General features: G+C 49.8%; 226 protein-coding genes, 5 tRNA genes and 1 pseudogene (2 of these 232 running past the window's edge). 141 read left to right on the top strand and 91 right to left on the bottom strand.

Going from position 1 to position 230686, the window contains the following annotated elements; translation table 11 throughout:
- Window positions 1–102: the 5' portion of an METTL5 family protein gene (locus Mpt1_RS06440; RefSeq protein WP_048113246.1), read on the bottom strand. The gene continues 492 nt to the left of window position 1, outside the view; only the first 102 of its 594 coding nucleotides appear in the window; it begins with the start codon at window positions 100–102; its stop codon lies off the left edge, out of view.
- Window positions 103–124: 22 nt separating this feature from the next.
- Window positions 125–604 carry a hypothetical protein gene (locus Mpt1_RS06435; RefSeq protein ID WP_048113236.1) on the bottom strand — a complete coding sequence of 160 codons (480 nt, stop codon included), beginning with the start codon at window positions 602–604 and terminating at the stop codon, window positions 125–127.
- Between the two features lie 185 nt (window positions 605–789).
- Between Mpt1_RS06435 and Mpt1_RS06430 the strand changes: the two genes are divergently transcribed.
- Window positions 790–1833 (top strand): Fic family protein, encoded by a 1044-nt coding sequence (locus Mpt1_RS06430; RefSeq protein ID WP_048113228.1) that lies wholly within the window; start codon window positions 790–792, stop codon window positions 1831–1833.
- A gap of 78 nt (window positions 1834–1911) precedes the next feature.
- On the opposite strand, the gene Mpt1_RS06425 is transcribed toward Mpt1_RS06430, so the two are convergent.
- The 4 genes from Mpt1_RS06425 to Mpt1_RS06410 all read right to left on the bottom strand — a co-directional run bounded on the left by Mpt1_RS06425 (window position 1912) and on the right by Mpt1_RS06410 (window position 4610).
- On the bottom strand, window positions 1912–2346 hold the full coding sequence (locus tag Mpt1_RS06425; RefSeq protein ID WP_048113219.1) for a hypothetical protein: 435 nt from the start codon (window positions 2344–2346) through the stop codon (window positions 1912–1914).
- Window positions 2347–2422: 76 nt separating this feature from the next.
- Complete coding sequence (locus Mpt1_RS06420) at window positions 2423–2839, bottom strand: hypothetical protein (RefSeq protein ID WP_048113216.1); 417 nt, start codon at window positions 2837–2839, stop codon at window positions 2423–2425.
- 46 nt (window positions 2840–2885) lie between these two features.
- Window positions 2886–3314, bottom strand: coding sequence for a DUF3784 domain-containing protein (locus Mpt1_RS06415; RefSeq protein ID WP_048113215.1), 429 nt, complete (start codon window positions 3312–3314; stop codon window positions 2886–2888).
- 66 nt (window positions 3315–3380) lie between these two features.
- On the bottom strand, window positions 3381–4610 hold the full coding sequence (locus Mpt1_RS06410; protein WP_048113214.1) for a hypothetical protein: 1230 nt from the start codon (window positions 4608–4610) through the stop codon (window positions 3381–3383).
- A 622-nt stretch (window positions 4611–5232) separates the two neighbouring features.
- Here Mpt1_RS06410 and Mpt1_RS06405 point away from each other — a divergent pair.
- The 3 genes from Mpt1_RS06405 to purH all read left to right on the top strand — a co-directional run bounded on the left by Mpt1_RS06405 (window position 5233) and on the right by purH (window position 9663).
- Window positions 5233–6855, top strand: a complete 1623-nt coding sequence (locus tag Mpt1_RS06405) for a beta/alpha barrel domain-containing protein (RefSeq protein ID WP_052399328.1) — start codon at window positions 5233–5235, stop codon at window positions 6853–6855.
- 207 nt (window positions 6856–7062) lie between these two features.
- Window positions 7063–7695, top strand: coding sequence for a DUF4272 domain-containing protein (locus Mpt1_RS06400; protein WP_052399327.1), 633 nt, complete (start codon window positions 7063–7065; stop codon window positions 7693–7695).
- Window positions 7696–8112: 417 nt separating this feature from the next.
- Window positions 8113–9663: a bifunctional phosphoribosylaminoimidazolecarboxamide formyltransferase/IMP cyclohydrolase gene (gene purH / locus Mpt1_RS06395; RefSeq protein WP_082007277.1), complete on the top strand. Its 1551-nt coding sequence runs from the start codon at window positions 8113–8115 to the stop codon at window positions 9661–9663.
- Here purH and Mpt1_RS06390 read toward each other — a convergent pair whose 3' ends face one another.
- The 4 genes from Mpt1_RS06390 to Mpt1_RS06375 all read right to left on the bottom strand — a co-directional run bounded on the left by Mpt1_RS06390 (window position 9664) and on the right by Mpt1_RS06375 (window position 14830).
- Complete coding sequence (locus Mpt1_RS06390; protein WP_048113213.1) at window positions 9664–9858, bottom strand: hypothetical protein; 195 nt, start codon at window positions 9856–9858, stop codon at window positions 9664–9666.
- A gap of 135 nt (window positions 9859–9993) precedes the next feature.
- The gene (locus tag Mpt1_RS06385) at window positions 9994–12462 is read right to left on the bottom strand and encodes a hypothetical protein (RefSeq protein ID WP_048113212.1); all 2469 of its coding nucleotides are present in this window, start codon (window positions 12460–12462) and stop codon (window positions 9994–9996) included.
- Between the two features lie 327 nt (window positions 12463–12789).
- A complete protein-coding gene (nadC, locus tag Mpt1_RS06380; protein WP_048113211.1) occupies window positions 12790–13608 on the bottom strand; it encodes a carboxylating nicotinate-nucleotide diphosphorylase in 819 nt (272 codons plus the stop codon).
- On the bottom strand, window positions 13601–14830 hold the full coding sequence (locus tag Mpt1_RS06375; RefSeq protein WP_048114005.1) for an MBL fold metallo-hydrolase: 1230 nt from the start codon (window positions 14828–14830) through the stop codon (window positions 13601–13603). The genes nadC and Mpt1_RS06375 overlap by 8 nt, the downstream gene beginning before the upstream one ends.
- A gap of 248 nt (window positions 14831–15078) precedes the next feature.
- On the opposite strand from Mpt1_RS06375, the gene Mpt1_RS07355 reads away from it, so the two are divergent.
- From Mpt1_RS07355 to Mpt1_RS06325, 10 genes are all read left to right on the top strand, one after another.
- The gene (locus Mpt1_RS07355; RefSeq protein WP_148305854.1) at window positions 15079–16485 is read left to right on the top strand and encodes a hypothetical protein; all 1407 of its coding nucleotides are present in this window, start codon (window positions 15079–15081) and stop codon (window positions 16483–16485) included.
- A 212-nt stretch (window positions 16486–16697) separates the two neighbouring features.
- Window positions 16698–18221, top strand: a complete 1524-nt coding sequence (locus Mpt1_RS06365; RefSeq protein WP_048113210.1) for a WG repeat-containing protein — start codon at window positions 16698–16700, stop codon at window positions 18219–18221.
- A 108-nt stretch (window positions 18222–18329) separates the two neighbouring features.
- Complete coding sequence (locus tag Mpt1_RS07350) at window positions 18330–19112, top strand: hypothetical protein (RefSeq protein ID WP_052399325.1); 783 nt, start codon at window positions 18330–18332, stop codon at window positions 19110–19112.
- Window positions 19113–19145: 33 nt separating this feature from the next.
- A complete protein-coding gene (locus Mpt1_RS06355) occupies window positions 19146–19478 on the top strand; it encodes a transcription factor S (protein ID WP_048113206.1) in 333 nt (110 codons plus the stop codon).
- 26 nt (window positions 19479–19504) lie between these two features.
- Window positions 19505–20245, top strand: a complete 741-nt coding sequence (pcn, locus tag Mpt1_RS06350) for a proliferating cell nuclear antigen (pcna) (RefSeq protein ID WP_048113999.1) — start codon at window positions 19505–19507, stop codon at window positions 20243–20245.
- 12 nt (window positions 20246–20257) lie between these two features.
- Complete coding sequence (locus Mpt1_RS06345; protein WP_048113204.1) at window positions 20258–21082, top strand: transketolase; 825 nt, start codon at window positions 20258–20260, stop codon at window positions 21080–21082.
- Window positions 21079–22035, top strand: a complete 957-nt coding sequence (locus Mpt1_RS06340) for a transketolase family protein (protein ID WP_048113997.1) — start codon at window positions 21079–21081, stop codon at window positions 22033–22035. The genes Mpt1_RS06345 and Mpt1_RS06340 overlap by 4 nt, the downstream gene beginning before the upstream one ends.
- On the top strand, window positions 22032–22679 hold the full coding sequence (fsa, locus tag Mpt1_RS06335) for a fructose-6-phosphate aldolase (protein WP_048113202.1): 648 nt from the start codon (window positions 22032–22034) through the stop codon (window positions 22677–22679). Before Mpt1_RS06340 ends, fsa begins: the two co-directional genes overlap by 4 nt.
- Entirely contained in the window at window positions 22676–23833 is a 1158-nt protein-coding gene (locus tag Mpt1_RS06330) for a geranylgeranyl reductase family protein (protein WP_048113200.1), read from the top strand. Before fsa ends, Mpt1_RS06330 begins: the two co-directional genes overlap by 4 nt.
- Window positions 23830–24852, top strand: a complete 1023-nt coding sequence (locus Mpt1_RS06325; protein WP_052399324.1) for a class I SAM-dependent methyltransferase — start codon at window positions 23830–23832, stop codon at window positions 24850–24852. The genes Mpt1_RS06330 and Mpt1_RS06325 overlap by 4 nt, the downstream gene beginning before the upstream one ends.
- On the opposite strand, the gene Mpt1_RS06320 is transcribed toward Mpt1_RS06325, so the two are convergent.
- A complete protein-coding gene (locus tag Mpt1_RS06320; protein ID WP_048113198.1) occupies window positions 24849–26354 on the bottom strand; it encodes a hypothetical protein in 1506 nt (501 codons plus the stop codon). The two genes, Mpt1_RS06325 and Mpt1_RS06320, sit on opposite strands and share 4 nt — an antisense overlap.
- Before the next feature lie 120 nt (window positions 26355–26474).
- On the opposite strand from Mpt1_RS06320, the gene Mpt1_RS06315 reads away from it, so the two are divergent.
- The 24 genes from Mpt1_RS06315 to Mpt1_RS06200 all read left to right on the top strand — a co-directional run bounded on the left by Mpt1_RS06315 (window position 26475) and on the right by Mpt1_RS06200 (window position 49860).
- Window positions 26475–27398 (top strand): ribose 1,5-bisphosphate isomerase, encoded by a 924-nt coding sequence (locus Mpt1_RS06315; RefSeq protein WP_082007275.1) that lies wholly within the window; start codon window positions 26475–26477, stop codon window positions 27396–27398.
- Window positions 27399–27407: 9 nt separating this feature from the next.
- Window positions 27408–28649 (top strand): RuBisCO large subunit C-terminal-like domain-containing protein, encoded by a 1242-nt coding sequence (locus tag Mpt1_RS06310; protein WP_048113196.1) that lies wholly within the window; start codon window positions 27408–27410, stop codon window positions 28647–28649.
- A complete protein-coding gene (locus Mpt1_RS06305) occupies window positions 28646–30151 on the top strand; it encodes an AMP phosphorylase (protein WP_048113194.1) in 1506 nt (501 codons plus the stop codon). Before Mpt1_RS06310 ends, Mpt1_RS06305 begins: the two co-directional genes overlap by 4 nt.
- Before the next feature lies 1 nt (window position 30152).
- A complete protein-coding gene (locus tag Mpt1_RS06300; RefSeq protein ID WP_048113192.1) occupies window positions 30153–30959 on the top strand; it encodes a polysaccharide deacetylase family protein in 807 nt (268 codons plus the stop codon).
- Window positions 30960–30999: 40 nt separating this feature from the next.
- Complete coding sequence (gene folD, locus Mpt1_RS06295; protein WP_048113189.1) at window positions 31000–31884, top strand: bifunctional methylenetetrahydrofolate dehydrogenase/methenyltetrahydrofolate cyclohydrolase FolD; 885 nt, start codon at window positions 31000–31002, stop codon at window positions 31882–31884.
- Window positions 31885–31893: 9 nt separating this feature from the next.
- Window positions 31894–32568, top strand: a complete 675-nt coding sequence (locus Mpt1_RS06290) for an RNA 2'-phosphotransferase (protein WP_048113187.1) — start codon at window positions 31894–31896, stop codon at window positions 32566–32568.
- A gap of 2 nt (window positions 32569–32570) precedes the next feature.
- Window positions 32571–33521: a tRNA(Ile)(2)-agmatinylcytidine synthase gene (locus Mpt1_RS06285; RefSeq protein ID WP_048113185.1), complete on the top strand. Its 951-nt coding sequence runs from the start codon at window positions 32571–32573 to the stop codon at window positions 33519–33521.
- Window positions 33522–33525: 4 nt separating this feature from the next.
- Complete coding sequence (uppS, locus tag Mpt1_RS06280) at window positions 33526–34305, top strand: polyprenyl diphosphate synthase (RefSeq protein WP_048113182.1); 780 nt, start codon at window positions 33526–33528, stop codon at window positions 34303–34305.
- Window position 34306: 1 nt separating this feature from the next.
- Window positions 34307–36034, top strand: coding sequence for a TIGR04190 family B12-binding domain/radical SAM domain protein (locus Mpt1_RS06275; RefSeq protein WP_048113180.1), 1728 nt, complete (start codon window positions 34307–34309; stop codon window positions 36032–36034).
- Window positions 36035–36105: 71 nt separating this feature from the next.
- Entirely contained in the window at window positions 36106–36912 is an 807-nt protein-coding gene (gene proC, locus Mpt1_RS06270) for a pyrroline-5-carboxylate reductase (RefSeq protein ID WP_048113178.1), read from the top strand.
- Between the two features lie 287 nt (window positions 36913–37199).
- The gene (locus Mpt1_RS06265; RefSeq protein ID WP_048113176.1) at window positions 37200–37562 is read left to right on the top strand and encodes an NADH-quinone oxidoreductase subunit A; all 363 of its coding nucleotides are present in this window, start codon (window positions 37200–37202) and stop codon (window positions 37560–37562) included.
- A complete protein-coding gene (locus Mpt1_RS06260; protein WP_238603113.1) occupies window positions 37559–38116 on the top strand; it encodes an NADH-quinone oxidoreductase subunit B in 558 nt (185 codons plus the stop codon). Before Mpt1_RS06265 ends, Mpt1_RS06260 begins: the two co-directional genes overlap by 4 nt.
- Before the next feature lie 2 nt (window positions 38117–38118).
- Entirely contained in the window at window positions 38119–38586 is a 468-nt protein-coding gene (locus tag Mpt1_RS06255; RefSeq protein WP_048113174.1) for an NADH-quinone oxidoreductase subunit C, read from the top strand.
- Window positions 38583–39728: an NADH-quinone oxidoreductase subunit D gene (locus Mpt1_RS06250; protein ID WP_052399321.1), complete on the top strand. Its 1146-nt coding sequence runs from the start codon at window positions 38583–38585 to the stop codon at window positions 39726–39728. Before Mpt1_RS06255 ends, Mpt1_RS06250 begins: the two co-directional genes overlap by 4 nt.
- Before the next feature lie 4 nt (window positions 39729–39732).
- Window positions 39733–40905, top strand: coding sequence for a complex I subunit 1/NuoH family protein (locus Mpt1_RS06245; RefSeq protein WP_048113172.1), 1173 nt, complete (start codon window positions 39733–39735; stop codon window positions 40903–40905).
- Complete coding sequence (locus Mpt1_RS06240) at window positions 40905–41645, top strand: 4Fe-4S binding protein (RefSeq protein ID WP_048113170.1); 741 nt, start codon at window positions 40905–40907, stop codon at window positions 41643–41645. Before Mpt1_RS06245 ends, Mpt1_RS06240 begins: the two co-directional genes overlap by 1 nt.
- Window positions 41645–41974 (top strand): NADH-quinone oxidoreductase subunit J, encoded by a 330-nt coding sequence (locus Mpt1_RS06235; RefSeq protein WP_052399319.1) that lies wholly within the window; start codon window positions 41645–41647, stop codon window positions 41972–41974. Before Mpt1_RS06240 ends, Mpt1_RS06235 begins: the two co-directional genes overlap by 1 nt.
- Entirely contained in the window at window positions 41967–42293 is a 327-nt protein-coding gene (locus Mpt1_RS06230) for a hypothetical protein (protein ID WP_048113168.1), read from the top strand. Before Mpt1_RS06235 ends, Mpt1_RS06230 begins: the two co-directional genes overlap by 8 nt.
- Window positions 42280–42582, top strand: a complete 303-nt coding sequence (nuoK, locus tag Mpt1_RS06225) for an NADH-quinone oxidoreductase subunit NuoK (RefSeq protein ID WP_048113166.1) — start codon at window positions 42280–42282, stop codon at window positions 42580–42582. Before Mpt1_RS06230 ends, nuoK begins: the two co-directional genes overlap by 14 nt.
- 1 nt (window position 42583) lies before the next feature.
- Entirely contained in the window at window positions 42584–44659 is a 2076-nt protein-coding gene (locus tag Mpt1_RS06220; protein WP_048113164.1) for an NADH-quinone oxidoreductase subunit 5 family protein, read from the top strand.
- A 1-nt stretch (window position 44660) separates the two neighbouring features.
- Window positions 44661–46163, top strand: coding sequence for a complex I subunit 4 family protein (locus Mpt1_RS06215; protein WP_238603112.1), 1503 nt, complete (start codon window positions 44661–44663; stop codon window positions 46161–46163).
- Window positions 46164–47693 (top strand): NADH-quinone oxidoreductase subunit N, encoded by a 1530-nt coding sequence (locus Mpt1_RS06210; RefSeq protein WP_238603111.1) that lies wholly within the window; start codon window positions 46164–46166, stop codon window positions 47691–47693.
- A 106-nt stretch (window positions 47694–47799) separates the two neighbouring features.
- Window positions 47800–48765, top strand: a complete 966-nt coding sequence (locus Mpt1_RS06205; protein WP_148305853.1) for a polyprenyl synthetase family protein — start codon at window positions 47800–47802, stop codon at window positions 48763–48765.
- Between the two features lie 6 nt (window positions 48766–48771).
- The gene (locus Mpt1_RS06200) at window positions 48772–49860 is read left to right on the top strand and encodes a geranylgeranyl reductase family protein (RefSeq protein WP_048113162.1); all 1089 of its coding nucleotides are present in this window, start codon (window positions 48772–48774) and stop codon (window positions 49858–49860) included.
- Here the strand turns inward: Mpt1_RS06200 and Mpt1_RS06195 are convergent, their stop codons facing one another.
- Entirely contained in the window at window positions 49861–50319 is a 459-nt protein-coding gene (locus Mpt1_RS06195) for an NOB1 family endonuclease (RefSeq protein ID WP_048113160.1), read from the bottom strand.
- A gap of 502 nt (window positions 50320–50821) precedes the next feature.
- Between Mpt1_RS06195 and Mpt1_RS06190 the strand changes: the two genes are divergently transcribed.
- The 12 genes and pseudogenes from Mpt1_RS06190 (at window position 50822) to scpB (ending at window position 60942) form a co-directional block, all read left to right on the top strand.
- The gene (locus tag Mpt1_RS06190; RefSeq protein ID WP_048113159.1) at window positions 50822–51046 is read left to right on the top strand and encodes a hypothetical protein; all 225 of its coding nucleotides are present in this window, start codon (window positions 50822–50824) and stop codon (window positions 51044–51046) included.
- A gap of 183 nt (window positions 51047–51229) precedes the next feature.
- On the top strand, window positions 51230–51577 hold the full coding sequence (locus tag Mpt1_RS06185; protein WP_148305852.1) for a hypothetical protein: 348 nt from the start codon (window positions 51230–51232) through the stop codon (window positions 51575–51577).
- A 55-nt stretch (window positions 51578–51632) separates the two neighbouring features.
- Window positions 51633–52205, top strand: a complete 573-nt coding sequence (locus Mpt1_RS06180) for a CDP-2,3-bis-(O-geranylgeranyl)-sn-glycerol synthase (RefSeq protein WP_048113155.1) — start codon at window positions 51633–51635, stop codon at window positions 52203–52205.
- A 4-nt stretch (window positions 52206–52209) separates the two neighbouring features.
- On the top strand, window positions 52210–52743 hold the full coding sequence (pyrE, locus tag Mpt1_RS06175; protein WP_048113153.1) for an orotate phosphoribosyltransferase: 534 nt from the start codon (window positions 52210–52212) through the stop codon (window positions 52741–52743).
- On the top strand, window positions 52740–53276 hold the full coding sequence (locus Mpt1_RS06170) for a uracil-DNA glycosylase (RefSeq protein WP_048113151.1): 537 nt from the start codon (window positions 52740–52742) through the stop codon (window positions 53274–53276). The genes pyrE and Mpt1_RS06170 overlap by 4 nt, the downstream gene beginning before the upstream one ends.
- A gap of 2 nt (window positions 53277–53278) precedes the next feature.
- A complete protein-coding gene (locus Mpt1_RS06165) occupies window positions 53279–54055 on the top strand; it encodes an HAD-IIA family hydrolase (protein ID WP_052399370.1) in 777 nt (258 codons plus the stop codon).
- A 131-nt stretch (window positions 54056–54186) separates the two neighbouring features.
- Entirely contained in the window at window positions 54187–54312 is a 126-nt protein-coding gene (locus Mpt1_RS07495) for an HpaII family restriction endonuclease (RefSeq protein WP_158386793.1), read from the top strand.
- A gap of 198 nt (window positions 54313–54510) precedes the next feature.
- A pseudogene (locus Mpt1_RS06160) lies at window positions 54511–54852 on the top strand (BRO family protein); the annotation flags it as partial.
- A gap of 46 nt (window positions 54853–54898) precedes the next feature.
- On the top strand, window positions 54899–55705 hold the full coding sequence (gene rhuM, locus Mpt1_RS06155) for a RhuM family protein (protein WP_202965145.1): 807 nt from the start codon (window positions 54899–54901) through the stop codon (window positions 55703–55705).
- Between the two features lie 221 nt (window positions 55706–55926).
- Window positions 55927–59532 (top strand): chromosome segregation protein SMC, encoded by a 3606-nt coding sequence (smc, locus tag Mpt1_RS06150; RefSeq protein WP_048113976.1) that lies wholly within the window; start codon window positions 55927–55929, stop codon window positions 59530–59532.
- Window positions 59529–60428 (top strand): chromosome segregation protein ScpA, encoded by a 900-nt coding sequence (locus tag Mpt1_RS06145; RefSeq protein ID WP_238603110.1) that lies wholly within the window; start codon window positions 59529–59531, stop codon window positions 60426–60428. Before smc ends, Mpt1_RS06145 begins: the two co-directional genes overlap by 4 nt.
- A gap of 1 nt (window position 60429) precedes the next feature.
- Window positions 60430–60942 (top strand): SMC-Scp complex subunit ScpB, encoded by a 513-nt coding sequence (scpB, locus tag Mpt1_RS06140; RefSeq protein WP_048113145.1) that lies wholly within the window; start codon window positions 60430–60432, stop codon window positions 60940–60942.
- Window positions 60943–61378: 436 nt separating this feature from the next.
- On the opposite strand, the gene Mpt1_RS06135 is transcribed toward scpB, so the two are convergent.
- A complete protein-coding gene (locus tag Mpt1_RS06135) occupies window positions 61379–62512 on the bottom strand; it encodes an IS110 family RNA-guided transposase (RefSeq protein WP_048111096.1) in 1134 nt (377 codons plus the stop codon).
- A 258-nt stretch (window positions 62513–62770) separates the two neighbouring features.
- Here Mpt1_RS06135 and Mpt1_RS06130 point away from each other — a divergent pair, with 258 nt between their 5' ends.
- Together Mpt1_RS06130 and Mpt1_RS06125 are read left to right on the top strand one after the other, a co-directional pair.
- Window positions 62771–67453, top strand: coding sequence for a beta strand repeat-containing protein (locus Mpt1_RS06130; protein ID WP_148305851.1), 4683 nt, complete (start codon window positions 62771–62773; stop codon window positions 67451–67453).
- A gap of 356 nt (window positions 67454–67809) precedes the next feature.
- A complete protein-coding gene (locus Mpt1_RS06125; RefSeq protein WP_048113141.1) occupies window positions 67810–74940 on the top strand; it encodes a beta strand repeat-containing protein in 7131 nt (2376 codons plus the stop codon).
- A gap of 418 nt (window positions 74941–75358) precedes the next feature.
- Here Mpt1_RS06125 and Mpt1_RS06120 read toward each other — a convergent pair whose 3' ends face one another.
- Both Mpt1_RS06120 and Mpt1_RS06115 read right to left on the bottom strand, forming a co-directional pair.
- Complete coding sequence (locus Mpt1_RS06120) at window positions 75359–76492, bottom strand: IS110 family RNA-guided transposase (RefSeq protein WP_048111096.1); 1134 nt, start codon at window positions 76490–76492, stop codon at window positions 75359–75361.
- A 133-nt stretch (window positions 76493–76625) separates the two neighbouring features.
- The gene (locus Mpt1_RS06115) at window positions 76626–77486 is read right to left on the bottom strand and encodes a hypothetical protein (protein ID WP_048113139.1); all 861 of its coding nucleotides are present in this window, start codon (window positions 77484–77486) and stop codon (window positions 76626–76628) included.
- 73 nt (window positions 77487–77559) lie between these two features.
- Between Mpt1_RS06115 and Mpt1_RS06110 the strand changes: the two genes are divergently transcribed.
- The 11 genes from Mpt1_RS06110 (at window position 77560) to Mpt1_RS07735 (ending at window position 86579) form a co-directional block, all read left to right on the top strand.
- A complete protein-coding gene (locus tag Mpt1_RS06110) occupies window positions 77560–78015 on the top strand; it encodes a deoxycytidylate deaminase (protein ID WP_048113967.1) in 456 nt (151 codons plus the stop codon).
- A 101-nt stretch (window positions 78016–78116) separates the two neighbouring features.
- Complete coding sequence (locus Mpt1_RS06105; protein WP_048113137.1) at window positions 78117–78449, top strand: hypothetical protein; 333 nt, start codon at window positions 78117–78119, stop codon at window positions 78447–78449.
- 4 nt (window positions 78450–78453) lie between these two features.
- A complete protein-coding gene (locus tag Mpt1_RS06100) occupies window positions 78454–80499 on the top strand; it encodes a V-type ATP synthase subunit I (protein WP_238603109.1) in 2046 nt (681 codons plus the stop codon).
- Between the two features lie 2 nt (window positions 80500–80501).
- A complete protein-coding gene (locus tag Mpt1_RS06095; protein WP_202965144.1) occupies window positions 80502–80747 on the top strand; it encodes an ATPase in 246 nt (81 codons plus the stop codon).
- Window positions 80748–80766: 19 nt separating this feature from the next.
- Complete coding sequence (locus Mpt1_RS06090) at window positions 80767–81324, top strand: V-type ATP synthase subunit E (protein ID WP_048113135.1); 558 nt, start codon at window positions 80767–80769, stop codon at window positions 81322–81324.
- 4 nt (window positions 81325–81328) lie between these two features.
- Window positions 81329–82378 (top strand): ATP synthase A1 subunit C, encoded by a 1050-nt coding sequence (gene ahaC / locus Mpt1_RS06085; RefSeq protein WP_048113133.1) that lies wholly within the window; start codon window positions 81329–81331, stop codon window positions 82376–82378.
- Window positions 82378–82683, top strand: coding sequence for a V-type ATP synthase subunit F (locus Mpt1_RS06080; protein ID WP_048113131.1), 306 nt, complete (start codon window positions 82378–82380; stop codon window positions 82681–82683). The genes ahaC and Mpt1_RS06080 overlap by 1 nt, the downstream gene beginning before the upstream one ends.
- Window positions 82684–84414, top strand: a complete 1731-nt coding sequence (locus Mpt1_RS06075) for a V-type ATP synthase subunit A (RefSeq protein ID WP_048113129.1) — start codon at window positions 82684–82686, stop codon at window positions 84412–84414.
- A gap of 5 nt (window positions 84415–84419) precedes the next feature.
- Window positions 84420–85802, top strand: a complete 1383-nt coding sequence (locus Mpt1_RS06070) for a V-type ATP synthase subunit B (protein WP_048113960.1) — start codon at window positions 84420–84422, stop codon at window positions 85800–85802.
- A 4-nt stretch (window positions 85803–85806) separates the two neighbouring features.
- Entirely contained in the window at window positions 85807–86442 is a 636-nt protein-coding gene (locus tag Mpt1_RS06065; protein WP_048113128.1) for a V-type ATP synthase subunit D, read from the top strand.
- Window positions 86439–86579, top strand: a complete 141-nt coding sequence (locus Mpt1_RS07735) for a hypothetical protein (protein WP_158386791.1) — start codon at window positions 86439–86441, stop codon at window positions 86577–86579. The genes Mpt1_RS06065 and Mpt1_RS07735 overlap by 4 nt, the downstream gene beginning before the upstream one ends.
- A gap of 62 nt (window positions 86580–86641) precedes the next feature.
- On the opposite strand, the gene Mpt1_RS06060 is transcribed toward Mpt1_RS07735, so the two are convergent.
- The gene (locus tag Mpt1_RS06060; protein ID WP_048113126.1) at window positions 86642–88075 is read right to left on the bottom strand and encodes a DNA-directed DNA polymerase II small subunit; all 1434 of its coding nucleotides are present in this window, start codon (window positions 88073–88075) and stop codon (window positions 86642–86644) included.
- 64 nt (window positions 88076–88139) lie between these two features.
- Here Mpt1_RS06060 and Mpt1_RS06055 point away from each other — a divergent pair, with 64 nt between their 5' ends.
- From Mpt1_RS06055 to Mpt1_RS06045, 3 genes are all read left to right on the top strand, one after another.
- Window positions 88140–88994 carry a hypothetical protein gene (locus tag Mpt1_RS06055; protein ID WP_048113124.1) on the top strand — a complete coding sequence of 285 codons (855 nt, stop codon included), beginning with the start codon at window positions 88140–88142 and terminating at the stop codon, window positions 88992–88994.
- Between the two features lie 78 nt (window positions 88995–89072).
- Window positions 89073–89453, top strand: coding sequence for an RNA-binding domain-containing protein (locus Mpt1_RS06050; protein ID WP_048113122.1), 381 nt, complete (start codon window positions 89073–89075; stop codon window positions 89451–89453).
- Window positions 89454–89456: 3 nt separating this feature from the next.
- Entirely contained in the window at window positions 89457–90215 is a 759-nt protein-coding gene (locus tag Mpt1_RS06045; protein WP_048113120.1) for a sugar phosphate isomerase/epimerase family protein, read from the top strand.
- A 36-nt stretch (window positions 90216–90251) separates the two neighbouring features.
- On the opposite strand, the gene Mpt1_RS06040 is transcribed toward Mpt1_RS06045, so the two are convergent.
- The 6 genes from Mpt1_RS06040 to Mpt1_RS06015 form a co-directional block, all read right to left on the bottom strand.
- Window positions 90252–91310 (bottom strand): CPBP family glutamic-type intramembrane protease, encoded by a 1059-nt coding sequence (locus Mpt1_RS06040; protein ID WP_048113118.1) that lies wholly within the window; start codon window positions 91308–91310, stop codon window positions 90252–90254.
- A complete protein-coding gene (locus Mpt1_RS06035; RefSeq protein ID WP_048113116.1) occupies window positions 91294–91914 on the bottom strand; it encodes a hypothetical protein in 621 nt (206 codons plus the stop codon). The genes Mpt1_RS06040 and Mpt1_RS06035 overlap by 17 nt, the downstream gene beginning before the upstream one ends.
- The gene (locus Mpt1_RS06030; protein ID WP_048113114.1) at window positions 91911–92858 is read right to left on the bottom strand and encodes a transcriptional regulator; all 948 of its coding nucleotides are present in this window, start codon (window positions 92856–92858) and stop codon (window positions 91911–91913) included. The genes Mpt1_RS06035 and Mpt1_RS06030 overlap by 4 nt, the downstream gene beginning before the upstream one ends.
- Before the next feature lie 65 nt (window positions 92859–92923).
- Window positions 92924–93829 (bottom strand): IS5-like element ISMte1 family transposase, encoded by a 906-nt coding sequence (locus Mpt1_RS06025; protein ID WP_048112468.1) that lies wholly within the window; start codon window positions 93827–93829, stop codon window positions 92924–92926.
- Between the two features lie 178 nt (window positions 93830–94007).
- A complete protein-coding gene (locus Mpt1_RS06020; protein ID WP_048113112.1) occupies window positions 94008–96194 on the bottom strand; it encodes a CDC48 family AAA ATPase in 2187 nt (728 codons plus the stop codon).
- On the bottom strand, window positions 96187–96816 hold the full coding sequence (locus Mpt1_RS06015) for an ArsR/SmtB family transcription factor (RefSeq protein WP_048113110.1): 630 nt from the start codon (window positions 96814–96816) through the stop codon (window positions 96187–96189). The genes Mpt1_RS06020 and Mpt1_RS06015 overlap by 8 nt, the downstream gene beginning before the upstream one ends.
- A gap of 354 nt (window positions 96817–97170) precedes the next feature.
- Between Mpt1_RS06015 and Mpt1_RS06010 the strand changes: the two genes are divergently transcribed.
- Together Mpt1_RS06010 and endA are read left to right on the top strand one after the other, a co-directional pair.
- A complete protein-coding gene (locus tag Mpt1_RS06010) occupies window positions 97171–98493 on the top strand; it encodes a TrpB-like pyridoxal phosphate-dependent enzyme (protein WP_048113108.1) in 1323 nt (440 codons plus the stop codon).
- A 533-nt stretch (window positions 98494–99026) separates the two neighbouring features.
- Window positions 99027–100076: a tRNA-intron lyase gene (gene endA, locus Mpt1_RS06005; RefSeq protein ID WP_048113105.1), complete on the top strand. Its 1050-nt coding sequence runs from the start codon at window positions 99027–99029 to the stop codon at window positions 100074–100076.
- A gap of 60 nt (window positions 100077–100136) precedes the next feature.
- Here the strand turns inward: endA and Mpt1_RS06000 are convergent, their stop codons facing one another.
- A complete protein-coding gene (locus Mpt1_RS06000) occupies window positions 100137–101069 on the bottom strand; it encodes a transcription initiation factor IIB (RefSeq protein ID WP_048113103.1) in 933 nt (310 codons plus the stop codon).
- On the bottom strand, window positions 101035–101307 hold the full coding sequence (locus tag Mpt1_RS05995; protein WP_048113101.1) for an H/ACA ribonucleoprotein complex subunit GAR1: 273 nt from the start codon (window positions 101305–101307) through the stop codon (window positions 101035–101037). The genes Mpt1_RS06000 and Mpt1_RS05995 overlap by 35 nt, the downstream gene beginning before the upstream one ends.
- A 279-nt stretch (window positions 101308–101586) precedes the next feature.
- Here Mpt1_RS05995 and Mpt1_RS05990 point away from each other — a divergent pair, with 279 nt between their 5' ends.
- From Mpt1_RS05990 to Mpt1_RS05970, 6 genes are all read left to right on the top strand, one after another.
- Complete coding sequence (locus Mpt1_RS05990) at window positions 101587–101898, top strand: hypothetical protein (RefSeq protein ID WP_048113099.1); 312 nt, start codon at window positions 101587–101589, stop codon at window positions 101896–101898.
- Window positions 101899–101981: 83 nt separating this feature from the next.
- Complete coding sequence (gene purE, locus Mpt1_RS05985) at window positions 101982–102464, top strand: 5-(carboxyamino)imidazole ribonucleotide mutase (protein WP_048113958.1); 483 nt, start codon at window positions 101982–101984, stop codon at window positions 102462–102464.
- The gene (guaA, locus tag Mpt1_RS05980) at window positions 102448–103395 is read left to right on the top strand and encodes a glutamine-hydrolyzing GMP synthase (RefSeq protein WP_048113097.1); all 948 of its coding nucleotides are present in this window, start codon (window positions 102448–102450) and stop codon (window positions 103393–103395) included. Before purE ends, guaA begins: the two co-directional genes overlap by 17 nt.
- Before the next feature lie 262 nt (window positions 103396–103657).
- Window positions 103658–103933 (top strand): type II toxin-antitoxin system RelB/DinJ family antitoxin, encoded by a 276-nt coding sequence (locus Mpt1_RS05975; protein ID WP_048113095.1) that lies wholly within the window; start codon window positions 103658–103660, stop codon window positions 103931–103933.
- A complete protein-coding gene (locus Mpt1_RS07935; protein ID WP_082007273.1) occupies window positions 103930–104172 on the top strand; it encodes a type II toxin-antitoxin system YafQ family toxin in 243 nt (80 codons plus the stop codon). The genes Mpt1_RS05975 and Mpt1_RS07935 overlap by 4 nt, the downstream gene beginning before the upstream one ends.
- Before the next feature lie 84 nt (window positions 104173–104256).
- Entirely contained in the window at window positions 104257–104835 is a 579-nt protein-coding gene (locus tag Mpt1_RS05970; RefSeq protein WP_048113093.1) for a GMP synthase subunit A, read from the top strand.
- A gap of 7 nt (window positions 104836–104842) precedes the next feature.
- Here Mpt1_RS05970 and Mpt1_RS05965 read toward each other — a convergent pair whose 3' ends face one another.
- Entirely contained in the window at window positions 104843–105103 is a 261-nt protein-coding gene (locus tag Mpt1_RS05965; RefSeq protein WP_082007272.1) for a UPF0147 family protein, read from the bottom strand.
- A gap of 13 nt (window positions 105104–105116) precedes the next feature.
- Complete coding sequence (locus Mpt1_RS07760) at window positions 105117–105281, bottom strand: hypothetical protein (RefSeq protein ID WP_193354112.1); 165 nt, start codon at window positions 105279–105281, stop codon at window positions 105117–105119.
- A gap of 132 nt (window positions 105282–105413) precedes the next feature.
- Here Mpt1_RS07760 and Mpt1_RS05960 point away from each other — a divergent pair, with 132 nt between their 5' ends.
- The 10 genes from Mpt1_RS05960 to Mpt1_RS07345 all read left to right on the top strand — a co-directional run bounded on the left by Mpt1_RS05960 (window position 105414) and on the right by Mpt1_RS07345 (window position 112723).
- The gene (locus Mpt1_RS05960; protein ID WP_048113091.1) at window positions 105414–106745 is read left to right on the top strand and encodes a glycosyltransferase 87 family protein; all 1332 of its coding nucleotides are present in this window, start codon (window positions 105414–105416) and stop codon (window positions 106743–106745) included.
- Between the two features lie 175 nt (window positions 106746–106920).
- Window positions 106921–107142 carry a protein translocase SEC61 complex subunit gamma gene (locus tag Mpt1_RS05955; RefSeq protein WP_048113089.1) on the top strand — a complete coding sequence of 74 codons (222 nt, stop codon included), beginning with the start codon at window positions 106921–106923 and terminating at the stop codon, window positions 107140–107142.
- Between the two features lie 15 nt (window positions 107143–107157).
- Window positions 107158–107991 (top strand): transcription elongation factor Spt5, encoded by an 834-nt coding sequence (locus Mpt1_RS05950; protein ID WP_238603107.1) that lies wholly within the window; start codon window positions 107158–107160, stop codon window positions 107989–107991.
- A gap of 3 nt (window positions 107992–107994) precedes the next feature.
- On the top strand, window positions 107995–108471 hold the full coding sequence (locus tag Mpt1_RS05945; RefSeq protein WP_048113087.1) for a 50S ribosomal protein L11: 477 nt from the start codon (window positions 107995–107997) through the stop codon (window positions 108469–108471).
- A 122-nt stretch (window positions 108472–108593) separates the two neighbouring features.
- Window positions 108594–109274: a phosphoribosylaminoimidazolesuccinocarboxamide synthase gene (locus Mpt1_RS05940; protein ID WP_048113952.1), complete on the top strand. Its 681-nt coding sequence runs from the start codon at window positions 108594–108596 to the stop codon at window positions 109272–109274.
- A gap of 229 nt (window positions 109275–109503) precedes the next feature.
- Window positions 109504–110142 (top strand): 50S ribosomal protein L1, encoded by a 639-nt coding sequence (locus tag Mpt1_RS05935; protein ID WP_048113079.1) that lies wholly within the window; start codon window positions 109504–109506, stop codon window positions 110140–110142.
- Between the two features lie 11 nt (window positions 110143–110153).
- Window positions 110154–111167, top strand: coding sequence for a 50S ribosomal protein L10 (locus Mpt1_RS05930; protein ID WP_048113077.1), 1014 nt, complete (start codon window positions 110154–110156; stop codon window positions 111165–111167).
- Between the two features lie 15 nt (window positions 111168–111182).
- Window positions 111183–111500 carry a 50S ribosomal protein P1 gene (gene rpl12p, locus Mpt1_RS05925; RefSeq protein WP_048113075.1) on the top strand — a complete coding sequence of 106 codons (318 nt, stop codon included), beginning with the start codon at window positions 111183–111185 and terminating at the stop codon, window positions 111498–111500.
- A 78-nt stretch (window positions 111501–111578) separates the two neighbouring features.
- Window positions 111579–111878: a hypothetical protein gene (locus Mpt1_RS05920; protein ID WP_048113073.1), complete on the top strand. Its 300-nt coding sequence runs from the start codon at window positions 111579–111581 to the stop codon at window positions 111876–111878.
- A complete protein-coding gene (locus Mpt1_RS07345; RefSeq protein WP_052399317.1) occupies window positions 111875–112723 on the top strand; it encodes an FtsZ/tubulin family protein in 849 nt (282 codons plus the stop codon). The genes Mpt1_RS05920 and Mpt1_RS07345 overlap by 4 nt, the downstream gene beginning before the upstream one ends.
- Here the strand turns inward: Mpt1_RS07345 and Mpt1_RS05910 are convergent.
- Entirely contained in the window at window positions 112689–113402 is a 714-nt protein-coding gene (locus Mpt1_RS05910; RefSeq protein WP_048113071.1) for an RNA methyltransferase, read from the bottom strand. The two genes, Mpt1_RS07345 and Mpt1_RS05910, sit on opposite strands and share 35 nt — an antisense overlap.
- Before the next feature lie 90 nt (window positions 113403–113492).
- Here Mpt1_RS05910 and Mpt1_RS05905 point away from each other — a divergent pair, with 90 nt between their 5' ends.
- Window positions 113493–114212: a phosphopantothenate/pantothenate synthetase gene (locus Mpt1_RS05905; protein WP_048113069.1), complete on the top strand. Its 720-nt coding sequence runs from the start codon at window positions 113493–113495 to the stop codon at window positions 114210–114212.
- Window positions 114209–115447, top strand: coding sequence for an adenosylhomocysteinase (locus tag Mpt1_RS05900; RefSeq protein WP_048113066.1), 1239 nt, complete (start codon window positions 114209–114211; stop codon window positions 115445–115447). Before Mpt1_RS05905 ends, Mpt1_RS05900 begins: the two co-directional genes overlap by 4 nt.
- Window positions 115448–115450: 3 nt before the next feature.
- Here the strand turns inward: Mpt1_RS05900 and Mpt1_RS07340 are convergent, their stop codons facing one another.
- On the bottom strand, window positions 115451–116569 hold the full coding sequence (locus Mpt1_RS07340; protein ID WP_052399316.1) for a glycosyltransferase family 4 protein: 1119 nt from the start codon (window positions 116567–116569) through the stop codon (window positions 115451–115453).
- A gap of 127 nt (window positions 116570–116696) precedes the next feature.
- On the opposite strand from Mpt1_RS07340, the gene Mpt1_RS05890 reads away from it, so the two are divergent.
- Entirely contained in the window at window positions 116697–117833 is a 1137-nt protein-coding gene (locus Mpt1_RS05890) for a glycosyltransferase (protein ID WP_048113064.1), read from the top strand.
- A gap of 62 nt (window positions 117834–117895) precedes the next feature.
- Here Mpt1_RS05890 and Mpt1_RS05885 read toward each other — a convergent pair whose 3' ends face one another.
- The gene (locus Mpt1_RS05885; RefSeq protein WP_052399315.1) at window positions 117896–118735 is read right to left on the bottom strand and encodes an inositol monophosphatase family protein; all 840 of its coding nucleotides are present in this window, start codon (window positions 118733–118735) and stop codon (window positions 117896–117898) included.
- 87 nt (window positions 118736–118822) lie between these two features.
- Between Mpt1_RS05885 and Mpt1_RS05880 the strand changes: the two genes are divergently transcribed.
- The 3 genes from Mpt1_RS05880 to Mpt1_RS05870 are packed head-to-tail and all read left to right on the top strand — an operon-like array spanning window position 118823 to window position 120898.
- Complete coding sequence (locus Mpt1_RS05880; RefSeq protein ID WP_048113062.1) at window positions 118823–119737, top strand: PfkB family carbohydrate kinase; 915 nt, start codon at window positions 118823–118825, stop codon at window positions 119735–119737.
- Window positions 119706–120269 (top strand): adenylate kinase family protein, encoded by a 564-nt coding sequence (locus tag Mpt1_RS05875; RefSeq protein WP_238603106.1) that lies wholly within the window; start codon window positions 119706–119708, stop codon window positions 120267–120269. The genes Mpt1_RS05880 and Mpt1_RS05875 overlap by 32 nt, the downstream gene beginning before the upstream one ends.
- Window positions 120260–120898, top strand: coding sequence for a CDP-alcohol phosphatidyltransferase family protein (locus tag Mpt1_RS05870; RefSeq protein ID WP_048113055.1), 639 nt, complete (start codon window positions 120260–120262; stop codon window positions 120896–120898). The genes Mpt1_RS05875 and Mpt1_RS05870 overlap by 10 nt, the downstream gene beginning before the upstream one ends.
- 31 nt (window positions 120899–120929) lie before the next feature.
- Here the strand turns inward: Mpt1_RS05870 and Mpt1_RS05865 are convergent, their stop codons facing one another.
- From Mpt1_RS05865 to Mpt1_RS05855, 3 genes are all read right to left on the bottom strand, one after another.
- Window positions 120930–121787: a BRO-N domain-containing protein gene (locus Mpt1_RS05865; RefSeq protein WP_048113052.1), complete on the bottom strand. Its 858-nt coding sequence runs from the start codon at window positions 121785–121787 to the stop codon at window positions 120930–120932.
- A 264-nt stretch (window positions 121788–122051) separates the two neighbouring features.
- The gene (locus tag Mpt1_RS05860) at window positions 122052–123089 is read right to left on the bottom strand and encodes a DNA primase large subunit PriL (RefSeq protein WP_048113051.1); all 1038 of its coding nucleotides are present in this window, start codon (window positions 123087–123089) and stop codon (window positions 122052–122054) included.
- Between the two features lie 179 nt (window positions 123090–123268).
- Entirely contained in the window at window positions 123269–124672 is a 1404-nt protein-coding gene (locus Mpt1_RS05855) for an ATP-binding protein (RefSeq protein ID WP_052399314.1), read from the bottom strand.
- Between the two features lie 427 nt (window positions 124673–125099).
- Here Mpt1_RS05855 and Mpt1_RS05850 point away from each other — a divergent pair, with 427 nt between their 5' ends.
- The 5 genes from Mpt1_RS05850 (at window position 125100) to Mpt1_RS05840 (ending at window position 141876) form a co-directional block, all read left to right on the top strand.
- Complete coding sequence (locus Mpt1_RS05850) at window positions 125100–125462, top strand: winged helix-turn-helix transcriptional regulator (RefSeq protein ID WP_048113049.1); 363 nt, start codon at window positions 125100–125102, stop codon at window positions 125460–125462.
- Window positions 125463–125743: 281 nt separating this feature from the next.
- Window positions 125744–125950 (top strand): InlB B-repeat-containing protein, encoded by a 207-nt coding sequence (locus Mpt1_RS07930; RefSeq protein WP_082007270.1) that lies wholly within the window; start codon window positions 125744–125746, stop codon window positions 125948–125950.
- 123 nt (window positions 125951–126073) lie between these two features.
- Complete coding sequence (locus Mpt1_RS05845; protein ID WP_148305849.1) at window positions 126074–133414, top strand: hypothetical protein; 7341 nt, start codon at window positions 126074–126076, stop codon at window positions 133412–133414.
- 208 nt (window positions 133415–133622) lie between these two features.
- On the top strand, window positions 133623–138020 hold the full coding sequence (locus tag Mpt1_RS07825; RefSeq protein ID WP_320408617.1) for an InlB B-repeat-containing protein: 4398 nt from the start codon (window positions 133623–133625) through the stop codon (window positions 138018–138020).
- Window positions 138021–138318: 298 nt separating this feature from the next.
- The gene (locus Mpt1_RS05840; protein WP_048113044.1) at window positions 138319–141876 is read left to right on the top strand and encodes an InlB B-repeat-containing protein; all 3558 of its coding nucleotides are present in this window, start codon (window positions 138319–138321) and stop codon (window positions 141874–141876) included.
- 98 nt (window positions 141877–141974) lie between these two features.
- Here the strand turns inward: Mpt1_RS05840 and Mpt1_RS05835 are convergent, their stop codons facing one another.
- Complete coding sequence (locus Mpt1_RS05835; protein WP_048113042.1) at window positions 141975–143600, bottom strand: radical SAM protein; 1626 nt, start codon at window positions 143598–143600, stop codon at window positions 141975–141977.
- 115 nt (window positions 143601–143715) lie between these two features.
- On the opposite strand from Mpt1_RS05835, the gene Mpt1_RS05830 reads away from it, so the two are divergent.
- The gene (locus Mpt1_RS05830; protein ID WP_048113040.1) at window positions 143716–145134 is read left to right on the top strand and encodes an NAD(P)-dependent malic enzyme; all 1419 of its coding nucleotides are present in this window, start codon (window positions 143716–143718) and stop codon (window positions 145132–145134) included.
- An 82-nt stretch (window positions 145135–145216) separates the two neighbouring features.
- Here the strand turns inward: Mpt1_RS05830 and Mpt1_RS05825 are convergent, their stop codons facing one another.
- Window positions 145217–145486, bottom strand: coding sequence for an elongation factor 1-beta (locus Mpt1_RS05825; protein ID WP_048113038.1), 270 nt, complete (start codon window positions 145484–145486; stop codon window positions 145217–145219).
- A gap of 9 nt (window positions 145487–145495) precedes the next feature.
- A complete protein-coding gene (locus Mpt1_RS07480; RefSeq protein ID WP_048113940.1) occupies window positions 145496–145663 on the bottom strand; it encodes a zinc finger domain-containing protein in 168 nt (55 codons plus the stop codon).
- 179 nt (window positions 145664–145842) lie between these two features.
- On the opposite strand from Mpt1_RS07480, the gene Mpt1_RS05815 reads away from it, so the two are divergent.
- Entirely contained in the window at window positions 145843–146382 is a 540-nt protein-coding gene (locus Mpt1_RS05815; RefSeq protein ID WP_148305848.1) for a hypothetical protein, read from the top strand.
- A 16-nt stretch (window positions 146383–146398) separates the two neighbouring features.
- Complete coding sequence (locus tag Mpt1_RS05810; protein WP_338140314.1) at window positions 146399–146776, top strand: transposase; 378 nt, start codon at window positions 146399–146401, stop codon at window positions 146774–146776.
- Between the two features lie 44 nt (window positions 146777–146820).
- Here Mpt1_RS05810 and Mpt1_RS05805 read toward each other — a convergent pair whose 3' ends face one another.
- The 3 genes from Mpt1_RS05805 to Mpt1_RS05795 are packed head-to-tail and all read right to left on the bottom strand — an operon-like array spanning window position 146821 to window position 150623.
- The gene (locus Mpt1_RS05805) at window positions 146821–149067 is read right to left on the bottom strand and encodes a peptidase domain-containing ABC transporter (protein ID WP_048113033.1); all 2247 of its coding nucleotides are present in this window, start codon (window positions 149065–149067) and stop codon (window positions 146821–146823) included.
- Complete coding sequence (locus Mpt1_RS05800; RefSeq protein WP_048113031.1) at window positions 149067–150161, bottom strand: HlyD family secretion protein; 1095 nt, start codon at window positions 150159–150161, stop codon at window positions 149067–149069. Before Mpt1_RS05800 ends, Mpt1_RS05805 begins: the two co-directional genes overlap by 1 nt.
- Before the next feature lie 3 nt (window positions 150162–150164).
- Window positions 150165–150623 (bottom strand): hypothetical protein, encoded by a 459-nt coding sequence (locus Mpt1_RS05795; RefSeq protein WP_048113028.1) that lies wholly within the window; start codon window positions 150621–150623, stop codon window positions 150165–150167.
- A gap of 513 nt (window positions 150624–151136) precedes the next feature.
- On the opposite strand from Mpt1_RS05795, the gene Mpt1_RS05785 reads away from it, so the two are divergent.
- Complete coding sequence (locus Mpt1_RS05785; RefSeq protein WP_048113024.1) at window positions 151137–151571, top strand: hypothetical protein; 435 nt, start codon at window positions 151137–151139, stop codon at window positions 151569–151571.
- Window positions 151572–152009: 438 nt separating this feature from the next.
- Here the strand turns inward: Mpt1_RS05785 and Mpt1_RS07330 are convergent, their stop codons facing one another.
- On the bottom strand, window positions 152010–153143 hold the full coding sequence (locus Mpt1_RS07330; RefSeq protein WP_052399312.1) for an IS110 family RNA-guided transposase: 1134 nt from the start codon (window positions 153141–153143) through the stop codon (window positions 152010–152012).
- 272 nt (window positions 153144–153415) lie between these two features.
- Here Mpt1_RS07330 and Mpt1_RS05775 point away from each other — a divergent pair, with 272 nt between their 5' ends.
- The gene (locus Mpt1_RS05775) at window positions 153416–154855 is read left to right on the top strand and encodes an IS1634 family transposase (RefSeq protein WP_048113022.1); all 1440 of its coding nucleotides are present in this window, start codon (window positions 153416–153418) and stop codon (window positions 154853–154855) included.
- A 325-nt stretch (window positions 154856–155180) separates the two neighbouring features.
- Here Mpt1_RS05775 and Mpt1_RS05770 read toward each other — a convergent pair whose 3' ends face one another.
- Complete coding sequence (locus tag Mpt1_RS05770; RefSeq protein WP_048113020.1) at window positions 155181–156668, bottom strand: oligosaccharide flippase family protein; 1488 nt, start codon at window positions 156666–156668, stop codon at window positions 155181–155183.
- Window positions 156669–156803: 135 nt separating this feature from the next.
- On the opposite strand from Mpt1_RS05770, the gene Mpt1_RS05765 reads away from it, so the two are divergent.
- From Mpt1_RS05765 to Mpt1_RS05755, 3 genes are read left to right on the top strand one after another with little or no spacing between them, the layout of a single operon-like run.
- Entirely contained in the window at window positions 156804–157394 is a 591-nt protein-coding gene (locus tag Mpt1_RS05765; protein WP_048113018.1) for a D-sedoheptulose-7-phosphate isomerase, read from the top strand.
- A gap of 60 nt (window positions 157395–157454) precedes the next feature.
- Window positions 157455–158450, top strand: coding sequence for a glycosyltransferase family 2 protein (locus tag Mpt1_RS05760; RefSeq protein WP_158386787.1), 996 nt, complete (start codon window positions 157455–157457; stop codon window positions 158448–158450).
- 55 nt (window positions 158451–158505) lie between these two features.
- Window positions 158506–159456: an NAD-dependent epimerase/dehydratase family protein gene (locus Mpt1_RS05755; RefSeq protein WP_048113014.1), complete on the top strand. Its 951-nt coding sequence runs from the start codon at window positions 158506–158508 to the stop codon at window positions 159454–159456.
- Here the strand turns inward: Mpt1_RS05755 and Mpt1_RS05750 are convergent.
- Window positions 159440–160327, bottom strand: coding sequence for a GHMP family kinase ATP-binding protein (locus Mpt1_RS05750; RefSeq protein ID WP_202965142.1), 888 nt, complete (start codon window positions 160325–160327; stop codon window positions 159440–159442). The two genes, Mpt1_RS05755 and Mpt1_RS05750, sit on opposite strands and share 17 nt — an antisense overlap.
- A gap of 218 nt (window positions 160328–160545) precedes the next feature.
- Between Mpt1_RS05750 and Mpt1_RS05745 the strand changes: the two genes are divergently transcribed.
- Window positions 160546–161418, top strand: coding sequence for a damage-control phosphatase ARMT1 family protein (locus Mpt1_RS05745; RefSeq protein ID WP_048113010.1), 873 nt, complete (start codon window positions 160546–160548; stop codon window positions 161416–161418).
- 12 nt (window positions 161419–161430) lie between these two features.
- Here Mpt1_RS05745 and Mpt1_RS05740 read toward each other — a convergent pair whose 3' ends face one another.
- The 5 genes from Mpt1_RS05740 to Mpt1_RS05715 all read right to left on the bottom strand — a co-directional run bounded on the left by Mpt1_RS05740 (window position 161431) and on the right by Mpt1_RS05715 (window position 168030).
- A complete protein-coding gene (locus tag Mpt1_RS05740; protein WP_148305847.1) occupies window positions 161431–162825 on the bottom strand; it encodes a DUF2029 domain-containing protein in 1395 nt (464 codons plus the stop codon).
- The gene (locus tag Mpt1_RS05735; RefSeq protein WP_048113006.1) at window positions 162822–163865 is read right to left on the bottom strand and encodes a hypothetical protein; all 1044 of its coding nucleotides are present in this window, start codon (window positions 163863–163865) and stop codon (window positions 162822–162824) included. Before Mpt1_RS05735 ends, Mpt1_RS05740 begins: the two co-directional genes overlap by 4 nt.
- An 81-nt stretch (window positions 163866–163946) precedes the next feature.
- Window positions 163947–165218, bottom strand: a complete 1272-nt coding sequence (locus tag Mpt1_RS05730; protein WP_048113004.1) for a glycosyltransferase family 39 protein — start codon at window positions 165216–165218, stop codon at window positions 163947–163949.
- Between the two features lie 344 nt (window positions 165219–165562).
- On the bottom strand, window positions 165563–166981 hold the full coding sequence (locus tag Mpt1_RS05720) for a glycosyltransferase family 87 protein (protein WP_048113000.1): 1419 nt from the start codon (window positions 166979–166981) through the stop codon (window positions 165563–165565).
- On the bottom strand, window positions 166978–168030 hold the full coding sequence (locus Mpt1_RS05715) for a hypothetical protein (protein WP_048112997.1): 1053 nt from the start codon (window positions 168028–168030) through the stop codon (window positions 166978–166980). Before Mpt1_RS05715 ends, Mpt1_RS05720 begins: the two co-directional genes overlap by 4 nt.
- A 138-nt stretch (window positions 168031–168168) precedes the next feature.
- Here Mpt1_RS05715 and Mpt1_RS05710 point away from each other — a divergent pair, with 138 nt between their 5' ends.
- On the top strand, window positions 168169–168621 hold the full coding sequence (locus tag Mpt1_RS05710; RefSeq protein ID WP_048112995.1) for a GtrA family protein: 453 nt from the start codon (window positions 168169–168171) through the stop codon (window positions 168619–168621).
- 15 nt (window positions 168622–168636) lie between these two features.
- Here the strand turns inward: Mpt1_RS05710 and Mpt1_RS05705 are convergent, their stop codons facing one another.
- Window positions 168637–169563: a branched-chain amino acid transaminase gene (locus Mpt1_RS05705; protein WP_048112992.1), complete on the bottom strand. Its 927-nt coding sequence runs from the start codon at window positions 169561–169563 to the stop codon at window positions 168637–168639.
- A 24-nt stretch (window positions 169564–169587) separates the two neighbouring features.
- Window positions 169588–169950, bottom strand: coding sequence for an ACT domain-containing protein (locus Mpt1_RS05700; protein ID WP_048112990.1), 363 nt, complete (start codon window positions 169948–169950; stop codon window positions 169588–169590).
- 67 nt (window positions 169951–170017) lie between these two features.
- Between Mpt1_RS05700 and Mpt1_RS05695 the strand changes: the two genes are divergently transcribed.
- Window positions 170018–170758, top strand: a complete 741-nt coding sequence (locus tag Mpt1_RS05695) for a glycosyltransferase (RefSeq protein ID WP_052399310.1) — start codon at window positions 170018–170020, stop codon at window positions 170756–170758.
- Here Mpt1_RS05695 and Mpt1_RS07475 read toward each other — a convergent pair.
- From Mpt1_RS07475 to Mpt1_RS05670, 4 genes are all read right to left on the bottom strand, one after another.
- On the bottom strand, window positions 170739–171779 hold the full coding sequence (locus Mpt1_RS07475) for an HAD-IIIA family hydrolase (protein WP_082007267.1): 1041 nt from the start codon (window positions 171777–171779) through the stop codon (window positions 170739–170741). The two genes, Mpt1_RS05695 and Mpt1_RS07475, sit on opposite strands and share 20 nt — an antisense overlap.
- Window positions 171772–172806 (bottom strand): GHMP family kinase ATP-binding protein, encoded by a 1035-nt coding sequence (locus tag Mpt1_RS05680; RefSeq protein ID WP_238603105.1) that lies wholly within the window; start codon window positions 172804–172806, stop codon window positions 171772–171774. Before Mpt1_RS05680 ends, Mpt1_RS07475 begins: the two co-directional genes overlap by 8 nt.
- Window positions 172787–173821, bottom strand: coding sequence for a sugar phosphate nucleotidyltransferase (locus tag Mpt1_RS05675; RefSeq protein WP_052399309.1), 1035 nt, complete (start codon window positions 173819–173821; stop codon window positions 172787–172789). The genes Mpt1_RS05680 and Mpt1_RS05675 overlap by 20 nt, the downstream gene beginning before the upstream one ends.
- A gap of 144 nt (window positions 173822–173965) precedes the next feature.
- Complete coding sequence (locus Mpt1_RS05670) at window positions 173966–174553, bottom strand: hypothetical protein (protein ID WP_048112988.1); 588 nt, start codon at window positions 174551–174553, stop codon at window positions 173966–173968.
- A gap of 195 nt (window positions 174554–174748) precedes the next feature.
- Between Mpt1_RS05670 and rpl7ae the strand changes: the two genes are divergently transcribed.
- From rpl7ae to Mpt1_RS05630, 8 genes are all read left to right on the top strand, one after another.
- Entirely contained in the window at window positions 174749–175114 is a 366-nt protein-coding gene (rpl7ae, locus tag Mpt1_RS05665) for a 50S ribosomal protein L7Ae (RefSeq protein WP_048112986.1), read from the top strand.
- Window positions 175115–175128: 14 nt separating this feature from the next.
- The gene (locus tag Mpt1_RS05660) at window positions 175129–175344 is read left to right on the top strand and encodes a 30S ribosomal protein S28e (protein ID WP_015491645.1); all 216 of its coding nucleotides are present in this window, start codon (window positions 175129–175131) and stop codon (window positions 175342–175344) included.
- Window positions 175345–175349: 5 nt separating this feature from the next.
- Window positions 175350–175568 (top strand): 50S ribosomal protein L24e, encoded by a 219-nt coding sequence (locus tag Mpt1_RS05655; RefSeq protein WP_193354111.1) that lies wholly within the window; start codon window positions 175350–175352, stop codon window positions 175566–175568.
- A 4-nt stretch (window positions 175569–175572) separates the two neighbouring features.
- Complete coding sequence (ndk, locus tag Mpt1_RS05650) at window positions 175573–176028, top strand: nucleoside-diphosphate kinase (RefSeq protein WP_048112982.1); 456 nt, start codon at window positions 175573–175575, stop codon at window positions 176026–176028.
- 35 nt (window positions 176029–176063) lie between these two features.
- Window positions 176064–177809, top strand: a complete 1746-nt coding sequence (gene infB / locus Mpt1_RS05645; protein WP_048112980.1) for a translation initiation factor IF-2 — start codon at window positions 176064–176066, stop codon at window positions 177807–177809.
- Window positions 177810–177938: 129 nt separating this feature from the next.
- Window positions 177939–178352 (top strand): 30S ribosomal protein S6e, encoded by a 414-nt coding sequence (locus Mpt1_RS05640; RefSeq protein ID WP_048112977.1) that lies wholly within the window; start codon window positions 177939–177941, stop codon window positions 178350–178352.
- Window positions 178352–179590, top strand: coding sequence for a translation initiation factor IF-2 subunit gamma (locus Mpt1_RS05635; protein ID WP_048112974.1), 1239 nt, complete (start codon window positions 178352–178354; stop codon window positions 179588–179590). Before Mpt1_RS05640 ends, Mpt1_RS05635 begins: the two co-directional genes overlap by 1 nt.
- Window positions 179591–179594: 4 nt before the next feature.
- On the top strand, window positions 179595–179954 hold the full coding sequence (locus tag Mpt1_RS05630) for a type II toxin-antitoxin system VapC family toxin (protein ID WP_048112967.1): 360 nt from the start codon (window positions 179595–179597) through the stop codon (window positions 179952–179954).
- On the opposite strand, the gene Mpt1_RS05625 is transcribed toward Mpt1_RS05630, so the two are convergent.
- From Mpt1_RS05625 to Mpt1_RS05615, 3 genes are all read right to left on the bottom strand, one after another.
- On the bottom strand, window positions 179955–180782 hold the full coding sequence (locus Mpt1_RS05625) for a methanogenesis marker 8 protein (protein WP_048112965.1): 828 nt from the start codon (window positions 180780–180782) through the stop codon (window positions 179955–179957). It lies immediately after the preceding gene.
- On the bottom strand, window positions 180782–181261 hold the full coding sequence (locus Mpt1_RS05620) for a peptidylprolyl isomerase (RefSeq protein WP_048112963.1): 480 nt from the start codon (window positions 181259–181261) through the stop codon (window positions 180782–180784). The genes Mpt1_RS05625 and Mpt1_RS05620 overlap by 1 nt, the downstream gene beginning before the upstream one ends.
- Window positions 181262–181342: 81 nt before the next feature.
- Window positions 181343–181651 (bottom strand): hypothetical protein, encoded by a 309-nt coding sequence (locus Mpt1_RS05615; RefSeq protein WP_048112961.1) that lies wholly within the window; start codon window positions 181649–181651, stop codon window positions 181343–181345.
- A gap of 109 nt (window positions 181652–181760) precedes the next feature.
- Between Mpt1_RS05615 and Mpt1_RS07730 the strand changes: the two genes are divergently transcribed.
- From Mpt1_RS07730 to glmM, 7 genes are all read left to right on the top strand, one after another.
- On the top strand, window positions 181761–181925 hold the full coding sequence (locus Mpt1_RS07730) for a hypothetical protein (protein WP_158386785.1): 165 nt from the start codon (window positions 181761–181763) through the stop codon (window positions 181923–181925).
- A 286-nt stretch (window positions 181926–182211) separates the two neighbouring features.
- The gene (locus tag Mpt1_RS05605) at window positions 182212–182433 is read left to right on the top strand and encodes an LSM domain-containing protein (RefSeq protein ID WP_048112956.1); all 222 of its coding nucleotides are present in this window, start codon (window positions 182212–182214) and stop codon (window positions 182431–182433) included.
- A gap of 41 nt (window positions 182434–182474) precedes the next feature.
- Complete coding sequence (locus Mpt1_RS05600; protein ID WP_048112954.1) at window positions 182475–184163, top strand: ABC transporter permease; 1689 nt, start codon at window positions 182475–182477, stop codon at window positions 184161–184163.
- The gene (locus Mpt1_RS05595; protein WP_048113924.1) at window positions 184156–185286 is read left to right on the top strand and encodes an ABC transporter ATP-binding protein; all 1131 of its coding nucleotides are present in this window, start codon (window positions 184156–184158) and stop codon (window positions 185284–185286) included. Before Mpt1_RS05600 ends, Mpt1_RS05595 begins: the two co-directional genes overlap by 8 nt.
- Window positions 185286–186368: an ABC transporter ATP-binding protein gene (locus Mpt1_RS05590; protein WP_048112952.1), complete on the top strand. Its 1083-nt coding sequence runs from the start codon at window positions 185286–185288 to the stop codon at window positions 186366–186368. Before Mpt1_RS05595 ends, Mpt1_RS05590 begins: the two co-directional genes overlap by 1 nt.
- Complete coding sequence (locus Mpt1_RS05585) at window positions 186361–187038, top strand: DUF47 domain-containing protein (protein ID WP_238603103.1); 678 nt, start codon at window positions 186361–186363, stop codon at window positions 187036–187038. Before Mpt1_RS05590 ends, Mpt1_RS05585 begins: the two co-directional genes overlap by 8 nt.
- A 1-nt stretch (window position 187039) precedes the next feature.
- Entirely contained in the window at window positions 187040–188398 is a 1359-nt protein-coding gene (glmM, locus tag Mpt1_RS05580; protein ID WP_082007266.1) for a phosphoglucosamine mutase, read from the top strand.
- Here glmM and speB read toward each other — a convergent pair.
- The 10 genes from speB to Mpt1_RS05530 form a co-directional block, all read right to left on the bottom strand.
- Entirely contained in the window at window positions 188391–189290 is a 900-nt protein-coding gene (speB, locus tag Mpt1_RS05575; RefSeq protein ID WP_238603102.1) for an agmatinase, read from the bottom strand. The genes glmM and speB overlap by 8 nt on opposite strands.
- Window positions 189262–189639 (bottom strand): translation initiation factor IF-5A, encoded by a 378-nt coding sequence (locus Mpt1_RS05570; RefSeq protein WP_048113916.1) that lies wholly within the window; start codon window positions 189637–189639, stop codon window positions 189262–189264. The genes speB and Mpt1_RS05570 overlap by 29 nt, the downstream gene beginning before the upstream one ends.
- A gap of 141 nt (window positions 189640–189780) precedes the next feature.
- On the bottom strand, window positions 189781–190863 hold the full coding sequence (locus Mpt1_RS05565; protein WP_048112950.1) for a ribosomal biogenesis protein: 1083 nt from the start codon (window positions 190861–190863) through the stop codon (window positions 189781–189783).
- Window positions 190864–190867: 4 nt separating this feature from the next.
- Window positions 190868–191473 (bottom strand): class II aldolase/adducin family protein, encoded by a 606-nt coding sequence (locus tag Mpt1_RS05560; RefSeq protein ID WP_048112948.1) that lies wholly within the window; start codon window positions 191471–191473, stop codon window positions 190868–190870.
- On the bottom strand, window positions 191470–192468 hold the full coding sequence (mtnA, locus tag Mpt1_RS05555; RefSeq protein WP_048112946.1) for an S-methyl-5-thioribose-1-phosphate isomerase: 999 nt from the start codon (window positions 192466–192468) through the stop codon (window positions 191470–191472). Before mtnA ends, Mpt1_RS05560 begins: the two co-directional genes overlap by 4 nt.
- A 59-nt stretch (window positions 192469–192527) precedes the next feature.
- Window positions 192528–194000 carry a phosphoheptose isomerase family protein gene (locus Mpt1_RS05550; RefSeq protein ID WP_048112944.1) on the bottom strand — a complete coding sequence of 491 codons (1473 nt, stop codon included), beginning with the start codon at window positions 193998–194000 and terminating at the stop codon, window positions 192528–192530.
- Between the two features lie 90 nt (window positions 194001–194090).
- The gene (locus tag Mpt1_RS05545; protein WP_048112942.1) at window positions 194091–194693 is read right to left on the bottom strand and encodes a RibD family protein; all 603 of its coding nucleotides are present in this window, start codon (window positions 194691–194693) and stop codon (window positions 194091–194093) included.
- A gap of 26 nt (window positions 194694–194719) precedes the next feature.
- Complete coding sequence (rtcA, locus tag Mpt1_RS05540; protein ID WP_048112940.1) at window positions 194720–195751, bottom strand: RNA 3'-terminal phosphate cyclase; 1032 nt, start codon at window positions 195749–195751, stop codon at window positions 194720–194722.
- 72 nt (window positions 195752–195823) lie between these two features.
- Window positions 195824–195895, bottom strand: a tRNA-Gly gene (locus tag Mpt1_RS05535).
- A gap of 25 nt (window positions 195896–195920) precedes the next feature.
- Window positions 195921–196211: a hypothetical protein gene (locus Mpt1_RS05530; protein ID WP_048112939.1), complete on the bottom strand. Its 291-nt coding sequence runs from the start codon at window positions 196209–196211 to the stop codon at window positions 195921–195923.
- Between the two features lie 51 nt (window positions 196212–196262).
- Between Mpt1_RS05530 and Mpt1_RS05525 the strand changes: the two genes are divergently transcribed.
- Window positions 196263–196338: transfer RNA gene (locus Mpt1_RS05525), tRNA-Val, on the top strand.
- Window positions 196339–196668: 330 nt separating this feature from the next.
- Here Mpt1_RS05525 and Mpt1_RS05520 read toward each other — a convergent pair.
- A tRNA-Val gene (locus tag Mpt1_RS05520) sits at window positions 196669–196744 on the bottom strand.
- A 118-nt stretch (window positions 196745–196862) separates the two neighbouring features.
- Between Mpt1_RS05520 and Mpt1_RS07795 the strand changes: the two genes are divergently transcribed.
- Window positions 196863–197219 (top strand): SHOCT domain-containing protein, encoded by a 357-nt coding sequence (locus Mpt1_RS07795; RefSeq protein WP_048112937.1) that lies wholly within the window; start codon window positions 196863–196865, stop codon window positions 197217–197219.
- Between the two features lie 52 nt (window positions 197220–197271).
- The gene (locus tag Mpt1_RS05510; protein ID WP_048113914.1) at window positions 197272–198654 is read left to right on the top strand and encodes an aldehyde dehydrogenase family protein; all 1383 of its coding nucleotides are present in this window, start codon (window positions 197272–197274) and stop codon (window positions 198652–198654) included.
- Here the strand turns inward: Mpt1_RS05510 and Mpt1_RS05505 are convergent, their stop codons facing one another.
- The 5 genes from Mpt1_RS05505 to Mpt1_RS05490 all read right to left on the bottom strand — a co-directional run bounded on the left by Mpt1_RS05505 (window position 198655) and on the right by Mpt1_RS05490 (window position 202118).
- Window positions 198655–199347, bottom strand: a complete 693-nt coding sequence (locus Mpt1_RS05505; protein ID WP_052399305.1) for an anaerobic ribonucleoside-triphosphate reductase activating protein — start codon at window positions 199345–199347, stop codon at window positions 198655–198657. It abuts the gene before it with no gap.
- A 4-nt stretch (window positions 199348–199351) separates the two neighbouring features.
- Window positions 199352–200263, bottom strand: coding sequence for an ACT domain protein (locus Mpt1_RS05500; protein WP_048112935.1), 912 nt, complete (start codon window positions 200261–200263; stop codon window positions 199352–199354).
- A gap of 99 nt (window positions 200264–200362) precedes the next feature.
- Window positions 200363–200611 (bottom strand): hypothetical protein, encoded by a 249-nt coding sequence (locus Mpt1_RS07790; RefSeq protein WP_202965141.1) that lies wholly within the window; start codon window positions 200609–200611, stop codon window positions 200363–200365.
- Window positions 200572–201132 (bottom strand): hypothetical protein, encoded by a 561-nt coding sequence (locus Mpt1_RS05495; RefSeq protein ID WP_202965140.1) that lies wholly within the window; start codon window positions 201130–201132, stop codon window positions 200572–200574. The genes Mpt1_RS07790 and Mpt1_RS05495 overlap by 40 nt, the downstream gene beginning before the upstream one ends.
- Before the next feature lie 326 nt (window positions 201133–201458).
- Window positions 201459–202118, bottom strand: coding sequence for a hypothetical protein (locus Mpt1_RS05490; protein WP_048112933.1), 660 nt, complete (start codon window positions 202116–202118; stop codon window positions 201459–201461).
- Between the two features lie 84 nt (window positions 202119–202202).
- On the opposite strand from Mpt1_RS05490, the gene Mpt1_RS05485 reads away from it, so the two are divergent.
- From Mpt1_RS05485 to Mpt1_RS07320, 3 genes are all read left to right on the top strand, one after another.
- Window positions 202203–202302, top strand: a tRNA-Leu gene (locus Mpt1_RS05485).
- 46 nt (window positions 202303–202348) lie between these two features.
- On the top strand, window positions 202349–202921 hold the full coding sequence (locus Mpt1_RS07325; protein WP_158386783.1) for a MarR family winged helix-turn-helix transcriptional regulator: 573 nt from the start codon (window positions 202349–202351) through the stop codon (window positions 202919–202921).
- Between the two features lie 441 nt (window positions 202922–203362).
- Window positions 203363–203920, top strand: coding sequence for a flavodoxin family protein (locus tag Mpt1_RS07320; protein ID WP_158386781.1), 558 nt, complete (start codon window positions 203363–203365; stop codon window positions 203918–203920).
- 24 nt (window positions 203921–203944) lie between these two features.
- Here Mpt1_RS07320 and Mpt1_RS05470 read toward each other — a convergent pair whose 3' ends face one another.
- Window positions 203945–204574 carry a hypothetical protein gene (locus tag Mpt1_RS05470; protein ID WP_048112931.1) on the bottom strand — a complete coding sequence of 210 codons (630 nt, stop codon included), beginning with the start codon at window positions 204572–204574 and terminating at the stop codon, window positions 203945–203947.
- A gap of 2 nt (window positions 204575–204576) precedes the next feature.
- Window positions 204577–205212: a hypothetical protein gene (locus Mpt1_RS05465; RefSeq protein WP_048112928.1), complete on the bottom strand. Its 636-nt coding sequence runs from the start codon at window positions 205210–205212 to the stop codon at window positions 204577–204579.
- Between the two features lie 135 nt (window positions 205213–205347).
- On the opposite strand from Mpt1_RS05465, the gene Mpt1_RS05460 reads away from it, so the two are divergent.
- From Mpt1_RS05460 to Mpt1_RS05440, 5 genes are all read left to right on the top strand, one after another.
- The gene (locus Mpt1_RS05460) at window positions 205348–205692 is read left to right on the top strand and encodes a hypothetical protein (protein WP_048112926.1); all 345 of its coding nucleotides are present in this window, start codon (window positions 205348–205350) and stop codon (window positions 205690–205692) included.
- Between the two features lie 74 nt (window positions 205693–205766).
- On the top strand, window positions 205767–206309 hold the full coding sequence (locus tag Mpt1_RS07315; protein WP_052399302.1) for an HD domain-containing protein: 543 nt from the start codon (window positions 205767–205769) through the stop codon (window positions 206307–206309).
- A gap of 213 nt (window positions 206310–206522) precedes the next feature.
- Entirely contained in the window at window positions 206523–206975 is a 453-nt protein-coding gene (locus tag Mpt1_RS05450; RefSeq protein ID WP_048113904.1) for a nucleoside deaminase, read from the top strand.
- 29 nt (window positions 206976–207004) lie between these two features.
- Window positions 207005–207481 (top strand): MGMT family protein, encoded by a 477-nt coding sequence (locus Mpt1_RS05445; protein ID WP_048112924.1) that lies wholly within the window; start codon window positions 207005–207007, stop codon window positions 207479–207481.
- A 77-nt stretch (window positions 207482–207558) separates the two neighbouring features.
- On the top strand, window positions 207559–207816 hold the full coding sequence (locus Mpt1_RS05440; RefSeq protein WP_048112922.1) for a DUF5654 family protein: 258 nt from the start codon (window positions 207559–207561) through the stop codon (window positions 207814–207816).
- 19 nt (window positions 207817–207835) lie between these two features.
- Here Mpt1_RS05440 and Mpt1_RS07310 read toward each other — a convergent pair whose 3' ends face one another.
- Window positions 207836–209026: an AlbA family DNA-binding domain-containing protein gene (locus Mpt1_RS07310; protein WP_052399301.1), complete on the bottom strand. Its 1191-nt coding sequence runs from the start codon at window positions 209024–209026 to the stop codon at window positions 207836–207838.
- 123 nt (window positions 209027–209149) lie between these two features.
- Here Mpt1_RS07310 and Mpt1_RS05430 point away from each other — a divergent pair, with 123 nt between their 5' ends.
- Both Mpt1_RS05430 and Mpt1_RS05425 read left to right on the top strand, forming a co-directional pair.
- Complete coding sequence (locus Mpt1_RS05430; RefSeq protein ID WP_048112920.1) at window positions 209150–209506, top strand: hypothetical protein; 357 nt, start codon at window positions 209150–209152, stop codon at window positions 209504–209506.
- Window positions 209507–209512: 6 nt separating this feature from the next.
- Complete coding sequence (locus Mpt1_RS05425; RefSeq protein WP_048112913.1) at window positions 209513–209956, top strand: PPC domain-containing DNA-binding protein; 444 nt, start codon at window positions 209513–209515, stop codon at window positions 209954–209956.
- Between the two features lies 1 nt (window position 209957).
- Here the strand turns inward: Mpt1_RS05425 and Mpt1_RS05420 are convergent, their stop codons facing one another.
- Genes Mpt1_RS05420 through radA form a run of 5 tightly spaced genes read right to left on the bottom strand, consistent with a single transcriptional unit; the run spans window position 209958 to window position 213845 of the window.
- Window positions 209958–210305, bottom strand: coding sequence for a hypothetical protein (locus Mpt1_RS05420; protein WP_238603100.1), 348 nt, complete (start codon window positions 210303–210305; stop codon window positions 209958–209960).
- Window positions 210306–210309: 4 nt separating this feature from the next.
- On the bottom strand, window positions 210310–211050 hold the full coding sequence (locus tag Mpt1_RS05415) for a geranylgeranylglyceryl/heptaprenylglyceryl phosphate synthase (RefSeq protein ID WP_052399299.1): 741 nt from the start codon (window positions 211048–211050) through the stop codon (window positions 210310–210312).
- The gene (locus Mpt1_RS05410; RefSeq protein WP_048112909.1) at window positions 211044–211859 is read right to left on the bottom strand and encodes a UbiA family prenyltransferase; all 816 of its coding nucleotides are present in this window, start codon (window positions 211857–211859) and stop codon (window positions 211044–211046) included. Before Mpt1_RS05410 ends, Mpt1_RS05415 begins: the two co-directional genes overlap by 7 nt.
- Before the next feature lie 30 nt (window positions 211860–211889).
- Window positions 211890–212843, bottom strand: a complete 954-nt coding sequence (locus tag Mpt1_RS05405) for a DNA methyltransferase (protein ID WP_238603099.1) — start codon at window positions 212841–212843, stop codon at window positions 211890–211892.
- A 60-nt stretch (window positions 212844–212903) separates the two neighbouring features.
- Complete coding sequence (gene radA / locus Mpt1_RS05400) at window positions 212904–213845, bottom strand: DNA repair and recombination protein RadA (protein ID WP_048112905.1); 942 nt, start codon at window positions 213843–213845, stop codon at window positions 212904–212906.
- Between the two features lie 209 nt (window positions 213846–214054).
- On the opposite strand from radA, the gene Mpt1_RS05395 reads away from it, so the two are divergent.
- Window positions 214055–214414, top strand: coding sequence for a hypothetical protein (locus Mpt1_RS05395; protein WP_048112903.1), 360 nt, complete (start codon window positions 214055–214057; stop codon window positions 214412–214414).
- Here Mpt1_RS05395 and cca read toward each other — a convergent pair whose 3' ends face one another.
- Together cca and Mpt1_RS05385 are read right to left on the bottom strand one after the other, a co-directional pair.
- Entirely contained in the window at window positions 214415–215743 is a 1329-nt protein-coding gene (gene cca / locus Mpt1_RS05390; RefSeq protein WP_048112901.1) for a CCA tRNA nucleotidyltransferase, read from the bottom strand.
- Window positions 215744–215816: 73 nt separating this feature from the next.
- Window positions 215817–216653, bottom strand: a complete 837-nt coding sequence (locus Mpt1_RS05385; protein WP_052399298.1) for an MBL fold metallo-hydrolase — start codon at window positions 216651–216653, stop codon at window positions 215817–215819.
- A gap of 76 nt (window positions 216654–216729) precedes the next feature.
- Between Mpt1_RS05385 and Mpt1_RS05380 the strand changes: the two genes are divergently transcribed.
- The 4 genes from Mpt1_RS05380 to Mpt1_RS05365 are packed head-to-tail and all read left to right on the top strand — an operon-like array spanning window position 216730 to window position 220655.
- Window positions 216730–218019: an amidohydrolase family protein gene (locus tag Mpt1_RS05380; RefSeq protein WP_048112900.1), complete on the top strand. Its 1290-nt coding sequence runs from the start codon at window positions 216730–216732 to the stop codon at window positions 218017–218019.
- A complete protein-coding gene (locus Mpt1_RS05375) occupies window positions 218007–218885 on the top strand; it encodes a PHP domain-containing protein (protein ID WP_052399297.1) in 879 nt (292 codons plus the stop codon). Before Mpt1_RS05380 ends, Mpt1_RS05375 begins: the two co-directional genes overlap by 13 nt.
- A gap of 55 nt (window positions 218886–218940) precedes the next feature.
- Complete coding sequence (locus Mpt1_RS05370) at window positions 218941–219879, top strand: ABC transporter ATP-binding protein (protein WP_048112898.1); 939 nt, start codon at window positions 218941–218943, stop codon at window positions 219877–219879.
- Complete coding sequence (locus tag Mpt1_RS05365) at window positions 219879–220655, top strand: ABC transporter permease (protein WP_082007264.1); 777 nt, start codon at window positions 219879–219881, stop codon at window positions 220653–220655. Before Mpt1_RS05370 ends, Mpt1_RS05365 begins: the two co-directional genes overlap by 1 nt.
- Here Mpt1_RS05365 and Mpt1_RS05360 read toward each other — a convergent pair whose 3' ends face one another.
- The 8 genes from Mpt1_RS05360 to rpiA form a co-directional block, all read right to left on the bottom strand.
- Window positions 220656–221225, bottom strand: coding sequence for a sugar O-acetyltransferase (locus Mpt1_RS05360; protein ID WP_048112895.1), 570 nt, complete (start codon window positions 221223–221225; stop codon window positions 220656–220658).
- Window positions 221226–221345: 120 nt separating this feature from the next.
- Window positions 221346–221458 (bottom strand) — tRNA-Tyr (locus Mpt1_RS05355).
- Window positions 221459–221513: 55 nt separating this feature from the next.
- Window positions 221514–222263 carry a proteasome assembly chaperone family protein gene (locus tag Mpt1_RS05350; RefSeq protein WP_048113892.1) on the bottom strand — a complete coding sequence of 250 codons (750 nt, stop codon included), beginning with the start codon at window positions 222261–222263 and terminating at the stop codon, window positions 221514–221516.
- Window positions 222241–222429 (bottom strand): RNA-protein complex protein Nop10, encoded by a 189-nt coding sequence (locus Mpt1_RS07925; protein ID WP_082007263.1) that lies wholly within the window; start codon window positions 222427–222429, stop codon window positions 222241–222243. Before Mpt1_RS07925 ends, Mpt1_RS05350 begins: the two co-directional genes overlap by 23 nt.
- Window positions 222430–223212, bottom strand: a complete 783-nt coding sequence (locus Mpt1_RS05345; RefSeq protein ID WP_048112893.1) for a translation initiation factor IF-2 subunit alpha — start codon at window positions 223210–223212, stop codon at window positions 222430–222432.
- Window positions 223212–223379 carry a 30S ribosomal protein S27e gene (locus Mpt1_RS05340; RefSeq protein WP_048112887.1) on the bottom strand — a complete coding sequence of 56 codons (168 nt, stop codon included), beginning with the start codon at window positions 223377–223379 and terminating at the stop codon, window positions 223212–223214. The genes Mpt1_RS05345 and Mpt1_RS05340 overlap by 1 nt, the downstream gene beginning before the upstream one ends.
- Window positions 223380–223383: 4 nt before the next feature.
- The gene (locus Mpt1_RS05335; protein WP_048112884.1) at window positions 223384–223662 is read right to left on the bottom strand and encodes a 50S ribosomal protein L44e; all 279 of its coding nucleotides are present in this window, start codon (window positions 223660–223662) and stop codon (window positions 223384–223386) included.
- 87 nt (window positions 223663–223749) lie between these two features.
- The gene (rpiA, locus tag Mpt1_RS05330; RefSeq protein ID WP_048112882.1) at window positions 223750–224448 is read right to left on the bottom strand and encodes a ribose-5-phosphate isomerase RpiA; all 699 of its coding nucleotides are present in this window, start codon (window positions 224446–224448) and stop codon (window positions 223750–223752) included.
- A gap of 140 nt (window positions 224449–224588) precedes the next feature.
- Between rpiA and Mpt1_RS05325 the strand changes: the two genes are divergently transcribed.
- A complete protein-coding gene (locus Mpt1_RS05325) occupies window positions 224589–225260 on the top strand; it encodes a diphthine--ammonia ligase (RefSeq protein ID WP_048112880.1) in 672 nt (223 codons plus the stop codon).
- On the opposite strand, the gene Mpt1_RS05320 is transcribed toward Mpt1_RS05325, so the two are convergent.
- Window positions 225249–228995 carry an AAA domain-containing protein gene (locus Mpt1_RS05320; RefSeq protein ID WP_048112878.1) on the bottom strand — a complete coding sequence of 1249 codons (3747 nt, stop codon included), beginning with the start codon at window positions 228993–228995 and terminating at the stop codon, window positions 225249–225251. The two genes, Mpt1_RS05325 and Mpt1_RS05320, sit on opposite strands and share 12 nt — an antisense overlap.
- A gap of 76 nt (window positions 228996–229071) precedes the next feature.
- On the opposite strand from Mpt1_RS05320, the gene Mpt1_RS05315 reads away from it, so the two are divergent.
- Window positions 229072–229482 (top strand): thioesterase family protein, encoded by a 411-nt coding sequence (locus Mpt1_RS05315; protein ID WP_158386779.1) that lies wholly within the window; start codon window positions 229072–229074, stop codon window positions 229480–229482.
- 8 nt (window positions 229483–229490) lie between these two features.
- On the opposite strand, the gene Mpt1_RS05310 is transcribed toward Mpt1_RS05315, so the two are convergent.
- Window positions 229491–230686, bottom strand: the 3' portion of a protein-coding gene (locus tag Mpt1_RS05310; protein ID WP_048112874.1) for a tripartite tricarboxylate transporter permease. The gene runs 85 nt beyond the window's last position; only the last 1196 of its 1281 coding nucleotides appear in the window; the start codon falls outside the window, past its right edge; the stop codon is at window positions 229491–229493.

Below are 230686 nucleotides of genomic sequence, written 5' to 3'. Positions count from 1 at the left end.
CGCTGCGATGGACGCCGGCGTCAGGTATTGTTCGAGGGAGGGGTCGGGGTCTTCGAACCTCGGTACTTTTTCAAGCTCGATCTCAAGGTCTTTCTTTTTCATCGGTACTCCATGTGCCCAGTGGTTAAAATTTTTCCTTTAGTTTAGACTTTTGGACATAATTGATCAACATCTCGATGACATTTAATAAAGCGTAGGTGCCGATAATAAAGAGTAGTAATACGCCGATGAGAAGTATGATGGCGAGCCAATCTCCTATCGCATAGATTTCCACCGACAAGTATATTATCAGGACGGAGAGAAACGACACAGTAACAATGAACAATCCTCTCTGAGAAGAGGTTCTCCTCAAACGATCTCGGGATTCTTCATCCTTCGGCATTAAAAGGTGTGTTTGTAAGACCCCCACATATATCGCAATTCCCCCCACGCAGGAAATAGAATACATCTTCAGGCACATCCAAAAAACGTCAGTAATGTCCCAAAAGGGGGGACCGTGACTGTACATATTCTCATAGTTCACGAACTCGACAATGAGCAACACCATAGACACCCAGAGAACCGCCAGCAAAAGGGCGACTTTCCACCTGCCTTTGTAGATCACATATTTATTATCGGTTCGGAGGTTAAATCATTTGTTGCATGCAATCTAAAAAGACCTTTTATCGGGTTTTCACTTTATTGCACATAAAAGTGGTAAAAAATATGCAATAAAACAAACAATTCAAAAATTTATTGCATATAAACAGTATCAAATATATGCAATATGATATCTTATCAGGGAATACAATGCGGCGCTACGATTATTCATTCATAAGGAATTTGAAGATAAGTGCAGGCATTGTAAGCCTGACGAACAAGATAGAATCTTCCAAAATACAAGAGAAACAAAGGAAGAAAGTGAATTCAGATATTTTCGTTGCCTTAGAATCCATCGCCAGGGTCCAATCGGTCAAAGGATCGAATGCGATCGAAGGGATCGTTACTACCGATCGCCGTATGGAAGAGATCGTCAATAAGAACAGCGCACCTCTAAACCATAACGAGATGGAGATCGCAGGTTACCGCGATGTTCTGGATCTCATACACAGAGAATACAGAACATTGGAACTTAACGAAGAGCTGATCCTGGGCATGCACAAGATCATGTCATCCTATACGCCGAGGGGCGGAGGAATGTACAAAGAGCAGGACAACATCATAATAAGCACAGACGAGAACGGAGCGCGCAGCGTGAGGTTCGTTCCGGTCACATCAAAAGAGACCCCAAAGGCGATGGAACAGCTCATCCTGGCATATATGGAAGCAAAGGATGATGCAGGGATAGATCCGCTCATCCTGATACCTTGTTTTATCCTGGATTTTCTTTGTATACATCCTTTTTCGGACGGCAACGGCAGGATATCCAGGCTCATGACCCTTCTTCTGATGTACAAGAACGACATTGATGTAGGAAAATATGTCTCGTTCGAAGCTCAGATAAACGAATCCAAGAACAGATACTACGAAGCGCTGAAGAGATCATCCGAGGAGTGGCACTCAGATAAAAACGATTATGTTCCGTTCATAGAGAATTTCATCTTTACTCTGTTCTCCTGTTATAAAGAACTGGACAGGCGGTTCGATGTGGTCGGAGATAAAAGGGTGAACAAAGGTAACCGCGTAGAGGCAGCAGTGCTTAACAGCATGGCACCGATATCAAAAGCAGAAATATCCGAACTTTTGCCGGATATCAGTATAACAACGATAGAAGCAAAGTTGTCCGAACTTCAGAAACAGGGAAAGATAAAGAAGATCGGCGACAAAAAAAGTGCAAAGTATATGAAAAAATGAAGAACCCGCGGTAAACCCCGACAACATACCGGTCGGTAATGAGACCGGATGTTTCATGCGATATTTTCCCTCGGGCTTTCAGGATGATTTCCTGAAAGCCTTTCTTCTGAAAAGCCTCTGTCCTGTTTGGCGGGACATGTAATACAGATAATAATAAAACAGAATGAAAAAAGCAAAAAAAGCGGCCGTTCTCCAGCCATTCTGAAGAATGCTAAACAGTAAAGCCGCATATGAAATCGTAACGAGCATGATTCCAGCTACAAACGACACATTCACTGTGTCAAACATCGGTTTATTCAATCTGGCTTGGTTTTTTTCCCAACTATTGACCAATCGGTCCGGCCCGAGAAATGTGAACAACCCGAACAAAAACAAAGAGAAAGAGAGTACAAGGTACACCCGCGAGAACCAATCTCCGGTATCGAAAGGCAAAAGATAGAATGCGGCGGCAGCGGCAACCGCCCACAACACTGCCATTATAGCAGCACCTTTCCATCTGCCTTCGAGAACCATAATCAGATATGGGGGGGGGGAATAAATAAGCTTATGGAAAGGCAGTAAATGTTCGTTATCCGAGCATATCGAGGATTTACAGATGCGTGCGGTTCTTTTTCTTGTGCACTGTGACACGGTGCGTCCATATGCTTATGGACACCAAGATCGCAAGCGCCGCAACAAACGGTACCAGCCTTATATTGTCGAATATGAGCACCCAGAGGAACGTAAGGAACGACGCAGTCACAAAGAGCAGTCCGGTCTTCATCATGAACGATTCGATGTTCAATCCCGGCTTCCCGTGGTGTGAAAGGTATTCGAATTGTCTTTCTGCGTACGAGGTCAATCCGCTGTAGAATGCCAGACCGTAATATAGGAATAACAGGGGGAAGAACACAATCACTAACCTGAGCAACACTGATGGTTGAATGATGTAGAAAGAGATCGCTGCAGCTGCTGCCCATATGATTCCGATAATTATGGCACCGGTTTTACGGTCTTTCAATTGCATGAACACTGAATTTATTTTTCGCATAATTAATCTATGCTGCTTACACTCATTTTGATCGGGTGTTCTTCTTGAAACGTTTACTGTTAGCAAAGCCGGCCATTACTATCACTCCAAAGATGAAAACAACCAGCATAATCGTAAATGCACCGGAGCCGTAGATCTCCACCAACGGCCAAGTGAGGAAAAGGATAAATGATAATGTTATGAAAGAAAACCCCATGAACGTTGTAATTTTGTCCATGTCGTAAACGGCCAGCTCTTCCTCCGTCATCATGTTGAACCCTGCAAGAAACCCGTAGTGGCCGAAGTATATGATGAAACCCATTAAAGCAAGAAAGAAACAGATCGGAATCCAAAGAAATGGTAATGTAAGTGTTGCCTCGCTCCTGGGAGTGAGCAGAGCGACGATCGTCACGGCAGCTATCCACATGATCCCAATGATCAGGGCATTCTTCTTTCTGCCTTCGATCTTCATAATTAGATATTGGGGGGGGGGACAAATAAACTTTGTCTCAATCAGTTTCGATCTTACACGAAGGCATCATCCCGACGGCTTCTTGTTTATTCTGAAAGTTATGCGGTTCTCCGGCTTATACGAAGATTTCGACCCGACCGAGCAGTCGCTCATTTCCACGTAATCTCCGCTCTTGTTCATTCTGACGATGTTGCATATGGTGTACGAGGCATCATATCTGTGGATCGACACACGGTTCTTTTTATGATCCTCCCGTCTCATCGTGAAATCAACATATCCTCCAAAACAAGCAATGGTAAGTTTAACATTCTCGCCTTGCTCCGACCAACCGTCGATCTTCCCGCGACGGAACCCGTCGATCAATAATTTAACTGCGGTGGCCCCGTCTTCTATACAATCCTCGGGATGGGCCGGCCGATCGACGGGATCCAGATTGAACGAGAACGAATTGTCTGGATCCGTACTGTATGCTCGAAGGACCGAACCTTCCAACTCAACGTTTTTTATGTTAAAGAAACGGACGATGCCGAGAGGAGGGGCACCGTACTCAATGCGGTTGACACTCCGTTCGTTTTGCTTCATTCTGAAAAGAAGGATCATATCATTCGAGCATGGAACGAATATCGTGGCCTCGTTCGTTCCGTTATAAATGCTCCAACCTTTGGCACAGTAACGTTCATAATCGGGATCATGCACAATAAGGGATCCAGTGTTGAATCCGTCCACAAGGTTCTTGGCCGCCTGTTCTTTATGTTCTATATTAAAAGGAGGTTCCATACGTTCATTCCGTTCGGGATCGTATCCGCCGCCATATCTTGTTGTGCTTTCAACGGAGATCGTTACCAGCGTACATACGGGCTCCGGTTCTTCATCGATCGCAGGTCCCGGCTCCTCGACCGCCTCTGTCTCCATCGGCGGCTCCGGCCTATTCTCCCAACCTACCTCCCTCAAACATTTACGACAGAATCTACCATCGGCATTCATATCTCCGCCGCAGTACGTACAGGTTTTCTTCTTCCTCGCCAGAGCGATGGCGTCCGTCATAGCCTTCATTACAAGTTTCTTTGATTCTTGAATATCCAGTCCTGTGATCTCAGACACACCCTTGGCAGTTCTTTCCACACTTTTACCACAGGAAAGACCCAGTTTGATGCATTCCATTACCGCGGGGTCTAATGACAACCGATCGAGGGGAAGCCAATATAGCGCATCTGTCTGTTCTTTCTTCCCGGGTCCGGTTCTGCTGCCGGTTACTTTCTGTTTCGGTTCCGACTTCGGCGACTCAACTTTACTCATAAGATCGAACCCGCACCTGTGACAGAACCCCTGACGGGCGTCGATATTTTCTTTTTCTTGAGGAGTGGCATTTTATCACCGTGATGTAAAATAGTTAAGAAAAGGTTTAGAATTGTATGAATTAATCGGAGTGATTGTATATATGTAGTGGCCATCAACACGTTTTTCGTTGTTATTGTCATTGCCGGCAGCAGCCCCCATCACTGCAGCCGGAAGCAAAATGACAACGACGACTTCGATCAAAATTCCATTTCGGTCTTCATGACCGTGTTATCGAGCAGTGGCTAATATTAACAATTTCAAAATTTCAAAGGTCTATAGGTTACCAGACCCACGATTATTTTCCTACGTGTATGAAGAAGGGGGACATTATTGTAGGGAATATTCTCAGTTGACATATACACAAGAAAGCAAGAAAAGTCGGAACACTTTATCAATTATGTGTGATGTGCGAACAAAAATAACGTCAAAAACCCATTGTACAATCATCTAAATAATTAAATTAATATCGAGTATTTTACATAATTTAACAATCAAATTAGACAATTGTCCATACATATTTTTTCTCGTCAAAAAGGCTTAAATCTATGAAAAAATTTTGAGTATCAATCATAGTCGAACTATGAAGATGATGAATATGAACATGTCAATCGAGAATTCAAAATCAACAACCGGCACATCGATCCGCGTGAAGGACCCGTGTCCGATAAACGGAATGTGTCCCGTGTGCATCGAGGACTGCAACGTCCTCTGCGAAGTAGGAAAAGGCGCACTCAGGGGAAGAGAGGTACTCTATCCGAGCCCGGAGCACTTCGGAAAATCCACCGCAGCCTCGAACAAGGACTACCTCCTTGACTGGTCGCACTTCCAGATAATGGCCGAGCTCATCGGCGCAAAAGGCATCGAACCCAACCCCGATGTCGCATTCTTCGAGAATGTGGACATCTCGACAGTTGTCGGATCGAGGGGAAAGAACCCGATCAAGATGAAGCTGCCCGTGCACATCGCCGGACTCGGCTCCACCGCGGTCGCAAAGAGCAACTGGAAGGAGCTGGCCGGAGGCGCCGCACTTGCGGGTGTTTGTGAAGTAATAGGTGAGAACGTCTGCGGAATGGATTCCGAAGCTGTATACTCGAACGGAAAGGTACAGTCATCCCCGGACATGGCGTTCCGTGTGAAATCATACAAAGATTACTGGGACGGAAAGAACGGCCGCATCGTTATGCAGACGAACGTCGAGGACGCACGCGCCCATGTGGAAGATTACGGTCTTTCTAAGCTCAATGTTGAAGTTATAGAGAGGAAATGGGGCCAGGGAGCGAAGGCCATCGGAGGAGAAGTAAGGCTCAACACTCTGGAAAGAGCGCTGGAACTCCAATCCAGAGGATACATTGTCATGCCGGACCCGTCCGATCCGGAGGTCCAGGCAGCATTCAAATCGGGAGTGTTCAAAACATTCGAGAGACACAGCCGCGTAGGGTTCCCCAACGAGCAGGCATTCCTCGAGGATATAGACCAGCTGAGGCAGAAAGGTGCGAAGAACGTCTTCCTGAAGACCGGAGCATACAAGCCGGAAGTGGTCGCATTCACAATGAAATGCGCTTCGGAAGCAAAGATCGATCTTCTCACATTCGATGCGGCTGGCGGCGGAACGGGAATGTCCCCGGTCAGCCACATGAACGAGCTGAGCTCGCCCGGTATATGGCTGTTCAGCCAGGTAATGGCGTGTGCAAAAGAACTCAAGAAGCAGAGAAGATACGTTCCGGACCTGTCATTCGCAGGCGGGTTCATCAATGAGACCCAGATGTACAAAGCGTTCGCGCTTTCGGACATGGGCCAGGGACCGATCGTCAAATCCATCGCAATGGCGAGAGGCCCGATCACCGCAGCGGTGAAGGGGAAGCACTACGCCGAGCTGGCAGAGAAGCACCAGCTTCCTCAGTCGTTCGTCGAACAGTACGGAGCGGATCCGCACAAGTTCTTCATTGCAGCGACGGGATTGCAGGAAAGGTTCCCCAAGAAGAAGATCGGCGCGGACATCCCATGGGGAGCGGTCTCCCTTTACACATACTTCCACGACAGGCTGGGAGAGGGACTGAAGCAGTTAATGGCGGGAACAAGGAAATTCAAGCTCGAGTGCATTGAGAATGAAGACATCGTCGCTCTGTCTGAGTACGCGAGCAAGGTCTCCCATGTCGAGACGCTTGACGCAAGGGCCGACAGGGTCATGAAGGCTCTGCTTTAAACTTTTCAAACGGGCTCAGCCCGTTCTTACATTTTTATGCGCAATTTCGGAAGTACTATGGGTTGTTATATATCCTCAGCACGCAGATTACTATCCGAGTTCATGATAATATGAACGACGGGAGTGTGTGACATGTCGAACAACAAGAAAGAACAAAAAGCAGGCGAGTCATCATCAGATGCCGCACGCAGAGAATAGTCGATCGCAATGCTGAAAGAGAAAGGGGTCCCGCACTCTCCGCAGCTCCGTGCGGAAGTAACAGAATCCGAGGCTACGATACGAACGCCGAGAGACATCGCGCTTCGGTTGCTGGCAATGTATGCGGTGAGTGTATACAGCGAGGTGCGCACAGGCGGGGACACTTGGATGGAGGGGCATTATTATCTGGACACAATGAGCGAGATCGCGGAAGGAAAACTCAGCGACCACCTGACTCCCGAAGAAACGGCTTTTGTGGCGATAAAAGAGCCGGAAAAGGAAGATTATGCCAGATTCGTCTGGAGATACGAATGCTGCCATGTTCTTATGTGGGCGCTGGGATATGCGAAAGAGCTCAGCCATCCGGAAAAGAAGTGCGATGTTCTCAACATGGGGAAGGTAATATGGAAATACCTCGGGGTGGACGAGATCGTTCAGAATGCCAAGCCGCGGACCAAAGAAGAATTGCTGCAGGCGGCCGACCTGACGATGCGGTACGACCGAGCCTGTGCGGATGCAAGGGCAAAAGGCACCGGAAGCCCGGCGGGTATGAACTGCGATGTGGTACGCGAAAGGCACTATGCCCTCAACTGGCTCATCGGTGCGAACGGGAATGCAGACTGGGACGATATAAAGATTTAAAGATGAGAGTTAATCTAAATAAATGGCGGAATTTTCGATCAAAAAACTTTTTTTGAGCATCAGGGGCCGTCTGAAAGCACTTTTTCAGCATCCTGAAGATGGACAGCCAATGCTTTTCCTTTTTCTGTCAGTTCAACGTATGTTGTGGTGTTCTCGAACGCTGAGCGTTTCATTTTGAGGATTATCGGGCATATGATGCAGTATGTACAAAAAGTGCATTACTGCCTTTGCGGACATTTTATTGCGGTGTTTGCGGTGTTTTCATTATTGCTTTTGCATATTTCATTCATGATTTCGATATGAAAACAAAAGATTTTTTTCATGGGCATATTTTCCAAAAGTAGTCTTTATCTAACATAAGCGCCTTATCAAAATGTACCCACGAAACGCGAGGTACCTCTCAAAGGAGGACTGTAGTTGGCAAAAATAAAAAGGGCGATTATCAGCGTTTCTGATAAGAACGGAATATTGGATTTCTCAAGGGAACTTACAAAGAACGGCGTCGAGATAATATCTACGGGGGGAACGTTCAAACTCCTGAAAGAAAACGGTATTTCAGTCAAAGAAGTGTCGGACGTAACGGGGTTCCCCGAGATGCTGGACGGCCGCGTGAAGACCCTCCATCCGAAACTGCACGGCGGGATCCTGGCGAGAAGGGACCTCCCGGAGCATATGGCCGCCATTAAAGAAAAAGGAATAAAACCCATCGACATGGTGGTTGTGAACCTTTATCCGTTCAAAGAAACAGTTCTGAAGCCCGGCGTAAAGTACGAGGACATTGTTGAGAACATAGACATCGGAGGTCCGAGTATGATAAGGGCCGCCGCAAAGAACTACAAGTCCGTCGCCGTCATCACAAGTCCCGATCAATATCAGAGAATAATCGATGAACTCAACTCCGGCGGCGAAGTATCCGAAAAGACCCTTGAGAAGCTTATGATGGAAGCGTTCATTGCGACCGCAGAGTACGATGCAATGATAGCATCGTATATGTTCGGCAAGTTCGGAGAGGGATTCCCCAAGTCGTTCCCCGTTCCTTCCGAAAAGGTAGAGGACCTTCGCTACGGGGAGAACCCCAACCAGAAAGCGGCATTCTACAGATCTCCGTTCACAACAGGCACCACCGTTGCGAAGTCCGAGTTCATGCACGGCAAAGAGCTGTCGTTCAACAACATTCTGGATCTTGATAAAGCACTCGACATCGCAATGGATTTCGAGAAGCCCACGGCCGTCGTGATGAAGCACACAAACCCCTGCGGTCTCGCTTCTGAAAATACCATATTCGAAGCATTCAAGACCGCATACAATGTCGATCCCTTATCTGCGTTCGGCTGCGTGATCTGTCTCAACCGCAACTGCGACATGAAGACCGCAGAGATGATATCTCAGTATTTCGTCGAGTGTGTGATCTGCCCCGATTACGATGAAGGCACGATCGAGCTTCTCTCAAAGAAGAAGAACATCCGCCTGCTTAGGACCAACTCTCCGATAGCCCCGTCCGAAAGGCACAGAGAGTACAAGATGAAGAAGGTCTACGGCGGGCTGCTCGTACAGACAGACGAGGATGTCGCCATAGACCCGAAGAATTTGAAAGTCGTCACGAAACGCAGCCCCACCAGGGAAGAGATCGACGCTATGCTGTTCGCTTGGAAATTAGCGAAACACGTGACATCCAACGCCGTCGTGTACGTCAAAGGAGAAAGGGCGGTCGGCATCGGTGCAGGGCAGATGAGCCGTGTGGATTCCGCAAAGATAGCGGCAATGAAGGCCAACGAATCCACGGAAGGTTCGGTAATGGCGTCCGATGCCTTCTTCCCGTTCAGGGACGGCGTGGACGAGGCGGCCAAGGCCGGCGTCACAGCCATCATACAACCGGGCGGAAGCATCAGAGATCAGGAAGTAATAGATGCGGCCAACGAGCACAACATGGCGATGGTGTTCACGGGCTGCAGGGTATTCAGGCACTGATCAGTCCCTGTTAAGGTCCTCGGGGATGATCGGTCTCCCCTCGGCCTTTCTTTTCATATGGCCGGCAGGGCCTCCCCTTTCCTCCCTGGCTTTCTCTATGCATTCTATGTCATCGCATACGAACGCCGCAAAAGCGAAGTTGGTGCTGGTCTTGCCGCAGAATTGGCATTTGTAATCGTTGAAGTTTATTGCCATGGTCTCCGAATTACGTTATTCAGATTAAAATTATCTTCCGGCAGAGCTTTATTCGGTCGGAACTTTGCGACTCTGTCAAAAAAGAATGTAAAATGTTTCCGGCATCCTGCCGGTAAAGGATCTGTCCCGGTCGGATCAGCGGTGTCTGATCATTACATCGTTTATGATCTCACCCTTTGGTATGACGTACTTTCCGTCGGCATTAGGATAGAGGTCCTTCCACTCTCCGCTGTTCCCAATGCGATATGAGACGGTCCCGGACTGGCCTCCATTTATTGTAAATGAATACTCGTGCTTCCGGCGAACTCTGTCCTTTCCGATTATCGAGTCAGTGAGGTCTGCCTTGATGATGTTATAATTTCTTCTGAAGAAGAACAAAAGCATCAATAAGGCTACCACGAGCAGAAGCAGGATGAACCATGTGGCAAACCACAAAATATCGTTCTTCACAGCGTCTCCGGTCCTGTTCTCGTCACTGCCGTCTGCACCGCTGCCGCTTACACTGTAACCGTCGGCGGCGAAGTAGAGCTCAAGGTGCAATGAAGACATGTTGTCTCCGAATGAGATCTCGGCCGCTGTCTTCACCGCAGGAGTCTCCCATTTGTCAAAACGGTAGTCGCGATTGGCCACCGCTCTGACTGTGATATCAGCATGCAGCGGGAGTGCAACAGCTGAGGAATACTTCATGAACGATCCGCCGTTCACACTATATTCTGCATGACCCTTCCCGCTGTTCACGTTAATGGTGAGGAAAATAGACAGAGCTTCACTGATGACCTCTATCGTATGGTTCATGTTCAGGTTGCTGAATGTATAGTATCCATGATCTATCTCGGCACGAGATAGGTATGTTCCATCCACTCTAACTGCGCTTATTAGGTATCCATCAACTGCGGAGAATGCGAATGTCAGGTTACTTCCTGCTCCGGCCGACGTCTTCCCCGCCGGGGATATCTTCGCCCCCAGATCGGCGTTTGCTGTGACATAATAAATCTTTATGGGAGTCCCGGGGCCGGGCTTCTCAGGGTTTACTATCTCAGGATCTGTGATTTCAGGATCCGTTATCTCGGGGTCTGTGATATCTGGGTCGGTGATATCTGGGTCGGTGATTTCAGGATCCGTTATCTCGGGGTCTGTGATATCTGGGTCGGTGATTTCAGGATCCGTTATCTCGGGGTCTGTGATATCTGGGTCGGTGATTTCAGGATCCGTTATCTCGGGGTCTGTGATATCTGGGTCAAGACTCGACAGCAATGCTATCAGCTGAGTCTCTTCTACTTTCAGTTCAAAATCATATTTGTCCATTGTGAAAGTATCATTCGCGGGAGATCCGTCTATTGCTACGGTCGATCCATCGATCAGGATGATCTTATCGCCCGGCTTCATACCCGAAGGCAGCACTAGACCGCCGATATCATTCATGACATTTCCGATATTGACCTTGCCGTTAATGGTAGCTACGGTCAGCGGATCATCCAGAACGCCGACGAAATTCAGAGCGGAATTCTGATTATTTCCGATATCGAAGGCGCCATCGATCACACTGCCGACTGTGAAAGTGACCGAATGCGCACCGTTTCCAAGATCGACTGCACCGGCCAAGGTACCCGTATTAAAAAGGGTCAAGGAACCATCTTCATTGTAAGCAGACAGAGAGTGTTTATCACCCACGATGGTGCCGTAGTTATCTAATTTACTTCCTTCGTGGAACCGGACGCCCTCGCCGATGCTCTGGATCAGGCCGCTTTCCCAGTTGATCACTTTGCCGGTATTGTATACGAATACCCCATAGAGACCGAATTTATCCTCAGCCGCAGATGTCCGGATAGTTCCGTAGTTATCAAGCTGTCCTCCGGCTTTGAGACATACGCCGTATGTGTGGCCGGAAATCACGCCGCTGCTGTAGTTTATTATGGTGCCGCCGGATTCCGACCAAATGCCGCTGCTATTATTGATAAGGTAAAGGCCGTGGATGTTTCCGTAATTGTGGATCTCTCCGTTGTTGTTCAGTTTTATTCCGGAGTTATTGCCGCTAATAGTGGCGTTCTTGCCGTTCACAATGTAGGAGATGTTTCCGATACAGTTGATGGCGCCATTATAGCCGCCCGAGCCGGAAATGATGATGGCATTGATGAGCGATGTCCCCTCTTTCATAGTAAGAGGAGTGCCCGTCATACTCGTCAAACGGCTCCCGCCTCCATCGGCCGATTGCGGATACAGTGCGAGATTGCTTCCCTTTGTGATGGTCGTTCCTCTATGAGGCTGCAACCTGCTGTTGTCTGAAAAGATGATATTTATATCACCGGCGAGGATGAGTTCACCATCCAGCACAATTTTGTCTTCTACCAAGAACCACCAACCTTCATTTTCTTTATCCCAGATATAATAGGAATCCTCTATTTTTTCAAAGGAGGATTGGTTCAATACAGTAACGGTCTTTCCTTCCGGAACGGTCTGCAAGTTGCCGTACGCATCGTAGTAAGTGATGCCTTCCGCAGCCGTCGCTGTCTGCGTGCCTGTTAACGCTGTCGTCGCCGTAAGCGACAGAACAGCCAATGCCGCGATCAGCAGCATCATATTGATTTTTTTTGTTCTTTTCTTCATGTTGTACCCCCCTGTGGGTTTTGCCTTTTCGCAAAGCTCGTATTGGATGTAGAGTTTTATTTATAATACTTTGTATATTACAAACATTGTGTTGTGTATTAGTATATAATAATTTCTCAAACAAAATAGTAATATTTTAATATTATACAATAAACAAATGTAAATTGAGCCATGTGTCCAAGCCTCATAACACACCCATCATTTCATCAGGTCGGGGCGCTCAAAATATTGCAAAGATCCTTACAGAATTCAAAATATCATTCTCTAAACATCCTACGGGAAAGGTATCCCGACATCATGCTTTCAACACGAAAGCGGATAAACACTTTATTTCAGATCGAGGGAGAAGTGTACCGCTTTCGGAGAATGGGTTAGCGAGCCCAGAGAGACAATATCGGCGCAGCCGGCAAAATCCATAACATTGTCCTTGGTGATGTTGCCCGAGGCCTCGATCAATATGTCTTTGTGGATGAGCTTTGTTTTTTTCATCAGTTCTTTGGTCTCCGAAGGTGACATGTGGTCGGCCATGATGATGTCAGCCCCCATCTTTGCCGCTACGATCCCGTCAGTGATGTTCGTTACTTCTATCTCCACTTTGATCCCATCGGGCACATTACTGGTGCGTTCCATCGCTTTCGAAACGCCGCCGCAGGCAAGTATGTGGTTGTCTTTGATGAGGATCATGTCGTAGAGTCCGTTCCTGTGAGGCCATCCCCCTCCAAGAGCGATGGCTTTTTTTTCAAAGGCTCTGAATCCTGGCGTGGTCTTCCGTGTACCGGCGATCATCAGGTGCTTGTCCCTCTCCCTCACTTTCGTCATGATCGAATTTGTTTCGGTGGCAATGCCGCTCATCCTCATGAGGAAGTTCAGAGCGACCCTCTCCCCGGTCAGTATACTGCGCAGAGGGCCCTCAACGATCATGACATCGGTATCTTTTCGAACTCTTTCCCCGTCAACGACAAGCTGTTCCGAGTCTGCGCCGAGAAGCCTGAATATTTCTGCGGCTTCTTCCAGCCCCGCTATTACAGCGTCCTCCTCGCACATGATCACAGCCTTTCCTAGGATATCTGGGACAAACATCTCCGTAGTGATGTCACCGGATCCGACGTCCTCATCCAGGAACGGTCTCAGATCCATCTCAGACATCCAGCTCGAATTCCTTTCCGAGTTCGGGAAGAATAACGTTGTAGTCTTTTAGATCGTCAAGGAAGAGTTCTCTTGTTTCAGAATGCATCAGGACGATGTTCTCGGGATTGCATTTTTTGGCGAACTGCACTATCTCGTCATGTCCGGCATGCGCCGAAAAGTCGTATTTCAAGACCTCGCATTCTACTTTTACCATCTCTCCGTCGATGACTATGCTCTTTGTTTCCATCAGAAGTCTTCCGTTCGTGTCCTCTGCCTGATATCCGACCAGGATTATAGCATTCTTTGGGTCGTCCTTGAGAGCCCTCAGATACTCAAGCACGGGGCCGCCGTCGAGCATACCTCCGGTGGTGACGATTATCTGCCCCCTTCCGGCATGTTTTCTCATGCTTGCGTTCTTGACCTCTCTGAATGTCTTCTTGGCCGCACGAAGAGAGCGGGCATCCCTGAGATATTCCGGATAGTTCAGGAACAGGTTGGTGACGGACCTCCCCATCCCGTCCACCCACATATCATAATCAAGGTTCTTGAGTACCAACATGATTTCCTGAGTCCTTCCTACTGCGAAGCACGGTATTATTACCTTTCCGCCCCTGTCGATGACCTCATCGACCTTTGACAGGAATTCTTCAATGGTCTTCTCTCTTGAAGGGTGGTTCCTTCCTCCGTATGTTCCCTCGATAATGAGGTTCTTACATTTCACCGGTCTCGCGCCGAGAACGAGTTTTTGATTATCCGTGTGCAGATCGCCGGTGTAGAGGGTGCTTTCGTCGCATTTGAACTCGAACATCGTTGCGCCGGGAATGTGGCCCGCGGAATGCAGCGTGACATCAAGCTTCCCAAGTTCTATTGTGTCTTTGAAATTGAACGGCACGACAAGGTCCATGGTCTTCTCTATGTCCCCAGAAGTGTAAGGCTCGTTGTACCCCTCCGCCGCGGCGATCTTTAGGCTGTCGTACAGCATGATCTCCGAGATCTCGGCGGAAATGGGTGTCGTGAATACCTCGCATCCATCCCTTCCCACGACAGCCGGGACCATTCCGCAGTGGTCAAGGTGGCAGTGCGTCAGGAAAAGGTGGTCTATCCTCGGCGCTGTGATAGGATATTCCGGAGGCTTGGTCGGAGCCATACCATACTCTACAAGCATAGTCTTCTTGTCACCTACTATTGTCATCCCCATACGGCCGACCGTGTCCGCTCCACCGAGAAATCTAAATTTCATTATCATGTCTGATCTTTCTCCTTTGTTGTTTTTGTGCCTTTTTTGAAAGGACTTTTGTGAAAAGAGTGCCGCCCGGGCACTCTTTGACTGTGAGCAGTGAGGCCGTTCACGCAACGGCTTTTTGAATGGTATTAGATAATTACTAACCGTATATTTAGTTTCCTAATATGTGGGTATAGCGGAAAAATATCAGTTTTCGGGCGGTGTCAATGCGAAACTACTAAAATGTGAATGCTGGTTATGTGGGCATGGCAACAGCTTTGAATAACGATAAAGTAATTGGCGCGGTGGGACTAGCTGCCGTCATAGTGTTTGCAATAACGCTTATTGTGGCGATGTTCTCTGTCGGGGGCGTGGGAAATCACCCTGTGAGCGATCTCTTCACGGAAGGGATCTATAAGTACGGATGTATCATAGCCGGTATACTCGGAGCAGTATTCGGGGTACTGATAGCATTTTGGAAACCGGAATTGAAAATATTCATAGGAACAGTCCGCGGTATACTGATCGCTCTTGCAGGCATTGTGCTTGCGGTCTATGGGGCGATGGAAGGGGATGATTGGACAGTCTATCTGTTCATTGTAGTGATCGTGCTGGCAGCATTATCTGATGTGTTCTATAACTGGATAGCTGATCAGAAACTGATCATGGTATTCTCCCTGATCCTGATGCTGATAATGCTGCTTACAGGCATGCTCAGTCAGTTGAACAACGATAACTATATCCTCGGATTCGCATTCATCTTATTTGTGATCATCTGGGTATTGCTTGTGGCCCTGATGAAGTTCGCCCCTGTAGTGGAAGATCCCCAAAAGAAAGGCAAGAGATCTAATGCTAAAGAGCCCGAACCGAAAAAGAAGAACGCACCTGCACCCAGGCCGTACCCGGCAAAGAAGCCGGAACCCAAGAAACCTGAGCCCAAGAAGCAGGAGCCTCCGAAGAAGCAGGAACCCAAGAAACCTGAGCCCAAGAAGCAGGAGCCTCCAAAGAAAGTTGAGCCGAAGAAGGAACCGGCAAAGACAGAGTCAAAGGGAGAGCCTCCGAAGCTGAAGGTAATGAGTTCCAGAGAAGCGGCTGCGGCAAGGGACGCACGCAAAAAAGAGGAGCAGGCAGCCTCTGCGAAGGCTGAGCCCATACCTGAGCCCATACCTGAGCCGGAACCCATACCTGAGTCAGTTGAGGAGGTCGAGGTTGCCGAGGCGGTAGAGGTCATTTACGAGCCTGAACCGGAACCCATACCCGAGCCCATACCCGAGCCCATACCTGAGCCGGAACCCATACCCGCCCTACCAGAGCCGGTAGGGGAAAAGACTGAGCCCGAGGAGGCCGAAGAACCATTTGAAATGGAAGAGGCCACTCCGTCGGGATTACTCAGAAGGGCTACCTGGAACAAAGGTCTCAGATGCAGATTGGGGTACGGAGAACTCCAGATCCCGATCGCATATGTAAAGGCAAAGGTCGCAGTGTATCTCTTTGAAAAGGAAGGAACCGTCACCCCCGAAGTGAGGGAAAAACTCGAATCCGAGGGATGGATCGTCATGACCTTCTACGAGAAGGACATCACCGACGGCAAAGAACAAGCCGAGGAGATAAACAAGGTTGTCAAGGACAACCTCAAGGCAGAACGTGCTGCCAAGAAGAAAACCAAGAAGTGATCTCGGTAAATCAAACCTCTTCCCAAACATAATTTCTTTTTAATTTCAGAGCTTCGGTTATTACAATGTGAATTGGTAGAATGGAAAACAAGCCTTCAGAAATCACTGCTCATATGTCCTCCAGACCGAGTAACATATAAAAAGAGAAAAACACAATCTGACAATGCAGTCAGGGCTCTGATGCCAACGTTCAAAAGGAGGGTGAGAAAAAAATGTTTTGCGCGAAATGCGGGAAAAAGATCCAGGACGAAAGCGCATTTTGCCAGTTTTGCGGAGTCAGTATTCAGGCAGGCAAGACAATTACGCCCTCCGCAGACCGCATTCGACAGAGCCCGGTGGAATCCTCGATACCGATCCCCGCCGATGTCGTGCCGATCGACTACATAGGGGGCGTTTTTGTGGTATCAAACATGGAGAGCAAACTTCGCCAGCGGTCAGGCCAGCGTTTCGGGGTTATGAGTGTAGACGGGCGGCTGCTGACGTCCCTGATATTCAAATCAGACATGGGCATCCAATGCCTGGAGGGGCGGGTTCTGCTGCTTCCCGCCGATAACGGATGGGCACTGCATGATATGGAAGGAAAGCGCATAAGTAAGATTTTTTCAAAAATAATAGGGTTAGGACACGGCCTTGTTTCAGTATCATCAGAAGACCAAAAGGATAAATTTGCGCTGGCGGACATGCATGGAACATTAAGATCCGGGTTTGAATACGATGGCATCCGGCCGTTCTCGAACGGCTACGCTGTATTTATTAAGGATAAAAAAGCCGGCGCAATGGATCTGAGCGGGAATATCGTTGTGAAACCGAGATTTGCTTGGTTGAGCGACGGTGCATACGGCCAATTTCGGTACTCATCCATTGCAAACCCTGATGTAAACACGAAAGCGGGACTGGTCGATGCAAGCGATCGGATCGTGCTCAATGAGGAAAATGGGTTCAGCGGCATCGATCTGTACGGAGAGAACGTTTTTACCCACAGCGTCACCTATAATTACAGTAGATGGAACAACAGAACAGAGACGTTCTACTCCATCTCTGCAACCGGGTATTATTCACACGGTGAGGTCATCAAAGCCAAATATCTTTTTATCGGGGAAGAGAGCGAGGGACTGCGTTCGTTCGTTTCTTATACGCAGTCTTCACCGTTGCCGAGGGCGGGGCAGGGTCGGTTCGTCGTCGGCTACATGGATGAGCATTGGAACAATGTTATCGTGGTCGCGGAGATCGACGCACCGACCGGGTTTGAATTTGCGGAGTTTCTTCACGGAACGGATTTCAGCACAAGGCTGACGCCATTCAGAGAGGGGAGAGCATTAGTTGCGGTACAGGGAAGCGCCGGAACAATGCGGAACGCCCTGAAGGGGCACGACTTCATCGGGCAGCCGCGGTGGATCGACAGAGACGGAAACGTGTTGTCGGTGATGCCAAAAGAGAGTGTTCCCGCATACATCGCCTCCTCTGTCAAAACGGATGAGAGTGAATATAAAGGAGAAATGAAGAAACTTGCAGAAAAGCTTAAAGGGATGGGGTACGACCCTCTCGGCAAGGTGTTGTCGTGCGGTTTGGTATGTATCTGGTATCGAAAAAATAAGTTATATGGCTATGCGGACGAGAGTGGCGCGGTCGTCGTGGATCCGGTCTATAAAATGGCGACGTCCTTCAAAGATGATGTAGCATGGGTGCAGCAACAGAATGGACAGTATCAGATCCTGCGGCTCAGAAAAAAAGGATAATGTGTTCCATGGAGAAAGACTCTCACACAGGCGGCCGCTCAGGCTGTTATGTCTGGGGGTCGGCGCAAGTTTTTAAATGTATATACTATTGACATAACTGGGATGCAAATGGATTCAGGTATGGTCAGCCGCAGTCTGAAGAAAATATTCGATACAGACAACGAGGTCTACAGCACAAGGATGGCCTTTGTTTTTTGTCTTGTTATCTCAGTGTTGCTGTGGTGGATCCCGGTGTTCGGGCCGGCGGTAGCCGGTTATGTCTGCGGAAGGAAGACAGGATCAATGGTGAAAGGACTCATCTGCTCGCTGATAGCCGGTGCACTTCTGCTTCTTATTATATGGGGTTTATCTTCGCTTGTTCTCAGGCACGGCGGGTACCCCGGAATTCCTGCGAATGAGGCCGCAGCATCTCTGACCGGGATAGTCGGCGCTACCGCTTCGTATCTCAAGACATTCTTCGTCGACGGCACATCAAATCTGGACCTTATGGGCCTGGGTGTGGTGACCGTGTTCGGAGGAGTGGGAGGGATCCTGTCGAGACAGGCCCGCAAGGAAGCGGCATTCCTGATCGCGACCGGAGCGACCGAAGGCACGATAAGGCCGGTCGCCAGGTCGGTGCGGCTTTACAGCGTCAATAAAGAAATGGGATTCAAAGCATTCGATGACTGCATCACCGCCCAGAGGATGACGACGAACGAGAACAAAGAGGTAAATCCGAGCCGGAAGGAGCCGGAAGAGGAAAAGGGGAAAGCCAGAGAGGGAAGGCCGGTGGTAACGACGGTACAAACGGTCACGACCACGGTATCAGGAAAGACCGCTTCCACGCAGAGCAAAGAGTCAAAGAGCCCCTTCGCCGACATTCTCGACAGATCTCTCAAAAAAGATAAATAAACACGCATCCGCGCCTGCTGAAAATATTTTAATATGGTCAGATGTTGTCCTAACAGTAGAGGTAAAGATTTGTTCTGTTCCACATGCGGTTCGATGATGTTCCCGAAAGACGGAGTATATGTCTGTTCCTGCGGTCACAAAAAAGAGATCAAAGGAAAGGCCCAAGTTTTCGTCACAGACTCGGAGGACCGGGAGACGACGGTAATAACGGAAAATGTTGCGACTCTCCCGAAAACAAGGATCGCCTGTCCCGAGTGCAGTAACGGCGAAGCGTATTTCGTCATAAGACAAACACGCGCGGCCGATGAGCCCGAGACCAGAATATACCGCTGCTGTAAATGCAGTTATTCGTGGAGAGAGTACTGAGCCTCAGGATGAATGTTGGTGATCAAATGTTCAAAGCGGAAATAAAATCGGAAACCCTGAAGGGACTGGTCAACATCATCTCGACACTCATAGACGAGGTAAAATTCACGATTAATCAAGAGGGGATGACGCTTAAAGCGGTCGATCCGGCGCATGTCGCTATGATCGAGCTCAAAGTAAAAGCGAAGGCTTTCGAATCGTACTCGGCCAGCGAGACAGAGATAGGATTGGATCTGGACAAGGTAAAAATGGTCCTAAAACTGGCCGGCCAGGGTGACATAATTGCCATGGAGCAGGACGAGAACAAAGGAAGGTTCGTTTTCAGGATAGGGAACATAACAAGGTCGATGAACCTTGTTGATACATCCAGTATGACCGATCCTAAAGTGCCGCAACTCTCGCTTTCGGCGAATGCGGTCATGATGGTCGACCAATTGCAGAAAGGGATACGTGCGGCAGAATCGATCTCGGATCACATCGCCCTCAGAGCTAACCCGGAGTTCTTCGAGCTGTCCTGCGAAGGAGACACTGACGATGCAAGTTTGAAACTCACCATCGGAACAGACCTGGAGAGCTTAGAAGTGCCGTCGCCGGTACACAGCCTGTTCCCTCTGGATTACTTCGCGAACCTGTTGAAGGCCATACCCGCAGGTACGAAGGTAAGGGTCGAGCTGGACAGCGATTATCCTGTGAAACTGGTGTTTGGGCTCGCCAACGGCGAGGCCAAGGTAGTGTACTTCCTGGCACCGAGGATCGAGAGCGACTGAGGGTTCATTGTCATGGTATATACGATAGAGGAGCTGGAGAAGAAGGCGAACATCCTTAGGCTGGATGTAATAGAGGCTACTTCAGCGGCGGGGTCGGGACATCCCGGAGGCTCTTTATCGGCAGCGGATTTGGTGACCGCCCTCTATTTCAGGGTCATGAATCATGACCCTCAGGACCCGCAGTGGGAGGACAGGGACAGATTCATACTTTCAAAAGGCCACGCTGCGCCCATATTGTACGCTGCGCTTGCCGAATCGGGTTATTTCCCCAAAGAGGAACTATTAAGATTAAGGAAACTCGGCTCTCCTCTGCAGGGGCACCCGGTAAGAGGGAAGGTCCCCGGAGTGGAGATGTCCACAGGTTCTCTGGGGCAGGGCCTCAGTATGGCATGCGGCATCGCGTTGGCCGGAAAACTCGACAAGAAAGCATACAATGTGTTCTGTTTGCTTGGAGACGGAGAGCTTCAAAGCGGACAGAATTGGGAGGCGGCGATGTTCGCCCATCACTATCATCTCAACAATCTGATCGCATTCGTGGATCGCAACCGTCTCCAAATAACCGGCTGCACAGAGGCCGCAATGTCCTTGGAACCGCTTGTCGATAAGTGGAAAGCGTTCGGATGGAATGTCATCATTATCAACGGCCACAGCATGATCCAGATATTGGAGGCGTGTGCCAAAGCAAGGCAGGCGGAGACCAATCCGACAGTAGTCATCATGAACACGATAAAAGGAAAGGGCGTGTCGTTCATGGAGAACAACTGCGACTTCCACGGAAAGTCATGCAAGGCATCCGAGCAGAAAATAGCGGTAGAAGAGCTGGGGTGCAGGATATGACCGGAAAGAAGCTTGCTCAAAGGAACTATTACGGTAAGGCACTCGCCGACCTTGCGGCAAAGGATCAAAACGTAGTCGTGCTCGATGCGGACCTGGCGGATTCAACGAAAACATCAGAATTCAAGAAAGTGGCGCCGGAAAGATTCATCGAAATGGGCATCGCAGAGCAGAACATGATCGGCGTGGCATCGGGGCTCGCAGCTTCCGGGAAGACCGTGTTCGCATCAACGTTCGCAGTGTTCGCAAGCGGAAGATGCTGGGAGCAGATAAGGCTTGCAGTCGCATATCCTAAACTGAATGTGAAGATCGTCGCAACACACTGCGGAATAAGCGTGGGAGAGGACGGAGCATCGCACCAGGCACTGGAAGACATAGCGATAATGAGGGCACTTCCAAACATGACGGTCATATCGCCCGCGGATGCATACGAGACATACGCCGCGACAATGGCGATCGCAGAGTTCGAAGGCCCGGTCTATATGAGGATGGGCCGCGCAGAGTTCCCCACGATCACCGAGGAAGGTGCGGAGTTCAAGATCGGTAAAGCATCGGTCCTCAGAGAGGGAAGCGACGTCACTCTCATCGGCACGGGGCAGATGGTCGCGCTTTGCATGGAAGCGTCGGACATCCTAAAAGGGGAGTTCATCGACGCCGAGGTCATAAACATGTCCACGATAAAACCGCTGGACAAAGACACGTTGGCGGCATCGCTGCGAAAGACGGGGTGCGCCATCACCGCCGAAGAACACAGCGTCATGGGAGGGATGGGGTCGGCGGTCGCAGAGTTCCTTTCCAAAGAGATGCCGGTACCGTTCGAAATGGTAGGCACAAAGGATACATTCGGAGAATCGGGTGCCGCCGAACAGCTGCTCATCAAATACGGGCTCACCTCGAAAGATATCGCTGATGCGGCAAAGAGGTCGTTAGGAAAGAAGATGGAGTTGATAGGATGAAGATTTTCATTGACACGGCAAACCTTGACATGATAAAAGAGATCAACAGCTGGGGAATATTGGATGGCGTGACGACCAACCCGAGCTTAATAGCGAAGGAAGGCACCGACACCCCCACCAGAGTGAAAGAGATAGCCGCGATCGTGGACGTTCCGATATCTGCGGAAGCGATGTCTCTCAAAGCGGAAGACATGATCAAAGAAGGGAGAGAGCTTGCGGCGATCCACCCCAACATAAATGTCAAACTTCCGATGTGCATCGACTCCCTGAAGGCGACAAAAGTACTGTCAAGCGAGGGAATAGACGTCAACATGACGCTCATCTTCTCCGCTCAGCAGGCTTTGCTTGCGGCAAAGGCCGGGGCAAGGTATGTTTCACCGTTCGTCGGACGCCTGGATGATATAGGGGCGTACGGAACGGACCTGCTGGGTCAGATCGTTACCGTGTTCTCCAACTATGGGTTCCGGGCAGAGGTCATCGCGGCAAGCATCAGGGGGCCCATTCACGTCTTGGAAGCGGCGACGCTCGGCTGCGATATTGCCACCATTCCATACAATGTGCTGCTGCAGATGGTCTCCCACCCCAAAACCGACGAGGGTATACAGAACTTCATCAAGGACTATGAGAAGTCCAAGAAGAAATGATCGGAAAATATGATGCCGCGGTGATCGGCGGCGGACCCGCCGGAACGATAACGGCCGGCATTTTGGCAGAGGATTACGAGGTGGTCGTTTTTGAGGAACATTCATCGTCGGGGTTGCCTATGCAGTGCGCGGGTCTGGTCACGCAAGGCGTTCTGGATATGTGCGAGGTCGTCCCGGAGATATTGAACAGGATCAAAGGCGCGGATGTTGTTTTTCCGGGCGGCGGAAGGATCGAAGTGAGATCGAAAGAAACAAAGGCGCTGCTGATCGACCGTACCGATCTGGATAGAAAACTGGCAGACAAGGCATCGGATAAAGGCGCCGAGATCAGATACGGAACAAAGTACTCTGCGCACAAGACGACCGAAGATGGCGTCCTTATCGAAGCGGACGGGAAAGAGATAATTTCGAAACTGATAATAGGTGCCGACGGACAAGGCTCGGCAGTGGCGATGTCCTTGGGCAACAATCTGCCAAAAGAATATGTCAGCGGGATCGAAGTCGATGTAAAACACACATCTGTATACGACGACATCATGGTCTTGAGGATAGGCTCCGAATTTGCACCCGGGTTTTTCAGCTGGGAGATACCGTTCGGAGATATGACCAGAATAGGGCTGTGCGTCAATCCGGAAAAAGGCATACCCATCGAGTACCTAAAAAAACTGATGAAGGAACTGAACATCGGAACCGATGAGATAACATCAAAATATGCCGGAAAGATACCTCTCGGCGGAAGACCCAGATCATTCGGCGAAAGGACGCTTCTTATAGGCGATGCCGCAGGACAGGTTAAACCGGTATCCGGCGGCGGCCTGCAGCCGATATGCAAAGCGGCGCCCATCCTGGGAAGGATCGCAAAAGAGAGTATCGCCGAGGACAGAACATCGTCGGAATTCCTTTCCGGATACGAAAAAGAGTGGAAAAAAGAGCTCGGCCGCGAACTGTCGAACGGTTACAGGATAAGGAAGATCTACAACAGCTTATCCGACGAGAAGTTCGATAAGGTGTTCGGGATCATCGACAGAGAAGATATCCGATCGATATTGAACGGCATCGATCTTGACAACCCCAGCGGCGTTGCGCGGCCTATGCTGAAACATCCCGGGGTCGGCATAAGGCTGCTCCCGATGATCATGCGGGGGCTGCTATGAGAATAATGAAGCAGGCCCGCATAATGTCATCGGAGGCATCCGATGTGATACCGTACCTTATGGAGATGGGACTTATCGAACGTTCGGCAAAGATATCCAAAGACGGAGACAGCAGACTGGTCCCCATTACTCCCGGAATGGAGGACGAGATCGCCAAAATGGGATATGAGATAACGGAAGGGCCGGCTTACACAATGGAAAGAAGAAAGCCTCAGGAACGCATTCTCAATGAGCTTTCCGACCTTCCGAAAGAGGTCACATCTTCCTTGCCGATGAAATGGGAGTATGTCGGCGATGTTGTGATATTGAAGATGGATAATGTGTGCCTTCCATACAAAGAAAGGATCGGAAAGGCATATGCGAACATCCTCGGAGCAAGGACCGTATGTGCAGATCTGAACGGAATAGCAGGGGAATTGCGAAGACCCAGCACAGAAATTATCTATGGAAGCAGGACCGAATCGGTAAGACTCGAGAACGGCATTCTTTATGAGTTCGATGTCAGTAAGATAATGTTCGCTTCGGGGAATGTGGAGGAGAGGCACCGTATGGGGGAGCTCGACTGCAAAGATGAGACGATCGTCGATATGTTTGCGGGGATAGGATACTTCACACTCCCGATAGCTAAGTTCACCGGAGCGAGGAAAGTGTTCGCGTGTGAAAAGAACAAGGACTCTTATCTGTATTTGGTAAAGAACGCAGAACGGAACGGTGTCTCCGAAAAGGTCATACCGATGCTGGGAGACAACAGGAACATACCCGGAAAAAGATTTGCGGACAGAGTTCTTTTGGGGTATGTGCAGACAACCTCCGCTTTCATTCCCAAAGCGTTGGAGATCGTCAAGCACGGCGGTACGATCCATTATCATGATACATTCTATGTGAATGAATATAAAGAAAAGATAGAAGAGATATTCACAAAGGCGGCCGGGGATAAGTTCGAGATAGAGAGGATAAAAGAAGTAAAATCATTTGCTCCCTCGGTATCCCATTACGTTGCAGATGTGAGGATACTTTAAACGGATTCTCCGGAGCTGCTGGCTGTCAGCAGCGTGTTCATCGCATCACGGTACTTCTCGCCGTTAGCATCGATGACGGCCTTTGCAAACGGCACAAGGAAGTCCGTAAAACTTTTCTCATCCGGAGTGAGGTTCAGAGGCAGTTTGGCTGCAGGGTCCGCAGCAAGTATGAACGCAGCCGAGACCGATCTGTAGTTTGAGCCTTTCATCGTTTCGGAAGCAAATGCCGTATTCACCATCCCGCATCCTCCCACCTTCGCCGCTTTCGCCAGATTGTCTGCGAGTTTCGTCATCGGCCCCGGTTTTTTGAATTCGGGAAGGCTTGCCACAACATCTGCGGAGACGAACGTCTTGCGGGTGTCGCAAAGCACCTGGGACGGGGCGTTCTTCGGCTTCTCGGTTATCCTGTCTGCGTGAGACTTTGAGGTATGATGAACTACCAAATCTCTCCAGTGCTCGTCCCAAAGATGAACAAGCACCTCGGAGGTCTTGCCGCTCCTTATGACAACGGACTCAGGCACTGCGGTCAGGAACGATTTGATCGTGGCCTTCTCTTCCGGCGGCCCGGAAAGGGCGTTGACAAAAGCATCCAGATCGGAACCGTAGTTCTCTGTTCCTATGACGTATGTGGAATTCCCGCCCTTCTTGAGGCTGCCTAATTTCTCTCTCTTTATCGTGCTCAACAATGTTCTGTCGTTAAGCTCGCCGCGAAGGTATTTTTTCAGAGTATCCCCTTCGACCTTCTCGCTGCCGGATTCTTTTGCGGAGTGATAAGGATGTAAAATGCTGATCTCGATGTCATCCAGCGGTTCGACCGCACAGATCTGGGATATCAGATATTGGACGGTGGAGACCTCTTTTGCGCAGTTCTCGCAGATCCTGATGTGTTCGTTCGCAGATTTGATCTTAATGTCGAGTATCAGGGCGTCTTTGTGTCCGCAGTCCAGCCCGTCATCCTTGAATTCATAGGGGGTCTCCCAAAATGCTTCGTAAAGGTAATCTTCCGGCATGTTCGGGAAGTTGGCGCATACCAACCCGTCGCGGAAAGAGTAAAGATGAAGTTTCTCTCTTTTTATGAACTGATTGTAATAAAGAAGTCTTATCTTCGGATCGTCGTAGTATTGGCATCCGATAAGTTTATCGTTGCCCACCGAACCCCTGACAACGAACGATACTTTTTCCCCTCCGACCGTGGCGGTAGCAAGCAAAGGTATCTTGCCCGCCGCACTCAGGGAGATGGTCCCGGCATATGCTTTGGCCATGTCATCAGATCCCTTGGATGCGAATTTAAGAAGCGTCTCAGCATCGCCTCTGTATCTGGAAATATCGTCTATAGTCTTGAAGGTCCTATCGAAAAGACACTTTCGGCAGTTCCCGGCGCACATCGGCCTGAGCAAAGCCGGGTCGTTGGCGATCTTTCTGGAACGCTCAAGGATCTCGCTCTCGAGTCTTTTCGGTGCCTGTTTGACGCCTCTCATCCTAAGACGTTTCTTCTCTGCCATATCATTACCCAATAATGTTCATTCTTAAATAGGTGATGAAAAAACAATGTTCTGCCTTTGAGCGATACCCAGCACAATATTGTAGATACTTATTAAATCTCAAAAAACACTCTTGGATTTGTGACAGACACAGTCAAAGCAACGGCCTCGGACATAAAAGAAATGAAGATCAGAGGGGCCGGCAGGATAGCGCGTGCGGGAGCATCTGCGATGGGGAAGTTCGCCGAGGATTACAACGGCGGTTCGCTTGAAGACTTCAAAAAAGATATCGACAAAGCAAAAAAGATCATTCTCGACTCCAGGCCGACAGCCGTTTCTTTATGGAATGGGGTGCAGGCAAGTGTCAAGGACGTCGGCAGCGCCGCATCGCTCGGCGAAGCAAAAGCATCGGTCGTGCGCAACGCAGCATCTTTTGTCAAGATGTCGTCGAGCGCAGTGGAGACAATCGCCAAGATCGGTGCAAAGAGGGTAGAGAAAGGAGACACGCTTCTCACACACTGCAACAGCAGTGCTGCATTGGGCATCATAAAGGAGGCCCATTTGCAAGGCAAGGACATAAAAGTGTATGCCACGGAATCCCGTCCGTGGAGGCAGGGATTGTTAACGGTCAAAGAGCTTTCCGACGCAGGGGTCGATGTCACACTTATCATCGACAGCGCCGTCCGTGCTGTGATGAAGGATATAGACAAAGTGTTCGTCGGCGCAGACACGGTCACATCGAACGGTGCGCTGATAAATAAGGTCGGAACATCGCAGCTGGCACTTGCCGCGAACGAGGCACGCGTTCCATTCAGCGTCTGCACCGAGACGTACAAGTTCTCTCCCATGACAATATTCGGGGACATGGTGGAGATAGAGGAAAGGGACTGCGGAGAGGTAGTAAAAGCGGACGAGATATCGAAGGGAGTAAAGATCTACAACCCTGTATTTGACACAACTCCGGCAAAATATATCGATGCATACATAACGGAACTCGGAGTCATATCTCCAGGATCCGTCTATGATGTTATGGTAAAACAACTTGGGAATGACATATTTAAATGAGGGATAAAAATGGTTAAAACATATTCATATCTGCATTTGGGGGAGAAGATCGACCTTGACGCGCACGTCGTCTGCAAATATCGTGTGACGACCGATCTGCCGATAGAAGAAGCGGCCAATGCGATTGCCGCGGAGCAGTCCACAGGAACATGGACGGGGATAACAACACTGCACGATAAGGAATTCAAAATGTGCAGCGGGAAGGTAATAGACATTACCGGCAACATGGTGACGGTAGCATTCCCGGAAGAGGATTTCGATATAGAGTTGGGTGGGATCCCGCAGGCACTCAGCATCATCTCGGGGAACCTCTTCGGCCTGGAGGCTCTGCAAAAAGTAAGGCTGGAGGATGTGGAATTCCCATCCGGAATACTGAAAAAATTCAAGGGACCGAAATTCGGGGCCGACGGCATCAGGAAGCTTGTGGCCCGCCCGGAGAAGCCCCTTGTCGGAACGATTGTGAAGCCGAAGATCGGTCTTTCCCCGAAAGACACCGCAAAATACATCTATGAAGGGGGGACCGGAGGGCTGACCAACAGCAAAGACGACGAGACCCTTGTGGACCAGAAGTTCTGTCCGATAGAGACGAGGACGAAACTGATCGCAGAAAAGCTTGATATACTGAAAGAGGAAGGCCACAAGATGATCCACTCCATAAACATCAGTACGAGAGGGGACAAGATAGTGGAGCTGGCCGAGGACGCTCAGTCGTGGGGTGCGACGATACTTATGATAGATGTTGTCACAACAGGGTTCGAAGCCGTCAAAGCCGTTGCGGAGAACCCCAAGATCAAGGTCCCGATCCACATTCACCGCACAATGCACGGTGCTTTCTCGAGAGACCCCCTTCATGGCATATCCATGCTTCCGATCACAAAATTGGTAAGGATGTGCGGAGGGGATGCCACCCATATAGGGACATTCGGAGTAGGTAAGATGGCAGGCACATTGGAGGGCGACCGCGAATGCCTGGACGAATGCCTGAGAAAGGACAAAAGATACAAGACGATGATGCCGATCTGTTCCGGCGGAGTATATCCAGGGATGATCGGCACAATGATCAAAGCCTCCGGGTTCAATGTACAGGTACAGGCCGGCGGGGGAGTGGCTGGGCATCCCGGAGGGGTAAAGATGGGTGCCATGGGTATGTGCCAGGCAGTGGATGCCGCATTCAAGGGCATAGACGTCGCCACATATGCGAAGACCCACCCGGAGCTGCAGACAGCGCTTGACCTATGGGGAGTAAAATGAATCTCAAGGCAAGGTTCCTGGATATAAGCACAGAACCGTTGATACTGATAAACCCGGGAGATGCCGCTCAGATCGGCGGCAAGGACAACGACCGTGTGAAAATAGACGGAAAGAGATCGGCGATCGCGCTTCTGAACGTCTCCGACTTTGCCGAACCCGGAGAGGCGATACTTTCCGCGAACCTTCAGAGCAAAATAGTCGCTTCGGACGGCGACGATCTCCGCATCATTTATGCCAGCGGACCGGAGTCCGTCAGAAGCATCCGGAAGAAGATGGATAACAAGAAACTCACCAAGGAAGAGATCCACGATATAGTGGTGGATATCCTTGAGAACAGGCTCTCCAAGATCGAGATATCGGCCTGGCTGACCGCATTGTACATAAACGGCATGGATATAGAAGAGATAGCGGCGTTCGCCCGGGCGATGGCCGACACCGGCGATAAAGTCGAATTCGACCGCACTCCGGTGTATGATTTCCACAGCATGGGAGGAGTTCCAGGCAACAAAATAACTCCCATAGTGGTATCCATCGTTGCCGCTGCGGGGCTGATGCTTCCGAAAACGTCGTCCAGAGCGATAAGCAGCGCCTGCGGGACATCAGATTTCGTAGAGACCTTCTGCGATATCGAACTGGATGCCGCGAATCTGAAAAGAATATCGGAAAAGGTCGGCGGGGTATTCGCATGGGGAGGTTCTATGAACCTCGCGCCGGTGGATGACATGGTGATAAAGGTGGAACATCCGCTCGGGATCAACCCGCGTGCGCAGATGCTCGCATCCATAATCAGTAAGAAACTGGCGATCGGTGCGACGCATCTGGTCATGGATATCCCCACAGGTGCGGGTACCAAGGTCCCGACGATAGAAGTGGCAAAAGCATACGCCAGGGATTTCATGGACCTCGGAGAGAAACTGAACATACATATCGAATGCGCGATAACCTATGCCGATCAGCCGGTCGGAAGCGCGATAGGCCCGAAACTCGAGGCCAGAGAGTGCATACGCATACTGGAAGGACAAAAACATCCTTCCAGTGTTATCGAGAAGGCCTGCGACCTTGCGGGGATGATTTTGGAAATGGGCGGATTCGCCAACGGCTCCGAGAAAGCAAGAGAGATATTGGATTCAGGTGCCGCGATGAAGAAGTTCAGAGAGATAGTTGCCGCGCAGAACGGGAACTACGACATCAGGTCCGAAGACCTGGTCCCCGGAGAGTTCGTAGAGGACGTGATATCTCCGTCTGCCGGATATGTCCACTCGATCTCCAACAAAGATCTGGTATCTATAGCGATCGCAGCGGGTTCCCCGTCCGACAAAGGCGCCGGCCTGCTCATAATGAAGAAGAAAGGCCAGAGGGTGGAGAGGGGAGAGTTACTGTTCCAGATATACGGGGACAGCAAAGCGAAGGTAGACAGGGCCAAGGAGTTGGCGACCAAGTACAAACCGTTCGATATCGAAGGAATGCTTCTGAAGAAGATAGCTCCTCCGAGGACAAGGTAAGATGCGGGCGCTGTGCTTCACGGTCGATCTCGACAGGGATGTGAACATTCAGATAGAAGGCGGCCGTGCCGCGGGATCCATTGACAGAGGAAGCGGTACCGGACCGAGATTCTCCTCATCATTGAGAGGGTTATCGATACTGGTCGATCTTTTGGATGAGATTGGGATGAAAGCGACATTCTTCGCTGAGGCCTCGACGCTGAGGAATGTGGATGCGGAGACGCTATCGGGCCATGAGGTCGGTATACACGGAATGGACCACGAGGACCTGACACTGATAAAAGGAATGGACAGTAAAAGAAGGATAATCGAAGATGCTTCGGCGGTCATCAAAGACACAGTGGGAACGAAGCCGGAAAGCTTCAGAGCACCGTACATGAGAATAGACGAAGAGACCGTCGGCCTCCTTCCGGAAGTCGGGATCAAGACCGATTCGTCCCGTTACGCCGCCGTCTCCGGATCGATGATGCCGAAAAGGATCGGCAGCGGATTGTGGGAGGTCCCCGTCCCGGAAGGGAAGGATGAACACGGTAAGAAAATAACCGCATATCTGTGGCCAATGCACGAGTCAAAGAGAGAACCTGAAGATTATCTTCGGCTTGCATCGGTCATGGATGAGGGAGCATTCGTTCTCTCGACGCACACCTGGCACATGGTGGAATCCAGAGAAAGAGGAATGATGTCCGCTGACGAGATCGGAAAGAACACGGACAACTTAAGAAAGGTGTTGGAAGAGACGATCGACATGGGGATGAGACCTCTGACCATGGCAGATGTAAGGAAGAGGATGGAAGCGAACCCACGCTAAAATAATATAATAGAGGGGCCTTCAAAGGGATGGTGAAGTTTTGTCCGAACTGATACTTGGAAAGACGGTATCCGAAAGCATATACTCAGAACTCAGAGTAAGGATAGAGGCACTCAAATCAAAAGGGACGACGCCGGGTCTGGCAGTCGTACTTGTGGGGACCGATCCGGCATCCGAAGTATACGTTAGGATGAAAGGGAAGAAGTGCGAAGAGCTGGGCATGCATTCTGTTACGGTGGTAATGCCGGAGAACACATCCGAGGCCGATCTTCTGAAGAAGGTCTCGGAGTTGAATAAAGACAGTTCCATACACGGTTTCCTGGTACAGCTGCCTCTTCCGTCCCACATCGATGAGAAGAAGGTCATAAACGCAATAGACCCGAAGAAAGATGTGGATTGTTTCCATCCGGTCAACGTAGGTAAAATGCTCATCGGCGAACCCGATTTCCTTCCGGCTACCCCGGCGGGGGTCCAGCAGATGCTGGTAAGGTCCGGAGTGGACACGAAAGGGAAGCACGTGGTCGTAGTAGGGAGGAGCAACATCGTCGGAAAACCTATGATGGCGATGATGGTGCAGAAGGGTGACGGAGCGGACTCGACGGTCACGGTCGTTCATTCAAGGACAAAAGACCTGCCGTCGATAACCAGGCAGGCGGATATATTGATAGTTGCGATCGGCAAGGCCAATTTCATCACGGCAGATATGGTAAAAAAAGGAGTGGTCGTTATCGACGTGGGTACGAACAGGATAGAAGATCCGAGTTCTCCTAAAGGAACCAAACTGGTCGGGGATGTTGAGTTCGAGGGTGTGAAGAACAAAGCATCCAAAATAACCCCGGTACCCGGGGGCGTCGGGCCGATGACGATATGTATGCTCATGGCCAACACAGTGGCCGCGGCCGAAAAAGCTAATGTTTCAAGGTGATTCAAATTGATGAGAGAATGCGAGGAACACGGATACTTCCGTGATGAATACTGTCCGATATGCGGTGAGGAAGGAAAGTTCCTGATGAGTGACTTCGAGGTCGAAAAGATAGGAAGGACGATGGCAGGCATACTCAGGCACGGGAAATACGAGTTAGAGATGGACGACCAGGGGTTCGTTGATATGAGGGACATCGTCGCGGTGATAAAGACGAAATACCCCAGGATGAAGTGGTTAAGGACCCACCACATAGAAGCTATGGTGGAGACGGACCCGAAAGGAAGATACCAGATATCGGGATCGGATGTAAGGGCGACGTACGGCCACACTATAGAGCTGAGCCTCAGGCACCCCGTCGACGACATTCCGGAGATACTCTACTACCCTGCGAACGAAGAAGAATGCGAGAAGATCCTGAATGAGGGGTTATTCCCGACGGACAGGGCGATGGTCCACCTTTCGCGCTCATACCAGGATGCGGCGAGGGCGGGATCCGTCCGAGAAGAGGAGCCGATCATATTGGCCATAGATACGGTGGGATGCATCGACGCAGGCATCGAGATAGGAAGGGCCGCAAAAACAGTGTTCCTCTGCGATCAGGTACCGTCAGAATTCATTTACATCGCAGACAAAGAAGAGGAAGCTTACGATGAAGAAGACTCTGAGGAAGAGGAAGAGGATTGAACATGGTGCAGATCCTACGGCCTGACGAGGTCAAGAAGAAGTACGGTCCGCTGTTCTGCAAAGGGTTCATTACGATGGTGGACGAGGAAAGGGGCGTCGGGCAGATAGTCGAAAAGTGCATTTCAAAGGGTCCCGGTGAATGGGATGTCGTTAACCGAAAAAGATCCGGCGGCGTGATAGACGTCATCAGGGTCGACGGCCAGACATTGATAATGGATGTGGTCATAGGGGAAAAGAAGCTCAAATTCGGGCCGGTCTCCGAACATGTCGGCGGTCAGGGGCTTGCGGCCTTCCTTGTAGAAGGCGACACGGTCAGGACAAAATGGTACGGAATAGCGGGAGCGGCCGTCGGTATCGGAGCATGCATCCCGCAGTGTGAGGATGTCATACGGACCGAATATCCGGATAATTTCAAGATCGGCGGAGCACACGTCGCTAATGCCGACATAATCACGCCGAAAAAAGTAAGGGTAATCGTAGGTGTGGACAACACCGACACCAAAGAGAGAGGCGCAACATGGGTCGCGGCCCTTAAGATGGGGAGTCTGAGCCCGATAGGCAATTTCATCGAACACAAGATAATACAGCTGAATCCTAAGGTCCCCACAAAGACAACGAACTGCTGTTCGTCCGCGGTCTCCTTTGCCGTTAAAGAGGAAGAGATACCGGCATTGATCGAATACTGCACGGAATTCATCAAAAAAGAATCGTTCTCAGGCGACTCCGTGGTCACGGTGTTCAAAGGACTTAGCATCCCCGACGGGCTGAAGGAATACGGGATCAGAGCGAAGACGGAGATCCTGACCATAGATGACGCCGTCAAGGCCGCCGAAGAGAACGGCGTAACGATCATCAGCGTGACGGGTCTGGAAGGCAGCATCGGCGCCGTTGCCGCAGTGGGATGTTTCGACATGGGCTACGAGGCCGCGGGAATACCGGAGGATTTCAGGTGAATACATGAAGCTGCCTGAGGTAGTTTCAAAGAAAGCCTACTCGAAATACCAAAAGGACCTGATCAAAGAGATACACGAGGGCCCCCTCCCAAAGCACATTGCGGTCATAATGGACGGCAACAGAAGATATGCCGCCGAGCTGCTGGACGGCGATAACAACGAGGGCCACCGCAAAGGAGAAGAAAAGATAGAGGAGATGCTCGAGTGGTGTCTGGATCTGAAGATACAGTATGTCACGGTCTATGCGCTTTCCACGGAGAACTTCAAAAGGGACACGGACGAGATAGACTTCATCATGAATCTTTCCGAAGCAGCCCTGTACCGTATGGCCGATAACAAGAAGATCCACGATCTGAAGGTCAGGATAAGGGTCTTCGGAGATCGTTCTACATTGCCGGACAGCGTAAAAGAGGCCATAAAATATGCTGAAGAAAAAACGGCACATCATTCGGATTTCAATTTCAATGTGGCCATGGCGTACGGCAGCAGACAGGAGATAATCTGCGCCGTCAAAGACATTGCCAGAAAGGTGGCGAACCGCGAGATAGAGATCGACGACATATCCGAAGAATTGTTCTCCGAGCATCTGTACACATCAGATATACCGGATCCCGACCTGATACTCAGGACATCCGGGGAGGTCAGGATATCCAACTTCCTGCTTTGGCAGCTTGCCTATTCGGAACTGTACTTCACGGATGTGTATTGGCCGGGTTTCAGATTCATAGATTTCCTCAGGGCGATAAGGTCGTACCAGCAGAGGGTAAGACGCTACGGGGAATGAGATGGTACGTTCCGACATTGTCTTTCTTCACGCCCCGAGCGTGTATGATTTCAGAAAAAAGACAATACTGTACGGGCCGGTCAGCGATGTCATACCGTCTTCTCCGGTCTTTGAGATGTACCCCATCGGGTTCATGACCATATCTTCCCACTTGGAAGCGGCGGGGTTCAGGACGAGGATCGTCAATCTCGCGGTGCAGATGCTTCAAAGCAAAAGGTTCGACGTCGAAGAAAGAATAAGGACGCTGGAAGCCGATGTTTTTGCGATAGATCTGCACTGGATGCCCCATGTGCACGGGGCGACGGAGATAGCTAAGATAGTAAAGAAGCACCACCCCGATTCGAAGATCGAATTCGGAGGGTTAACATCATCATATTTCTGGGAAGAACTCATACAAATGCCGGAGATCGATCTCATAATGAGAGGCGACACCACCGAGGAGCCCACCGTCAGAATGATGAGGGCACTGCAGGACGGCAAGGATCTCTCCGAGGTACCGAACCTCGTGTGGAAGGACGCCGGCGGAAAGGTCAGAAATAACGGCGTGACGTATTCCGCGGACGATCTGGATGACATCCGATTCGATTACGGTACGATGATAAAGAACACCATCAGGTATATGGATGTCAAAGGGGCGCTTCCTTGGGCCGGATGGGACAAACTCCCACTGACATCCGTGTTCTCGGTGAGAGGCTGCTCCATGAATTGTGCGGAATGCGGCGGTTCCGGATATGCGAACGGCAAGGTCGTATGCAGAAATGCTCCGGCATACAGGAGCCCGGAGAAGCTCGCCGAGGATATGGGGATGATCCAGAGTTATCTCGACACGCCGATATTCATTGTGGGCGACCTGAGGCAGCACAGCGACGGTTATGCCGAAAGATTCCTGAAAGCGGTCAAAGAGAGAGGAATAAAGAATCATGCCGTGATAGAATTGTTCGGCGGTGCCGGCCGTGAATACTTCTCGAAACTGGACAAAGCCTTCGACGGAGGCTGGAGCATAGAGTTCTCGCCGGACTCCCACGATGAGGCGGTAAGGTCGGCTCTGGGAAAGAAGTATTCTAATTCTTGTATAGAAAGGACGATCGAGGCCGCATTTGAAAAAGGGTGTAAAAGAATGGACCTTTTCTATATGACGGGGCTCCCGTTCCAGACCAGGGAGTCTGCGATCGACAGCGCGAAAGCGTCGAAGAAGCTTTGGGAACTTGTAAAAAAGGAGGACGATCTTTTCATTTACAATGCACCGTTCGCACCCTTCGTCGATCCCGGAAGCAAGGCGTTCGAAGAGCCCGAGAAATGGGGTTACAAGTTCTTCGCAAGGACCCTGGCCGAACATAAGGCCCTGCTTGAGAATCCGTCTTGGAAGCAGGTCCTTTCCTACGAGACGAAGTGGATGGACAGGAACACGATCGCAGAAACGTCGTACGATGCGGCGATAGAGCTTGCGGCTATGGCGTTCGAGTGCTCCAGAACATCCGCGGAAACCTTCGAGGAAAGGAAAGAGACGATAGAGGCGGCGCGCAGACTCATGCACGAAGTGGACGAGGTCACCGCATATCCCGACAAACAAAAAAGAGAAGGCAGACTGCTGGAAATGAAAGAGGAACTTGATATGAGGTCCATAGTCTGCGACAAGAACGATCTTTACTGGGAGGCGGGATCGGTCTGGAGAAACTCCCCGCGCATCGTTCTCGGGCTTATCCGCTCACGTAACAGGCGGAACGGTTGATCAAAGGCCCGCCCCGATGCTTTTGGAGTAGGTTTATTAATGTCCACAGTCATCGCACGACCGGTGCGGAAATGACCAAAAAGATCGGTTTCATCGGTGCCGGCAACATGGCCGAAGCTATGATAAAGGGCATCATCGACACAGGACTGTACACCTCAGACGAGATAATCGCCAGCGAAGTGTATGCCCCCAGAAGGAAGTATATCGCCGAGAAGCTCGGGATCGAGGTCCACGAGGGCAACGAGGTCCTGGCAAAGAGCACGAAGTTCATCGTTCTGTCGGTCAAGCCGCAGCAGATAGAAGAGGTTCTTGCCGGCATCAAAGGGCATCTGAAAAAGGACCACCTTATAATGTCCATTGCGGCAGGCGTTACGCTGGCAACGCTGGAATCATACGCACCGTTATGCAAGATAATACGCGTGATGCCCAACCAACCCTGCATGGTGCTTGCGAGCGCATCGGCGTTCTCCCGCGGAACAAAGGCAACTTCAGAAGACTGTTCGACGGTGGAGAATGTCCTGAAAGCGGTAGGCATATGCTACGAGGTCAAAGAGAGTCTGCTTGATGCGGTCACCGGGGTCAGCGGCAGCGGACCCGCTTACGCATATATGATGATCGAGGCATTATCTGACGGCGGGGTCCTTATGGGACTTTCGAGAGATGTGGCAACGAAACTGGCGGCGCAGACGCTGCTGGGTGCGGCGAAGACGATATTGGAGACGGGAGAGCACCCCGGAAAGATGAAAGACATCGTCTGCTCCCCCGGCGGGACAACGATCGAGGCGGTAAAGGTCCTCGAGGACCTTGGCCTAAGGTCCGCTCTGATAAACGCAGTCGAAGCGGCCGCGTTGAAATCAGCGGAAATGGGCAAAAAGTGAGCTTTTTTCATAAACGAGCCTCAAAAAGGCGATTTTATTCTTTTCAACAGATCAGTTTTTATCATCTGGCACATGGGGTTTCATGGTATCTGAGGCCATATTTTTTCCATCTGAACCGGGGCCAGCCGCCGCCCTCGGCGCCATATTCGTAGAGCCACACAGCAGCTCTCCAGACATGTGTGTACGCCTCATTTGCACCGAAAACAGCGAAAAGCCGATTACCCATTTATAAAGGCCTGAAATCGCGCGTCTGAACAGTTATATATTAAGGAGGCCATGCGAGCCTAATGTCACTAGTAGTGTCCTACATACCATTGGTTGTCGTCGGCATCATGACTATGGGCTTTGCACCCTTGGCGTGGTTGACATCCAGGTTCATAAGACCGAAGAGACCTACTCAGTGGATGGAAAATACATACGAGTGCGGTTCGGAACCGATAGGGGATGCCCACGTTCAGTTCAAATTCCAATACTATGCTTTTGCAATCATTTTTGTTGTGTTTGACCTGATCGCCACATTCCTGATGATCTGGGCCGTTGCCTTCTCCGGTCTTTCGACCATGGCGACCGTATGGATGCTCCTGCTGCTGGGAATAATGATCCTCGGTGTAGCGTACTCACTCAAAAAGGAGGAAACGCTATGGATATGAGCCTGTATCCCCACGCTGTTGCCATGAGCAAGGAAGAGTTCATGACATGGTCATCAGCCATGATCAACGATCTGCTTAGCGCAGGTACGAAAAAAACTGTGGATAAGCTCACGGGACCGATATGGTCTTGGGCTATGAGAAATTCTATGCACCCTCTGCACTGGGGACTGGCATGCTGCGCCCTTGAGATGGCGGCCGCTTCCGCACCGAGATTCGATGCCGAGCGTTACGGTATGATCTACAGATCATCGCCGAGACAGACCGACATCTTGCTGGTCAACGGGTGGATATCAAAAAAGATCCGCCCGGACCTGAGGCGTCTCTATGAGCAGATACCGAACCCCAAGTGGGTCGTGGCAATGGGCGAATGCGCCATATCGGGCGGGCCCTGGTACGATTCGTACAACACAGTTCAGGGTCTGGATCAGATAGTTCCGGTAGATATCTACATACCCGGATGCCCCGCAAGACCCGATGCGATGATAGACGGTTTCATGCTTCTTCAGAAAAAGATAGACGACTACTTCACGAGAGGAATATTCATGGAGGACTGAGCATGGCGGAAATAAGCGAAAAGCCGACAGTCGAAGAGATATCCACGCTCCTCAGAAACAAATTCTCAGACAAGTTAAAGGTCACCGGCACCGCAACAAGGAGAGTATTTGTAAAAGTGGAGAAGGATGCGATCCATCCCGTTTGTGAATATATTCACAACATCCTCTCGTTCGAACATGCAACTTCGATCATGGGGAACGACATGAAGGATCACATGGAGGTCATTTACCACCTGTCCAACTATTACAGCGGCGTAATAATAGAACTTACGACCGACCTGCCTTTGGACGACCTTCACGTAAGGTCTGTATCGGACATATGGGGCGGAGGCAACTGGCACGAGAGGGAGACGCATGAGCTTTTTGGAATAGTCTTCGACGGACACCCGAAACTCGAGAGGCTCCTCACGCCGGATTCCTATGAATTCTATCCGTTCAGAAAATCATACAAATTAAGGGGGCAGGAATGATGGAGAACGATTATATCGGCGGAAAGTGCGAGAGATCCTCGATGCACACAGACAAGATGTGGGTCATCATGGGTCCGCAGCACCCCTTCTCTCATGGGCTATGGACACTTAAGGCCCAGCTGGACGGAGAGATAGTGGCAGACGCAGAACCGATAATAGGCTACCTGCACAGAGGATGGGAGAAAGAGTGCGAGAACAGGACGTATCCGAAGATCATACCAATGGCGGACCGTCTCTGCTACGCCGCTTCAATGACGTATACCCACCTGTACTGTATGACCGTAGAAAAGGCGCTCGGCATCGACATACCCGAGAAAGCCAAATACATCAGGATAATAGGCGACGAGATCTGCCGCATCCAGTCCCACCTTATGTGGCTGGCCGCAGTAGGTACCGACCTGGGGAACCTCACAGTATTCCTGTGGGCCATGAGAGAAAGAGAGTTCTTCATGGACCTCAACATGAGACTCTGCGGTGCGAGGATGACAACGAACTTCCCGCGCATAGGCGGAGTAAGGAACGATGCGGACGAAGAGTTCGACATGTATTCCAGAAGATGCATAAAGCGCTTCGAGAAAGCGATGTGGGACATCATCGGATTAATAGATGATTCATCAGTATTCGTTTCAAGGATGAAAGGCACAGGGGTCCTAACAAGGGAGCACTGCGCCAACTTAGGCATCACGGGACCGGCCATGAGAGGCACGGGCGTCGATTTCGATATACGCCGTGACGACCCATATGACAATTACGACAAAATAGACTTCGAAGTACCCGTCCTAAAGGCGGGGGACTCGTACGCCCGTTACATGGTCAGGATCGAGGAAATGTTCCAGTCATGCAAAATAATATTGCAGGCGCTGGATAAGGTGAAGGCCCTCGGGAAGAATGCGCCGTACAGACTCAAGGTGCCGTCGAAGGTGCCGGCGGGGAGATCGTTCATGAGATTGGAGGATCCCCGCGGAGAGTCGATGATGTATCTCGTCTCCGACGGTTCTGACAAACCGTACAGGCTCAAAGTGCGCAGTCCGATCTTCGTCAACGTATCTGCGGCAAAGCCGCTGGTGCAGGGATCCAGGATCGCCGACGTGCCCGTGATAATGGCAATGATAGATATGTGTCTGGGAGAGACCGACAGGTGATAAAATGCCGTACAGCAACATTACAGACTGGATACATTTCTCCAACGTCATGGACAACCCGTTCTATCCGTTCGGAGATATCTACAACCTCCCATTCGACATATCTTACAAACTATGGCAGCTGATCGGCGGCTTCATCTCGTGGATAATCAACCTTATCTTCCCCGGTAACGGGCTGTCGACATGGCTGATATCCCCGGAGATAACGAATATCTTCGCCCTGCTGATATTCATGATACTGATATTCCTGGTGGCGTTCATTGTCACATTGTTATCGTTGTGGATGGAGCGTAAGGTCCTGGGAAGGGTCATGGACAGAAGAGGGACCATGATCGGCCTGAAAGGATTCATGCAGTGTCTGGCAGACGGTTTCAAGACCTTCCTGAAGGAAGACACCGTTTCAAGGAACGTCGACAAGAAGATGTATCTCTGGACTGCGGCACTGATCATAGGGACATCGGCGCTCATCGCATGTATGATCCCTCTTTCGGGGAGATGGTTCGTAGTCAATTACGGAACGGGACTCCTGATAATAATGGCCCTGTTCGCACTGGCACCCTTCTTTATATTGGTGTCGGGCTGGGCTCAGAACAACAAGTATTCGTTGATCGGAGGAATGAGAGCGGCGGAACTGATGATATCATACGAAGTTCCGATGCTCATAATGATCGCCACGGCCGCTTTGATGGCAGGCAGTTTCAACATAGGCGACATCGTCAATGCGCAGCACGGAATGTGGTTCCTGTTCCCGCAGATCATCGGTTTCATAACATTCTTCTATTGTGCGACGGCCGAGGCGGAACGTGTACCGTTCGATATCGCCGAGGCAGAGGCCGAACTTGTGGAGGGATGGCAGACAGAGTACGCGGGAATGAAATGGGGCCTGATCATGCTGGCGGATTACATGAGAGGATATGTCTCGTGCGCCATGATCGTCATATTGTTCCTCGGAGGATGGCTCATACCCTTCGCACCCGACGGCTGGCAGGGCATAATGCCCGAGATAGTCATGCTGGCGAAGATCTGGCTGGTGTTCCTGGGAATGATAATCCTGAGAGGAGCCCTCGCAAGAGTAAGGACGGATCAGATCGTGAACATAGGGTGGAAGATATTCATGCCGTTGGCAGTGGTGAATCTTATGATCGTGATTGTGCTTAAACTCGGAGGTTGGTTCTGATGGCCGAGAAGAAATACTTGGAGAAGTATCCGAGGAACCCCGCAAGGGTCCTCTGGGTCATGAAGCCCATTGTGAAAGTTCTCAGGCTGTTCGGAAAGACCATCATACACAGACCGGTAACAATCCTTTACCCATACGAGAAGATGTGGGTGCCGGAGAACTACCGCGGACGCCCCGGGCTCAGGCTCGAAAGGTGTGTCGCATGCGGTATGTGCGTAAAGATGTGCCCCACCGCCTGCATCAAGCTGGTGGAGACCGACAACAGCGCCGGAGAGAAGGTCATGAGGCCTCAGGTCAACCTCGGAAGATGCGCCATGTGCGGATACTGTGCTGAATACTGCCCGGTGAACGCGATGACGGTCACTCCCGAATTCGAGCTCGCCGAGTACACGAGAGAGGATCTGATATACGGTCCGAAGAGGCTCGCGTACAATGCGACCGAGAAGATGGAGGTTCATTTGGAAATGACCCTGATGTCGGACGTAAAGAACGGGAACTCGGAAAAGAGGATATCGCCGTTCATGACCGACAGGCCTGTATTGGATCAGAAAAAGTGCATAAGCTGTAAGAAATGCGAAAAGGTGTGCCCCGTGAAGGCCGTTAAGATGGTCGAACACGGCGTGAACGAAAAGGGGAGACCGATACTCTACCCCGAGTTCAACCAGGCCACCTGTATATGCTGTCAGAATTGCGTGGAGGATTGTCCGAAGGACGCGCTCCACATATATGAGGTGCTATAATGGGACTCATGTTAGATATATGGAACGGATTCTGCAACGTGATGGGGTACCTCTGGACTAACTCGGATCTCGTGGCCTTTGTCGTATTGGCCGCGATAGCCATAGCCGCTGCGTTGTACGTGGTGACTGCGAAAGAGGTGGTGCACAGTGCATTCTACCTCGCCCTCGTATTCGTTTGCGTGGCGGTCACTTACTTCTTCCTGGAGGCTGAGTTCGTCGGTGTTATCCAGATGCTGGTGTATGTTGGTGCGATCACGATCCTGTTCGCATTCAGCATTATGTTGACTAGAAGGTATATAATGCGCAGTGAAGGTGATTCGGATGAATAAGAAGGTCCTTATAGGCCTTGGTGTGGCAGCGGCCCTGCTTGCGGTATTTGCGCTGGCAGTGATGGCTACGGACTGGAAAGAGGTCAATCCCGGGATCAAAGACACTCCCGGAAGTGTCGACTTCACGGGCGGGACGGTCGAGATCACCGACGAGAACACGGGCGAGACCACCGTGACAATAGATCACAACTCGCTCAACTATGCATTGTTCGAGCAATACGGTCCGTTGCTTCTGATCCTGGCGCTGCTTATGTTCGGCGCCATGATCGGCGGTGTTTGTATAGCGAGAGAGGAGAGTGAGCACGATGATACCGATTGAGGTCTTCCTGCTGTTCGCCGCGGTGCTCTTCGCCATAGGAGCATACGGGGTCATGACAAAGAAGAACACAATCGTCGTTCTGATGTGCATCGAGCTGATGCTGAATGCGGCGAACATAAACTTCATCGTATTCTCGGCATTCACGACAAACGTCCTCGGAGAAGTGTTCGTAGTGATGTCCATATCGGTGGCGGCGGCGGAGGTCGCGGTGGGAATCGCGATATTGTTGAACGCATACAAGGTGAAGGGCACCATCGAGGCCGACAGCCTCGCATCCATGAGGTGGTAAGATGTTCTTAGAATATGCTTGGCTGATCCCGCTGGTCCCGGTGCTTTGCTTTGTGATAGTGGGATTCTTCGGAAAGAAGATGCCCGAAGGAGGCGGTCCGGTCGTAATATTCGGTGCGGCGTTCGCATTCGTTATGTCGGTCCTCGTCTCATACGAGTTCTTTACATCAGGGTATTATTACGGAGAACATACGCAAGGGTTCTTCATGTCGGACATTGCATGGTTCTCCATCGGCGATTTCCATCTCAGGCTTGGAATATACATCGACAGCCTGTCTTGTGTGATGATATTGTTCGCTTCGTTCATTTCGACGCTGATATTCATCTACTCGATAGGATACATGCACGAGGAAGGTAAGAAAAAGAGAAGATACTACGCCGAGGTCTCACTGTTCCTGACGGGAATGCTGGGACTCGCATTATCTAGCAACTTCCTTCAGATGTTCGTATTCTGGGAGATAATGGGTCTTTGCTCATATCTCCTGATCGGATTCTGGAGCTTCGATCACCCCAATGGGGACGATGCTTCGGATAATGCCGCATCGGCAGCGAAGAAAGCTTTCCTGGTCACAAGGCTGGGGGACGTCTGTCTCATGGGAGGGTTGTTTGTGATATTGTATTCGTTCGGCAGCCTAGACTATGCTACGGTGTTCAGCGCCGATCTGATAGCGAAGGTGGACCCGAACATGATAATGCTCGGTTCCCTCCTGATATTCGGCGGTGTGATAGGAAAGAGCGCACAGTTCCCGCTTCTGGACTGGCTTCCGGATGCGATGGCGGGCCCCACGACCGTTTCTGCGTTGATACACGCAGCGACAATGGTCAAGGCCGGTGTGTTCCTCGTTGCGAGATGTTTCCCGCTGTTCACACAGAACCCCGAGGTGATGCTGTTCGTCGGCCTCATCGGAGGAATAACGGCGTTCTTCGCGGCAACGATGGCTCTCAACAACATGAATATAAAGAAAGTGCTTGCTTACTCAACGCTGTCCCAGCTGGGATACATGTTCCTCGCACTCGGTGCGGGAGGATATATGATGGCGCTGGGAATGCAGACCGACAACGAAGCATTGATCGCGGCGGGAGCCGTCGGTTACGTTGCAGGAGTTCTGCATATGGTCAACCATGCGTTCTTCAAAGCACTGCTCTTCCTGGGCTCCGGTTCGGTGATACATTCCACAGGCACGGAGGACATGCGGGAGATGGGCAATCTGCATCGTAAGATGAAGATCACCTCGATCACCATGCTGATCGGTTCGCTGTCCATTGCGGGATTCCCGTTCTTCAGCGGATTCTGGTCAAAAGAAATAGTGCTGGAAACGGCGATGCACGCCGGCAACCACGGGCTGGACGGATGGGTGTTCACAATAATGTGGATATTGGCCATCGTTACAGCGTTCATGACCGCATTCTACATGTTCAGGATGTGGTTCATGACATTCAAGGGCAAGAAGACGGCGCACCACTGCCACGGGGAGTCCCCAAAGAGCATGACGATCCCGTTGATCATACTGTCTGTGTTTGCAGCTCTGATAGGATTGATATTATTGTTCGGCTTCGATGGGTATGTATCGATCATGCCACATGATGTTGGAAACAATGCGGCAGGAAGTACGTTATGGCATTTCATGGTAGGGTCCGGTGAATCGAAGGGACTTGTAGAGTGGCTTACCGAGATATTCGGAAGCATATACACTTACATCACGGTAGCACTGGTACTGATAGCGATAGCCGTTGCATATGTCATGTATGCCAGAGGATCGTTCGATCCGGGCAAACTCAACAAGAACGGCAAGTCTCGGCTGTATACGGCACTTACAAAGAGGTGGTACTTCCCGCAGCTTTACGACCAGATCGGATGGAAGCTTGGGTACGGTGTCGCCAAAGGAGTGGATTTCGTGGACACGCAGATCGTGGACGGTACGGTCAACGCATTGGCGTCGTCGGTCGTCGGCGGCGGAGAGGCCGCAAGCAAAGCCCAAACGGGAGATGTGCGCGACTACTCCGGAATAGTATTGTTCGGAGTGGTCCTGCTGTGTGTCTTCATAATAGCTCTCTTCTATTACATGGGAGGTGTTTAAGGTGTTCTTCGACATAGGTTTTGAGATGCCTTATCTGCTGACCCTGCTGCTGGTCTTCCCGCTGGTCGGTGCGATAGCAACGCTGGCGATGGGAGGTAAGAGAGCAAAGTACGCGAAATGGGTCGCGGGAGTGTTCTCCGGCATAACAATGGTATTGTCCATTATCCTGCTGTTCACTCCGGACCTTTCGGTATACAATGAAAGCCACAGTTGGATAAACTTCGGCAATATCGTAGTTTCATATATCCTGACCGTGGACGGACTGAGCATCCTTATGGTATTCCTAACCGGAGTGCTCGTGTTCCTGTCGACCGTATTCTCCGCAGGCGAGAAGGACAGGCCCAACTACTTCTTCGCATTGCTGCTTGCAATGGAGGTCGGTCTGATGGGCGTGTACATGGCGGGAGATTACTTCCTCTTCTACATAATGTGGGAGGTGACCCTGATCCCGATGTTCTTCATGATATCGTGGTTCGGAGGTCCGAGGAGGCACTACGCCGCTATCAAGTTCTTCATCTATACACACGTAGCGAGTCTGGTCATGCTGATCGGTATATTCGCACTGGTGTTCGCAACGACGGGCGGGAACTTCTCGTTCGAGGCAGTGGCCGCGGGTACGGCGTTAAGCGCTACATTCCAGACATTGGTGTTCGGACTGCTTTTCTTCGGATTTGCGGTCAAGATGCCGATCGTACCGTTCCATACATGGCTTCCGGATGCACACACCGAAGCGCCTACGGCGGGTTCGGTCCTGCTGGCGGGAGTCATGCTGAAGATGGGTTCGTACGGTATCATAAGAGTGTGTCTCGATCTCAACCTGTTCCATGACGCGGCGGTCGTATGGCAGCCGATAATGGTGTTCATAGGATTGCTGGCGATGATATACGGCGCATACGCCTGTATCGCACAGAGGGATCTCAAGAAGATGGTGGCGTTCTCGTCTGTCAGTCACATGGGTATGGTCATGATCGCAATGGCCACACTGTCCGGCATGGGAATACAGTTCGCCGTGTTCCAGATGTTCGCACACGGATTGATATCCGCAGTGCTCTTCATGACCTGCGGAGCAGCGGGGCACAGCATCGGAACAAGAGAGATACCTCTGCTGGGGGGATTGGCCGGAAAGCTGCCTCTCCTCGCGGGATTCATGATGTTTGGATTCTTGGCATCCCTGGGACTTCCCGGATTGGTAGGATTCTGGGCGGAGTTCGGGATAATATTCTCGTTCTTCAACTATGCATCGGATATCAACATGCTGTGGCTGGTGGCGTTCTGTCTGCTCTCCTTGCTGCTGACCGCGGGATATTACCTGTGGGCAATGCAGAGAAGCATGTTCGGAAGGCTTACCAAGAAGATAGATCTCTCACACATACACGACCTGAGCAGACCGGAGGTCATCGCTCTCAGTGCGACATGCGCACTGATAGCGCTGTTCGGTCTCTGGCCGGACCTGGCACTCGGATTCGTAAGGGAATTCACGGCGGCATTACCGGGGGTGATTTAAATGATGTACGTTGATCCATCAGCAATAACGACGATATTCGGGGATTTCACCCCGCTGGCACCGATGATCATCATGATAATAGGTGCGCTGATAATGCCTGCGGTATACTTCGGTACAAAGAGAAGGAACGTGGTCACAGGCATAACGCTTGCGATAGTTGCGATCTCGATGATAATAAACATCATCATGATGCTCGGCAAATACACAGATGGGTATGGGGTCACGGGTGTGAACGCTCTTGGCGAAAACCTATATCTGTTCACCTATGATGCGTTCGCAGGCGTAATGATACTGCTGTTCCAGACGGTGGTATTGCTTGCCGCATTGGTATCGTCGTCGAGCACAGAGACAACGAGGCACCACTTCGGTGCGTTCAATTCTCTGCTGCTTGCGGCGGCCGTCGGTATGATGTTCGTGGCAACCGCCAACGACCTCATAACGATCTTCCTGGGAGTCGAACTTGCGAGTATAACCTCGTATGTTCTGGTTTCAATGAAGAGGAAGGACCCGAGGTCTGCGGAAGCCGCAGTGAAATACGTCATCATCGGCGGATTGTCCACGGCGTTGACGCTTTATGGTCTCTCGATGCTGTATGGCGTAACGGGGAACACCAATATCTCAGAAATAGCAGCAACGTTAGCGGGCTCAGGCTTCAGCTGGGCATTCGGTATCGCAATGATCACTTTGATTGCAGGCCTTGGCTTCAAGGTTGCAGCAGCCCCATTCCACGCGTGGGCACCTGATGTATACGAAGGAGCGCCTACACCCGTCACGATGTTCCTGGCAACAGGTTCAAAGAAAGTAGGATTTGTTGCATTGTTCAAGATATTCCTCATGATCTTCGTTGTGGCATCGGCCTCAGAAGCATTTAACATGATGGAGGTGAGGTATGTCTTTGCGATCATTGCCGCAATAACGATGACCGTCGGAAACATCATCGCGATATCTCAGAACAACATCAAGAGAATGCTCGCGTATTCAAGCATCGCCAACGCAGGTTATATTCTGATCGTAATGGCGGTCGCATCTGAGTATGCTCTGTCATCGGGTCTGTTCTATATGTTTGTGCACGTGTTCATGAAGGGAGGAGCATTCCTTATCGTCGGCGGATTGATCTCCGCCGGAATAGGCGAGAAGATCTCGGACTATCAGGGTCTTGCAAAGAGGGCGCCGTTCCTCGCAATAGCGATGATGCTGTTCCTGTTCTCATTGGCAGGTATACCGCCGCTTGCGGGTTTCACGGGAAAGTTCTTCCTGTTCTCCTCTGCGATATTCGTCGACGGTCAGATGGCTCAATGGGTATGGCTGGCTTTCATAGCGGTTCTGAACTCTGCGATCTCGCTGTACTATTATGTCAGGGTAATCAAAGTGATGTTCATCGAGAAAGGAGCGACCACCGACAAGGTAAAGATCCCGAAGCCCTTCACCGCAGCGATCGTGATATGTTTGGCGTTCGTGATCATACTCGGTGTGTATCCTCAGCTCCTTATGGACTTCTGCACAAGCGCAGCATCGGCACTGCTCGGTTGAACAAGAAAGAAACCTCTTCCAAATCCAATTTTTCTTATTTATCAACAAATGAACAGAATGCTCTCTACTGAAAACAGTTAAGTAGATTCCGAACATCCCACAGTCAATGGACGAGCCTTGGTATTCTTCTATATCCGGTGATCTGGATAAAGTAGAGAAACTTATGATGAATACGGTAAGGTCAAAAAACCGCGAGCTCACCGAGATATGCAATTATGTTCTCAATTCGAACGGTAAAAGAATAAGGCCTGCCATGTGCATACTGTCATTCCGCGCATGCGGGGGGAAGAACGTAAAAAAGACGCTGGATGTCGCCACCGCGATAGAGATCATTCACAACGCCACGCTTGTACACGATGACATCAACGACGAAGGGGATCTGAGAAGAGGGGCGCAGGCGGCATACAGAAAGTACTCGATCGGCAAATCCATCGTCGCCGGGGACTTCATGTTCGCCCAGGGGTTCAGACTTATCGGCTCCGCATCTCCAGAGATAGTGGATTTTATCGTCGATGCGTCAGCTGCGATGGCGGCGGGCGAGTTCATTCAGAAAGAGTTCGAACATAACATATCGGTAACGGAAGGGGACTACCTGAAAATAATCGAAGGGAAGACCGCAAGACTCATAGAGTGCGGCGCAAAGATCGGAGCGTTCCTTGCCGGTGCAGATATCGATTCGATAGCAAAAGTGGGGGAGTTCGCATTCCAAACCGGGCTGGCATTCCAGATCGTCGATGACGTTCTGGATGTGAACGGCGACGAGGGAACGACGGGAAAAAGGATCGGCAGCGATATGGTCGAGGGGAAACCGACACTCCCCGCGATATATGCGATGCAGGACCCGGTCTACGGTAAAAAGATAAAGGATTTCTTCAGGAACAAAGAGATCAGCTGGGCGGAAGTGTCGGAGGTCATCGCCCTGATCAAGAAGACAGACGCTATACCCAGATGCATGGAAAAGGCAAAGGAGATAGCGGAAGCATCGATGGGTATGCTCGATGTTATCGACGATTCCGTCTATAAGCGATCGCTGATCGATCTTTCTAAATTCATAGTTGCCCGTAACAGGTGACGCAGAATGTCAATGAAAGCCGATGTCCTCATTGTCGGTGCTGGGCCGGCCGGCGGGACCGCCGCCAAATATGCCGCAACAAAAGGAGCGAACGTCATCATCATCGAAAGAAGGCCGGAGGTCGGCGTCCCGGTAAGGTGCGGCGAATTGATACCTTCGAACGATGAGATAATCGGTATGTTCCCCAACGCCGGGGATATATCTTCGTTGTTTGATATTCCTAAGGAATTGAAACTCAGGGACATCGAAGGGATAAAACTCATAGATCCGAAAGGGAAAGAGAGGCTGCTTGATTTCACAGGTTACACCACAGACCGCGACAGATTCGACAAGCACATAGTGTCTGAGGCGGAGAAGGAAGGCGCTCAGTTGGTGAAGGGATGTCTCTTCATTAAAACAAAGGACGGGAAGGCGGAGACATCATTGGGAGATATCGAGTACAAGGTGATAATCGGCGCCGACGGCCCCGGATCGAGAGTAGCAAGATCGCTGGGTATTCCGAAAAATAATGATCTGTATCCGGCCGTGACCGCACAGGCGAAAGGAGATTTTGAGCCATATGTTCAAATGTTCTTCGGCGGAATAGCTCCGGGCGCATACAGCTGGATAATCCCGAAGAAAGGACAGGCGAACGTCGGCGTGGGGTTTTCCCCGAAGTTCGCCGACGGCACATTGAGCGAATACTTCGAGAAGTTCAGAACGAAACACGATCTCGATGTGACGACAAAGCTTGAAGGAAAATACGTCCCGAGCGAAGGGATGATCTCAAGGATCGTTTCCGATAATGGAATGGTGGTCGGCGACGCAGCTGGCCAAGTGATATCGGTCAACGGCGGAGGGCTGCCTTTGGCGCTTATAGCTGGGAGGGTCTGCGGCGAGGTCGCAGGTGACCGTTGCATGAACGGCAGGAGCCTTACGGACTATCAGGCAGAATGCGAAAAGATCTTCCGCAAGCCGTTGAGGACAGCCGCATCCAACAAAAAACTTGCCGATGTTCTAGCTTTCGGTTCCGACAGAAGAACAAGCATCTGTATGAGCATTCTCGGAGAAAGACGCATGGGCGATCTCATCAGATGCAAACGCATCTTCCCCTGATCATCTCTTTCTGCACGCTTTCATCCCGGAACCGCAAATAGGACATTCATCCTGTTTCTCTTTGAACCATTTCCCGCACCCTATGCATTGGTAGTTCCACTTCTCAACTTTTTTGATCCCGGACATCCCGACAGGCCTGAAAGGGATGCCCATGATACGGGAGACGTTCTGTATCGAGTAGTCATCGGTGAGGATCGTTCCGCCCGTGTCGACCGCAAGTGCCAGCACGGTAATGTCCACGGGAGAAAGCTTTCCGAGGTCGCCGCTTTTTCTCGCTGCTTCGGTGACTTTATCGATCGAAGCCTTGGTGCAGTCGGAAACCCTCAAAAGATCACCCCAAAGGTCGAGCCTCTTGTCGTTGTACTTGGCAAGCTCATCAATGACGCCGGGGGGGCATAGAAAATCCTCATCCGGTAACCCCTCCATTGAGAAAAGCGCGGAACTGTCTAAGATGAGCATACTTTGAGCATATGTCAAAGGGTTATTTAGTTTTCTGAAATTGCCCTGTGCTTCCTTGAGCTGCTCCAAAGCAACTTCACGATGAGGATGTGCCGCCATATTGTTTTCTTTCCCACGGAGTTCATACCGGTGGCATCATCAGAAACATGTTGTTCCGAAAGTGTTAACGGCAGTAAAGCTTTAAGTGTGAAATGTGTGGTTTATGGCGATATGGCAACAGCATTAGATGTCGTGAACTTCTTCATTGATGTCTTCAAGGATTCTCCCGACCCGATGACTCGTCTGCGGATAGAGAAGTTTGTATTCGAAGTGCCCATAAAATTTCATGAAAGACCCGTATCTGTACAAAATGCAGGTTGCAAACGGCAAAAACACTCAGGTTAATTGTTCTACAAAGTATGAAGTAAAAAATAAGTTACTGTTATAAATGCAAACGTAGTATAACTGTACGGTACTTCCGCTAAATATCAAGGACGTAAATTGTGAAAGAGGTGAAAAAGAAATGCCGATAGAATCGTTCTATGAGATGATGGTGATAGACACCAAAGAAGCAGCGGAGAATTTTGTCGCGGCGTGGAGAGCCGCGGAAAAAAGAGGCCCCTATGTGCCGGAGTTCGATATGTTGAAAGTGCTCGAGGAAGGCGAAAAAGACATTCCGGAGCTCAAAAAGAGACTGGAAAAAAGAAGAGCCGAGATGGAACTCAGAGGGGAGAGTGCCCCCGAATGAGCCTCATTGTAAAAAGACTCGATAAACTGACGGCAGAGATAAGAGGATCTTCGTGCACTCCTATCCGCTTTTAAATGTTCGGCAGAACCTGCCGCCGAACATTTTCTGAAGAATGTTGCGATCAGACACGACCGAGAGAGCATCTCAAGAACATATCTCATTCTGGAACGGAACGTGTCCGGCTTGGATAAAGTCAAAGGATTCTTCACACTGGCAATAAAGTGTCTCTATGTGGAAGAACACTACTCAATTCCAAAAGATATATTCGAGCAGATGAATGTCGATCACGACGTAGCACAGGCATATCTGCTCGGACAACTAGCAAAAGCAGACGGTGTCGAGAAAGGATTCGGAAAAATAATGATCAAACAGGCTCTTTCAACATTCTCTATCGGCAAAGAGATGTTCGGATGCAGGGTCGTTCGTTTGGACTGCAAGGACAGCATGATTGAGTATTACGAATCCTGCGGATTCTCTTTTATCAGGAAGAACAGCGACAAACAGCTTAACCAAATGGTCGCAATAATATGATCCCGCCGCATTTTCTCCGAAAGCTTATACGGTCGGTATACATCTCTGGGTACAGATGGATGCAGTCGATATCATCGTCATAATGTTCAACGGACTATGGTTGTTCATTCCGGCAATGCTGCCCAATTCGGCGGCGGCAATGGTGGGCGGCGGCACAAAGATCGATTTCGGAAGGTCCTGGAGAGGCAAGAGGATATTCGGCGACGGCAAATCGTGGAGAGGACTGTTCGGAGGAGGCCTCGCAGGCGTCCTCATAGGATTGATTCTGATTGGTATTTCGGCCGTCTGGGACTCCGAGAACTTCGGGGGTTACGGACCGTTCATGAGGAACATCGGGATATTGTTCTGTCTTTCTTTCGGAGCCGTTCTGGGAGATCTTATGGGGGCGTTCATCAAGAGAAGATTGGGGATGGCAAGAGGAACGAAAGCGCCGATATTGGACCAGTATGACTTCGTGTTCGGGGCGTTCGTGATAACGGCGATATTCTTCCCCGATTGGGTCTACTCCGTGTTCATAGAGGGATGGCACATAGCGGCACTGATATTCATCCTGGTGCTGATGTTCGTCATCCACAGAGGAGTTAATATAATAGGTTACAAACTCGGTATCAAAAAAGAGCCATGGTGAGCAGATGAGCGAGATTTCTAATGCACTGGAAGAATGCGGGGCGCTTCAGTTCGGGACCTTTACGCTGGCATCCGGTGCGAAGAGTGATTATTACATTAACATAAAGAAAGCAAGCACGAACCCGAGAGTCCTTTACTTAATATCTCAGCTGATGGCGGAGAAGATGCAGAAGGAGAACATCAGGCCCGACCGTATCGCCGGGATCGTTCTCGGGTCCATACCGCTGGCGGCCGCATTGTCGATGGCAACGGGGATACCGTTTGTGATGGTAAGGAAGGAACAGAAGGACCACGGCACCCAGCAGTTGATCGAGGGAGACCTCGACAGGGGAGAGAATGTGCTTGTCATAGAAGACGTCGTAACTTCTGCGGGTTCCAGCGCGAAGGCGATCGCTCTCCTGAGAGAGAACGGCGCCGTCGTGACCGATATAATGTCCGTGGTCGACAGGGAAGGCGGCGGAAAGGAGAATCTGGCGAAGATAGGCGTGAAACTTTCTGCGCTTATAACCGGTTCCGAGATAGTGAAGGGGAAGAGATGATCCCCGACCCCGATTGCAGGTTATGCGGATTATGCGAAGGCAGGACGCAGTTGGTAATGCCGAGCGGGGATCTGAGATCCTCGGTGGTATTCGTGGGAGAGGCTCCGGGGGAGAAAGAGGACCTTTCCGGCAAACCCTTCGTGGGAAGGTCGGGAAAGCTTCTGATGGCGATAATGGAAGAGGAAGGAGTGGACCGTTCTAAGGTCATGATAACGAACACGGTAAAATGCAGGCCCCCGGAGAACAGGGACCCGACCGCGGAAGAGATGGCGGCGTGCAGACCCTTTTTGGACAGCGAATTGGAAGGAAGGAAGGTCATCATCGGTCTCGGGAAATCGGCCTGCAGGGATCTGCTGGGTTATGAGGGAAAGATGTCCTCTGTCGCAAATACGAAGATATCCATAAAGGTCAACGGCAAGGACGTTCTGTTCATCCCCACATATCATCCCGCGGCATGCATCTACAGCCGCGAATCGAGGGATGCTCTAAGAACGACAATGAGGATCCTTAAGGACGAGTACCTGGAGGAATGAGGATGAGACCGTCCGGATTTATGATAGACATGGACGGCACCATTTACAAAGGGAGTAACGTGATCCCAGGCGCCGTTGAAGCGATCGATCTTCTCATCAAAGAAAAGATTCCCTTTGTTTTTCTGACTAACAATTCGTCACACACAAGGGAATATTATTCGGAGAAGTTGAAGAAGATGGGGTTCAGGGTCGGTAAGGAAAGGATATTGACGTCAACGATCGCAACGGCGAGATTCATCAAAGAAAGAAGGGTGGGGAAGAAGGTTTATGTTATTGCGGATCCGGATGTGACAAAGGAGATCGAGGAGCTCGGAATAAAGAGCCGCGAGGACGATCCGGACATCGTTCTGCTGACATTCGACAGAACGATAACTTTCGACAAGATCAACAAAGCTTATCACTACATTATGAAAGGCGCGGAGTTGATCGCCACGCACCCCGATGACCTTTGTCCGATGGAAGAAGGGTACGATGTTGATATCGGACAGTTCATTCATCTGCTTTCGTATTTAACTGGAACTTCACCGATAATAGTCGGCAAACCGAGCGGACTGATGCTTGAGATGGCGGCCGGAGAGATGGGAGTCGATAAGAACGGTGCGGTAATGATCGGCGACCGGTTGTACACGGATATGAAAATGGCATCAAATGCGGGAATAGGTTCGATATTGGTATTAAGCGGAGAGGCGAAGATGTCCGATCTCGAGGGAAGCGATGTGGAACCGAGTTACATCATAGGTTCTATCGCCAAATTATCGGATATTTTGAAGAAATCTTAACAGTGTGACCGGACCTCTAAAAAGCATCGTCCACAGACATTATGAAATTTGGGAATTACAATTGCATCTTCTATTGATTGAATCATCAGGACTTCAGCTCATTGATTATTGTGGCGTTGGGTTTTCAAATAGTGGGCAAAGAGACCTATGTTGTCTGTTATAATCTCTATAACAGCGACTACTTCGAAGAGTATCTTTTGAAGAACACTTACATGGACAAACGCAGCACCACAAGATATGGTTATGGTAGCGTCTAAAAGACCCCCGATGGAAGGCACACAATGAAACGGAATCTGCAGATAAGGTTCAAGAACAACGAGGCGAAGTCGCGAAAGACCTGAGGTCTAAGTCATAAAAGATTCATTGTGTTCACTTCCGATCCTTTGCGGCGAAATGAAAAGTTAGTATAGCTGTAGCCGCCGCCCTTTATATTTCATTCCTGAACCTATAGGTTCATGACCGATCTTAACGAGAAGGAATACAAAGGATTCGAAGACATAAAACACAAAGACGAGAACGGCGAAGAGTATTGGTTCGCAAGAGAGCTCGCAGATGTTCTTGAGTACAAAGAGTGGAGAAATTTTTCGAAGGCGATCGACCGTGCAATGCTTGCCTGCAGGAACAGTGGGTTCGAAGCGGCGGAACAATTTGCTGAGGTCAGCAAATCTTTAGAAGTGCCAAACGGCGGCATTCGAAAAGTGAAAGACTACAAGCTTTCCAGATACGCTTGTTATCTGATAGTTCAGAACGGAGACCCCCGCAAAGAGATCATCGCATTGGGCCAAACCTACTTTTCAAAACATATACAAAAGACGCAACACAAAGAGAAAAAAAGGAGAAATAGTGTTGTATCATCCTGACAGTTCTCTGAAATTAGAGGTACTGGTCGACGATGAGACCGTTTGGCTAACACAGGCACAGATGGCGGACCTGTTTCAAACGACGAAACAAAACATTGGCATACACATAAACAACGCATTCAAAGAAGGTGAATTGGAAAATGACTCAGTTGTAAAGGAATCCTTTACTACTGCCCCAAATGGTAAGAGTTACCGTACAAGATACTATAATCTGGATGTGATCATATCGGTCGGATACAGAGTAAAATCGCTCAGAGGCACGATCTTTCGCAGATGGGCCACAAAGACCCTGAAGGAATACATTCTGAAAGGCTATGCCATAAATCAACGATTCGAACGTGTTGAATATCGTCTTGCCGAGCACGATAAGAAGATAGATTTCTTCGTAAGTTCTTCGCTGCCGCCGGTTGAGAGAGTTTTCTATGAAGGACAGTTTTTCGACGCATACGCTTTCGTTGCGGATCTGATAAAGTCAGCAAAGGAATCGATTGTGCTTTTGGATAATTATGTCGATGAATCTGTTCTGTTGTTATTATCAAAAAGATCTTCCGGCGTTCCGGCGGAAATATTCACAAGAGATATTTCGCCCCAGTTAAGACTGGATATTAATAAACACAATAAACAATTCGAGCCGGCGATAGTACGCGTGTCAGATAAGTTTCATGATAGGTACCTTATCATCGATCACACGGTCTATATCTTTGGCTCATCGCTGAAAGACCTCGGAAAGAAGAGGTTCACCTTTATAAAATTGGAAACTAAGGATGAGGATATCTTGGAGGGACTCTGAACAAAGCATCTTATTCTACTTGGGTCCAAGAACCAGCACCGTTCTTTCAGCAAAATACGACATTGTATAACTGTGGTCTTTTCTGTAATGAACTCCAAAAACGCCATTTTTTGGGATTGTATTTAAATAACATGCGTACAATATAAGGAACCATCCGCACGCGGATAAAGGGATGCATTCGGATCGAAGGATTACGTTTGCCCGGGGATGGGGTAAAGAACGTGTACTTGAAGCAAATAGAGTTAGAGAACTTCAAATCCTTCGGGGGGAAACTTACGATACCCCTGATGGAAGGTTATATGGCAGTCACGGGACCGAACGGTTCCGGTAAATCCAACATCACCGATGCGATCCTGTTCGTTCTGGGCCCGAAGAGCTCCAAGGCCGTAAGGGCCGGAAAACTCACAGACCTCATATTCGACGGCGGGAAAGCAAAAAGCAAAGCGGGATTCACTAAAGTATCCCTTGTTTTCGATAACGCCGACAGGATGATGCCGTGGGATGACGACATCGTCCGCTTGACGAGATACGTCAAAATATCGGATAACGGAACAGATTACAGCTCATATTTCTACGTCAACGACAGAAAATCCTCATTGACCGAGTTCGACAGCCTTCTCACAAAGGCAAGGATATCCGCCGATGGATACAACATGGTGCAGCAGGGCGACGTCACCCGCATAGTTCAGATGGGCAACATGGACAGAAGGAGGGTCCTCGACTCGATCTCCGGGATATCGAGTTACGACGCCGACATCGAAAAGGCGAAAGGAGAACGCACCGAGGCCGAGACCAACCTGGAAAGGATAAACATAGTCGTCGAAGAACTCGATAAACAGATCGAGAAGCTTGAAAAGGACAAGGAAGACGCCAAGAAGTACATCGAAACGCAGAACCTTCTCGAAGTGGCCAAAGCCCAATCCGTGCACAGGCAGATGCAGATAGAAGAGGCCAAGCTCGAGGGGCTCAACGCGCAGATAATCGCCATCGACAAGGACATACAGGTTCTCAACCAACGCAAAGAGGCGATAAAGGCGGAGTACGCCGCGAACGACATCGCCATCAAGGCCAAAGAGAAAGAGATCGAGGACCGCGTCGGGCCGGAGTACAGGGAGATCAAGGATAAGATCGAGAAGGCCAAGATCGACATGGCAATGCAGAAGGACCGTGCCGAAAGAGCGAACGACGACATCGGAGAGCACGAGGTCGTAAAACACGGGCTCGAGGACGCCGTCAACGCAAATCTGGCAGAGCGCGACGGTCTATCGGTCACTCTTAAGGAGGTCTCCGACAAGCTGAAGGTCAGCGAGAAGAAGCTGAACGACGCGAAGGCCGAGGATGCCAAGATCAACGAAGAGATGCTGAAGCACGGCGGCGAACACACAAAATTACAGAACAGACTTAATGATCTGGAAGCCCAGATCGATCAAAAAGAGGTTGCCGAGCAGGAAGCCGAGGTCTCTGCGGCGAAGGCATCCGCACTTGCGGAAGAAGCGGGAAGGTCCAAGGCGGCCCTGGACGAGAGGCTCAAGGCCTCGGACTTCGAAATAAAAGATGCGGAATGGAATCTCAAGGAGATCAAACAGGAGACCGGCGGCGGCGCAGAGGACATCTCAAAGAAGATAATGGAGTCCAAGAGGAAAGAGGCCGAGCTGGAAAAGCAGGAGAACGAGCTCAAGGAAGCCGTCAGGAGACTGGAGACGCAGTACAGCGAGCTCATGGCCGAAAAGAAGATCACCAACAAGTTCAACAAGGGCGACGAGGCGGTCGACGCCATCATCGAACTCAGGAACAAAGGCGCCGCATCCGGTATACACGGGACCGTCCAGGAACTGGCGACCGTTCAGCCCGGGTACGAGACGGCATTATCGGTCGCCGCGGGCGGGAAGATGAGATCCGTCGTCGTCAACGACGACCAGGTCGCCGCAGACTGCATCGCATACCTGAAGAAGGAGAAGCTCGGCAGGGTGACCTTCCTGCCGTTAAGCAAGATGGTCCCGGGCAAGCCTCGGGCAAAGGCGATCATGACCGTCAAGCAGACGGAGGGGTACGCCACCGATCTCATAGATTACGATCAGAAGTATGCGAACGTGTTCTGGTATGTTTTCCAGGACACACTCGTTGTAAACACGATGTCCGACGCGAGAGCGATCATGGGCGGGATAAGGATAGTCACCAAGGGAGGAGAACTTCTCGAAGCATCCGGAGCGATGACGGGAGGGACCCTCAATACCCAGAATATAATGAAGTTCGGCGCGGCATCCGAATCCAAGCTGGATGAAGTGAGCGCGAAACTGAGGGCGGCCAACGATTCTCTGGATGGTCTCAGGGCAAAGCTCAAAGAGATCAGGGACGGCATCCGCCTGATGGACGATGAGATGAGGAAGGTCTCCGGCGCGAACATGGGCGCCCAGGCGAAGATCGGCCAATTAACGGCGAAGATATCCGAACTGAAGAGATCCAGGCAGCTTGTGTCCGATGAATTCAACACCAAGAGCAGAGAGCACGCCGAAGCCGAGAAGCGGCACAAAGATTCGAAGAAGGCTTTGGAAGAGGTATCCGCTCTGCTTGACTCGATGAGATCGGAGAGAACGGAATTAAGAGAAAAGATTGCGGAGATAGCTCCCGCGGAGATGCAGGAAAGGATACAGAAGATAAGGGACAACGTCTATAATTTCACGAACGATGTATCAGAACTGCGTTCGCAGAAGAACTCCCTTGAAACGGAGATATCCGGGCTGAACAAGCACCGCGAGAATCTGGAAGGTCAGATGAGGACCGTCCTCAAGAAGATATCCGACTGCAAAGAGGATATTGAAAGATACGGAAAGGAGATGGAAAGGATAACCGTCGAACTCTCGGCTCTCAGGAAGATCGAGACCGAGATGGAATCGGGCATCAAGGATCTGAGGGATCAAAGGGACGCTCTGGTCGAAAAAGGATTCAAACTCTCCGGAGAGAAGGACTCCGTACAGGATAAGCTGGAGGTCAAGACCGGAATGAGATCCTCCAACGAAGCTCAGATCCTCATCGTCAACGAGAGCCTCGGCCAGCTTAAGATCGAGATAGCGGAGATCAAAGTGGAGGTCCGGCAGCCCATCCCCTCGGAAGAGGAGATAAGACGCACCATCAAGTCCTGCGAGAATGTACTCGCAAGGATAGGCAACGTCAATCTCAGGGCGATAGAGGATTACGAAGAGCGCAAAGCAAGGTTCGATTCTCTGATGGCTGATGTCGGAAAGCTTAAGACCCAGATCAAGGAACTCAGCGATCTCACGGAGTCCCTCAACTCGCAGAAGAAGGGGCTGTTCATGCAGTCCTACGACGCGGTTAACACGAATTTCAAAGTGATATATGCTCAGCTCTCCGGCGGAGGAGAGGCATTCATGGGACTGGAGGACGAGAAGGATCCGTTCCTCGGCGGTCTGACGATCAACGCCAAACCGAAGAACGGAAAACTCCTGAGGCTGGAAGCGCTGTCCGGGGGAGAGAAGTCGCTCACCGCGTTAGCGTTCATATTCGCCATCCAGGAGTATCAGCCGTCACCGTTCTATGTGTTGGACGAAGTGGATATGTTCTTGGACTCGGTCAACGCCGAAATGGTGGCGAAGAGGGTAAAGGAGAGCTCGAGGAAAGCTCAGTTCATACAAGTATCACTCAGGAAGGTAACATTAGCGATGGCCGACCACCTTATCGGGGTGACCAGGCCGCCGTCCGGCATCAGCAAAGTGATAATGCAGCCGGACCTGGCAGAGGTATCGAAATACGAAGAAGAGGCTTTGAAGGAACAGCTGGAACAAAAAGAGGATAAGACAAAGAAAGAGTGAAGGGAAAATTAAAAAGGATGGATGGGATGGGAATGGAAGAAACAATGAAGAAAGAAGACATGGAGCAGCATTTACTGTTCCATAAGGCCCTGTCGGATGATGAGGAATCATTCGACAGGATCAACGGATACATGGATATTCTGAACAAAGCAGGCTCGGGAGAGAAGCTCAACGACCCGGTGGATGAATCAATAAGATCGGCGTTCAGCCTTGTGATCGAGAACGGGATCGACCCATGGGAGATAGATCTCAGGGAGTTCGTCAAACTGTATTCGAGGAAAGTGGCCGAGAACAGGTTCGATATGATCGTGGCGGGAAAGCTCCTGCTCATGGCATGGAAGGTCCTCAGGATGCAGTCGGAAGTGACCTGTTCGAGATCGGACGAGCCGCTCGAAGAGGAGTTCTTCGATTTCGACCTGGAGGATGAGGACCCCGCAATGGTCGTTCCGGAAGTGGCATTCAGGGAAGCGTACACCAGGGATTCGATACGCCCGGTGACGATGTACGAACTTCTCGACGCTTTCGAAGAAGCGAGGATCGAGATGGAGGTCCAGCGCGAGAGGGAAAGAGTAAGGGTCGAGCTTGAGGAGAAGGTCCCGAAGAAATTCGACAACAAGGCCCACGACGAGGACGACAAGCATGATGTGGAGCGCATCTGGGAAAGGATCGTGAGGCTTGGTTCAGGACCGATACCTTTGGACGAGTTGTACATCGGCGACATAATGGAGACGCTCAGAGCGTTCGTCGCTGTGTTGCATTTGGTGAGGGACGGCAGGCTGGATATCTATCAAGCTTCATTACCCAGAGGGGAGATAATAATCGAGATGAAGGTCCCGGGGATACCCACTACGATAGAGTCCAGAGAAGAGCAGGAACAGATCGAGGCGGTGAACTGAGGTGGACGGGAGGGGCGCGGTCGAGGCGGCACTCTTCTCCAGCCCCGAAAAGGTGAACGTCGAGCAGATCGCGGAAAGAACGGGGATACCCGTGGATGACGTCAAGGTCGCTTTAAGGGATCTTAAAAAGGAATACGACGAACGCGAGTCGGCGATAATGATCGCCAAGATCGGCAACGAATACAAAATGATGCTCAAACCGGAGTACTCGGAGGTCACCGGGAAATTCGCAAAAGCGGAGCTGACGGGCGGCATGATGCGCACGCTCAGCACCATTGCGTATAATCAGCCGGTCCTGCAGTCCGAATTGTTCAACGCCCGCGGCGTAAGGACGTATGACGACGTACGTGCGCTGGTGGAGATGGGTTTTGTGTCTGCGAAAAGAGTGGGTCAGACCAAAGAACTGACGACCACGAAGAAATTCTCGGAGTATTTCGGCATCGGCAGCACCAGGAAAGAGGATATCAAGAAGTGGATAGAGTCTCAGGCAAAGAACATCGGGAATGAACGGTGATCCCGCATCCGAACGGAAAAGATGAGGTTTGTTCAGGGAACTTCCGATCGCAGCCGGAAAGGCCACCCTCCATTTATGACGTGCCGCCGTCAATATATTTATTCCATTAAAAGTTGGTCTGTCACCACTATAGCCACTCGTTTTTGATAAAGGTTGTTACCGCATCCGCTGATCCTACCCATAAAAACAACCTAAGGTCGTCCCCATGTTCCGATGCCGACCGTGGAGGCATCGGTCTGTGATATCCATTAACCCATGCGGTCGGGTCCCCCGCAGTTCCGCATCATCGATTTATTGCCCGGCCCCGAAGGCCATTTCCGCGTTCCCGATATGCCCGACGATACTGTATCGATTTTCTAAGCGACCACGAAGGCCAAAAAGAAGCCGACATCCTTTCCCGTCCGGCTGTGCTTCACCGCATCCCGATCGTTCATGATCATTCTGTCTGCGCTGCCTCCATCTCATCCTCTATCTCGTCGGAATCGGCGAGATATCTTGTCACAGCCATCACTGTCGGGTCTGCGGAATACTTCCTGTCCCGGGTCACCATGGCCCAGATCATACGGGCCATGGAATTCGCACATGCCACCAACGCCTCGTTGTGATGTTTGCCGTTGGCCTTCAGACGTTTGTATTTCTCGGATATGAACGAGTCCGCATGGTTTATGTGAACGAACGTTGCCTGGCACAACAGCCTCCTGAGTTCTGGGTCCCCTCTGCGGCTGATCCCGCAGTTCTTCGGTCTGTCGGCGGATTCGTCAAGTTTGGGAGTTATACCGGCAGATGCGGCGAATGCCCGCCCATCCACGAAACGTGTCATATCATCGGCCATGCACGTGACATACGCCGCAGACAGGATACCGAATCCGGGGACCGACCAAACGATATCGAACATCCTGTTGCCTTCCATCCTGTATCGGATCATCTTCTCCGTCTGAGACTTCCTCGCTTTGATACTCTCGGCCTTCGCCGCATCCAGAATGAGAATGTGGTCCCCCGTTGCCTTCAGCTCCCTGAGGGCAAGAACACAGGTGATGTCGGAGTAATCGCGGGACAGCTTCATTCCTCTTATCAGAAGATGGGATCTGATCTGTTTTTTCAAAGCGGTCAGATCGTTCCTGTCGTTGATATCGAACCTGCACAATTCCCTCTGCACCAGCACCTCCCGCGAAGGCATATGGGCGACGGCGAACTCGATCTCCCCCATCAGCCGCCTGCGCATATACCCCGCCAGTTCAGCAGCGTCGTTATCATCGTTCTTTGTTTTGGACCTGGTTATCCTGTACAGGTCGGCGGCATGGGCCACCGTCACTCTGAACCCGAGATTGGTCAGCATCCAATAGACGTCGTGAGACTTGGTCGAATTCTCTATCAGAATATACGCATCCTGACCGTGAAGACGGTTCGTCAGTCCTACCATTCCCGCAGCGTCCGAAGGGAACCTCCGGAAATCGGCGTTGAATCTTTCCAAAAAATCCAGGTTCTTCTTTCTCGGCTCTTCTTTGCCTGCGTACACTGCAAACGCCGCACATTTTTCCTTATGCACATCTATCCCGATCGCTATTTTCATCTATGCGTTCCTCCTCCAAAACAGAGGACCGCTTCCGTACGCACCGGAAATCGGTTATTTTATAACCTTGCCGCCCATCATACATACGGTCTGTGGTTTTCTGTTGTGGTAAACTAATATCACAGACCAACTTTTAATGAGGGCGGATTTTACTTAAAAATTTCCCATCTATTATTAATAGCTCTTAGTGTATTTCACAATAATGGCCTTTGGGCCAGAGGGGGAGTAAATAGGAACGGACGCAACAAGCTGGCATTCTTGCTGGCATTCTCTGTGTTGCTGATGGCGGCCGTAGTGCCTGTCAGCATCGATGCGATAGGAAACTTTAATTCCGTCTCAGGAGGTCCGTCCGGAACAGCTATAAAGACCGTCGACGATCTGATGAATGTAGCAAACGATCTCGGCGGAGATTATTATCTGGATAATAATATTTTCTTCATCGGCCAAGAAGCCGATACGAACGGCGGAGCATATATGAACGTATCCGCTGTTTTCAACGGAACAAATACGCTGACAATAGCGGTCACGCCCGCCGATCCGACAATTGCAGTAACCGAATTCAGGGCAGCCATAAACTCCAATATGGTTTCCGTTACAACCAATGTGATCAATATCTCGGTCGTCGGGCAGGGAGAATATACGATCACGGCCGGGGGAAAGATGGTCGGTGGAACGCTCCTGTCCGAAGATACATTCGCATTCTCTCAGACCGTTACCCTCACAACAGGCACATCAGGGACCGTTCTTGATGTGGATATTAACAGCAATGGTAACTTTACGCCGATCGGTTCCTACAGTACCCCCTTCGCAGGAACCTTTGACGGCAACGGATACGCCATATATGGGCTGAATGTAGCCGTTTACAACCCCGCCGGAGCCGCATACGCGGGTCTGTTCGCTTGCACTGGCCCAACAGCGGTAATAAAGAACCTCGGTGTCGAACCTGACAGGTACGGCAGAGGATCGGTATTCGCAATATCGATGACACAGTCTTATGCGGGAGGCATAACGGGCGTTTCCAAAGGTTCGCAGATAACCGACTGTTACAACTCGAACAAAGTGGCGGTATTCAGCAATGATCCGGCCGATATGGGGTGTGCGGGAGGAATAGTCGGTTCCGATATCGGAACGAATGCCGCCAATGTAATATTGAACTGCCGGAACGGAGGTGCGGTCACAGCTCTGACGGCAAGCGGAAAAAGGATCTCCGCAGGCGGAATAATCGGCGCCACCAACTATACTTCTATCGAAGGATGTAACAATTCAGGCAAAATATCATCAATCTCTAACATTGAGGGCGGCGGCACCGATGATACAGTGTCCGCAGGCGGCATAGCTGGTTACGTAAAATCCCTGGCAGCATTCAATACAACAAACTCATACAACACCGGACTTATTTCGGGCGAAGCGACATACCGTGACGCCAGGATAGGGGGGATAATAGGTTTCATCGACACCACCAACCTGCCTGTATCAACGCAGATATCTGTGACGAGGTGCTACAACACCGGCAAACTTCAGGATGTGTTCTATAGAATAGGTACGAACAACGCCGCGACGCAGGTCGGAGGTATAGTCGGAGAAATAGCGGCATTCTCCGGGGCCGGGACCGCGGCAACGAATGTTACTTTGAACATAACGCAATGTTACAACACAGGAGAGATCAACGCCAATACACAATGGAATGTATTTGCGGGCGGCATCCTCGGGGAGGTCGACAGAGCATCGGCAAGCATCACCGATTGTTACAATGTCGGCAGTATAATCGCAACATCCACAACAGATGGGGTCAACAAGAATGCCGGAGGCATAATGGGTGCGGCGACAGCTACCGCAACAGGCATCCATATTTTCAACTGTTATAACGCGGGCACACTGACACTTACCAATATACTAAGTCCCGGAGGCATTCTCGGAAGCAGCCAAGGTGCTTGGAACACTGCGGCCACCAGGATAATCAACAGCTATTTCCTCACGAACACCGCTGTTACCAATTTCATCAGCGGAGGTCAGACGACCGTTCAGTTCAGGGACGAAGTAAATGCAAACACCCCCGCAAGCAGCGGGACGACCGCAAATCCCGTAAGATCGACTGCTTCTCCTAACCAAACAACGAACGCGTCAAAGAGCAGCTCGGACATGCGGCCGACGCTTGCGGTAGCTCAGGCCGGAGGTTCGATATTCTTCACAGGAACGACCACAGTGGGCGCAGGAACGGTTCAGAGCATTGTCCCTGGCTGGGATTTCACAGACAACACAGGCATTTGGACTATAGACGGTGTGATGAACAGCGGTTATCCGGTACTCCGGGCATTCGTTCAGGATGTTTCGCTTACGCCCGATGTTACGACCGGAAAGACGATAACAATATCTCCCGAATATTACGGACAGACCCATCCCCAATACGACCAGTATTATCTGGTTGGCGATGCGGCAACATTCTCTGTTTCGTCCGTATTGGATCCAAACAACACAGGTCAAACGGTTCAATATCAATGGCAGACGGCAAGCGTACCTGCCGCTGGATCAAGTCCTGTATGGTCAAATATACCTGTCAACCCGGTGGTCGGAGCGAACGGCTCGAGCTTCACTCTTTCCCCAATAGAAGGAGCGGACAACGGTACGATGTACAGGTGTGCCGTAACATCGCCGGGATACGGCGGGACAGTGTATTCGGATCCCGTTACGATCTATGTGATAACTCTCGTGACGGCGAAGGGAACGGGGTTCACGGCTGATACCGGTTTTATTCCGGATGGCAGTACGATACCCGATCCGGAGAGAGCGGTCTATGGCGATAAGCCCATTATTGCCCTTACAACCGCATCCGGCGCCGATGTGCCGGAAAGAGTGCAGGTCGTTATGAATGGTGCTATACTATCATACGGCGTTGATTTCACATATTATAAAAATACAGGAATATTAGTGATGCACAAGGCTGTCGACGGCGACATGACCATCACCGCAATATACGCCGTGACAGTGAATGCGGCGGGGGCGGCCTCATGGGTGCCTATGACTCTGCTCTACGGTGATATGGTGGGAGCGATAACATTCAGCATCGGCACCGCCGATGTACCGACAGGCTTCCTGGTCGTGATGGGAGGCTCGGTCCTTGTTGCCTCTGGACAATACACTTACGATCCCGCGACGCCTGGAACAATAACGATCTCAGGAACCGCAGTTGGTAACATAACGGCCACCGCAGTATACACAGTGACATTGGAAGGAAGTGGATTCGGCATAATGCCGGATACATCGATGTTTGGTGATGCATACTCTGGGACAATATACGCCGTGGGAACCGCCGCCCTGCCTGCGCATGTAAAGATCACTGCGGGCGGCACCGTAATGACGTCTGCCGACTTCACATACAGCAGTGCCAACGGAACGGTCACGTTCACCGTGGCCACACCAGGCAACATTGTGGTAAAGCCCATATATACAGTAAGGCTTGCCGCAGACCCGGCGGCGGTCTCGGTGTCGAACCTTTCGTACACCATAACCACTTCGGCAGGGGCGACGCTCGGCCCCACAATATACACAGTGCCATTCGAGGTCGGTGCCGATGATGTGCTGAAGATATCGGCGGCGGACCCGTCGGCCTCGCCGGCAGGATATGATTTTACCAGATGGTCTGATGATATTCCGACGATATTGACAGGCGCCGTCGATTACACCTTGTCCGACTCATCGGCCTACCTTACGGCCGGAGCGGTGACGTTCACAGCCGGCTACCAAGCTCAGGGCGGCTCGGGTGGCTCTCAGATATTCACAGTGACGCTGGCGGTCAACCATTTAACTATCGCATTGTCTGACCTGACATACACAATAACCACACCCGGAGGAATGATACTGGGTCCATTTGTTTATACAGCACCTTTCAAGGTCGGCATAAACGAAACGCTGGATGTCGGCGCAGCGGCGGTGGTAGGGTATGGCTTCATTAAATGGTCCGATGACGACGGAATGGTCGTATCGGCCGCTCCGAACATGACGGGTGTAGACCTTACGCCGTACAAAAACGATATGCAGGTAACGTTCACGGCGGCGTTCAATGCTGTACCTAAGACATACTACATAACATCTAACAGCGACCCCAATTCCAGCATCGCTCCGAAAGGAAATATCGCCGTCCAGGCGGGAAACGACCGAACGTTCGCATTCTCGGCTGCGGATGGCTATATCATCGCATCGGTCACCGTGGACGGAACGCCGCTTACTCAGGCACAGATCGACGCCGGCTCTTACACTTTTTACAGCGTGAATACGAACCACACTATTGGAGTGAGTAGCAGCAGGGGTTCACATGAACCGATAACCATGACGATCAATATTGAGGGAGGGAACGGCCACGTTGTATACAGCGTGAACGGCTCTCCGCCCATGGAGTATGTATCGCCTGTGACCTTCGAGAGCGGCGACAATGTAATCGTGACCGCTGTGCCCGATGACGCATACGAGTTCGATATGTGGACGAAGGGAGATACGATCATCACCCAACAATCGGTCTCCTTCAACGGCGCAGATTTGTCTGTGCCTCTGAAACTACACTTCATAGAAAGCGGCGACAGCAGTCTTTATATTCACGTCGACACCGGATGGCTGTGGGGAAGCCTTTCTGTATTAGTGTTGCTGATCTTCATAGGGCTGATTGTATGGTTCATCCTGTTCTGGAGAGTGCCCGGATTTATTATTACGGTCAGAATGAACGGCGAAGCCGTCAAGGGAGCAAATGTAACATTCACATTGGCCAAGGGTAAAAAGACCGAGAACGGGGTCAAGCGCACCAACTTCAAGGGCCGGTTCAGGGTTGCGGCAAAGAAGGACTCGATCGTGACGATCTCGATGATCGAAAAGGACGGTAATATTGCTTCAGGTGTTCCGCTCGTAGTGGTGATGGAAAACAGGAGAGAGGAAAGAGAAATCAATTTTATATAACGGCGATCATTGTCCGTTCACCGTGAATGATCTTCTCAGCGTTGCACAGTCAATGCACGACCCTTTACGGCAACTTCACTAGGAAAAAAGTCTCTCTGCGTAGCATTCTGCCTCCTATGCAGCCATAATTCATTCTGTCGAAGAACCAGTTAAATATTCCGACACAAGGTGAGCATATATATGGATGCTCTCGAATAGCCCCAGATCTATTTTTTTCTTTACAGGCGGCGTACAGGATTATTTAATTTATTCTAAGTAAAAAAATTTGGGTTAATAATACTAATATAAATATTATCTATTCTATATATCAAGCGTACGCTGCAGAATTTTTTCAATAGCGTGAGAGGCAGATTAATATGATGGAGCGAAGCAGGTTAGCGCTGTTGGCTGTATCGGTCCTGTTGATTGCAGCTATAATACCCATTGAATTAAACGGACATGGAAGTACAAGCTACGGAGCGCAGGTCGGTACTCCGATAAAGACGCCACAGGATCTACAGAACATTTCAAGTAATCTAAACGGGACGTACTATCTCGCCAACGACATATTCTTCGGCCCCGGGGACGATCTGAACGGAGGTTACGATGTTGACATAGTTGCTTACTTCGACGGAAGCACCAATCTGACAGTTACGCTCACATTCCACGATCCAGGCGTCTCGGTCGCAAGCGGAAGTGTCGGAGTAAACTCGCAAATGGGCAGTTTCGTTGGCAACACAGCGACACTAAACACTGTCATGACCGGAGATTACACTCTGATGATAGGGGGGATGCTGAACACAGGAGGCCCCCAAGAACCATTCGCACTCGCAAGATATACGACCTTTCCTGCGGGGGTTGCCGGAAATGTGCTGAATCTAACCTTCAACAGTAACGGTAACTTCACACCGATCGGTACGGCTTCTACTCCTTTCTCCGGTAAGTTTGACGGCGACAGCCATTCAATATACGGGCTGGACGCCGCAGTGTATAATCCAACGCTTGCGGTCAGCGGCCTATTTGCATACGCAAGTTCTACTGCGACGATATCGAACGTAGGGACGGTCCTGGACAGGAACGGAGAGGGTTGGTCCTTCGCGGCATCACAGGTGCTGGCGTACTCGGGGGGCATAGTCGGTGTTTCTCTCGGATCAACGATAACCAACTGCCATAACTCCATCTTCGTTTCAATGGCGGACAACGGTGCAGGTATGGGATGTGCCGGAGGAATAATAGGAACAGACAGTACCGGCACAGCCTCGACACCGTCATCCACCATCACAGACAACTGGAACGGCGGCAGGGTCGTTGCCTTGACCGCCAACGGTACAAACGTCGCCGGAGGCGGAATAATAGGGTGTACGCGTTTTTCTTCGATAAGCGGATGCAACAACTCCGGTCATGTCTTCTGCGTATCGAATGCTGCCGGCACAGGTCAGGATATGATCTACACCGGAGGGATCGCAGGTTACGTAAACCCAAGAGTATCACCTTTCACAATAGATAATTCATTCAATACAGGCTTTGTTACAGGCAAGTCAACGTATCGTGATACGCGTGTCGGCGGCATAGTAGGATTCATGGAAATGGATGGTGTGGCGGCGACAGCATCAATAACGATCTACAGATGTTATAATTCAGGATATCTCGATAATCAATTTTTCTTGGTGGGCGGCAACAACGGCTCGACACAAGTAGGCGGCATAGTCGGCGAGATAGCGTCAACGAGTAAGAACGTCAGGCCGACTCCGTTGATCCAACAGTGTTACAATGCCGGAGACATCTATGCGAACTCGCAATTCAATATCTATGCTGGCGGTATTGTCGGAGAATTGGACTATACCTCTTGCAGAATAATGGATTGTTACAATACCGGCCACATAACCTCTACCGGTACCAGTGCAGCGAATGAAAGAGCGACCGGAGGAATGGTAGGTACAGCTACAGGCTCGACATCGAATCTTATAATGTCTAACTGCTACAACATCGGCACGCTGACCACGACCGGGCCGAGTTCGTCGAGCGGCGGGATGATCGGACTTAATAGCGCCACAGTCAATAACGGTACGACATTCTTCAGCTGTTATTCCCTCGATACGGCCTCTGCCACATTGTATACAAACGTTGCCGGTGTCACAATACATCCGGATCCGGGAACACCCAACCCGGCGAAGAATGCCACTTATGTTCAGACTTCCGCTCGGTACAACACTACTCAAATGAGGCCGTACCTGGTTAATGCACTCGCTCCGATTCCCGGCAACTCGATATACTTTACTGGGACATGGACAGGCGCTACGAACGGAGCAGGCACAGTAAGCGGATGGAATTTCAACAGTATATGGACAATAACGGACGGCACGGGCGGCGGTCCCATATTGAATGATGGATACCCTATTCTCCAAGCATTCGTCCAAACGGTTTCTCTCGATACAAATCCCGACAGTCCGACGAATATGAATATCTCCATTGACCCGAACTCGAATTACTATAATCAGATCGATCCGCAGTACGCTCAGTATCAGGTCGTGGGCGGGCAGGTAACATTCTGGGTCGATTCGGCCCTGACTCCGGCAACCTTGGGGCAGACGCCCCAATATCAATGGCAAGTAAGCACAGACGGCGGGTCATCATGGACTAACATTCCGGGCGCCGTAGATGCAAGATTCACTCTGTCGCCGGTGATCGGCACAGACAGCGGCAATATGTATCATGCGGTAGTGACAGCACCGGGACTCAGCGGATCTGTGACGTCAGATCCCAACACGCTTTATGTGCTTGCGACCGTATCTGTATTGGGGCCGGCGGCTCTGGAAGTCGACACTGGATTTATCGGAGAGGGCGAAGTCGCGGTCGATCCCGATAAGGCGGTCTATGGCGAGATCCCTCAGACTATGGTCCTTTCAACAATGGATGGTTCGGATCTGCCCGTTAACGTTGCGGTTATCATGGGAGGCAGAAAGCTTCTGAACAGTGAGTTCACGTATGATAATTCAACCGGAGACGTCGATATTTCCATTCTCGTTGATGGTGACGTTGTCATAGCAGCATTCTATGAGGTGACATTCTCGGTCACCGATAACATTACGATGACCATTGATTCAACCATCAGTGCGACAGGGAATGATGTGATAATCATCGATGCCGGCACAGTTGCGGTGCAATATGGAAGCGATGTCGTCATAACAGTGACGCCCGGCGACCCCGGCGGGGACTATGGATACCGCATCGCATGGACGGTCAACACCGTCCCGGACAGCGAGGTTAGTAATACACTGACCCTCACCAATGTGACCGAAGTAACAGACGTGTCAGCCGATCTGACGTGGACAGCTGGCACATATATGGTCAACATAGATGCGACCCTCGATGGAATGGCATGGAACGACGGATCGGAACCGATATTCACGCTGGTCTTCGCTTCGAACGGTTTGAATACATTTCTCAACGGCACCGCACTGCTCAACGGCACTTACAGCATATACGCGAACGGCTTCGACACCGGACAGACAATAACGGTCAGCGGCGCGGCGGTCAACAGAACGCTGGATTACTTCACCCTCACTTACGCCGTATCCGAATCCGGGGTCACGATGACCTCCGCATCCACCATAGCCCTTAACCCGGCGGCGGACGGAGCGAAGGTCATAACCCTGGGGACCGGATCGGCGGCGGTGCTCGACGGCAATAACGTTACAATAGCCGTGACGCCCGGCACACCCAGCGGCGACTACAGCCACACCACGGCGTGGACCGTGACGCCCGTCCCGAACGCCGCGACAACGGATTCCATAACGCTCACTATATCCGCGACGACCTCCGCGTCGGCCGCTCTAACCTGGACCGAGAACACCTACGCCGTCACCGTATCCGCGACCCTCGACGGATCGTCATGGACGGTACCGACGTTCACCCTGGTCTCGGGTTCCAGCACCTTCGCCAACGGCACCGCACTTCCCAACGGCACTTACAGCATATACGCGAACGGCTTCGACACCGGACAGACAATAACGGTCAGCGGCGCGGCGGTCAACAGAACGCTGGATTACTTCACCCTCACTTACGCCGTATCCGAATCCGGGGTCACGATGACCTCCGCATCCACCATAGCCCTTAACCCGGCGGCGGACGGAGCGAAGGTCATAACCCTGGGAACGGGATCGGCGGCGGTGCTCGACGGCAATAACGTTACAATAGCCGTGACGCCCGGCACACCCAGCGGCGACTACAGCCACACCACGGCGTGGACCGTGACGCCCGTCCCGAACGCCGCGACAACGGATTCCATAACGCTCACTATATCCGCGACGACCTCCGCGTCGGCCGCTCTCACCTGGACCGAGAACACCTACGCCGTCACCGTATCCGCGACGTTGGACGGATCGTCATGGACGGTACCGACGTTCACCCTGGTCTCGGGTTCCAGCACCTTCGCCAACGGCACCGCACTTCCCAACGGCACTTACAGCATATACGCGAACGGCTTCGACACCGGACAGACAATAACGGTCAGCGGCGCGGCGGTCAACAGAACGCTGGATTACTTCACCCTCACTTACGCCGTATCCGAATCCGGGGTCACGATGACCTCCGCATCCACCATAGCCCTTAACCCGGCGGCGGACGGAGCGAAGGTCATAACCCTGGGGACCGGATCGGCGGCGGTGCTCGACGGAAATAACGTTACAATAGCCGTGACGCCCGGCACACCCAGCGGCGACTACAGCCACACCACGGCGTGGACCGTGACGCCCGTCCCGAACGCCGCGACAACGGATTCCATAACGCTCACTATATCCGCGACGACCTCCGCGTCGGCCGCTCTCACCTGGACCGAGAACACCTACGCCGTCACCGTATCCGCGACGTTGGACGGATCGTCATGGACGGTACCGACGTTCACCCTGGTCTCGGGTTCCAGCACCTTCGCCAACGGCACCGCACTTCCCAACGGCACTTACAGCATATACGCGAACGGCTTCGACACCGGACAGACAATAACGGTCAGCGGCGCGGCGGTCAACAGAACGCTGGATTACTTCACCCTCACTTACGCCGTATCCGAATCCGGGGTCACGATGACCTCCGCATCCACCATAGCCCTTAACCCGGCGGCGGACGGAGCGAAGGTCATAACCCTGGGAACGGGATCGGCGGCGGTGCTCGACGGCAATAACGTTACAATAGCCGTGACGCCCGGCACACCCAGCGGCGACTACAGCCACACCACGGCGTGGACCGTGACGCCCGTCCCGAACGCCGCGACAACGGATTCCATAACGCTCACTATATCCGCGACGACCTCCGCGTCGGCCGCTCTAACCTGGACCGAGAACACCTACGCCGTCACCGTATCCGCGACGTTGGACGGATCGTCATGGACGGTACCGACGTTCACCCTGGTCTCGGGTTCCAGCACCTTCGCCAACGGCACCGCACTTCCCAACGGCACTTACAGCATATACGCAAATGGTGTCGACACAAGTGTTACAGTTACTGTAAACGGAGCACCTGTCAACAAGACACTCGTCTATTATTCTGTGACAGCAGTTGGTTCTCTTAGTGTGATTCCCAATGTTGCAATTGAGAACACCACTCCCACATTCACCATTACTTCAACAGGCAACCTGCCGACGGGCGTAAGTATAATGATGAATGGCACTGTTCTTTCATTGGGAACCGACTTTACATATGACGACACAACAGGAGACATCACAATGATAACTCCTGTCAATGGCAGCATAGTGATAACAGGCGATCTCAGACTGACCTTCACATTCCCGAATGGTGGAATGGGAAGTGTTACAGTCTATGATTCCGTAGGCGTTCCATTCCCAGTCTATGATAAGTACGGCAACCCGAAGGGAACAGATGCCAATGCAGACGGCGACTACGTCGTTGTTCCGGCAAATGACAATAATGTAAGAATACTTGCTACTCCCGACTCAGGATATGTATTCATTGCGTGGGGCAGCAACGATCCCGCTGTGGATGGAATTATCAACAGCGAATGGACGCTGACAGTAACGGATGACACACAAATATCCGCGCTGTTCATGAAGCTCAGCGATACGTACAGGCTGGAGGTCGACGCCACCTCCGGAGGAAGTGTGGACCTGACGTACTCATTCAATGACGGAATGGGAATAAGGGCTCTTTCTGGATGGGTGGGTGCAGGCGGATACGGAATCTTCAATATTCCCAACGGCGAAACGGTCGACCTCACAGCCGTACCTGATGCCTCAGCAGGTTATGCATTCGTATTCTGGTCGGGGCTTCTGTCCACAGGGTCTTCATCTGTGTCAGTGAGCTCAGGGGGTACACTCACCGCTGATTTCAGGCAAGAGATCGTAACGTATCAGTTGACTATCGAGACAGGGCCGGGCGGCACTGTCACGTACTCATACGAAGATCCTGTGACACATGAGATAGTGACGGGAACGGTCGGCGACGGATCTGTCGGCGCAAGCGAGACGATAAATGTCCCAGATGGCGCCACGGTCACGTTGACGCCCAACCCCGGCATTGGATATAAGTTCACAAGATGGCAGGGAGATATCACAGGCAACGCACCCTCGGTGACGATTAGCTCCGCCGGTACCGTAATGGCAGTGTTCGAACAGACCCAGACCGGACCGAAGTTCTATTTCATCACCGCTACCGCCGACTCAGGCTCCACAATAACTCCGAGCGGAAAGGTCAAAGTGCAACAGGGCGAAAATCAGACGTTCACCTTCAAGGCGAAGGAAGGCTATAAGATAACCGAAGTGCTGATAGACGGCCTTTACAGTCTCACGCAGACTGAGATAAACAACGGTTCATACACCTTTACCAACGTGATGTCCAACCACACAATACAGGTGAAGAGTGTAGCGTCAGGTCCCGGAGAGAACGACATCACTCTTACGATCGATATCGTTCAGGGTGACGGATATGCAGAATACAGCGTGAACGGCGGAAACTTCATCAGATACACAGAACCGGTGACCTTACAGGTAGGCGACGACCTTGTGGTAAGGGCGTTCGCCGCAGACGGCTATAAGTTTGCCAAATGGGAGACACCGAATGTTGAGACAAGCTCCGTGCTTACCTTCAACGACCTCGGAAGCTCCCTGCACCTGAAGCTGTATTTCACGACCAGCGGTCCCGGCGATATCGGCGGCCACAATAACTTCGACTGGCGGATTATCGTGCCGCTGATCATCATAGCCCTGCTGTTGCTGCTGTTCTTCCTGCTGTGGGTAAGATCAGGGCTGTTCCTGCTGGTAACTATGGGAGGAGAAGCAACGAAGGATGCGGCGATAACCTTCAGAGTGGACAACGATGACGGCAAGACAAAGAACGGCATCAAGCCCTCGAACTCCAGAGGAAAGCTCAGGATACCCGCGAAGAAGGACTCCACGGTCACAATCACCATGGCGGCCAAGGACGGACGCATAGCTGTCGGTCTGCCTCTGATGGTCTCGATGGAGAACAGGAGAGAGCACAGGGAGATCGTCCTTAAGTAAATGACGCGCAGACAGTTTCAAACGGATTATAACCATTTTCCAAACAAAAGGGGATCTTTCTCCTTCTTTGTCTTCTTTATTTATTCCATTAAAAGTTGGTCTGTCACCACTATAGCCACTCGTTTTTGATAAAGGTTGTTACCGCATCCGCTGATCCTACCCATAAAAACAACCTAAGGTCGTCCCCATGTTCCGATGCCGACCGTGGAGGCATCGGTCTGTGATATCCATTAACCCATGCGGTCGGGTCCCCCGCAGTTCCGCATCATCGATTTATTGCCCGGCCCCGAAGGCCATTTCCGCGTTCCCGATATGCCCGACGATACTGTATCGATTTTCTAAGCGACCACGAAGGCCAAAAAGAAGCCGACATCCTTTCCCGTCCGGCTGTGCTTCACCGCATCCCGATCGTTCATGATCATTCTGTCTGCGCTGCCTCCATCTCATCCTCTATCTCGTCGGAATCGGCGAGATATCTTGTCACAGCCATCACTGTCGGGTCTGCGGAATACTTCCTGTCCCGGGTCACCATGGCCCAGATCATACGGGCCATGGAATTCGCACATGCCACCAACGCCTCGTTGTGATGTTTGCCGTTGGCCTTCAGACGTTTGTATTTCTCGGATATGAACGAGTCCGCATGGTTTATGTGAACGAACGTTGCCTGGCACAACAGCCTCCTGAGTTCTGGGTCCCCTCTGCGGCTGATCCCGCAGTTCTTCGGTCTGTCGGCGGATTCGTCAAGTTTGGGAGTTATACCGGCAGATGCGGCGAATGCCCGCCCATCCACGAAACGTGTCATATCATCGGCCATGCACGTGACATACGCCGCAGACAGGATACCGAATCCGGGGACCGACCAAACGATATCGAACATCCTGTTGCCTTCCATCCTGTATCGGATCATCTTCTCCGTCTGAGACTTCCTCGCTTTGATACTCTCGGCCTTCGCCGCATCCAGAATGAGAATGTGGTCCCCCGTTGCCTTCAGCTCCCTGAGGGCAAGAACACAGGTGATGTCGGAGTAATCGCGGGACAGCTTCATTCCTCTTATCAGAAGATGGGATCTGATCTGTTTTTTCAAAGCGGTCAGATCGTTCCTGTCGTTGATATCGAACCTGCACAATTCCCTCTGCACCAGCACCTCCCGCGAAGGCATATGGGCGACGGCGAACTCGATCTCCCCCATCAGCCGCCTGCGCATATACCCCGCCAGTTCAGCAGCGTCGTTATCATCGTTCTTTGTTTTGGACCTGGTTATCCTGTACAGGTCGGCGGCATGGGCCACCGTCACTCTGAACCCGAGATTGGTCAGCATCCAATAGACGTCGTGAGACTTGGTCGAATTCTCTATCAGAATATACGCATCCTGACCGTGAAGACGGTTCGTCAGTCCTACCATTCCCGCAGCGTCCGAAGGGAACCTCCGGAAATCGGCGTTGAATCTTTCCAAAAAATCCAGGTTCTTCTTTCTCGGCTCTTCTTTGCCTGCGTACACTGCAAACGCCGCACATTTTTCCTTATGCACATCTATCCCGATCGCTATTTTCATCTATGCGTTCCTCCTCCAAAACAGAGGACCGCTTCCGTACGCACCGGAAATCGGTTATTTTATAACCTTGCCGCCCATCATACATACGGTCTGTGGTTTTCTGTTGTGGTAAACTAATATCACAGACCAACTTTTAATGAGGGCGGATTTCTTCTATCATCTCTTTCCTGTATTTCCAATAATATCTGTAATCAAAAAGGAAGCTTATTCCGATCAATACAAAAACGAACAACAGAACGGCCGCGGCAAGGCTGGGTATGGTATTTGGAACGAAATTGTTGAGACTGGCTTTTTCCCCTGAAAATATCATTTTCAATGAACCCAACCATGGTACTTCCACCCAGGCCACAGATTCTATTCTCTGATAGGAAACCAATCCTGCGGAAATGCCGATAGCCTGATCGAAACCGCCGTCGATATTATGGTCTCCCATTGTAAGGAATCCGCCAGATGGTCCGTTATTTAGTGTGCCGAGATAAATAGAAAACGAGTGATCTTGGTTATATCCCATATTATTCAAAGTAAGTGTTCCCTGCAGGTGGTTATAATCGGTAATGATCTCACCGCCGTTATTACACGACCAAAGATCGGAAGGATATCCGTCCAGGCTTGGGGCGCTCCACGTACCGTCATCATTACTCTCGAGCCACAATATCGCCCGATGTATTATGGGGTTTTCACTTCCTCTTTCGTAGATGATTACATCTCCATAACTTCCGAACTTACTGTACCCGTTCTTATATCCATCCACAAAGGACTGTATGCCCATGTTGTCCTCGCCCCCTTTGCTTCTCAGGAGGACCATGTCCCCGGTGTCGATGACGCCAAGCTGCGAGTGCATATTGTTGTTCGGGCTGTGCTGCATGCTTTGCGACACCACTACGGTATATGGAGGACTCACGCCTGATGCAACATTGATGCCTACGAAAACAGCGACCACCATTATGGCTACTGCGGCAACTCCGATCAGGGTGCGTTTTGTGTCTTTGTCCACGTTTGGAAAACACATTCTTATTATTAATGTGATGTTCTAAAACAATTATAAGATGCAATGCGATAAGGGGGGCATGAAGAGGCCCTCCAACGATGAATATTTCATGAGCATGGCCGAGCTAGCGTCCCAAAGGTCCACATGTGTCAGGAGAAGAGTGGGGGCGGTGATCGTAAAGGATAAGCACATACTCTCTACCGGGTACAACGGTTCTCCTAAAGGCACGAAGCACTGTGAAGAACTCGGATGCATCAGGGAACAGCTGAACATACCGTCCGGGACAAGGCACGAGCTGTGCAGGGGGGTGCACGCGGAACAGAACGCCGTGGCGCAGGCGGCGTACTTCGGGGTGAGCGTAAAAGACGCAACAATCTACACTACGACCTTCCCGTGTTCGATGTGTACAAAGATACTGATAAATTCAGGAATAATAGAGGTGGTTTACAAGTCTGGCTATGTAGATGATCTCTCAAAGGAATTGTTAGCGGAGACCAACATAAAGGTCCGTGTTTTCTCGGAAGGAACAGAGTAACCTCGTTATAAGTAACACTTTATTTTTTTCTATAAAGGGACAATTACCATTAAGTACGCTAACTTGATACCATTGCTTGGCAAATAGTCGGGGAGTGTAAATTGAGCCGAACTGACATACTTTCGGAAATAAAGAAGGCTGAAGCGGAGGCAGATGCCAGGGTCGAGAAGGCCGAGGCAGAGAAAAAAATAGCAATCGCAGACGCCCGCAGAGATTCTGTGAAGAGGATTCAGGATGCTGAAGCAGAGATGCGCAGCAACTACGAGTCTACCATTGCAGCAGAGCAGAGTGCTCTTGACGAAGAAAGAGGCAAACTTCTTGCCGAGGGCGAGAAACAGGCCGCGGCCGTCGAGAAATCTTCTGCAAAGAAAATCAAGAAAGCGAACGACTTCCTAATCGAAAAATTCGAGAGGACCATAAATGTCGCTTCCTGAGTCGATGAGTAGGATCGTGGTTGTGGGCACCAAGACCCGCATGGAGGAAGCAATAGAGGCTTTCTACAGCGTCAGGGCGCTTCACATAATAGATCATACTTCCGGCGTTGACAACATTTCCATCGGGGCCACATTACCAAGGAATTCAAAAGCCGCCGAAAGGCTGCTCAAGATAAGGGCGATGGCAAAAGAGCTCGGAGTAGGTAAAAATACCGAAACAGCGCGGGTACCCGTTGGGGAAATAAGATCCCAGATATCATCTGGCAGCGTCGAGGACATCGAGGCCGAAGTTCTAAAGGCACTTGATAAGAAAAATGATCTTAATCTGAGAATCACTGAGTTAAACACCAAGAAGAAGAGCTTAGAACTTCTCTCGGCGATCCCGGTGGATCTTGAACTCTATTCAGGGTACAAGAGCCTGACGGTGATCGTAGGAACAGTACAGGAGAATCCGACCGAGCCCCTCAAGGCGCTCGCTGAGGCCGAGACATTTGTTTCTTTTGACAAGAAAAAAGGCGGCACCGCAGCGGTGTTTGTGAAGAACTCGGAAAAGGACAAAGCAACATCCATTCTTTCGGATTGCGGTTTCGTTGAGATAGCGGTCCCGGAAGGAAAAGGATCAGCCTCAGAGGCGCTTGTACTGACCAATGAAAGCTTGGCTGACCTCAACGCCAAGCTGGAGTCCGCAGAGAAAGAGATCGAAGCACTTCAGATGAAACACAAGACATTCCTCCGTGCATCGGAAGAGGAACTTGCGATCGAGATCGAGAAGGGAGAGGTCCCGCTCAGGATCGCAGTCAGTGAGTATTCCTACATAATGGATGCCTGGATCCCTACCAAAAAGGTAGAGGCCGTGAAGTCGGAACTAGAATCAAGAATGGGCAACGATGTCCACGTCGAATTCGAAGAGACGCGCGGCAGGAACCTGCACGAGGAAGAAGAGATTGAGGAAAGATTCAAAAAAGTACCCACAAAAGGTAACAACGGAATAATCGCGAAGGAATTCGAGTACGCCACAAACCTGGTCTCGACACCCAAATATCAGGAGATCGACCCGTCGATCCTGATCATGTTCTTCCTTCCGCTGCTCTTTGGTTTCATGATCGGTGACTGCGGATATGCGATACCGTTCATAATACTCGGAGCGTACGGTCTTAAGGTCACACGCCACAAGGACTGGCGTGCCATCGCTACTGTTCTGTTCTTCGGCGGCATATGGGCATTCTTATTCGGGTTCTTCTTCTTCGGGGAAGCACTCGGAATGCACTTTGTCGGCCACTGGGCGCCGCCACTGGAAATGACATGGGAAGGGCTGTTGGGCATACATTTGCCTGATTGGTTCTCTGGAATGATGGTCAACGAAATCGGGGTCGAGAAGCTGGGAGATGTTAGTTTATTGCTAAAGCTGTCCGTGTATATAGGTGTCGTACACCTGTTGATCGGATACATTTGCGGCTACATCAACATAAGAATGCAGCACAACAACAAGCACGCTTTCATGGAAAAGGGCGGATGGATTATCACGTTCATTGGAATGGTGATGCTCTGTTACGTGCTTACTCAGATGCTGTTCAACAAAACGGGGATCGAGGGGATGTTACTCTATATTCTCGTCATCGCCGTCGTGATGCTGGTAGCGGGAGTGGCTATTAACTTTAAAACAGAAAAGATCATGGCGATACTCGAACTTCCGGGTATTGTCGGAAACATATTATCATACACACGTTTGGCGGCCATCGGAATGTCCAAGGCAGGGATGGCAATGGCCTTCAACTACATAGCATTCGGAATGATAATGGGGATGAAAGAAGTCGTGGACTGGGGAGCCGTCCCGATATACGCCCTTGTAATCGGGCTGGTGCTGTGCGCATTCCTGCATCTGGTTGTATGGACGTTAGGCATACTTTCTGCCGGACTGCACGCCTTGAGGCTGCAGTTCGTGGAACTGATGACGAAATTCTTTGTCGGCGGAGGAATAAAATACGAGCCGTTGAAGATAAAACGCTTTAGAACAATCTTAACAAAAGAAGAAACTAGTAAAGAGGTATAAAAATGGCATTGACAGGAGATACGCAATTTGGAATGGGACTCATAGCGATAGGGGCCGGACTTGCAGTCGGGCTCACCGGTCTCGGAGCAGGTATGGCAGAGAAAGATGTAGGTGCAGCGGCAGTGGGTGCGATAACAGAGGACCCGAGCATCTTCGGTAAGGCAATGATCTTCATGGTCCTTCCGGAAACCATCGTCATCTTTGGTCTGGTCATAGCAATCATGGCAATATTCGTGATGGGTGGATAAACAAGTCTGAGGCCTTTTCATGGCATTAGATAACGTCACGAAGGAGATCAGGGCGTCCGCCGACAAACGGGTCAGCGAGATCGAGGCTCAGACCAAAGCAGAGGTCAGGGCGATCCGAGCCGAGGCGGACGCACAGATATCCGACATGAAAGCAAAAGAGGACAAGAAGCTCAAAGAAGCAGTTGAGCGTCTCAAACGCCAGGAACTTTCAAGCGCAGAGCTGGAAAGCAAGAAGATCGTTCTCTCAAGGAAGAGAGAGATCCTCGCCAAGGTATTCGAGACACTCCTCGCCGATCTGGAGTCCGCTCCCAGGGATGTAAAGCTTGGGCAGTATAAAGAGATGATAGAATCGGCGAAGACGGTCATCGGCAAACCGAAGGTGGTGATCTCTGACAAGGACAACTTTACTGCCAAGGAATTAGGCGTAAAGTCCGTCACCAAGGACCCGAAGATACGTGCGGGCCTTGTACTTCAGAGCGAGGATGACACTGAAGAGGTCGACATGCAGTATGAGACCCTGCTTCGGAATATCTGGGATACTGAGATAAAGGCCTTGTCCGACATCCTGTTCGGGTGAGATAATGTTCAGGCGCAGCGCAAAAAAGGGCAACTATGCATACACTGTGGCCAGAGTAAAGGCCAAGAAATCCCTCCTGCTGGGCGAAGAGGACTACAACAAGATGCTGATGATGACCGTACCGGAGATATCCCGCTACATAAGCGAGACCGGATACGGCAAGGAGATGGCGGACCTGGCTGGAAGAATGGCAGGCATGGACCTCTTGGAACATGCGACACACCTCAACATGGCAAACGTTTTCAGCAGCATTCTTCGTTCGTCGACGGGTGAGCTTTATGACATGGTCTCTGCATATCTCGAGAAATGGGACATATGGAACCTAAAGGTCATACTCCGCGGGAAGTCATATGGTCTGAATGCGGACGGAATAAGGGAGGATCTTGTCCCTGCAGGCATACTCGGCGCAGAATCCTTGGACAAGCTTATCGCGCTTGAAACAGATGATGATGTCATATCGAACTTTGGGAAAATGACCCGCATGAGCTTCCCGCAGGAGGTTCTTGCCGCATATAAAGCAAGCGGCAATCTCGGGGAGATCGAGGACTTCTTGGAGAAGACGCACTATGTGAGGTTGATCAACAACATCAACCCCGCATCCAGGCCATCTCGCTTATTCTTGGAGTATATCAAAGAGGAAGTGGACATGAAGAACTTTGAGACCATCCTGAAATTGAAGTCCGAAGGGATATACGGCGAACAGGTGATGAAATACATTATTTCCGGAGGGAGAAGGATAGACGACAGGTTGTTGACAACCCTAGCAAACGCGGAGGATGTGAACACCATGATGTCTGAGGTGTCTCAGTTGGAATTCAGCGAAGCCATAAAGGAGGCACTGGAGGCTAAGGACCTTACCGCCGTCGTATCGTCCCTTCGGAGATTCGAACTCAATAAAGCGAAAAAGTTCTCGCACCTGTATCCGCTGTCAGTCATTCCCGTTGTTGACTTCATGATCCACAAGGAGCTTGAGATAAAGAATATCAGGGCAATAGCCAGAGGAACGGAGAGCGGATTGGACAGAGAAACAATCAAAGGACTTTTGGTGATCTGATGGAAATTGCAGTCGTAGGAAGTGAGGAGTTCGTGCTTGGGTTCAGATTGGCTGGGCTCAAACGCGTTTTCGTTGCCGATGAGAGCAACTATCAGAGTGTGATCATAAAGGCGATGTCGGAAGCCGAAATAGGCATTCTCGCCGTCGCGGCAAAGGATCTGAACTATCTCCCGCAGAACGTCAGATCAAAGGTCCTGGATTCCATCCAGCCTGTGATCGTTCCTGTGGGCGGTGACGAAAGTGACCTTCGCGAGAGGGTAAGAAGAGTAATTGGCGTTGATTTATACAAAACAGAGGATGAGTAAATGAGCACTAAAGGTGTAATTCACAGGGTCGCAGGACCTGTGGTGACCGCGGTCGGGATCAGTCCCAAAATGTACGATGTCGTATATGTCGGGAACGAAGGTCTCATGGGCGAGGTCATCAAGATCGTAGGCGACCATTCTATCATCCAGGTTTATGAGGATACTTCCGGTGTAAAGCCGGGAGAGCCGGTAACAAACACCGGGCTCCCTCTTGTCGTGGAACTCGGTCCGGGACTTTTGACCTCCGTTTATGACGGAATTCAGAGGCCTCTACCCGTGCTCAGAGACAAAATGGGAGATTATATCTTCCGCGGCGTGACCGCACCTGGACTGGACAGAGAGAAGAAGTGGGATTTCAAGCCCACAGTCAAGAACGGAGAAGAAGTCGAAGCAGGACAGGTAATAGGTACCGTCATGGAAGGGTCGATCACCCACAAGATCATGGTTCCGCCGAACTTCAAGAAAGGAAAGATAAAGGACATATCCGCAGGTAAATACAAAGTGGAGGATGTCATAGCGAAGATCGACGGACAGGCAGTTTCCCTTATGCAGAAGTGGCCGGTACGTGAGTCGAGGCCGGTCAAAGATAAGCACCAGCCGGCCGAACCGCTTGTGACAGGACTCAGGGTGCTGGACACAATGTTCCCCCTCGCAAAAGGCGGAGCAGCGGCCATCCCCGGAGCATTCGGTACGGGAAAGACCGTTACGCAGCAATCCCTCGCTAAGTACTCCAACGCAAAGATCGTGGTATATATCGGATGCGGAGAGCGCGGAAACGAGATGACCGAGGTTCTTACTGAGTTCCCTGAGTTATTGGACCCGTCGACCGGCGAGTCGCTGATGAACAGGACAGTCCTTATCGCGAACACATCCAACATGCCCGTGGCCGCAAGGGAGGCATCTGTTTACACAGGCATCACCATTGCAGAGTACTTCAGGGACATGGGATATGATGTTTCACTGATGGCAGACTCCACCTCAAGGTGGGCGGAGGCCATGCGTGAGATATCGTCAAGGCTGGAAGAAATGCCCGGAGAAGAAGGATTCCCGGCATACCTCGCGGGGAGACTGTCCGAGTTCTACGAGCGTGCATGTAAGGCACAGGCACTGAGCGGAGCCGAAGGTTCCATCTCGGTCATCGGGGCGGTATCCCCGCCCGGAGGAGACCTGTCGGAGCCGGTCACGCAGAACACTCTGCGTATCGTCCGTGTTTTCTGGGCGCTGGACACCAAGCTCAGGGAGAGAAGGCACTTCCCCAGCATCAACTGGCTGACATCATATACAATGTATGATAAACAGTTAAGCGGCTGGTACAAGCAGAACGTCGCCGAAGACTTCCCCGACCTCAAAGCATGGGCCATGCAGATCCTTCAGAAGGAGTCGGAGCTGGAAGAGGTCGTGCAGATGGTCGGTTCAGACTCTCTGCCCGATGAGCAGAAGGTTACCCTCGAAATAGCGAGAATGATCCGCGAGATATTCCTGCAGCAGAACGCATACCACCCCATCGATGCATACTGCCCCATAAAGAGGCAGTACGTGATGTTGACGCTGATCAAGAAATATTCCGATCTGGCAAACAACGCGCTCGCATCCGGTGCTCAGGTGGATAAGATCGCATACCTGCCGGTCAGACAAAGATTCATCCAGGCCAAATACGAAGAGAACATAGACTCGGAACTCGAAGCCGTGGCGAAAGACATGGAAACGCAGTTCGCAGGACTGGGAGCGTGAGAACAATGGCAAAAGCAAAAGTATCCAAGGAGTACAAGACAGTCTCACAGATCGCCGGGCCGCTTGTCTTCGTTCAGAAGACGGAGCCGGTCGGTTACCAAGAGATGGTCTCGGTCAGGTTATCCGACGGATCAATGAAGAGAGGCCAGGTCCTCGACACATCCGATGAGATCGTAGTCGTTCAGATATTCGAAGGCACATCCGGTATCGACAGGCAGGCGTCAGTACGCTTCCTGGGCGACACCATGAAGATGCCGGTCTCGAGGGAAATGCTCGGAAGAGTGCTCACCGGAGCAGGAGAACCTCTTGACGGAGGAGCAAGGATCGTACCCGATAAGGAGTTGGACATAGTCGGAGCGGCCATAAACCCGTGGGCTAGGGACAGTCCGGCGGATTTCATCCAGACTGGTATCTCCACCATCGACGGAATGAACACCCTCGTAAGGGGTCAGAAGCTCCCTATCTTCTCGGGATCGGGACTTCCCCACAACGAGATTGCATTGCAGATCGCAAGGCAGGCTAAAGTTCTCGGAGAGAACGAAGAGTTCGCCGTGGTGTTCATCGCTCTGGGCATAACGAACGAAGAGAAACAGATGTTCATGAAAGAGTTCGAGAGAACAGGTGCGTTGAAGAACGCAGTGGTCTTCCTGAACCTTGCCGACGACCCCGCCGTCGAACGTATAGTCACTCCCCGTCTAGGGCTCACAACGGCCGAATACATGGCCTTTGAGCTCGGAATGCAGGTGCTTGTCATCATGACGGATATCACAAACTACTGTGAGGCTCTGAGACAGGTCGGTGCGGCGAGAGAAGAGGTCCCCGGAAGACGCGGATACCCCGGCTACATGTACACCGATCTTGCACAGTTGTATGAGCGTGCGGGAAGGATAAAGGACAAGAAAGGTTCCATTACCCAGATCCCGATCCTCTCGATGCCCAGCGATGATATCACCCACCCGATCCCCGACCTCTCCGGATACATAACGGAAGGACAGATCGTGCTTTCAAGGGAGCTGCACCGCAACGGAATATACCCGCCGGTCAACGTGTCATCCTCCCTGAGCCGTCTGATGAACTCAGGTGTCGGTAAAGGCAAAACAAGGGAAGACCACAAAGCCGTCTCGGACCAGCTGTACGCATCGTATGCGGAAGGTAAGGACCTGCGCGGACTGGTGGCCATCGTCGGAAAGGACTCGCTGTCGGCAAAGGACAGGAAGTTCCTTGATTTCGCAGACCTCTTTGAGGACCGCATCGTACGTCAGGGAATAGACGAGGACCGTTCTATCGAGAGAACGCTCGACATTGCCTGGGAGATTCTGAGGGAGTTGGACACAGATCAGCTGACCAGGATCGACCGTAAGTACATCGAGAAGTATCTGAAGAAGTGAGCCCATGTCAACCCAAGAGATCACCCCTAACCGCTCGACCCTCCTGAGCTTAAAGAAAAGGATCAAGTTATCCAAAAGCGGATACAAGATCATGAAGATGAAGAGAGACGGTCTCATCATCGAGTTCTTTGAGGTCATGGACAAAGCAAAGAAGATGCGCGAGGGTGTTTCATCGGACTATGAGGCGGCAATGAGGAAGATCACCATTGCACGTGCCGCCGAGGGAGAGATCGCCGTCAAGAGTGCGGCATACGCACTAAAGACGACGCCCGAGGTCAAACTCGGAAGCAAGAGCATAATGGGAATGATGGTTCCGAAGGTGGAGGCCACATCGATCCACACCAAAATGACCGAAAAGGGATATGGTGTGATCGAGACATCGGCCTATATCGAAGAGGCGGCAATGGCCTTCGAGAAACTTCTCGACACATTGGTCCGTGCGGCCGAGGTCGAGACCACCATGAAGAAGCTGCTGGACGAGATCGAGAAAACAAAGAGAAGGGTCAACGCTCTCGAGTTCAAGATCATACCCGACCTGGTAGAGTCGGAGAGGTTCGTCAGTTTCCGTCTTGAGGAGATGGAAAGGGAGAACACGATCCGTCTTAAGCATCTGAAGAAGAAAGGAGAGGCCGCAGAGTGAGATCGATAAGAGACCGCATTGACGAGACGATGGAAGACCCGAAAAAACTGAAACGGGCCTTTAATGTCGGCTGGATCATTGCGTACTCGATGCTCATATTCGGCTTTCTTCTGATAATCTGGGTCTTGATCTACTAAATCGCTTAAAAACCTTTTCACCATCACTTTTTTATGAAACTGACTGTATGCGGAGGCGGATCTTATTTTGAGAAATCCATCATCCTTACCGCACCCGTGCCGAGGTGTACAACCGGCATTATCGCAGGTATGGGGTTGAAGTTGTGTGATTTCTGATACTCGGTCTGATCCTGCCACGCAGAGGCGTTAATGATCTTGGTGCCGCGATGATCCATCTTCCCCGCGCCGTGGACGTGGCCCGAGACGAATATGTCGGGGACCTTCTCGACCACCAGATAATCCTTCTTCTCTGGCGCCATGGCGGTCTTCCCGCCGTACATAGGGGAAAGGTGGCGTCTGGTAAGCATCTCTTTCATCACGGTGATAGGGTCATCATAGCTGAGGCGCTGTACGTTAGCAACCCAGTCATCGATACTCTTTCCGTGGTAAGAGAGGACCGTCCTGCCTTCTATCTCGATGTTGACCGGATTGCCGGCAACGATAACGTTCGAATCGAAGCTTTTTGTGAATATGCCGCTGAGCGCCGGCTGCGGCTCGGCGAGCCTAACCGCATCATGGTTCCCGGGCTGGAGGACTATTTTGATGTGGTCTGGGATCTCTTTGATGTATTCTCCGAGCTTTTCATATTGCATATAGATGTCTGCGATATCCAGCTCATCTTCTTGGTCGGGGAATATCCCTATACCGTCGACCACATCTCCGGGAAGTACGAGATAATCGATGCTCATGTCAAATGCATTGGCGTTCATCCACGCGATCATCCTTTTCCATTCCCTTTCTAAGAATGTCGAACTTCCCACATGTATGTCGGAAAGGAAAGCTACGGAGGCGGCCGAATCGGACGGCGTCCACGTACGACCCGTCGGGACGTCCGGCCGGAATATCTTGTCCGCAATGAAAAGATCCCCCCTCGAGGCAGGTCTCCCGGAAACGCCGACCACCTCATCGTTCACGAACAGTTCTCCGTAGCATGCCGAATCTTTTGAGATCAGTACTGTGCACGTTCCCGATTCATCTTCAAGAGTGAGAGTTGTGTGGCCGTTCTTGGTCTCTTTCTTTTCGTAGACCATGCCGATTATCTTCGCTTCTCTCCCAAGGCTCATCGCACGGGATATCTGCAGGGATGTCCCGAAATCCCTTCTTTTTTCGATTATCTTTTTCAGAGCAAAAAATCGGTTCTTAAAGTATGTTGCGAAGTCCGTGATCTTTCCCTCACAGGTAGAATCGCCGGTGACATCCGTCCCCTGAACGATCGAAATATCATGGTGCCTTTTGTTATGTGGCACAATAGCTTTTCTTTCGGGTGCGATCCCTATGTCCCCTGCGACGAGATCCATTATATCCTTTTTGTCTATGAACATGGAGCTTCCGGAAAGCGCATTCAAAACAGTGTTGGTAAATGCCATCGGATCCGAGTTCGAGAGTATGACCTCTAACGCATCCGGGGAGAAGAAAAGATTCTTCCTAGCTGCCGCATTAAGGACCTCCGACCTCATATCACGGCCATATGCGCTACATCACTAATAGTCTTTCGACCAATGTTTTTTTCTCCTCGGGCAGATGAAAAATGAAGAGCGTCTGTGCACCTCGAATGAAATATTTTGTTCCATAATATATATATATTCAAAATCCTCTTTTCAAAAACGCAAATATCGGCTGTGTGATAAAATCATTCTTTCAGAAGATCTATTAGGAACCGTAGTTGGAGCGGTCGTAGCATTTGTGATCCTATTGGCGGTATTTTGGTTAGTAATCAGACGAGAGAAAAAGAAAGAACCAGAATTTTATGAGGAGAACAGAAAAAGTTTCAATCGGTTCTTTTTGGTGTTTTTGACTGTTGTATTCGCAGCATTCTTCGTAACCAACATGTTCAGCGACAGCTTTTTCTTTATTATGTGCTTAGGCGCAATATCTGTTGCCGCGTTGACGTATTCAATATTATCTATGAAATTTCCAATGAGGCGGAAATGTTCCGATAAAGTGTTCGACGGGTTTCCAAAAGATTCTCCGACGGTATCGATTTGTGTTTCAAAATATGTTTTTACAGATAGAAGGCCGTTCCAGGTCTTTGTAGACGGGACAAAGATAGCCGAGATATTCCGCGGAAAAGAAGTGAGTGTGCATATCCCAGAAGGCACACACGAATTCCTTGCATACCAATACAAAAAGATGGGTGGCCTTCTTGCAAAAGCAAAAGAAACAATAGATGTGCAAAACGGGTTGGGTCTTTGTATTTGGCAGGATGACAACAAATACAGGCCGCTGAGGATAGGTGCAATTCCTCTCGACCGTACGGCCTTTGAAGAGGGACAGAGAATAGTTCAAAAAAAACAGATCAGATTTCTTTGGGTCCTGGTGGCAGTGTTAGTTACAACGTATACAATCCTATTTATCGTGACACAAATGCCGATATAATATATCTCAACCAAGACAAATCATCAAAAATGAATGGCGTTGCAAACATTGTAATATGCACAATGCCTGCCATAGCCCATGGTCTCTGTTCAGATAACGTGTCCGGTCTACCCAAGCGAGGACCCGGAAAAAGTGAAAGATGCGATCCTCAACATATTCCCGGGCGCATCGCTGGAAACGGACGATCGCTGGATAAGGGGGGAAGCAGACACAGACAAGTTTTACAAGCTCATCAGAAAGCAGAAGATCCTGGACAGCACAAGGTCGATGATGTTCAAGGGCGCCAGAGGCGGCAGGATAACGTTACATCTTAACAAGCAGGTCGCTGTCGTCGGAAAGATATCCTTCACCGAGCCGAGGACGATTCTCGGCACGATAACCGTGACCATAGAATGCGACGATCCGGAAGTACTGATCGACAGCATCGCACCGAGGACCGTGGACGGCGAAGAGGTGTAAGCGATGATCGGAGTATCCTGCACCGGTTTCTGTGCGGCCGACCCGGAGGAGATAATGGATGTGGTCTCAAGGGAATTTGACTGGTGGGAGATATTCTCGGAGTTCAAGCACGACGTGACAAAATTCTCCGCAAGGTTTAATGAAATAAAGGGCTCGTACAGGATCGGGTGTTCGGTACACGCCCCGATCTGCGACATCAACATCGCCGCCGTGAACGAGAGGATAAGGAACACGTCGACCGAAGAGACGATAAGGACGATGGAGCACGCCAACCGCATGGGGATCGAAATGATAACCATACACCCCGGAACATACTCCACTTCCCTCGGTAATGTAAGGGACAGGTCAGTGGAACACTCGAAAAGCTCGTTGAAAGAGATAGAAAGATGGGCGTATGAGTACGGGGTGACGGCGGCAATCGAGAATATGCCTTCTTTCCGCATCATGATGGGGCAGACTCCGGAAGAGCTGCTGGAACTCCTGGACGGCACAGATCTGAAGATATGTTTTGATATCGGCCATGCGAACACGATCGGCGCGATCGACAGATCCATCGAGCTGTTCGGTGAAAGGATCGTGAACGTTCACATCCACGATAACACTGGGAAGAACGACGACCACTTGACCATAGGCGACGGTTCGATAGATTTTGCCCGTGTGTTGCCTAAGCTCAGCAGATATCGGGGGAATTATATTATCGAGGCCAGGAGCATCGAGTCTGCGATATTGTCAAAGAAGCGTCTGAAAAGCTGGCTTCGATGAAGCCGCCGTTCGATTAGGTGTATAGCCAGCATAATATCATTTATCCTCTATTAGGCCGTTCTTGAATAAAGGCATCCCCGCGATCGATTCTTTCGAACCTATTATTCTCTTTAAGATGTAATATAAAGCAACGAATCCGAAGCCTATGAGCAGGAATGCCAGAATGATCCCGATACCGCCAAGCCCGATCCAGTCGAACGATGACCAGAAATCGGTGATGAAGTGCAGCAGGATCGAAGCATACAATCCGAAGCGCACGAACACATATCCGAAGAACAAACCCATTATCGTAGCGGTAAGTACTTTCCATGCCTGATTGTCCCAGCCGGAGTAATGCGCCGCACCGAATATGATGCTTGAGATTATTATGAAAAGAACCGCCGTCCTACTCATCCCGAAGCCGCCCAGAAGGCATTTCAGAGAATCTATTTTTCTCGTCATGATCAAAGAGATTATCGCTATCGGCCCGCCGATATACAGCAGGCGGGTGACCATCTCTTCCCAAACTGCGGCGTTGGCAAAACCGAACACCTGCTCTGTTACACTGCCGAAATCCGGGGTTGTCACTTCTACTCCTAGCATATTGGTAAGTATGAACACGATGATATAGTGGATCGTCAGCATTGCGCAGAGAGAGACGCACACCCAGAAGAAGGCCGTGTTCTCCGATGCGTTAGGTTCGGATAGACCTCCGTTCTTTTCTGTTTCGACAAAGAACTTCCATATCGCAAAAACCGCACTGCTGAAAATAATAATGATCACGAGTATCCAATATATCTGCGGCCCGAGTATGCCGATACTGAATACTATTTCGGGGGAAGGCACAAGTAAGAAGAAAGGGAGCTCAACATCTTTCAGTAAAGAGAAAACATCCCCGCTCTTTGCAAACAGGGTTATCAGTTCGACGATCACGATGAGAACAACGATTACGCATGCGAACTGAAGTATGACGCTTGAGAGGCCGCGCCTCGAATTTTTTACGGCACCGTTTCTCGATCCGCTGTGTCCGAGCGCTCTGCCGCATGAGCCGCAGTACGAACTGCCGTTAGCGGCATATTCTCTGCACCGTGGGCACTCATCACTCATCTTTGTCATTCTTGATATGTTCCACAATATTATTTAGCCTTTCCACCTCTACTACGGCAAGCAGAGAGCGCCTGTATCTTGCTATGTCTACGATCTGCGCGGCCATGTATTCTTCTCTTTTTTGGCTCACTTTGAGGTAGCCCTTTACTTTGTTCAGATAATTGTCCCATGATATCGAAAATGCTTCCGGGGAAGACATGTCAAAATGCTTCTTCATGCCTTTTTTCGCGAGTCTGTGCTCCTTCACGAACTCCATCGTCTTTACGTTGTGGATGTACATCTCGGTGAACTCCTCGTTGTTCATATCCAGCGGTATGACCTCAATGGAATCCTTTGAGCATAGGTCGATCAATTCGCAGTACGCGGGGGTAGGAGATTCTATCTCTCCGAAAACAGAAAGGTGGTAAACATATACCATGTCGATCTCGCTGTGCTCTTGTATCTCTTCGATCTCCGCTCTGCGTTTCAGCGCTTGTATCTCCTCTATGCCGAGTGCAACGGCGTATGCTTCGTATTTGCCGTATGCCTCTCGGACCCTATCGGCTTCCGAGACGAGTCCTTTGACTATCGGCAGGATATCCACCTTGCACTTTCCGATATCTATGGATATCATTTTTTAGTGCTCCTCGAAAGTGCCAGATCTGTGAGTTCGTCCTGGTCGTCTATCTTTTTGAGTTCTTCGCTCGTCACGACGGCGGTCGACTCGATACTCTCCGCGGGACGCCCCCGCTCAACTATAATGAGTGAATGCTTCCCTGCGATCTTCGAGATCTCGGAAGCGATGATCGCCTTTTGGATCAGCCTTTCCTCATCAACTCCAAGCCCTGTAAGGAACACGGTCTGCCGGCTTCTCGAAATGGCCTCGAAAGGGCTCTTCGTTACGGGCGTGATAGCAAACCCGATCTCAAGCAGACGGTTCAGCGTATTGGAGCTCGTATGTTCGCCGGTTTTGACCTCATAGTCCTCCGGTTTCTTTTTACTTGCATACTCGAACGGATTGACAGGCTCTATTATAGGGACCTTCAGGAATTCTTCGAGCCTCATTGCAGCATCGATCATCGCGCCCATTCCCGATTCATACATTTGTATTGTACGTCTTGACACCCCTGTTACCTCTGCAAGGGTTCCCAGACTTATTCCGTCGGTCTCTCTTATCTTTCTTAATAACTCGCCGTCGATCTTCACATAAAGTCCGCCGGGGGCCGCAAAGATGAACGGTGGCACATCCTCCAACAAATGTTCACCGAGGGTCTCGTTGGAAATGATCGGGATCTTGAATCTTGAATAAACTATGCCGGCCTCAAGAGGTCCTGAGCTGGATGTCTCACCTATTAACAGAGGGGTCGCTTTCAGCGCATCGGCAAGGACCTTCATATCATCTGCATTCTCTCTTGAGAATGCATCAACATTGCTTAGAACCTTTATGATGAGCAATGTTTCGTCCTTTCTTCCCACTATATCAAAACAAATGCTGCGCAAATTCAGAGCGGATGAGATCTCAAATCCCGCTTTAGCCAGTACGGATCTTGTGGTGTTGATGAGTTCCTCTCTGCTCATAATATAGATAGCAGTTGTTCTTCTATAAAAAAAGATGCCTATTATAACTGTGTTTCATAATTCATTCACATACCTGCCGCCTTCATCATATTAAAGCACTCGATGCTCCTGGAGATCTCCGCCACCATGTTCTCGAACGTCTTCGAAGAAACGGATTCTCCGAACATCCTCTTGAGGTCGGAGAAGACCGATTCCACTTTCCATCTCATGTTATAGCCGTACCTCTTACGCCACTCGTCCTCGCCTATTGCGTTCCTCTCCCGTACATGCGCGCTTCTCACGGTGCATCCTCTGGATGTCGTCGAAGCATTCTTCCTGATGTGGGCTATGAACTCTATCTTCCTCTCCCTCATCCCATTCCAGTTCTTCCTCGTGTCATACGCCCCGTCCGCAAGCACCTTCGCTATCCCGTGGCCTGCGGCCAAGGCCGCATCCACAAGTGCCAGCAGGTGCTTGGCATCGCTTGATCGTTCGTCCGTCGCCACGAATGCGAGGATCTCGTTCGTCTCCACATCAGAGAGAATGTGAAGTTTAAGCCATCCTTTGTGCACCTTCCACTTCTCCCTCATCCATCCTCCCCTGACGGTGACCTTTATCCCTGTACTGTCGACCGCAACGATCCTCTTGCGCGCGGTCGCCTTGATACCGGCTGCCGCTTCCAGAGAGGTACAGCGCCTCCAAAGCGTCGGATAGCTCGGCACCTCTATCCCGATCAGATCGAACACGGGCTTGAAAAGACCCTCCAGCATCCTGAAGGGGATGCCTGTGACCGTCCTGACCCTGGAAACATAAGATATCAGAGCATCCCCGTACAAACGCGGCCGTCCTCGTTTCTTTTCATTCGAACCTATCTCATCCAGATGCTTAGGGACCCATGAAAGGTCCCAAAATATCCTTCCCCGTTCGACAAGTCTTTGGTTATACTCATCCCAATGTCTATTATACTGTCTGTCCCATCCCATCTCTGCCATCGTCTGGCTCCTGCTTTCTCACAAGCACCGGACGATGGTCCTCTGAAAATTAATCACCATCGGTCAGCGGGCCAACGAATTATGAAACACAGTTCCTATTATAAAAGCTGTGTCGCAATAAAGGAAAGTGTTGGAAGAAGTTTCTTCTTGTTGTTATCAAATGCGCATGTGCCAGACCTTAGCGGTATCCTTCTGTGCCCCCATCTTTTGCCTTATGGCCGTAGTCCTTGAGTTTCTGGGATGTCTGCGGGCCGAACTTGTCCGCCGCAGAGAGGAAATCCCTCATCTCGACCTTGCAGCTCTTGATCTCATCGTCGTCGGGGACCTTTCCCGGCTTGACGATGCGCCTTACCGCGGTCATGACAGCCTCATTGCATATCGCGGCAATATCTGCGCCGGTGCAGCCCTCTGTCTTGTCGGCAAGGTCGTTGATGTCGACGTCGTCCGCCAACGGTTTGTCCTTTGTGTGGATCCCGAAGATCATGATCCTCGACTCGCGGTCGGGCGGGCCGATGAATATGCTCTTGTCGAACCTTCCGGGTCTCAGCAAGGCAGGGTCCATTATGTCCGGGCGGTTGGTCGCAGCGATAACGACAACGTCGTTCAGAGACTCCAGTCCGTCGAGTTCAGTAAGCATCTGGGAAATCACTCTCTCAGTGACGTTATTGTCTCCGCCTGTGCCTCTTTCCGGTGCTATCGAATCGATCTCATCCATGAAGATCACGCAGGGCGACGCCTGCCTTGCTTTCCTGAATGTTTCTCTCACGGCCTTCTCCGACTCTCCGACCCACTTGCTGAGGAACTCGGGACCTTTTACGGCAATGAAGTTCGCCTCAGACTCCGTTGCCACGGCCTTTGCGAGCATGGTCTTACCTGTGCCGGGAGGGCCGTAAAGCAGTATGCCCTTTGGAGGCTTCGCGTTCATGTGTTCGAACACCTTCCCGAACTTCAACGGCCATTCGACCGCTTCCTTGAGTTCCTGCTTTGCCGATTCAAGGGCGCCGATATCCTCCCATTTTACGTTGGGCTTCTCGATCAAGACTTCTCTCATTGTCGACGGTTGGAGGTCTTTCAGGGCCTCTCTGAAATCGTCCTTTGTCACCGAGATCTGTTCCAACAGGTTCACGGGTATCTCTTCGGTCTCAAGGTCCATCTGCGGCAGTACGCGCCTCAGGGCGGCCATTGCCGCCTCCTTACATAAAGCGGAGAGATCTGCTCCCGCGTAACCGTGGGTGCGGTCGGCCAGTGCCTTAAGGTCGACATTGTCGGACAATGGCATGCCTCTTGTGTGGATCTGCAGGATCTCCAGTCTTCCGTCCCTGTCGGGAATGCCTATCTCGATCTCCCTGTCGAACCTTCCGGGCCTTCTCAGAGCCTCGTCGATCGAGTTCGGCCGGTTAGTCGCTCCTATGACAACTACCTTTCCTCTCGAATTCAGGCCGTCCATCAAAGAGAGCAGCTGTGCCACAATGCGTCTTTCGACCTCGCCGGTGACCTCTTCCCTTTTCGGAGCTATCGAGTCTATCTCGTCGATGAATATGATGCTGGGGGCGTTCTCTTCCGCCTCTTTGAAGATCTCTCTGAGCTTTCCTTCCGATTCGCCATAGAATTTGCTCATGATCTCGGGACCGCCGAGGGATATGAAGTTACTGCTGGTCTCCCCCGCCACGGCCTTTGCGAGCATTGTTTTGCCCGTGCCGGGAGGGCCGTGCAGAAGCACACCCTTCGGAGCCTCTACTCCGAGCCTCTTGAACAGTTCCGGGTGTCTCAGAGGTAATTCTATCATCTCCCTGATCTTCGCCACTTCGTTCCCGAGCCCTCCGAGGTCATCGTACGAGACCTGCGGGACCTCCATGTCGGCCGATTTTGCGGGTTTGTCGGATATCTTTACTTCAGTCGACGTTGTCATCAGCACCGCATCGCCGGGGGGCGAGAGCGATGTTACCACGAGATCGATCTTGTTGCCCATTACATTAAGGGTAAGAACGTCGCCCTTTGCGAACGCTCTTCCTTCCATCGCCTTTGCGAGGTATTCCTCTCCGCCCTGAAGTCTCAGCTCTTCTGTCGGGGAGAAAGTTATCTTTTCGGCGTTCTTTGCGAATATCTTCTTGATCCCGACACGCTCGTCTATCGACGTGCCGGCGTTGCGTCTCGTGGAGCCGTCCATTCTTATTATCCCGCGGTTCGCATCCTCGGGCACCCCCCTTAACACCTTTACCACCGTCTTCTTTGTACCTGCGATCTGTATTATGTCACCTATCTTCAGTCCGAATATGTCCATAAGTTCGGGATCAAGTCTCGCAATGCCCTTTCCTGTCTCTCCGGGTTTCAATTCCGCGACCTTCGTTGCTTTGTCATTACTCATTTCTCATCACTCTCTTGGGATCTTTGCATTTGTTCTCTATGTCATTCACTACTTTGGTCGTCGTGTCATCCCGGAGCCCCATCTCGCGGGAGACCTCGCTTGCGTCATGTTCCGGCGAGTTCAGCATTCCGTAGATAATGCTCCTTTCAAGATAACCGAGCTCGCTGGCAATAGGGCCGTGCATGAATGAGGACATCATTCTGTTGCGTCTTTCGATCATCTCTTCTCTCAGCCTGTCGAACTCGCTTATCTGCCGGTCTATCTCGGAGAGGGTCTCTCTGACCTCATCGAACTCCATATCTCTGTTCTCCTGTGCATCGTCGACGCTCGCAGGCATCGACAAGGTAGCCCTGAACAGCCCGTTGCGCATATCTATCGTCAATGTGAACTCGGAGGTGGGGCGATAGACCATTTTCACCGGGCCCCTGTCGCTGCTTTCTTTCCTGCTTTCTACAAGCCCGTTTTTTTCCAGGATATCCAAATTTTTCATTATCGCCTGTTGGCTTACTCCGAGCTCCTTTGAAAGCTGCAGCGGGTAGTGCGGCTCTCTGACAAGCGCCATCAGTATCCTGCGCCTTGTCGGGTTCTCTATCACAGATAGTATCGTGTCTAGGTCATTCATGCTATCACATAGTTGTTAACTATTAGTTACTAACCTGTGGTTAATGCAATTGTAGTATTTAAGATAGGCCCCTTAACCCCTCTCGATCCGAACTATTTTAGAGAACCCTGCGTCTCCGCATAGGTCTCTCTGCCGAGCCGCCGTTCTTTCACATAAAAAAAGTTGAGGAAAAAGGTCGAGAAAGGGAGAGGCTCTCACTTTGTCTTAGAATTTTTTGGCGGTAACCGCGGCCGTAATGCATAGGGCCGCAATAATCAAAATAACAACGACGGCAATCTCCCAGACATATTATATTGTACAATACCATACATCAATGCACGCATTATTAAATAGGTAGATAGAATCATTAAGGTCATGGCAATCGCTAAAGACCTTAGAATAAGTCTGCCAGTAGAAGGTATACCAAAAAAATGGTACAATCTCGTGGCGGACATAGGACACTTGGATCCCCCGCTCAACCCCGGAACAAGAGAGCCGGCTAAACCCGAAGACTTTGAACCGATTTTCTGTAAAGAGATCATCAGGCAGGAAGGTTGCAGAGAGAGATATGTTAACATACCCGGAGAAGTAAGAGAAGGATTGGTTCACCTGAACCGCCCGCAGCATCTTCAGAGGGCGGTAAGACTGGAGAAATATCTCAAGACGCCGGCAAAGATCTATTTCAAAAGAGAAGATATGAGCCCGCTCGGCAGTCACAAAGGGAATACTGCTCTGGCACAGGCATATTTCAATGCCGAGGAAGGAATCCACACCCTTACCACCGAGACAGGAGCAGGCCAATGGGGGACAGCGCTTGCGATGGTGTCGAACCTGTTTGACATTGACTGCACAGTCTTCATGGTCAAAGGAAGCTATAATCAGAAACCTCTCAGAAAGACAATTATGAATACGTACGGCGCAAAGGTATATGCTTCTCCAAGTCCACACACAGAGTTCGGGAAGAAAGTGCTTAAAGAGCACCCCGAGACAACAGGTTCATTGGGAATAGCAATATCGGAGGCATGCGAGATGGCCGCAAAGGACCCGAACACATGCTACTCTCTGGGAAGCGTGCTTAACCACGTCATGCTGCACCAGACGGTGATCGGCCAAGAGACAATGGAACAGATGAAGATCGGCGAGATAGATCCTGACTATATGATAGCATGTGCCGGAGGAGGGTCCAACTTCGGAGGGTTCTGTTTCCCGATGATCGGCGAGAAGATCAAAGGCAAGACTGATTGCGAGTTCATCGCCGCGGAATCGAACGCCGCCCCCTCTCTCACGGTGGGGGAGTTCAAATACGACTTCGGGGACACAGCGGGTTACACCCCGCTTCTGATGATGTATACGCTCGGCCAGGAGTTCATCCCGAAAAGTGTGCACGCAGGCGGTCTGAGATACCACGGAATGTCACCGCTTGTATCTGCCGCAATGAACAAAGGCCTGATATCCGCAAGAGCATACGGACAGTTTGAAACATTCGAGGCCGGGTTGGCATTCGCAAGGACGGAAGGCATCGTCCCCGCTCCGGAATCCTGCCACGCGATAAAAGCGGCAATGGATGTAGCGCTCGAGTGCAAGAAGGCCAAAAAAGAAAAGACGATCGTGTTCTGTTTGTCCGGCCACGGCATGCTCGACCTCAACGGATATGAGCAGTACTTAGACGGAACGATGAAGAATTCGGCCGCGGATTAAAACAACTTTTCTATCAAGGCGGGCATTGCCCGCCTTACAGGATTTTATGAAAAATGTCGAAGAGCCAGATCAAAATCCTTTGATTGAAACAACGGCGTCGATAACTGCCAAAATTCAAAAGGGACTGTAGTTTCGGACACCCCCCCCCGCTTAAGTTTATAATCTTGGTAGAAAATCGAGGGCGGCCGTAGGATGGGAAGCCAGGTTTGGTGTCTTCCACAGAGACGGCGAACCGGGACCATCGGGCAGGGCGATAGTCATTTCATTTCTGAACGGCTCAGAGGTCCGCATTAGGATCCGTGACGGGATCGTACGATCACTGTCGAACTGTCAAAGATTGATGATATGGCGTTTGATCCACGTTACGGATCCGACTCTTTCTGCGGGAGGGGTCGTTAAACTCCTGCTGTAAATTTATTTACTCTCTGCAATAAATGGTATGCGCCGTCTTTCGTCATCCGCAACTTTTTCAGATTCCGTTAAGGAAATATATGCAGAACAATAAAATACGAACAGTATTCTGTTGATGTAAGATGCCGGGAGAATTGAACGAAGACACAGTGATAATCAGCGATCAGAAAGAAGGAACCCAGATCTACAACAAGGGGAACTTCGGATATCCGATGAGCGGAGGCGGTCTGGAACTTGACCTCATCGAGGCAACGTTCCTCGTCGAAAGCGAAAGGCTGCAGGTGACAAAAGACGGCGTGCCGATGTCCTTTGCGGAAATGTTCAACCATTCTTCGACGCAGTATGACAGATTCGACATTGCATATCTGGTATATCGGGATATGAGAAGCCGCGGGTTCGTCGTTAAAGCCGAAAGCGGGCATTTCGATCTGTCCGTTTTCCCTCGTGGTTCGGTGATGAGCAACTCCCGCCCGATGTATCTTGTAAGAGCCGTGTCAGAAAGGGACGTTCTGGAATTGGATGTATTCTCAAAAGAGGTCGCCCACACCGAGAGCAAGGGTAAGAAACTGCTCTATGGGGTCGTGGACGAAGAAGGAGACCTCACCTACTATCACATGTCGTCCAGAGATCCCAGGGGAAGGTCGCTGCACTCGTCCTCGAAATACGCCGCGGAGGGCAGGCTTATAGGGGAAAGAGTTCTGATCACAGAAGAAAGTCACATCGAATATCTCGGGAAGAAAGGATTCTACGGAAAGATGATGGGAAACATTCTTCAACTCTCGCTGATCGAAAGCTGTTTCATCATGGAGATGGGAGATCTGAATGTGACAACACAGTCCGGAGAGGAAATGACCCCGGAAAAGATGATCGAACTCGGCGTAAAGACTCAGGAGGAGTTCGAGCTCAGGCTCGACGCTTTCAGGGATATGAGAAAAAGAGGCATGGTCGTGAAGACCGGTTTCAAGTACGGTGCGCACTTCAGGGTATACGAAGGGTCTCCCGACACGGATCACGCAAAGTATCTGGTACATTCTGTTCCAGGTGATAAGATGATGATGTGGCCCGAGATATCCAGGACGGTAAGGCTGTCCGGCGGGGTCAAGAAAGAGATCCTGTTCTGCCGCGCGGGAGAGCCCAGAGAATATCTCGAATTTAAATGGTTCAGACCGTAATTTCCGAAGAGCCAGACATCTTTTTTCAATAAAATTAAATTGTTTTCGGAAAAGGTTTGTTCAAAGCACAATGTCGATGCCGAGTTTCTCGGTGAGCTCTTTGTACCTGTTACGGATGGTTACCTCGGTAACTCCCGCAACATCGGCGACCTCTCTTTGGGTCCTGCGCTCGTTGCAAATTATCGATGAGATGTATATCGCAGCGGCGGCGACCCCGGTGGGGCCTCTTCCCGATGTGAGCTCTTTCTCCGATGCATCCTTCAGGATCTCCGCGGCCTTGCTCTGGACCTCCCCGCTCAGTTTGAGCTCAGAGCAGAATCTCTGAACGTAATCCTGAGGTTTCGTGGGCATGAGCTTCAGCTTAAGCTCGCGGGTCATGAATCTGTAGGTGCGGCCTATCTCTTTTCTTCCGACACGGCTGGACCCGGCAACCTCATCAAGGGTCCTGGGAACACCGCACTGCCTGCACGCAGCGTACAGCGAAGCGGCGACGACACCCTCGATGGACCTTCCTCTTATCAGGTTCTTGTTGACCGCTTTTCTGTAGATCATCGCAGCGGTCTCCCTGACGTTCCTGGGGAGCCCCATCGCAGACGCCATTCTGTCCAGCTCCGAAAGCGCAAAAGCGAGGTTCCTTTCTGTCGCATTTGAGACACGGATCCTTCTCTGCCACTTTCTGAGACGGTACAGCTGGGCCCTGTTCCTTGTGGGAATGCTCTTCCCGTAACTGTCCTTGTTCTTCCAGGAGATCTCCGTGGACAGCCCTTTGTCATGGATGGTGTAGGTCATCGGGGCGCCGGTGCGCGCTCTCTTCTCACCTTGTTCCACGTCAAAGGCCCTCCATTCCGGCCCCTGATCTATGAATTGGTCATCCAGAACCAATCCGCAATCTTCGCATAGGAGTTCACCTCTCTCGTAGTCGCGCACCAGATGGCGGCTTCCACATTCGGGACAGACCTCAATCTCTTCTGTTCCTTCTCTTATCTTTGCCATTTTGAGTTCTCCTTATTGTGTAAAGTTCCTTTCCCCTAAGGGTCTTCAACACTGCGGTGTTCTCTACCGCCACTGTTGCGAACGGCTCGTCGACCGGGCCGAAAATACGTTTAACGGTGCCGACCCTGTTCTTGACAGAGTCAAAGACAGGGTCTCCAATGTCAGGGATATTTTTAGTACATATCACTATGGCATTTCCGTTCTCTCCGGTCTCATCCACAGTTCCTAAAAACTCCATTCACACCCTCGCCCCACAGGATTTACCTTAATATAGAAGATGTAGATATGCATGTGATATTTAAATTTTCGGGATGATTTTAATAAGGATGACCCTTCACATATAATAGTTTATTATCTTATTTTTCGTGCCCAATTCCCAACAATTCGTGCACGGCCGGCGCCTATGGTATGGCCGGCGTATGAACCGCTGGAAATAGTAAAAGATTTAATAATAACAACCGCGTACGACCGCCCAGTAATATTCGTATATACGAACTGAAACGGAGGTTTAGAAAAAATGGATCCATGGACTTTATGGGGTTTCCTTACCATTGTCATCTTTGTATTTTCATTGGTAATGATGGTAGCAGGCATTTTCTCGGCGTATTTCGGAGCAGGAAAGAACAGGGCCTATGGTGGAGCACTCTTTGCTATCGGTTTTGTCGTCTGTGTAATATGGGCGTATCTGGTAGGCTACAGCAGCATAGAGCCGTTCTGCAGCGTCCCCGCGTGGGATGTAATGTATGATGCGCTCATCAACCTGATAGCCGTCCTGATCGGAGCCCTGATCGCCATCGGTATCTTCCTGGTGTTGGTTCTTAAGAGCTGAGCCGGCGGAAAGCGCTTTCCAAACCTTTTCCAACAGTCTTCTTTTCGGTGGGGTTTTATTCTATCATTGTATTAAAGCCAATGATGCAAAAGGTATTCATATTAATGGGCAGCAAGAGCGACCTGCCCGTGGCCGAAAAGGCAATCACCATGCTCAAGAAATTCAATGTAGATTACGAGATAGCTGTGGCATCGGCACACCGGACCCCTGAGAGAGTTAAAGATTTCGTTACATCATCGGATGCCGAAGTGTTCATTGCGATCGCCGGGTTATCTGCGGCTTTGCCCGGTGTCGTCGCGGCGCACACGTGCAAACCTGTGATCGGCGTACCGGTAAGCGGCGGTGTGAACCTTGATGCTCTGTTGTCCGTTGTTCAGATGCCTCCCGGGATCCCGGTGGCCGCGGTCGGCCTTGACAGAGGCGACAACGCAGCGATATTGGCAATAGAGATAATGGGCGTGAAGGACCCTAAACTTTCTGATAAGATGAAAGACTACAGGAAGGAACAGGCCGAGAAGATAGAGGCCGATTCAAAACAGGTGGTTGCCGATGTTGGACGCAAATGAGTTCATCAAAGATGCAGTAGAGGATCTGAAGAAGAAGATCCCCGGCAAAGCGATCATCGCATGCTCAGGAGGGGTGGACAGCATGGTCTCCGCAGCCCTCGCCAGCAAAGCGATCGGCGGCAGGCTGCTCGCGGTCTATGTCGATACGGGACTGATGAGGAAAGGAGAGACCGAGGAAGTCAAAGGAATGCTGAAAGAGATGAAGATCAACTACAAGATCATCGACGCATCGGAGGAGTTCTTCAGACACCTAAAAGGCATCACCGACCCGGAGACGAAAAGGAAGACGATCGGCGAGCGCTTCATCCGTGTGTTCGAAAGGGAAGCGAAGGAATTCGGCGCCGAGTATCTGGTACAGGGGACAATCGCACCGGATTGGATAGAATCCGGCGATGACGTCAGACACACGATAAAATCCCACCACAACGTCGGAGGGCTCCCGAAAGAGATGGGAATGACCGTCGTAGAACCTCTTTGGGATCTGTACAAGGATGAAGTAAGGGCGGTCGCGAGGATCTTAAAAATAAGGTCATCGGAAAGGCAGCCGTTCCCCGGACCCGGACTTTCCGTAAGATGTTTGGACGAGGTCACGCCCGAGAACATCGCCATCGTAAGGGAAGCTTGTTTTATTGTCGAAGACGAGATCGGAAAAGCGGCCGAGAAAGGAAAGATGGAACTCCCATGGCAGTATTTCGCCGTTCTGATCCCTACGAGGTCGGTAGGCGTTCAGGGAGATAGGAGAGCATACGGCAGGACCATCGTAGTAAGATCGATATCCTCAATAGACGGCATGACCGCAGCGTACTCGAAGATACCGCAGGATGTGCTCGATGCGATCTCCTCCAGGATCACTAACACCATGAAGAGCCATGTGAACCGCGTTGTTTATGATATAACAAACAAGCCGCCGGCAACGATAGAGTGGGAATGATCAGATCGGCGGTGTGGGGGATCCGAAAGGAGATGTTCAGTTGCGACTTCCTCGTTTGCAGTCCACTTTTCTACAAGAGGAGGCTTTAACACACTGACCGAACGGAAAAGAAACGGCATAAAACAAAAGAACCTCTCCGAGTAAGGCGTGATGTAAGGTTGAACTTGCTTAGCTTTTCTCGTAGATAAATTATGTAACTTTATTTACATTGTCAATAAATTTATAGTGATGCAGTAATATCTGAACTAAAGGAGAGTATCTAATGGCGCAGACAAACGTGTGCATCCGCATGGACGGAAACCTGAAAAATGAGTTTGATAACATCTGTCGAGAATTGGGACTGACAACGTCTGCCGCATTTACGGTCTTTGCAAGAGCAGTTGTACGTTGCGGCGGAATCCCGTTTGAAATGGTAATAGATCAGCCCAATGCAAAAACGATTGCCGCTATCGAGGAAGCCAGGGCGGCTGAAAAGAACAAGTCGCCTGGGAAAGTGTATACAGACGCAGGCGAGATGATGAAGGAGCTGCTTTCCTGAAATACAATGCCACCACAACATCGCAGTTCCTGAGAGATCTTAAAAAAATTAAGAAACGCGGCACTTATGATGCAGAGCGTTTTGATGAAGTGGTTAGAAAGCTGATGTCGGGGGAAACACTCGGATCAAAATACGAGGATCATCCACTGAAAGGCGAATACAGCGATTGCCGAGAGTGTCATATTTCTCCGGATTGGCTCTTAATCTATCGCATATGGGGTGACGAGTCAATTATATAACTGATCCGGACAGGCACGCATTCCGATTTGTTCGGATGAGTCTCGGCAGATTAACCTTATATTGAAAACCCCCATCGCCCATCGATGAAGATCTATGTCATCGATAACGGCGGACAGTGGACCCACCGTGAATGGAGGGTTCTGAGGGATCTCAAAGTTGATACAAAGATCGTTCCGAACACCACGCCGTTCGAAGAGATCGGCGATGCGGATGCGATCGTTCTTTCGGGAGGAGCTCCCAGCGTTGCTACAGACGCATCTCTTATGGGTAACAACGGCGAATATCTGGACAAAGCGAGATTCCCGATCCTGGGGATATGCGCCGGGATGCAGTTCCTATCCGAGCATTTCGGCGGGGAGCTCGGACCGGGCGAAATACCTGAGTTCGGAAAGGTAGAACTGAAAGTACTGGCTCATGAGGATTTGTTCAGAGATCTTCCGTCGGAATTCAATGTCTGGGCATCACATAATGATGAAGTGAAAGTAATGCCGAAAGGGTTCGAGATAACAGCGTTCTCTACAAGCTGCAAGGTCGAAGCGGTGCGCTCGACCACAAGACCGATATACGGCGTACAGTTCCACCCCGAAGTGGAGCACACAGAAAATGGACCCAAAATATTCCGCAACTTCTTAGATATCGTGTCGGAATATTGGCACAAATAAATTGTTTTCAGCTCGAGTTCGCGCTGATGACCTCAAGCTGGCTTATTACATTCCAGATGAGGGTCCTTCCGTGAAGCGGGATGTTGGGATCGTTGGCGAGATCGTCAAGTATGATCATCGCACTCGTTGCGCGAACATCCATAGCGTTCTTTGTATCCATTAGTCTGGCTTTGGCGTCCGTTGCGCCTTTCCTGATGTTTCTCGGTACCGAAGTGTCCTCGGCTAAGTTGTCTAATATGTCTATTACTTGTTTAATGTGGTCCGCCACATTCTCACCCCCGTCAGATCGACTCGAACTCTTCCTGCAGATCAATCATAAGCTGTTCGAGCACCTCTTCGAAGTTGGACGATTTGTATTCCCTCATCCCTCCGAGGTCGCTCTGTATCCTAGCTATGAAGTCGTTGTTGTCCTTAACTAACTCTACGTTGCATAGAATCTCTTCCATTCATATCACCTGTGCAAGAATTGGAAGAACGAATCGATAAGCGGTATTTAATAATTGGGCATACCCCTTGAACGCTTTTTGCAAAGGGGATTGAAACCTTTTTTAACAGATGTCTCTTAGGGAACACTACATATGAAAATAGGGGACATCGTGGACGGCAGCGTAAGAAGACATCAGCTGTTCCTGGGGATCATTTTTGCTGTAGCTTCAGTTGTATTCCTTGTCGTTGTATACCAAACCGGCATCGAAAGCGAGACCGTTCGATATCTCCCTTATGCGAATGAGATCCTGCAGGGAAGGATCCCGGCGATGGAGTATCCTCCCTTTGCGATAGTGTTCTTAACGATACCCCGATTGTTCTCGTCAAGTGAGTTCGGATATCAGATAGCGTTCGTTGCGGAAGTTTTCGTATTCTTCCTCATCGGGCTGGTGATGATGAGCAAACTTGCTAAGAGATATCGACAGAGCCAGCACATCGCAATGATACTGTATACCGTACTGGTGCTGTTGTTGTTCGAGTTCGCTGTCGACAGATTCGACATATTCCCAATGATACTAACCCTACTTTCCTTCTACTGTCTTGTGACGAAGAGGTACGCATGGGCTTTCCTGATCCTTTCCGTTGCGACAATGACCAAACTTTATCCGGTGTTCCTGTTCCCCATCTATTTGATACCTTTCTTTTTCAACAGAGATTGGAAGAACATGCTCAGGGGTGCCGGGATATTCATTGCAGCAGCCGCGATAATATTCCTCCCGTTCTATGTTTTCGGGGCGGACGCGGCGTTCAACTTCTTCGGCTCGAACGTTGACCGTGCACTTCAGATCGAATCGCTGCCCGCTTCCGTGATATACTTCATTCATATGCTGGGGCTGACGGATGTTTCGATAAGTCCGTTCCAACCGGGTGTAGCTGGCTCATCAGATAATCTGGTAGGGGCATTGCCGGATGCCGTTGCCCCGATGATGATGCCGCTGACGGGGGTCATTATTGCGGCGGCACTTGCCTGGTACGCATACAGTTTGTACAGGATGCGCACGGACGGGCGGGACAACGAGGACAACAGATTGATCGTCCTCTGTTGGGCCGCACTGCTCACCGTCATGGCGTTTATGCTATTCAACAAGGTCTTCTCCTCTCAGTATCTGATATGGATCATACCGTTCTTAACGATATTTTTGATGACATCCATCGATTTCAAGCACAAAAGATATGTCCTGATCCTTTCGGTAGCGGCCATTGTCCTTACGCAGCTGAATTTTGCCGTGAACATTGGCATAAGCGGCGGAGGAACAGGAATAACGGACGGAGGCATGATGATAATCCTTGCAAGGAACATCGTGATGCTGGCCTTGTTCATATTGATAGTTTGGATATCGAAAGACAATCTGAAAAAGAGATACCTGCAAGAGAGGCCCGCCGATAATAGGGAACAGACAGAGGACCAGGACGAAGTTCCATGACGGGCATTGATCATTTCCGGGATCCGTTCGACTTTGACAGATAAGAATCGGGACACCAAAAGCTTTAAAACAGGCGGGCTATCTATGGGTGTTACTCAGTTATTCACTTTCAGTGGTAACGAAAGAGTAAAAATATGATCCGGAAATAGATCTGGGTATGTAAGGAAGTAGGAACATGGGCATTGAAGAAAGGGCGGACGGGATCCAGAACAGCTTCGAGTCTAAGACAAAGAATCTCGGCAGAGGCAAATACGGCAGGATACTCAAGATGGCCCGCACCCCAACAAGGGAAGAGTACAAAAAAACATGCTACATCGCGGCACTCGGAATGATCGTAGTGGGCGCTGTAGGGTTTGCCATAATGTGGATAATGACCTATCTTCCAGATTATTTTTAATAAAAGCGAGGTGAGATGATGTCTGATATTGTAACAGGAAGCACCCGCTTAACGGGAGAGGCCGGAGCCAAGGTCGTCCGTGCGGGAACATCGGCGACATGGAAGTTCAATCTTGCGTCGGACACATCGTCCGCAGTAATGAAATTCGATGTTTCTACCGGGCCAGACATGGATAACGCTCCTGAGTGGGATGTTATGATAAACGATGCGGCCGGTAAGGAGCTGTGGAGCAACTTCAGCACAAAGAGCGAGTTGGAAGTGGATCTTCCGAACAACAAGCCGAGGGATCTCAAGATCACCGTCATTTGCCCAAAGGGAGCAAGGTACGGCGACAAGGTACGCGTCAGGATCCTGGCGACCACAAAATCGGGAAGCTCATCGCTCGAATTCAACGCTGTGGCGAAACAATCCATAATGGTCCTCAAAACGCAGATGGACCAGGAAAAGAGCGTTGCTGACAGCCTCATGTCAAAGGCTCAGCTGGGCGAAAAGGACATATATGCAATATTCAGCCCTCCCGGACTCAGAGGATACGTGTTCGTCGAAGGTATGAACACCGACCGCCTCAGAGAGAAGACAAGAGATATCAAAAAAGCACGTTCTTTCGTCGAAGGCGAAACGAACATAGAAGAGATAAGCCACTATCTGGTCCCCGTATCTGCGGTAGTAGGTATTGTGGAAGGAGATCTGGTGGAACTTATAAACGGCCCGTTCAAGGGCGAAATAGCCAGAGTACAGCAGATCGATCAGAGTAAAGAGGAGATCACTGTGGAGCTCATTGAGGCTATGGTGCCCATCCCGGTCACCGTCAAAGGTGACAGTGTTAGAGTTATTGAGAAGGAGAAGTAAACAATGGCAACCAAAGTTGAGGCATTAATTGAAGGAGGCAAGGCCACAGCCGGCCCGCCCCTCGGTCCTGCGCTCGGCCCCACCGGCGTGAACACCGGCCAGGTCATAGCCAAGATCAACGAGAAGACGAAATCATTCACCGGAATGAAAGTTCCGATAACGGTGATAGTAAACGACGACAAGACATTCGATGTCAAGGTCGGAACGCCGCCAATGTCGGCCCTGATTAAATCCGAGTTGGGCCTCGCGAGCGGATCGAGCAACGCCAAGTCGACAAAGGTCGGGAACCTGACCATCGAGCAGGTAAAGAAGATAGCCGACATGAAAAAAGAGGATCTCCTCGGAGCGACCGTCAAGGCGCGCGTCTCCGAAGTAGCGGGTAACTGCGTATGCGTTGGTGTCACCGTCGACGGAAAGGATCCCAAGGTCTTCCAAAAGGACATCAAAGCCGGCGTTTATGATAAAGTTCTCGCCGGTTAAAACCCCCAAACTCTTTCAAAAATCACATTTTTTTCTTGTTTTGTTTTGTTTGACTTTGAGTCATTACAAGACCTTAAAAATAATGAAATCATCACCGACTTATCACATTGGAGATGATCCATTTGAAACATGTGTATGAAGGAAAGACAAAATCTGTTTACGAGCTTGATGACGGAAATTATATGCTGAAATTCAAGGACGATGCCACCGGCGAGGACGGAAAGTTCGACCCTGGCGCGAACACCGTCGCACTAAAGATAGAGGGGCTTGGAAAATCAGACCTCAGTCTTTCAAAATTCTTTTTCGAGAAGGTAGGGAAGGCAGGCATCAACACGCACTACATAAGCGCGGATGTCGAGAATGCTACAATGACAGTCAAGCCGGCAAAGGTCGTTGGTAAGGGATTGGAAGTGATATGCAGGTTCAGAGCGGTCGGAAGCTTCAGGAAAAGGTACGGAGACTACTGCACGGAAGGCCAGCCCCTTGATGCTTTCATAGAGGTCACACTGAAGGACGATGACCGCGGAGACCCCCCCATAACAAAGGACGCATTGGTAATACTGGGTCTTTTGACGGCAAAGGATTATGAGGACCTTAAGAGACTGGCGCGGAAGATCGCCAAGATCGTCAGGGACGAGATCGCCAAGAAGGGCATGGAATTATACGACATAAAATTCGAATTCGGAAAATCGAAGGACGGAAAGGTCATGCTCATCGACGAGATCTCCGGCGGCAACATGCGTGTCTACAAGAACGGCAAGCAGGTCGAGCCGATGGAACTTGCCAAACTGATGTTGAAATAAACCTGTTCGCTTTCAACAAATACAGCATAGGTCAGAACCCTATGTCTGTTCAACATTTTCACACAGAGCCAAACTCGAACCGACGCCCGCGATACGATATGTCGCGAGAAAGGTTTGAGGATAGGCTTTTTCTTTCTTCTAATTAATAACCCTTATATAGGGCAATAGAATAGCAGGCCTGCTTGTAGGAGAGCCTCAGGGCTCGTATGCACTACGAGGAGGAATTGAATTGGCAGAAAAACCAACCGTAAATGCTGTGCAGAAAGCACTAGAGAGTGCAAAGAAGCGCAATTTTGTTGAAACGGTTGAGTTGGCCATCAATCTCAAGGACGTTGATCTGGCAATACCGAAGAACCGTATTCAGGAGGACATAATCCTTCCGAACGGCCGCGGTAAAAAGATCAAGGTCTGTGTGATTGGTGGTGGCGAACTAGCCTTGAAAGCCAAGAGCGTGGCCGATCTTGTGATCACTCCCGACGAAATCGGAACGATCGCAGATGACAAGAAACAGGCAAAGAAGATCGCGAACAGCACCGATTATTTCATCGCAGAGGCGCCTTTGATGGCGGTCATCGGTAAAAGATTGGGTACCGTCCTCGGTCCTCGCGGAAAGATGCCTAAACCCATACCCCCGGGAGCAGATCCCACGGGGATGATAGACAACCTCCGCAAGTCTGTGACCGTCAGAACGAAAGACAGGATAACATTCCATGTGCCGGTAGGGACAGTGGAAATGCCCGCAGAGCAGATAGCCGATAACATCGACCTTGTTCTGAAGAGGGTATCACTGAAACTCGAGAAAGGCATGGCGAACATATCGTCCGCCTATGTCAAAACGTCCATGGGTCCGTCGGAGAGGATTTTGTAAGGAGGTCTAAGATGGCACACGTCGCAACTTGGAAGAAGGACATGGTAAGTGAGATCGTCAAGGACATAACGGAAAACCCTGTTGTAGCAGTGGTTGACCTGCATGGCATCCCGGCGCCGCAGATCCAATCGATGAGAGCCGACCTCCGTGAGCACGCTATACTCAAGATGACCAAGAACAATCTTATGTTGCTGGCGCTTGATGAAGCCGCGAAACAGAGGCCAGGCATCGATAAACTGAAAGGATCTGTGCACGGGCAGTGCGCCATCATGGCAACGGACATGAACCCGTTCAAGCTTTGCAAGAAGCTTGAGGCCACAATGACGCCAGCCGCTATAAAAGCAGGACAGCTGGCACCCAAGGATATAATGGTCCCCAAAGGGCCAACCCCGTTCGGTCCCGGTCCCATGATCGGTGAACTTCAGAAAATAGGCCTTCAGGCCGCAATCGAGGCTGGAAAGATAGCAATCAAAAAGGATACGACACTGGTAAAGGCCGGGGAACCGGTCCCGCCGGGGGTCGCAGCGATGCTTCCGAAACTGAACATCCTGCCCATAATAGTGGGCATGGACCTGAGGACCGTCTTTGAGGACGGCACAGTGTACAAGAAAGAAGTGCTCGCAATACCCGATGATTATTACAAAACAATGTTCGCTACGGCTGCACACGACGCTCGTGCATTGGCAATCGATATTTCGTGGACAACGAAAGAAACGATCGTGCCGCTTGTCACGAAGGCGTTCAGAGAGGCAATGGGCCTTTCGATATCAGCCGCGATACCGACCAAAGAGAACATCAAGATACTTCTTGCAAAGGCAGACAATCAGATGCTTGCCGTAGCTTCCAAATCAGGATACAAGAGCGATGCCATCGCAGCCAGACTCAGTTCGGCAGCGGCGGCCGCAGCGAGTGTAAAACCTGCAGCGGAACCCCATAAGAAAGAGGAGAAGAAAGTAGAAGTGAAAGAAGAAGAACAGGTCAGCGAAGAAGACGCAGCAGCTGGCCTGAGCGCATTATTTGGCTAAAAGGAGTTGAAATAAATGGAGTATATTTACAGTGCAATGGTGCTTTACTCTGCTGGCAAAAAGATAACTGAGGAGGCCGTAACGGCGATCCTCAAGGCCGCAGCAGTAGAGGTCGACGCAGCTAAAGTCAAAGCACTGATCGCTTCACTCGAGGGAGTCGACATAAAGGCCGCCATAGCATCGGCCGCAGTCGCAGCCGCACCTGCACCCGCAGCAGCGGCGCCAGCCGCAGCAGCAAAGGCACCCGCCGCAGCAGCAAAGCCGGAAGTCCACGAGGAACCCGCGGTCAGCGAAGAGGACGCAGCAGCTGGTCTGAGCGCTCTGTTCGGATGAACGGTAAGTTTATCTTGGCAAGACAAAACCTTTTACACAACATCTTTATTTATCGCACATACATTTTAAGGCATTCATATGGACCCCACAAACAAGATCATCGTCAGGCTTTCGCCGGACACGGTATTGCTTCTTCAGGCGCTCGTAAATAAAGGACACTTTAACAGTTTATCCGAGTGTATTGCCGAAGCGATAAGCCAGATGATCGAGGCGAATCTTACGTCCGAGGAGTCGGAAAAGGCCCTCAAAGGCCACGTAAAAGAGCAGCCTCTGAAGATGGAGTCCCTTCTTACAGATAACAACCCCGAATCAATGGATGAGGCCGTCAGGAAGGCTGTCAGAGGTTATGTGAAGTCAAGGATGGATCCGGAGGAATGATCCTGGCGGGAAGGACGCTGGTCATAGGTTCGGGTGGAGCCGGTCAGCGCATTGTTTCAATGATACCCGGCGAGCGGAATATCGCCGTGGTCACGATCAACACCGGGGACCACGGTTCGACAATATCCATGGCGGACGGCAGCGGCGTGGACGGGTGCAGAGGGGACATGAACCTCGGATGGGCACTGGCGAACGACTATAAAGGAGAGATAAGCAGATCCCTCTCAGGATATGCGAATATAATTGTGACGGCCGGACTCGGCGGGGGCACCGGCTCAGGAACGATCCCGGTGATCGAAGAATGCGCCAAAGATATAGGCGCGAGACTGATCTCAGTCGTCAGCATACCGATGCCGTTCGAAGGGGTACGCAGAGACAATGCGATGAGCCAGATGAAGAAAATAATCCAGATATCCGACAGAACGATAATCTTTGACATCGGAAAGATGCCGCAGAGAGGCGGAGGGTCGCTGACCATCAACGAAGCGATATCGCTTGCAGACGAAATGATGAAGGAGGCCATTGTGAGAATATGCGAGATGCTTGACGGGCCGTTCTTCAGCACACTCAGCGAGAGGGTGTACACAATAGCTTTTCGGTCGTCGAAAGACCCGGTCAAGGGGGTCCTGGCGGCGATGGACGAACATCTTTTCGATGCCGACCCCAACTACGGAAAGATCATCGTTACCTCTGATGCTAAAATAAGCAGAGCTGACAAAGAGGCAATATCAAAAACGATCGGAGACAAGACGGGAATAATCCCCGAGATAGTGTCTGGAAACCACGGGGATGATCACAGGGTATTACTGTTCATCCCCATTTCTTACCTTTCTTTATTATCTTAGACGCATCCCCGAATATTCCCATGATCGTATTGTATTCATATTTGGTCGGAATGGAGCGGCCCATCATGCGTCTGAACATGACCGACGTATCGGATCTTCTGTGCTCGGGATAATCGATGGCGTCCATAAGGTCATCGAAGAAACTGAGCATGTACTCTTTTTCCTTCCTGTCGGCTGGTTCCGCCCGCCTTGTGATATTCCCGGATTGAAAGAACTCATACATCACCAATGTCGCTGCGTGAGAAAGGTTGAGGGTTGGATATTTTTCGCTTGTTGGTACATGGATGAAGACATCGCATTTATTCAGTTCATCCTGATACAGGCCCACATCCTCCCTCCCAAAAACAATGGCGATCCTCTCTTCATATCCCGAGACCTGCTGAACAAATTCCCTGATCTTTATCGGGAGCCTTGTGTAGTTCCTGTCCCCATGCGTGATTATTCCGCTGGTGCCTGCAACAAGGAAGCAACCTTCTACGGCCTCATCCATCGTATGCACTGTTACGGCTTTGTCCAGAACATCCGAGCCGTGTTTTGCTCTGCGGTATGCATCATCGCCCAGCTCGCAAGGCTCGACAAGATACAGCTCGTCAATGTCGAAATTGGCCATGGCTCTGGCGACCGCACCCACATTCCCTTCGAACTTGGGTCCGACAAGGACGATTCTGACTTCAGGCATATTGCCGTTATCGGGACATAATCTATATCAACTGTACGCTTATTTGAGTGTGTGAACATACCAACCGACCACCCACGTTACAGATCGCTCATGGTTCGCGAGAGGTTGTGGGAGCTGGTCGAGAAAGGTCTGGTGACACCGACGGGAATGATATCTCACGGCAGGGGAGAAGCGTTCGATTACCTGATGGGCGAGAAGAGCCAGAACTCCTCTCTAAGGGCAGAAAAGGCTGCGGCCGCATATCTTCTGAATGCGAAGAACCCGATCGTTTGTGTGAACGGCAACGCCGCGGCGTTGGACCCGAAGAATCTCATATTATTGGCGGAAACGGTCTCGGCGAAGATAGAGGTGAACATCTTTCACAGGACCGAAAGGAGAATGGAACTCCTCATATCATATATGGAAGAGAACGGTGCAGAGAGTGTTCTCGGAAGAGAGCCGGACGCAAGGATCCCCATGCTGACGTCAGACCGTGCACTTTGTACGAAAGAGGGGATATTCGATTCAGATGTCATACTCGTCCCGATCGAGGACGGGGACCGTGCGAAAGCGTTGGCAGATATGGGAAAGATCGTGATATCGATCGACCTGAACCCGCTGTCAAGAACTTCAAGGACTGCAACAGTTTCCATCTCTGATGAGATGACGAGAGCGCTTGAGAACATCATTGCATTCGCCGAAGAACTGAAAGGGAACAAAAAGGCAATAGAAGAGACGATAAGGACATTCTCCAACGAAGCTAACAGAAAAAATGCGGTCGAAGAGATATGTTCGTCGCTTATGCAAGAATTCGAGGTGGAGAACAAATGAACGAGTTGCTGGAGAAAGGCAGTCTCAGACTGAAATGGGCATTCGAGCATATGCCGGTAATGCAGGAGATCGACAAAAAATTCCGCAAGGAGAGGCCGTTCGAAGGGGTGAAGATCGGTATGGCGCTGCACACAGAAGCAAAGACGGGGATACTTGCTATAACTCTTGCGAACGGCGGCGCGAAGATCAGGCTTGCAAGCTGCAACCCTCTTTCAACGGACGATTCTGTTGTACTGGCACTGCAGAATGAATACGGTCTTGATGTTCATGCAAAGAAAGGCGAGACCCAAGAAGAATACTATTCCAATCTGAACAAGGTGGCGGACCTCAAACCCGACCTGGTCATCGACGACGGTGCCGATCTCATAGCAATGCTGCACACGACCCGCAGGGATTCATTGAAAAAGGTCAAGGGAGCGAACGAGGAGACCACAACCGGGGTCTCCAGGCTGAGGGCGATGGCGGCAAACGGGAAGTTAGAGTTCCCGGTGATCTCGATAAATGACGCAAAAATGAAATTCCTTTTCGATAACAGATACGGTACAGGTCAATCGGTATTCGACGGGTGGATGAATTCCACCAATCTTGTGATCGCAGGCAAGCGTATCGTGGTTGCAGGGTACGGATGGTGCGGAAAAGGAATAGCGATGCGTGCCAAAGGGTTCGGTGCGTCGGTGGCGGTCACCGAGATAGATCCCGTCAAAGCTATAGAGGCAAGGATGGACGGTTTCGAGGTCATGAAGATGGCAGACGCAGTAAAGGATGCGGATGCGATATTCACAGTGACCGGATGCAAGGACATCATCACAGGAAAACATCTTGCGGCGATGAAAGGCGGCTGCATCATGGGTAATGCGGGGCATTTTGATAACGAGATCAACAAGAACGATCTTGAGGCCGCGGCCGTATCGGTCAGAAAAGTAAGGGATTTCATCAATGAGTACAAAATGGAGGACGGAAGGAAGCTGTACCTTATTGCCGACGGGAGACTGATGAATCTCGCCGCGGGACAGGGGCATCCGGCCGAAATAATGGATACGAGTTTTGCTGCGCAAGCACTCGGAATGGAGTACGTTCTCAACAATCATTCGAAAATGAAGAACAAGGTTCACGATCTGCCTGACAGCATAGATACGCTTATAGCCGAAATAAAACTGCGGTCGATGGGTATCGAGATAGACGCACTTACCGAAGAGCAGAAGAAATACGTGTCGGGATGGGAAGAAGGGACATAAGTCTTAAGATCGGCCGCCATTCGAATATGTTCCGTCCAGCACTTTCAGGAAAACATCCTCGATCGTATCGATGTGGTGCTTCCAGAGATATCCTTCGGCTCTCGATCTGGCGTTCATACAAAGCTCTTTCCGCCTCGGTCCGTCGGACAGTAAGGAATTGATCGCTTCAGCCAGACATCCCGGGTCCCTCGGCTTGACAATGACTGCCGCATTGCCCACCGTATCCGGAAGCCCGTCGACGTTCGTGCATATCAGAGGCTTGCCGTAAGACATAAGCTCTACCGCCGCAAGACCATATGATTCGAACAGGGAAGGCATCACGAAGAACTTGCACGTACTCATCAGACGTACTTTTTCCACCTCTTCGACCCAGCCTTTGAACTCGACCCTATCGCCAAGTTCGTACTTCTTTGCAAGCCTTTTCAGCCGTTCCGTATCCGGCCCCTTTCCGCATATTATCAGCTTATGCGGGACATCGACCATAGCATCCAACAAGTAATCCAGGCCCTTCGTTCTTACAAGACGGCCTAAGGACAGAATGAATCCTTCCTCTTCAACGCCCATTTCGGGCAGGTCGGTGAGCCCGCTCGGTACTGTTGTCAGCATTTCGCTGTTGATACCTCTGCGTATAAGGTCATTCCTGACAAAATCGCTGACACAAATGATGTGGTCATATGTCAGCAGGCCTTTTTTGAAACGATCGTCATTGATCTTGGAGAGTTTTGCCTGAAAACCGATGCCTTCACCCCACATATTGTGGTAAGTGAATACTTTTTTCCCGTCGTACGAGGCCAGCGGCTTGTTGTAAGAGCCGGCCCATCTGTAATTGTAGTTGACGACATCCGCATCCAATGAGGTCAGTGCTTCCGATACGCCCTTGGACGATATGAACGGCGGATTGTATATGTTGATATATCTGGATTTAAGGCGGACCACCCTGAACCCATCCATTATCTCTTCCTCCTCGGTGCCGGGGAGCCTCCCCGTGAGCACCGTAACGTCGTGCCCCCTTCCGGCAAGGAGTTTGCTGGTGTCATACATTCTGCGCTCTATGCCGCCGTGATAGGGATGGAAAAACGGATTGACATCAACGATTTTCATTATATCCGACCATTGGTCCATCTAGTGGTTAGAGAATACTTATAGATATCATTGCGGCGCCGGTTATCGGACGGTCATGAAAAGCTTATTTAACAGCCAGGATATGTAAGGGACATAGGGTGCACAAGCCTGACCTGCGGGGCAGAATATGAAAATAGTTTTCATCACAGACAGTTATTTCCCGACCAGGGACGGGGTCGTTACTGCAGTTGTCACGATAAAGAAAGAACTGGAAGAGCTGGGACATGAGGTCACCGTCATCGCCCCCGATCCCGGGAAAGAGTTCAGGGAAGAGGGCACAGTATATTTCCCGGCCATCAAATTCAAAAAATATAAGGGATATTACCTCCCGATATACAGATCGAATAAGATAGAGGTCATAAAGAACATTGATCCGGACATCATCCACATCTATGGGGTGGCATTCATGGCGCTCAAGGGCATGTTCGCGTCAAGAACACTAAAAATACCGACTGTGACGACATATGTTACATCAGTAGGGGAGGTAATAAACGATTATTCTCCGATAAAACTCCCCCCCGAAATAATGGACAAACTGGTCTGGATATACCTAAGATCGTTGCTCGGGCGCGCCGGAACGGTCGTGGTCCCGACGGCCCCCATCGCTCAGGAACTGAAAGACCGCAGAGTGCGCCCGAAACGTCTGGAAAGAATACACATCGGCATTGATGTCCAAAGATACGTGAGGAACGAGGAAGACGGGAAAAGGATCCGGGCGAAATACGGGATCGGATCAAAGAGAGTTCTGGTATGCGCAGGCAGGCTGTCCGTTGAGAAGAACATAGATCTGCTGATAAGTTCAATGCGGTCTGTCGATGAGGATGTAGTGCTGCTCATTGTAGGGAAAGGGCCGATGGGTGATAAATTAAAACAGCAGATGAAAGATCTGGCTCTTGAGGAAAGAGTGATCTTTGCGGGGTTCGTTCCCGACGAGGAATTAGTAGCGTATTATTCGGCGGCGGATGTTGCCGTATCGTGCTCAAGGTTCGAAACACAGGGGCTTACCACACTGGAGGCCATGTCCTGCGGGCTTCCCGCGGCATGCGCGAACGGGCGCGCTTTCGTGGAAATGATAGAGGACGGCGTGAACGGACACAAGTTCGAATCGAATGAGGAAGACTGTGTCTCTGCCATCATGTACTGCTTGAATAACCGTGAGAGACTGTCCGCCGAGGCCAGAAGGACCGCCGAAAGATATTCGATCCATGAAACGGCGGTGAAGTTAGAGGCCCTGTACGCGGACATCCTCAGCCACAAAAAATGATCGATCAGACGTCGAAGTGAACAGCATAATCGTTAGAAGCATTGTTGGAAAATGCGGCACACTCAATTCAGCGGTATCCGGAAATCCCCCAGCTCCTCAAGGATGATCTGTTTCAATCTGTCGAAGTTCTTTCGGTCGTTCGCTGCGAGCACAGAGGACTGATGTTTATGATCGATGCCCCCGTCGATAGAATCGATCACGCCCCCGGCCTCGGTGACAAGCACGTAAGCGGCGATATAATCCCATGGGTAAAGTCCGATCTCAAAGTAAATATCTATTGAGCCAGATGCCAAAAGCGACAGCTCATATGCAGCGGTTCCGAGCCGTCTTATGTCATCGCATTCGCTGTGAACTTTTTTTGAAATATTGAAGCTTCGGTCAGCCCAGTCCTTGTTGTAAGCGCTCCATGCGGTCGAAAACATGGCGGTGCCGAAGTCCTTGTTCGAAACACGGATGGCTTCGCCGTTCAGATATGCGCCCTTTCCTTTCTCGGCTACGAACATTTGGCCCAAATAAGGATTGAAGACGATCCCGACTATCGGGACATCGTCCTTTATGAGTGCGACCGACACTACGCTCAAAGGAATGCCTCTTGCGTAGTTGGCGGTCCCATCGATTGGGTCCACGATCCAGCAGTATTCGGACACAACATCCTTAAGGGCGGCCTCCTCCCCGACGAAACCGCTTCCGGGCAGCAGGGCAAGAAGTTTTTCCTCAAGAAAATTCTGGATGTATATGTCCGAGGTGGTGACATAATTCTCTTTCGTTCCTTTACTCTCAATATTGAACAATCGGATCTCCAATATAAGAGAGCCAGCTTGGGAAACGATGTCGACCGCTTCGCATACGAATTTAGACAGATCTGGCGCAGATTTCTTCAAAACTTCTGTATGTGGGGTCATTGCTTGATTTAACTCAGTAGTAGAATAAAAAGCTATTTTCCTTTTTAGATAATAAAATCATTAATATCCATAATCCCTACCTGGCATATGGGCGGCGCAAAACCATTCCTCTCTGTGTACGGCCACGTTACGGTCGATCAGATAATAGCGATCAAAAGATTCCCGGAGATAAATGAGTCCGTCGATGTAATCTCAAAGAGCACGACCCTCGGTGGGACGGGAACGAATATTGCAATGACCGCTGCCAAACTGGGCGTGCCGACCGCAATATGCGCTTTCGTAGGTCAGGACTTTCCTGTAAGATATGAGAATGACATGAAAGAATCCGGACTCATAATGGATGAGTTCGTTCACGTAAATGAATATGAAACATCCCAAGCAATGGTTGTGAACGACTCGGAACTGCTTCAAAGAGTGATATTCTATCAAGGGCCGCAGGGAAGTGCCAGCAAGCTGGATCGTCTGTTAAACGGTAACGCTTCAAGGTCGGCTTACGTCCACTTTTGTACTGGGGAGCCGGATTACTACATCTCCGTGATGGGAACAATAAACGGCGGCCCGAGCATTGCGGTGGACCCTGCGCAGGAGGTCTATAAGATGTGGGACAAGGCGAAGTTCGAGAAGGCATTGCCGCTGTCGGACTCGCTGTTCTGCAATGAATATGAAGCAAGGACCATCGAGAAGTATCTCGGGATAAAAGATGTCATGGAAGTGGAGAAGGATCTCGTTGTCCGCACGGAGGGCAGTAAGGGAAGCACCGCAAAGATCAAAGGAGAAAAGGTAAGCATCCCTGTTGTCAAAGGCAATGCTTTTGTTGATGCCACGGGGGCAGGAGATGCGTTCCGTGCGGGATTCTACTGTGGGCTGTACAACGGATATGATGTTCACAGGTCGCTGATCCTGGCATCGGCGACCTCCTCGTTCGTTGTGGAAAAAGTGGGAGCTCTGACCAACATCCCGAGATGGGAAGATGTCCTGCACCGTGCAGACAGGTATCTGTGATAAGATGATGATCTCAATAACCGGGACCCCTGGCACAGGGAAGACGCAACTTGCGGAAGAGCTCAGGCGCAGGGGCTATGAGGTTTTGGATCTTAACGGATTCATCAGAGAGAACGGGCTGCTTGAAGAGAAGGACGAAGCAAGGGATACATACTGCGTCGACGTCGATTCATTGGATATCTCTTTGGAGGAGCACAGGAAAATGAACCTGATCCTAATCGAGGGGCACATCTCCCATTGCGTTGAATCTGACATGATCATTGTGTTGAGATGCAGGCCGGAGATATTGGCCGAAAGACTCGGTGCGCGCGGTTACTCCGAAGGCAAAGTGAGGGAGAATGTTCAGGCAGAGATCCTGGACGTCATACTGTGCGAATCGATCGAAGCCGATGTGCCAGTATGCGAATTGGACTCTTCGAACGAAGGCATTTCCGCTATTGCGGACAAGGTTGAGGACATCATAAAAGGGAATATTGATAAATACCGACCTGGCAATGTCGATTGGACGGAGGAATTAGAAGGATGGTTCTAGACGAGCAAAGGAAAAGGGCAGACTTTGCTTTAACGCCCGTCGCAAAGAGGATGATCAATGTCAATCCGAATATGATCTCATGGGGCGGTTTGATCCTTGCTTTCCTTTCAGGCCTGCTGTTCTATTTCAGCTATGACCGCCACTACCTTCTGATAATCGGGGCGATTGTTGTTCTGATCTCCGGTTACTTTGATGCGTTGGACGGAAAAGTGGCAAAGCTTGCCGGAAAAGCATCCAACAAAGGTGACTATTTGGATCACGTCTTTGACAGGTATGCTGATGTCTTCATGATAGGCGGAGTTGCGGTCAGTGCGTGGTGCAATCCATACATAGGATTGCTGGCTCTTGTGGGTGTTCTCCTCACATCATACATGGGAACGCAGGCGCAGGCCGTAGGCGCACCGCGCCTTTATGCGGGGTTGCTGGGAAGGGCGGACAGAGTAGTTCTGAGCACGTTGTTCCCGATATTACAATTCATAATGATCTTGGTCGGATACTCTGCGATCGATATAGCCGGCTATTCGATATCTTGGATGGAGATAATGTTGATCTGGTTCGCCGTTGTCGGTAACTTGACGGCCATCCAGAGAGGTGTTGTTACGTGGCAGAATCTTTCTAAGAAAGAATAACTGACACGTTTTTTGTTTTAATGGATATTATTCATCGCGGCTTTTCCTCCTTCTCGTTAGCATTCAGCAAAAGCGGATCAATGTTGTTCTTTGAAGTGATCACAGGCTTCCCAATACGTTTCTCAGCCTCTTTTCTTGCAATCCCTGCCACTTCTCCGCCGCAACGTGCGACCTCTCTGTTCTCTTCGAATGTCTCCGGTTCTTTTTCTTTGGATATCTCAGTTGTTGTAGATTCGGCAAGCATGTTCAATACAAGCTCAAGATTCGTCATGTTATCGCGCAGGTTCTCTTTTTTGAGGCCCTTGAGATCTTTGTACTCTCTTGTTGTCAACCCCGCCCACGCTTTAGAGATATCATCAGTCAGGATGGCAAACTCCCTTCCTTTTCTGATTCCACGGTCACACCATTCATCCGTCAGTTCGTTCCGTATTTTTATGGAAAGAAGCCTCTGGTAGATCCATTCGCGGCTGTAACCCTTCTTCAGATACGTTGCGAAGGCGCGTTCGAAAGCGAGTTCAGGATCGATCTCTTCTTCGATCCTTTCTTTTCCGACCGCTGCCAGCCAGAGCTTGAACGGCTCCGCTTTGGGCGACGGGAGGGATTGGATTATACGTAAAAGTTGTTCGGTGTCGGCAACATCGGTCAACCTCATTTTTCCATCTTCAGCGAGCATTTTCAACTGCTTACAATTCGTAAGCAGTTCATCAGCGCCCTCTTCTTTTAGGCGGTTTTTCAACACGGCCCAATAGGTGCTTGCATTGCGTTGCGTAGGCTGATCAGTAAGTACAGCACATACATCAACAATGGAAAAGTACCATTCCTGTTCTTCTTCGTTCCAAACTGTTCTGACACGCTTGTTCTCAAATAATTGTATCTTACTCTCGTCCATTTGCGTCACCCCGGTATTTTATTAATGTTCATTGTTACACATCCTACCCCATTTTTGGGGCTCATACCGGGAAACGCATCAGGTTCATCGGCGGCGTCGCTTCCCACAGCTCCGGCCGCGATCAAAATACCGATGATATTATCGCAAATCCGTTTTTTTGAACTGTTTCCGTGCCGATTGATAATACACTGCGGTGATAGTATTTAATCTCTCCAGGGAGGTGGCCGAAAGTACCCGAAAGTACAAAAATGCTGATGAGCCAGATTACTTTTTCTCTTCTTTTTCATCTCTTTTTGCAAAGTCGGATTTAGCTCGGTAGTACGAAAGAGGGTGGTTGACCCTTGAGCATAAATTATCGGGATCGAAGCATATGCCGTTGGTCTTCATGGTCGCGCATTCCGGCGGGGTGTACCCTTCTCTTCCCCTCTCCTCCCCGGTTATGTGTTTGATCTGATAGCTTGATTTTGATTCGTCGAAATCTGGTGACTGTGAGAACAATGCGATTATCTGTTCATATGTCAATCCCAAAGCGTTAAGATATGAGACGAGAGCGAATCTGGCACTGTGGGGAAGATTCACTCCGTTCTGTGCGCTTGCGAGTATGGCCCTTATGCAGGGAGGGAGATAATCGGGATTCATCCCCTCGCCACCAGTCGGGCTAAGTTTCATCTTCGTTTCCGACAGGATGACGGCAACATGGTCGATGTCTTTCTTCAAAGCTTTCCTGAACGCGTCCGGGACGTTCAGGGGGAGCTCGGATTCAATTCTTTCCTGAAGGGCGTTCTGAAGGAGCCTGTCGAACTTATCCGGCTCTATGCGGACGAACCCGTTCTTAAGATCGGTGTTTATGAGTTTCCATTCCACCGCTTTCATTACGTGGGAGAACCTCAGGTAATCGGAGAAGTGCATGCGCACCATGCCTTCCGTGTCGACAGTAGACCTTACTTCAAGGTCCTCGGCAACGATCATCTCTGAAGCATGGTCGTTGGAAAGGAGTTCATTCATCCTTGACGCTTCGGCAAGAGCGTACCTTTTAGTGAGGAATCTGTCGTTGATGCAGGACACTATCATCCTCGCATAAGGATAGGAGAGGACCTCCATCAATCGATCATATTCCTGAAGCAGGGAGACATCTCCCACTTTATGATCGGATATTGCGCCGAGCACGCGCTCCAGCCCCCTCTTCCTGGCGTTCTCGTAGGAAGGCGAAGATATCAAGGACTCGATATCCGTGTGGTTCGCCTCGGCGTATTTGGCGGAACCCCTGAGGAAAGGATATCTTGCGGCTTGGAGGGAGTCCATGTGTTCAGCAATAGGGTCTGCTGTAATTTATGTTTTGGTTACGAATAGACATTGACCGGAGAACTCAGATATCGTCTCCTCTTTGTTTTTCCATTTCAAAGGAAACAGCTCAAAAAGCAGACAGCGGCGAGCTCTCTGAGCCATCATTGATGTTGCATAGTACCGTTGCCAGATGGACGCTATAGGGTGGTATCGAACATGCTTACGGCGTCAAAGAGGTTGATGTTCGACACATTCGATTCGTCGATCAGTGCCTGCGTGAAACCAAACTTGGAGAAAAGGCACAGAACGTAGTCCTCTTTTTCGCTGAGCTCTCTCGTCTTTGTGACCTTTTCTCTCATTGCGCTCAGTATCTCTAAGCCGACCGGCTGGTCCGACCACCTGCATTCGCCTATCAGCAAGGTCTTCCCGTCGGTCGCCCCGACATCTACTGCGCACTCTTTACACCATATCCTTCCCACCCGCTTTGCAACGAAAGGGAGATCGTTCGCAGCGTTACGTTCTCTTATGTACTCAATACATAATCTAACAAAGCAAGCTGAGGCATATTCATTTTTCACTTGTTCAGAGATATCCTTTGCGAGGCGTTCCGTTTCGCCCAATTCTATCTGGTCTATGTTCGGATACACGAACCTGTACCAGAAACGGAAGAAGTTGTCCGCGATCCTATAGGCGCCGTTGTGTAAACCGGTGGCCTTTTCAGCCGGCCCCAATATGCTGTATTCTTTGACAACTATGCCTAGATCTATCAGATTCTTCAGATAGACATTTGCTTTTGTCGGGATGATCTTTGTTTTTTGAGAGATGTCAACCATCTTTTCGCAGCCGTGTGCAATAGCAGAGAGGATAGTGTTATATGTAGCGGTCTCGCGAAGGTCCTGTTTGAGAATGAACTCCGTTTCGTTGTAGAGGATCGCACCGGGGGAAAGGATGCTCCTTTTGAGATTCTCTTCTAAGCTCACGGAAGGGGAGAACTGTTTGAGATAGAACGGCGCCCCGCCGAGCACCGAGTAAACTACAATCCTTTCGCTAAGTGAATATTTCGGGAATAACTTCATCACTTCTTTGAAGGGCAATTCTTTCATTTTCACTACTGCGGCAGAATGTATGTGAAAGAACTTTTTATCTTCAATGACCTCGTTCTCTATGACATTCGCAGCGCTTTCGCAGAGCACGAGCATGATGTATTTTTTTGAAAGGAATTCGTCCCAAATCTTCTGAATGATCGGAGCGATCTCCCGGTTGCCTTTGAGCAGATTTTGGAACTCATCGATAACGACCAAGGCCTTGCCCGTCATTTTAAGCTTTATCAAACTGCGGAAGATCCCTCCCCAATCGTTGAGCAAAGAAGGTTCGCCGTCGAAGCCAAAATTCAACATCTTCTGTTTGAATCTTTCTCTCTGTTCGTTGTCTTCCGACTCGGTCGCACTGAAGAAGAAAGACTTTTTTCCCTGCATGAATCGCTGCAGGAACGCAGTTTTTCCGACACGCCGTCTGCCGTATAGGATGACGAGTTCTGCATTGGTTGATCTGTACCGAGCATCGAATTCCTGGGATTCTTCTTTGCGTCCGACGAATGACATCAACAGTAGATATAATTTTGATTATATAATGTTAATTATATTTCTATGCATTGCGGGACGCACGATAAAAGCATATTCGGAAGGATGAGGGTTTACCGCTATGATTTTCTTCTATATAGACATAATATAATCATAATTATACATAAGTAAAATAATTTATCTGGGCTCTTCTAAAAAAAGCTGTTTTTTTGATGCAAAAAGTTGCGTTGTTCCGTCCAATCCGTGCAGTTAAAAACGCTGAAAAATAAGAGGCCTAACGGCATGGAGAACGGCTGTTAATCTGAAAGGACGGATGGTAATTTGGTTGTTTTTGCTCAGAATATTGTGTTATTTGATTTTTAACACCATTTTTCAGTGGTAATATATAAAGCTTTAAAATTAGAGTTCATACCCAATTTATAAATAGAGAGAGTATTTATTTGCAACCATGTATAAGATGTGCACTCTGTCCAGAACGATGGAATACGTTGCAAAGCGCTGGACAGTACTGATACTTGTAGAGTTATGGAAGGATGAAGATAACGAATGGAAGAGGTTCTGCGAGATCAGAGAAGCCATGAGAGACATAACCCCAAAAGTGCTATCTGAGAGGCTAAAAGAGCTAGAATCTGAAGGACTCATCGAAAAAAGAGTGGACTCTTCACAATTTCCTATCAAAAGTGAGTATGCGCTCACTCCCGCCGGGTTAGAATTAGTGGAATTCATACAGCAAATAAAATATTGGGCATTGAAGTGGAAGATCATGGATCCTGTTTGCATGGCGCAGGACTGCCGTTGCTGCAAACTGTGAGCAGATTCTGTGTCTCTTTGCTAAGAACGGGGGCAGCATTATCTGTGCCTTTTTTAGCCATTAAAATTATTTTTCTTTTGTTTTAATATGTAGAAATTCGATTGATTATATATATAAAATATACACAATATTAATATATGCTTGCACATATGTTATCATAAGTAATCTTTCAGCGGGGAACTAATTGAAGATTATTATAGCTTGGAGAGGGGACCATGAGGTTGAGATCCGAAATTTAGGAGCGTTTTTCTACGCTAGCAATAATAGCATTGTTTTTGATAATGGTGGCGGTACCATTTACCGCAATACAATTTGATACGCAAATAAGCAGTGGATCTCCTTTGGCAGAAGTGACTTATGATGCTAATGGGGGTTCGGGGGCTGTTCCGAACGGATCGGTCTTTGAGCAGGGGCGAGACGCTTCGCAAGTGCTTTTCGACCCTTTGCCGACAAACCCGGGTTATGTGTTCACAGGGTGGAACACATAGGACGACGGCAGCGGGATTGGATATACTTTTACAACACCGTACGAAGACAGGTTCTTCCTCGGATACAGCGGCGTTACATTCTATGCACAATGGCAAGAGATACCCGCTTCATCGAAGATAACATTGGCATCATCGACCGCAAACATAATGGTGTCATATGACGGAACAAATTATAATTATAAAATAGGGACAGGAGCCGTAACAACTCTCGCAAGCAATGTGATTTACTTCACGGGAGCGTACGGGACAAACTGCATAACATTTGGTCTAACAGGTAACATCCCATTCCCGGACGACAATAGACTTTATGTTGTGTTAGATTCTCTTACAATAACAAATGGCAACACCGGAGGGGCTCCGGGGACCAATAACTCCCTGAGCATAGCACCAGGTGCGAAGATCATCATGCAGTTACTGGGGTCGAACATAATTTCTAACTATGGGGGCACTAACTGCTCTTCTGCGGCTATAAGCAATGTCAAAACATCAAACGGAATACAATCTGACATGATAATAACCGGACAGGGTATGGGAAGTCTGACCATTACCAGGAACATAACATATAACTTCTCAACAGGTGCTGTTTCCGGCATCGGGGGTCCAGACCCATCTATCGGAGCGCTGATCGGGGGCAATGGCACTACCGGCAATGCAAACAGTGGAGATTCAGCCGGGCACATTCAAATCGAATCGGGAATATTGCGACTGGCAAACGGTTGCGCATCCAGGATACGCGGCTCATGTATAGGCGGCGGCGGAACAATCGACGGTTCTTATAACGGCGGAGAAGGAGCGGACTTTGAGATGCACGGGGGATCGATAACAACTTATCAGCAAGCTAACGGCGCATCCCTAACTGCTCCCGCGATTGGCGGAGGGGGGCAGTTCAATGGAGCATCCAATGAATCCGGTAGCGGGAACTATGTGACGATAACAGGCGGAACAATAAACATAACTCAAGTAAACGGCGATGCGACGTATGGTCTGCGCACAGCCGCGATAGGCGGTGCGGGAACCGGTTCAGGAAAGGGTGGCGACAGCGGAATAATTCTGATATCAGGCGGCGACATAACTATCAACCAGAAAGGTGCAGCCGTCAGCGGTTCTGGAATAGGGTCGGGAGCGGCACAATATTCCGGCAACGCACCGGGACAGGCAACAGGGTACTGTGCGAAATCCGGGCATGATAATTATATCTCGATAAGCGGCGGGTCCGTCAAGATCTACCAAACTAACTCTTCGCCGACATATGGTTGCCTTACAGGTGCCGGTATCGGCGGCGGTGCAGGCAGTGATTCGGGCATCGGCGGCGGAGGAGCCGACGTTAGAATATCAGGCGGATATGTGCTTGTAAATAGGTCATCCACAGGGACCATTTCTCGTGCGCAGGGTGCTGCGATAGGAGGAGGTGCCGAAGAGACAAAACCATCAAACATCATCATAACCGGCGGAAATGTGAATGTCATCATTTCTATTACCAGCGGAACAGATGCCAATAACGCAGGTGCGGCACTGGGTAGCAATCTGAAGGCCAATCCAAAGTCAACTGTGCAGATTGACGGAGGGGTCATTAACATACAGAGATTACGCGGTACAACACCGATGACCGTCCCTATCGGGTCCAACGGTGACTTTGGGAGTTCACCGATCATCAACGGCGGCTCGATAAGAGCATCCGGCAATATGGATCTGACGAGCGGAGGAATTGCCGTCAAGGACACTCCGGGCCATTCTCTGGTAAGGTACATAGTTAATCTGGACAATGTAGACAATCCTCAGTCCTTATTCGTCCGGAAAGCCGATGTTCTGTATGAAGAATACGACTTCACGAAAAGATATGTGAATTTCCACGTCCAGGGAAGACACATGGATCTGCAGAATCAAACTGTGAGCTATCCATACTACAATCTGTATCTGCCTGCAGGAACTGCGGCGGATCCAAACGAAATATCCCTTGAATATAAATCAAACGGTGAAGTGAAGACATTCACTGCGTATGGAGGTATCCCCGGCGATACGGCACAGACGAATAAAGCGGTTCAAACAAGCAACTTGCAGCCCGGAGACCCGGTACTCTATCGCGTAGTGTATAGGATAGGAAGTAAACTAAGATATGAAGACGACACCGTACACATTGCCGAGGGTGCAAAGTTCGTACAGTCCTTCAGGGCATTGAACGCCTATCTTGGAGAAGCCGTTGCGCCATGGAGTCTGTCTTACGTTGAAAGACACAATATAGACTATAACAACGCGGCATCTCCCGGCAGTCTTACGGATGTTGTCGAACTTGACGGCCAATGGAAATATTATGCATCTGAGAATAGGCTTGTAAACCCCACTGGAGTCAATGAGGTTGCTACTTCATATGGAAACATTGAGTTCGACACAGACATAACCGGAAGGCTGGTAATTACCGCAGACTACACCGACAGAGTGAACTTTGTCTACAGCGACCCCCAGCTCGGGACGATCACCCGCATTATGGGCTCCGGATATCCTGATTTCAAAATTGGATATACAAAGGAAGCGGACCCTTGGGGGCAGCAGCCCGGTTCTCCCGTAGCGTCAGCTCCCCCGGAGCTCAGCGGCACCGTCTGGACAAGTGCAATGAAAGGCAATGATTTCGTCGAGTGGAGAGAGGGTAACATGCAGACCGGAGCATCGCGCAACACAGGCGACATGTACGGCTCGGTCATACCCCAAGGAGTATCCACGACAACATTCTATGCAATGTGGAAGGCAGAGACCCCTACCCTTGCGATCACACAGCAACCGCAGGCCACAGTTACCATAGACAACATGTCCAACGCCGTGTTCACGGTGAAAGCGATCTCGACAACGAGCAGCGCTTTGACATACAACTGGCAATATTGGGACTCGGGTTGGAAGGATCTTTCGGGCGTCGGTTTCACTGGAGCAGATACGAATATGCTCCAGATATCGCCTTACAATTATCTCTCAGGATCGACACCCACATTCACTACAGGAAACACATTCCAATGTGTAGTGAAGGACAGCGCTAACAACACCGTGTACTCACAACCTGCATCGCTGGTAGTGACCGGTGTTACCGGAACGCCCCCGTCGACTCCCGCGCCATATTCGCCGAATAACACGATACAGATTCTGACAGCACCCGACGATGTGACAGCATTATCGGGTACCAATGCGGTATTCTCTGTCAATGCTATCTGTAGTAGCAGCATTCTTTATCGCTGGCAGGTAAGTACAGACGGAGGGGCTGTCTGGAACACGATCGCCGGAGCAACTTCGAACACATACACAGCAGCTAATGTAAGCAATACGGACAACGGTAAACTGTACAGATGCATAATGACATCTACAAACCCAACATATGAGAACATCATATACACATCTACGCCCGCAAAACTTACCGTCATAAGCTCTGCGTTGTACACAATAAATGTGAATGTGGCGATCCAGAATGCCACCATAGGCACAGGCGGATTCGTCCAGCCGAACAGTTCCGACAAGATCGTCAATAAAGTGACGACAACGACCGGAACCCCCGACTACTCATTCAGTGCAGTGTCCGGAACAAGCCAGACATTCACGATCACGCCCATCTACGGGAACGGACTCGTGAGTCTGAAGGATGGCGGAACAGACATCCCCTATACTAAGAATCCCGATGGCACTTTTGTGTTCACTCTAACCAACATAACCGCGGCACATAATATTGTAGCTACATTCGCCCCCGGTTATCTTGTGGACGTAACGTTCGCAGGAACAGGGTCAGGCAGCGTAAGCTTTGTATCGCAAGACGGCACCTCGACGGGCACGCTGAATGCGACCGGACAGATATTTGTCCCCTATAACAACAGTGTGACTCTTACGGCCAGTGCAACAGCTCCTAACGTGTTCGTTTCCTGGACAGGAAACACTGCGACGGGAGGATTGAACTCTGCGAACCCCGCGATCACGATTGGACCGATGGGCGACAATTCCGGTATAAGCGAGACGGTAACGTTCTCCACCACCACACTGACATGGCAGCTGACGCTTGATCCGGCAGGAGGAGCGGCAGAGGTCTCGTACGACAACGGAGTAACGGTATTCCAATACCCCGGCCTGCCGATGAATATACCGAATGACAAAACAACGACCGTCGAACTGAAGACACCGCCCGCCGGCAAGACATTCTCATACTGGTATGGCGGAACTGTCGGCGGAGCCGTCGGATCTGAGGTTTACACAGACGCAAAGTTCACTGTGCCAGCCGGTAACGAGGACAAAAAATATACAGCAGCATATGTCTCTTCAACAACCGCAATCACGATAACCGTTCTGAGTGACCCGACGGGTGTGACGTGGTTCAAGTACTCCACCGTCGCAGATGTGTGGGTTCCCGCAGCAACGGATAACACTTTCAAGGTCGATCCCGGCACTCCGTTCCAGATCAAGGCGCCGCTGACATTCGGCAGTCTTAATCTGACATTCCTAGGATGGAGCGGAAAGGAGAAGGACAATGAGATACTGGATTCACCGGGAGTGACAGCGAACACATCTTTCACTGCGTTGTATTATAACATCAACACACAGGCGCTTGTGACCCTGACGGCCAGCCCAAGCAGCTTGGCCCCGGACTTCACTCTGAAACAGAACAATGTCGGTCTGTCTTTTGTTACCGACGGTAACAACAGAGTATTCGCGGTCACTAAGGATGTATCGTTCACAGCGACCGCTCCGATGACGACGGGAACATCCCCGGTATACACACTGCAGGGATGGTCCGGAGAGCCAGCAGGCGCGGATCTGACAAAGACGATCAACACACCGATGACCTACACTGCGCTTTACTATAACCCGTTAACACAGGCGATAGTAACTCTGAACCCCAGTCCCAACACGATCTCCCCTGCGTTCACATTGAACCAGGGCGGCGATCTTTCATTCATCACGAACACAGTTGGCGGAAGGGAATTCATAGTCAACATGGGAACACCGTTCACAGCGACCGCTCCGATGACAGTCGGAACATCCCCGGTATACAACTTCCAGGGATGGTCCGGAAAGACCTCAGGAACAGCTACACTGACAGACACGATCCCAATGGGCGGCAGCAACCAAACGTACACAGCGTTATACTACAACCAGTTAACTCAGGCAATAGTAACTCTGAAAGCCGACCCGAGCACGCTTGCCCCAGCATTCGCACTGACCCAGGGAAGTAATGTTCTGTTCACTGTAAACCCAACGGGAGGAATGGATTTCATCGTTAACATGGGAACGCCATTCACAGCTTCCGCTCCGCCAATAGCGGGAACATCTCCGGTATACAGTTTATTGGGATGGGCAGGAAAGACTTCCGGAACAGCTACGTTGACAGATACGATCCCAATGGGCGGCTCTAACCAAACATATATTGCGCTCTACTACAACCCGTTGACGCAGGCGATCGTTACATTGGTGTCAAGCCCGACCGCGGCCAACCCGGCGTTCACATTGGATCAGGGCGGCAACAAGCCCTATACACTCAATGCGACGGCCGGAATGGACTTCATCGTCAACATGGGAACGGCGTTCACAGCAACTGCTCCGACGACAGCCGGAACATCCCCGGTATACAACTTCCTGGGATGGTCCGGAATGCCTACCGGCACAGTCACGCTGACCGACACGATCCCCACGGGCGGCGCCAACAAGACGTACACAGCGATCTACTACAACACGGCAACACAGGCGATAGTGACCCTGAAGGCCAACCCGAACACGATCTCTCCCGCATTCACCATGACCCAGGCCTCTAACCCCGTATTGTTCACCACGAACCCTGCGGGCGGAAGGGACTTTATAGTGACCAAGGGAACGCCCTTCACAGCCAATGCCCCGACAATGAGCGGATATAACTTCCTCGGATGGGCAGACCACGAATATCTGAATGCGACCCTGTCCGCAACGGTGACCGCCGATACGACCTTCACCGCGATCTACTACGATCCGCTGACACAGACGCTGGTAACGCTGGAGGCAGAGCCGAACGCATTGGCGCCGGTCTTTACCCTCAAGCAGAGCGGCGCGAGCGTACCGTCGGCAGTTATAACAGGTGCCAAGAACGGAAGGATATTCGCCGTCTTGAAGGGCACGAGCTTCGACATAACAGCTCCGAACGTCCCCAGCTGGACATTCATGAACTGGATAAACGTCGGACCGAACATGACCGAAACAATAAGCGCAGGGGTCTCAACACCTACGACATACGTGGCGCTTTACACCCCCGGCGCGCCTGTGACCGTCATACTGAAGGCATCGCCTTCGATATCGCCGCCCTTCACGCTGTATCAGAACGGATACTATGTGCCCGGCACGCAGATCACAGGAGGATGGAGCTTCCTGGTTGTGTCCGGTATGGCATTTGATGTCATAGCTCCGGCAACACACACCGAAAGCTCGGTACAATACACACTGCTCGGATGGGAGGGAGAACTCTCCGGTCAGGCAAGAGTGACCAAGGCCGCTATCACCACCGATATGACATACACCGCACTCTACTACAACCCGCTGACGCAGGCAGTAGTTACGCTGGTGTCAAGTCCGACCGCGGCCAACCCCGCGTTCACCATGACGCAGGCCTCGAACTCCGTACCGTTCACCGTTAACCCGGCGGGCGGAAGGGACTTCGTCGTCACAAAGGGCGTAGACTTCACGGCGACCGCGCCGATGACATCCGGAACATCTCCTGTGTACACATTACAGGGTTGGTCCGGAGAACCGTCGGGAACGGCAACACTGACAAAGCAGGTATCGACGGCAACGACGTTCACCGCACTCTACTACGACGCGAGCAAGCAGGTGTTGGTAACGCTGGTCTCAAGCCCGACCGCGGCCAACCCCGCGTTCACAATGAGCCAGTCCGGTAATTCGATCCTATGGACCGCCAACCCGGCGGGCGGAAAGGACTTCGCGGTGATAGCCAACACATCATTCACCGCGACAGCGCCGACGACGGCCGGAACATCTCCTGTGTACACATTCCAGGGATGGTCCGGAGAGGCGTCGGGCGCAGTGAACCTGACCAAGACGGTCGCCGCCGCGACAAAGTACACCGCACTCTATTACGATGCGAACGCACAGGTCCTGGTCACGCTAATATCGAACCCGACCGCGGCCCACCCCAGCGTTCACCATGACGCAGCCCTCGAACTCCGTACCGTTCACCGTTACCCCGGCGGGCGGAATGGACTTCGCCGTCACAAAGGGCGTAGACTTCACGGCGACCGCGCCGACGACATCCGGAACATCTCCTGTGTACACATTACAGGGTTGGTCCGGAGAACCGTCGGGAACGGCAACACTGACAAAGCAGGTATCGACGGCAACGACGTTCACCGCACTCTACTACGACGCGAGCGCAAAGGTAATCGTCACGCTTGTATCAAGCCCGACCGCGGCAAACCCCGCGTTCACACTGAACCAGGGCGGCAACGTTCCGTACACCGTTAACCCGGCGGGCGGAAAGGACTTCGCCGTCACAAAGAACGTAGCATTCACCGCGACAGCGCCGACGACATCCGGAACATCTCCTGTGTACACATTCCAGGGATGGTCCGGAGAGGCGTCGGGCGCAGTGAACCTGACCAAGACGGTCGCCGCCGCGACAAAGTACACCGCACTCTATTACGACCCGCTGACGCAGGCGATAGTAACGCTTATGCCGGACCCGACAGCAATCACTCCGGCGTTCACACTGAACCAGGGCGGCAACGTTCCGTACACAACGAACGGAAGCGGAAGGGACTTCATCGTGGCAAAGGGAGCAAGTTTCTCGATCACCGCCACGCAGACGGAAGGAGCATACACCTTCGTCAACTGGACAAAGGGCGGAACAGAGGTCGGAACGAACCTGACCGAGACCATAACGGCCGGAGTCGCAGGACCCACAACATATGTGGCACAGTACAAGTTGGATGGATACGTATTCGTTACGTTGGTATCCAACATCACCGGATTATCTCCGGCGTTCACCCTCACGCAGGGAGGATCGCCTGTAGCAGGTGACTTCTCTACCGGAGAATGGAGATTCTCTGTCGACCCGACGATGAAGTTCGAGATCACCGCGCCGACGACGGCCGGAACATCTCCTGTGTACACGTTACAGGGTTGGTCCGGAGAGGCGTCTGGAGTCGCCACAGTGGAGAAGGGACTGATAATAGGCAACACGACATACACCGCACTCTACTACGACGCGAGCGCAAAGGTAATCGTAACGCTTGTATCAAGCCCGACCGCGGCAAACCCCGCGTTCACAATGACGCAGGCCTCGAACTCCGTACCGTACACCGTTAACCCGGCGGGCGGAATGGACTTCGCCGTCACCAAGAATACTAACTTCACGGCAACAGCACCGATGTCATCCGGAATCTACACCTTGCAGGGATGGTCCGGAATGCCTTCAGGAACGGCAACGCTGACCACACAGGTCGCAGCGGCAAAGACGTTCACAGCCCTGTACTACGATGCGAACGCACAGGTCCTGGTCACGCTTGTATCAAGCCCGACCGCGGCAAACCCCGCGTTCACACTGAGCCAGGGCGGCAACGTTCCGTACACCGTTAACCCGGCGGGCGGAATGGACTTCGCCGTCACAAAGGGCGTAGACTTCACGGCGACCGCGCCGACGACATCCGGAACATCTCCTGTGTACACATTACAGGGTTGGTCCGGAGAACCGTCGGGAACGGCAACACTGACAAAGCAGGTATCGACGGCAACGACGTTCACCGCACTCTACTACGACGCGAGCGCAAAGGTAATCGTCACGCTTGTATCAAGCCCGTCAACGATCAACCCGTTGTTCACGCTGAGCCAGAGCGGCAACGTTCCGTACACCGTTAACCCGGCTGGCGGAATGGACTTCGCCGTCACCAAGAACGTGGACTTCACGATCACCGCACCCCCTGCGAGCGGATACGTCTTCCAGGGATGGGCGGGAGGAGCATCAGGCGTTGCGGCTATGACCACACAGGTCGCAGCGGCAAAGACGTTCACAGCCCTGTACTACAACGCGACAACGACCGTGATCGTTACTCTGCAGGCGAACATCGCCGGCATATCTCCGGAGCTCACACTGAGCCAGAACAGCAACCCTGTGCTCTACACCATAAACACAGCAGGCGGAAGGGACTTCGCAGTCCTGAAGAACACCGACTTCACGGCAACGGCTTCCCCATTGAGCGGATACACCTTGCTCGGGTGGGCTGGAGAATTGTCCGGAACAACGTCGATAACCAAGCAGGTCGCAACGGCAACAACGTACACCGCGATCTACTACAACTCGACATACTCCTTGATAACCCTCAAGGCAAACATCACGGCCATAGACCCGGACTTTACGCTGAGCGTCGCAGGCACGGATCTTCCGTCAGTGAAGGTTGCCGGCGGAGGCAGGCAGTTCGTTGTACCGATGAACTCGCCGTATGCCCTGTTGGCACCGATGGTCACGGGATATGCGCTGCAGGGATGGGAAGGCGGAACGTCGTCGGTAGCTATCGCGGCAATGCCCGGTACCACACAGCCGACGGTGACCCACGTTGCGTTATACTACAACACGGCAACGCATGCGCTGGTCACGCTGAAGGCGGATCCGAGCTCGCTGTCCCCGGCGTTCACAGTGACGCAGGACTCGGCCTCGATACCCTTCACCCTCAACCAGGTAAGCGGAAGGGACTTCGCCGTTGAAATGAACAAGGACTTCACAGCGACCGCACCGACCTCAGCCACATCATCAACGAGCGTTGTCTACACACTGCTCGGATGGGAAGGAAAGATAATGGGCGTCGCCGACCTTGTAGCACAAGTAAGTGCTCCAGGAACTACATTGACCGCGATTTACTATGACCCGTTGACGCAGGCACTGGTAACGATCAACGCATCACCTGACACGTTGAACCCCGTCTTCATTGTCAACCAGAACAGTAAGGCCTTGCTAAGCGTATTGCCTGCGACCGGGAATGGAAGAGTGTTTGCAATACTCAAGGCGGCAGACTTTGCAATGACTGCACCGTCTGTCAGCGGATATACATTCAAGTATTGGATGGACAACACCTCGACAGACAACCCGCGCACGATAACCGCCAATACTGTGACCGGTGCTACGACATATACGGCGTACTATCTGTCCAACAGTGGAACGGTGACACTTACACTGAATTCGTATCCCGGAGAAGGAGGCACATTTGAGTACAGACTCGCTGGTACAACAGCTTGGATCAGTTACACCGGAACAGTGTCTTTCAACACCGGTTCGGTTGTAGAGGTTCAGACCACCCCTGCAGCAGACTATGTGTTCAGGTTCTGGAATGACAGCACGACCGACAATCCGAAGACAGTCACAATGTCTGCGAACACTACGTTGACAGCATACTTCCTGTCAACGGATCCGACAAAGATATCTGAGATAACTCTGACGGCAAGCCCGACCGGCGCAGGAACATTCACATGGTCTCTGCCCGGAATGACTGTAGCTCAGACATACTCGGCACCGTTCCTTGTGAACAAGACCGACGATCTGACTGTGATAACTGCCCAAGCGACAGGATACACCTTCAGGTTCTGGGAGGATGCTTCGTTGAGCGCAACAAGGCATGTCGGACCGCAGGCGACGAATGTAACGTTCATTGCCTACTTCCTCGGAAGCGACACAGTGACCGTAACTCTGACAACGGATCCGGCCGGCGCAGGAACATTCACATGGTCCCTGCCGGGAATGACCGTTAATCAGACCTACTCGGCACCATTCAAGGTGAACAAGGTCGACGATCTGACCGTGATAACTACAGCCAAGACCGGATATACCTTCCAGTACTGGGAGGATGCTTCGACGAGCACAACAAGGCATGTCGGACCGCAGGCGGCGAATGTAACGTTCACTGCCTACTTCCTGGCGCCAAACGCATATACATTGACCCTGAATTCATATCCTGTTGGAGCGGGTTCATTCCAGTACTCCGTCGATGGCGGAGCGAGCTGGATGAACTACACCGGGCCTGTGAAGCTCAACCCGAACACGGTCGTGCAGATCCAGATACCTACTGATCCAGACTACACATTCAGGTGGTGGAACGACGCCAAGACCGACAACCCGAGGACGGTGACGATGTCAAGCAATGTCACATTGACTGCATATTTCCTGTCCACGGATCCGACAAAGATAGCTGAGATAACTCTGGTGGCAAGTCCGGCCGGTGCGGGAACGTTCACATGGTCCCTGCCGGGAATGACAACAGTGATGCCGTATTCCAGTCCGTTCCTTGTGAACAAGACCGACAGCTTCACCGTAAACACGACAAGGACCGGAGAATACTCCTTCATGTCATGGGAGGATGGCTCCAAGAATGCAACAAGGAATATCGGTCCGCAATCTGCGAACAAGACATTCACTGCGTATTTCGAGATCAATGTTAAGGTGTACTATATCACAGCGACAGCTGACGGTAACTCGAACATCTCGCCGAGCGGCAAGGTGGAGGTACCCGGCGGCATCGATAAGACGTTCCGCTTCTATGCAAACGAAGGATACACAATAACCTCCGTCATAGTAGACGGAAGGCCCATCGACCAAGCGCAGGTCTCAAGCGGTTCATACACATTCTACAGTGTGAATATGAATCACACCATCGATGTGATATCTGCAGTGGCACTGAATAACAGCGTCACGCTGACTATTGACGTCGTGGAGAAGGATCGCGGAGTGGCCGAGTACAGCATTGACGGTTCCGCATTCGCAAAATACACTATCCCGGTCACATTCAGTGCCGGCTCGGATGTGAATGTGAGGGCAGTAGCAGAAGGCGGATACCACTTCGACAGTTGGGAGCCGTCATCAGTGGCAAGGATACCTGCGCTGTCATTCGACAATGCGTCCTCATCCATAAGCCTGAAGTTGCACTTCGCTCCGGATTCTGATACCAGCAGGGTCGGTCTCGATCTCTCGCTTCTGCTCTGGATCCTCATTGCAATAGTATTGCTGATAATCATCGCCCTCCTGATCTGGTGGTTCGCAGTAGCCGCCAAGAGAAGGAAGAAGGAAGAAGAGGAGGAGAAACAGTAACTTCTAAACTGTGGAGAACAGGCAATAAACACCTTTAACAAACCCATTATTGTCATTTTTCAATACCCAGACAAACTTAAAAAATGAGACCATCCGATGCGAGTCGGCAATCCTACGATTCTGCAATAAGAAGTTCTCTTGGTATGGTGGCCAATTTGTGTAAAGATCCGGGCATGCCGAGAAAAAAAGTCTACTTGTGCATAATTCTTCAGCTTAATCTCCTACAATAGTTACATATAATAAAATAGATTTTATATATTATATAATACGTGGGAACTAATACAGTGGGGCAAACGTTATGGGGAGTTTCAGATCGGCGCTGTTGTTAACAATAGTGGTCTTGGTGGCTGTGACGATCATACCCGTCGGGTTAGTCGGACAAAACAGTATGAGCGGTGCAGGAACTGACAACATACCCGTAAGCACTCAATGGGACCTTGCAAGAGTAGGTACAGGGGATGTTTACGGCGGATTCACGTGGAGTATAGACGCGTCTTACTGTCTGACAAACGACATATTCATCACTGAAGATCTGAACGGCGGTGTGCCGATGTCTGTCGAGGCGGCACTGTCAGGCAATGTTCTGACCGTGACAGTTTCATCAACCGATGCGGCCGTGACCGTAACTTCATTGTATGCGATCATCGACACCGGAATGAGCAGCAGCGCAGCTGGAGGCACAGTAGCGATCAAAGACGTCATTCCTTGTACATATGATCTTATGCTCGGAGGCACAACCTCCGATGGCAATTTTGCGTGGTCGACATTCTTCGACGCAAGCACACCTCTGAATGCAACCTTCGACAGCAATGGTAATTTCACTCCGGTCGGTACAGCATCGCCATTCACAGGAAAGTTCGATGGAAACGGATATGCTATATATGGATTGAAGACGGCAGCTTATAACGACGCCGGAGCGGCCTATTCCGGCCTCTTTGCTCAAACCGATGGTGCAACGATACAGGATCTGGGCATCACACTTGACAGGAGCGGGTCGGGATATTCGGCTGCAATGTCTCCAACACTGGCATATGCGGGAGGCGTAGTTGGCCAGGCAACAAACAATACAAACATAACAGACTGTTACAATTCCCGTACGGTATATGCGACGGCGATTGTTTTTAACGACGCCAACATGGCACACGCAGGAGGTATTGCGGGTGCGGACGACACTTTCGGTTCAACAACAAACTCATCATCGATCCTAAGGTCTTGGAACATCGGCAGGATAGCGGCGTTGACAGCAGTCGGTAACAATGTCAATGCCGGAGGCATAATCGGCAGATCCAATTACACAACTATAGACGGCTGCCACAACGCCGGTCCGGTAAGCGCACTTTCGAATGTTTATCCGACCAATGTCCCAATTTCTGTCGGAGGCATTGCCGGTCAGGTAAATCCGGGAGTAGCCACACTCTTAATTACCAACTCCTACAACTCAAGCCAAGGCGAGATCAACGGAGAATGCAACGGCTACGATGCGCGCGTCGGCGGCATAGTGGGGTTCTACAACACGACCGGCTCTCCGGCCCCGGCAGGGTCATCATACAATATCACCAAATGTTATAACGATGGTTCACTGAAAGCGATGTTCACAACGAGCGGGAGCGTCGGATCTACCCAGATAGGCGGCATCATAGGTGAGACAACAGGCGATAGTGCCAGATTGGTGTCTGTTCAGGAGTGTTACAACGACGGCGAGATCAATGCTTTGTCTGCATTTAACGTATTTGCCGGAGGGATCATAGGAGAAGTTGATGTAGCGTCCGCGGAGGTAGTGAACTGCTATAACGCAGGCGGAATAGATGTCACCATGACAGCCGGACCGAACTTCCGTGACGTGGGAGGCATAGTCGGCGGCGCCACAGGCTCTTCTGCTCTCACACTGTTCAAATGTTACAATAAAGGCAAAGTAAGTGCAAACGGTTCCAATCCTCTGGATGTCGGAGGATTGATCGGCGAAGCGGGAAGTCAGATATACGTCAGACTTTGCTACTATCTTGAAAAACAACTGTTCAAAAATGGCGGCTTGGCCGCCGACGCAATATCCGGCAACGGAGACGGCAATATTGTCTACGAGACCGCCGGTACAGTGCCGGCGGAACAGCATTCCGGTGTGAAGACGGCAGCGTCGGCACTTATGACGCCGTCGTTGGATGATGCGAACGCAGGCAACTCCAACTCAACATATTTCACCGGGATGCTCGGAGCGGGCCCCGGGTGGGATTTCATGGGCATATGGACCATAATTGGCGGTACCAACGAAGGATATCCTATATTGCAGGCCTTTGTTCAGTCTGTTTCTCTTGATCCTAATCCGTTCAACGCCGGAATGAACATATCCATTGACCGGAACTACTATGGCCAAGCAGACCCGCAATATGCTCAGTATCAGCTTTTGGACGGCGCGGCGGCATTCATGGTCTCACCGACGTCGGCTCCGGCTACGGGGCAGACGGTCCACTATCAATGGCAAGTTGCAACTCTGCCTGCGGGCGGGTCGGCAATAATCTGGACGGACATACCCGGCGCTAACGGCCCAAGATATTCCCTGTCTCCGATGATCGACACAGACAGCGGGACGATGTACCGGGCGGTAGTTACACCGCCGGGACTCGGCGGGGCGGTGGAATCAGACCCCAATGTATTGTACGTGCTCGCAACGGTAACCGCAGACGGAAACGAATTAACTGTAGACACGGGGTTCGTCCCGGAGGGTGACCCCGCCGTCGCGACAGTCGACCCGGACAAATTGGTCTACAGTGCGATCCCTCCGTATCCGATGACGCTTATGACAGCACCCGGCACAGACTTGCCCACAAGCGTCGAGTTGACCATGGGCAAAGCGCCGCTTGCAGCAGATAACGATTTCACATACGATATGCCGAGCGGAGAAGTATCGTTATTTGTGCCGGTAAACGGTGACACACTAATAACTGCGGTCTATGCTGTTCCATTAACTTATTCTCTGACCATTGTCGGAACAGGAAAGGTCGAAGCCGGGACATCGACGTTCACTGGCCCGGGTTCGTGGGTCCTATCAGTACCGTTCGGAACAACAGCGGTAAAATTCACCGCAACAGAGATATCAGGATGGAACTTTGTCAGTTTTGCCAGGATCGGCGGGAAGATAGATAATCAAACCCCCGTCACATATACTATTACGGGCAGTGATACGATCACGGCAGTATTCGAACAAAAGAGTCCGTTGGCCGAACCGAATACCTACTATACCACCATACTCCCCGGCAACGGATCGATCATAACTCCGAGCGGAAGGATATCGGCCATAGGGGGCGATAATCAAACGGTCTTTTTTACAGCGATCGACGGCTTTATGATATCCGAAGTGTTGATAGACGGTGTGTATTCCCTTTCACAAGCGGAGATCGACAGCGGATCATATACCTTCACCAATGTTGTCTCCAATCACACAATTGAGGTGAAGACAATAGCCGTTTCAATAAGCGAGGTCACTTTAAGGATAGACATCGCAGGAGGGAACGGATATGCAGAATACAGCGTGAACGGCGGTGACTTCGTTAGGTTCAGAGGAGCGGTAGCGATTCCGGAGGGGTCGGATATCACTGTCAGAGCCGTTGCGGCCGACGGCTTTGAATTCTCTAAATGGGAGACCCCAAACATAGAGGCGACCCCATCGTTGACCTTCAAGGATGACAGCGTTCCTCTGCACATAGATCTGTATTTCCACATCCCCGGTGATGATGCAAACAGAGTCAGTGACAACAGCAATTTTGTTGTCTGGTGGGTCATAGGTACAGCAACTCTGTTGGTTCTGGTGGGGGTAGGGAGCTGGGTCATATGGACAAAGAAGAAATCACAACTTCAAAATTAAGAGAGGAAGGAACCTCTGGATCATGTATGGCCCCTGACTTAGCGTTATAGTCATTTTTCAAACGCTGGCTATAGGTAATTTTTTTCTTAATATATGACTTAGCAAGTATATTTAAAAGAGATCTCTATTACTCTTCCGAGGCTCTCTGAAACGATAGGATCGCCGATCGCCTCCTCAAGTTCATCCATAGAGTGATACGGCCTCCCGACAACTATCCTCGCAGCCCTTTTCTTACCTATTCCCGGGAGCCCCTCTATCGCAGACATTGGCATCGTGTTGATGTTGAAGGGCGTGGTTATCCCGGTAACGGATCTGAAGCCCCAATCGATTATAACAACATCATGAGACGATCCCAACTCAACTTTGTACGGTATCCCAACCAACACCGGGTATGTGCCGACCTGTCTTCCGAAGGTTGTGTTCCCATCATGGATCTCCATGTAAACATCCTTGAGGACATTACCTTCGGGTATGACCCTTCTGAGCATTTCCCGGTCGATTTCCTCCCTTACCGCTTCCTTGAACTTCTTGAAAGAATTCTTATCGACCTTAGTGTGAAAATCCCTTCTGAGCGGCATGACCTGGCGTATGTTGATACGTCTTATCAGCAGATCCTCCTCAAGTATCTTTTTAAGAAGGTTCAGATCCATTGCGTATGTGCCAGCCGTCTCTCCGTCGAGGCCGCAGATGATGTTGATGCCGGGCAGAAGTTTAGGCAGACCGGTCGGCCCGCGTTCTCTGCCGAGTTCGTTGATGATCCTTACTGATTCGATGAGCTGTTCCGAGGTGCAGTTGAGGTTGTTCTCTCTGAAAACTATGGGATCCGCCGATTCAAGGCCCAGTGCCAGTACATTGCCTGATGTGCAGCATTCTACCAATGTCCCTATGACCTTTCGTGATTCATCAGGGTGCGACGCTATGACGGCCGGGTTAGCATTATCCACATGAAGGACGTTAAGATCAAGGGCATTCAAAGCGGTGAACAGTTCTTGTATCGCGTGTGGGTTCGGGGTCGGAATATCCGAATCATCCGTCGACCCGTAAGATATGATGCAGGTCTGCCCCCCGATCCTTACGTTCCTCACACCGACGGACACAAGTCTCTCTGCTTCTGCGATAATATCCTTGGGGGAGCGCATGAGCGGCTTTCCTTTCAACGGCTCGATGCAGTATGAGCACCCGCCGTTTTTGTATCTGTGGCAGCCTCTGTACGTTTCTATCTCCGCAACCAAAGGATGCGGAAAATCCTGATGCTGGCTCACTAAATCTGCGCCGAGGACCATCCACCTGTTCCATTCGTCAAGCGTACGATATCTTTCACCGACCTCCTTGCCGATAATGCCGTCATACAGAGAGGCTGCAAGATCCGTTTTGATCGAAAAATCAAAACCTTCGGCCGCAGGAGAAGATGCGGCGGAACCGCCGATGAGCTTCCAGCCTTTGAGCTTCGGCGTTATGGAGATCAGTTCTTTCGTTGACATCGGCATGGATCGAATATACTTGCCTGGCACAGTGTTCCCCGAGAGCACAACGCTCACGTCTGCGCCGGGGATCTTCCGCCCATTCCTTATCATATCTATCGAAACATATTCGACCGTTGCACCCGCATCCACAGACGCTCCGGCAATGGCCCTTATCATAGGGGATATGTACGGAGGGACACCTAACGCGGCGGGGTCGTCTATGTACCCGTCTACCAATGTGATCCTGATGTCCTTTGTCATGTAGGAGGGGGGATTGTAAATTAGGTATATATATGATTAGCGTAATCAGGTGTCGGCAATTTGTCTGCAAATCGAAGGCATATTACGATTCTCGTAGAAAAAAGGAGAGAAATGCATGAGTAACGACGAAGAAATAACGGTAGAAGAGCGTCTTGAGAAGGCGAAGAAGCCCGGGCAGGACGCAATGATCCTACACAAGTACTATGGGGGAAAGATCGAGATAACATCGAAAGCGTGCGTGAGATCCTTCAATGACTTTGCGATCTGGTATTCTCCAGGTGTAGCAGAGCCGTGTAAGGCCATCGCAAAGGAACCCGACCTGGTGTACGAGCACACATGCAAATGGAACACTGTTGCAGTAGTTTCGGACGGAACGCGTGTTTTAGGACTGGGCGACATAGGGCCGGAGGCCGCAATGCCAGTCATGGAAGGAAAATCAATGCTTTTCAAGTATCTCGGCGGCGTGGACAGCGTGCCGATATGTCTTGACACCAAAGACCCGCAAAAGATCATTGACACAGTAAGGCTGATAGCCCCGTCCTTCGGAGGTATAAACCTTGAGGATATCTCTAACCCGAAATGTTTCGATATTCTTGACGAGCTCAGAAGGGACTGTAAGATCCCGGTATGGCACGACGACCAGCAGGGAACTGCATGCGTTACGGTCGCCGCCGCCATAAACGCAATGAAACTCGTGGGGAAGAAATTCAACGAGTCCAACCTGTGCGTTGTCGGTGCGGGAGCGGCAGCCATTGCGATATCGAGGCTCCTGCTTGCGACAGGGTTCAACCCGAAAAAACTCTCTATGTGCGACTCAAAGGGAATACTGAATCTTTCAAGAGACGATATCCGCAAAGATGCAGCTAACGGAAAGTTCAAGCAAAAATGGGAGATATGCGAGAAGACCAACGGCGCAGGAAAGACCGGAGGCATAAAAGAGGCGATGAAGGGCGCCGACATAGTCGTTGCGGCGTCGGCTCCAGGCCCCGGAACGATACCCGCAGAGTGGATCAAAGGCATGGCCGACGATCCGGTAGTGTTCGCAACGGCGAACCCGATCCCCGAGATGTGGCCCTGGGAAGCTAAAGAGTATGGTGTGAAGATATTCGCTACCGGACGTTCGGACTTCCCGAACCAGGTCAACAACTCAATGGGATTCCCGGCGATATTCCGTGGTACCCTCGACGTAAGGGCAAAGACCATCACGGACGAGATGTGCATCGCAGCAGCTGAAGAGCTGGCTAAGTGCGCCGAAGAGAAGGGAATACACGAGGAGTACATCATACCCAAGATGAGCGAGATCGAGCCCTTCCCGAGGGAAGCGGTGGCGGTTGCTCTCAAGGCGCAGCAGCAGGGTGTCGCCAGACTCAAACTGAGCAGGCAGGAACTCTTTGAGAGGGCCGACTTCATGATCAGGAGATCCAGAGAGATGACTGACAAGCTGATGAAGGAAGGCTTCATCGCAGATGCGGAACTGGCCTTCAACTCAGCAGGCGCACCCGCACCCGCCCCCAAAAAGCGCAGTAAGAAATAAACAAGAAGGGAAACCTTCTCTTTTTTTAATTATTCTCGCTGAAAAGCGAGTTATGCCGGCAGGAGCCGGCTGAGAATTTTTTTCAGAGAAGCGTACTGGATACGCATTCTATGTTCTCTATTCCGGGCAGTGAAGAAAGAGCATTCTCGAGGTCGCTGCCGGCGGTCTCGTTCTCATCGTTGATCGAGAATCCTATGTTGATCTTCTTCAGTCCGAATGCGACGGGCAGGATCTTATGATCAAGGACCTGCACTCCCTTCGGGACTATGCCGCGGATCTTCTTTACCACTGCCTCAAGATTCACTTCCGTGCTCTCGGGCATCAGGTCATATGCTGCTACGATCTGTCCCATGATCACACCTCAAGGTCCTATGAAACCGCATTTTTTACATTCGTACGATACGCTCTGGTCGCGGCACTGGTCACATCTTCCGATGTCGGTGTTCCCGCATTTCGGGCATTTGAATGTGGTGTTCCCGTGACCGATAAGCCTCTTTCCACAGGAGGAACATATCTTATCCTTTACCATGGGGTTGGCGATGTGTTGCCTGTATATAAAAGAAATGTAGGTCAAGGCTTTCAGGAAATTATACTGTTGACCGATCTTGAATTGTTTTGGCATTATATTTTTATCGCTGGCAAGACCATTTCACTCCCACGGGATGGCTGATCCGATCAGAGAATGGCCATCCCAAGGATGGGATTAGTGTGGGATGCAGAGGAACGGCTCGGAGAGCCGACAGGTTAGCCGGTATAGTGAGGACAACATTCTTGATACTTTCAGGTATGGGATATCTGGAATATTCGTCGAAGAAGAGCAAGAGAACATATTCAGACCATGCGAAGGTGGCCTTATTGGCGGTGAAAGAATATCTCGGGAAATCCTTTGCCGAGTTCTCTATGATACTTCCGTCGCTTGTCACCGTCACGGAAGCGACGGGGATATCGGATATTCCCGAAGAGACGACCCTCCGCAAATTCAGGGGGCGTTTGAACCCCGGAGTATTGGGCCGCATCCTGGCGACCCAGAGCATGATGATCGTCGGCAACGATGACGTCATCGTTGCGGCGGATGCGACGGGGATGCCGACTTCGCATGCATCCAAACATTATATCCTCCAGCTGAAGTACTTCGGCATTGAGGAAGCGGTCGTCAGAGGGTATACGAAGCTGACGCTGGCCGTATGCGTTCATACGAAAGCGATATTGACCGCGGACACCGCGCCGACTCAAGGACCGCCGACGTGAAAAGAATGGGGCCCTTCTGACAAAACTCGCCGATGCGGAGTTCCGGATCGAGGCGTTGGTTGCAGACAAGGGATACGATGCCGAGTACGTCCACAAGATGGTCAGGAAGTATCTGGATGCCGAGGCCGTCATACCCGCAAGGACGTTCAGGAACGGAACGAGAACAAGAGGGGTCAACAGGAACAGGATGAAGAGGGAGCTGACGGAAGGAACGGAACTCAAATCAACGTACGGCATCAGGGCTATCGCCGAAACCGTGAATTCAATGATAAAACGCGTTCTGGGAGAAGTGCTGGCCGGGCGTAAGGAGGAAACAAGACACGCCAAGGCCAGGTTTAGATGCATAGTCACAACTTCGGGGTTGGTCTGGAAATGTCAAGTTCGGGGATGCTGATGTGATTTCCTGTTAGCAGTAGGCAGAAACCTTGATCACTCTCATCACACATATGAAATGAAATCATCATCATTTTCATACATGGCGTCTTCTTTCGATTGATTCTTCAGCTTGTCTTCTTTTGTTGAAGAAACATCATTCCCTATCTGGCTATTCCACATCTTCCAGTATAACCCATGCTTTTCAATAAGCTCATCGTGAGTTCCAGCCTCTGCAACCTTCCCATTGGCCATCATGAAAATTTTATCACATCTTCTTATTGTAGATAGTCTGTGCGCAACGATGATAGTGGTGCACTTCAGCTTATTGAATAACGTGTCGTAAACTTTTGCTTCAGATAAGAAATCGAGATTACTGGTGGCTTCATCCAGGATCAGTAACTCCGGTTTCTTCACAAACGCTCTTGCCAACCCTATGCGTTGCCTTTCACCACCGGAAAGGTTTGCTCCCGCCTCTTCTAGATAAGTTTCATATCTTGAAGGTAGCCTGCTGATGAAATCTGAACAACCTGCCATTTCACACGCCCTTCGAATGTCATCGTCGGTGGCTGTTGGAAGTGAAACTCGAATGTTATCTGTTATTGTTCCGCTGAACAATTCAACTTCTTGTCGGACGTATGCCACTCTTTTTCTATATGATTGTATGTCAAGTTCTTCAAGGTCGTATCCGGCAATATTCACCTTTCCGCTTTCAGGAACCCAGAGTCCCATGATGACTTTACAAATTGTTGTCTTTCCACAACCACTCTCCCCCACGAGAGCTACTTTTTCGCCACCTTTTATTTCTATCGAAACATCAGACAAAATGGGTTTTCTGAACCCATATCTGAAACTCAGATTCTCAATGGAGATGTTTCCAAAGAAAGTTTCGGGAATACTTTTTCCTTTATGTGTTTCACACTCTTCTTCTACATCAAGTATTTCACTGAGCCTCCTGAGAGCGATATCAGCTTCTTGAATTTGAAATTGGACATTGACTAGCCTACCTATTGGGCCCATGAAGAATCCAGTTAGTGATGAAAATGCCATAAGGGTTCCAAGTGTGATATCTCCACTTATTACATACATTGCACCAAGCCACATTATCAACAAGCCACCGATCATTGAAATCGACGAGGATACAATACCTTGATAATTTGAGAGTACATTCGCTCTGTAGGCTATGCGCAATGTTCTTACAAATCGATTTTCAATTTTCTCCATCGTTTCTTCTTCGGCAGCATTTCCCTTTACTGTTTCAATCCCCCTTAGCGATTCTATTGTTGTAGAGTTTAACGATGCGGCGGCTTCCATTTGTTCACGGTTGATTTTCTTGTAAGGTTGCCTGAATATGTACACTAAAACCACACTGACCAAAGTAAAAACAACTATTACTCCAAACAAGGATGGATTGATCATATAAAGAACAACTCCCGTTACAATTGCAAATAGCACGTCAAGTATTAGTGTCAGTATTATTCCAGATACCACAGAAACAACAGTCCCGGCATCTTGGAATCTTGTGATGATGTCTCCTGTTTTCCTTGTTCCAAAGAACTTCATTGGGAGGTTCAGTACGTGTGTATAGTATCCCAGCATAAGCGGTATGCTGATCTTCTGTGACAAGTGAAGAACAACGTGTTGTCTTATTGCACCCAATGCAATATTCGTTAAAGCAACTATAATAAAAATTAGCACCAAAGTTAGTAGTTGATCCTTAAGGCCGAATGGCAGTATCTCATCTATAAGAAACTTATTAAAAAAGGAAGACACAATTCCCAACACCGTGATGAGGAATCCAGCAATTATTGTTGTAATAAATAACCATTTTTGATTCAAAACAAGACTCATAAGCCTATAAAATAAAGACTTTTTATCGACTTTTGAAGCTTTGAAATCAGATGAGGGTTTTATTAGAATAACAATATTGTCAAACTCTTTTGAGAACTCCTCATGTGAGAGTTTACGTTTTCCAAGAGCTGGATCTAAAACAACCACACCCTCAGCGCTTATTTTTGTTAGTACGACATAGTGATGGAAACCACTCTTCGTTACAACATGACAAATTGCTGGCAATGTGAATTCTCCTTTTATAAATTCATCATCTGATATGCGTATTGGCTTGGTGTCTAATCCAAGTTTCTTTGCCCCTGTACACAATCCCTCAACATTTGTTCCAAGAATGTCCGTGCCGCACGCATCTCTGAGGCCAGTAATAGTGACCTCTTTGCCATAATATAAACATATCATCGCAAGTGCTGCAGCACCACAATCTGTTGAGTCGTGTTGTTTAACGATTATGTTCTTTCTCATTATAGTCCTAATCCTTTTAGAATCCACTCCAACCAAGTAGAATTTTCATAAATAATGGTGGCTGAAACCATCATGCCATTGACAACTTTGACAGCTCCTGCCCTTCCAATCATGATTGTATCGTCTACAATCACGTAAGCTGTGAACCACACGTTACCATTTGAATCTACATTGCTGTCACTTGATATCTCTGTAATTCTGCCGTTTAACTTCCCATATGCTTCACTTGGATAGCCAGCCACTTCGATTTGAGTTTTATAGCCTATGGATATATGTGGGCGATATGCGGCAGGAATTTGGAGCTTTATGAGCGCACTATTATCTTCAGCCATGTTTGAAATAGAAAACAATACGGTACCGACAGATACTACCATCCTCGTACCAAGAGTTGTTTCAAAATGAACCGTGCCATCTGTCTCTGCCGTAATGGTGTGCTTATCAATAATGGCCTGATAATATTCTTTCTGATAAAGAGTCTGTTTATATGTTGGTTCATATTGCATTATCATTTGATTACAACTCATTAATGATTGATCTAAATACAATTGTCTGTTCTCCATCAATGAGTGATTATCGTCATCTGTAACTTCAGCCATTTGACGTAAAAAATTCTGATATGAAATGTACATTATTTTTTCTGAATTTGCATCAAAAGGGTTTTTATTGTAAAGGTCAGCTCCTGCATCATTATTAATGTTGTAGTTATCGACGGCATCATACATTTTATAATATCCTTTCAAGATGTCAAAGTAATAGTTCGAAAGATTTTTATAAAGTTCCAGTTGGGCTTTTTCATCGGTTGCACCAATAATAATTAGTATGTCGCCTTTCTCGACCGCCACACCTTCTTCAACACAGATTTCGTCTATCTCTCCACCAAATGGAGACATAACATATTGTTTGCTTTCTGATTGAACAATCCCTATGCTCTGAATGGATTCTGATTTCTGTTTATTATCTGCTATTACAACAGTTATAATCAAAGCAATAAAAATCACTAATATGATGATTGTCATAAATTTTGGTGGATTCTTATTATATAACAATGCGCTGTCTTTCAAATCATTAAGGTGTTGAATACGTTTAATCACCATGAGTCAATCCTCGTGTGGTATGAAAATATCAATTGTTACTGCGACATTAGTTTTTTCAACATATACAGTATAGCTTTCTTTTTTCAGTTCGATCTCATTCTCATATGCATAAACAGATATTTTCTGAGAGGCAAAAATGAGATTTTCTTCTCTCCCTCGGAACCGTGCATAAACGCATGGACCTATCTTTAAATGTTCTTTCCATTCGAACTCCTTTGGAAGAGTCACGGGATTACCTACAAATTGTAACATTATGTCTTTTTTTATAAGAACTTCGCCCCCATTGAAATCGACCCTTCCTCGAATAATGGGTGGCCCCGTTACTGATAGTCTATATGCTTTTAGCTTTGTAGCAAACGTATTTACTGATGTGCCCATCTGGAACGCATTATCAATAGACATGAAAACTACTTGCTTTGTAACTAAATACTTTTCATTTTTTATATCTATTGTGTGAACCATTTTCAATATGCCTTTTGATGATGATTGTATACATTTATTGGATATTTTTTTTAACTATTTGTACCCTGTAGTTATTGTTTGCATATATGCACATTATGAGAGTAGCTATGCCCACCACAAAAGCAATGATGCCACACAACAATGAAGAAAAACTTCGACCGTCATAAAACAATATATTCATTGACCCAGCGATTAACCCCAATGCCGACGCAAAAGTAAATGCGTGGCGTGGTCTTCCATCCCAGTTTTCAAACCAGCCCTCGTTGCGTGGCCTATACATTATCGTTGCCAATGTCAACAAAGCTATGGACATTAAAGACAAAACGTATATGGAGCCTATAAATGACCATACAAACAACCAAGAGAAAAGAGACCCCACTAGAGCCGCTAATACAATGAAACTTTGTCTGTCAGTTCTGTTTTCCATAATCTATAAACAATATACCAATATATAAATATCTATTATAATCTTATTATATTTAGTTGCGTTAAAAAGCAACAGGAGGAAATAAAATGGAAACAAGTTTTATGGATTATAACCATAATGGATTCAAATTACCAAATGGTTATGTTGATATAGATAGTGATGAAATGGAATATATCACAGGAGGCATTTTTGGCGATCACTGGGATAAACTTGGGCAATACAGTGGCAGCAGTGGTCTCAACCTGATGGTTATGACGACAGCTGCAGCAGCTGGCCTAACCATCTCGATAGCGACCGCCTCAGCAATAGTTGGATATGGAGCTGCACCGTTTACGGCCGGAATATCGGCACTTGTGGGTGCTGTTGGATCATGGATTGCCGGAAACTTAACGACGAGTATGTGGAATTCTTACGTGAGTGCGCGCGACAATTATTACTCGAAAGGTAAGAGCTGGGCAGTCTATGATCATTGGGGATGGTTTGGAACGGTATTGGATGGATTCGAAACGCGTGCAAGCTGAGTGGCTAAAAACCTGTTAGATTAAGTAGGGAGCGTGCCATTAACTGGCCAGCCCCTACTTAATAATTTATTATTTCTGTAGCTGTGCTTCTTACTTCATTTATTCCATTAAAAGTCGGTCTGTTACCACATAAACCACTCAGTTTTTGATAAAGGTTGTTACCGCATCCGCTGATCGTACCCATAAAAACAACCTAAAGTTGTCCCCATGTTCCGATGCCGACCGTGGAGGCATCGGTCTGTGATATCCATCAACCCATGCGGTCGGGTCCCCCGCAGTTCCGCATCATCGATTTATTGCCCGGCCCCGAAGGCCATTTCCGCGTTCCCGATATGCCCGACGATACTGTATCGATTTTCTAAGCGACCACGAAGGCCAAAAAGAAGCCGACATCCTTTCCCGTCCGGCTGTGCTTCACCGCATCCCGATCGTTCATGTTCATTCTGTCTGCGCTGCCTCCATCTCATCCTCTATCTCGTCGGAATCGGCGAGATATCTTGTCACAGCCATCACTGTCGGGTCTGCGGAATATTTCCTGTCATGGGTCACCATGGCCCAGATCATGCGGGCCATGGAATTCGCACATGCCACCAACGCCTCGTTGTGATGTTTGCCGTTGGCCTTCAGACGTTTGTATTTCTCGGATATGAACGAGTCCGCATGGTTTATGTGAACGAACGTTGCTTGGCACAACAGCCTCCTGAGCCCCGGGTCCCCTCTGCGGCTGATCCCGCAGTTCTTCGGTCTGTCGGCGGATTCGTCAAGTTTGGGGGTTATTCCGGCAGATGCGGCGAATGCCCGCCCGTCCACGAAACGTGTCATATCATCGGCCATGCACGTGACATACGCCGCAGATAGGATACCGAATCCCGGGACCGACCAAACGATATCGAACATCCTGTTGCCTTCCATCCTGTATCGGATCATCTTCTCTGTCTGAGACTTTCTCGCTTTGATACTCTCGGCCTTCGCCGCATCCAGAATGAGAATGTGGTCTCCCGTTGCCTTCAGCTCCCTGAGGGCAAGAACACAGGTGATGTCGGAGTAATCGCGGGACAGCTTCATTCCTCTTATCAGAAGATGGGATCTGATCTGTTTTTTCAAAGCGGTCAGATCATTCCTGTCGTTGATATCGAACCTGCACAATTCCCTCTGCACCAGCACCTCCCGCGAAGGCATATGGGCGACGGCGAACTCGATCTCCCTCATCAGCCGCCTGCGCATATACCCCGCCAGTTCAGCAGCGTCGTTATCATCGTTCTTTGTTTTGGACCTGGTTATCCTGTACAGGTCGGCGGCATGAGCCACCGTCACTCTGAACCCGAGATTGGTCAGCATCCAATAGACGTCGCGAGACTTGGTCGAATTCTCTATCAGAATATACGCATCCTGACCGTGAAGGCGGTTCGTCAGTCCGACCATTCCCGCAGCGTCCGAAGGGAATCTCCGGAAATCGGCGTTGAATCTTTCCAAAAAATCCAGGTTCTTCTTTCTCGGCTCTTCTTTGCCTGCGTACACTGCAAACGTCGCACATTTTTCCTTATGCACATCTATCCCGATCGCTATTTTCATCTATGCGTTCCTCCTCCAAAACAGAGGACCGCTTCCGTACGCACCGGAAATCGATTATTTTATAACCCCGCCGCCCCTTTATACATACGGTCTGTGGTTTTCTGTTGTGGTAAACTAATATCACAGACCAACTTTTAATGATGGCGGATTTCCTTTGTTAAGTGTGTTTCTTAATTTATTTTGATCCTGACTTTGACATGAGGTCGCTTTCGATGTAATGCTGGCAGGCTGTTCCGGCAAAAAGATAAGGGGGTGTTCTGAAATACAAGTTTATGACCAAACAAACCAATTTCAGAACATCTGAGATAAAGCCTAACGCAAATATATCCGTTCCCATCGGGAACATCCTTCTGACCGAGGCGTTCTTTGAACTTTTCGGTCTGTCCCGTCTCCTGAACGATCTGAAGACCAAGGGCATAGACCTCGGCAAGCTTGCCGAGCTTATGGTCGCATACAAGCTCGGCGACAACTTCAGCATCCTGAGATGCCATGAATTCGCAATGCGGGAGCCTGTGCGGAAGCATATGGGGCTGCCCGGATTTAATGTCAAAACTTTGTACCGTGCCGTTGAGACCATGGGAGAGAACCGCGAACTGATCATCGGCCACTTCAGGAGAACATTCATGAGAATGTACGGCCCGGAGATAACGGATATGATATTCTATTGGACCTCGCTTGTCTATTTCGGCAGCGAGCCGGAACTGGCGGCGAGGGGGCATTCCAGAGATGGTCAACCCGAGGAATGCCAGGTCACCATAGGGATATCCCAGCTGGCGAAGCCGTTCTGCGTCCCCGTCAGAATGACCGTCATGCCCGGCAACACCCACGACGGGAAGCATATGATCCGCACTTACGGTCAGGTAAAGGATGTCCTTTCCGAAGGATCGATGATGGTCTTCGACGCGGGTGCCAGTCAAAAGGACGTTCTGGACGGCATCGTCAACGACAGGAGACATTTTCTGACAAGGAAGCAGCTCAACAAGAGCGATGATAAACTCTTCGCCCGATTCTCAACGGAAGAATGGGAATGCCTGGATAAGGAGAAGGAGGAATATTGTCTCAAGAAGGCATTCCCGTCCAGGGTGAATTACTACTATTTTTCCGGGGAGCTTTATGAGCTCGAGATGAAGGGCATTGAAAAGAAGATAGGGAAGAAGCTCAGGGAAGCAAAGTCCCTTCAGGAAGATCTCGAAAAAGGAAAGAAGATGAAGAAGAGGTACGAGATCGATAACGTCCTGATCAAGGCAGACATCTATCTCCAAACGAAACTTTCCGGAATATCGGATGAAGAGGCGTTGCGGATCCTCAGGGAAAAGGAGGTCACCGGGAGGGAGGGGTTCTTCTGTTTAGTGTCCGACGCGGACATGGAACCGCTGAAAGCACGGTCGATATACAGGGACAAGGATGTCATCGAGAAACTGTTCTCGTCGATGAAGTCGGACATCGGGATAAGGCCCATCAGAGCATGGACCGAGAACGGCGTGTACGGGATCCTTTTGATAGGTTTTCTCGCTCAGGCGTTGGTTTCCGTGAAACGTCTTTTCACTAAGCCAGCATCTTCGACGGCAACGAAATTCATTACGGACAGCATGCAAAAGTTGACACTTACTGTGGAAAGGGGAGCGGACGGCAGGGAAAGACGCATATTATCGAACTTCAACCCTCTTAACATCTCCATAATGCGTTCGTTCGGGCTGTTATCGGAGACATAACACATGTAAAAGCGGTCTTTTCGTGTAGAAGAGAGGGTGAAGTGTTCCTCGGAAACGAGGTCTTCTCTTCTGTCAAATTATTAAGATTTAACAATCAGGCAGCGGAGCTACTGTCAAAGTCAGGTTTGATAAATACTGATCTGTTTTTTGGGTGTGTTTGAGGTGTGTTGTATTTTTTGACATGTTGCAGAACAGAGAGGGGTTTGATTTTTTCTTCTTACGATGGGGCTAACTTTTACCCATTTTCACAGTGAGGTGTTTTCTACGCTGTTATCTGATATTGTCAAGGCTTAGCGGTAATATCATGTGTTGGGAGTTCGCAAGATTAATCCTTTTTGTCATTCGAGCATTCTTTGATGCTTTTTAGGCTTAGAACACGCAGCATTGAGGCAATATCATCTTTTGTGATCTCTCTGAAAGCATATGATATTCCAATGAACAGAACATAGCATATCAGCAGGAAAAGCAGCAACTCAATCAGTCTGAAAGAGAACTCTCTTTTTGTTATGAATGCCAGTAAGAATACGACTGTGGCGGCAATGAACTGGTGTATGAGACCTTTGTGCAAAGACAGTTTCATGGAGGCTTTGACGTAGTAGCTTGTTATTATGGTGAAGATCAGGTATCCAAGGGTCACAGCGATTGCCGCACCATTGGCTCCGAGTCCTGCAAGTTTCAAAGAACCTATGTTATCTGGCACTAGAACGATTAACATAATAAAAGTAGAAGTGGCAAAGACTATCGCAGCATTGCGGTAAAGGCCGTTGTGTCCGGTGGAAAGCAATATCTGTGTCAGAATGCCCAGAATAATGTATAGATAGATGTATGCCGCGAGGATAGAAATGACGGTTCCGGCGGGAGCAGTGTTCGCGCCAAACAGTACGGTCGCTATATCTGTACCGAACACCATCGCAAAAACAACAACTGGCAGCAGAAGAAGGGAAAGGTATTTTTCAGAACTCCAAAGAATGTTTTTCAAAGAATCGTGCTCGTTCACCGAGACCAATTCGGAGAATTTGGGCAGGAGAACGTAATTCAATGCGAGTCCGATCGATGTTGCGGCAAAGGCCACGCCCATCGCTACCGAGTAGTAGCCCAGTTCGTCGGTGCCGCAGAATGAACCCACCATGACCCTGTCTATGAACGACATTGCCGCTATAAGCAGAAGCCCGATCGCGACAGGTTTCGCAAAAAGCAAGTAGTCCTTGACATATGATGGAGCTACAGGCCTGTATCCTATTTTTCTGAAAAGATATAATGCAATGATTATCGAGAAGACGGCCCCCGCAACATATCCGAAGGAGAGTACCGTAGCGGATGACCCAGCTAATGCGATCACGATGAGGACCAATGAACGCATACTGGTATCCGAGGCCTGCACAAATGAGGACTTTGCAGCCTCCAGCCTGCCGTCGAAGGTGCGTATGAATACCCACGCAATTCCTGCTGCAGCATAATAGATAAGGAACATTATCACGATGGTCGCATTCTCGGTGCTTATATGATCCGATAGCACTGAGATCGCAAGGTATGCGACCGTTATGAGGGCCATTATTCCGATGAGGATCAGCTTAAGGAACAAATGTGTAGAAATGCAGGTGTTCAGATCCTTTTTTTGAGAAATCGACTTTACGGTGGCGGCATCGAAACCTAGATCCGTCAATGTGTTCATCAGACCGACTATGGACCATCCGTACATCATTACTCCATACTCTGAGAACACGTGTCTTGTCATTATCATAAGCGAAGCGAACATGAGTAATGACGATACTATGCCGGTGATTATTTTCACTATTATTTTATGTGCCAGCATGAAATCTCATCTCCTCCCGATAGGGATCCACCCGCATAGTGGATAGAACAATTATTTACTTATAAACAACAGGTCCGATATCTGAAAAGAATCAGTTAGGAAAAGATATATCCCAATAGGTGTTAACCACTAACTATGAAAGGTAGTGCAGACAACGCTTCGTTTGCAAAAGAATATCTCAGCGAACTGACATCGACCATAGGGAAGGTGGATCTCAGTGGGGTCGATGCCGCGATAGAGGCGCTGATCGAAGCACATGGCAGAGGTTCCAAAATATTCACAGCCGGCAACGGCGGAAGTTCCGCCACCGCTTCGCACATTGTCTGTGACTTTAATAAAGGGATATCGTCTACACTTGATAAAAAGTTCGAGATGATTTGTCTGAGCGACAGTATCCCCATGCTTACCGCCATTGCAAATGATGTAGAATATGGGGAGATATTTGTCCGATACCTAATGGGAAGGATGAAAAAAGGTGACATCCTGATCCTTATTTCAGGGAGCGGGAACTCTGAGAATATCATCAGAGCAGCCGATTATGCAAAAAACATCGGCTGCAAAGTAATAGGGTTCACAGGCTATGACGGCGGCAAGCTTTACAAGAAGGCGGATATAAACATCCACTTCCCGTTGGAAGACATGCAGAAGGCAGAGGATGCACACATGATATTCCTGCATCTGATCGCCAGAGCGGTTGCCAAAAGACTCGGCGTTACCATGTGTTGAAGGAAATCCCAAAACAGCCTGCGTTACAATTTTAAATCCGTCGCATATACTTTGGAAGCATTGAAAGCCTCTGAGAAAGTAAGCGTAATAATACCCGTCTTTAACGGTGCCGCACACATACGCAGTGCATTTGACGTTCTGTCAAAACAGACCTATGATAATTTTGAAACGATATTTGTCGTCGACAAGAAGACCAGCGACGATTCTCTCAAGATAATGGAAGAAGAGAAGGGCAGGTTGTCTGATGTCAAAGTGATCGTTCAGCAGGGAGATACAAAACTGGGGGGTGCCAGGAACGAAGGCCTCCAAGCATCAGAAGGCGAGATAGTATGGTTCTTTGATGTTGACGATGTGGCAGTACCTGAACTTCTAAGCGAAACAGTCCGGATAATGGCGGAAAAGAATGCGGACGTTGTCATGTTCAATTTCATAAGAACTCGATCCGCAGATGTTAAACCCCCTTCCGGAGAATTCGGGATCGATGAGATGAGCAGGAATGAAGCGATAGCGGCGCTTCTTCATCTCGAACTTCCGGTCACGGCATGGTCAAAGATCATTAGAAAAAAACTCCTTACCGACAATGGGATCGAGTTCTCGTTCGGTTATGCCGAAGACGTTTGGCATACGTATAATCTTGTCAACAAGTCTGAAAAAATATGTTTCTGCGAAAAACCCCTCTACCTATACATCCAGAATGAGGGTTCCATCTGCAATACCGATAAGAACAGGAACATACGCGGTAAAGCAGAGATAGACAGATACGCAAAATTAGAGGAGCTGTTCTCCGGCGATGAAGATATCATCGGGGTCTTCAAAAAAAGGTCCGCACTGATCCGAATAAGGTCAGCGGTCCATATGGATAAAGCGAGTTTTATGGAATATGCAAGGAGTGAGGATTGCAGAACAATGTTGAATGCGAATCTTCACAACTCTGTTTCTCCGGAAGTGGTATTGTTCAAGGTCGCCCCTTCGCTGTACTACTCTTTTGTTGAATATTATCTTCGTAAAATATACTACAAAGACAATAAATGTTTCAGAAAACCTAAAAAAGCATAATGGCGGGAGCGGCAATGGCGATAACATTAAATCCCCCGCTTTTCTGTAACCGATAATGACCAGCGGAAAAGCGGTGATTTCGGGCGGTGCAGGTTTTATCGGAAGCCATCTCGCCGATTCTCTTTTGAAAAGAGGGTGGGATGTTGTGGCGACAGACAGGATCCCGGCGCAAAATGCGTCCAACATAAAACATCTGGTCTCTGAGAAGAGATTCGTTTATGTTGAGAACAATATGAAATATCAGTCATCCGTCAACAAATTGACCGAGGGTGCGGACATGATTTTCCACCTCGCCGCAAACTCGGATATCCAAAAAGGTGGCAGAGACCCGAGTATCGACCTCAATGACACATTCCTTACGACAGTATCGATGTTGGAGGCGGCAAGGGTCAACGGCATCAGAAAATTCTTCTTTTCGTCAACGTCCGCGGTCTATGGCGATATCAAAGGCAAGCTGAATGAAGAGACGGGAGGTCTGCAGCCGATATCGTTCTACGGGGCCGCAAAGCTTGCTTCGGAGGCAATGATATCCTCCTACTCTTATATGAATGACATTGATTCTTTGGTGTTCAGGTTCCCCAATGTGGTTGGACCCAGACTTACACATGGTGTGATATTCGATTTCATAAAAAAGTTGAAGGCGAACCCTAAAAAGTTAGAGATCCTGGGGAACGGAAAACAGTCTAAGCAGTATGTGTATGTCAAAGATCTTGCCGACGGTATCGCAGACTTTTCTTCAAAGATCGAAAAGGGATACAATTTGTATAATATTTCAACTAATTCTTTCACAACGGTGAATGAGATCGCAAACATGGTCTGTGAGAGGATGGGGCTTTCCGATGTGAGATACGAGTACACAGGGGGGGACTGCGGTTGGAAGGGAGATGTGCCCACATTTGATTATGATGTCAAGAAGGCTGAAAAGAAGGGTTGGAAGTACAATTATGATTCATCCGGATCAGTAAGAAAGACCCTTGAGGACATCAACATCAGTGCTGATCGTTGAACACGACTTTAGAGCCTTCGCACTCCATACGAAACGGAATGTCTCTGCATCGGCTCAGGGCGGCCTTCAGACCGGTCTGATCTTCCTCATGAGCATAGAAAAGCATGAATCCTGCGCCGCCGGCTCCAAGGAGCTTTCCTCCAACTGCTCCGTTTGATAAGCCCAGATCGTATATTTCGTCTATCTTGTTGTTAGAGATGCGTGATGTGATCTCCCTTTTCAGCTTCCAACTCTCATCAAGAAGTTTTCCCAGCGAGTCGATATCTCCCGACTTCAGATCGTCTTTCAGTTTTATCGCAAGGGAGCACAATTTTTTTGTTGCCTCATCCTTTCTCTCGTCACTTTCACTCTGTTCTTTCAGGATGGTCGATGCACTCCGATCGCCGCCGATGTAAAAAAGAACAAGTCTTTTGTTAAGGGTGTCCTTGAGCTCTTTTGACAGAGCCAGATGTTCCACTTCTACACTGTGGTCCTTTTTGAAATGATAGTAATTCAGTCCACCATATGCAGCGGCGTACTGATCCTGTTTTCCTATCGGCTCGTGAAGGATATCTATCTCCATCTCGCAGGCGCTTTCTGCAAGAAATCTTCTATCAGAGAAGTTGCCGTTGTAGGCTCTCAGTAAATTTATCAGACCGACGGTGAATGAACTGGATGAACCCATGCCGGTTCCGCTTGGTATATCCGCCGTGCTGTTTATCTCAACTCCCTGCACGTTGTGCATTTTCAGGCATTCTCTGAAGATCGGGTGTTTTATCTCATCAACGGAGTCGACTTTCTCCACCGTTGAATACTTGAGTGAAGTGGCAATCGGGTTGAAGGACCGCTCTAATGAAAGGTACACGTATTTGTCGACAGTGGTGCTGACCACATGCCCCCCGTGCCTTTTGTAGAAAGAGGGTAGGTCACTTCCCCCACCGCAAAAACTGATCCTTAAAGGGGTCCTGGTGACGATCACTTCTCTTCCTCCGGCAGTAATCTATGGGGCTGCTTGTATTTAACGACAATATATCTCTTCAGATAAGCGCTTGTATTTGTTCAATGTATAAGGACAAAACAATTATCTCTTTCCCTAACGTTAGATGTAGTATGAAACATGCGCCTGAGTGCATTCCGTGCCTAATGGGAAGGGTCCTTTTTCAGTCAAGACTCCCTAATAACGGAAAAGAGGAAGCATCTTGCGAGGCCGCATTGAAAAAATTTGCCGAGACGATATCGGTCGAACCGAACTCCGCGAGATTAGCGACGCTGGTACATAGGAGCTCGTACGATGCGTTAGGCGTGAGTGATCCGTATCGTGACCTTAAGGTAAGGGCGGATATTGCCGCAATGAAGTATGATAGCCGAGTTAGGGAATACATACAAAACTCTGACGACATATTCAAAGCGGCTGTAAAAGTAGCGATACTGGGAAATATAATGGACTTCGGAGCCGGCATTGCGATCGAAAGCCCCGAAGAATTTGACAGCGTTTTCGAATCTTTGCTGAAAATGGAGCTTGCGATCGATGACACCGGAATGATGAAAGAGATCATCAATTCAAAAGGGACCGTTGTATACATTTTTGATAACTGCGGAGAGACAGTGTTCGACATTCCCCTGATACAGCAGATAAGGGCGATGGGGTGCAGGGTCGTGGGTGTTGTAAGAGGAGAACCGATCCTGAACGACGTCACGCTGGAAGACGCGCAGCGCATAGGGCTGGAGGATCAATTGGACAGACTGCTCACAACCGGTGCGTTCGCGATCGGAGTGGATATGAGGAAGATCGGTGGTGAAACGAAAAAAGAGCTGGAAGCAGCCAGCATGATCATCGCCAAAGGTATGGCCAACTTCGAATCATTGGGGGAAGAAAGACTCCAGCCGACAGCGTTTCTTCTGAAAGCAAAATGTACTCCTGTGGCGGCCGAGATAGGTACACAGGTCGGTTCAAATGTTGCAAAAATGGTCATCCGAACATGATCCGGCATCCGATCAGGTCTTTGACCTTTTTAACGAAAAACGCATCTGCATATATGCCCATATTTTAACGTCCGATTTACGGAAATCGATGTACCATTCTATTCCGAGCAATCCCATTATGGCCAATATGCCGAGGTACTGTATCACTCCCGAAACGTATAGCAGCAGGTTTGTCGCGGAATAGCTCATGATTATCGGTTGTTGGAACCAGTCGATCAATGACATTATGTGGCCGGAGGAGGTTAGCTCGGTGAACGCTCCCGCAGGCATCAAAATGGAGAAATTTGCCGCAAGGATGAACAAAGAACCCCCGATCGATATCAACAGCCATGCCCACTTGAATTTACCGTTCCGGATGGAAATGTAGATCACCAAGAAAGGCAAGAGGAAAACAAGGTATTGCGGGAGCGGAGGGTACAGGAACAGGAATGCAGCAATGAATAGTGCATATTTGAAGAATGAATCGTCCAGTTCCTCTTTGCTCTTCTTTGTCAGCAAATATCCCATGACCGCCGCTACAACGATGCCCAGCAGGAAAACGACGACTGCCCCGTTGGTGATCACATCTAAGATCGATGTTGAGGCGCTGCCAGACGTTGCCCTCGATGTGATGAACAGAAGGCTTTCTCCCATCTCTCCGTTAATTATCTGAGGGGCCATCAACACAAAGAACGCGATGATAGCGCCGGCCACAGCTTTCAGTATGGAACTGAACGCCTTGCCGTCAGTGCGGTGGGCCACTAAAATGTAAGCAAGTATGATGAAGATGAAATAGGCGGGGAAGAACTTCGTTAACACTGCGAAAGAGAACAAGATCCCCGCAAGGAAGAGTTTGTCCTTTCTTACCATCACAACGCAGAGAAGCGCAAAGAGTATAGAAAAAGTGTCAAACATACCAGAGACAGAGGTCGCGATGATTATCAACGGACAAAGGAACCAAAGTGTAAAGCCGATAGTTGCTTTTTTTGTGTCCTGGGTCTTATCCTTTATGAGCCAGTATATCAGATATCCGACTATGATGTCGCTGATCACGAATGGTATCTTCAGAAAGAAGTTGAATGATGTGGAGGTCACATTGGCCGTCCACCATTCCGAATAAAATTCCGCTTGGAAAAACTCCGGTACCTTTTGCCCCATAACATTGATATTCAGGAACAGTTCATGGAACATCGATTGGAAGGAAAGGCTGTACCCCCAGACGGGAGTGTAATAGTATCCCTCCAATCCATACAGTCCCTGGCCGCTTTCAATGTTCCTTATTATCACCGCCCAATAATCAATGTCGTATCCGACGGCCACGAATGGGGATATGATAAGCCTGATCGCAATCCCAACCACCGCAATGAAAAAGATGGGATGCATCAACAGCGTTCTCAAAGAGACCACCGGGGAACTCATGCTGTTCAAGAGCACTGGATCAGTCTCCCGAACGTAAGGTAATTGCCGCCGATCGAAACATAAACGGAGACATTATCTTTGTCATTCGGGATCTCCTGATCAAGGTGGATTGTCTGTCTGGTAATGTTTCCGTTCATTATCCCTAATATTTCCGAATAACAGGTCATGCCGGAGGCTATTATCTGCCCGATATCATCGACCTGCTGTCTCTCATAGAATCCTCCGAGAACACAGATCATGCCGTGGCCGAATGGTACCATGGATACAGTCGAGTACCCATCCTCAGAGAACCCCATTGCCAGTGCGCCATCGGTACCTGAGACATCCAGCGCAAACGGTATCCTGTTCCATTTTAAGCCAAGTGCCGCAGTCAAGCCTCCATCGTCGATCACAGTGTGTGCAACACCGGTATCCGGCCTGTCAGAGGCCATCCCAGTGTACATGCAATCTTTCCCAAAGAACAGTTCTTGGCCGTTTTCAACCGCCACCAATCCCTCTTTACCATGATAGAACAACCCAAGTGGCGAGGACATTGAATAAACGTATCCTCCATGGTCGATCCACTTAAAGATAAGGTCTTCGGCGTTTCCGGAATAGACCTCCTCAGGTAAGGCATAGGACAATATAAGCAAGCCCTTCTGGTCCTGAGTATTCAGATCCCCCCCTAATGCATTAAGCAGCTGTTCATCGTTCAGCAGTTCAATGTTAGTAAATCCTCGAACATAAAGCGTCCTCCAGATCTGGTCGATCGAATAGCTTCTGTCTATCCTTGCCATGCGGACCATATCACTCGCTTCCCCGAAGAACTCCTCATATCTGTCGTCCGTGTATATGTAAAGCTGTGTAATGGGCTGGTGATCTCCATTATCCATCACTATTGCTGAGTAGGTGTCGGCGCCGGAAGAAGATATCGAGATATCAACAGAGCCGCCGTTTATGTTTGCATCAGCCCCATAATTATGTACGTTGGGGCCGTATGCCATAAACTCGCCGGCAAGCACAATGGCGCAGATCACCACTGCCAGCAGGACAAGTTTATCTATTTTCATTCAAACACCTCCGAAAGCGGATCGCATGGATGCAATTGCAGGATGTTTATTAAACCATTGCAAAAACCGATCCTGTTCATGTTACTTTCCCCCAATGGTTCTTAACAGCTTGTGTCGTAAACGTAATACGAATGCCAATCCGACAGATCCGAAGACATCCTCCCCGCGGCAGCCTTTTTTGTACCATTCTAACACAAAAAAGAGCAACCCCAGCACCACACCTAACTCTACGGCATGAGCTATCTGGTAAGAAAGGTCTATCAGCCTGGACCAATGCGATAACGGAGTGTTGAATGTGATCATCGCGGAAACGATATCATTCAAAGAAATAAGATCGGTGAATGCGCCGGCTGACACCAAAAGGCCACAATATCTGGCTATTATGAACATCGACCCTCCGATCGAAATAAGCAACCAGGGCCAGAAATAATGTTTATTCCTCCAGACAATGAAAAATGCCAGGAAAGGTATCGCCAGCACCAGATACTGAGGCAATCCCGGGCTTATGAAAGGCATCAGAACAAGAGGCAAAGCATAAATAAAGAAGTAATCGTCCACTTTTTCTTTGCTTTTTCTGGAAAGCAGAATTCCAAATAGGATCGCTGCTGCCAGGCAGATGATATTCAACAACATTGCACCTTTGATCAGTATGGACCCGCCCTCCTCGCTGATCCTCGAGGAAAGGAACAACAGGCTGTCTGATACCTCGCCATTCCATATCTGGGGCAGCATTAGGATAAAGAATGCCGCAAGTGCGCCTGCAACCGCCTTAAAGAGCGACCGCGACAGACTGCCCTCTCCGCGGTGTTTTACATAGACATATGCCAGTAGGATGAAGAGCAGGTAGATCGGGAAGAACTTTGTCAGGATCGCAAATGTCAGCAGGACACCTGCGAGGAACAATTTGTCCTTTCTTACCATCACTATGCAAAGCAAAGTGAATAAGACGGCGAACGTGTCGAACATACCTGCGGCAGATGTGACCATTATCACGATCGGGCAAAGGAACCAAAGGGCGAACCCGACAGTTGCCTTTCTCATATCTTGTGTTCTATCTTTGATGAGCCAGTATACAAGATATCCAACTATCAGATCACTGATCAGGAATGGTATTTTTATGGCGGTGTTAAAAGCTACCGACGTGACATTTGATGTAAATCCCCAAGGCAGTGTTTCGATCGAGAATGTTTCCGGCACCCTCAGTCCCATAACGTTGATGTTCATGAACAACTCTTGTATCACCGACTGAAAAGAAAGGAAATAGCCCCAAACGGGCGTGTAATAGTAACCCTCCAATCCATACAGTCCTTGGCCGCTCTCGATATTTCTTATGATCACGGCCCAGTAGTCCATGTCATATCCGTATTGAAGCAAGGGGATAAGTATAATTCTTATTGCGATCCCAATGGCCGCAATAATGAAAATCGGATGTCTCAGCAATGTTTCAGGGGACGAGATCTCAGAGCTAATCGGGCTCAGAAGCAAGGCGACACCTTCTCAAACAGCATTTTTTTGGAGACAAAATATGAGCGGGAGCAATTTGTTGTTCTCTTTTCCTTTGGCGATCCGAAGCGGATGTTCATCGAAGGAAAGAGAGATGTTTTTGATATCATTCAGAGGTCTCCGCAATATATTTGCCGCTGTTCTATTAACGCATGAGTTGATTAAATATTATTTGGGCCACCGAAAGAGTCGGCTCAATCCTCGGAGTCAGAGGATCGATCCACAGAGCCAGCAGTACTCTTTTTCATTATCCTTCTTTTTATTTCTTCACCGAACCTGACCCACAAAATAAAGAGGATCGAAATATACTGCAGCACATATCCCGCACCCGCTACCAAGTTAATTCCCGATATTATTCCTATGCCGAATAACGGAGAGGAATAGACCTCGACCGCATGCACCATCGAGTCAAGACCGAATAGGTCGGTGAATCCCGCAATAGACAAAAGATCCATCGGACCTCCCGCCACTGCGGCGGTCGTTGCTCCTATCATCAGCAGGATGAGCGGAGCCCTGTATCTTCTATCCGACAGCATTGCGAATATAACGAACGGTAAAAGAAGAAGCAAGTAATGCGGCTGGGGCGGGTATAGGAACATAACAGCGGCGGTCACCAACAAAGCGTCGAAAAGAAGACCATCCATATTTGCCATGGTTCTATTCCTGATAATGCGCAAAGCGAATATTGCCGAAACAACGATAGTAATTACATAAACTACCGGCGCAGCATATCCTCCCAACCGCCCGACCATTCCGGTGCTGATGCCCTCGCTCACTCTGGAAGTTATGAACAGGAAACAATCGGCGAGCGTCCCGTCAAGTATTTGCGGCAATAATATTACAAATGCTGTAGCAACAACTCCGATGAGGAACATCAGTACGTTTTTCTTTGAGGTGCCTGTCTCTTTGCCTTTGGACCAAATATATGCAATGATTACCAAAATGAAGAACCCGGGGAAGAATTTTGTAAGTGTGGCGAGACACAGCATCACTCCCGATTCCACATAACGTCCCTTTCTTAGAAAGATGATCGAAAGGAGTGTCATCACCACGGTCAGCGTGTCGAACATCTCGCTGACAGTGCCCGCAGTGATCAAAAAGGGGCACAAGAACCAAAGTGCGAACCCGATGACGGCTTTTCTGCGATCCCGAGTAATATCACGTATTATCCAGAATACAAGGTATCCGGCGGCAAGGTCGCTCAATATGAATATTATTTCAACTGAAAGGTTGAAGAACGGATCGATTATAACCGAAGTGAAATGTCCGATGGTGTCCGACAGCGGGAATGTCGCTGTCAATATCCCACCTGTCGTGGCCAATCCGATAAAGTTCTGGAAGATCGAGTCCAATCCCAGTAAATATCCCCAAGGCGGAGTGTAGAAGTATCCGGTTATCTCATACAGCCCATTGCCGCTGTTGATGTTTTGGATCACCACCCCCCAATGATACATATCATAATTGTGGGTCATGAAAAATCCCAATGCAACCCTAATTATGATTCCAAGGACTATTATCAGTAAGGTGGTCTTGCAAAAGAACGGTATGGAAACAGATATCTCATCCTTGTCCGTGACCCATTTTCGGAAGGAGCTTACGCTGATTTCGGTCAAGGGTTCAACTCCGTGAGCCTGCCGTATGTGGGGAAGTATCCGCCGTAATAAACGTACGCCATGACATTTCGATCATGGGTGCCGATCTCGATCGTACCATGCAAGGTAGTCCTTTTCAAATCGCCCGTCGCATGACCTATCATCACGGAAGAGGGACTCAGCCCGGACGAGATCACTTGCGCAAGGTCGTGTCTTTGATAACTGGAATAGTCTCCCCCGAGCACGCATATCATGCCGCCGTTCGTTCCGAAGGCAGTCAGCACAGTGCTGTAATATCCGCCCTCGGTATATCCAACATGCAAGGATAACGGAAGAGCAGAAGTATCAACGCCGTACTTGACGTTGTTGTTCATCATTGAAAGTGTGAAGCGATATTCGTTATCCGTCACATCCGAGTAGGCCGTTGTTGTTTCTCCGGTGTTGAGACATTCTGTCCCGAAGAATCCAACCTGATATTCGTTATTCTTTTCTCCGAGGTCAGTAATGCCATCGGGTGTTGAGACATACCGACCAAGAAGATTCCCTGCCCAGTATAGCCTTCCGCCGTCATTGAGCCAGCTGAAGATAATGTCGCTGTTCTGTCCCGTATAGACTGTATCCGGAAGTGCACCGGAAAGAACAATAAGCCCCTTTGCGCACGTGCCTGCTTCCGTATCTGCAGACAATCTTTCTTCCAGCTCCCTGGCGTTCAATATCTCTATGTTCGTGATCCCGCGGTAATCTAACATATGCACAAGCTGCGAAATGTAATAATCCTCCGTCAGTGCCTTCGCACCGACAGGGATCTCAACGGCGTTTACTTTGGAAGCATAGCTTTCGTCATAGTAGATATAATAGGATGTGTTGGGACTGAAATTTCCGTTATCGGTGATTATTATCGAATAGGTCGTTGAAATATGAGATGTGACGCCGTAATCGATCTCATTACCGGACAAAGAAACGTCTGAGGAATATCCGCCGGTGTTGAATGTATACACATATACTTCTCCGATAAGGACCGCACCGAGCACGATCACAAACAACATTGACAGGATTGCGTTTGTCCTCATTGTCCCAACCTCGGGTCAGGAACGTATGGCAGTAACATCATAATTAACGCTGATTGACATTGGTGTTAACATATAAAAATATGCGAACGCATACGCATAAGGCTTTATTTATGAGCAACATTGATACTGATAGGTCAGATGGGATTTGTTGCGAACTTTTTAGAGAAACATGAGGAAGGAATCCTTTATGTGATATTCGGAGGTCTGTCCGTTGTTGTCAGTTGGGGCACATATGCATTATTTGTCCTGGCAGGAATAGACATCAGCGTCAGCAACATACTTTCCATCATATGCTCCCTGATCTTTGCGTTCGCTACAAACAAGTGGTTTGTTTTCAAGAGTCGTTCACTCAAGAGAAATATACTCGTTAAAGAGATAATTTCATTCTTCGGGTTCCGCATACTGACGATCATCTTTATCAGAACTTTAGGGTTTGAGATCCTGATAAGGTATTTCGGATTGAATCAATCGATCTTCGGAGTGGAAGGCGCAGTTGCTCTGGTGATCGTTACCGTGATAGAGACGATTTTGAACTATCTTTTCAGCAAGTTCATTGTTTTCAGAAAGAATAAAGAAAAAGAAAATGCCTGAAAGGCATTAAAAAGTTTATTTAACGTAGTATAGCCAGCCGTCGTATTTCTGGTCTTTTCCTTCTGCGATATCATGGAACTTGTGCTGTATCTTCGCAGCCACTTTTCCGACCTTCCCGTCGCCGATGACCCTGCCGTCTATCATGGTGACGGGTGCAACTTCCGCTGCCGTGCCTGTCATCCACACCTCATCGGCTGTGACAAGCTGCATTCTTGTTATCTCTGTCTCGATGACCTCATAACCTAGGTCGCGCGCCACCTGAATGACCGAGTCCCTTGTTATTCCTTCGAGGATGCATTCGGACGTCAGAGGAGTGAATATCTTTCCGTTCCTGTAGATGAAGATGTTCTCTCCCGTGCATTCTGCAACGTGACCGATCGAGTTCAGCATCACCGCTTCGTTGGCACCTTGGCGGACGGCCTCCTGCTTAGCAAGGCAGGAGGTCACGTATGTGCCGTTAACCTTCGCGCCGGCAGGACCGCATAGATTATCGGGTCTGTGCCAGGAGGATGTTATCAGCTTCGCGCCGGACTTGGAATCCTCGCCGAGGTATGACCCCATGTATATGCACGTTATCGAAAGGCTCGCCGGTAGCCCGACCGGGTTAAGCCCGACAGCCTCTCCGCTGAGGAATACGCAGGGCTTGACGTAATCGACCTTTTTGTTTGCTTTTATCGTTTCTTTGATGACATCCATCACTTCTTCGACAGTGTATCTCTTTCCGCCGAACACCGGATCTATCCCCATGGTCTTGCATCCGTCAAAGAGTCTCTTTGTGTGTTCTTTCAGCCTGAAGACGGCCGGACCTTTAGGCGTCTGATATACTCTGATCCCTTCGAAGACCCCTGTACCGTAGTTCAGGGCATGGGTCATTATGTGGACCTTCGCATCGGCCCAGTTTATCAGTTTACCGTCTATCCAGATCTTTTCTCCTTTTTCCATCTTTTTCCCTTTCCGTTTTGCGCTTCAAAGCGCATTGAGCGCCATAACGTATTTCTTTTCTTGGCTGCGCTCTATTATCTCATCGACCTGAGCGGCTCCTCCGACCAGACCGACATTTCCATTGGATGTTGACATCAGTGCATATGCCGATTGGCCTTCCGGCGGCACCATTTCCGCACTATATACATCCTGCAGTTTGTTGAGCCTTCCCATTACAAGCTCGGCCTCGCCTTTGTCTATTACCGAGAGCACCATTCTTGACCTGTTGGGGACTTCGCATTTTCCGACGACTATAGTCTCAACGTTGATCTTGTTGCGAGTGAACTCGCCCATGACACGCTGCATAACGCCGAACTCATTCTTGACTATCAAGGATATTACGTGCATTATAACCACACTCAGACGTTGATAAGTTTGCGTATATATGAAATAGTGGTTGTCTAATAACATAATAGTGGACAGCAGAAAAACCTTTACGATAATATTGCCCACTTACAATGAGGAGGAAGGTATCGCGGATATGCTGACCTCTCTGAAGGGGATGTATCCTGATTTTCATATCCTGATAATGGACGACAATTCCAAAGACAGAACGAAGGAGGTCGTTGATGCCCTGAACCTAGACAAGGTGAGAATGATCGTAAGAGACTCTGATGTCCGAGGTGTGACGGTCAGCGTTTGCGACGGGATCCTGGCATGCGGAACGGATTACTTCATGTGCATGGACTCCGACTTCCAACATCCCTTGGAAGCGGCGGGAAGGATATATGATGAATTGAACAAAGGATTCGATCTTGTAATAGGTGTGAGGGTCAACAGAAGAGCCCTCGGATTCAAGAGAAGCCTCGGCTCATACGCGTTCGCCACATTGGCATCTTCGGTGCTTTTCGTACACGGAAAGACAAGGACGAAGGACATAGCAAGCGGACTCTTCGGAGGAAACGTGGAGCTTTTCTCAAAGGTGATAAACGAAGAGGGAAGCAAGTTCGAAATGAAAGGATTCAAGCTCCTCTATGATTTCCTGAGGAACGGGCCCTCCGACGTCAATGTCAGCGAGATATCGTACGAGTTCGGGAAGAGGGCAAGCGGAAGTTCCAAGGTGAGTCCGAAAGTGATCTACTTATCGTTCCACCAGTGCGGGATCGTCGGAAGATTCCTTGCCGGGATCTATAGGGTCATCTTTTATCGGCAGTGAGTATCTCATCCACGATCTTTACGAAAGTTCTTTTCTCTGATATCTGGTATGTTTTCAGACCGAGCCTTCTTCCGAACTCGATATCCTTATCATGATCGCCGATCATGTATGATATGCTGGGATTGATGTGGTATTTCATGATCGCCGCTACGCCAAGGTCTGTCTCAGGTTTCCTGCATGAACAGCAGTCGTCCGGGTGGTGCGGGCAGTAGAATATGTCTGTGATGTGGCCCCCTTCCGCCTCGATCTCTCCGACCATCTTTTCATGGATCGCGGCAAGGATCTTTTCATCAAGGAGGCCTCTGGCTATACCGGATTGGTTTGTAACAACTATAACAATATATCCCGCTTTGTTCAGTTTAGCGACTGCTTTCGGTACGCCGGGAAGCAGCTGGAGTTTCTCCGGATCGCTGCAATACACCACGTCCTTCACCAATGTGTCATCCCTGTCGACGAGCACCGCTTTCTTGCCGAACATCTCCCTTTCGACCATACCGCATATCATGTGAAGCGAAACGAAATAGCCCTCCTGTATCCTGGGGGTCTCTTTTGTCGGAATTATCACGCTGATGTCCGTCATGTCTTTCAGCACCCCGCCGTCCCCTGTGAACGAAACGGTGTTGGCACCAAGTCTTTTTGCCGCCTCGACCGCTAATATGACGTTCCTCGAATTACCGGAGGTACTGAGACCTATCACGACATCGCCTTTTCTGCATACAGCTTCGATCTGTCTCTGAAAAACAAGGTCGTAGGAATAATCGTTGCCGATCGCCGTGACCGGAGCTATGTTTGACAAAGAGACTCCCGCCATCGCAGGTCTGTCGAAAAGATATTTCCCGGAAAACTCGGCGGCCATGTGCTGTGCGTCCGCGGACGATCCTCCGTTCCCCATAAAAATGATCTGCCCTCCGGCCTTCACCGATGCGATTATTAGGTCTGCGACCTTTCTGATGGAACTGACATCTATGCCGGAGATCACTTTTGCGTGTCTCTCCAGTTCCGCTTTGATAATATCATTCATTTTTGCACCTCCACGACGTTACTCCCTTGGGGTCGAACATGAAGTTCGTCACCATTACGCCGTGTTTCTGAAGCTCCTGTGCCACATCGGCTCTCTTATTGTATTTACAGATATAATACATGAAGCCTCCGCCGCCGGCCCCCGAGACCTTCCCTCCGATCGCGCCGCTGCGGATCGCCAGGTCGTACAGTTTGTTGATCGTGTCGTTGGAGATCTTATCCGAGAATTGTTTCTTATAGCCCCAGGACTCGTGCAGAAGCACGCCCGCCTCTTCGATATCCCCGTTAATGAGCGCCTTGCCCATTTCTTTGGCAAGCCTTTTCGATTCGTCCAATGCGTTCTCGTTCTCTCCTTTGTTAAAGGACTCTATCTGGGATTTGATGATCCCGGCCGATTCTCTGGATGTTCCGGTGTAGCACAGCAGAGAACGGTATTGCAATTCATCCGCAACATCCTCGTCGATATCCACTTTCTGCACCTTTACTCCTCTCGAATCGATATCCATGAGGTTGAATCCGCCGTATGCCGCAGCGTACTGATCCTGTAATCCGCCTTTAAGGCCGATGACCTCTCTTTCCAAGTGATATGCCAGCTTCGCAATGTCATCATGATACATCTTCTTCCCTATCCAGCTGGACACCGCCGAGATCATCGCAACGATCATAGTCGATGACCCGCCGAGCCCGGAACCGGCCGGCGCATCGGATTCTATCAAAAGATCGAAACCGTCGGTCACTCCGAAGTAGTTTGTGACCGCTTTTATCAGATCGTTATTCCCATCGAATTTCAGAGGGCCGCCGTCAAGCGGCGCTTCGAATCTGCCGTAATATGATGAGTGGACGCACATAGTGTTGTCGCTCCTTGGCGTCAGCGTGCAGTATGCATACTTGTTAATTGTGGTGTTAAGGACGCATCCCCCTTTTTTCGAGGCGTACGGATCCACATCCGTGCCTCCGCCCGCGATACCTATTCTCAACGGAGCTCTGGCTCTGTAATACTCTGTCAAATTACCCCATCCTTTCGTCAACTATTTTTTTCCCCGCTTCGATGATAAGGCCGTCACCTATGACCGAACCTGTTATTGTGGTCCCGTTGCCGATCCTGCATCCGACACCGATGATGCTGTTCTCTATCTTTGCGGAATTTACTTTACAATCCCTCATTATCATGCTGTTGATCAGTTTGCTGTTGACAACAGTGGAGTTCTCCATTACCACCGCAGCAGAAACTTCGGAGTCGGTAACGCTTGAACCCTTTCCGAGATAGAATGGCTTTCTTATTGCGGTCCCTTCCACCTGGGTCCCTCCCCATGATATCTGGTTGCCCACCTTGGAGGCCATACATAAATTTGCGGCAAGAAGGTCCACCGGGCGGCCAACATCCCTCCACAGTCCCTTTAGCCGGTATCCCTGGATCTTTTTCTCCTCCCTCATAAGTATCGGGATCAATTCTTTAGAGAAATCAAAGAACTTTCCTTCCGGCACATAAGACAGGGCCGATCGGTTTATTATGTAGACTCCGGCGTTGATCAGGTCGGAGAACACCTCTTCCGGTTTCGGTTTTTCTTTGAACTCTGTGATCTCATCATCATCTTTGACCCTAGCTATTCCGAACTCGCACGGGTTGTTCACCGATGTCAGTGCAATGGTGACCTCCGCGTTCGATGAAAAGTGCATCTCTATCTGATCCCCGAGGGAGATGTCGGCAAATACGTCGCCGTTCGCGGCAACGAAAACATCATCAAGCCGTTCCTCTACATTCTTCATTGCCCCGGCAGTCCCGATGGGTTCGTCCTCGAATGCGTATTCTATCCCGATCCCGATGTCGGAACCGTCTCCGATAGCTTCCATGAGCTGTGAGGATTTGTAACCGCAGGCCATGATTATTTCCTCGATCCCGGAACTTGCGAGGGATTCTACAAGATACTTCAGGCAGGGCTTGTCCAACACCGGAAGTATCGGTTTAGGACGGTATTTTGTGAGAGGCATGAGCCTTGTTCCCATCCCCCCCACCATAATGACTGCCTGTTTGACCCTGATCAATTGTATCCCTTATGTTCTAATATTCCACCATTATAATAAATGTCACGGTATGGCTCTGACAGTTCCCGTTAAAATAATAGGGATAATGTCGAAGCGCACCAGATTTATGCACCAGTGCCCGGTCTTTCCTATTTGCGGCAACATTCAGCTCTTCTGGTCAAGCCCCTTCCTTTTCTTCATAATTACAGACAATACAAAGCTCACGCCGATCACGGCCAGGACAAAGATTATCGTGACCGTTTGCGCTGTGTTGCTGCTGTAGAACTCGTAGAAGAAGTTGCTCATGAGCAGAATGGCGCCGTATTTCAGTATACATCCCAAGAACACATAGAAGATCGACTTTTTGATGTTCCAGCCTGCGATCCTTACGAAGGCGCCGCTGAAAGGGATCATCGGAGCGATCCTGTTCAATAACAACAGACGTTCATCGCTCAGCAACAGGAAGTCGATGTATTTGTTGGCAACGGATGCTATACGTTTGGGCACCCTGATCCTTCCCACAATGGTATACAAAACAACGAGGCCGAGGACCTCTGCCGCAATAGCCGCAATGAGAAGCGCCGCGCCGAATGTTATCGAGGGGTCGTAAAAAAAAGCCCCGATGAAGAACAATTCCGGCAGGGTGGGGAAGAACGCGGCGTCGATCAGGAATATTAGGAAAATGCAGAAGACCAACACGGGCCCGCCGCCGGCACCGAAGATCTCCATGAGCCAATCTCCTATGTTCAACATTCAAATCCCCTCCGACGGATATATGTGCCGGATGTCAAAAGATGGGGCGGCATCTATTAATGATTTGCTGAACTTAACATCGAACTTACAAAAAAGGCGGACGCCTACTATTTATACTAAAAGGAAATAACTCGAATGCTCTTATAAGAGCCGATGAATGATGACGGTGCTTAGCACCGGAAAGAGGTAATTAAAATGTCAGTATTTGTAAAGTTTGAGACACCGAAAGAGCTCTCCGATAAAGCATACTCCCTGGCCGAGATCGCAAGGGACGGCGGAAAGATAAAGAAAGGGACCAACGAGGTCACGAAAGCTGTCGAAAGGGGAGCAGCGGCCATTGTGATAATGGCAACAGACGTAAACCCCCCGGAGATACTCGCACACATACCCGCTCTCTGTGAAGAGAGGAATGTAGCATACGTATATGTTCCGAGCAAAGCGGAACTCGGCAACGCGATCGGACTCGAGAAGCCGACAGCATCCATCGCCATTATTGACGTTGGAAAAGGAAAGCCGCTCTGCGATGAGATCTCCCAGGCAGTAAAATCACTGAAGAAATAAGAGGGTGGTTTTGAATGGTAGACACAGACAGCATCCCCTCGGAGGTCGTTGAGATAATCGGCCGCACCGGGATGACCGGCGAGGCCACTCAGGTCAAGGTCCGTGTTTTGGACGGACGCGACAAAGGAAGGATCATCACCAGGAACATCATGGGTCCTGTAAGGATGGGCGACATACTCATGCTCAGAGAGACCTCGAGAGAGGCAAGAAAGCTCGGAATGGGCAGGTGATTCAAATGGCAGAGATAAGGAAGTGCTCATTCTGCGGAGGCGACATCGAGCCCGGAACGGGGAAAATGTACGTCAAGAAGGATGGGACAGTTTTCAACTTTGACACCAGCAAGTGTTACAAGAACATGATCGAGCTCAAGAGGGTCGCAAGGACGACCGAGTGGACAGAGAAGGCCCAGGCAGAGAAGGCGGCACGCCTCAAAGCGGCAGAGAAGAAGGAATGATAACATGGCCACCGAGCGAACATACGTCATGGTAAAACCGGACGGTGTACAGAGAGGGCTTTGCGGCGAGATAATGTCCCGCTTCGAGAAGAAAGGCCTGAAGATCGTGGCAGTGAAATTCATGGTCATACCGAGATCGGTAGCCGAGAGCCACTACGGCGAGCACAAAGGAAAAGGATTCTTCAACGGCCTGATATCGTTCATAACATCGGGCCCGGTCCTCGCCATGGTCCTGGAAGGCGACAATGCGGTCGCGGTATGCAGAAACATGATGGGCAAGACCAACCCTCAGGAATCCGCTCCCGGTACGATACGCGGCGACTTCGGCATGGTCACCGGAATGAATCTCATTCATGGCTCAGACTCCGTCGACTCGGCGAAGAGGGAGATATCGATCTTCTTCAAACCGGAAGAGCTCATGTCATACAAGAGATCGGCCGACGAATGGACATATGAGTAAACATTTTACTCGGATATCTCCGCGAGCGTGACTGTATGGCAATAAGGCAACCGGTCGTAAGTGTGCTGGGGCACGTTGACCACGGCAAAACGAAGCTCCTCGATAGGATCAGGGGCACTTCGGTCCAAGCCCGCGAGGCGGGGTTGATCACACAGCACATAGGAGCCACGGAGGTGCCGATCGAACATATTTATAAAGTGTGCGCATTGCTCATCGGAAAGAAAAAATTCGATGTGCCAGGGCTGCTTTTTATCGATACTCCGGGACATCACTCCTTTGTGACGTTGCGTGCGAGAGGCGGGTCCCTTGCGGACCTTGCGGTCCTTGTGATCGATATAAGAGAGGGAATAAAACCTCAAACGATCGAGTCTATACGCATCCTGAGGCAGTACAAGACCCCCTTCGTTATCGCAATGAACAAGATCGACACGATACAGGGGTGGATACCGGTCGACGGAAGACCGTTCGTACTTGCGGAAAAAGCGCAGCAGCAGCACACCCTCGACGCGCTCAACGAAAAGATGTACAACATCATCGCTCAGTTATCGGAACAGAACATCTTCGCAGATCGTTACGACAGGATAGACGATTTCACAAAGACCGTCGCACTCGTACCGATCAGCGCAAAAGAGGGAGAAGGAATACCGGACCTTCTTTTGGTCTTGATAGGTCTGGCACAGCGCTTCCTTGAGCAACAGCTAGAGAAGGGAGAGGGCCCCGGCAAAGGAACGATCCTCGAAATAAAAGAAGAGAAAGGGCTCGGAAAGACGATGGATGTGATCCTTTACTCGGGGACGTTGTCAAGAGGAGATATTGTTGCACTGGGAACAAGCGGCGCGCCGCTCGTAACAAAAATAAAAGCGATCCTGAAGCCGAAGCCTCTGGATGAGATAAGGGACCCGAGGGACCGTTTCGACTCGGTAAAAGAGCTGCATGCGGCGGCAGGCGTGAAGATCGCGACTCAAAACATGGAAGGAGCCATCGCAGGAGCACCGTTCATGGTCGTGAAAGGACCGAACGACCCACTGCTGAAAGAGCTCAAAGAGGATTCTGCGATAAAGATAGAGACCGCCGAAAAGGGAATAACGGTCAAGGCGGATGCGATCGGCTCTCTGGAGGCCCTCGCCTTTGAAACAAAGGCCGCCGGGATACCCATCAGGAAATACAGTGTCGGGGACATCACCAGAAGGGATGTGGTGGAGGCGGCCTACGGCGATAAAGCGAACCACGTGGTGCTTGGTTTCAACGTATCGATAACAAAGGATGCGGAGGTCGAGATCCATAATCACGACGTCAAGGTCATGACGAATCAGATAGTTTACAAACTCATCGAGGAATATCAGGAGTGGGTGGAAGAGTCTAAGAAAAAGACAGACACCGACAAAAGATCGGAGTTCTCTTTCCCTGCCAAATTCAAAGTGCTCCCGAATTGTATCTTCAGAGCCAGCCATCCCGCAATCGTGGGTGTGAGGGTGCTCGCCGGAAGGATCAGGATCGGTCAGCGCCTCATCGGTGCCGACGGAAGGGACCTGGGAAAAATAAAAAGCATACACACAGGCGAGGATACCCTGAAAGAAGCGAAACAGGGCGAAGAGGTCGCCGTGGGAATAGACGGCGTGACCGCCGGGAGACAGATCAACGAAGAGGATATCGTTTACGTCGATCTGATAGGGTCTGCGGTGAAACAGCTTGCGACGCTCGACATAACCGAGGATGAGAAGCTGGTTCTGCAGGAGACCATCGAGATAAAAAGAAAGGAAGATAATTTTTGGGGAATGTGACCTCATTCTATTCGTCATTCGTTAAGCGCAGCATAAGCCGGGCACAGGTTTTGACGATCAAACAGTAACGACTTTTTTGAACAAACATTTATAAGTGATACTATAATAGGTCGGGCTACAGGTGTTCAAATGGTAGAATTCAAAACCATCGTAAACGATGTGAAGACCGGAAAATCATACAATGTGAAGGTCTCAGGCCACCACGCGAACTCTCTGAATGGTAAAAACATCGGAGAGATCGTAGATGGGATTTTCGTAGGTCTCCCCGGATACAAGCTGAAGATAACAGGCGGAAGCGACAAAAACGGTACCCCGATGAGGTCAGACCTCCCCGGACCAAAGAGAAAGAAACTCCTTCTCTCAGACGGACTCGGTTTCAAAGAGAGATATCCGGGCGAGAGGAAGAGGGTCGGAGTCCGCGGATCCACAATATCAAGCGAGATCGTTCAGATAAACATGGCGATCGCCGAATACGGACCTAAGGCCATAGAAGAGCTTTTGCCTCCCGCACCAGCAGAAGGGGCTAAAGCGGAGAAGCACTGATGAAAGTTCCCAAGCAACCCGAGATCAACATCGGGATGATAGGCCACGTTGACCATGGGAAGACGACGCTTACCAAAGCGCTGTCCGGAGAGTGGACGGATCGTCACTCGGAAGAGGTCAAAAGAGGTATATCTATCAGGCTGGGATATGCGGATGTCGCGTTTTACAAATGTCCTAAATGCAAAGGTGCGATCGCTTACGGGACATCCCCTAAATGTTCCAATTGCGGGGAGAAGGCAGAGTTCCACAGAGCGGTATCGTTCGTCGATGCGCCGGGGCACGAGACCCTTATGGCAACGATGCTGTCGGGCGCCGCTTTAATGGACGGTGCGTTGCTTCTCGTCGCGGCGAACGAGAAATGTCCTCAACCGCAGACGAAAGAGCACCTTATGGCCCTTTCGATAATCGGCATAGAGAACATAATCATAGTTCAGAACAAGATCGACATTGTCACAAGGGAACAGGCTATCGAGAACTACAAACAAATAAAAGAATTCGTCAAAGGGACGATAGCAGAGAATGCGCCCATCATACCAGTATCTGCGAACAGGGGCGTGAACATTGACATGCTCATCGAGAGCATAGAAGAACACATAATGTCAAAGGTCGTCAGAAACATGAACGCTTCGCCGCTGATGCACGTTGCAAGGTCCTTTGACATCAATATGCCGGGAACGATCCCCAAGGATCTCAAAGGAGGGGTCATAGGAGGAACGCTCATACAGGGCAAGCTGAGGATAGATGACGAGATCGAGATAGCCCCCGGAAGAAAGGTGGAGATCGCAGGGAAGACATCCTACGAGAAGATCACGGCAAAGGTCACGTCGCTGCAGGCAGGGGGGAAGAGCGTCAAAGAGGTGGTTCCAGGCGGGCTCATAGCAATAGGAACGGCACTCGATCCATCAATAACCAAATCAGACGGGCTTACCGGAAGGGTGGTCGGAATACCGGGGCGGTTGCCTCCCGTGGTCCATGATTTCAAAATGAAGACCACGCTTTTAGATCGTGTCGTAGGCTCATCATCCGACCTTATGGTCGAAGAGATCAAGAGCAACGAGCCCCTCATGCTCAGCGTAGGGACGGCAACAACGGTGGGCGTGGTCAAGAGCGCAAGGACGGGCTCGGCGGAAGTCGTACTCAAGATACCCGTGTGCATCCTTCCCGCACAGAGGGTAGCGATATCCAGAAGGATCTCCAACAAGTGGAGGCTCATCGGGTACGGGATAATAGAGCAGTGAGTTCATGCAGACCGTTGTCCTTGACACGAACGCGCTTCTGATGCCGTTCGAGATAAAAATGAATCTGGATCTGGAACTGAAAGGCCTTCTAGGAGATTTCAGATGCGTCGTACCCGGCCCTTTGATAGGCGAGCTTAAACACTTGGACCACAAATACGCAAAAGCCGCACTCCAACTTGCGAGGAAGTACGATATTGTTCAAACAACGCGATCAGGCGACGATGCGGTCATCGACGTAGCTATCGCGACAAATGGATACATCCTGACCAACGACAAGAAGCTTAGGGTCGCCGCAAGGAAGCAACAGATACCTCTGATCTTCCTTCGCTCAAGCACACATCTTATCTTAGAGCCGGCGGATTGATCAGATAAGCGGATACGGCGGGACCTCTGGCTCTTTTCCGTCCCAGGGCTCTTTGCCCGTTTCTTTTAACCTCATCAGGACCAGTTCTTTTCCCTTCTCGCTTACGCCATAGATTGGAACTTTGTTGCCGGCGATGATAATGTCTTTAGTCTTCGCTTCCGCCCTGAGTGTCTCAGACGCACATGCCGTTATAATGTCGCAAACTTTGAAGGCTGTGCGTGCATCCTTTTTGTTCATGCATGAAGTATGAACCGCCATGATGACCACCGAATCCCCGAATTCCCTTCTCAACTCGGAAGCATCCGCCATTGAAACAACGGTCACCGCGACCGTTCCGAAACCCGTCTTCTTTGCCTTCCTCACGCCGGCGATCATATCCATCTTCGCTGTGTCTGGGTCTAGGACATTCTCTCTTCCTACGCCGTCAATTACGCTTTCGATGGGGGTCGTCTCGCATACTCCGGAGATCCTTCCGCCGAGGCCTTGGACGATCTCCGGATCGGTCAATACGACAGTTCCGCAGCCATCCGATGCTATCACTGCCGCATCGATCTTACTGTGTTTCAAGGACGAGCTCAAAACCTCAGATATCCCGAATGAAAGGAAATCCATCATTCTTATCTCCCTTCTCTCGGAGCACATACCGAACGACTCGATCCTGAACTCGATGTTCGACTTCACGACCTCTTCGGTTATCTCATCGATGTTTCGGTATTTTTTGAACAACGGACAGAACTTGACCTTTGGTCCGCTTACAACAGTGACCTTTTCATCCTCTATGATCACTTTGGACATACCCAAGCATTCTATCACGTGTCTGTCGGCCATTATTCGATCACTTCGGCCTTTGTTATCTTCACTTCTTTCTTCGGGCGGTCGTTAGGGCCGGTGGGCGAGTTGCCGATGAGATCCACAACATCCATTCCCTTTACTACCTGTCCGAAGACAGGGTGCGCATATGGCGTGGAAGGATCCTCTTTGTCAAGATAGCAGTTATTGACCAAGTTGATGAAGAACTGGCTGCCTCCAGTGTTCGGTCTCCCCGTATTAGCCATGGAGATCGTACCCCTGATGTTGGAATGACCTTTTCCGAATTCGTCCTTGATCGTGTATCCGGGCCCGCCCATCCCCGTACCTTGGGGGTCTCCGCCCTGGATCATGAAGTTGCGGATCACTCTGTGAAATATTGTCCCGTCGTAGAATCCCTCTTTGGCCAACTTTGTGAAGTTGCCCGTTGTGATGGGCATGTCGTCGTGCAGTTTGATCTCTATGTCGCCCTCTGTCGTGTGCAGTATGACCTTTACCATGGGTAAAGGGAATATCTAATCAAATAAAAGTGTGTTGAAACAACGGCCCATTCCGATCTGAGCGGAAGCGGGAGTGAACCGTCAGGAATGCAGCGTAACGAAACGCATCCAAACCCTTGTTTTTCCCGGCATCTCGAATTCGTATGCCAGCAAGGGCATTTCTTTAAGCCTTTCGATCAGGTCCTCTGTGGTCCATGAATTATTGCAGGAAGGGCATGCGGCCCTGAAATTAGGGGCCAATATCACACTCTCTATACTCCCATCTTTGAAAAAATATCTTGTTATCTTCAATGGTCCGGGGCCGGCACCCTCGTCTAGTTCAAGGCAGTATATCTCGTTGTTCTCTATCCTTTCCTTGATTTTTTCCATATCTGGAGCAGTTCCTTTCATCGCTATGATGAACGTGTGGCTAAAATAAAAAGTCTGCACATCCACAGACGGTTTGGTATTTCGTCGGAAGTTCGATCAAACCGTTAACACATAAAACAAAACATGTTTGATGAAAAAATCGATGCACGAACGATCCATTTTGAGAAAGGAAAGGACCGCACAGAAATCCACATACACGATCTGGAATGGTTCAAAGGATCTCGTCGGGATCTTTCTCTGGATCGGGCGCGGCGGAATGTCCGGGCTCACGCCTGTACTTTCGATCGGTTTGTAATTGACGACAATGTTGTTTTTCGTTTCCTCATAAAATGTTGACTGGTAGTAAAAGACCATATTGCGTTCCTGAGAGGTCATGACCGGAATACCATATCGTTCGTTCGTATGTTTTATTTCTTTTCCTCTTTCTGCTGTCTAATCAACAGACTTCGTGAACCGTTGAGAACACTCATGCCCCCTACCGCTTATAGCTATTTCAGACCTATGTCGGCTTGTTCTTTTTTAAAATAGGATTAAGCAATAGGAAAGCTTTTAATTATTTATCCCATGGTCAGACCGATACTATGGTAATGCCGCAAACTTTGCTCGAAAAATCACTGGACAAACGTGTCTCGCTCCTTCTGAAGGACGGGAGGATAATGGAAGGCAAATTCGTCGGGTTCGATGAGTATATGAACATGGTCTTGGAAGAGACCATCGAGAACAACACAGCCGGCGAAGAACAGAGACGCCTGGGCATGGTCGTACTCCGCGGGAACAATGTGGTCAGTATATCAATACTCTGAAAATATGTTATCACTCGGCATATCGGTAAAGGTACTCCCCCATGCCTCTGTTCAAATGGATAAACGACAAATCAAATAACGAAAAAGTAAGAAAGGCATGGTTCACCCTTGCAGTTCTGATTCTTGTAATAATCATCATTATTCCTGCGATATTCGTCGTTTTTGACCTGTTTGCAAAGTGGGGACTTGTCGAGAACATACTCGGCGATTCGAGGATGACGACCATCATCAGCGGGTCGCTGCTGAATGCATTCAGCATCGCAGGGATAGTAACAATCATCGATATCATCGTGGGCATTCCGATGGCCTGGATAATGGTAAGGAAACAGTTCAAAGGGAAAAGATATCTCGATACTCTGATGGATATGCCGCTGGTGTTCCCGACTGCGGTCTTGGGCATTTCAGTAGTGATGTTCTGGGGGGCCCCGCACGGCATCGACATACCCGGACTGGGCATTGTAATGTCCCCATTTATCATGATAATCCTTCTGCACATAGTGTTCTCATTCCCGTATATGGTAAGGTCCCTGTCCGCAATTTTGGAGCAGATCGAGCCGAACTATGAGATAGCGGCAATGACCCTTTCCGCATCAAGATTCACGGCGGTAAGAACAATAACCCTGCCGCTTTTCCGCACCGGTCTGCTGACCGGTACGATCCTCTGTTTTGCCAGGTCCCTCTCCGAGACAGGAGGTACCTACATGGCAGTGCAGATGATGGGATACAACTCTCTCAAGGGTTCATTCCTAGACGGGCCCACATTCTTCACAGGACCTGCTTTCATTGCATATGTGAAGGACTTTGCAAATCCAAATAAGGTATCGGAGCTGATCCCCCACGACACCATGATTGGATCCCTGATCCTTATCAGCGCTCTGATGATCGTCCTTGCGCTGATGATGCTGTTGGTAGTAAGAATTCTGGTCATGAAATTCAAGATACCCACAAAAAGAGTATGGCCAAAATTCGGGAGGACGCTCAGCAGGGGGTCGGTACCTAAGCTGAAGGATGCTTTCTCGATCGCCTTCCTTGCGGTAATCGTCCTTCTTCCGACATTCTATATTTTCACATATGTAACGCAGCCTATGGCGCAAATTGACTATGGTAAGCTGCTGTATTCGATAGGCATATCCTTCCTTATAGCGGGAGTTGCAGTTGTTTTTGATGTCATTTTCGGCACCCCCATTGCTCTGTATATTGCAAGGAAACGGAACGCGTTATTCGGAAAGATACTTGATACACTAGTAAACGTCCCTCTGATAATCCCGACAGCAGCACTCGGCTTCTCACTATCTCTCTTTTGGGGCAGTATGTATGCCGGAGGCGCTCTGAGCCTAGTAATGGTCATACTTGGACACATTTCTTTCACATTCCCGCTCATGGTCAGGAATATTGTGGGTGCCGTCGAAGAAATCGACCCCGCATACGAAGAAGTGGCATTGACGCTCGGAGCAAAACCTTTCCAGACCTTCACAAGGGTCCTAGTTCCGATAATCAAATCCTCGATAATCGCCGGAGCAGTGCTGGCATTCACAAGGAGTCTCGGCGAGACGGGTGCGACCCAATCGATAACCAGCTCGGTCAAGACGGTCCCTATTTACATAATGGACCTTGTTGGAAAACATCATTATACGGAAGCGGCATTTTGTTCGATAATCCTGATAGCGATATGTTTCATTTTTATTATGGGTGTAAGAATAGTAATCAGCAGGGGTGGCCGCCGTGCCTGAGATCGTTCTGGACGGGTTGTGCAAAGAATACAAGGGCCACAAGGCCGCCGATGGCCTAACCCTTAAGGTCAATGACGGCGAATACCTATGTATACTCGGACCGACCGGTTCGGGGAAGACCACATGCCTGAGAATGATATGCGGGCTTACCAAGCCGGATCGTGGAAAAGTATTATTTGATGGGGTCGACGTAACTAACAGACCGGTCAGCGAGAGGAAAGCGACCATGCTGTCCCAGACATATGCGTTGTTCCCGCCGAAGACCGTTTATGAGAATGTGATGTTCTCTCCGCAGATCAACGGGTGGAATGAAGAAGATGCCAAGCAACTCGTAAAGGGTATGTTGGATCTGGTGCATATGGAAAGTAAGGCCAATTCCTACCCGAACGAACTGAGCGGAGGCCAGCAGCAAAGGACGGCGCTTGCAAGGGCGCTCGCCTCCGACTCGGATATTCTGCTTCTGGATGAGCCCCTGAGGGCACTTGACGCAAGGCTCAGACTTGAACTAAGGCAAGATCTCAAATCACTTGTCAAAGAGATGGGCCACACAGCGATACATGTAACACACGATCAGGATGAGGCATTGGAGATGGCTGATCGCATCGCCATTATAAGGAACGGAAAGATTATCCAGGTCGGCACACCAATGGAAGTGTTCAGGAACCCAAAGACCCCCTTCGTTGCGAATTTCGTGGGAAGGTCCAACATCTTCATTGGAAAGATACGTTCGGTCAATGAGGAATTCTCCGAGATAGAGATACAGAACGGGACGATGATAAAAGCGCACAAGACCGATGTGCCGGCAGGCACTGAAGTCGCAGTTGCGATCAAGATCGGGTCCACAAGGATACCGTTGATCCCAAAGCCCACCGAAGAGAAACCGGATCCGGAGATGCCGGAGGGATTCTTCAAAGGCAAAGTGGAAAGGATACTCTATGAAGGGGCCACAGTGACCGTGGAGATCATGGCCGATGATATAGGTTTGGTCTCATCTAAGATCTCGAACAGAAGGTTCGACGATTACGGCGTAGGGGACGAAGTAATGGTCTCCTGGCTGCCGGAAAGGGCAACTGTATTTGAAATACCGCCGGAAGGCATCGATGCGGAACTGAGGTTGGACTGATGAAAATAGAACTTGACGATGTCTCAATGAAGTTCGGAGATTTCTATGCGATAAAGAACATCAGCCTCTCAATAGAGACAGGAGAATATCTGACAATTCTGGGGCCGTCCGGATGCGGTAAGACCACCCTTATAAAGGTCATATCCGGAATACTTACGCCGACAAGCGGAAGGGTCCTTGTCGATGGTATTGATGTTACAGAAATACCGATCGAGGACAGGGATACAGGATATGTTTTCCAGAACATAGCACTGTTCCCCAACATGACCGTCGAGGACAATGTCGGTTACAGCCCAAGGGTCAAAGATATGTGCGTGGGCGAAACATGTCTGATAGCAGAAGAATATCTCCAACTCGTCAAGATGTTCGACCGCGCCGGAATGTTCCCCAATGAACTTTCCGGCGGTGAACAGCAAAAGGTCTCCATCGCAAGGGCGTTGGCATCCGGATCGAAGATGCTCATGCTTGATGAACCGTTCTCTGCGCTTGATGCGAGGGTGCGTGTGGAATTGAGATATGAGATAAGAAGGCTGGTCAAAAAGCTCGGGATAACCGTTCTTCACATAACGCACGATCAGGAGGAAGCGATGTCCGTATCGGACAGGATCATACTTCTCAGGGCGGGAAGGACCGCAGAGGTCGGAACCCCGCTGGATATGTACAGGGATCCAAAGACGGTCTTTACGGCATATTTCATCGGGGAGACCAACCTTCTCGAATGTACCGTCCTGGGCAAAACGAAGAACGGATGGACGGTGGTCAGGCTCAGGGACGGCCAGAAGATCAGAGTGGCTAAGTCTGATTTCGAAAAAGGGACCCCTGTGGTAATATCTGTCCGTCCAGAGAACGTATATACTGCGAACGACGGTCTCAGAGCGAGAATAATGGGAGTGGTGTTCATGGGCTTTTATTGGAGGATAAGGACCCAGGCGGAGACTGGCGACTATATTGACTATAACATTTCGGCCAACAGCGAGGTGCCGGAAGTGGGTGACAAGGTCTATCTTGTTTTCAACAAGAGGGCCACAAAGGTCTTCGAAAGACCGAAAGAGGGATTGGAAGAGGCGATCGAACTTGAATGAAAAGAAAGGGATAATGTTGTGGCTTTCCAAGAGGAAAGGAGAGACGGTGATGATGGGCTCAAGGAGCCATGGTCTTATGGTTCAGGATACCGTGACAGAACTCGACCTTGCGATGAAAGCAATGGCGAAAGGGGATCAGGTGAACGCAATGAAATGCATCGAAAGGCTAATCATGCAGGAAGCGGAGGCCGATAAAATAGAGGATAAGCTATGCGAGGACGCTTCCGGCGGAGAATTGAGCGTCCAGGAGAGAGAGGATCTGATATACTTCATCAGAAAAATGGATTCCATAGCAAACTGGGCCAAGGAGGGCGCTATACACATTCAGCTTCTGGTCGAGACCAAAGCACTTGTTCCTGACTACATTTGGATAGAAATGGGCAAAATGGCATCCGAGCTCATCACAGCCGTAAAACACCTCGTGAAAACGACCGAGAACATGGAAACATCGCCGACAGAGACACTTGGGAACATTGATGCGGTCTACGACCAAGAGAAGATAATCGACGGGCTGTATTTTTCCTGCACGAAACAGGTGCACCTTTCTCCTATGGATCCACGCGCGGTCATGTTGGCAAGAGAGCTCATATTTGCTATGGAAATGGCCGCCGACACATGCAAGGCGTGTGCGGACACGATAGCGATCATACTTTCTGCGAGGAGGATATGAGTTGGCTGAGAGGCTTTTCGGTACAAACGGAGTGAGAGGGATCATCAACGAGGATATGACCTCGGAAATGGTACTGCAGTTGGGGAAGGCCATCGGGACCGTGATGAATGGAATGGTGGCTGTGGCCTCGGATACAAGGACATCGGCCGATATGCTGAAGATGGCCATATCTGCAGGCATAATGGCCGTGGGAAGAAACGTGCTCGATCTCGGAGTGCTGCCTACGCCGGCACTTCAGTATTATGTGAGAACGCGCAGCGACATAAAGGGAGGAGTAATGATCACCGCCTCCCACAATCCCCCCATGTTCAACGGCATCAAATGCATTTCATACGACGGAACTGAAGCAACCAGAAAGGAAGAAGAAGCGATCGAAGAGCAATTCTCAAAAGAGATCCCCGGGGCAGCGTGGAATTATACGGGCGAAATGGAGAGAGTATGGGGTGCCGGAGAGGAATATGTCGATGCGATAGTTTCTAAGGTAGATGCCGATGCCATAAGAAAAGCAGAGCTGAGAGTATGCCTCGACTGTGCAAACGGTGCGGCATACGAGACCTCTCCCCTGCTGCTCAAAAAGCTTAACGTAAAGGCGATAACGCTCAACTGCAACCCGCAGGGAGAGTCCCCCGGCCGCCCGATAGAGCCTACCGAAGACAACATCAAGGATGTACTTTCTTTGACAAGGGCAACAAGGTCGGACCTCGGAATAGCGCACGACGGAGACGCAGACAGGTGTGTATTCATTACCAGCGACGGCAAGTTCGTCGGAGGGGACAAGAGTCTGGCACTGTTGTCAAAGTATACTCTTTCCAAACAAAAGGGACTGATCGTAACGCCGGTAAGTACATCGTCGCTAGTCGCGGAGGTGGTCGAGGCTGCAGGCGGAACGATCATATTCACCGCGGTCGGGTCCCCCATAGTTGCCAGGAAGATGATGGAGACAGGAGCGATATTCGGGGGGGAGGAGAATGGCGGTCTGATCTTCCCGGAGCAACAGTTCTGCAGGGACGGCGGGATGGCAATAGCCAAGATGCTCGAATGCGTCGCCAAGGCTGGCCCGCTGAAGAACCAAGTATCTAAACTTCCGATCTACTATACTGTGAAGAAGAAGATAGACTGCCCCAACGATATGAAAAAGCATGTGCTTGAGTATATCGAGAACGAAAGCGCCGGTGCGATGATAGATAAGGTCGATGGAATGAAGGCGACGTACGACGACGGATGGGTCTTAGCCAGACCCTCCGGTACAGAGCCGGCGTTCAGAATATTCTCTGAATCAAAGGACGAGGTCGTTGCAAACCAGAGGGCAGAGAAATATGAAACAATGGTCAAAGAGTATCTGAATATGTGGTTCAAGTAAGATATTTAGAATGCACTGCCAGCACTTCGTTTATGAACCTCGCCGCAAGAGCGGATGTTATTCCCGACGGATCCGCAGGGGGGCACACTTCGGTAACATCAAAACCCACTAACCTACCGCCTATGAGATTGATCGTTCTCTTAACATCCAGTGGGTCAAGGCCGAACGGCTCGGGGGTGCCCGTACCGGGCGCATAAGCAGGGTCGATACCGTCTATATCCAGTGAAAGATAAACATGCTCGCTTTTCACACTATCCAACGCTTTTTTCACTGCCCGTTCTATCCCTTTTTCTTTGATCTCGAAAGATGTTGTGTAGGGAATGACATCATCCCTTTCCAGCTCTTCTTTCGATATCGATCTTACGCCGAGCGCAAAGACGTTATCGATCCCCAGGTGTTCTGCGGCGCGCCTTGTCACACATGCGTGGCTGTAAGGGGTCCCGAGGTATTCGTCCCTGGAATCGAGGTGCGCATCTATTGTTATCAATGCGATGTCATTCTTTTTGAAACACTGTATTATGGGCATGTTGATCGAATGTTCTCCACCCACTGCGACAGTGAATTTTTTATCCCTTATTGCGGGGGAAATGAAGAACTTAACTTCTTCCATCATATCTTCGGGAAGGAACACGTGCTCGCAGTCGCCTTGGTCGAAAATATTCAGCCGAGGAAGGTCGAGGCCGTGTTCGAAGTGGAGCTCCTCGAAATTGTAAGATGCTCTTCTTATGTGGGCAGGTGCTTCGGCGGCGCCTGACTTAAAACTCGATGTCCTGTCATAGGGGATGCCCAAAAGGAATGCGTCTGCCGAGTCATAATCAGATTCGGCACCCGCATAAGACAGCCCATACGACAAAGGATCCACCTTACAGGAGTTTGCTTTTTCCCATGGCAACGATGTACATGGTCTCTCCACCCTCTACGAGGGGGCTCTCATGATCTTCGTTGATCGCCATTGAGAAGGTCTCGAATGTTTCAAGATCCATTATCTGGACTTCGTTGTCGCGTATCGACAATACCTGTCCTTTCCGTCTGTCGATCTGGGGGACCTGTACCTTTGTGCTCACCGGTGCGTTGATCGATTTCTTGGATCCTGTGAAAATGTCTACCGCATCGATGCTGGCCTTTGCCGATCCGTGTTTTCCGGGCTTTGATGTGCTGATCGATACGATCTTGCAGGGGGACTCATCAATGTTGACATATCTTCCGACCTTCAATTCCCTGATCTCTTTCATTTCCCACATGTTTTTAACCTTCCTTATTCTGCTGGCCTGAAGTCCAACTCCCCTTTGAAACACTGGGTGAACTGCGATTTATTGTATTGGGACAGCATATTATCTGAATTCCTTATCTGTCCCCGATATTAAATATATTCTGTCAGCGGTTCAGCGCCTGGGCCGATTACCACGTTTCTTATTCGGCCTGTTCTGGCTCTGTTGTTTTTTCGGCGCTTCAGGGTAACGCTCCTGAATATCCTTGACGCGTGCCGCAAACTCTTCTTTCAGTTTGTCCCCTATGAACTCCCCTCTGTTGGCATCTATCTTCGCGGCGATGAGGACCTTCCCGGCAAGCGCTCTGGCTATCTTCCCCCTCTGCCAGTAAGGTGATCTGTGGATGTCGGGATGCTGATATATCACTCCGTGTTTCGGGGGGCGCTTGCCCGATCTCAAATGTCTGAACATTGCTTTTTCGGCACCCAGAAGCTGTACTGTTGAAGATGGAAGGGTAGAAAGTCTATCCAATCCCCCAGCTAATGAAATGAGTCTGGCCGACAGCGGAGCATCAATGATCGCGCACATATTAGGCGCTGCTCCGGTTGCAATTTCGGTTATGTACTGTTCCATCCTCTCTTTCTCTTCGTACAGTCTTATCACTGTCTCGGCAAGGTCCATTGTCTCTTTCAGGTCACGGTCGGCAAAGTCGGACCCGATGGAGCTGATATCCAGACCCAATTCTTTGATTATGCTATCCCTGTCGCCCAGTTCTGAAATGAGAGCGGCATATCTTTCATCTTTTGCAACATCCGCAAGCTCTGGAAAATGCATCCCGTACCATTCGTGAAGCCTTTCGTTCAAGAGGTTGGTGCTTTCGATCAGATCGTCCAATCCCCTTATGGCATGGACGAGATTCCTGTCTTTGGGGACAGGCTCAGACGTTCTCAATTTCCCCAGACCCAGCATGGCGCTGTGCATTATCTCTTCAGTGAAACCGAACGACTTTGGATCGAGGAACGAAGAGTCATAGAACATCGGCCTTCCGAGCCCCGATTGTCTGGTATTTGAGACGGAGATCTTCGGCAGCTTTCCGGCAAGCTCTTTTTCCTCTTCAAGAATTGACCCTCTTTGTACTAACGCTAACCTTTCCGCAATAAGGTTCGGGTCCTTCGGCATAAGCCTTTTTTCGATAATTTTTCCGGTCTTCTCGTCAATGAGGAAAATACCGAACCATTTTGTTACGAGGACTGCCATGGGATCACATCTTCTCAAGTTTCTTGATCTCTGACAACGGGAGTTCGTCAGCACCGGCCGTCAGCATCTGCAGCTTGGCCTGGAATTCCAACTCTTCCATTCTGTTGAACGCTTCTTCGATGGTCCTGCCTTGGGTTATCGCGCCATGCCTCGCCATCAGGATCGCTTTGCATGAAGTGTTTTCGGCAACGGCGTCGGCGAGTTTCTTCGATCCCGGTGTGAAGTACCCGACAAGGGGGACGTCTCCTAAAAGAAGCACACCTTCGGGAGTAAGCGAACTTCTTATCTTCTCCCCTTTGACCGCCAGCGAAGTGCAGTACAGCGGGTGGCAGTGTATCACCGAGTTCGTGTCGGGGTTTGCTTTGTAGAATGCAATATGAAATGTTCTTTCAATAGACGGTTTTCCGTCGGAAAGAACTTTCCCTCCGATGTTCATCAGAACCATCTCGTCTGGTCGGAGCATGCCTTTATTCCTCCCGGTAGGTGTGATAATGAACTCTTTTTCGTTGAGGCGAAGGCTCATGTTCCCTCCTGCCGACACTGTGAGATTCCTGTCATAGAGAAGTTTGCATATCTCTGCCAGTTTTACGCGTGCAGATTGCTCGTTCATTGTTTCACCTTTCCGATATCTTTCGGAGCGAATATGCCTTTTTCTGTTATGAATCCTCTGACAAGTTTCGCAGGAGTGACATCGAATGCGGGATTAAGTGCGGGAGAGCCTTTCGGAGCTATCTTCATCCCATAGATCTCTGTGACCTCTTTTTCAGATCTTTCTTCGATCACTATGTCCTTGCCGGTCTTTGTATCGAAGTCGAATGTGGAGACCGGAGCCGCCACATAGAACGGGATACCGAAGTGTTTTGCCGCGATAGCTTTATCGAAGGTGCCGATCTTGTTCGCAAAATCTCCGTTTGCGGTGATGCGGTCCGCACCCGTAATGATAAGGTCGACGCCTTTTTCCATGTAGTATGCGGAAGCGCCGTCGGGAATGATGGCGTGATCTATTCCTTCCTGACCCAGCTCCCACGCAGTAAGCTGCATACCTTGGAGCCTGGGTCTTGTTTCTGATGCATAAACAAAGAATCTTTTTCCATCTGCCCAAGCTTTCCTCATAGGGGCCAATGCAGTCCCTACGTCAACGGTGGCAAGGGCTCCCGCGTTGCAATGGGTCATTACTTTCATTCCGTTCTTAATGAGTGCGGAACCGTACTCCCCGATCTTTGTGCATTTATCGACGATCATGTCGGCATAGCCGTTCGCGGCTTCTATCGGATCAGAACCTGCTTTGAGACCGGCAAGCATGTGATCCACCGCAAAGAACAGGTCGTTGGCGGTAGGTCTCGCAGCTTTGATGTCCTTGGCTGCTTTGTCAAGATCGACGCCGGAAAGAGCTGCCAGGCACATGCCGTAGGCGGCGGTCGCACCGATAGAGGGTGCGCCCCGGGTCGTCATATTCCTGATAGCTTCTGCAATATCTTGATATTTATCAAAACTCACGGTCACGATCTTATGGGGGAGTTCCCTCTGGTCGATCATCATGACTTTCCCTTTGTCGAACCACACTGCCCTAATGTCCTTGACTCCGCCGCCCGTTCTTACTTTCAAGATCGAATCTCCCTATTCTGTCAATCGGTTATGATAATAAAGGCTTATGCAAAAAACAGTTACTTGGTCAATTCCCGGGCAACATTTTCTATGGGCAGATCTTTTTCTCTGATCTCTTTTGCCCCCGATGAAAGGAAGCGGCTGGAGTTCTCTCTTATCGATTGCACTTCGGGATTTTCACCCGATCTGACATTGATCATATTTGAATAAATGAACGTGATGTCAGCAAAAAGCTGACCCAAAACAGCTGAATGGCTCATCGAGACCTTGCCCGGGACGCCGATGAATATGGTAGGCATAAGTTCGGAAAGCCTTCTGTAATTTGCCATAGCGAAGATGACGTCCTCATCCCCGAAGTGAAGCCCCTTGTGCTCCGGGTTGAGAACATCGGGCGTAGCCGAGATGAGGGGGTGCATTTTCTGCTCGCGCATGTTCGTTCTAAGCAGGAACACGGCCATTTTTGTGTATGGATTTCCGAGTATGCCTTCGATATTCATGTGGGAGTCTCTCGGGAGACCGAAGAGCTTTGTCACCATCAGGTCGTTCCCGGGTCTGTTCACGCCTTCGTTCCAAAACTGCAGGAACTGATCCCCCAGCAGCCCCATGTCATTATCGTTGCAACCGAGGTAGATGAGATTCCTATACGGATGCATTTTCGCATGCGGCTCTTTTTTGTTGCTGAGATCCAGATATACGGAGCTGTCGGGGGGCAGCAGCCTTTGAGAAATGTAAATGTATTTTGCGATAACGAAAGGCAGAGAATTCCCATCCGAGATATCAAACTTCCTAATAGCCAGATCGATATTTTTCCAGTGCTGTTCCACATCCATTCCCGCTACGATCATCGGTGCCAAGAGTATCGGCGTCTTGTTCCTCCCGTATCTTCCGGAGATCTCGGGAGGGAGCGGAAGCACAATATCGCCATCTCTTTTTGCAAGCTCTCCGAGTGGCCCTCCGTTAGCGAATACGATCCTCTTTGCTTTTCTCGGGAGGTATTCATGGATCTTGACCGTCTCCTCCGCAACGCCGCTGCGCGAGAATTCGAGAAAAATGGTGTTCTCTATTGTAAGATCATCGGGAAAAGACGACATGTCCTTCGGGGAGTTTATGACGAGCCATTCGAGGCGGCGACCCTTATTGTTATTGTTAACGGATGCGGCAAAGCGGGTGAACAGTTCATTCGCCCCGATGCCTATCGTGACCATGTATTCCGGATATTTCCCTTTGAACAGTCTGTCGATCTCCTTTGTTATCTTCGGCTCATACTTAGCCATGAATGTGCGGTAGTAGTCTAAGACGTCCTTCCTGTAAGTGTCCGTAAAAGGATCGGCGGCGCAGCGTTTTCGAAAAGATTCGAACCCTTTTTCAAAATGATCCCTTACTTTGCAGTCCGCCAGTTTGTCCTTGATGATATCGTAGTTCAATTTTACACTGAACATCTCAGGGAACGGATTGAGCTTTTCCTGATTCTCTGGAAGAAAAAGTTGCGAAAGATCGCTTTCCTTGATCGTTTCAGAACTTTTCTTTGTCATATCGGCACCTCCCTTGTTTTCCTGAATGAACTTCGATATGACAGTCAGACCATATTATGTATAAACTACTTTTTGAAGAGCGGCCAACGGTCATTTGCTCTTAGGCTCGAAGGTAAGCAGCACTCCGTTGCCCAATACCGTACTGTCCTTGAGCACCAGGTAGATGCCGCCTTCTGCGGCCCAATCATCCCCGTCGACCGGAGTGGGAGCAGTCCTTCCGCCTATGATGAGCCCTCCAATGAACACTGTGTATTTATCCACAAGCCCCTCTCTGAAAAAGGAGGCTATGGTCTCCCCGCCGCCTTCTACAAGGATGCTTTCTATTCCAATATCTTCCGCAAGTGTCTCGAGCATCTCCGAAAGACACAGTTCCCCGTCGAAATACAGCGTCTCTTCGCAGTCCCACTCTTTTTTACAGTCACTTGAAGTGATCATCACGGTCGGCGCTCTTTCGTCCAGCACCAGCGCTTCGTCGGGTGTCTTTCCGTGAGGGTCTATGACAATCCTTATGGGATTAGAGTCGTAATCAAGGTCCTTTACAGTAAGGTGCGGATCGTCTGCGAGGACGGTCCCCACCCCCACTAATATCGCATCGTATTTCCTTCTGAGCTCCTTGACCCTGTTCTTGTCCTCATCAGAAGATATCTTCACCTGTTTCCTGTCTGTGCCGGCTATCTTTCCGTCTGCCGACATGGCGCAATTGACATGGATGAAAGGTCTCAGGGATATCCCTCTGATGATACCGAGAAGTGATACCCGTCGCTCTTCCTCTCTACGCCGAACCTGACATCAAGGAAGGACTCTAAAGTGTCCATCTGGCTCAATAGGTGTTTACTTATTCTTGACACGATGAAACTGCTCTTTCCGCAGGCCATTGCCATGTAAGGCAGGAGTTGATCGGCGGTGTGCACGTCCATAGTCGAACCCGCTTCCATCTCCCTCAGCAGGTCGTTGGCTGCATCTATTCCGGATTGTTCGGTGGAATGACCCCTTGAAGTCAGTACGTTGCTTGATAACTTGCCGTTCTCGTAGTTCGCAACAAGGACCAACCCGGCGCCTCTTGAGTTGCCTGTGCAGTTCTTGACCTCGACCTCAACGTCGTATTTATCGCCGAGGGTCTTGACGCAGGCATCTGTCATTTCCTTCCCTATCCTGTCCGAAAGGTGCTGAGTGAAACATCTTATCTTTATGTAATTCAGCCTGCCCAGAGTATTGACCTCAAGCGGACTGATCTTCCCTATCGGATCCTGGGTGACGACAACGTGCCCCCCGCCGATGGGATAGAATCCTCTTTCGATTATATTCAGGTGAGCGTTTATGCCCATCTTTTTCATGAGCGGGAAAAGCACAAGTTCGTAGGAGTCGAGGGGAGGGGCCCACATAACGTTGGTCCCGCCGGTGATATCCACCATAAGTCTTTTTTTGTTGTTCCGTGCCGCAAGGAGGATCGCCTGCAGTACCAAGCTGATGCTGCCCGCCGACCCGATATCCATTTTTAAATTGGAGTGTTCCTCTTTGCCGGGGTAGAACGTAAGCTCGCTGGACCCTATCGTGTTCCCATCCGCGGTCGATCCGGTCATCATCGCAACCGCGCTGATGGCGGTGGTGTGCTGTTTGGAAAGGCCGTTGGTCGGCCTCGTTTCACGTATCCTTGTCAGTTTGGTCGGCATCCCGGTGATGGCGGCCAGGGCCACCGATGTTCTGACCATCTGTCCGCCGCCTTCTCCTCTGGAACTGTCGATCTCAAGCATGGTTAATCGTGCCTATATTGCAGGTGTTGTATTTATCTTATAAACAGGAAACTGAGGTTGATGAGGGTCAGGTGCGATTGCCGGGATTCGAACCCGGGTTAGAAGCTTGGGAAGCTTCCGTCCTAACCACTGGACTACAATCGCTTGACTGCGCATATTCGTGAGAAGGTTATATCTTTTTCTCATTGTCCTTCAAGACGGCAACGAACATCCCGATCGCATCTTTCACACCGCGGCCCGACAGGGAATAGATCCATCCGTCCTCGCATTTGAAAGTGATGCCGCCGAGCGATTTCTTCGCTGAGATTATGTCGGAATAAAGGAGCTCATACGTTGCAGTTTTTCCGGATGAAAACAATCCCTTTGAAAATATCGGGCGGTTGAAGACCATTTTTCTTTCCTGGAAAATGACCGTGCGGGAGGACTTGCCGATCCGGAGTTCCGCGTTGTATTCTACCACAGTGTGTCATATGGACAGTTTTTAATAATCCTTCTGATATGGTGACGCATCGGGCTCATGGTCTAGGGGTTATGACGGCGCCCTTACAAGGCGCAGATCGCCGGTTCAATTCCGGCTGGGCCCACCACTCTGTTATTCCACTTGACGTGTTCTGAATGGCCGTTAATCTTCAAGGTGCTTCGAAAACGGGCGGCCGAGTTTAATGTGCAACATATTATATACATCACACAATATATACATGGATGATACTTCCAACCAGGCTAATCACAAAACCGTTTGAACTTTCTTCCTCCGTTCAAACGGTTTTAATTTTTCCCTTTGTATCATCATTTTGAACGAACATATCCTTCAATACGTGCAATTTCTTCGGCTATTTGCGGGAAAAAGAAATGGTTTTCTGGCGGGCCGAATAGCGCTGTTCCCGCGGAAGTATATCATTGGCATCGAAAACTAAAAGTGGTGGGCCCGGCCGGATTTGAACCGGCGACCTTCTCCGTGTGAAGGAGACGTCATAACCCCTAGACCACAGGCCCGTGCTCCCGCCTATTATTCTCAGGGTATTTAACGATTGAGAATATCTTCTTCTCGAGTCTTTCACGCTTTGCGTTGAACAGAATCAACATAAATATGTGGAATAGAATACAACGGTCGATGGCAAGAAAATGCATAGGCTGCGGCAAACCGATCGGTGGCGTGTTAGGTGCAATTGGGACGAAGTTATTCTATGGCGAAGTATGCCTTTCATGCAACAAGAAACTCAAGGACATCATGGGTTATCAGTATCTTACTCCGACACAGGTAAATGACATAATATCCAACAGAGTTCAGAAACAAGATGTCAAAGTGGAGTCGCCGTTCTTTAATTCAGGTTCGTCTGGCACAAACGATCCGGGAGCAAATAAGGCATCATCGGCGGACGAGATAAGGAAATACAAAGAGCTGTTGGACGAGGGCATAATAACACAGGAAGAGTTCGACATAGCCAAAAAGCGATTGTTGGGACTCTGAGAACAGTCCTCTTTTGCGTAAGTTTAACTATCTCCATCCTCTTTGTGGCATGATGAACTCAGCGATCCGCCAATTCGATGATGAGAAATTCGAGGCTGCTTTCCAGGCCGTCCTTCAGCTTAAGAAGAAGGACCACCCCGCATATGTCGGCGGAATGAAAGTAGCATCAGGTCATGAGTTCGTAGTAAAAAGCCCGGTTGACGATACGATCAGCTTCGGGGCCTTCCAGGAACCGGAGGACGGTACAGTGAGATGGGCGGTCGATGTTGCCGCCAAGGTCCATCCCACTTGGGCCGGTACTCCGCTTAAGAACAGAATAGAATTCTTTGTCGATCTGCTCGAGATGATAAAGACCCAGAGATATAGGCTGGCCGCTGCGGTGCTTATAAGTTCGGGGATGACGCGGCAGGAATCTGTCTCGGAAGTGGACAGGCTCATCGAGGTAATCTCGGGGTGCATCTCGAACGAGGGCATCAAGAGAGGAAAGACCGGCGTTTGGGGGATAATCACTTCGTACAACTCGCCGCTTGCGTCCCCGGTGGGGCATGCGGTCGCTGCGATGATCGCAGGCAACGCTGTGATCGTGATGCCGTCAAGGTATTGCCCCGAACCCGTGTACATGGTGTACGACATGATGGAGAGCGTAGCTTTGCCGTCAGGAGTTATGAATCTGCTTATAGACAGGAAAGATCTGGCATATGAGCAGTTGGCGAACGATCCGGAAATAGGCGGCATCCTGATATCCGGTTCCGCAGAATATCTGGATGAGATGATGTTCCTTCATGTGGACGATGAGCTGAAGGTCCTGAACGAATTAAAGGGAATGAATCCCATCATTGTGCATAAGCCGGGCGATCCGAAGGGGACTGTCGACGAGATATTATCGTCCGCATTCAGATACAGCGGGCAGAGGCTGTTCTCGACATCAAAGATCATTATCACCGCAGAGGACAGCAACAAGATCATCAACTTGCTTCTGGAGAGAGCCAGAGATCTTAAGATCGGTGACCCTGCGGATGCGGACGTGTTCTCCGGGCCAATCATTTCTGAAGTGAACGCAAAGAAGTTCGTTAACAAGACCCAGGGAGTAAAAGGGAACATACTGTACGGGGCAAAGAAGGTCAACAATGAGTTCACTCAGAACGGTTCGTACTTCACTCCCGCAATAATCTCGGGGCTGGATGAAGACAGTGAACTGATGTTCATGGACACAGGCCTCCCGATCCTTTGTATAAAGACGGTAAGGGACTTTGACGCGGCAATGGACGAGGTCGAGAACACAGAGTGCGGCCTTTCTGCCGGGATAATGAGCAAGGATCCGAGGGCGATCGAGAGGTTTATGGCAGAAGTTGATGTGATGTACAAATTCGTTAACAAAGGCAACACAGACCTTAAGCCCGCAGTGTATGCGACCCCCGAAGCGTTTCTGAAATGATCAGGTCCCTCTGATCCTTACCTTCTTCACATATCCTTTAGCGGTGTCCGCCATCTTTACCAACACCGGCTTCGGATATGGTTTGACGTTCATCTTAGGGTCCAAAGTGACCCGTTCATCGAACTGTCTGATTATCAGGCTGTCCATGCCGTCGATCCCGCTCAGAAGCGCTTTAAAAGAATCGTGGCCGATCATCGCCGGAACAATTACCGTCCGTATCTCATAGGATATTCCGGAGCCGTCGAGTATCTTTAAACTTCTTTTTATGCGTTCGACATCAACGTCGACTCCAGCTGCTTTGGAGTACGACTCGTTGTCAAGAGGCGCCATGATATTGATGCAAACTTTATCCACAAGCTTGGCGCCGATGAGATCATCTAAGATATCAGGCTCGTAGCCGTTAGTGTCCAATTTGATCTTTAATTTAAGCTTCTTGAGATCTCCGAGGAGTTTGTAGAGCTCCTCGTTGATGGTCGGTTCCCCGCCGGAAATGACAACCGCCTCAAGGAAGTCTTTATTCTCTTTGATGTACTTGGTTATAGATGCCAGATCCATTTCCTCGTGGGTGTTGGAGATAAGCTCTGGTTTGTTGCAATACGGGCATCTGAAGTTGCACCCGGACAGCAGTATCATGCAGGCGTTCTTGCCTTCCCAATCCTGAAGGGTCGTCTTCACGAACCCTGCGATCTTCATGAGATCATCCCAGCGGGGAAATGTTGATCAGCTTGAACATCCCGTTCTGCTCTGAAAGGTAGAGATCTAGCGCTTTTCTGAGCTCATCTATCGTCTTTCCGCTGTGTTTCATATCCGCAACGACCTCCAGCGACATTGTTTGATAAGATATCATGATCTTTGAGAAAATGGATATCAGATTCACTTTTTCGTCCGCAAGGAGCTGCAGAGCGGTGTTGATGCTTCCGGGGCAGTCCGGTATATCGATATTGATCCTTACGAGTTTAGTGTCCTTCTTGAAGAACACCACCGAGACCAGCCAAGAATAAGGGTCGACGGTGATCATAACCTCTTCGCCGTTCACGTCGTTCAGAATGTCGCCGTATTCAATGTTGAGATCGAACGCTTCGGAGTGGAATGTTATCGGTGAGCCGTGGCGGACCTGTTCCTTGACCTGACCTTCCGATTCTTCGTTCCTGAATATCCTTCCTACGTTTGCGGGTTTGATGCTGATATATTTTATCTTTGCAACGGAGGGATCTCCTGCGGCTTTCAGCTTTCCGAACCTTTCCTTGATGATCTCGCCTTCGCCTGCGAAGTTCAGCTCACACATGATGTTCCAGATGATCGTGGTCTCGGATATTCCGTTCAGGGAGACGGAGTTGAGGATGTTTATTCCCTGTTCGGCAAGGAACTTCGCCGATTGAACGGTCGCGCCTGGGACATCCTCCATGTATACGTCCACATGGGTCAGGGTTCTGAAATTCTCCTGAGGATACATTGAGAGTATGAGCTCATATCTCTTCGGCCCCTTGTCTGGATACTTGAAGAGCGAGCTGTAGATGTAGCCGCCCTCGACCAATCCCATTACAGCACTCAACCATCTGCCGATGTGGATCTTGTTGTCTACGATCTTGGTGAATTCCCAGTTCTTCATTTTACCCTCTGTGCTTAGTGGGAATAGAATTGAATCATATATCTTTTCGGTTTTTATATCGGCTTATTGAATAAGCGAATTCGTCTTATTCATCAGGCATCAGCGGTTTCTTTTGTTTTTTTTCAGTTTTTCTATCTGTTCGCACTCGACCTCCGAGATGCTTTTGCTCGGTGTCGGCAGATCCTCCGGCATTGTGCCGCCCATACGCTTTATCGCTTCGCGCACCTCGCTTCCGACTATATGATTAGTAATGTTCGCATCTTCGGCGTTGTCGATCCGGTCACGTTTGAGTTTTCCTTCGGTCTGAGTTATACGGAACAGATTTGCCGCAAGTTCCTCGCCACCCATGAAATCAAGTATCTTGTCACGGGACCAATTTCCCTTGTCTTGTGGATATCTTCCATAGTGAGTCCGCCGTAAAGTCCCGTATAGCCTGCATTCTGAAATGCAGAAAATTGCATCGGAGTGATCACTCCCGCATCCTTCGCAGCCTCCACAAGCAATTGGTTCCATTGTCTTATATCTCCGCGAATGACAGGCCTCTTTCGATCCTCATCGAGCTGATTGAATCTGTCCGCTAATTCCTGCCTGTATGTCTGGATGGCAAAATATGTCTGCCCGAGGGCGATCGTCTCTTTGCGCGGGTCGCCGTTTTGGACAATGAGGTAACAAGTACATCTTGAAAGCTCAAAATCGTTCACTCTTCTTTCTGTTTTGCTTCCTATCTCGACCATTTTGTTAATGTCAACGAAATGGTCAATTATCATATGGCCGCTTGTGTCACTGGTGATTATGGCTTTGTCTATGACCTTCGTAAAATTCCGCCAATCATCATAGTCAAGCACCTTTGCGAGCTCGCGTCCCAGCAATACTCGGTTCCGTCTTCACGGATATGCTTGATGTCTTCGAACTGCTTGTATTCCGGATCTTTAAGGTCCTTGTCTTATCGATTGTTTATCGCTCATTTAAATACACCTTTCTTTTGGTGCAAGTTAGTTCAAAATCAAGACATCGTTCTCTTTGCAATGCCTTGATTTCGGCTGAGACCTAAACTCTCTCTCGATCCTTGTAGCAGCCGGTTGGAAACCCATCTGCCTGCAAATTTCAACAGGAAATAACAGTATATAGGTTTTCCAGGGGGGTGACCGAAAGTATCAGAAAGTACCGAAAAAGTATCAATTTTGCAGGAAAAGGATCATTTTTCTGAGTTTTTGATCGAAACAGTCGGTCTCGTCCAAATAGGATCTTTACCGCTTTGTTTCATGTCCAAGGAGATGTTCTTTATGCTTATCGCAAGTTCCGGAGAATCTACCATCTCTTTAAGGTCGGAGACAAGTTCGGAACCCCGTTCTTCAAGATCGGTCCCCTTCAATGCTTCTTCAATAAGCCCCATGGCTTCTTTGATCTTCGCACCGGCTTTCTTCAACTTTCTGACAGAAAGTTCTTGCTGAGATAGGTCGTTGTTCTTTGCTCTCGAGAAAACATACCTTCCGGGCACAAGGACGGTCTTTCCTATTGTGTACGGACACACGGAGCATTTTCGTTTGATCTCAACATATTCTCCTTCCAGAGAGCGGTTCATCACGGGAGACATGGCGTTCCTGCAAACAGGGCATATGTGCGGGAGGTCTTTGATGTCCGATTCGCGGTACTCTATCGTTATTTTGATAAGATTATTGTCCAGCCCGATCCTTCGGATCCTCTCGCCGCTTACTCTGTAATCCTCATCAAGTTTTGAAAGTTCTTTTCTTACTAATCGTAAAAATTCTGTCTGGGTCTCGATGTGGTTGTTCTTGGTCATCACTTTATTGATTGCTTGGGAAACGACCTCTTCATCGGGGACCTTGAATCGCATGCTGTTGAAATAGACGTGTTCGGTATTAACAATTTCTGAGAATGAAATAGGTTTTTAAGGTAAGGCGCTTTAGTCGGAACAGATGCGAGGGTAGCCGAGTTGGCCAAAGGCGCAGGACTTAAGACTCCAAAGGGAAGAAATTCTGTCCCGCAGGGGTTCAGGGGTTCGAATCCCCTCCCTCGCACTACACCCACAAACGTTTTAACTGTCGTTATCTTCTCAATTCAATTATGGTGACGCGCGAAGACACATATTGGAACTCTTTCCTGCCCGTTTTCTTTGATAGAATGAGCACCATCATGAGAAAAAATATGACAAAGATCGTAAGCGAACACGGTCTCACTAGTGCACACTCAATCTATCTTATTGCTTTGAATCTCCAAGACGGCCAGACGATGGTTCAGCTGTCTCACTTTTTGGATCTCGACCCCGCGAACACAAATCGAGTTTTAAAGACACTTAAAGACAAGGGGTTCGTATATGATGACAGAAAAACCGAGGCCAGTAAAAAATACTCGGTATTTCTGACAGACTCCGGGAGGGAACTGGCAAAAACAATAATGACGGGCCTGACCGATCTTAACAATAGTTATTTCGAGGGCATCCCGAGGGAGGATGTTGTCAGAATGCGCAATACTCTGATCAAAGTGCTGCAGAACATTGATCCCGATCTTGATAAGTACATAAAGTCTGAGTCGAACGATCCGTATTATACATATTTACAGGCAATACCGGCGAACATTGACTTTGTGATGATACCTCGGCGTCTGATCGAGGACGATCACGGTAAGCATAAAAAGTGATCTTTGAAGCCGTTGTTTTTTGGAATACCTCAAGATCTCAACTGAGCAAAGCGTTGGATGCAATATTCCAAGTTTAATTCTAAAGAAGGAAAAGCGGTAGCACCGTATTTTGCACGATATTACATAGACTTATTTGTTAAATGTTATGTCAGTCAATATTTTATTTGAGTAATAATGAGATTATTACACTAATAAAAATATTGAGTAGTCAATATTAAATACTATGAAGGACATCTTGTTTATGGTGTGTACCTTAAAAAATGCACACAGAATAGGGGCATCTCCCCACTGAAGTGAGCTTACTCCTCCTCCAAGATGCCCTTATTCACCCTTTTCAGAGCTTTTAACTCCAAAGAGAATTATCATGATATAATGAGTAATACAATATTATTTTCCTGTATGATGGTAAAATTAATTTATACAAAAAGTATTGACATATATATGTCAAAGATATTGGCGGTCAACGCAAGTCCAAGAAGAGGAGGGAACTGCGAGACCATAGTGAATGCAATAACGGACGGGGCGATGAGGTTCACTTCGAACATGTTGGACATCGTGAATCTGAACACCCTAAGACTCATGAACGGATGCCAGGCATGTATGGGCTGCAAATTTACCGGCTCATGTGTAGCAAAGGATGATCTGACACCGATTTTGAGTCTTGTCAAAGAATCGGATTCGATAATCGTTGCCACGCCTGTGTATTTCGGGCACGCGTCAGCCCAATACAAGGTTTTTGAGGACAGATTGTTCTCCTTTATCGAGAAGGATGGATCTGGCGTTCTCCCGAGCGGAAAGAAGCTTGTGACCATAGTCACTTGTGAAGACGACGTCGAGATCGCGGAGACAGTTGCAGATGAAATCGAGTGGATGTTTGTGAACTATTTCTCATTTAATGCAGTAGGCAGGATCGTGCTTGCCGCCAAAGGGTCTAAAAATGCCGCAAAGAAGAATGATGAGCTTATGGAAAAGGCAATACTGCTTGGGAAGGAACTATGATGCCGCCTGTATTTTTACTCAGGTTCATCTTTCTCTGGCAATGAAAGGCGAATAGTATTCGAACGCTTTCTTTCTCTCTAATGTTCTGGGGTCCACAACATAACACTCTGCCGAGAAACCATGCTCAAGCTTTCCGCCCCGCATCTTCAAATAGCGTTCCGATATGAACGCTTTCGGACTGTATGTACCATCAGCGTTCTGTTGTTCTCTGTAGAGTATCTGATCCTCCACCCACCTTAACTCATTATCTTTGATCGTCACTCCGAAGATAGAACTGGTGGTCGCTTCCGCGTGCGACGGAATGGAGGCAACCGAAGAGGACACAAATCTCAGCAGCCCCGTGATCTCTCCCGTACTTGTACGCTTAGAGAACTCATACTGGAAGAAAGAGATCAAGCGCTGATCCTTGACCAGGGTCGTGGGATCGCCGGGCCCAAAGATCTTCTCTCGGGAGACAGTGAATCCCCCCATTGTGAATCCGGTCTCAGACCGCAGCAGGTTGGAGAACGCGATCTCTGTGGAATACGACCCCTCAAACCTTCCAAAGTCAATGTCATATAGCACCTCTTCGGAATAAACGGTCTTGCCGATCACATTCTTTTCCAAGAAATCAATGATCTTCTCTGCGGACACGGAGGGTTTTCCGCCAGGCATATTCACGCCCTCCTTTCTTTTGATATGAACCGGGGATATTTTGTCTCAGACGGCGTCCTTACCAGCGTTTCCGGGTCGACGTCGAAACACTCGACATCATGTACATACACCGTATTCCCATTGTCGACGAAAATCCTGCATTTTGTTCTGAGTGCGATCGGTCTGTATTTTCCGTCAAAGCCTATTTGATCTCTATACAGCATCTGCTCTTCGATCCAGCTGAATTCGTTATTCTCTAACTTTATGTTCCATGCTACAGATGCGATCGACTCCTCGGGGGCAGTGTCGGACATGAGCGACGAAGCGACAAGCGTCAAAATGCCGGTCACAGCCCCGGTGCTTTGTCGTTTTGCGACGCTGTATCTGTAAAGAGAGGATGAGTACGTATCTTTGATGACGTTCCCGGTTTTAGTATCGGTGATCTTTTCCTTTCCGACAACGAACATATCCATTGTGTACTTTACCTTTGAAAAGAACATATTTGAGAGGGATATCTGGTCCGAATATGTCAATAGGAGTCTTCCGCCCTCGATAGCAAATGTCGTCTCATCGGTGTACAGAGTCCTGCCGTTCACGTTCTTTCTGAGGAAATCGACTATTTCATCCACAATGTTATCGCTTTTCTTTTTCGGCGGCATTTCAATAGTATATTCGTTCTTTGGTTATTTGTTATTATTGCCGCATTCATTTCTCGACGCGGTCAGAAAACAAATAAAGAATACTATTGCTTACAGAAAAATCAACGAAAGAAAAAAAAGGCCGGGAGAAGAAGGATGAGACAAGCGGATACTGTTATTCTGTATGAAGGAAACGAAGGCCTGTGTGAAACAAAGATCACTGCAAAGATCGAGAACGGTTGTCTCGAGATATTCGGTCACATCTTTGACGATTCGGCAATGACCTGTACATGGAGGGACGAGCGCGAGTACAGGTATAAGTTGAACGAGGAAGATACTTCAGAACTCATAAGGATAATATCAAATTACGGAAACGGACCAGGGGAATCCCTGATACGGCATTTCGGCGGTAAGAACGGATGTACCAGATTCCAAAAATTCTGCTCTGAGAACGGTTTAAGATATGAGTATGCGGCGTGGCCGGAGCTCATTCCGAAATGAAAGGAACGATCGGCAAATGAACGGAATGACTGAATTCGAGAACAAAGAGACAGCTGGCGGCGGTGACCCCACCGATGACATCTTTTAATGAAGAATATGAAAAGGCCCTGAACATAGCCACGAAAGCGCACGAAGGGCAGAAGGACATGTCGGGGAACGATTATATCCACCACCCGATCGCCGTTTCCGGTTTCTGCATAACCGAGAAAGGAAAGATCGTCGGGCTTCTCCATGATGTCGTGGAAGATACATCGGTAACACTGGACGATCTCCTCGCGGAAGGGTATGACAAGGATATCATCATGGCCGTTGACTGCGTATCAAAGCGGGAAGGCGAGAAGAAATCCGATTATCTGAAACGTGTCGCAACGAGTGATATAGCCACAGAGGTAAAATTCGCAGACATGCGGCACAACAGCATGAGGTGGCCCGAAGATCGACCCAAAGAAGAAGCGTATGCCAACTATCAGAAATATCACGGACGTGCTCAAAAGCTTGTTCGATTGGCAGGCAAAGAACGTGCAAAAAGACTAATGTCAAAAGATACGCTTGATTGGGTCAACGGAGCATATGATGTGGATGAGCTTTTACGCAGGATGATCACCGTAAGGGCCTGACCTGTATGATCTTTAATCGATGGCCGCTATGCGCATTGCTCATGAGAACCATTGACTTAACTATGTTACCGACTCAATAATGTTTTTGTAGTTCCAGACATAAAAACCACCGTCACTTTCAATAAGCGAAAAATAAGCAAATGTCTAATAGAACGGGTTGGATATCGACCTTAGAGTACTTTCTCTTGAAGATATGTGATACAGGGTGAAAAGATGGACAGGTTCATGGAAATAGCATACAAAGAGGCTCTATACGGCATTTCCAAAAAGCACGGCGGCCCATTCGGTGCGGTTATCGTCAAAGACGGCAAGGTCATATCAAAAGCTCACAATCAGGTACTTCTCAAGAACGATCCGACCGCCCATGCCGAGGTTGTCGCCATACGTAAGGCATGCAGGAAGCTGAACACAATAGATCTCGGCGGCTGCACGCTGTACGCTTCGGCAAAACCATGTCCGATGTGCATAGGGGTCATTCAATGGAGCAGGATCAAGGACGTATTCTTCTCCGGCGATTATGAAGATACCAAGAAACTCAACTTTGACGACCAATCGTTTTACGAAGATTTTGAAGCGGAAGATGACCATTGGGAACAGATCGATGAGGAGCACTTTGACACTCTGATCCAAGCTTTCGAATCATGCAAAAACGATATCAAATACTGATCCGGCATATCTTTACTACCGAGGGTCCAATGGCAAAAAAGACATACAATGAAAAGCTGAACCACAGCGGCGACTTGCCGAAGATCGAAGACCTTTCCTATAAGCCAGATGCCGCAAAGCTCATGGGTGGGACGAGAATGCTGATTGCTGCCCCGATCCAGTATAATGACCTTATGGCAAAGATCCAAGAGGGCAAACTCATCACGACCGACCTTATCCGTGCGGAACTCGCATCTCGGGCGGGGGCAGATACTACTTGTCCGCTCACAGCCGGGATCTTCATAAATGTTTGCGCACACGCGAGCGAAGAACGTAATGACAATAAGATCCCATGGTGGAGAACTCTCAAGTCTAAAGGCGAGCTCAATGAGAAATATCCCGGAGGCATAGATCATCAAAAACTCCTGCTCGAAGCCGAAGGTCATGTCATCGTTCAGAAAGGCAAGCGGTATTTTGTACGGGATTATGAGGATAATTTGGTCGATTCAGCCGCGTTTAGAAGCTAAAATCCCAATACTAAGCAATATGGATTAAGTATATGGAATAAGCTATAGGCCGGTAATCACCAAAAGGAGGTTGAAACATGAAAACGGATACAAAGCTTCAGTTCGTTACAACGTTCTCTGCCCTCATCACGGCCGCATTCGGCCTTGTTGCGGCATTGGCCTGGAACCAAGCGATCAAAGCGGCGATAGACGAGGTCCTCGGCCCCGGAAGCAACCTTGTAGGGTTGTTCATCTATGCGATCCTCGTCACGATACTGGCAGTCATAATGATACTAATAATTGCCAGGCAGACCAAGAAACTGACGGATCAGATAAAAGCAGAAGATAAAGAGTAAAACCCATTTTAAAAACAATTTATCTTTTTACTTCTTTCTTAAAACGATGGTTGCTGATATATTTCAGCATATTGGCCCCATCCAACTCTACGCTTGCCGACCCGGATCTTACAAAGAATGTCTCATGCGGCCACTCCTTCAGAAATACGGGGCTGTGGCTCTTCGTACAAGTAACGACCATTATCTCTTTTCCCTTGTGGTCAGCTACTTTGAAAGAAATGTAAGGGAGAAACTCGTTCCCGATATGGGTAGTTATAAGGTTCGTCAGGTGCAGACCGGCCTTGTCTCTGTTCTTAAAAGACGGGTCTATTCCTATGACATTCCCGTTGTCCTCCACACCTATAAGGAGCAATCCGCCCTTGCTATTAAGGAATGCGACCAAGGTCTTTAGGACCGCCCTCTCGATCATTTCGTCCCTTTCCCCGGTGATAAGACTTGTTCTTAATGTTGATTTGAACTCAACCGTCTCGCATTCTCCGCCTTCGATTGCTTTCTCGATCCCCTTCATCTCGTTGTATTCCACTTTCAACAGGGTTGCGCCAAGCACGGGGTATTTTGTGACCAGAAGTTTGACCGCAGAGGATTTCCTTCCGAAATAGAAGGCCGCTGACACGATCAATATCCCTATTATGACATATGTCAGCTGATTCATTGTCTGTTCCATGCTGGTCAGGATCATGAAACCTCGTGTAAAGGGTGATTTGTCGGCATTAACCGCTAAGCCGATATAATATTGGAAAATGAGCCACGTGACATATATCGATAGTGACACGGAGATCGAGACCAGCAACGCTTTTGTTGATTTGTCGCCGTATATATCGAATATCATTGTCACAAAAGAATAGGTCAAAATGATCCCGCACACTCCCAGTAATATCCCGAAGACAAGGTCTGTCAGAGCCATGTAGATCGGGTTGGCATTGAACATGAACTTTTCCACTATGACTATCACCATAAGGCTGACTAAAAGAAAGATCATCAGCGGAGGCATATGCAGCGTCCTTCTGTCAATGAAGATAGCATTGGCAAGTATCAGTGCAACAGGCACGACCACGAAGACACGAAGAAAATTCCCTTTGTATATGCCCACTAAAAGGATAACGACAGATACCACAAGCATTGCTATATAGACCACATAAAGGATCCGGCGAGATCTTTTTCCAACGGGGTGGTTATCCTCATTGATGGCTACCTCTGTCTCCCTAGGCATTGTTAGTAGAATCAGCTGGTTCCTATTTATTTTTACCTTAAAATATTAATCTTCTGCGCACTGATTTTTTCTCAGTGAATATTAAATAACATTAAGAGGTAGCAGTACTGCGGAGTAATCTATTTGGCAGATATCAAAAGCGGTACGGTCAAGAAGGCCCCTTCCACTTATAAGGGGAATTCTGACAGCGTGACAAAAAAACCAAAACCAAAAGTGAAGGTAAGCAGCAAAAGGCAATCTATGCTCAATACCCAAAAACTTGCACCGTTCAAATATGACATGAACGAAGTGCTTTCCGCATCAGCGATGGACCCGGCCAAATCATCGGCTTTCCTTGCATCTGTTATCGCAAAAGCGACCAGAGTTTCCACGAGGGATGCTAAAGACTATGTGAAAACGTTCCTGGACGCAGGCGATCTGACGAAGGACGAATTCGATAAGATCAGCAGACTAATGGATAAATACAGCAAATACCGTTAAGCGGACATGAGGTCTCTGGAGATGGAAAGGGGAAGGACGTTCGTCCTCAGGTTGGAGACCGGAGAAGTGCTCCATGAAGTTTTGGAGAGTTTCTGCCGCAAGAACGGGATCCAAAACGCATACGTGTCCGTTGTCGGCGGTATCGGTGAAGGATCGCGGATGACCGTCGGCCCCGAAATGCCATATGAAAAAGGCATCGTTCCGATCGTGTTCAAATTAGATGCGCCGCATGAACTTACGGCATCTGGCACAATATTCCCCGATGAGGACGGCAGCCCAATGGTGCACATCCACGGATCGGCGGGAAGAGAGGGCAGAGCGGTGACAGGGTGCCTGAGAACGGGCGTCATAGCATGGTTGGTCCTGGAAGTAGTGCTTATTGAATTGATCGGCGAAGGCGCCGTACGTAAGAAGGACAAAAGGACAGGAATAAAGATACTGGAACTGTGACTTATCTTCTGTTGTAAGTGTCGTCGAAATTGTTGAATACCGTGTCTGAGTACTTGTTCATACGGATCCTATCTTCTTTGTTGTCAGGAACAATGAACCCCTGCAGAGGGAACTCCGAGTCGCAGTGCGGACAGCGTACGTTGGGGCAATTCTTGTTTGCCTGCGGGCAATATTTGCATGCTATCGCTCTGGATTGGAAAAGGCTGAATTCTTTGCCGCAGGTCGGACACAGGAACCGTCTTGCCGCTATCTTCAGTTCCTTTGTGATGTTCGCCGATCTCTCCTCGGGCGTAAGCCACATGGGGGCCCTCGGCGATATGGGTTGACGATATGCGGGCGGTTCCGACAAGATATCACCTGCCTTTTGATGCATTTACTACAGACTTCAGCATGCTGTCGTCCGAGCATCTTTCTACGAATGTACCGGTAACTATTGCATCGGCGCCCGCAAGCCTCGCCGCCCTTGCGGCCTCCGGGGTCCTGATGCCCCCGCCCACTATCAAAGGTATCGATAATGCCTTTTTTACCGCCGAGATCATTTCGGGAGGTACCGGCCTGTCAGCACCGCTTCCAGCTTCCAGATAGACAAAATCCATCCCGTACATCTCACATGCCAGCGCATATCCCACGGCTTTGTCTATCTCGCTGTGTTTGATCGGGTCCGCTTCGCCGACCTCGCCTACTTTCATTCCCGGCTCTATGATGATGTAACCGAGGGAGATCGTCTCTATACCGAGTTTCTTCACAAAAGGAGCGGCGCCAGCCTGTGCCCTTATGATCCAGAACGGATTCCTGCTGTTGACCATACTCATAAAGAAGATCGAATCGACGTCCTTGGAAAGTTCGCCGGGACCGCCCGGAAAATGTATGGTCGGGAGACCGGACATCTTGTTAATCGCTCTTCCGGTCTCGCCAAGATTCTTACTTGTGACGCCTGTAGAGCCTCCGATCATTATCGCATCGGAACCGGCATCTTTCATTCTCTTTGCGATGGCACCCGCCTCCCGACTGTCTTGTTTATCTGGATCGAGGAGGGCCAAGTGAATGGTCCCTTTTTTCATCCTTTCTGTGAGATATTCTTTTACAGTCACCATACGACACCCAACACAAACGCGATCAATGCGATGAACATTGCGTACTTCGCGACCTTCTGCGAAACGTCTGCTCTGCGGAAGATAATGAATGCACTATAAATAAAGAGCGCGTCCGCGATAAACACAATATAGTACAGCCATCCGAACATGTCATCAAAGATCGGCCAAATGCTGAGAACGGGGCCGAGTATGAAGAACACAGCTCCGATCATAGCGGCATTTTTCTTTCCGATGGCCATGGGCAGGGTCTTCCTCCCTTCATCGGATTCCATGTCCTGGATGTCCTTGGCGATCTCCCTTCCTATACTCACCAACGCTGCCATTGCGGCAATAATGATGTTACTTTCGAGGCTGTTCACCACTGCCCCGCCGAAAAGGAAGATCATCCCTGTCAGAATTGCGATAACAACATTCCCGATGAACCCTCTCTGCTTGAGCAGGAGTTCGTACGATATCATCAGGACCGCCGCGATCAATACAATTGCTGTTACAATTATGGACAGCATAGCAACGGACAACGCGCAAGAGACGACAAGTCCCGCAATACCGATATTGCGTGCGGTTGTCGGGGATATCTCGCCTCTCGGGAGAGGCCTTTCCGGGTGGGCTGTTCTGTCGATCTCCACATCGATGTAATCATTAATGGAGTTCCCGCCGATTATGAACGCAAGGATCACGCCGCCCGCGATTATCAGATTCAGAACATGATCCCCGATATCGAATCCGACGGCGATGAAGGCACCTATTATGACTCCAAGAATGCCCATTATGCCGTTTCCGAGCCTGAAAAGGCGGAGGAATCTGTTCACGCGGCTATGATATTATTACCGTTAAAATAGTTAGTGATTGGGTTTTTTCAACACGTGGTAGAATCTGGAAAGCGTTCCGTGGACATGTTGCTTGAAAACAGAATCCAGCTCCATCGTGGAACGTCTCATTTCATAGGGGAGTATGATGCCGGCCTTTCCTCCTGAGATCAGAACCTTTGGTATCGAACGCATGGCGCATTCATGGATATAGGTCACATCTTCGCCGCCTGTTTTTGTAGACCTTCCATACGGCGGATCGGTCACAACCGCATTTATCTCGGAGAATCTGTTGGGGATGTCTTTGATATCGATCACCTCATGATCATGAAGTGCCAGACCGTAAAAATCCATGTTCTCTCTGCATCCCAGGACCATCTCCTCGTCGAAATCGGAAGCGATGGCTTTCATACCCATCTCTGCCGCTTCGATCACGATCCCGCCTGTTCCGCAGAACGGATCGAGGATAGTGTCTCCCTTTTTCGCACCGGTGAGGTTGATCAGTGCTCTGGCATATTTCGGGTGAAGGGAGATCGGCGAGAAGAATGGGCGCTCTCCGACCTTTCTCTTTTCCATAATGTTCGGGTCGATGACCCTTTCTTCAACGTAAAGGTGGATCTTGTCGCACATCTGCATCTTTACGACCACGTCGGGGTTGCGAAGGTCGACATCGTTCTTCTTTGAAAGAATATTGCCGATATCTCTTATGGTCTTCTGTGAGTCCGTATCTTTCATCATACCTTCAAATCTTTTCGCTTTAATTGCAAAAGTACCCTCGGGCAGTTGCGCATTCGAAAGCTGAGCGGTGTTCTCAGGGTCGTACGTCCCGAGATATCTTCCGATCGAATGTGTAAGAGCCAGACGATCAGCTATACTGTTCAGGCAACTCTCTGGGAATGAAGCTAAAAGATATCCGGGACCGTTGCCGATGATGTTGTATCGGTAACACTCTGCCATGATGCACCTTTCAGCTTCTGCTTTAGGCATATCCTTGGATTCGCCGGATAGTTCAAAAAAGAAAACGGGGTCCACGGACCCCATTAGGTTTCAGTCCTTAATACCATCTTCGGTCACCGAGAACACTGCCTCTCCTTCCGGAAGGTTCGGAGAGTCGATGAGTCTGGCGATCCTCTTTCCCGCCTTACCCTTTCTGAGGTATAGGCGGAAGGTCGCCGTGTGTCCGACAATGTGTCCCCCGATGGGTCTCGTCGGATCGCCGAAGAATGCATCCGGCTTTGCGGCAACCTGGTTCGTGACCGCAATAACAGCGTTGTTGAGGGTGGCAAAGTTAAGGAGGTCGTGCATATGTCTGTTCAGTACCTGCTGCCTCTCTGCGAGGGCGCCTCTTCCCAAGTATTCCGCTCTGAAGTGCGAAGTAAGGGAATCGACGATCATCAGTCTGATCTTCTTTGTTTGTGCCAGCTCTATCGCTTTATCCACAAGCAGTATCTGATGCTGGGAGTTGAAAGCCCTCGCAACGTGTATCTTTCTGAGAGTGTCCTCCGGGTCCACGCCCAGGTAGTTCGACATCTGGATTATCCTTTCCGGCCTGAAAGTGTTCTCTGTGTCTATCATGATCACTTCCGAATCCAGTCCTCCTCTTTCCTCAGGCAAAGTGGCGTTAACGGCGAGTTGGAAACAGACCTGAGTCTTGCAGCTTCCGAACTCTCCGAAGAATTCAACAATAGATTGGCTCTCCAACCCACCGCCCATAAGTTCATCAAAGGCTTTTGACCCGGTCGTCAGTTTTGTAACGGCCTTGCGGCGTTCAAGGATGCTGTCCCCGGTCTCAAATCCTCCTATATCGGCGCAAAGCTTTGCGCCCTCTATGATGTCCATCGCTTTCTTCTCACCGATCTCACACGTCTCTGCAAGATCTTTTGGCGAGGCTACTGCAATGGCCATCATTTCTGTGTACCCACCTTCACGGAGTTTTTCTGCTATGGCTGGTCCTACTCCTGGTATATCTTCTAGGGTTTTTGCAGGCATTTTTTTCACCTGATAGCATCAAGTTTTTTTGAGTATATAAGCCGAATCAGGGGGTGTCCGAAAGTACCGAAAGTACAACTTTAACCTCGGATTTTGCACGTTTTTCCATTAGAAATTATAACCAGCTGTCTCGCAAAATAAAGTCTTTTCAAATAAGACTCCGACCTAAAGTATAAACGTTTATATTGTTGATGGGAATGCGTATCACTATGGCGAAGAAAAGGCACAGAGTCGAAGAGAAGAAAGAGGAGGAATACCAATTCATCCCTTCCGAGTTCGATGAGCGCGAATTCATACTGAAAGACATATACGGTACGAAAGTACTGTTCGTCATAACAGCATTGGCCATTATAGTCGGGATCGTCGGCGCCATTCTGTACAATATCAGCCCCAGCATCGGCTGGGCACCGGCGACGGCAATCGCATTCCTTATGATCCTCGGCATGAAGAAACTGCTTATTTTGCTGGGATATCGTGTCGATCTTTTGGAAACGAAGACGTTACTGGCGGATTATTTTCTGTTCCTGATGCTTGCGCTCGGCGTATGCATTTTGGGGATCAATCTGTGATCATACTTCCCAACTTTGTTTGGGATCCAACAACTCCGTGAGAAGAGCGGGGTTCGTTTCATTCAGGGAAGTTTCATGATCTCTTATTTTCATATTGTTCGGATCTATCTCTCTCCCTATCCCCGAAACAGCGGCCTCATCCGCAAGCATCTCTTTTGCGGTGAAATACATCCTTTCGGCAATAACATTCCAGCATCCGTCCTCGACGAAAGGTTGCCCGTAAACATTATTCTTCCATTTGGAGAGGAATGAATCCGCCGCTTTCACCCACACAGGCGGGCCGGTGTGCTTGTACGTTTTGGAGACCTCATCCCTCTCCAACTCGAATACGATTTCCAATTTCTTTTCGTACATGTCCTGTACGGCCTTGAGAACATTATAATCAAAATCGTTCAGCTTTCTTGTAAGCGCATAACGCGTTTTCCACAACTGGGAGTACAGGTTCTCTTCGATTATGTCCGGTCTGTCGAATACGACCGTCACGATCCTGGACCCGTTCCTGTTGGATATCTTCTGCAGTTCTTCTCTTGATAGCGGTTTTCTGTCGACCGGGAAGAAGAACTTCTCCGACGGATAATACAAGTAGGATTTGGAGGCAACGATAAAAAGGGCCATGGTGTCGATGTGGACCGCAGAAGCGACATTCCTTTTCGGATCAACAGGGTCGTAGACTACGAGCGATCCGATTATCGGCGGCCCTCTTTTGTTATCGATCGCTATGATGGTCCCGTCCTTCCAGTTGCTTGCGCCTTCGAGAACATTCCTAAAACTTCCGTAGTGAAGGACGAGAAGCTCGCAAAGGTATCCCGAGAACCCTCTGGTGTTCGGCTCGGCACCGTATACTCCGATCCCTTTCATGAATTTTTTTAGGAGCCTGACCTCATCTTTCTGCGCCTCTTTGAGGTTTTTGAGTATAAAGTCTGTATGGAACGGGGTCCTGTCGACCGCTGTTCTCAGTTTGTCGGTTGTCGAGATCGCATAGCTCGGCACGAGATCGACATCTACGCCGTTATATTTTCCGCACGTATAGGGGTGATCGGAATACATCTCCACGGTCTCGCCCAACACGAACTTTCCGACTGACGATCCGACCGTCTTGAGGTCTCCGGGCGGTGTGGTCTCCGGGAAAAGAAGGAACAGATCGATGTCCGGATCTGACAGATAAGTGCCTTTTGCGTATGAGCCCACAAAGCGGACCTCAGCATTGATGCCGTTCTCTTTGATGTAGTCCTCCACCTTCTTCTTCAGCTCATCGGCGGTTTGTGTTATGGATTCGATCTCTTCGGCGGTCGGTTTGATCCTTCCCAACACAGTTGACTCCAAAGTCATTGTAGAAAAATACACCTTCAGGATTTAAGCATTGTCTATTCTGTCAAAAAACAGACATAGTTCAGATGCGTATTCAAGGTGAGCTGTTCGGTATCCACTCGTCATCATATGTTGTCGGTCTTGAAAATGACAGTTCTTCCCCCACTTCCAATACATCAAGATCTCTGAACGCAATGGTCCTTACTCCCGTCCTCTCCTGCACCTTCTGCGCTTGTTTGGCGGGATCCTTTTTTATCATTACTATCCCCAAATGAATGAATATCGCCAATTCCGGTTTGACTATCTCGATGAATCGTACGGCATCCTCTGTGCAGAGATGATAGCTGATCCTCATATCATCGGGAGTGGTGACCGGGAGTATCAGCACACGGCTGCCGATGTGCTGCCTGGCTATTTCCACGGAGAAGCTGGTGTCGCTCACATACGAGACGTATCCGCTGCCGCTGTCGAATCTGAACCCCACATTCGTATGGTCGCTGTGGTCCGTCCTGCAGACCTCTGTCTTGAGGCCATCTATAAGCAGGTCCATTCCCGGGGCCAGCACGGTGACCTCGCTGGCCATCCTGATGTGGTATAGAGATATGCACGGTCCGAGCAGACCTTCCCCGTTGATCACGGTGGGGCTGCCGTACAGGTGCCCTTTTTTCCTCACCCCCCCGTGCGTCATTCCCTCTAATACCGACTCGGCGTCAGAATAGTGGTCGGGATGCGCATGTGTGACTATCAGAGAATCTGTGTTCGCGGGGTCGTAGTGTATCCGGTGCATCTGAGTCAGCGCGCCCGGGCCGGGATCGATGTGAAGGTGTTTTCCGTTGCTGTGTTCGATCAATATCCCTCCGGTGCAGCGTGTCTGATACATCGTGGTGTGCCTACCGCCGCCGGTACCGAGGAATGTCATTCTGAACACCATACCGCTTAATGGCGGTATCATATATTCATTTTTTCAATTGCGAAACGGTTATTACATAAGATTCGAATCCAGGCGCATGATCACGGTAATAAGGGATGCATGGATCGTCACGCAGGACCCGCAGAGAAGGATGATCAGAGGGGATGTGGTCATAGACGGGGAGAAGATAGCTTCCGTCGGAAAAGAGTTCAAAGGGACGGCGGACAAGGAGATCAAAGCCTCAGGCGACATCGTTATGCCGGGGCTGATAAACACGCACACCCACGTTGCAATGACGGTAATGAAAGGGACGGTCGATGACGTTCCGTTCCCCAAATTCCTGGAAAGGGTCTTCAAGATAGATTCCGACCGGACAGATAAGGATATAGCGATAGGAACGAAGATCGGTTGTGCGGAAATGATACGTACCGGCACAACGACCTTTGTCGACCTGTACTACTCAGAAGATGTGATCGCGAAGGCAACGATGGAGGCCGGTATAAGAGGGGTGTTATGCTGGTGTGTTCTCGATCAGGAGATGACAACTCAAATCGGAAATCCTCTTCAGAACTGCAAGAACTTCTACAACAGTTTCAAAAGGAAAAGGAAAATAATGCCCGGCGTCGGACTACAGGGAGTATACGTCTGCAACGAAGAAACGTGCAGAGGCGCAAAGGAGTTCTCGGACGCGAAGAATCTGCCGCTGACCTTCCATCTTTCAGAAACGAGAGGAGAGGTCAACGAACACAGGAAAAAGACAGGAAAGAGGCCGGCTGAATGGCTCAATGATATCGGCGTTCTCGGGAAGAATTGTATCGCAGCGCACTCCGCATGGCTGACCATGAACGAGGTCAGAGCCATGGCCGATGCGGGAATGTCGATCTCATCGTGCCCGGTCTCCAATATGAAATTGGCTACCGGAGGTGTCGCACCGATCCCGGAATTCCTGAAGTACGGTGTGAACGTGACCGTCGGAACGGACGGAAGCACGACCAACAACAGCCTCGATATGATGGCAGAGATGAAGACATTAGGGCTCCTGCAGAAGTCAAGCCGGTGGGATCCCACGGTCGCGAACGCACAGGAGCTTCTCGACTTCGCTACGATCAACGCCGCAAAGGCGATCGGAATGCAGGATTCCCTCGGATCGATAGAGGCCGGGAAATATGCGGACATAGTGATCCTGAGCGGGAGATCTCCGAATCTCAGACCGCTTCTTCCGGAGAACATGATCTCGAATATCATATATTCCGCATCCTCATCTAACGTGAGAACTGTGATGTGCCAGGGAGATATTGTTTTGGAAGAAGGCAGGGTAACGACCATCGACGAAGAAAAGGTGCTGTCCGAATCCGAGGAGATGTGGCGCTCGCTATGCCTGAGGTAAACGACAGGCCGAGGATAAAGTTCGAGAATCCGGATTGGGAAAGCATCACCGAAGCAGGATATCTCTGTGCTGACATGCACATACACACCGATTGTTCCGATTCTTACAGCGGCATCAGGAGGCTTTTGAAGATAGCCAAAGAAAGGAAAGTAGGCATGGCGATAACCGACCACAATCTGATAAGCTCTCTTGAATCGATAGAAATCGAGAAAGAGGATGTTTTCATAATACCCGGGATGGAGGTCAGTACATCCGACGGGCCGCACATACTTACATACTTCTACGAAATGAAGGACCTCCGGAGTTTTTGGCAGGAGAATATCGAACCGCGCATACAATCATGTCCGTGGCTGGCACTTAAGGATTGCACCACCGAGCAGCTGCTTGATATGCTTGAGGATCACAACTGTGTGACATCCGGAGCGCATCCGATGGGATATCTCGGATCAAACAAGGGGATCGAGATCTGCAACAGGAAAGGGTACATCTCAGATGATGTGATAAGAAGATTGGATGCGTACGAGGTCATCTGTGGAGGGATGACCCGCGATGACAACGTCGAAGCGATAAGGTCCTTTAAAAGACACGGCCTTGGCATAACCGGCGGAAGCGACGGACACATCGCAGAGGATCTGGGCTCAGTAGTCACAATATCAAAAGCAGACGATGCGGAAAGCTTCCTGAATAATATTTTGAACAGGAAAAATGCTGTGAGGGGATCCGAAAAGGACTTTCCGAGACGGGCGCTCACAGGATTGACATCATTCTATAATTTCCTGGACTATGCTCCGGCCGTTGTAAAAGTCCAATCATACCAGATGGCAATGACGATAAGGCGCGGAACAAGAAGAAAGATCAGTAAGTGATCGAACATCCGAGTTTCAGGTAATGCGTAAATACTAATTTCACATTGAGACGTTTATGTCCGGCGACCCGATAGAGATTGTGAACTTACGAAAAGTGTACAAAGGGTTCGCTGCGGTGGACGATCTGACCTTCTCTGTGAAAAAGAACAGTTTCACGGGGTTCTTGGGGCCGAACGGTTCGGGAAAGAGCACGACCCTGAAGGTTCTGACACATTTGATAAACGCAACATCCGGAGAAGCATACATAAACGGCACAGATGTGACAAAAGATCCGAAAAAGGCGCTCACAGGCGTCGGGACCGTAGTCGAAACACCGGAATTTTACCTATATCTAACGCCGAATGAGACGTTCAGGTATGTTGGGCAGATAATAGGGATGAAACCTGAATCAATAAAAAGCGAGACCGGCAGGATCCTGGAAATGGTCAAGATGACAGAATGGGCCGACAAAAGGTTAGGTACATTCTCAAAGGGCATGAGGCAGAGGGTAGCGCTCGGTCTGTCGCTTTTGAACGATCCGAGCGTCATAATCCTTGATGAGCCCACATCCGGTCTTGATCCGAGAGGCATGGCCGAGATGAGAGAGATCTTAAAGAATATCAGGCTCCAGTCAAACGGCCTTACTGTTGTAATGAGTTCGCACATGCTTTATGAGGTGAGCGACCTTTGCGACAGGATAGTTCTGATAAATCACGGGAAGATGATCCTTGAGGATGACACAAGTAATTTCGGGAAGAACGATACAAAAAGAAGGATGACGGTAAAGGTCAACTCCATCCCCGCCCCGGAGATGATATCCAAGATTGCTAAGCTGAACAACGTGGTCTCGGCCGAAAGGTTCGGAAACGATATCGACGTCACTATCGATGGTGGCAACAGTGCATGTGTCACCTTCTTTGATGATCTGAGCGCACTCAGAATAGGTGTTTACGGTGTAAATGAAGAAGATGCTCTCGAAGCAACATATCTCAGATTGATAAAGGAGTCGAGATAATGTATGTAGAATTTGATGATTTCAGGCAATCATATGTGGTTGCGGTAAACGAAATTCGAAAGTTCATCCGTGGTAAGAAGTTTTTGGCGTATGGTGTAATGGTTACCATAATGTTCATATTATGGACAGCACTTCCATTTTTATTGGGGGAAAGTTTCAACGAAACTTATGGCGAAGGTCGTATAATTCCGATTTATCTCTCTTTTATGTTCTTGATGGTGATCATCGGAGCGACCCTTTTCGCATCCAGTACCATTGTTTCAGAATATGAAGAGAGGACCGCTCTGGTTCTATTCACAAGACCAATAAAAAAGACATCGATATTTTTGGGCAAGATAGTGGGCTGTATCATTGTAGGGGTGCTCTTCATTGCGCTGTACTATCTGGGTGTTGCAGTAATATTGCAGATCGTCGACGGAAGAATACCGAACGAATTCTTCAAGTCTTTGGGACTTGTGTTAGTGTATATCGTGAGCGCATCAGGCGTTTCGATGCTCATAAGTTCGGTTTTGAAGAAGTCGAGCATCTCTGCAGTTCTTACTTTCTTTACTCTTGCTATGATATTTTCGATGGTTTCATTTGTGATCTCCACTGCGGGGTTCGATCCATGGTTCATGCTTGATCAGGCGGCACATGAGCTTGTGCCTTCTGCATTTGTCGACGGCTATCCTGTCATCCCGATGCTGCACGTTGGAAGAGCGGCCGGAGTAATGGCAATATGGTTCGTGGCAACAACGGTGCTGGCATGGCTGGCCTTCATAAAAAGGGAGTTCTGATCAAAGGTATCTGATGATCCTTGCCGGATTCCCGGCAACGACCGTATCGGGCGAAACATCCTTTGTGACAACGGAGCCCGCTCCGATTATGGAACGGGCGCCGATCGTCACACCCGGGATCACTACCACTCCCGCACCCATCCAAACGTCCTCTTCGATCTTTATGGGGTTACCGGACACCGACCAGTCCCTTCTTTTTTCAGCGTCATGGGGATGGTTGGCGGTAACTATCTTCGTTCCGGGGCCGATCAGCGTGTTATCTCCGACCGATATCTCCGCTGTATCTAAAAGGATGCAGTCATAGTTGATCAGTACATTCTTTCCGAGCTTTATGTTGAATCCCAGGTCGCAGTGGAAAGGAGGGACCACTTTTGTATTTTCACTCACAGGATATCCTAACAGATCAGAAAGCGCCGCCTTCCTTTCTTCCGGGGTAAGCGGCAGCGTGTTGTACCTGAGCCTTTTTACGATGCATTCGTTCAAAGCTCGGTCATAATCCTCATGGCCGGGAGTATCTCTGCCTACTGTCCCCCCGGTTCTAAGAATCTCCCAAACCCCCGACCTATCCATGATAGGTCATTAAACATCTGATTAATTAACCCTTACTTCAGGAGTTTGCTGCGATCGCCATAAATTATTATGATATGTCCGAATTTATGCGAAAACAGCGTATAGCCAGATAGAAATGGATGGTCCCCACCCCCAGATTTGAACCGGGGACCTGCTGATTTCAGCGGCTGTATCGGATCTCTCCGAGAACACTTCTACAGTCAGCCGCTCTGGCCAGGCTGAGCTAGGCGGGGTAACACATGATTAAGGATACTCTATTTAAATGTAATCCTGATCTAAAAATCGGGTTTATCCGATATATCCGAGATCCCGGCAGTTGCAGTTGCGGTTCTCGACCTCTTTGATCTTTGCGGTGATCTCGTCTATCTGTTCGGATTTATCTATCAGCTCTTTCAGATCCAATTCAACACCGAGCTTTTTAATCAATATCTTGACCACTGCCATTGCACTCTTGTGGTCAACAAAGTACCCGGATGTCTCTCCCATCAAACATATTGACGGGACAGAATATATCTTCCCGAGTCCGAGGAACACTCCGCTGGCACCTATTATCCCCGCACTCGGTTCTCCGGGAGGGAACTCCACGCCGTATCCGGCATATTCTTTCTTTATTTTTAGGTCTGTCACGGCTCCGAACACTCTCGGCGCCTCTACCATCTGGCCTGTGCCATAGCCTCCGAGAGTGATGATCTCAGATATCTTGTAGTCCAACAGTATGCTCATTATCTCTCTGCACAATTCGAACTGCCCTTCGTGGGTGGAGCACTGAAAAGCTCCGATGAGGAATATCACGTCCCTGCCGTTAACATCTTTAGAATACCACAGCTGATTGTTTGTCATATCAATGATGTTCTCATTATCCAGTATCGCTTGGGACGGGAAATTTTTTGAATATATCGTTGCGAACTTTTTTGCCTTCAGGGATCCGGCCAAAAAGTCGCCGGTCTCTTTGCCGACATTGCCTATGCCCGGGAGACACTCGATGAAGATCGGATCCTTAAGAGACGGTTTGCTATCATAGACTACGATACTTTCCATTTTCCCCATACTCCTCTGTTATTGCTTTCCTTCTGTATTCGCCGTAGCGATCCTCAGGTGAGTATTTTATCGGTGCGGGATCCGTTGTCATCGAACCGCAGGAAGGGCATTTATCCTTCATCGTATAGCGCTTGCATGCGGCACATCTTCTGAAAGAAGAGGCCATTTACTTACTCTCGCGCTTTAAGGTAACAACGCCGCCTGCGGCGGTGAAGTCGTTCATGACCTTAGCCGTGACCTTTTTCATTATCTCTTCCGCGTCCTTGTACTCGCTTGCCGTGACCACCACTCTGTATCTCGGCGAACCGATCGAGGTGATCGTTACGTTCGCATCGTCTGCGGTCTTGAGGCCCGCATTAAGGGCTTTTTTGATATGATCTATGCCGTTCGGCGCAGAGGAGGTCATTTCCAGAACACTGTCGATCTCAACAAAGGGAGGGGTCACATTCTCTTTTGCGACGTCCATGAATTTCTCGATCCATTCGCCGGAGAATTCTTCCATGAATTCCTTCGGGTAAGCTACCGCGGATTCGAATGCTTCATAAAGTGTGTCATAAGCTTCAGTGAGCTCTTCACCGAACATACCGTATGCTTCATCGACCGGAACGCCCATGCGCTCTGCGATGATCTCAACAAGCTTCTCGGCCTTGTTCTCGTTCTTCCATTGCTGGATCTTCTCTCTTTTCTGATGGTCGTTAACGGATTTGAGGGAAAGGTCGATGTGTCCTTTTGAAGAATCTACGCCCAGAACTTTGCAGACTATCTTCTGTCCTTCCCTTATGAAATCTCTGATGTACTTTACCCAACCGGTGGCAACATCCCTTACGTGAACGAATCCCTCTTTTCCGTCGTACTCGTCCAATGTGACGAAAGCACCGAAATTCTTTACACTTGTAACGGTGCAGACGACGAGTTCTCCGTTCTCGGGAAAGCCCTTGGTCCTAGACATCAGCCTACTACCTCAACGATCTCGCCCTTGATCTCTCCGATGCCGCCTTTCGGCACCACAAGGACGGATCCGCAAACGTGGCAGGTAACTTTGGTGGCTGCTTTTCTGAACACGATCTGTTCGTTCCCGCAGTCGGGGCATTTTACTTTTATGAAATCATCAGTCATGGGATCACTCCGTGAGTTCGAACTTCTTTGCTCTTATGCATGACGTCAGGTGAGCCTTCTTGCAGGTCTCGCACCTGAACCTGATGTTGACCCTCTTTGTGGGCTTTTCTCTGCCCTCGGGCTTAGGCCTCGGGAAACCTCCGTATCCTGATGTGGCCTCTCTGAATCTTCTCTGACCCCATTTGAGCTCGCTGGCTTTTTTCTTTTTTACCCTTTCTACGTCGTGCAGGGTGTGCGTCTTGCAGAAAGGACAATATGTTTTGATCGTTCTGGGCATTTTCATTTTATATCACCTTAAGTGAAGTATCGCTCTATTATCGAGGTTATATTAAAACCTCACTCTTTATCTATAATAATAAAGGATGCGATTTCACTCCCTTTTCGTGACCGTTCCGTCGGGGTGGGAGATGAGAACAACATCCGCTGTGTTGAGGAAAAGCCCATTCTCTACGACTCCCGGGATGACGTCTATCCTTGATTCGAGGAAGAACGGACTCTCGATCGCTTCGAACTTGCAGTCGTAGATGTAGTTCCCTGCGTCGGTGATGAATGGCTTGCCGTCTTTCATTCTCAGTGTTGCTTTGCAGCCTTGTCTTTCTAGCGCATAGGCCGTCTTTTTGTGGCCGTACGGGATCACTTCTACGGGCAGCGGCGTCTTCATGCCGAGCTTCTCAACGATCTTGGATTCATCAACGATTATCACTTCGGCCAAGCTTGCCGCTGCAACGATCTTTTCCCTTAGAAGCGCACCGCCCAGACCCTTTATGAGCTGTTTCTGCGGGTCCACTTCGTCCGCGCCGTCGATCGTAACGTCGATGTGGTCCACCTCATCGACATCATATATCCTGACGCCGAGACTTTCTGCCAGATCGGCCGTTCTTTGTGAAGTGGCGACGCATTTCAGCTTAAACCCGTTCTTTACAAGTTCTCCGACCCTTTTAATGGCATATTCCGCCGTCGATCCTGTTCCGAGACCGACGGTCATTCCGTCTTTGACGAAGTCATCAACTGCTTTTTCCGCCACGATCTTCTTTAGGTTCGGAGTCTTCTCGGATATGATCTGCTTCATCTTCTCCGGTGCAAATACGCTTCACAAATAAATGTATCTTTTCGTTGGTTTCTGTGAGATCAGCGTAAAGTAAACGAGAGCCCCCCCCCCGATTAACCCGAAAGCAAGGTTAAATTATGCAGTTATCCATTCGGAATGATATGCGCCTTGCGGCATTATACTCCGGAGGAAAAGATTCCACTTTCGCATTATATCTGGCACTACAGATGGGGCACGAGATACCGTATCTTGTGAGCATTGTGCCCGAAGCGCAGGAATCGTGGATATTCCATGTTCCGAATATCAAAATAGTGCCGCTCATGGCAGAGTCTATGGGGATCGAACTTGTTACGGCAGAGACGTCGGGGTCGGAAGAGGATGATATTCGGGCCCTCAGCGAAGCATTATCGCATCTGGACATCGACGGGATAGTGACGGGCGCGGTCTGGTCCGACTACCAGTGGGATAAGATGAATATGGTCTGCGGAGAACTGGGCCTTAAGGTTCTTTCTCCTCTTTGGCATAAAGACCAAGATACGGTCCTGAAAGAAATGATCTCAGCTGGCATAAGGGCGACGATCATCGGGTGTTATGCTGAAGGCCTCGACGAACCGTGGCTCGGAAGGGAGATAGACAATAAAGCCGCCGAAGAGCTCAGGTCGCTCAGAGGGAGATACGGCATAAGCGTTATCGGGGAGGGCGGGGAGTACGAATCCCTGACAACAGACTCGCCGATGCACAGTAAGCCCTTGGAGATAACCGAATATGAAAAAGAGTGGAAGAATGGCGCCGGGACCCTTTTTGTAAAGAAAGCCCATCTCTCAGCGAGATGATCTCGGGCCGGTCTTCTCTATCGCTTTCACGATGTTGTTGATCTCCTTCTGAGGATCCTTCCACATTCCGGATGTCCATACTCTGTGTATGTGCCAGCCTCTCGATTCAAGGTACTTTTGTCTGTGGTAGTCCCTTTCTCTTGTAGAGTCCGACATTTCGTAAATGTGGGAGTCGCACTCTATTCCTAGGATATATCTGCCGTCCTGTTTGATAGCCATATCTATTGTGTATCCTCCGATGCCCACTTCCTTCTCCACGCTGTATCCTTTCCTTACAAGCGCATTGTATACCCTCTCGTTGATAGGGGATTCTCCCGGGACCGTCGGTGAAGATACCCACCTGTTGTCTCCGAATGAGTTCAGGATGCTTTGCGCGAGTTCCTTGTTTCCGTTGCTTACTGCTTCTGCGTACTGCAGATACTTCTTCAGGATCCTGGGGCCGTCGTTCTTCGAACTGTCCACCTGCAACTCTTCCGGGTCGAAGGACAGTACGATGTGGATCTTTTTCTTGGAACGGCTTATCGCGACATTCAAACGGTTCTCCCCGCCTTTGTTATTGAGCCAGCCGAACCTCTGCATGAGCCTGCCATCTTTATTTTTGGCGTAACCTATCGAAAAGATGACAACATCACGCTCGTCGCCCTGAACACTTTCGATGTTCTTTATGAAAAGACCCACATCTTCACCGTTATCGAACCTCACCATCTCTTTGTTGACCGCTTTTCCGAAATCAGGGTCGGCTGTAGCCGCATCATCGATCAGGTCGTTGATAAGGTCTCTCTGGGAAACATTGAATGTGATGATGCCGATGGTCTCGTTGTTTTTCCTTGTCTTGAAGAAATCCTTCAGCAGGTCCACGACGATCCTCGCCTCTTTGACATTGGCCTTGTTCGCCCATTCCCCGCTCACTTTGTGAACTTCTATCGGAGGCCTCTCCGGCTCTACCACGTTGGGGGAAACGTACAGCCTTCCGCCATAGAAAGCATAGTTGGAGAATGCGATCAGTTCCTCGTACTGCGACCTGTAGTGGAAATTAAGCAGGATATTGTCGTACCGGGTCCTGGCAAGATCCAACAGGCTCTCCTCTTCGAGCACAGCTGACACTTCATCCTCCTCTTCATCGTAATCCTCCTCGTTGCTGTAGTCGATGCGCCCCGAACCGAGGTTTGAGGGACGCAGCTGCTTGTGGTCGCCTGCGATGACGACCTTTTTCGCACGGTAGATGGCCGGGATGCCTTTTTCGACATACATCTGCGAAGCTTCGTCAAATATGAGGAGGTCGAAAAGCCCCATCTCCAAAGGCATAATCTCGGATACCACTTCGGGGGTCAGGAGCCAGATCTTGACGCCCTTGAACATTTCAAAGCTGTACCGGCTGAGGAATTTGTTAAGGCTCCACTTTCTTTTGTTCTCGATGATGCGGACGATGTCCCCGCGGCGTTTGGACTCGGTGATGTAGCGGAGATCGGCCTGCAGTATCTCTTCGACACGGTTCTTTGTGATATTCTTCTTGTCGTTGATCTTGCGGTCCATATCGGCAACGATGCTGTCAAAGTCCTGGATGTCCTGAAGCAAAGCTTTGTGGTCCGCATCGAACTTCTGCAGGTGCTCGTTCAAAATGTATTTCAGGATGTTGTTGTTGCTGTCCTCGAAGGTCCAGCCGGACTCTTTGGACAAAGCGACGATGACGTGGCCGTAAATGCGTTCCTTCTCATTCAGCCTGTTGTAGACGGTCGCGCGGGATGAGTATAACTCATAGTCCTTGAGCGCGTCGATCACGGCCTTGGGGTCATCGATGACGGTCTGGATGGTCTTTTCGTTGTATGATACGAAATATTTATCGAGCAAGGCTGTCGCGTCGCGGTTGACCTTTCCTTTGGATAACATCCTGGAGACCGCGCCTTTGCTTTTCCACTCCTTGATCTGAAGCTCGAGATTCATCAGGTCCGCTTTCATCTCTCCGATGTTATATTCGGAGAGGTCCTGCTTCATTATGGCGAACCACGGCGTCTTTGCGAGGCACTCGCTGTATTCGTTGAAATTGGTCATCAGAACTCTGTCGTTGAATTTCCGGGTCAGTTCTTTGACCTCTTTGTACTTGAGATTCATCAGCTTTGTCGAGACCGCCGCTTTGATCATCTTGTACTTCTCGTACTCAATCTTATCCTCGAGGTTGAGCCATTTGTCCATCGAGTACAGTTTGTACGGCTCTATGCCGAACGGCCCCTCATGGTACATCGTCTCGGCAATGTTCGAAAGGACGGAGACGTCCTTATCTATGCTGTCCGAAAGGGCCGCGAGATCGGAACCGGTGCGGGGCGGTACGGCCTCAAGCATCCTCCCGAGCTGCTGGTAGAATTGGTCCTTGTTGCTTGTATCGTCTATGAGCAGACAATATTTCGACAGGGGTCCGAGCCTGGAATATACAACATCCAAAGCGGTCTTCTTCTCGGATACCATCAGAACAGTTTTACCGTTATTGACGGCGGACGTGATCAATCCAGTAATGACCTGCGATTTGCCTGTGCCAGGAGGTCCGTGAACAACAAGCTCATCCTCCTTATTGACGGCTGTGATGACATTCTCCTGAGCGCTGTTGAGCGTATTGATGTATGTTATGTCCTTCTCCGAAGCCTCCAGCCCTTTCTCCCTCAAGGCCGGCAGAGAAAGAGGACTCGGCATGTCGGAATAAAAGTCGCCTTGGTTCAGATCCTTCACGAGATTGGAAAGGGCGGCGTTGATCTCCCTTCCGGCAAGCAACTCGTCGAAATCCTTCTGGATATAGCTGGAATACGATGGGAATTTTCCCAATATCGCATTGTGAACGACCTTCATATCTCCCGGCAGATACTTGGGGAATTCTCCCTCTCTGTAATCTATGAACGGAGTGAGGGGGCTGTACGACAGCTTAAGCGGGAATCCCTGCGATTCGTAGAAGGTTGCAAGGTTGCTCATGAACGACTCTGCGCTGTACTCCTCGATCACGTTGTAGGGGAGCGGTTTATTCTTGCCGCTGAATTTAATGAATGCCAGCAGAAGAGCGTTGTTGTAAATGGCATCACGGGAATCGTCCAATCTCACCGAGATGCTCTTTGCGTCCTTGTCCAAAATGACCGGGAACAATGCGAGAGGAGCCCTGACATCAAAATCCTCTCCAGGGAGTCTCCCCTCGATGAAAGGATATCCGATGTAAAGGTCGTATTGGCCCTTATCTCTCTGGTCCCTGTTGACCTCTCTTATCAATTCTGTGAGATTTTTGAATATTTTCAGATCCTCTGCGCTTTTTGTCGAATCGCAGAGTTTGAGCGATTTCTTCTTTCCGAAGAGGAGGTTCATCGTCTCGAGGCTCGGAATGGATGTCAGATCGAAGGCATTCTTTCTGTACAGTTTTCCCATATACAGTAGGCGGTTGTTCCTGCTGATGTTAGTAAGCTTCTTCTGCAGTTCCCGAAGCGCCCTGACAACATCCTGTTCCATATTGGAGCCCCTCGCCGCGGTGACGGCATATTTCTTCGTCACCGAGAGGAACTCGTCACCGTATAACTCGACAAATCTCTGTCCCACTCCGGGGATAGCGGCAAAATCCTCCGCCTTTGTCGGAACCCTCTGCGCCATTTCTCTCAGCGCCTCATCAGTGCATACAGTCGGCACCCTGCCTGTAGAGTGCGTGCGGTCCTCTCTTATACCATCCCTGAGCTCAACGAGCTCGGAGTATAAGCTGTCTTCCAATCCCATAATAACCTATATCCTTTCTTTAATAAATATATGGGCCTTCCTAAGAGATTAATATCCGCGGAGGCATGATATGGGTATGATCTCTGTAGGGATAACGAACGAAGCGAGCATGACTGTCACAAAGGATAACACAGCATTGGCGCTGGTCAGCGGGGCCATCGATGTGTTTGCGACACCGGCTATGATATCGTTGATCGAGAAGACGGCGACAGAATGCCTTCAGCAGAGGCTTTCGGAGGGAGAAAGCTCTGTCGGAACGTATCTGGAGATCAAACATTCCGCACCATCGGTCATAGGCTCTGAGGTTTTTTGTAAAGTGGAGATCACTGAGATAGACAGATCGAGGATAGTGTTTGACGTGAAGGTATGGGACGCGGCCGGTGAAGTGGGGTCGGGAAGACACGACAGGTTCCTGGTGAACAAGGAGAGGTTCATGAAGAAGGCGGTGGCAAGGGCAGAAAAAACGACACATTCAGCACTGCGCTGAAAGACCCATCAAATTATCGTTCCGAACAACCCATGGATTATCACAGGGAACATGAGACATCCCGTAAGAGGGACCCTGGCCGCATCAATGTCCAACGGTATCAGCCCGATGAGGACCGATATGACAAGAATCAACAGGCCGAAAGGTCCGGTCAGCAGGGCCACAAGCACGATAACGAAACACAGGACAGCTTTGTTAAGGAGGACAGGGTCGATCCTGTCAGTAAGGCCGCTCATCATCTTTCCGACACGGATCGTTATGTGATAACCCAGAAAGGAAGCGATTGCACAACATAGCAGAAGCAAAAGGAAATCGGGAGAACAGAATCCGGACGCACCGTCCCCGATCATCTCTCTGATCACCAGCACGGTCCCGGACCTTCCGCTCCCGGAAACTGAAAGTGTGATAAGCGAGAAGATCGAAGTGACCGTCCCTATCGAAGCAACGACCGATATGAACTTCTCAGGTCTATTCTCCGGCATGAAGATCGACGACAACGATGCACCTGCCGTTGCGGTTATCCCCGGGTACCAGCCGGAAACGGAACCCATTATCACGCCCCTGATCCCCGGAACGTGATCCACAGGCGGAGAGCCGTCGTCCCGCTGTTCCGGGATAGTCGCATTCTTCGCAGAGCTCAGCAGCGCAGGTATGCCGAAAAGACCGGTAAGGAGAGGGAACAACAGGCCCCCATCCCCAAATATCCCCGTCGAGGGGATCGGAAGGTCCATGCAGAAAAGACCCAATGTACCAGACAGTAAAACGAGTGCGGCCGCCCACAGTTTATTCTTAATCCCTTTTTCTTTCAGAACGATCGCGACCAGAGCAAAGATCAGAACCGCGATAGTGAATTTGTCCAGTTGATCTGCCAGCCCGTTCAGCATCAGGAACTGAAAAGGTATGGCGAGAAGCAAAGCACAAGAGGCACCGACGGCGCTGCCTATCGCAGCGGCCCGGACCGCCTTCATCCCCTCTCCCTTCATCAAAAGCCTGTGCCCCGGAAGGGCGGTCAGGACCTCGTCCGGATCGGGCGCACCTATGAATACCGACGGAACGAAATCCACAAAGGAATGGACGATGGAAGCGGACATTATGCATGATGAAACGATGATCGGCGCATTAGATGCGGCGGTAAAGGAGGCGATGAAAGATTCCATCGCGGGATACGAGATCAGCATCAGCGAAGCAAGGGTATTCACATGTA

Source organism: Candidatus Methanoplasma termitum (assembly GCF_000800805.1).
In the GTDB taxonomy this organism is placed as follows: Archaea; Thermoplasmatota; Thermoplasmata; order Methanomassiliicoccales; family Methanomethylophilaceae; genus Methanoplasma; species Methanoplasma termitum.
This window is presented reverse-complemented; position numbering and strand designations above follow the sequence as displayed.

Bases quoted from the DNA above. Each gene is read 5' to 3' on its own strand.
- Mpt1_RS06080 (WP_048113131.1), top strand. From the start codon at position 82,378: ATGGAAATTGCAGTCGTAGGAAGTGAGGAGTTCGTGCTTGGGTTCAGA.
- Mpt1_RS07475 (WP_082007267.1), bottom strand. From the start codon at position 171,779: ATGAATGATATTATCAAAGCGGAACTGGAGAGACACGCAAAAGTGATC.
- Mpt1_RS05800 (WP_048113031.1), bottom strand. From the start codon at position 150,161: ATGGTGATTAAACGTATTCAACACCTTAATGATTTGAAAGACAGCGCA.
- Mpt1_RS06020 (WP_048113112.1), bottom strand. From the start codon at position 96,194: ATGAGTAATGACAAAGCAACGAAGGTCGCGGAATTGAAACCCGGAGAG.
- Mpt1_RS05990 (WP_048113099.1), top strand. From the start codon at position 101,587: ATGGATCCATGGACTTTATGGGGTTTCCTTACCATTGTCATCTTTGTA.
- Mpt1_RS06095 (WP_202965144.1), top strand. From the start codon at position 80,502: ATGGCATTGACAGGAGATACGCAATTTGGAATGGGACTCATAGCGATA.
- Mpt1_RS06250 (WP_052399321.1), top strand. From the start codon at position 38,583: ATGATGGAGAACGATTATATCGGCGGAAAGTGCGAGAGATCCTCGATG.
- Mpt1_RS06205 (WP_148305853.1), top strand. From the start codon at position 47,800: ATGGACGAGCCTTGGTATTCTTCTATATCCGGTGATCTGGATAAAGTA.
- Mpt1_RS05745 (WP_048113010.1), top strand. From the start codon at position 160,546: ATGAAACATGCGCCTGAGTGCATTCCGTGCCTAATGGGAAGGGTCCTT.
- Mpt1_RS05335 (WP_048112884.1), bottom strand. From the start codon at position 223,662: ATGAAAATGCCCAGAACGATCAAAACATATTGTCCTTTCTGCAAGACG.
- Mpt1_RS05840 (WP_048113044.1), top strand. From the start codon at position 138,319: ATGGGGAGTTTCAGATCGGCGCTGTTGTTAACAATAGTGGTCTTGGTG.
- Mpt1_RS05445 (WP_048112924.1), top strand. From the start codon at position 207,005: ATGGCAAAAAAGACATACAATGAAAAGCTGAACCACAGCGGCGACTTG.
- endA (WP_048113105.1), top strand. From the start codon at position 99,027: ATGCCGGGAGAATTGAACGAAGACACAGTGATAATCAGCGATCAGAAA.
- Mpt1_RS05570 (WP_048113916.1), bottom strand. From the start codon at position 189,639: ATGTGGGAAATGAAAGAGATCAGGGAATTGAAGGTCGGAAGATATGTC.
- Mpt1_RS07790 (WP_202965141.1), bottom strand. From the start codon at position 200,611: ATGGGTGGCGAGGAACTTGCGGCAAATCTGTTCCGTATAACTCAGACC.
- Mpt1_RS05995 (WP_048113101.1), bottom strand. From the start codon at position 101,307: ATGGAGTTTTTAGGAACTGTGGATGAGACCGGAGAGAACGGAAATGCC.
- Mpt1_RS05825 (WP_048113038.1), bottom strand. From the start codon at position 145,486: ATGGGACAGATCGTAGCAGCATATGACCTGATGCCCGAGAGCACGGAA.
- Mpt1_RS06260 (WP_238603113.1), top strand. From the start codon at position 37,559: ATGAGCCTGTATCCCCACGCTGTTGCCATGAGCAAGGAAGAGTTCATG.
- Mpt1_RS05705 (WP_048112992.1), bottom strand. From the start codon at position 169,563: ATGGAAAAAGGAGAAAAGATCTGGATAGACGGTAAACTGATAAACTGG.
- Mpt1_RS05340 (WP_048112887.1), bottom strand. From the start codon at position 223,379: ATGACTGATGATTTCATAAAAGTAAAATGCCCCGACTGCGGGAACGAA.
- Mpt1_RS07330 (WP_052399312.1), bottom strand. From the start codon at position 153,143: ATGAAAATAGCGATCGGGATAGATGTGCATAAGGAAAAATGTGCGACG.
- Mpt1_RS06400 (WP_052399327.1), top strand. From the start codon at position 7,063: ATGCTGAAAGAGAAAGGGGTCCCGCACTCTCCGCAGCTCCGTGCGGAA.
- Mpt1_RS05590 (WP_048112952.1), top strand. From the start codon at position 185,286: ATGAAAATAGAACTTGACGATGTCTCAATGAAGTTCGGAGATTTCTAT.
- Mpt1_RS07825 (WP_320408617.1), top strand. From the start codon at position 133,623: ATGCCGGACCCGACAGCAATCACTCCGGCGTTCACACTGAACCAGGGC.
- Mpt1_RS06230 (WP_048113168.1), top strand. From the start codon at position 41,967: ATGAATAAGAAGGTCCTTATAGGCCTTGGTGTGGCAGCGGCCCTGCTT.
- Mpt1_RS06425 (WP_048113219.1), bottom strand. From the start codon at position 2,346: ATGGTTCTCGAAGGCAGATGGAAAGGTGCTGCTATAATGGCAGTGTTG.
- Mpt1_RS05855 (WP_052399314.1), bottom strand. From the start codon at position 124,672: ATGTCATTCGTCGGACGCAAAGAAGAATCCCAGGAATTCGATGCTCGG.
- Mpt1_RS05670 (WP_048112988.1), bottom strand. From the start codon at position 174,553: ATGTTGAACATAGGAGATTGGCTCATGGAGATCTTCGGTGCCGGCGGC.
- Mpt1_RS06025 (WP_048112468.1), bottom strand. From the start codon at position 93,829: ATGGCAGAGATGGGATGGGACAGACAGTATAATAGACATTGGGATGAG.
- Mpt1_RS06415 (WP_048113215.1), bottom strand. From the start codon at position 3,314: ATGAAGATCGAAGGCAGAAAGAAGAATGCCCTGATCATTGGGATCATG.
- Mpt1_RS06305 (WP_048113194.1), top strand. From the start codon at position 28,646: ATGAATCTCAAGGCAAGGTTCCTGGATATAAGCACAGAACCGTTGATA.
- infB (WP_048112980.1), top strand. From the start codon at position 176,064: ATGGCAATAAGGCAACCGGTCGTAAGTGTGCTGGGGCACGTTGACCAC.
- uppS (WP_048113182.1), top strand. From the start codon at position 33,526: ATGAAGCTGCCTGAGGTAGTTTCAAAGAAAGCCTACTCGAAATACCAA.
- Mpt1_RS05325 (WP_048112880.1), top strand. From the start codon at position 224,589: ATGCGCCTTGCGGCATTATACTCCGGAGGAAAAGATTCCACTTTCGCA.
- Mpt1_RS05350 (WP_048113892.1), bottom strand. From the start codon at position 222,263: ATGGAAAGTATCGTAGTCTATGATAGCAAACCGTCTCTTAAGGATCCG.
- Mpt1_RS05770 (WP_048113020.1), bottom strand. From the start codon at position 156,668: ATGCTGGCACATAAAATAATAGTGAAAATAATCACCGGCATAGTATCG.
- Mpt1_RS05920 (WP_048113073.1), top strand. From the start codon at position 111,579: ATGGACCCCACAAACAAGATCATCGTCAGGCTTTCGCCGGACACGGTA.
- Mpt1_RS05930 (WP_048113077.1), top strand. From the start codon at position 110,154: ATGGCACACGTCGCAACTTGGAAGAAGGACATGGTAAGTGAGATCGTC.
- ahaC (WP_048113133.1), top strand. From the start codon at position 81,329: ATGTTCAGGCGCAGCGCAAAAAAGGGCAACTATGCATACACTGTGGCC.
- Mpt1_RS05345 (WP_048112893.1), bottom strand. From the start codon at position 223,212: ATGTCTAGGACCAAGGGCTTTCCCGAGAACGGAGAACTCGTCGTCTGC.
- Mpt1_RS05375 (WP_052399297.1), top strand. From the start codon at position 218,007: ATGCCTGAGGTAAACGACAGGCCGAGGATAAAGTTCGAGAATCCGGAT.
- nadC (WP_048113211.1), bottom strand. From the start codon at position 13,608: ATGTCTGAGATGGATCTGAGACCGTTCCTGGATGAGGACGTCGGATCC.
- rpl7ae (WP_048112986.1), top strand. From the start codon at position 174,749: ATGTCAGTATTTGTAAAGTTTGAGACACCGAAAGAGCTCTCCGATAAA.
- Mpt1_RS06060 (WP_048113126.1), bottom strand. From the start codon at position 88,075: ATGAGGTCGGAGGTCCTTAATGCGGCAGCTAGGAAGAATCTTTTCTTC.
- Mpt1_RS05450 (WP_048113904.1), top strand. From the start codon at position 206,523: ATGGACAGGTTCATGGAAATAGCATACAAAGAGGCTCTATACGGCATT.
- pcn (WP_048113999.1), top strand. From the start codon at position 19,505: ATGTTCAAAGCGGAAATAAAATCGGAAACCCTGAAGGGACTGGTCAAC.
- Mpt1_RS07340 (WP_052399316.1), bottom strand. From the start codon at position 116,569: ATGGACCAATGGTCGGATATAATGAAAATCGTTGATGTCAATCCGTTT.
- Mpt1_RS06245 (WP_048113172.1), top strand. From the start codon at position 39,733: ATGCCGTACAGCAACATTACAGACTGGATACATTTCTCCAACGTCATG.
- Mpt1_RS06240 (WP_048113170.1), top strand. From the start codon at position 40,905: ATGGCCGAGAAGAAATACTTGGAGAAGTATCCGAGGAACCCCGCAAGG.
- Mpt1_RS05910 (WP_048113071.1), bottom strand. From the start codon at position 113,402: ATGCCTGAAGTCAGAATCGTCCTTGTCGGACCCAAGTTCGAAGGGAAT.
- Mpt1_RS05795 (WP_048113028.1), bottom strand. From the start codon at position 150,623: ATGGTTCACACAATAGATATAAAAAATGAAAAGTATTTAGTTACAAAG.
- Mpt1_RS05635 (WP_048112974.1), top strand. From the start codon at position 178,352: ATGAAAGTTCCCAAGCAACCCGAGATCAACATCGGGATGATAGGCCAC.
- Mpt1_RS05440 (WP_048112922.1), top strand. From the start codon at position 207,559: ATGAAAACGGATACAAAGCTTCAGTTCGTTACAACGTTCTCTGCCCTC.
- Mpt1_RS07730 (WP_158386785.1), top strand. From the start codon at position 181,761: ATGAAAAAATCGATGCACGAACGATCCATTTTGAGAAAGGAAAGGACC.
- Mpt1_RS06340 (WP_048113997.1), top strand. From the start codon at position 21,079: ATGACCGGAAAGAAGCTTGCTCAAAGGAACTATTACGGTAAGGCACTC.
- Mpt1_RS06010 (WP_048113108.1), top strand. From the start codon at position 97,171: ATGGCAATCGCTAAAGACCTTAGAATAAGTCTGCCAGTAGAAGGTATA.
- Mpt1_RS07350 (WP_052399325.1), top strand. From the start codon at position 18,330: ATGGATTCAGGTATGGTCAGCCGCAGTCTGAAGAAAATATTCGATACA.
- Mpt1_RS05870 (WP_048113055.1), top strand. From the start codon at position 120,260: ATGGTTCTAGACGAGCAAAGGAAAAGGGCAGACTTTGCTTTAACGCCC.
- Mpt1_RS05775 (WP_048113022.1), top strand. From the start codon at position 153,416: ATGACCAAACAAACCAATTTCAGAACATCTGAGATAAAGCCTAACGCA.
- Mpt1_RS05955 (WP_048113089.1), top strand. From the start codon at position 106,921: ATGGGCATTGAAGAAAGGGCGGACGGGATCCAGAACAGCTTCGAGTCT.
- Mpt1_RS05730 (WP_048113004.1), bottom strand. From the start codon at position 165,218: ATGGACTACTGGGCCGTGATCATAAGAAATATCGAGAGCGGCCAAGGA.
- Mpt1_RS05700 (WP_048112990.1), bottom strand. From the start codon at position 169,950: ATGCACGTAATATCCTTGATAGTCAAGAATGAGTTCGGCGTTATGCAG.
- Mpt1_RS05385 (WP_052399298.1), bottom strand. From the start codon at position 216,653: ATGGTGTTCAGAATGACATTCCTCGGTACCGGCGGCGGTAGGCACACC.
- rpiA (WP_048112882.1), bottom strand. From the start codon at position 224,448: ATGAAGCAGATCATATCCGAGAAGACTCCGAACCTAAAGAAGATCGTG.
- Mpt1_RS07795 (WP_048112937.1), top strand. From the start codon at position 196,863: ATGGCAAGAAAATGCATAGGCTGCGGCAAACCGATCGGTGGCGTGTTA.
- Mpt1_RS06410 (WP_048113214.1), bottom strand. From the start codon at position 4,610: ATGAGTAAAGTTGAGTCGCCGAAGTCGGAACCGAAACAGAAAGTAACC.
- Mpt1_RS06355 (WP_048113206.1), top strand. From the start codon at position 19,146: ATGGTCAGATGTTGTCCTAACAGTAGAGGTAAAGATTTGTTCTGTTCC.
- rpl12p (WP_048113075.1), top strand. From the start codon at position 111,183: ATGGAGTATATTTACAGTGCAATGGTGCTTTACTCTGCTGGCAAAAAG.
- Mpt1_RS05785 (WP_048113024.1), top strand. From the start codon at position 151,137: ATGGAAACAAGTTTTATGGATTATAACCATAATGGATTCAAATTACCA.
- Mpt1_RS06165 (WP_052399370.1), top strand. From the start codon at position 53,279: ATGAGACCGTCCGGATTTATGATAGACATGGACGGCACCATTTACAAA.
- Mpt1_RS05545 (WP_048112942.1), bottom strand. From the start codon at position 194,693: ATGTCGGCAGACGGAAAGATAGCCGGCACAGACAGGAAACAGGTGAAG.
- cca (WP_048112901.1), bottom strand. From the start codon at position 215,743: ATGACTTTGGAGTCAACTGTGTTGGGAAGGATCAAACCGACCGCCGAA.
- radA (WP_048112905.1), bottom strand. From the start codon at position 213,845: ATGCCTGCAAAAACCCTAGAAGATATACCAGGAGTAGGACCAGCCATA.
- Mpt1_RS05560 (WP_048112948.1), bottom strand. From the start codon at position 191,473: ATGAACGAGCAATCTGCACGCGTAAAACTGGCAGAGATATGCAAACTT.
- Mpt1_RS06290 (WP_048113187.1), top strand. From the start codon at position 31,894: ATGAGAGAATGCGAGGAACACGGATACTTCCGTGATGAATACTGTCCG.
- Mpt1_RS05975 (WP_048113095.1), top strand. From the start codon at position 103,658: ATGGCGCAGACAAACGTGTGCATCCGCATGGACGGAAACCTGAAAAAT.
- Mpt1_RS05860 (WP_048113051.1), bottom strand. From the start codon at position 123,089: ATGGACTCCCTCCAAGCCGCAAGATATCCTTTCCTCAGGGGTTCCGCC.
- Mpt1_RS06135 (WP_048111096.1), bottom strand. From the start codon at position 62,512: ATGAAAATAGCGATCGGGATAGATGTGCATAAGGAAAAATGTGCGGCG.
- Mpt1_RS05500 (WP_048112935.1), bottom strand. From the start codon at position 200,263: ATGAAGAACTGGGAATTCACCAAGATCGTAGACAACAAGATCCACATC.
- Mpt1_RS06000 (WP_048113103.1), bottom strand. From the start codon at position 101,069: ATGGCAAAGATAAGAGAAGGAACAGAAGAGATTGAGGTCTGTCCCGAA.
- Mpt1_RS05875 (WP_238603106.1), top strand. From the start codon at position 119,706: ATGTCCTGCACCGTGCAGACAGGTATCTGTGATAAGATGATGATCTCA.
- Mpt1_RS05905 (WP_048113069.1), top strand. From the start codon at position 113,493: ATGGTTCGCGAGAGGTTGTGGGAGCTGGTCGAGAAAGGTCTGGTGACA.
- proC (WP_048113178.1), top strand. From the start codon at position 36,106: ATGACCAAAAAGATCGGTTTCATCGGTGCCGGCAACATGGCCGAAGCT.
- Mpt1_RS06035 (WP_048113116.1), bottom strand. From the start codon at position 91,914: ATGATATCCATAGATATCGGAAAGTGCAAGGTGGATATCCTGCCGATA.
- Mpt1_RS05865 (WP_048113052.1), bottom strand. From the start codon at position 121,787: ATGGACGAGAGTAAGATACAATTATTTGAGAACAAGCGTGTCAGAACA.
- Mpt1_RS05315 (WP_158386779.1), top strand. From the start codon at position 229,072: ATGATCTCTGTAGGGATAACGAACGAAGCGAGCATGACTGTCACAAAG.
- Mpt1_RS05755 (WP_048113014.1), top strand. From the start codon at position 158,506: ATGACCAGCGGAAAAGCGGTGATTTCGGGCGGTGCAGGTTTTATCGGA.
- guaA (WP_048113097.1), top strand. From the start codon at position 102,448: ATGTTGGACGCAAATGAGTTCATCAAAGATGCAGTAGAGGATCTGAAG.
- Mpt1_RS06065 (WP_048113128.1), top strand. From the start codon at position 85,807: ATGTCAACCCAAGAGATCACCCCTAACCGCTCGACCCTCCTGAGCTTA.
- Mpt1_RS06180 (WP_048113155.1), top strand. From the start codon at position 51,633: ATGGATGCAGTCGATATCATCGTCATAATGTTCAACGGACTATGGTTG.
- fsa (WP_048113202.1), top strand. From the start codon at position 22,032: ATGAAGATTTTCATTGACACGGCAAACCTTGACATGATAAAAGAGATC.
- Mpt1_RS07480 (WP_048113940.1), bottom strand. From the start codon at position 145,663: ATGGTAAAGGATAAGATATGTTCCTCCTGTGGAAAGAGGCTTATCGGT.
- Mpt1_RS05460 (WP_048112926.1), top strand. From the start codon at position 205,348: ATGAGACAAGCGGATACTGTTATTCTGTATGAAGGAAACGAAGGCCTG.
- Mpt1_RS05605 (WP_048112956.1), top strand. From the start codon at position 182,212: ATGGTAATGCCGCAAACTTTGCTCGAAAAATCACTGGACAAACGTGTC.
- Mpt1_RS06345 (WP_048113204.1), top strand. From the start codon at position 20,258: ATGGTATATACGATAGAGGAGCTGGAGAAGAAGGCGAACATCCTTAGG.
- Mpt1_RS06030 (WP_048113114.1), bottom strand. From the start codon at position 92,858: ATGAGCAGAGAGGAACTCATCAACACCACAAGATCCGTACTGGCTAAA.
- Mpt1_RS05615 (WP_048112961.1), bottom strand. From the start codon at position 181,651: ATGAAAGGAACTGCTCCAGATATGGAAAAAATCAAGGAAAGGATAGAG.
- Mpt1_RS05960 (WP_048113091.1), top strand. From the start codon at position 105,414: ATGAAAATAGGGGACATCGTGGACGGCAGCGTAAGAAGACATCAGCTG.
- Mpt1_RS05630 (WP_048112967.1), top strand. From the start codon at position 179,595: ATGCAGACCGTTGTCCTTGACACGAACGCGCTTCTGATGCCGTTCGAG.
- Mpt1_RS06255 (WP_048113174.1), top strand. From the start codon at position 38,119: ATGGCGGAAATAAGCGAAAAGCCGACAGTCGAAGAGATATCCACGCTC.
- Mpt1_RS05365 (WP_082007264.1), top strand. From the start codon at position 219,879: ATGTATGTAGAATTTGATGATTTCAGGCAATCATATGTGGTTGCGGTA.
- Mpt1_RS06430 (WP_048113228.1), top strand. From the start codon at position 790: ATGCGGCGCTACGATTATTCATTCATAAGGAATTTGAAGATAAGTGCA.
- Mpt1_RS05360 (WP_048112895.1), bottom strand. From the start codon at position 221,225: ATGGATAGGTCGGGGGTTTGGGAGATTCTTAGAACCGGGGGGACAGTA.
- Mpt1_RS06200 (WP_048113162.1), top strand. From the start codon at position 48,772: ATGTCAATGAAAGCCGATGTCCTCATTGTCGGTGCTGGGCCGGCCGGC.
- Mpt1_RS06015 (WP_048113110.1), bottom strand. From the start codon at position 96,816: ATGAATGACCTAGACACGATACTATCTGTGATAGAGAACCCGACAAGG.
- Mpt1_RS06070 (WP_048113960.1), top strand. From the start codon at position 84,420: ATGGCAAAAGCAAAAGTATCCAAGGAGTACAAGACAGTCTCACAGATC.
- Mpt1_RS06100 (WP_238603109.1), top strand. From the start codon at position 78,454: ATGAGTAGGATCGTGGTTGTGGGCACCAAGACCCGCATGGAGGAAGCA.
- Mpt1_RS06190 (WP_048113159.1), top strand. From the start codon at position 50,822: ATGCCGATAGAATCGTTCTATGAGATGATGGTGATAGACACCAAAGAA.
- Mpt1_RS06320 (WP_048113198.1), bottom strand. From the start codon at position 26,354: ATGGCAGAGAAGAAACGTCTTAGGATGAGAGGCGTCAAACAGGCACCG.
- Mpt1_RS07310 (WP_052399301.1), bottom strand. From the start codon at position 209,026: ATGCCTAGGGAGACAGAGGTAGCCATCAATGAGGATAACCACCCCGTT.
- Mpt1_RS06310 (WP_048113196.1), top strand. From the start codon at position 27,408: ATGGTTAAAACATATTCATATCTGCATTTGGGGGAGAAGATCGACCTT.
- Mpt1_RS05970 (WP_048113093.1), top strand. From the start codon at position 104,257: ATGAAGATCTATGTCATCGATAACGGCGGACAGTGGACCCACCGTGAA.
- Mpt1_RS07345 (WP_052399317.1), top strand. From the start codon at position 111,875: ATGATCCTGGCGGGAAGGACGCTGGTCATAGGTTCGGGTGGAGCCGGT.
- Mpt1_RS06170 (WP_048113151.1), top strand. From the start codon at position 52,740: ATGATCCCCGACCCCGATTGCAGGTTATGCGGATTATGCGAAGGCAGG.
- Mpt1_RS05945 (WP_048113087.1), top strand. From the start codon at position 107,995: ATGGCAACCAAAGTTGAGGCATTAATTGAAGGAGGCAAGGCCACAGCC.
- Mpt1_RS05470 (WP_048112931.1), bottom strand. From the start codon at position 204,574: ATGCCTGGCGGAAAACCCTCCGTGTCCGCAGAGAAGATCATTGATTTC.
- Mpt1_RS07930 (WP_082007270.1), top strand. From the start codon at position 125,744: ATGGTGGCGGTACCATTTACCGCAATACAATTTGATACGCAAATAAGC.
- Mpt1_RS05710 (WP_048112995.1), top strand. From the start codon at position 168,169: ATGGGATTTGTTGCGAACTTTTTAGAGAAACATGAGGAAGGAATCCTT.
- Mpt1_RS06050 (WP_048113122.1), top strand. From the start codon at position 89,073: ATGGTCTCTGTTCAGATAACGTGTCCGGTCTACCCAAGCGAGGACCCG.
- Mpt1_RS05370 (WP_048112898.1), top strand. From the start codon at position 218,941: ATGTCCGGCGACCCGATAGAGATTGTGAACTTACGAAAAGTGTACAAA.
- nuoK (WP_048113166.1), top strand. From the start codon at position 42,280: ATGATACCGATTGAGGTCTTCCTGCTGTTCGCCGCGGTGCTCTTCGCC.
- Mpt1_RS05880 (WP_048113062.1), top strand. From the start codon at position 118,823: ATGGGCGGCGCAAAACCATTCCTCTCTGTGTACGGCCACGTTACGGTC.
- Mpt1_RS05830 (WP_048113040.1), top strand. From the start codon at position 143,716: ATGAGTAACGACGAAGAAATAACGGTAGAAGAGCGTCTTGAGAAGGCG.
- pyrE (WP_048113153.1), top strand. From the start codon at position 52,210: ATGAGCGAGATTTCTAATGCACTGGAAGAATGCGGGGCGCTTCAGTTC.
- Mpt1_RS06300 (WP_048113192.1), top strand. From the start codon at position 30,153: ATGCGGGCGCTGTGCTTCACGGTCGATCTCGACAGGGATGTGAACATT.
- Mpt1_RS05735 (WP_048113006.1), bottom strand. From the start codon at position 163,865: ATGAAAATAGATAAACTTGTCCTGCTGGCAGTGGTGATCTGCGCCATT.
- Mpt1_RS07320 (WP_158386781.1), top strand. From the start codon at position 203,363: ATGTCAAAGATATTGGCGGTCAACGCAAGTCCAAGAAGAGGAGGGAAC.
- Mpt1_RS06055 (WP_048113124.1), top strand. From the start codon at position 88,140: ATGAAAAATGAAGAGCGTCTGTGCACCTCGAATGAAATATTTTGTTCC.
- Mpt1_RS05405 (WP_238603099.1), bottom strand. From the start codon at position 212,843: ATGCCTAAAGCAGAAGCTGAAAGGTGCATCATGGCAGAGTGTTACCGA.
- Mpt1_RS05660 (WP_015491645.1), top strand. From the start codon at position 175,129: ATGGTAGACACAGACAGCATCCCCTCGGAGGTCGTTGAGATAATCGGC.
- Mpt1_RS05835 (WP_048113042.1), bottom strand. From the start codon at position 143,600: ATGACAAAGGACATCAGGATCACATTGGTAGACGGGTACATAGACGAC.
- Mpt1_RS05850 (WP_048113049.1), top strand. From the start codon at position 125,100: ATGTATAAGATGTGCACTCTGTCCAGAACGATGGAATACGTTGCAAAG.
- Mpt1_RS05620 (WP_048112963.1), bottom strand. From the start codon at position 181,261: ATGGTAAAGGTCATACTGCACACGACAGAGGGCGACATAGAGATCAAA.
- Mpt1_RS06075 (WP_048113129.1), top strand. From the start codon at position 82,684: ATGAGCACTAAAGGTGTAATTCACAGGGTCGCAGGACCTGTGGTGACC.
- Mpt1_RS06235 (WP_052399319.1), top strand. From the start codon at position 41,645: ATGGGACTCATGTTAGATATATGGAACGGATTCTGCAACGTGATGGGG.
- Mpt1_RS05320 (WP_048112878.1), bottom strand. From the start codon at position 228,995: ATGGGATTGGAAGACAGCTTATACTCCGAGCTCGTTGAGCTCAGGGAT.
- Mpt1_RS06125 (WP_048113141.1), top strand. From the start codon at position 67,810: ATGATGGAGCGAAGCAGGTTAGCGCTGTTGGCTGTATCGGTCCTGTTG.
- Mpt1_RS06120 (WP_048111096.1), bottom strand. From the start codon at position 76,492: ATGAAAATAGCGATCGGGATAGATGTGCATAAGGAAAAATGTGCGGCG.
- Mpt1_RS06325 (WP_052399324.1), top strand. From the start codon at position 23,830: ATGAGAATAATGAAGCAGGCCCGCATAATGTCATCGGAGGCATCCGAT.
- Mpt1_RS06040 (WP_048113118.1), bottom strand. From the start codon at position 91,310: ATGACAAAGATGAGTGATGAGTGCCCACGGTGCAGAGAATATGCCGCT.
- Mpt1_RS05765 (WP_048113018.1), top strand. From the start codon at position 156,804: ATGAAAGGTAGTGCAGACAACGCTTCGTTTGCAAAAGAATATCTCAGC.
- Mpt1_RS05600 (WP_048112954.1), top strand. From the start codon at position 182,475: ATGCCTCTGTTCAAATGGATAAACGACAAATCAAATAACGAAAAAGTA.
- Mpt1_RS06330 (WP_048113200.1), top strand. From the start codon at position 22,676: ATGATCGGAAAATATGATGCCGCGGTGATCGGCGGCGGACCCGCCGGA.
- Mpt1_RS05505 (WP_052399305.1), bottom strand. From the start codon at position 199,347: ATGAAGATCGCAGGGTTCGTGAAGACGACCCTTCAGGATTGGGAAGGC.
- ndk (WP_048112982.1), top strand. From the start codon at position 175,573: ATGGCCACCGAGCGAACATACGTCATGGTAAAACCGGACGGTGTACAG.
- Mpt1_RS05565 (WP_048112950.1), bottom strand. From the start codon at position 190,863: ATGGCAGTCCTCGTAACAAAATGGTTCGGTATTTTCCTCATTGACGAG.
- Mpt1_RS06285 (WP_048113185.1), top strand. From the start codon at position 32,571: ATGGTGCAGATCCTACGGCCTGACGAGGTCAAGAAGAAGTACGGTCCG.
- Mpt1_RS05805 (WP_048113033.1), bottom strand. From the start codon at position 149,067: ATGAGAAAGAACATAATCGTTAAACAACACGACTCAACAGATTGTGGT.
- Mpt1_RS06265 (WP_048113176.1), top strand. From the start codon at position 37,200: ATGTCACTAGTAGTGTCCTACATACCATTGGTTGTCGTCGGCATCATG.
- Mpt1_RS06210 (WP_238603111.1), top strand. From the start codon at position 46,164: ATGATGTACGTTGATCCATCAGCAATAACGACGATATTCGGGGATTTC.
- Mpt1_RS05885 (WP_052399315.1), bottom strand. From the start codon at position 118,735: ATGACCCCACATACAGAAGTTTTGAAGAAATCTGCGCCAGATCTGTCT.
- Mpt1_RS05395 (WP_048112903.1), top strand. From the start codon at position 214,055: ATGGCGAAGAAAAGGCACAGAGTCGAAGAGAAGAAAGAGGAGGAATAC.
- Mpt1_RS05550 (WP_048112944.1), bottom strand. From the start codon at position 194,000: ATGACAAAGAAAAGTTCTGAAACGATCAAGGAAAGCGATCTTTCGCAA.
- Mpt1_RS05640 (WP_048112977.1), top strand. From the start codon at position 177,939: ATGGTAGAATTCAAAACCATCGTAAACGATGTGAAGACCGGAAAATCA.
- Mpt1_RS05890 (WP_048113064.1), top strand. From the start codon at position 116,697: ATGAAAATAGTTTTCATCACAGACAGTTATTTCCCGACCAGGGACGGG.
- rtcA (WP_048112940.1), bottom strand. From the start codon at position 195,751: ATGCTTGAGATCGACAGTTCCAGAGGAGAAGGCGGCGGACAGATGGTC.
- Mpt1_RS07925 (WP_082007263.1), bottom strand. From the start codon at position 222,429: ATGGCCTCTTCTTTCAGAAGATGTGCCGCATGCAAGCGCTATACGATG.
- Mpt1_RS05715 (WP_048112997.1), bottom strand. From the start codon at position 168,030: ATGAGGACAAACGCAATCCTGTCAATGTTGTTTGTGATCGTGCTCGGT.
- Mpt1_RS06365 (WP_048113210.1), top strand. From the start codon at position 16,698: ATGTTTTGCGCGAAATGCGGGAAAAAGATCCAGGACGAAAGCGCATTT.
- Mpt1_RS05900 (WP_048113066.1), top strand. From the start codon at position 114,209: ATGAACGAGTTGCTGGAGAAAGGCAGTCTCAGACTGAAATGGGCATTC.
- Mpt1_RS05625 (WP_048112965.1), bottom strand. From the start codon at position 180,782: ATGGCCGACAGACACGTGATAGAATGCTTGGGTATGTCCAAAGTGATC.
- Mpt1_RS05655 (WP_193354111.1), top strand. From the start codon at position 175,350: ATGGCAGAGATAAGGAAGTGCTCATTCTGCGGAGGCGACATCGAGCCC.
- Mpt1_RS05425 (WP_048112913.1), top strand. From the start codon at position 209,513: ATGAGGTCTCTGGAGATGGAAAGGGGAAGGACGTTCGTCCTCAGGTTG.
- Mpt1_RS05950 (WP_238603107.1), top strand. From the start codon at position 107,158: ATGATGTCTGATATTGTAACAGGAAGCACCCGCTTAACGGGAGAGGCC.
- Mpt1_RS06090 (WP_048113135.1), top strand. From the start codon at position 80,767: ATGGCATTAGATAACGTCACGAAGGAGATCAGGGCGTCCGCCGACAAA.
- Mpt1_RS06045 (WP_048113120.1), top strand. From the start codon at position 89,457: ATGATCGGAGTATCCTGCACCGGTTTCTGTGCGGCCGACCCGGAGGAG.
- Mpt1_RS06420 (WP_048113216.1), bottom strand. From the start codon at position 2,839: ATGCAATTGAAAGACCGTAAAACCGGTGCCATAATTATCGGAATCATA.
- Mpt1_RS06195 (WP_048113160.1), bottom strand. From the start codon at position 50,319: ATGCTCATCTTAGACAGTTCCGCGCTTTTCTCAATGGAGGGGTTACCG.
- Mpt1_RS05380 (WP_048112900.1), top strand. From the start codon at position 216,730: ATGATCACGGTAATAAGGGATGCATGGATCGTCACGCAGGACCCGCAG.
- Mpt1_RS06220 (WP_048113164.1), top strand. From the start codon at position 42,584: ATGTTCTTAGAATATGCTTGGCTGATCCCGCTGGTCCCGGTGCTTTGC.
- Mpt1_RS06375 (WP_048114005.1), bottom strand. From the start codon at position 14,830: ATGAAATTTAGATTTCTCGGTGGAGCGGACACGGTCGGCCGTATGGGG.
- purE (WP_048113958.1), top strand. From the start codon at position 101,982: ATGCAAAAGGTATTCATATTAATGGGCAGCAAGAGCGACCTGCCCGTG.
- Mpt1_RS07760 (WP_193354112.1), bottom strand. From the start codon at position 105,281: ATGGAAGAGATTCTATGCAACGTAGAGTTAGTTAAGGACAACAACGAC.
- Mpt1_RS05465 (WP_048112928.1), bottom strand. From the start codon at position 205,212: ATGCCGCCGAAAAAGAAAAGCGATAACATTGTGGATGAAATAGTCGAT.
- Mpt1_RS07315 (WP_052399302.1), top strand. From the start codon at position 205,767: ATGACATCTTTTAATGAAGAATATGAAAAGGCCCTGAACATAGCCACG.
- Mpt1_RS07325 (WP_158386783.1), top strand. From the start codon at position 202,349: ATGGTGACGCGCGAAGACACATATTGGAACTCTTTCCTGCCCGTTTTC.
- Mpt1_RS06405 (WP_052399328.1), top strand. From the start codon at position 5,233: ATGAAGATGATGAATATGAACATGTCAATCGAGAATTCAAAATCAACA.
- Mpt1_RS06275 (WP_048113180.1), top strand. From the start codon at position 34,307: ATGGTACGTTCCGACATTGTCTTTCTTCACGCCCCGAGCGTGTATGAT.
- Mpt1_RS05490 (WP_048112933.1), bottom strand. From the start codon at position 202,118: ATGCGATTCAAGGTCCCCGATGAAGAGGTCGTTTCCCAAGCAATCAAT.
- Mpt1_RS07355 (WP_148305854.1), top strand. From the start codon at position 15,079: ATGGCAACAGCTTTGAATAACGATAAAGTAATTGGCGCGGTGGGACTA.
- Mpt1_RS06385 (WP_048113212.1), bottom strand. From the start codon at position 12,462: ATGAAGAAAAGAACAAAAAAAATCAATATGATGCTGCTGATCGCGGCA.
- Mpt1_RS06390 (WP_048113213.1), bottom strand. From the start codon at position 9,858: ATGGCAATAAACTTCAACGATTACAAATGCCAATTCTGCGGCAAGACC.
- Mpt1_RS05415 (WP_052399299.1), bottom strand. From the start codon at position 211,050: ATGGTGACTGTAAAAGAATATCTCACAGAAAGGATGAAAAAAGGGACC.
- Mpt1_RS05510 (WP_048113914.1), top strand. From the start codon at position 197,272: ATGAACTCAGCGATCCGCCAATTCGATGATGAGAAATTCGAGGCTGCT.
- Mpt1_RS06110 (WP_048113967.1), top strand. From the start codon at position 77,560: ATGAAGAGGCCCTCCAACGATGAATATTTCATGAGCATGGCCGAGCTA.